The sequence below is a fragment of the Nocardia cyriacigeorgica genome (assembly GCF_029868385.1).
Classification (GTDB): Bacteria; Actinomycetota; Actinomycetes; order Mycobacteriales; family Mycobacteriaceae; genus Nocardia; species Nocardia cyriacigeorgica_F.
Genome location: NZ_JARWNX010000062.1, coordinates 1 through 230686, shown reverse-complemented (window position 1 = coordinate 230686; position 230686 = coordinate 1). Strand labels below are relative to the sequence as shown.

At 68.1% G+C, this 230686-nt stretch carries 196 protein-coding genes and 3 pseudogenes (1 of these 199 cut by a window edge); 109 read left to right on the top strand and 90 right to left on the bottom strand.

The window, feature by feature from the left end:
• The 6 genes from QH168_RS23870 to QH168_RS23845 form a co-directional block, all read left to right on the top strand.
• Positions 1-221: the final stretch of a helix-turn-helix transcriptional regulator gene (locus tag QH168_RS23870; RefSeq protein WP_280237017.1), read on the top strand. It extends 754 nt beyond the left edge of the window; only the last 221 of its 975 coding nucleotides appear in the window; its start codon lies beyond the left edge, outside the window; the stop codon is at positions 219-221.
• Positions 218-1246, top strand: a complete 1029-nt coding sequence (locus QH168_RS23865; protein WP_280237016.1) for a 2-dehydropantoate 2-reductase — start codon at positions 218-220, stop codon at positions 1244-1246. Before QH168_RS23870 ends, QH168_RS23865 begins: the two co-directional genes overlap by 4 nt.
• 107 nt (positions 1247-1353) lie before the next feature.
• Positions 1354-1620: a Sec-independent protein translocase subunit TatA gene (gene tatA, locus QH168_RS23860; RefSeq protein ID WP_280237015.1), complete on the top strand. Its 267-nt coding sequence runs from the start codon at positions 1354-1356 to the stop codon at positions 1618-1620.
• A gap of 123 nt (positions 1621-1743) precedes the next feature.
• Positions 1744-2715: a twin-arginine translocase subunit TatC gene (tatC, locus tag QH168_RS23855; RefSeq protein WP_280237014.1), complete on the top strand. Its 972-nt coding sequence runs from the start codon at positions 1744-1746 to the stop codon at positions 2713-2715.
• Positions 2716-2718: 3 nt separating this feature from the next.
• Positions 2719-5418, top strand: coding sequence for a DEAD/DEAH box helicase (locus tag QH168_RS23850; protein ID WP_280237013.1), 2700 nt, complete (start codon positions 2719-2721; stop codon positions 5416-5418).
• A 77-nt stretch (positions 5419-5495) separates the two neighbouring features.
• Positions 5496-6251: a DUF4333 domain-containing protein gene (locus tag QH168_RS23845; RefSeq protein WP_280237012.1), complete on the top strand. Its 756-nt coding sequence runs from the start codon at positions 5496-5498 to the stop codon at positions 6249-6251.
• A 377-nt stretch (positions 6252-6628) separates the two neighbouring features.
• On the opposite strand, the gene QH168_RS23840 is transcribed toward QH168_RS23845, so the two are convergent.
• Positions 6629-7600 (bottom strand): 5'-3' exonuclease, encoded by a 972-nt coding sequence (locus QH168_RS23840; protein WP_280237011.1) that lies wholly within the window; start codon positions 7598-7600, stop codon positions 6629-6631.
• Positions 7601-7732: 132 nt separating this feature from the next.
• On the opposite strand from QH168_RS23840, the gene QH168_RS23835 reads away from it, so the two are divergent.
• The gene (locus QH168_RS23835; RefSeq protein ID WP_280237010.1) at positions 7733-8860 is read left to right on the top strand and encodes a M24 family metallopeptidase; all 1128 of its coding nucleotides are present in this window, start codon (positions 7733-7735) and stop codon (positions 8858-8860) included.
• Between the two features lie 117 nt (positions 8861-8977).
• On the opposite strand, the gene QH168_RS23830 is transcribed toward QH168_RS23835, so the two are convergent.
• Positions 8978-9385 carry a PPOX class F420-dependent oxidoreductase gene (locus tag QH168_RS23830; protein ID WP_280237009.1) on the bottom strand — a complete coding sequence of 136 codons (408 nt, stop codon included), beginning with the start codon at positions 9383-9385 and terminating at the stop codon, positions 8978-8980.
• A gap of 238 nt (positions 9386-9623) precedes the next feature.
• Here QH168_RS23830 and QH168_RS23825 point away from each other — a divergent pair, with 238 nt between their 5' ends.
• The 4 genes from QH168_RS23825 (at position 9624) to QH168_RS23810 (ending at position 13076) form a co-directional block, all read left to right on the top strand.
• Positions 9624-10388 (top strand): SDR family NAD(P)-dependent oxidoreductase, encoded by a 765-nt coding sequence (locus QH168_RS23825; protein WP_280237008.1) that lies wholly within the window; start codon positions 9624-9626, stop codon positions 10386-10388.
• A complete protein-coding gene (cbiE, locus tag QH168_RS23820; RefSeq protein ID WP_280237007.1) occupies positions 10385-11605 on the top strand; it encodes a precorrin-6y C5,15-methyltransferase (decarboxylating) subunit CbiE in 1221 nt (406 codons plus the stop codon). Before QH168_RS23825 ends, cbiE begins: the two co-directional genes overlap by 4 nt.
• A gap of 107 nt (positions 11606-11712) precedes the next feature.
• Positions 11713-12330, top strand: coding sequence for a hypothetical protein (locus tag QH168_RS23815; protein ID WP_280237006.1), 618 nt, complete (start codon positions 11713-11715; stop codon positions 12328-12330).
• Between the two features lie 2 nt (positions 12331-12332).
• Positions 12333-13076, top strand: a complete 744-nt coding sequence (locus QH168_RS23810) for a cobalt-precorrin-6A reductase (protein ID WP_280468302.1) — start codon at positions 12333-12335, stop codon at positions 13074-13076.
• 13 nt (positions 13077-13089) lie between these two features.
• Here the strand turns inward: QH168_RS23810 and QH168_RS23805 are convergent, their stop codons facing one another.
• The 6 genes from QH168_RS23805 to QH168_RS23780 form a co-directional block, all read right to left on the bottom strand.
• Complete coding sequence (locus tag QH168_RS23805; RefSeq protein ID WP_280237005.1) at positions 13090-13734, bottom strand: dihydrofolate reductase family protein; 645 nt, start codon at positions 13732-13734, stop codon at positions 13090-13092.
• 116 nt (positions 13735-13850) lie between these two features.
• Positions 13851-14423: a PadR family transcriptional regulator gene (locus tag QH168_RS23800; protein ID WP_280237004.1), complete on the bottom strand. Its 573-nt coding sequence runs from the start codon at positions 14421-14423 to the stop codon at positions 13851-13853.
• A 121-nt stretch (positions 14424-14544) separates the two neighbouring features.
• Positions 14545-16149, bottom strand: coding sequence for a precorrin-3B C(17)-methyltransferase (gene cobJ / locus QH168_RS23795; protein ID WP_280237003.1), 1605 nt, complete (start codon positions 16147-16149; stop codon positions 14545-14547).
• On the bottom strand, positions 16146-16781 hold the full coding sequence (locus QH168_RS23790) for a precorrin-8X methylmutase (protein ID WP_280237002.1): 636 nt from the start codon (positions 16779-16781) through the stop codon (positions 16146-16148). Before QH168_RS23790 ends, cobJ begins: the two co-directional genes overlap by 4 nt.
• A gap of 105 nt (positions 16782-16886) precedes the next feature.
• Positions 16887-18065, bottom strand: a complete 1179-nt coding sequence (gene cobG, locus QH168_RS23785; protein ID WP_280237001.1) for a precorrin-3B synthase — start codon at positions 18063-18065, stop codon at positions 16887-16889.
• Between the two features lie 65 nt (positions 18066-18130).
• On the bottom strand, positions 18131-19036 hold the full coding sequence (locus tag QH168_RS23780; RefSeq protein WP_280237000.1) for a hypothetical protein: 906 nt from the start codon (positions 19034-19036) through the stop codon (positions 18131-18133).
• Between the two features lie 177 nt (positions 19037-19213).
• Here QH168_RS23780 and QH168_RS23775 point away from each other — a divergent pair, with 177 nt between their 5' ends.
• Together QH168_RS23775 and QH168_RS23770 are read left to right on the top strand one after the other, a co-directional pair.
• Entirely contained in the window at positions 19214-19645 is a 432-nt protein-coding gene (locus QH168_RS23775; protein ID WP_280236999.1) for an SRPBCC domain-containing protein, read from the top strand.
• Positions 19635-19967 (top strand): ArsR/SmtB family transcription factor, encoded by a 333-nt coding sequence (locus tag QH168_RS23770; protein WP_280236998.1) that lies wholly within the window; start codon positions 19635-19637, stop codon positions 19965-19967. Before QH168_RS23775 ends, QH168_RS23770 begins: the two co-directional genes overlap by 11 nt.
• 80 nt (positions 19968-20047) lie before the next feature.
• On the opposite strand, the gene QH168_RS23765 is transcribed toward QH168_RS23770, so the two are convergent.
• A complete protein-coding gene (locus tag QH168_RS23765) occupies positions 20048-20395 on the bottom strand; it encodes a hypothetical protein (protein WP_280236997.1) in 348 nt (115 codons plus the stop codon).
• 520 nt (positions 20396-20915) lie between these two features.
• Complete coding sequence (locus QH168_RS23760; RefSeq protein WP_280236996.1) at positions 20916-21239, bottom strand: hypothetical protein; 324 nt, start codon at positions 21237-21239, stop codon at positions 20916-20918.
• Positions 21240-21465: 226 nt separating this feature from the next.
• Here QH168_RS23760 and QH168_RS23755 point away from each other — a divergent pair, with 226 nt between their 5' ends.
• The 4 genes from QH168_RS23755 (at position 21466) to cobN (ending at position 28951) form a co-directional block, all read left to right on the top strand.
• Positions 21466-22926 (top strand): helix-turn-helix domain-containing protein, encoded by a 1461-nt coding sequence (locus tag QH168_RS23755; RefSeq protein ID WP_280236995.1) that lies wholly within the window; start codon positions 21466-21468, stop codon positions 22924-22926.
• Between the two features lie 6 nt (positions 22927-22932).
• Positions 22933-23823 (top strand): phosphotransferase family protein, encoded by an 891-nt coding sequence (locus tag QH168_RS23750; protein WP_280236994.1) that lies wholly within the window; start codon positions 22933-22935, stop codon positions 23821-23823.
• Positions 23824-23927: 104 nt separating this feature from the next.
• Positions 23928-24947: an NADP-dependent oxidoreductase gene (locus QH168_RS23745; protein WP_280468300.1), complete on the top strand. Its 1020-nt coding sequence runs from the start codon at positions 23928-23930 to the stop codon at positions 24945-24947.
• A 338-nt stretch (positions 24948-25285) separates the two neighbouring features.
• On the top strand, positions 25286-28951 hold the full coding sequence (cobN, locus tag QH168_RS23740) for a cobaltochelatase subunit CobN (protein ID WP_280236993.1): 3666 nt from the start codon (positions 25286-25288) through the stop codon (positions 28949-28951).
• A 24-nt stretch (positions 28952-28975) separates the two neighbouring features.
• Here cobN and QH168_RS23735 read toward each other — a convergent pair whose 3' ends face one another.
• Positions 28976-29239 carry a helix-turn-helix transcriptional regulator gene (locus tag QH168_RS23735; RefSeq protein WP_280236992.1) on the bottom strand — a complete coding sequence of 88 codons (264 nt, stop codon included), beginning with the start codon at positions 29237-29239 and terminating at the stop codon, positions 28976-28978.
• 76 nt (positions 29240-29315) lie between these two features.
• On the opposite strand from QH168_RS23735, the gene map reads away from it, so the two are divergent.
• Positions 29316-30083, top strand: coding sequence for a type I methionyl aminopeptidase (map, locus tag QH168_RS23730; protein WP_280236991.1), 768 nt, complete (start codon positions 29316-29318; stop codon positions 30081-30083).
• A gap of 7 nt (positions 30084-30090) precedes the next feature.
• On the opposite strand, the gene QH168_RS23725 is transcribed toward map, so the two are convergent.
• Positions 30091-30813 carry a VOC family protein gene (locus QH168_RS23725; RefSeq protein ID WP_280236990.1) on the bottom strand — a complete coding sequence of 241 codons (723 nt, stop codon included), beginning with the start codon at positions 30811-30813 and terminating at the stop codon, positions 30091-30093.
• A 204-nt stretch (positions 30814-31017) separates the two neighbouring features.
• Between QH168_RS23725 and QH168_RS23720 the strand changes: the two genes are divergently transcribed.
• Together QH168_RS23720 and QH168_RS23715 are read left to right on the top strand one after the other, a co-directional pair.
• Positions 31018-31572: a PadR family transcriptional regulator gene (locus QH168_RS23720; protein WP_280236989.1), complete on the top strand. Its 555-nt coding sequence runs from the start codon at positions 31018-31020 to the stop codon at positions 31570-31572.
• A gap of 18 nt (positions 31573-31590) precedes the next feature.
• The gene (locus QH168_RS23715; RefSeq protein WP_280236988.1) at positions 31591-31974 is read left to right on the top strand and encodes a PPOX class F420-dependent oxidoreductase; all 384 of its coding nucleotides are present in this window, start codon (positions 31591-31593) and stop codon (positions 31972-31974) included.
• A 50-nt stretch (positions 31975-32024) separates the two neighbouring features.
• Here QH168_RS23715 and QH168_RS23710 read toward each other — a convergent pair whose 3' ends face one another.
• A complete protein-coding gene (locus tag QH168_RS23710) occupies positions 32025-32864 on the bottom strand; it encodes an AraC family transcriptional regulator (protein WP_280236987.1) in 840 nt (279 codons plus the stop codon).
• A 78-nt stretch (positions 32865-32942) separates the two neighbouring features.
• Here QH168_RS23710 and QH168_RS23705 point away from each other — a divergent pair, with 78 nt between their 5' ends.
• On the top strand, positions 32943-33764 hold the full coding sequence (locus tag QH168_RS23705; protein WP_280236986.1) for an alpha/beta fold hydrolase: 822 nt from the start codon (positions 32943-32945) through the stop codon (positions 33762-33764).
• Positions 33765-33772: 8 nt separating this feature from the next.
• Here the strand turns inward: QH168_RS23705 and QH168_RS23700 are convergent, their stop codons facing one another.
• On the bottom strand, positions 33773-35095 hold the full coding sequence (locus QH168_RS23700) for a metallopeptidase TldD-related protein (protein ID WP_280468297.1): 1323 nt from the start codon (positions 35093-35095) through the stop codon (positions 33773-33775).
• A 77-nt stretch (positions 35096-35172) separates the two neighbouring features.
• A complete protein-coding gene (locus QH168_RS23695; RefSeq protein WP_280236985.1) occupies positions 35173-36732 on the bottom strand; it encodes a TldD/PmbA family protein in 1560 nt (519 codons plus the stop codon).
• A gap of 127 nt (positions 36733-36859) precedes the next feature.
• Here QH168_RS23695 and QH168_RS23690 point away from each other — a divergent pair, with 127 nt between their 5' ends.
• The gene (locus QH168_RS23690; protein ID WP_280236984.1) at positions 36860-37489 is read left to right on the top strand and encodes a TetR/AcrR family transcriptional regulator; all 630 of its coding nucleotides are present in this window, start codon (positions 36860-36862) and stop codon (positions 37487-37489) included.
• Between the two features lie 6 nt (positions 37490-37495).
• Here QH168_RS23690 and QH168_RS23685 read toward each other — a convergent pair whose 3' ends face one another.
• Positions 37496-38263 (bottom strand): TSUP family transporter, encoded by a 768-nt coding sequence (locus tag QH168_RS23685; protein WP_280236983.1) that lies wholly within the window; start codon positions 38261-38263, stop codon positions 37496-37498.
• 99 nt (positions 38264-38362) lie between these two features.
• On the opposite strand from QH168_RS23685, the gene QH168_RS23680 reads away from it, so the two are divergent.
• The 8 genes from QH168_RS23680 (at position 38363) to QH168_RS23645 (ending at position 60160) form a co-directional block, all read left to right on the top strand.
• On the top strand, positions 38363-39529 hold the full coding sequence (locus QH168_RS23680; protein WP_280236982.1) for a sensor histidine kinase: 1167 nt from the start codon (positions 38363-38365) through the stop codon (positions 39527-39529).
• Between the two features lie 61 nt (positions 39530-39590).
• Positions 39591-40250: a response regulator transcription factor gene (locus tag QH168_RS23675; RefSeq protein ID WP_280236981.1), complete on the top strand. Its 660-nt coding sequence runs from the start codon at positions 39591-39593 to the stop codon at positions 40248-40250.
• Positions 40251-40330: 80 nt separating this feature from the next.
• Positions 40331-40813 (top strand): FxsA family protein, encoded by a 483-nt coding sequence (locus QH168_RS23670; RefSeq protein WP_280236980.1) that lies wholly within the window; start codon positions 40331-40333, stop codon positions 40811-40813.
• An 88-nt stretch (positions 40814-40901) separates the two neighbouring features.
• Complete coding sequence (locus tag QH168_RS23665) at positions 40902-42506, top strand: amidohydrolase (RefSeq protein WP_280236979.1); 1605 nt, start codon at positions 40902-40904, stop codon at positions 42504-42506.
• Complete coding sequence (lnt, locus tag QH168_RS23660) at positions 42496-44259, top strand: apolipoprotein N-acyltransferase (RefSeq protein WP_280236978.1); 1764 nt, start codon at positions 42496-42498, stop codon at positions 44257-44259. The genes QH168_RS23665 and lnt overlap by 11 nt, the downstream gene beginning before the upstream one ends.
• Positions 44260-44625: 366 nt before the next feature.
• Positions 44626-58269 (top strand): non-ribosomal peptide synthetase, encoded by a 13644-nt coding sequence (locus tag QH168_RS23655; RefSeq protein WP_280236977.1) that lies wholly within the window; start codon positions 44626-44628, stop codon positions 58267-58269.
• On the top strand, positions 58266-59255 hold the full coding sequence (locus QH168_RS23650; protein ID WP_280236976.1) for an ATP-binding cassette domain-containing protein: 990 nt from the start codon (positions 58266-58268) through the stop codon (positions 59253-59255). Before QH168_RS23655 ends, QH168_RS23650 begins: the two co-directional genes overlap by 4 nt.
• Positions 59256-59359: 104 nt before the next feature.
• Complete coding sequence (locus tag QH168_RS23645) at positions 59360-60160, top strand: ABC transporter permease (protein ID WP_280468295.1); 801 nt, start codon at positions 59360-59362, stop codon at positions 60158-60160.
• A gap of 112 nt (positions 60161-60272) precedes the next feature.
• Here the strand turns inward: QH168_RS23645 and QH168_RS23640 are convergent, their stop codons facing one another.
• Positions 60273-60608: an RNA polymerase-binding protein RbpA gene (locus QH168_RS23640; RefSeq protein WP_280236975.1), complete on the bottom strand. Its 336-nt coding sequence runs from the start codon at positions 60606-60608 to the stop codon at positions 60273-60275.
• Between the two features lie 471 nt (positions 60609-61079).
• On the opposite strand from QH168_RS23640, the gene QH168_RS23635 reads away from it, so the two are divergent.
• Entirely contained in the window at positions 61080-61403 is a 324-nt protein-coding gene (locus QH168_RS23635; RefSeq protein ID WP_280236974.1) for a hypothetical protein, read from the top strand.
• On the opposite strand, the gene QH168_RS23630 is transcribed toward QH168_RS23635, so the two are convergent.
• Entirely contained in the window at positions 61369-62463 is a 1095-nt protein-coding gene (locus QH168_RS23630; RefSeq protein WP_280236973.1) for a hypothetical protein, read from the bottom strand. The two genes, QH168_RS23635 and QH168_RS23630, sit on opposite strands and share 35 nt — an antisense overlap.
• Before the next feature lie 196 nt (positions 62464-62659).
• The gene (locus QH168_RS23625; protein ID WP_280236972.1) at positions 62660-63352 is read right to left on the bottom strand and encodes a M23 family metallopeptidase; all 693 of its coding nucleotides are present in this window, start codon (positions 63350-63352) and stop codon (positions 62660-62662) included.
• A 177-nt stretch (positions 63353-63529) separates the two neighbouring features.
• Between QH168_RS23625 and QH168_RS23620 the strand changes: the two genes are divergently transcribed.
• Entirely contained in the window at positions 63530-63853 is a 324-nt protein-coding gene (locus QH168_RS23620; protein ID WP_280236971.1) for an ArsR/SmtB family transcription factor, read from the top strand.
• 7 nt (positions 63854-63860) lie between these two features.
• On the opposite strand, the gene QH168_RS23615 is transcribed toward QH168_RS23620, so the two are convergent.
• Entirely contained in the window at positions 63861-64844 is a 984-nt protein-coding gene (locus tag QH168_RS23615; protein WP_280236970.1) for a glycosyltransferase family 9 protein, read from the bottom strand.
• 236 nt (positions 64845-65080) lie between these two features.
• On the opposite strand from QH168_RS23615, the gene QH168_RS23610 reads away from it, so the two are divergent.
• The 4 genes from QH168_RS23610 to QH168_RS23595 all read left to right on the top strand — a co-directional run bounded on the left by QH168_RS23610 (position 65081) and on the right by QH168_RS23595 (position 69103).
• Positions 65081-65662, top strand: a complete 582-nt coding sequence (locus QH168_RS23610) for an HdeD family acid-resistance protein (RefSeq protein ID WP_280236969.1) — start codon at positions 65081-65083, stop codon at positions 65660-65662.
• Between the two features lie 73 nt (positions 65663-65735).
• Complete coding sequence (locus QH168_RS23605; protein WP_280236968.1) at positions 65736-66041, top strand: hypothetical protein; 306 nt, start codon at positions 65736-65738, stop codon at positions 66039-66041.
• A gap of 135 nt (positions 66042-66176) precedes the next feature.
• On the top strand, positions 66177-66788 hold the full coding sequence (locus QH168_RS23600) for a class I SAM-dependent methyltransferase (protein ID WP_280236967.1): 612 nt from the start codon (positions 66177-66179) through the stop codon (positions 66786-66788).
• Positions 66789-67879: 1091 nt separating this feature from the next.
• Complete coding sequence (locus tag QH168_RS23595; protein WP_280236966.1) at positions 67880-69103, top strand: oxygenase MpaB family protein; 1224 nt, start codon at positions 67880-67882, stop codon at positions 69101-69103.
• Between the two features lie 30 nt (positions 69104-69133).
• Here the strand turns inward: QH168_RS23595 and QH168_RS23590 are convergent, their stop codons facing one another.
• Positions 69134-69892: a DeoR/GlpR family DNA-binding transcription regulator gene (locus QH168_RS23590; RefSeq protein WP_280236965.1), complete on the bottom strand. Its 759-nt coding sequence runs from the start codon at positions 69890-69892 to the stop codon at positions 69134-69136.
• A 203-nt stretch (positions 69893-70095) separates the two neighbouring features.
• On the opposite strand from QH168_RS23590, the gene pgi reads away from it, so the two are divergent.
• The 3 genes from pgi to QH168_RS23575 all read left to right on the top strand — a co-directional run bounded on the left by pgi (position 70096) and on the right by QH168_RS23575 (position 73905).
• Positions 70096-71727, top strand: a complete 1632-nt coding sequence (pgi, locus tag QH168_RS23585; protein WP_280468293.1) for a glucose-6-phosphate isomerase — start codon at positions 70096-70098, stop codon at positions 71725-71727.
• 82 nt (positions 71728-71809) lie between these two features.
• A complete protein-coding gene (gene gndA / locus QH168_RS23580; RefSeq protein WP_280236964.1) occupies positions 71810-73252 on the top strand; it encodes an NADP-dependent phosphogluconate dehydrogenase in 1443 nt (480 codons plus the stop codon).
• A gap of 302 nt (positions 73253-73554) precedes the next feature.
• The gene (locus QH168_RS23575; protein ID WP_280236963.1) at positions 73555-73905 is read left to right on the top strand and encodes a hypothetical protein; all 351 of its coding nucleotides are present in this window, start codon (positions 73555-73557) and stop codon (positions 73903-73905) included.
• A gap of 55 nt (positions 73906-73960) precedes the next feature.
• Here the strand turns inward: QH168_RS23575 and QH168_RS23570 are convergent, their stop codons facing one another.
• The 3 genes from QH168_RS23570 to QH168_RS23560 form a co-directional block, all read right to left on the bottom strand.
• On the bottom strand, positions 73961-75166 hold the full coding sequence (locus QH168_RS23570; protein WP_280236962.1) for a Dyp-type peroxidase: 1206 nt from the start codon (positions 75164-75166) through the stop codon (positions 73961-73963).
• Positions 75159-75683 carry a copper chaperone PCu(A)C gene (locus tag QH168_RS23565; protein WP_280468291.1) on the bottom strand — a complete coding sequence of 175 codons (525 nt, stop codon included), beginning with the start codon at positions 75681-75683 and terminating at the stop codon, positions 75159-75161. The genes QH168_RS23570 and QH168_RS23565 overlap by 8 nt, the downstream gene beginning before the upstream one ends.
• A gap of 381 nt (positions 75684-76064) precedes the next feature.
• Positions 76065-76598: a hypothetical protein gene (locus QH168_RS23560; protein WP_280236961.1), complete on the bottom strand. Its 534-nt coding sequence runs from the start codon at positions 76596-76598 to the stop codon at positions 76065-76067.
• Between the two features lie 159 nt (positions 76599-76757).
• On the opposite strand from QH168_RS23560, the gene QH168_RS23555 reads away from it, so the two are divergent.
• From QH168_RS23555 to QH168_RS23540, 4 genes are all read left to right on the top strand, one after another.
• On the top strand, positions 76758-77033 hold the full coding sequence (locus tag QH168_RS23555) for a hypothetical protein (protein ID WP_280236960.1): 276 nt from the start codon (positions 76758-76760) through the stop codon (positions 77031-77033).
• Between the two features lie 85 nt (positions 77034-77118).
• Positions 77119-77811, top strand: coding sequence for a response regulator transcription factor (locus QH168_RS23550; RefSeq protein ID WP_280236959.1), 693 nt, complete (start codon positions 77119-77121; stop codon positions 77809-77811).
• 53 nt (positions 77812-77864) lie between these two features.
• A complete protein-coding gene (locus tag QH168_RS23545; RefSeq protein WP_280236958.1) occupies positions 77865-78875 on the top strand; it encodes a HAMP domain-containing sensor histidine kinase in 1011 nt (336 codons plus the stop codon).
• Positions 78876-79534: 659 nt separating this feature from the next.
• A complete protein-coding gene (locus QH168_RS23540) occupies positions 79535-81064 on the top strand; it encodes a DUF4153 domain-containing protein (RefSeq protein ID WP_280236957.1) in 1530 nt (509 codons plus the stop codon).
• A gap of 8 nt (positions 81065-81072) precedes the next feature.
• Here QH168_RS23540 and QH168_RS23535 read toward each other — a convergent pair whose 3' ends face one another.
• Together QH168_RS23535 and QH168_RS23530 are read right to left on the bottom strand one after the other, a co-directional pair.
• Positions 81073-81840, bottom strand: a complete 768-nt coding sequence (locus QH168_RS23535; RefSeq protein WP_280236956.1) for an SDR family NAD(P)-dependent oxidoreductase — start codon at positions 81838-81840, stop codon at positions 81073-81075.
• 61 nt (positions 81841-81901) lie between these two features.
• On the bottom strand, positions 81902-82762 hold the full coding sequence (locus QH168_RS23530; RefSeq protein ID WP_280236955.1) for a LysR family transcriptional regulator: 861 nt from the start codon (positions 82760-82762) through the stop codon (positions 81902-81904).
• 85 nt (positions 82763-82847) lie between these two features.
• Here QH168_RS23530 and QH168_RS23525 point away from each other — a divergent pair, with 85 nt between their 5' ends.
• Positions 82848-83873 (top strand): bile acid:sodium symporter family protein, encoded by a 1026-nt coding sequence (locus QH168_RS23525; RefSeq protein WP_280236954.1) that lies wholly within the window; start codon positions 82848-82850, stop codon positions 83871-83873.
• A gap of 201 nt (positions 83874-84074) precedes the next feature.
• The gene (locus QH168_RS23520) at positions 84075-85754 is read left to right on the top strand and encodes a TlrC/CarA/OleB/SrmB family ABC-F type ribosomal protection protein (protein ID WP_280236953.1); all 1680 of its coding nucleotides are present in this window, start codon (positions 84075-84077) and stop codon (positions 85752-85754) included.
• 4 nt (positions 85755-85758) lie between these two features.
• Here the strand turns inward: QH168_RS23520 and nuoN are convergent, their stop codons facing one another.
• The 16 genes and pseudogenes from nuoN to QH168_RS23440 all read right to left on the bottom strand — a co-directional run bounded on the left by nuoN (position 85759) and on the right by QH168_RS23440 (position 103178).
• Positions 85759-87375: an NADH-quinone oxidoreductase subunit NuoN gene (gene nuoN, locus QH168_RS23515; RefSeq protein WP_280236952.1), complete on the bottom strand. Its 1617-nt coding sequence runs from the start codon at positions 87373-87375 to the stop codon at positions 85759-85761.
• Positions 87372-88994, bottom strand: coding sequence for an NADH-quinone oxidoreductase subunit M (locus QH168_RS23510; RefSeq protein ID WP_280236951.1), 1623 nt, complete (start codon positions 88992-88994; stop codon positions 87372-87374). The genes nuoN and QH168_RS23510 overlap by 4 nt, the downstream gene beginning before the upstream one ends.
• Complete coding sequence (nuoL, locus tag QH168_RS23505; RefSeq protein WP_280236950.1) at positions 88991-90877, bottom strand: NADH-quinone oxidoreductase subunit L; 1887 nt, start codon at positions 90875-90877, stop codon at positions 88991-88993. The genes QH168_RS23510 and nuoL overlap by 4 nt, the downstream gene beginning before the upstream one ends.
• A gap of 1 nt (position 90878) precedes the next feature.
• Entirely contained in the window at positions 90879-91178 is a 300-nt protein-coding gene (gene nuoK, locus QH168_RS23500; RefSeq protein WP_280236949.1) for an NADH-quinone oxidoreductase subunit NuoK, read from the bottom strand.
• On the bottom strand, positions 91175-92041 hold the full coding sequence (locus QH168_RS23495; RefSeq protein WP_280236948.1) for an NADH-quinone oxidoreductase subunit J: 867 nt from the start codon (positions 92039-92041) through the stop codon (positions 91175-91177). The genes nuoK and QH168_RS23495 overlap by 4 nt, the downstream gene beginning before the upstream one ends.
• Complete coding sequence (gene nuoI, locus QH168_RS27760; RefSeq protein ID WP_280468289.1) at positions 92038-92607, bottom strand: NADH-quinone oxidoreductase subunit NuoI; 570 nt, start codon at positions 92605-92607, stop codon at positions 92038-92040. Before nuoI ends, QH168_RS23495 begins: the two co-directional genes overlap by 4 nt.
• A gap of 63 nt (positions 92608-92670) precedes the next feature.
• Positions 92671-93897: pseudogene (gene nuoH, locus QH168_RS23485) on the bottom strand (NADH-quinone oxidoreductase subunit NuoH); the annotation flags it as partial.
• Complete coding sequence (locus QH168_RS23480) at positions 93890-96388, bottom strand: NADH-quinone oxidoreductase subunit G (protein WP_280236947.1); 2499 nt, start codon at positions 96386-96388, stop codon at positions 93890-93892. The pseudogene nuoH and the gene QH168_RS23480, both read right to left, overlap by 8 nt.
• The gene (gene nuoF, locus QH168_RS23475) at positions 96385-97713 is read right to left on the bottom strand and encodes an NADH-quinone oxidoreductase subunit NuoF (RefSeq protein WP_280236946.1); all 1329 of its coding nucleotides are present in this window, start codon (positions 97711-97713) and stop codon (positions 96385-96387) included. Before nuoF ends, QH168_RS23480 begins: the two co-directional genes overlap by 4 nt.
• Positions 97710-98429 carry an NADH-quinone oxidoreductase subunit NuoE gene (nuoE, locus tag QH168_RS23470; RefSeq protein WP_280236945.1) on the bottom strand — a complete coding sequence of 240 codons (720 nt, stop codon included), beginning with the start codon at positions 98427-98429 and terminating at the stop codon, positions 97710-97712. Before nuoE ends, nuoF begins: the two co-directional genes overlap by 4 nt.
• Positions 98426-99787 (bottom strand): NADH-quinone oxidoreductase subunit D, encoded by a 1362-nt coding sequence (locus QH168_RS23465; RefSeq protein WP_280236944.1) that lies wholly within the window; start codon positions 99785-99787, stop codon positions 98426-98428. Before QH168_RS23465 ends, nuoE begins: the two co-directional genes overlap by 4 nt.
• Entirely contained in the window at positions 99787-100479 is a 693-nt protein-coding gene (locus QH168_RS23460; RefSeq protein ID WP_280236943.1) for an NADH-quinone oxidoreductase subunit C, read from the bottom strand. Before QH168_RS23460 ends, QH168_RS23465 begins: the two co-directional genes overlap by 1 nt.
• Entirely contained in the window at positions 100476-101030 is a 555-nt protein-coding gene (locus QH168_RS23455; RefSeq protein WP_280236942.1) for a NuoB/complex I 20 kDa subunit family protein, read from the bottom strand. The genes QH168_RS23460 and QH168_RS23455 overlap by 4 nt, the downstream gene beginning before the upstream one ends.
• Before the next feature lie 70 nt (positions 101031-101100).
• A complete protein-coding gene (locus QH168_RS23450; RefSeq protein WP_280236941.1) occupies positions 101101-101481 on the bottom strand; it encodes an NADH-quinone oxidoreductase subunit A in 381 nt (126 codons plus the stop codon).
• A 304-nt stretch (positions 101482-101785) separates the two neighbouring features.
• Positions 101786-102196: an Rv3143 family two-component system response regulator gene (locus QH168_RS23445; protein WP_432421160.1), complete on the bottom strand. Its 411-nt coding sequence runs from the start codon at positions 102194-102196 to the stop codon at positions 101786-101788.
• 70 nt (positions 102197-102266) lie between these two features.
• The gene (locus tag QH168_RS23440) at positions 102267-103178 is read right to left on the bottom strand and encodes a LysR family transcriptional regulator (RefSeq protein ID WP_280236940.1); all 912 of its coding nucleotides are present in this window, start codon (positions 103176-103178) and stop codon (positions 102267-102269) included.
• 124 nt (positions 103179-103302) lie between these two features.
• Between QH168_RS23440 and QH168_RS23435 the strand changes: the two genes are divergently transcribed.
• The 5 genes from QH168_RS23435 to QH168_RS23415 are packed head-to-tail and all read left to right on the top strand — an operon-like array spanning position 103303 to position 108159.
• The gene (locus QH168_RS23435) at positions 103303-104745 is read left to right on the top strand and encodes a form I ribulose bisphosphate carboxylase large subunit (RefSeq protein WP_280236939.1); all 1443 of its coding nucleotides are present in this window, start codon (positions 103303-103305) and stop codon (positions 104743-104745) included.
• A gap of 27 nt (positions 104746-104772) precedes the next feature.
• Positions 104773-105195: a ribulose bisphosphate carboxylase small subunit gene (locus tag QH168_RS23430; protein ID WP_280236938.1), complete on the top strand. Its 423-nt coding sequence runs from the start codon at positions 104773-104775 to the stop codon at positions 105193-105195.
• Positions 105185-106198, top strand: coding sequence for an AAA family ATPase (locus QH168_RS23425; protein WP_280236937.1), 1014 nt, complete (start codon positions 105185-105187; stop codon positions 106196-106198). The genes QH168_RS23430 and QH168_RS23425 overlap by 11 nt, the downstream gene beginning before the upstream one ends.
• Before the next feature lie 16 nt (positions 106199-106214).
• Positions 106215-107261 carry a class 1 fructose-bisphosphatase gene (locus tag QH168_RS23420; protein ID WP_280236936.1) on the top strand — a complete coding sequence of 349 codons (1047 nt, stop codon included), beginning with the start codon at positions 106215-106217 and terminating at the stop codon, positions 107259-107261.
• Positions 107262-107280: 19 nt separating this feature from the next.
• A complete protein-coding gene (locus QH168_RS23415; protein ID WP_280236935.1) occupies positions 107281-108159 on the top strand; it encodes a phosphoribulokinase in 879 nt (292 codons plus the stop codon).
• Here the strand turns inward: QH168_RS23415 and QH168_RS23410 are convergent, their stop codons facing one another.
• Positions 108160-108537 (bottom strand): PLD nuclease N-terminal domain-containing protein, encoded by a 378-nt coding sequence (locus QH168_RS23410; protein ID WP_280236934.1) that lies wholly within the window; start codon positions 108535-108537, stop codon positions 108160-108162.
• A 120-nt stretch (positions 108538-108657) separates the two neighbouring features.
• Complete coding sequence (gene dinB, locus QH168_RS23405) at positions 108658-109920, bottom strand: DNA polymerase IV (protein WP_348537611.1); 1263 nt, start codon at positions 109918-109920, stop codon at positions 108658-108660.
• A gap of 114 nt (positions 109921-110034) precedes the next feature.
• Between dinB and QH168_RS23400 the strand changes: the two genes are divergently transcribed.
• From QH168_RS23400 to QH168_RS23390, 3 genes are all read left to right on the top strand, one after another.
• Positions 110035-110445, top strand: a complete 411-nt coding sequence (locus QH168_RS23400; RefSeq protein WP_280236933.1) for a BlaI/MecI/CopY family transcriptional regulator — start codon at positions 110035-110037, stop codon at positions 110443-110445.
• The gene (locus tag QH168_RS23395) at positions 110442-111389 is read left to right on the top strand and encodes a M56 family metallopeptidase (RefSeq protein ID WP_280236932.1); all 948 of its coding nucleotides are present in this window, start codon (positions 110442-110444) and stop codon (positions 111387-111389) included. The genes QH168_RS23400 and QH168_RS23395 overlap by 4 nt, the downstream gene beginning before the upstream one ends.
• A 116-nt stretch (positions 111390-111505) precedes the next feature.
• Positions 111506-112615, top strand: a complete 1110-nt coding sequence (locus tag QH168_RS23390) for a DNA glycosylase AlkZ-like family protein (RefSeq protein WP_280236931.1) — start codon at positions 111506-111508, stop codon at positions 112613-112615.
• Between the two features lie 27 nt (positions 112616-112642).
• Here QH168_RS23390 and QH168_RS23385 read toward each other — a convergent pair whose 3' ends face one another.
• A complete protein-coding gene (locus QH168_RS23385) occupies positions 112643-113410 on the bottom strand; it encodes a TetR/AcrR family transcriptional regulator (RefSeq protein ID WP_280236930.1) in 768 nt (255 codons plus the stop codon).
• Positions 113411-113524: 114 nt separating this feature from the next.
• On the opposite strand from QH168_RS23385, the gene QH168_RS23380 reads away from it, so the two are divergent.
• From QH168_RS23380 to QH168_RS23370, 3 genes are read left to right on the top strand one after another with little or no spacing between them, the layout of a single operon-like run.
• Positions 113525-114487 (top strand): ATP-binding cassette domain-containing protein, encoded by a 963-nt coding sequence (locus tag QH168_RS23380; protein WP_280236929.1) that lies wholly within the window; start codon positions 113525-113527, stop codon positions 114485-114487.
• Complete coding sequence (locus QH168_RS23375) at positions 114484-115320, top strand: ABC transporter permease (protein ID WP_280236928.1); 837 nt, start codon at positions 114484-114486, stop codon at positions 115318-115320. Before QH168_RS23380 ends, QH168_RS23375 begins: the two co-directional genes overlap by 4 nt.
• Positions 115321-115371: 51 nt before the next feature.
• Positions 115372-115776, top strand: a complete 405-nt coding sequence (locus tag QH168_RS23370) for an NUDIX hydrolase (protein ID WP_280236927.1) — start codon at positions 115372-115374, stop codon at positions 115774-115776.
• A 13-nt stretch (positions 115777-115789) separates the two neighbouring features.
• On the opposite strand, the gene QH168_RS23365 is transcribed toward QH168_RS23370, so the two are convergent.
• From QH168_RS23365 to QH168_RS23340, 6 genes are all read right to left on the bottom strand, one after another.
• On the bottom strand, positions 115790-115990 hold the full coding sequence (locus tag QH168_RS23365) for a hypothetical protein (RefSeq protein WP_280236926.1): 201 nt from the start codon (positions 115988-115990) through the stop codon (positions 115790-115792).
• A 180-nt stretch (positions 115991-116170) separates the two neighbouring features.
• Positions 116171-116488, bottom strand: a complete 318-nt coding sequence (locus tag QH168_RS23360) for a hypothetical protein (RefSeq protein WP_280236925.1) — start codon at positions 116486-116488, stop codon at positions 116171-116173.
• Positions 116489-116700: 212 nt separating this feature from the next.
• Complete coding sequence (locus QH168_RS23355; RefSeq protein WP_280236924.1) at positions 116701-117315, bottom strand: GTP-binding protein; 615 nt, start codon at positions 117313-117315, stop codon at positions 116701-116703.
• Complete coding sequence (locus tag QH168_RS23350; RefSeq protein WP_280236923.1) at positions 117296-117670, bottom strand: DUF742 domain-containing protein; 375 nt, start codon at positions 117668-117670, stop codon at positions 117296-117298. Before QH168_RS23350 ends, QH168_RS23355 begins: the two co-directional genes overlap by 20 nt.
• A 7-nt stretch (positions 117671-117677) precedes the next feature.
• The gene (locus tag QH168_RS23345) at positions 117678-118097 is read right to left on the bottom strand and encodes a roadblock/LC7 domain-containing protein (protein WP_280236922.1); all 420 of its coding nucleotides are present in this window, start codon (positions 118095-118097) and stop codon (positions 117678-117680) included.
• The gene (locus QH168_RS23340) at positions 118098-120488 is read right to left on the bottom strand and encodes a sensor histidine kinase (RefSeq protein WP_280236921.1); all 2391 of its coding nucleotides are present in this window, start codon (positions 120486-120488) and stop codon (positions 118098-118100) included.
• A 198-nt stretch (positions 120489-120686) separates the two neighbouring features.
• Here QH168_RS23340 and QH168_RS23335 point away from each other — a divergent pair, with 198 nt between their 5' ends.
• Positions 120687-122240 carry a succinic semialdehyde dehydrogenase gene (locus QH168_RS23335; RefSeq protein ID WP_280236920.1) on the top strand — a complete coding sequence of 518 codons (1554 nt, stop codon included), beginning with the start codon at positions 120687-120689 and terminating at the stop codon, positions 122238-122240.
• Between the two features lie 159 nt (positions 122241-122399).
• Here QH168_RS23335 and QH168_RS23330 read toward each other — a convergent pair whose 3' ends face one another.
• A complete protein-coding gene (locus QH168_RS23330; RefSeq protein WP_280236919.1) occupies positions 122400-123362 on the bottom strand; it encodes a LysR family transcriptional regulator in 963 nt (320 codons plus the stop codon).
• Positions 123363-123427: 65 nt separating this feature from the next.
• Between QH168_RS23330 and QH168_RS23325 the strand changes: the two genes are divergently transcribed.
• The 4 genes from QH168_RS23325 (at position 123428) to QH168_RS23310 (ending at position 128169) form a co-directional block, all read left to right on the top strand.
• Positions 123428-123841, top strand: a complete 414-nt coding sequence (locus QH168_RS23325) for a DUF5997 family protein (RefSeq protein ID WP_280236918.1) — start codon at positions 123428-123430, stop codon at positions 123839-123841.
• Between the two features lie 6 nt (positions 123842-123847).
• The gene (locus QH168_RS23320; protein WP_280236917.1) at positions 123848-124543 is read left to right on the top strand and encodes a TetR/AcrR family transcriptional regulator; all 696 of its coding nucleotides are present in this window, start codon (positions 123848-123850) and stop codon (positions 124541-124543) included.
• Between the two features lie 135 nt (positions 124544-124678).
• Positions 124679-126448: an ABC transporter ATP-binding protein gene (locus QH168_RS23315; protein ID WP_280236916.1), complete on the top strand. Its 1770-nt coding sequence runs from the start codon at positions 124679-124681 to the stop codon at positions 126446-126448.
• Positions 126445-128169: an ABC transporter ATP-binding protein gene (locus tag QH168_RS23310; protein WP_280236915.1), complete on the top strand. Its 1725-nt coding sequence runs from the start codon at positions 126445-126447 to the stop codon at positions 128167-128169. The genes QH168_RS23315 and QH168_RS23310 overlap by 4 nt, the downstream gene beginning before the upstream one ends.
• Before the next feature lie 25 nt (positions 128170-128194).
• Here QH168_RS23310 and QH168_RS23305 read toward each other — a convergent pair whose 3' ends face one another.
• The gene (locus QH168_RS23305; RefSeq protein WP_280236914.1) at positions 128195-128515 is read right to left on the bottom strand and encodes a hypothetical protein; all 321 of its coding nucleotides are present in this window, start codon (positions 128513-128515) and stop codon (positions 128195-128197) included.
• A 71-nt stretch (positions 128516-128586) separates the two neighbouring features.
• Entirely contained in the window at positions 128587-129726 is a 1140-nt protein-coding gene (locus QH168_RS23300; protein ID WP_280236913.1) for an alkaline phosphatase family protein, read from the bottom strand.
• A 150-nt stretch (positions 129727-129876) separates the two neighbouring features.
• Here QH168_RS23300 and QH168_RS23295 point away from each other — a divergent pair, with 150 nt between their 5' ends.
• Positions 129877-130749, top strand: a complete 873-nt coding sequence (locus tag QH168_RS23295; protein ID WP_280236912.1) for a TIGR03621 family F420-dependent LLM class oxidoreductase — start codon at positions 129877-129879, stop codon at positions 130747-130749.
• A 13-nt stretch (positions 130750-130762) separates the two neighbouring features.
• On the opposite strand, the gene QH168_RS23290 is transcribed toward QH168_RS23295, so the two are convergent.
• Both QH168_RS23290 and QH168_RS23285 read right to left on the bottom strand, forming a co-directional pair.
• Entirely contained in the window at positions 130763-131341 is a 579-nt protein-coding gene (locus tag QH168_RS23290) for a class I SAM-dependent methyltransferase (protein ID WP_280236911.1), read from the bottom strand.
• A 213-nt stretch (positions 131342-131554) separates the two neighbouring features.
• A complete protein-coding gene (locus QH168_RS23285) occupies positions 131555-132202 on the bottom strand; it encodes an HAD family hydrolase (RefSeq protein WP_280236910.1) in 648 nt (215 codons plus the stop codon).
• Between the two features lie 316 nt (positions 132203-132518).
• Here QH168_RS23285 and QH168_RS23280 point away from each other — a divergent pair, with 316 nt between their 5' ends.
• Positions 132519-133235 (top strand): histidine phosphatase family protein, encoded by a 717-nt coding sequence (locus tag QH168_RS23280; RefSeq protein ID WP_280236909.1) that lies wholly within the window; start codon positions 132519-132521, stop codon positions 133233-133235.
• Positions 133236-133819: 584 nt separating this feature from the next.
• On the opposite strand, the gene QH168_RS23275 is transcribed toward QH168_RS23280, so the two are convergent.
• Together QH168_RS23275 and QH168_RS23270 are read right to left on the bottom strand one after the other, a co-directional pair.
• Positions 133820-134965, bottom strand: a complete 1146-nt coding sequence (locus QH168_RS23275) for an LLM class flavin-dependent oxidoreductase (protein ID WP_280236908.1) — start codon at positions 134963-134965, stop codon at positions 133820-133822.
• A gap of 56 nt (positions 134966-135021) precedes the next feature.
• On the bottom strand, positions 135022-135657 hold the full coding sequence (locus QH168_RS23270; protein ID WP_280236907.1) for a TetR/AcrR family transcriptional regulator: 636 nt from the start codon (positions 135655-135657) through the stop codon (positions 135022-135024).
• Between the two features lie 96 nt (positions 135658-135753).
• Between QH168_RS23270 and QH168_RS23265 the strand changes: the two genes are divergently transcribed.
• The 3 genes from QH168_RS23265 to QH168_RS23255 all read left to right on the top strand — a co-directional run bounded on the left by QH168_RS23265 (position 135754) and on the right by QH168_RS23255 (position 140067).
• Positions 135754-137310, top strand: a complete 1557-nt coding sequence (locus QH168_RS23265; RefSeq protein WP_280236906.1) for a flavin-containing monooxygenase — start codon at positions 135754-135756, stop codon at positions 137308-137310.
• A gap of 166 nt (positions 137311-137476) precedes the next feature.
• The gene (locus QH168_RS23260) at positions 137477-138850 is read left to right on the top strand and encodes an FAD-dependent oxidoreductase (protein WP_280236905.1); all 1374 of its coding nucleotides are present in this window, start codon (positions 137477-137479) and stop codon (positions 138848-138850) included.
• Positions 138851-139059: 209 nt separating this feature from the next.
• On the top strand, positions 139060-140067 hold the full coding sequence (locus tag QH168_RS23255; RefSeq protein ID WP_280236904.1) for a PP2C family protein-serine/threonine phosphatase: 1008 nt from the start codon (positions 139060-139062) through the stop codon (positions 140065-140067).
• 27 nt (positions 140068-140094) lie between these two features.
• On the opposite strand, the gene QH168_RS23250 is transcribed toward QH168_RS23255, so the two are convergent.
• Positions 140095-140433 (bottom strand): hypothetical protein, encoded by a 339-nt coding sequence (locus tag QH168_RS23250; RefSeq protein ID WP_280236903.1) that lies wholly within the window; start codon positions 140431-140433, stop codon positions 140095-140097.
• 237 nt (positions 140434-140670) lie between these two features.
• On the opposite strand from QH168_RS23250, the gene QH168_RS23245 reads away from it, so the two are divergent.
• The 7 genes from QH168_RS23245 to thpD all read left to right on the top strand — a co-directional run bounded on the left by QH168_RS23245 (position 140671) and on the right by thpD (position 146244).
• Positions 140671-140985, top strand: a complete 315-nt coding sequence (locus tag QH168_RS23245; RefSeq protein ID WP_280236902.1) for a hypothetical protein — start codon at positions 140671-140673, stop codon at positions 140983-140985.
• Between the two features lie 155 nt (positions 140986-141140).
• Positions 141141-141851, top strand: a complete 711-nt coding sequence (locus tag QH168_RS23240; RefSeq protein ID WP_280236901.1) for a response regulator transcription factor — start codon at positions 141141-141143, stop codon at positions 141849-141851.
• Between the two features lie 22 nt (positions 141852-141873).
• On the top strand, positions 141874-142932 hold the full coding sequence (locus QH168_RS23235; RefSeq protein ID WP_280236900.1) for a sensor histidine kinase: 1059 nt from the start codon (positions 141874-141876) through the stop codon (positions 142930-142932).
• 203 nt (positions 142933-143135) lie between these two features.
• Entirely contained in the window at positions 143136-143684 is a 549-nt protein-coding gene (gene ectA, locus QH168_RS23230) for a diaminobutyrate acetyltransferase (protein ID WP_280236899.1), read from the top strand.
• Positions 143684-144946 (top strand): diaminobutyrate--2-oxoglutarate transaminase, encoded by a 1263-nt coding sequence (gene ectB, locus QH168_RS23225; protein WP_280236898.1) that lies wholly within the window; start codon positions 143684-143686, stop codon positions 144944-144946. Before ectA ends, ectB begins: the two co-directional genes overlap by 1 nt.
• Before the next feature lie 15 nt (positions 144947-144961).
• Positions 144962-145357, top strand: coding sequence for an ectoine synthase (locus QH168_RS23220; protein WP_280236897.1), 396 nt, complete (start codon positions 144962-144964; stop codon positions 145355-145357).
• A gap of 14 nt (positions 145358-145371) precedes the next feature.
• A complete protein-coding gene (gene thpD / locus QH168_RS23215; RefSeq protein WP_280236896.1) occupies positions 145372-146244 on the top strand; it encodes an ectoine hydroxylase in 873 nt (290 codons plus the stop codon).
• A 70-nt stretch (positions 146245-146314) separates the two neighbouring features.
• Here thpD and erm read toward each other — a convergent pair whose 3' ends face one another.
• From erm to QH168_RS23195, 4 genes are all read right to left on the bottom strand, one after another.
• Entirely contained in the window at positions 146315-147130 is an 816-nt protein-coding gene (erm, locus tag QH168_RS23210; RefSeq protein ID WP_280236895.1) for a 23S ribosomal RNA methyltransferase Erm, read from the bottom strand.
• Between the two features lie 477 nt (positions 147131-147607).
• Positions 147608-148600 carry a tetratricopeptide repeat protein gene (locus QH168_RS23205; RefSeq protein ID WP_280236894.1) on the bottom strand — a complete coding sequence of 331 codons (993 nt, stop codon included), beginning with the start codon at positions 148598-148600 and terminating at the stop codon, positions 147608-147610.
• Positions 148601-148706: 106 nt separating this feature from the next.
• Entirely contained in the window at positions 148707-150956 is a 2250-nt protein-coding gene (locus QH168_RS23200) for a serine/threonine-protein kinase (protein WP_280236893.1), read from the bottom strand.
• Positions 150957-151045: 89 nt separating this feature from the next.
• The gene (locus tag QH168_RS23195; RefSeq protein ID WP_280236892.1) at positions 151046-151465 is read right to left on the bottom strand and encodes an ankyrin repeat domain-containing protein; all 420 of its coding nucleotides are present in this window, start codon (positions 151463-151465) and stop codon (positions 151046-151048) included.
• Between the two features lie 392 nt (positions 151466-151857).
• Here QH168_RS23195 and QH168_RS23190 point away from each other — a divergent pair, with 392 nt between their 5' ends.
• A complete protein-coding gene (locus QH168_RS23190; RefSeq protein WP_280236891.1) occupies positions 151858-152082 on the top strand; it encodes a hypothetical protein in 225 nt (74 codons plus the stop codon).
• 123 nt (positions 152083-152205) lie between these two features.
• Here QH168_RS23190 and QH168_RS23185 read toward each other — a convergent pair whose 3' ends face one another.
• The gene (locus QH168_RS23185; protein WP_280236890.1) at positions 152206-153483 is read right to left on the bottom strand and encodes a cytochrome P450; all 1278 of its coding nucleotides are present in this window, start codon (positions 153481-153483) and stop codon (positions 152206-152208) included.
• A complete protein-coding gene (locus tag QH168_RS23180; protein WP_280236889.1) occupies positions 153483-155120 on the bottom strand; it encodes a class I adenylate-forming enzyme family protein in 1638 nt (545 codons plus the stop codon). Before QH168_RS23180 ends, QH168_RS23185 begins: the two co-directional genes overlap by 1 nt.
• Positions 155121-155459: 339 nt before the next feature.
• Between QH168_RS23180 and QH168_RS23175 the strand changes: the two genes are divergently transcribed.
• Genes QH168_RS23175 through QH168_RS23165 form a run of 3 tightly spaced genes read left to right on the top strand, consistent with a single transcriptional unit; the run spans position 155460 to position 164667 of the window.
• A complete protein-coding gene (locus QH168_RS23175; RefSeq protein WP_280236888.1) occupies positions 155460-156446 on the top strand; it encodes a prenyltransferase/squalene oxidase repeat-containing protein in 987 nt (328 codons plus the stop codon).
• The gene (locus QH168_RS23170) at positions 156443-163822 is read left to right on the top strand and encodes a type I polyketide synthase (RefSeq protein ID WP_280236887.1); all 7380 of its coding nucleotides are present in this window, start codon (positions 156443-156445) and stop codon (positions 163820-163822) included. The genes QH168_RS23175 and QH168_RS23170 overlap by 4 nt, the downstream gene beginning before the upstream one ends.
• Entirely contained in the window at positions 163822-164667 is an 846-nt protein-coding gene (locus QH168_RS23165; protein ID WP_280236886.1) for an alpha/beta fold hydrolase, read from the top strand. Before QH168_RS23170 ends, QH168_RS23165 begins: the two co-directional genes overlap by 1 nt.
• Positions 164668-164677: 10 nt before the next feature.
• Here the strand turns inward: QH168_RS23165 and QH168_RS23160 are convergent, their stop codons facing one another.
• A complete protein-coding gene (locus QH168_RS23160; protein ID WP_280236885.1) occupies positions 164678-165532 on the bottom strand; it encodes a MaoC/PaaZ C-terminal domain-containing protein in 855 nt (284 codons plus the stop codon).
• A gap of 115 nt (positions 165533-165647) precedes the next feature.
• Positions 165648-166532 (bottom strand): annotated as a pseudogene (locus QH168_RS23155) (alpha/beta fold hydrolase); the annotation flags it as partial.
• Between the two features lie 85 nt (positions 166533-166617).
• On the opposite strand from QH168_RS23155, the gene QH168_RS23150 reads away from it, so the two are divergent.
• The gene (locus QH168_RS23150) at positions 166618-168390 is read left to right on the top strand and encodes an alpha/beta hydrolase (RefSeq protein WP_432421159.1); all 1773 of its coding nucleotides are present in this window, start codon (positions 166618-166620) and stop codon (positions 168388-168390) included.
• A 54-nt stretch (positions 168391-168444) separates the two neighbouring features.
• Here QH168_RS23150 and QH168_RS23145 read toward each other — a convergent pair whose 3' ends face one another.
• Entirely contained in the window at positions 168445-169554 is a 1110-nt protein-coding gene (locus QH168_RS23145; RefSeq protein WP_280236884.1) for a hypothetical protein, read from the bottom strand.
• Positions 169555-169780: 226 nt separating this feature from the next.
• On the opposite strand from QH168_RS23145, the gene QH168_RS23140 reads away from it, so the two are divergent.
• A complete protein-coding gene (locus QH168_RS23140; protein ID WP_280236883.1) occupies positions 169781-171448 on the top strand; it encodes an alkaline phosphatase D family protein in 1668 nt (555 codons plus the stop codon).
• Here the strand turns inward: QH168_RS23140 and QH168_RS23135 are convergent.
• Complete coding sequence (locus QH168_RS23135) at positions 171406-171921, bottom strand: fructosamine kinase family protein (protein ID WP_280236882.1); 516 nt, start codon at positions 171919-171921, stop codon at positions 171406-171408. The genes QH168_RS23140 and QH168_RS23135 overlap by 43 nt on opposite strands.
• A gap of 75 nt (positions 171922-171996) precedes the next feature.
• Between QH168_RS23135 and QH168_RS23130 the strand changes: the two genes are divergently transcribed.
• The 3 genes from QH168_RS23130 to QH168_RS23120 all read left to right on the top strand — a co-directional run bounded on the left by QH168_RS23130 (position 171997) and on the right by QH168_RS23120 (position 175542).
• On the top strand, positions 171997-173076 hold the full coding sequence (locus QH168_RS23130; RefSeq protein ID WP_280236881.1) for an NAD(P)H-dependent amine dehydrogenase family protein: 1080 nt from the start codon (positions 171997-171999) through the stop codon (positions 173074-173076).
• Positions 173073-173570 carry a carboxymuconolactone decarboxylase family protein gene (locus tag QH168_RS23125; protein ID WP_280236880.1) on the top strand — a complete coding sequence of 166 codons (498 nt, stop codon included), beginning with the start codon at positions 173073-173075 and terminating at the stop codon, positions 173568-173570. Before QH168_RS23130 ends, QH168_RS23125 begins: the two co-directional genes overlap by 4 nt.
• A 238-nt stretch (positions 173571-173808) precedes the next feature.
• Entirely contained in the window at positions 173809-175542 is a 1734-nt protein-coding gene (locus tag QH168_RS23120; RefSeq protein WP_280236879.1) for a BCCT family transporter, read from the top strand.
• Positions 175543-175575: 33 nt separating this feature from the next.
• Here QH168_RS23120 and QH168_RS23115 read toward each other — a convergent pair whose 3' ends face one another.
• Positions 175576-177543, bottom strand: a complete 1968-nt coding sequence (locus QH168_RS23115; RefSeq protein WP_280236878.1) for a heavy metal translocating P-type ATPase — start codon at positions 177541-177543, stop codon at positions 175576-175578.
• 93 nt (positions 177544-177636) lie between these two features.
• Here QH168_RS23115 and QH168_RS23110 point away from each other — a divergent pair, with 93 nt between their 5' ends.
• A complete protein-coding gene (locus QH168_RS23110) occupies positions 177637-177993 on the top strand; it encodes an ArsR/SmtB family transcription factor (RefSeq protein WP_130916775.1) in 357 nt (118 codons plus the stop codon).
• Positions 177994-178092: 99 nt separating this feature from the next.
• Here the strand turns inward: QH168_RS23110 and QH168_RS23105 are convergent, their stop codons facing one another.
• The 4 genes from QH168_RS23105 to QH168_RS23090 form a co-directional block, all read right to left on the bottom strand.
• Positions 178093-178674, bottom strand: a complete 582-nt coding sequence (locus tag QH168_RS23105; protein ID WP_280236877.1) for a TerD family protein — start codon at positions 178672-178674, stop codon at positions 178093-178095.
• Between the two features lie 87 nt (positions 178675-178761).
• Positions 178762-179601, bottom strand: coding sequence for an SAM-dependent methyltransferase (locus QH168_RS23100; protein WP_280236876.1), 840 nt, complete (start codon positions 179599-179601; stop codon positions 178762-178764).
• A 155-nt stretch (positions 179602-179756) separates the two neighbouring features.
• Positions 179757-180239 carry a hypothetical protein gene (locus QH168_RS23095; RefSeq protein WP_280236875.1) on the bottom strand — a complete coding sequence of 161 codons (483 nt, stop codon included), beginning with the start codon at positions 180237-180239 and terminating at the stop codon, positions 179757-179759.
• Positions 180240-180309: 70 nt separating this feature from the next.
• On the bottom strand, positions 180310-181143 hold the full coding sequence (locus QH168_RS23090) for an SAM-dependent methyltransferase (RefSeq protein WP_280236874.1): 834 nt from the start codon (positions 181141-181143) through the stop codon (positions 180310-180312).
• Between the two features lie 354 nt (positions 181144-181497).
• Between QH168_RS23090 and QH168_RS23085 the strand changes: the two genes are divergently transcribed.
• Complete coding sequence (locus QH168_RS23085) at positions 181498-182394, top strand: helix-turn-helix domain-containing protein (RefSeq protein ID WP_280236873.1); 897 nt, start codon at positions 181498-181500, stop codon at positions 182392-182394.
• A gap of 57 nt (positions 182395-182451) precedes the next feature.
• On the opposite strand, the gene QH168_RS23080 is transcribed toward QH168_RS23085, so the two are convergent.
• On the bottom strand, positions 182452-183183 hold the full coding sequence (locus QH168_RS23080; protein WP_280236872.1) for a TetR/AcrR family transcriptional regulator: 732 nt from the start codon (positions 183181-183183) through the stop codon (positions 182452-182454).
• 54 nt (positions 183184-183237) lie between these two features.
• Between QH168_RS23080 and QH168_RS23075 the strand changes: the two genes are divergently transcribed.
• On the top strand, positions 183238-184695 hold the full coding sequence (locus QH168_RS23075) for an MFS transporter (RefSeq protein WP_280236871.1): 1458 nt from the start codon (positions 183238-183240) through the stop codon (positions 184693-184695).
• A gap of 189 nt (positions 184696-184884) precedes the next feature.
• On the opposite strand, the gene QH168_RS23070 is transcribed toward QH168_RS23075, so the two are convergent.
• Complete coding sequence (locus QH168_RS23070) at positions 184885-185349, bottom strand: PTS sugar transporter subunit IIA (protein ID WP_280236870.1); 465 nt, start codon at positions 185347-185349, stop codon at positions 184885-184887.
• Positions 185346-185636, bottom strand: a complete 291-nt coding sequence (locus tag QH168_RS23065) for a glucose PTS transporter subunit EIIB (protein ID WP_280236869.1) — start codon at positions 185634-185636, stop codon at positions 185346-185348. The genes QH168_RS23070 and QH168_RS23065 overlap by 4 nt, the downstream gene beginning before the upstream one ends.
• 55 nt (positions 185637-185691) lie before the next feature.
• Between QH168_RS23065 and QH168_RS23060 the strand changes: the two genes are divergently transcribed.
• The 8 genes from QH168_RS23060 (at position 185692) to QH168_RS23025 (ending at position 194027) form a co-directional block, all read left to right on the top strand.
• Positions 185692-187023 carry a PTS transporter subunit EIIC gene (locus QH168_RS23060; RefSeq protein WP_280236868.1) on the top strand — a complete coding sequence of 444 codons (1332 nt, stop codon included), beginning with the start codon at positions 185692-185694 and terminating at the stop codon, positions 187021-187023.
• A 100-nt stretch (positions 187024-187123) separates the two neighbouring features.
• Positions 187124-188392 (top strand): N-acetylglucosamine-6-phosphate deacetylase, encoded by a 1269-nt coding sequence (locus QH168_RS23055; protein WP_280236867.1) that lies wholly within the window; start codon positions 187124-187126, stop codon positions 188390-188392.
• The gene (nagB, locus tag QH168_RS23050) at positions 188380-189159 is read left to right on the top strand and encodes a glucosamine-6-phosphate deaminase (RefSeq protein ID WP_280236866.1); all 780 of its coding nucleotides are present in this window, start codon (positions 188380-188382) and stop codon (positions 189157-189159) included. Before QH168_RS23055 ends, nagB begins: the two co-directional genes overlap by 13 nt.
• 166 nt (positions 189160-189325) lie before the next feature.
• Complete coding sequence (locus tag QH168_RS23045; protein WP_280468282.1) at positions 189326-190891, top strand: AIM24 family protein; 1566 nt, start codon at positions 189326-189328, stop codon at positions 190889-190891.
• Positions 190892-190987: 96 nt separating this feature from the next.
• Positions 190988-191797: an alpha/beta fold hydrolase gene (locus QH168_RS23040; protein WP_280236865.1), complete on the top strand. Its 810-nt coding sequence runs from the start codon at positions 190988-190990 to the stop codon at positions 191795-191797.
• 281 nt (positions 191798-192078) lie between these two features.
• Positions 192079-192432, top strand: a complete 354-nt coding sequence (locus QH168_RS23035; protein ID WP_280236864.1) for a hypothetical protein — start codon at positions 192079-192081, stop codon at positions 192430-192432.
• A gap of 270 nt (positions 192433-192702) precedes the next feature.
• Positions 192703-193509, top strand: coding sequence for a carbonic anhydrase (locus tag QH168_RS23030; RefSeq protein WP_280236863.1), 807 nt, complete (start codon positions 192703-192705; stop codon positions 193507-193509).
• A 29-nt stretch (positions 193510-193538) separates the two neighbouring features.
• Complete coding sequence (locus QH168_RS23025) at positions 193539-194027, top strand: DUF1992 domain-containing protein (protein WP_280236862.1); 489 nt, start codon at positions 193539-193541, stop codon at positions 194025-194027.
• 6 nt (positions 194028-194033) lie between these two features.
• Here QH168_RS23025 and QH168_RS23020 read toward each other — a convergent pair whose 3' ends face one another.
• Complete coding sequence (locus tag QH168_RS23020) at positions 194034-194786, bottom strand: aminoglycoside adenylyltransferase domain-containing protein (RefSeq protein WP_280236861.1); 753 nt, start codon at positions 194784-194786, stop codon at positions 194034-194036.
• A gap of 246 nt (positions 194787-195032) precedes the next feature.
• Here QH168_RS23020 and QH168_RS23015 point away from each other — a divergent pair, with 246 nt between their 5' ends.
• Entirely contained in the window at positions 195033-195617 is a 585-nt protein-coding gene (locus QH168_RS23015) for a TetR/AcrR family transcriptional regulator (protein ID WP_280236860.1), read from the top strand.
• Positions 195618-195644: 27 nt separating this feature from the next.
• Positions 195645-196694, top strand: a complete 1050-nt coding sequence (locus tag QH168_RS23010; protein WP_280236859.1) for a hypothetical protein — start codon at positions 195645-195647, stop codon at positions 196692-196694.
• 236 nt (positions 196695-196930) lie between these two features.
• Here the strand turns inward: QH168_RS23010 and QH168_RS23005 are convergent, their stop codons facing one another.
• A complete protein-coding gene (locus QH168_RS23005) occupies positions 196931-197443 on the bottom strand; it encodes a DUF4254 domain-containing protein (RefSeq protein ID WP_280236858.1) in 513 nt (170 codons plus the stop codon).
• A 594-nt stretch (positions 197444-198037) separates the two neighbouring features.
• Here QH168_RS23005 and QH168_RS23000 point away from each other — a divergent pair.
• The 7 genes from QH168_RS23000 (at position 198038) to QH168_RS22970 (ending at position 211883) form a co-directional block, all read left to right on the top strand.
• A complete protein-coding gene (locus QH168_RS23000) occupies positions 198038-199771 on the top strand; it encodes a hypothetical protein (protein WP_280468280.1) in 1734 nt (577 codons plus the stop codon).
• A gap of 408 nt (positions 199772-200179) precedes the next feature.
• Positions 200180-200809, top strand: coding sequence for a GNAT family N-acetyltransferase (locus QH168_RS22995; protein ID WP_280236857.1), 630 nt, complete (start codon positions 200180-200182; stop codon positions 200807-200809).
• A 106-nt stretch (positions 200810-200915) separates the two neighbouring features.
• Positions 200916-207293, top strand: a complete 6378-nt coding sequence (locus QH168_RS22990; RefSeq protein ID WP_280236856.1) for a type I polyketide synthase — start codon at positions 200916-200918, stop codon at positions 207291-207293.
• On the top strand, positions 207290-208693 hold the full coding sequence (locus QH168_RS22985) for an aminotransferase class I/II-fold pyridoxal phosphate-dependent enzyme (protein WP_280236855.1): 1404 nt from the start codon (positions 207290-207292) through the stop codon (positions 208691-208693). Before QH168_RS22990 ends, QH168_RS22985 begins: the two co-directional genes overlap by 4 nt.
• Before the next feature lie 50 nt (positions 208694-208743).
• Positions 208744-209817, top strand: a complete 1074-nt coding sequence (locus QH168_RS22980) for a carboxymuconolactone decarboxylase family protein (RefSeq protein WP_280236854.1) — start codon at positions 208744-208746, stop codon at positions 209815-209817.
• Positions 209818-209917: 100 nt separating this feature from the next.
• Positions 209918-210553, top strand: a complete 636-nt coding sequence (locus tag QH168_RS22975) for a TetR/AcrR family transcriptional regulator (protein WP_432421164.1) — start codon at positions 209918-209920, stop codon at positions 210551-210553.
• Positions 210554-210659: 106 nt separating this feature from the next.
• Positions 210660-211883, top strand: coding sequence for an acyl-CoA dehydrogenase family protein (locus tag QH168_RS22970; protein WP_280236852.1), 1224 nt, complete (start codon positions 210660-210662; stop codon positions 211881-211883).
• Positions 211884-212026: 143 nt separating this feature from the next.
• Here QH168_RS22970 and QH168_RS22965 read toward each other — a convergent pair whose 3' ends face one another.
• The 4 genes from QH168_RS22965 to QH168_RS22950 form a co-directional block, all read right to left on the bottom strand.
• A complete protein-coding gene (locus QH168_RS22965; RefSeq protein ID WP_280468278.1) occupies positions 212027-212890 on the bottom strand; it encodes an LLM class F420-dependent oxidoreductase in 864 nt (287 codons plus the stop codon).
• 498 nt (positions 212891-213388) lie between these two features.
• Positions 213389-214345: an SMP-30/gluconolactonase/LRE family protein gene (locus QH168_RS22960; protein WP_280236851.1), complete on the bottom strand. Its 957-nt coding sequence runs from the start codon at positions 214343-214345 to the stop codon at positions 213389-213391.
• Between the two features lie 39 nt (positions 214346-214384).
• Positions 214385-215017 (bottom strand): NAD(P)-dependent oxidoreductase, encoded by a 633-nt coding sequence (locus QH168_RS22955; RefSeq protein WP_280236850.1) that lies wholly within the window; start codon positions 215015-215017, stop codon positions 214385-214387.
• A complete protein-coding gene (locus QH168_RS22950; protein WP_280236849.1) occupies positions 215014-215967 on the bottom strand; it encodes an EamA family transporter in 954 nt (317 codons plus the stop codon). The genes QH168_RS22955 and QH168_RS22950 overlap by 4 nt, the downstream gene beginning before the upstream one ends.
• A gap of 79 nt (positions 215968-216046) precedes the next feature.
• Between QH168_RS22950 and QH168_RS22945 the strand changes: the two genes are divergently transcribed.
• From QH168_RS22945 to QH168_RS22930, 4 genes and pseudogenes are all read left to right on the top strand, one after another.
• The gene (locus QH168_RS22945) at positions 216047-216955 is read left to right on the top strand and encodes a LysR family transcriptional regulator (RefSeq protein ID WP_280236848.1); all 909 of its coding nucleotides are present in this window, start codon (positions 216047-216049) and stop codon (positions 216953-216955) included.
• Between the two features lie 136 nt (positions 216956-217091).
• Entirely contained in the window at positions 217092-218234 is a 1143-nt protein-coding gene (locus QH168_RS22940) for a hypothetical protein (RefSeq protein WP_280236847.1), read from the top strand.
• A 427-nt stretch (positions 218235-218661) separates the two neighbouring features.
• Positions 218662-220128, top strand: a complete 1467-nt coding sequence (locus QH168_RS22935) for an MDR family MFS transporter (RefSeq protein ID WP_280236846.1) — start codon at positions 218662-218664, stop codon at positions 220126-220128.
• A gap of 177 nt (positions 220129-220305) precedes the next feature.
• Positions 220306-221181: pseudogene (locus tag QH168_RS22930) on the top strand (DUF3556 domain-containing protein); the annotation flags it as partial.
• A 30-nt stretch (positions 221182-221211) separates the two neighbouring features.
• Here the strand turns inward: QH168_RS22930 and QH168_RS22925 are convergent.
• From QH168_RS22925 to QH168_RS22915, 3 genes are all read right to left on the bottom strand, one after another.
• Positions 221212-221637 carry a nuclear transport factor 2 family protein gene (locus QH168_RS22925; protein WP_280236845.1) on the bottom strand — a complete coding sequence of 142 codons (426 nt, stop codon included), beginning with the start codon at positions 221635-221637 and terminating at the stop codon, positions 221212-221214.
• Positions 221638-221699: 62 nt separating this feature from the next.
• Positions 221700-222152, bottom strand: coding sequence for a VOC family protein (locus QH168_RS22920; protein WP_280236844.1), 453 nt, complete (start codon positions 222150-222152; stop codon positions 221700-221702).
• Positions 222153-222213: 61 nt separating this feature from the next.
• Entirely contained in the window at positions 222214-222684 is a 471-nt protein-coding gene (locus QH168_RS22915; protein ID WP_280236843.1) for an RDD family protein, read from the bottom strand.
• A 574-nt stretch (positions 222685-223258) separates the two neighbouring features.
• Here QH168_RS22915 and QH168_RS22910 point away from each other — a divergent pair.
• The 3 genes from QH168_RS22910 to QH168_RS22900 all read left to right on the top strand — a co-directional run bounded on the left by QH168_RS22910 (position 223259) and on the right by QH168_RS22900 (position 224662).
• Complete coding sequence (locus QH168_RS22910) at positions 223259-223576, top strand: hypothetical protein (protein ID WP_280236842.1); 318 nt, start codon at positions 223259-223261, stop codon at positions 223574-223576.
• 100 nt (positions 223577-223676) lie between these two features.
• On the top strand, positions 223677-224171 hold the full coding sequence (locus QH168_RS22905) for a hypothetical protein (RefSeq protein WP_280236841.1): 495 nt from the start codon (positions 223677-223679) through the stop codon (positions 224169-224171).
• Positions 224172-224293: 122 nt separating this feature from the next.
• Entirely contained in the window at positions 224294-224662 is a 369-nt protein-coding gene (locus tag QH168_RS22900) for a DUF488 domain-containing protein (RefSeq protein WP_280236840.1), read from the top strand.
• A gap of 56 nt (positions 224663-224718) precedes the next feature.
• Here QH168_RS22900 and QH168_RS22895 read toward each other — a convergent pair whose 3' ends face one another.
• From QH168_RS22895 to QH168_RS22880, 4 genes are all read right to left on the bottom strand, one after another.
• Entirely contained in the window at positions 224719-226269 is a 1551-nt protein-coding gene (locus QH168_RS22895; protein ID WP_280236839.1) for a GMC family oxidoreductase, read from the bottom strand.
• A complete protein-coding gene (locus tag QH168_RS22890) occupies positions 226266-227780 on the bottom strand; it encodes an aldehyde dehydrogenase family protein (protein ID WP_280236838.1) in 1515 nt (504 codons plus the stop codon). Before QH168_RS22890 ends, QH168_RS22895 begins: the two co-directional genes overlap by 4 nt.
• Entirely contained in the window at positions 227777-229960 is a 2184-nt protein-coding gene (gene betT / locus QH168_RS22885) for a choline BCCT transporter BetT (RefSeq protein ID WP_280236837.1), read from the bottom strand. Before betT ends, QH168_RS22890 begins: the two co-directional genes overlap by 4 nt.
• 183 nt (positions 229961-230143) lie before the next feature.
• On the bottom strand, positions 230144-230686 hold a 543-nt coding region (locus QH168_RS22880), incomplete at its 5' end, for an alpha/beta hydrolase (protein ID WP_280236836.1).

Here is a 230686-nt window from a genome sequence, read left to right as displayed (position 1 = left end):
ACCAGTACCCGATCCAGCGGCTGGCCGTGCACGCCGACGGCAGCATGGAGGCCACCATGCGGTTCGCGACACTGGACTGGATGGCGCGGCTACTGCTCGGCTTCGGCTCCGGGGTCACCGTGCTCGGACCGCCGGAACTGGTGGCCGCGGTGCGGGAGCGGTCGAACGCGGCGCTGGCCGCCTACGACGAAGCGGGTTACGAGGAGGCAGGACCGGCTTGACGAATCGGGTCATGGTGCTCGGCGCGGGCAGTATCGGAACCTTCGTCGGCGGGAAACTGGCGGCGGCGGGCGCCGAGGTGACCTTCGTCGGCAGGCCGCGACTGCTCGACGAGATCAGTGCGTCCGGTCTACAGCTGACCGACCTCGACGGCGGATCGGCGACCGTGCCGGCCGACCGGTTCTCCGTCGCGACCGAACCGGAGGCCGCCGAGACCGCCGATCTGGTGCTGATCACCGTGAAATCCGGCGCGACGGCCGATGCCGCCCACAGCCTCACCGGCAGGCTACAGCCCGGGACCGTGGTGCTGAGCTTGCAGAACGGTATCGGCAACGACGGCGTGATCCGCACCGTGCTGCCCGGTCACGTGGTGCTCGCGGGCATGGTGATGTTCAACGTCGTCCAACACGGTGGCGGCCATTTCCACCGCGGCACCGACGGCGTCATCGCCGTCCACGACGATCCCGCGCTCGACCGTTTCGCCGCCGACTTCGACCGGGCGGGCCTGCCGCTCGACCGACACGCCGACCTGCTGCCGGTGCAATGGGCCAAGCTGCTGCTGAACCTGAACAACCCGGTCAACGCCCTGTCCGGGCAGCCGCTGCGCGCCGAACTCGCCCAGCGCGACTACCGGCGCTGCCTCGCCCTTGCCCAGCGTGAAGCACTCGATGTGATGAACAGCGCGCGAATTCGACCCGCCCGGCTGACGCCGCTGCCGCCGTCGCTGATGGCCCGGCTGCTCACCGTCCCCGACGCGGTGTTCGAACGGGTCGCCGGACGGGTGCTGGCAGTCGACCCGATGGCGCGCTCGTCCATGGCCGATGACCTCGCCGCCGGTCGCCGCACCGAAATCTCTTGGCTGTGCGGCGAAATCGTCGGCCTCGGCGCGATGGTCGGGCGGCCGACACCGGTGAACCAGCGACTCATCGAGTTGATCCTGGCCGCCGAACAGGGTGACGAGCGTCGCTGGAGCGGATCGGAGCTGCTGGGACAGTTGCGGGAAGCGGCCGCCCAGCGCGGCGAATGAAACTCCGCCGCGCCGGCTGAACACCCGGCCAACAGGGGCCTACGCGCGGGTTCGCCCACTTCACGGTCCGGTAGCATCGGTGTCACCACAGTCTTTGGAGGTAGAACATGGGCAGTCTGAGCATCTGGCACTGGCTGATCATCGCGGTCGTCTTCGTGATGTTCTTCGGCGCGAAGCGGATGCCCGACGCGGCCCGCAGCCTCGGCCGATCGCTGCGGATCTTCAAGAGCGAGGTCAGCCAGATGCAGAACGAGGGCGGCAACTCGGCCGGTTCCTCGGCTGCGCCCGCCGCCCCCGCGCAGCAGCTCCCGTCCGGTCAGGCCGCGAACCCGGCGCCCGCCGACCAGCCGCGCACCGAGTCGAAAACGCTCTGATCGATGCGCCGACCGGAGTGAGTTCGGACTCACTCCGGGTATTTTGCTGTTGGCGTCCGGCCATCGCTCGGCGTCGACGGTGAGCGGTCCGGGCACGCGAGCACAAGGGCAACCACACACACCATGCGAATTCCGTTCGACCCCCGGCGCAGCAAGCGCAGGACCAACCCCGACGGCACCATGTCGTTGGTCGAGCATCTCCAGGAGCTGCGTACCCGGCTGCTGATCTCGATCGCCGCGGTCCTGGTCACCACGGTGCTCGGGTTCTTCTGGTACGCGCATTCGTTCCTCGGCATCGAAAGCCTCGGCGAAATCCTGCGCGGACCCTACTGTGGGCTGCCATCGGAGGCGCGCGCCTCGCTGACCCCGGACGGCGAGTGCCGCCTGCTGGCCACCGCACCGTTCGAGCAGTTCATGCTCCGGTTGAAGGTCGGTATGACCGCGGGCATCGTGCTGGCCTGCCCGATCTGGCTGTACCAGCTGTGGGCGTTCATCACCCCCGGCCTCTACGCCAAGGAACGCAAGTACGCGATCGGCTTCGTCGCCTCCGGTTCGGTGCTGTTCGTCACCGGTGCGGTGCTGGCCTATGTGGTGATCGCGCACGCGTTGAGCTTCCTGCTCTCCATCGGCGACAATGTGCAGATCACCGCGTTGAGCGGTTCGGAATACTTCAGCTTCATCATTCAGCTGCTGGTGATCTTCGGGGTCAGTTTCGAGACGCCGCTGCTGATCATCGGACTCAACCTGATCGGTGTCCTCACCTACGCCCGGCTCAAGGCCTGGCGGCGCGGCATCATCTTCGGTCTGTTCGTCTTCGCCGCCATCGTCACCCCGCAGGACCCGTTCTCCATGCTGGCGCTCGCCCTGGCGCTGACGCTGCTGTTCGAGCTGGCCGTGCAGTTCGCGCGGATCAACGATGCGCGCAAGGCTCGCCGCGAAAGCACCGAGGGCTGGGGTGACCTCGACGACGAGCAGGCCTCGACCCTGTCGGGCCCCGAACCCGTCGGATCGGCCGACCCCATCGCCGGAGCCGAGCCGGTGGCGCCCCCGGAGAAAAGCACCCGGCCGGTGTCGGACTACTCCGATACTCTCTGACGGGTGACACAGAACCGGTCGCTGACAGGCGAGCTGGACAGCTTTTCCGCCGATCTGACCTTCAGGTTGGACCCGTTCCAGCAGCAGGCATGCCGCGCCCTCGAAGAGGGACACAGCGTGCTGGTGTGCGCACCCACCGGCGCGGGTAAGACCGTCGTCGGCGAGTTCGCGGTACACCTGGCGCTGGCCACCGGCGGCAAATGCTTCTACACCACGCCCATCAAGGCACTGTCCAACCAGAAATTCGCCGATCTCACCGCGCGTTACGGCCGCGACAAGGTCGGGCTGCTGACCGGTGATCAGTCGATCAATTCGGGCGCCCCGATCGTGGTCATGACCACCGAGGTCCTGCGCAATATGCTCTACGCGTCCTCCGACGCGCTGCACGCGCTGTCCTATGTGGTGATGGACGAGGTGCACTACCTGGCCGACCGTTTCCGCGGCGCGGTATGGGAAGAGGTCATCCTGCATCTGTTGCCGGAGGTACGGCTGGTCAGCCTGTCGGCCACGGTGTCCAATGCCGAGGAATTCGGCGCGTGGATGGAGACCGTGCGCGGCGATACCGCCGTCGTGGTGGACGAGACCCGGCCCGTCCCGCTGTGGCAGCACGTGATGGTCGGGCGGCGCATGTTCGATCTGTTCGACAGCAATTCCTCCGAACAGAAGGTGCTCGTCGACGAAGACCTCGTCCGCTACATCCGCCATCGCGAGAGCGCCGACCGGATGAACAACTGGGGCGGCCCACGCGGCCGTGGCGGCGGGCGCCGCGACTTCCGTCCACTACCGCGCCCCGAAGTGCTGGCCAAGCTGGACGAAGAGGGGCTGCTGCCCGCCATCACCTTCATCTTCAGCCGGGCGGGCTGCGACGGTGCGCTGGCGCAATGCCTGCGTTCGCGACTGGACCTGAGCCGCGACGAGGATCAGGACCGGGTCGACGCGATCATCGAGAAACACACCGGCGAGCTGCCGAAGGCCGATCTCGAGGTGCTCGGCTACTGGGAGTGGAGTGAGGCGCTGCACCGCGGACTGGCCGCCCATCACGCCGGTATGCTGCCCGCGTTCCGGCACACGGTCGAAGAGCTGTTCGTCAACGGTCTGGTCCGCGCGGTGTTCGCCACCGAGACCTTGGCGCTCGGCATCAACATGCCCGCCCGCACCGTCGTGCTGGAACGGTTGGTCAAATTCAACGGCGAATCCCACGCCGAACTCACCCCCGGCGAATACACCCAGCTCACCGGTCGCGCCGGACGTCGCGGTATCGACGTCGAAGGTCATGCGGTCGTGCTGTGGCAGCCCGAGGTCGACACCAGCGCGGTGGCCGGTCTGGCCTCCACCCGCACCTACCCGCTGCGCAGTTCGTTCCGGCCCGGCTACAACATGTCGATCAACCTGATCGACCGGATGGGCGCCGACGAGGCGCGGACGCTGCTGGAACGGTCGTTCGCACAGTTCCAGGCCGACCGCTCGGTCGTCGGACTGGTGCGCGGCATCGAGCGCAACGAGAACCAGTTGCGCAAACTCGCCGGACAGGTCGGCGGGGTCGACGGCGATTTCTTCGAGTACTTCTCGTTGCGTGAGCGGATCAAACAGCGGGAACGTCAGATCGAACAGCAGGGCCGGGCCGATCGGCGCGGCGCCGCGGTGGCGGCGCTGACGTCGCTGCGGCGCGGTGACGTCGTCGCGATCCCGTCCGGCCGTCGTGCGGGGCTCGCGGTGATCCTGGAAGCCGACGCCACCCCCGGCGATCCGCGCCCACTCGTACTCACCGAGGACAAATGGGCGGGCCGGATCTCGGTCGCCGATTTCCCGGTTCCCGCCCAGGCCCTCGGGCATATGCGGTTGCCGCGCCGGGTCGATCACCGCACCGCCCGCACCCGCCGCGATCTGGCCTCCGCCCTGCGCAGCACCGGTATCGCCGCACCGGGGCGGCAGCGTCGCGGCCAACGCTCGCGCGCCGCCGACGATCGAGAACTGGACACCCTGCGGCGCAGCCTGCGCGCCCATCCGGTGCACAGCAGGCCCGACCGGGAACAGCTCAGCCGGATCGGCGAACGCTACGCCCGGCTGACCAGGGAAACCGACACCATGCGCCAGAAAGTTGCCGCGACCACGAACTCGCTGGCCCGCACCTTCGACCGCATCCTCGGACTGCTGGAGGAACGCGGTTTCGTCCATGCGGGCGAGGTGACGAAGGACGGCCGCCGACTTGCCCGGATCTACGCCGAAAGCGATCTGCTGGTCGCCGAATGTCTGCGGCAGGGGCTGTGGCGCGGCCTCGGCCCCGCCGAACTGGCTGCGGTGGTGTCGATCCTGGTCTACGAATCGCGTCAGGAGGGCGGGTACCTCGGCGCCTCCGGTCCGACCGAACCGGTGCGGCGAGCCGTCGGCGCCACCGTCGCGGTGTGGTCGCAGCTGCGTACCGACGAAGCGCGACACAAGCTCGCACCCACTCGTGAACCGGACCTCGGATTCGTCACCGGCATCCACACCTGGGCGCGCGGGGACGGGTTGGCCGAGTCGTTGCTCGCCAGCGGCGACCACGGTTCGCCACTGTCGGCGGGCGATTTCGTACGCTGGTGCCGTCAGGTCATCGACCTGCTCGACCAGATCCACGGCACCGCCGACGATGTCGAGGTCGCGGCGACCGCGGCCAAGGCGGTACGAGCGATCCGGCGGGGTGTCGTCGCGGTGGACGCCGCGTGAGGAAAGCGTTTGTGATTTGATTTCATTCGCACGCGGGGGGCTACCGTGTGCATAACGATGCGAGTGGAGGCAACCAGATGAGCGGCCCGTACGGACCGAACGACGCCCCTGGTCCCGGGGAGGGACGCAACGATCCCACCCAGCACTGGGGCGGACAGCAGGCGCCCGGCGGGGCCGGGCCCACCCAGCAGTGGGGTGGTCAGCAGCCGTCCCCGGCGCAGCCCACCCAGCAGTGGGGCGGTGGTGAGCAGGCGGCGCAGCAGCAGTGGGGACAGCAGCCGAACCAGCCCCAGCAGCCGAACCAGCAGTGGGGGCAGCAACCGCAGCAGCCCAACCAGCCCAACCAGCCGCAGAGCCAGCCGTGGGCGCAGCCCCAGCAGCAACCGCAACAGCAGCAGTGGGGGCAGCCTCAGCAGCCGCAGCAGCAGTGGGGGCAGCAGCAGCCGCAGCAGGACTGGGGTCAGCAGGGCCAGCAGCAGTGGAACCCGAACCAGCCGCAGCCGAGCGGTAGCGGTGGCGGGGGCAGCAAGAAGGGCCTGATCATCGGCCTCGCGGTGCTCGGTGTGGCGATCGTCGGCGGCATCGTCGCGCTGATCCTGCTGCTGACCGCCAAGGACGAACTCGACCAGGCGGCAGTGCAGTCCGGTGTGGAGAAGGTGCTCTCGGAGTCCTATGACATCAAAGACGTCTCCGACGTCTCCTGCCCGGCCGGTCAGGAAGTCAAGGTCGACGCCACCTTCACCTGCGACCTGAAGGTCAGCGGTGAGGCCAAGAAGGTCAGCGTCAAGATCACCAAGGACGACGGCACCTACGAGGTCGGCCGCCCGAACTGACCCTCACCCGAGCGGGCCGCGGGATTCGCGGGGTCCGCTGGACACGTCCGGTCGAGTGCTGTTCGTGGCGAACCTCAGAGCCCGGGGTCCGCGATGAACACCGCACTGTCCGAACCGAATTCCATTCGGTGGAGCGCCGATATCGGCACGGCCCGCGCAGCGGACCGGTCGATGTCGGCGCTTCCGTATGTCGGGAACACCCCAGCGATGAGGTCATCAATGTCGACGGCCGCGGCTGAGCCGTCCGCACGGCACACGGATGCTGAGCTGTCCGCGCGGCACACAGAAACGGGCTGGACAAGAATCCGACGGCCGGTACGACCTCACGGCGGTGGTCGGTGATGAGGGGATCGGCTGTGGCGCACGGGAAGTGGAGGTCAGGTGCGTGGCGCTCCCATGGCCGCGATGAGGCGGGTGATGGGGCTCTCGGCGTTGTAGGTGAGGGCCAGTTCGCGTAGCCGGTCGGGGTCGGCGGGGGTGGCGGGGAGGATGTCGGGGCGGGAGAGCGTGACGTCGGCGTCGCGGACCACGCGGACCACGGGTGCGGCGGCGGTGAGGTAGGTGTCGGCGGCGCGGAGTTTGGTGCGGATGCCCTGGGCGAGATCGGCGGTGGGATCGTCGAGGGCGGCGCGCAGCGCGTCGAGGGAGCCGAAGCGGGTGATGAGGGTGGACGCCGATTTCTCGCCGATGCCCGCGACACCGGGCAACCCATCGGAGGCATCGCCGCGCAGCGTGGCCATATCGGCGTAGGCGGGGCCCGCATTCTCCAGCGGCACACCGTATTTCGCGGACACTTCGGCGGGGCCGAACAGCTCCGCCTTGGCCAGGCCGCGGCCCACGTACAGCACCCGGATCAGTGGTGTGGGCGTATCGCGCACGAGTTGGAGCAGGTCGCGGTCGCCGCTCACCACGATCACATCATCGGTCTGTTCCCGCGTCGCGAGCGTGCCCAGGACGTCGTCGGCCTCGAGGCCCTCGGCGCCGCCGGTGGCGATCCCGGCCGCCGCCAGCACCTCGAGGATCATCTCCACCTGCGGGGTCAGCCGGTCGGGCACCTGCTCCGCACCGGGCGCGGCCTCGGCCGAGGTATCGAGACGGTGGGACTTGTACGTCGGCACCAGATCGACCCGGAACCGCGGCCGCCAATCCAGATCGAGGCACACCACGAGCCTGCTGGGGGAGTGCCGGGTGATGAGCGCGGCGACCATATCGGTGAAACCGCGCAGCGCGTTCACCGACCGGCCGTCGGGCGCGGTGATCTTCTCCGGGATCGCGTGGAAGGCGCGGAACCAGAGACTGGCGCCATCGAGCAGCAGCAATGGTCCGGTGGCGGGAGCGGCAGACGTCACGGGCCGAGGTTACCCGCCGGGACCGACACCGCCGGGGCGAAACCGCCCGAGCGTGGCATGCGGTCATCGACGACACAACAGAACGCGCGGAGTGGATCCGGGCCTGGCGTCGTGCGGGTAACCTCTGCGCGTATGAGCTCGCCTACAGATGCACGATTCGCGGGGGATATCTACGCCGACCGGCTCGAGCGCACGGTGCAATTGATGCACGCCGCTCATCTGGACGCGCTGCTCATCACCCCCGGACCCGACCTGCGCTATCTGATCGGCTCCACGGCCGATTCGTTCGAACGGCTGACCTGCCTGGTCATCCCCGCCGACAAGAGCACACCGTCGGTGGTGATCCCGAAGCTGGAACTGGCCGCCCTGGACGGGTCGGCGGTGTCGGAGCTGGGGTTGCAGGTCAACGACTGGGTGGACGGTGTCAACCCGTACCAGATCGTGAAATCCGCGCTGCACGTCGGTTCACGTGTCGCGGTCACCGATTCGATGCAGGCCCTGCACCTGCTGCCGCTGGCCGAATCGTTCAGCGGCCTGCCGGTCTCGGCGACGCCCGTGCTGCGGGAACTGCGCATGATCAAGGACACCGCCGAGATCGAGGCGCTGCGTGCGGCGGGCGCCGCGATCGACCGGGTGCACGCCAGGATGGGTGAGTGGCTGCTGCCGGGGCGCACCGAAGCCGAGGTCGCCGACGATATCGAGAAGGCGATCATCGCCGAGGGACACACCGAGGCGGAGTTCATCATCGTCGGTAGCGGCCCGAACGGCGCCATACCGCACCATCGGAAATCGGAGCGGCGACTTCAGCAAGGTGATGTCGTCGTCATCGACATCGGCGGCCCCGTGCCCACCGGCTACAACTCCGACTGCACCCGGACCTACGTCCTCGGTGAGCCGCGCGCCGAGGTCGCCAACCGCTACGCCGAACTGGAAGAGGCGCAGGCCGCGGCCGTGGCGGCCGTACGCCCCGGCGTGAGCGCGGAATCGATTGATGCCGCCGCCCGTGAACCATTGACGGCGGCGGGGCTCGGCGAGGCGTTCGTGCACCGCACCGGGCACGGTATCGGCCTGTCGGTGCACGAGGAGCCCTACATCGTCGAGGGCAACGATCTGGAACTGCGGCCGGGGATGGCGTTCAGTGTGGAGCCGGGCATCTACTTCCGGGATGAGTGGGGTGCCCGCATCGAGGACATCGTCATCGTCACCGAGGACGGTGCCGAATCGGTGAACCAGCGCCCGCATGGGCTGACCGTGCTCTGAGGCGGCGAATCAGCGTCCACACGGGCTGACCGTGCCCTGAGGGGGCTGACCACTGTCGCGGACCGCTCCGATATCGACGCCTCGGTGTGCGCGCGGCAACGAGCGTGGCTGCCGGGGTCAGGAGGCGCTGAGAGTGCTGCTCGACAGCTTCCGTCGCACCTGGATCGCGATGACCACACGCGTGGGGTTCTCGCGCGGCACCCGGTAGCGGCCCGCGTACCGGCGCACCGCGTCGGCGACACTGTCGGGGTCGTCGAGCACCGTCGCGGGACCCTCGAGCGTCAGCCAGCGGACACCGTCGACCTGGCTGACCGCCGCATACCCGGACCGACGCACATTGCGCACCTTCACCGAGCCGTCATTGGTGATGATCCGCGCGACACCGGCGTCCGCATCCCAGGTGAATCCCACGGCCACCACATGGGGTGTGCCGTCGGACCGCAATGTCGTCAGGGTCGCGAGGTGTCGCTCGGACACGAACTCGACAGCGGCGGGGGACAGCTCGACAGCAGCATCGATGGCCATGCGTCGACGGTAGCGAGCCCGCTGGCCCGGCTTGCCACCGCGTCCGGCGACGCCCCCGGAATTCGTCCCGGCGCGGGTACCTCCGCGGTCCCGCGCGGACCTCGCGGCACGATCGAGTGCCCGGCGCACCGGACCACAGCGAGAAGTGTTCCGGTGGATGGCGCCGATCGTCGGCGGTCCCTCGCCGATTGCGGGATCGCCGAGTACTGCCCCGTCCATCGGATGACAGGATGGGCGAATGGGATTGCGTAGTGGGCGGGAACTCGATGCGGGAACGGTGCTGGTGCTCGGTGGGCGCAGCGAGATCGGCCTCGAGATCGCGCGCCGGGTCGCGGCGGGGCGCACCGTCGTACTCGCGGCGCGACGCAGCGGCGAACTGAGTGCCGAGACGGCCGCGGTGCGGGCGGCAGGGGCTGCCGCAGTGCATTGTGTCGAGTTCGACGCCGACGACACCGACAGCCATCCAGCGCTGCTGGAGAAAGTGGTGGCCGAACACGGCCCGCTCGGGCTGGTGGTGGTGGCCTTCGGCATTCTCGGCGATCAGGTTCGCGCCGAACACGATCCGGCCCACGCGCTCGCCGTGGTACACACCGATTTCAGTGCGCAGGTCAGCGTGCTGACCGTGTTGGCGAATCTGCTGCGAGCCCAGGACAGTGGACAGCTCGTGGTGTTCAGCTCCATCGCCGGGGTACGGGTGCGCCGGGCGAACTATGTCTACGGTGCGGCCAAGGCCGGGCTCGACGGATTCGCCAGCGGTCTCGGTGACGCGCTGCACGGCACCGGTGTGCATCTGCTGCTGGTGCGTTCCGGGTTCGTGATCGGGCGGATGACCGAAGGTATGGAACCGGCCCCGTTCTCCCGCACCCCCGCGCAGGTGGCGGATGCTGTCGTGGCGGGTCTGCATCGGCGAGCCGAGCGGGTGGTGGTTCCCGGCATCCTGCGGTTGGTCTTCATCGCGTTCCGGCTGATGCCACGGCCGATCTGGCGTCGGATGCCGCGATGAGGCCCGACCCGATCGCGGTCGTCGGTATCGGCGCCGAGGGATGGAGTGGGCTCGGGCAGACGGCGCGCGCTGCCGTCGCCGGGTGCGGGGTGCTGATGGGCTCGGCGCGGCAACTGGCGCTCGTCCCCGACGACATCACCGCCCGGCGTGTCCGCTGGCCCGCACCCCTGCTGCCCGCGCTCCCCGACCTGCTGCGCGCCCACGCCGCCGAACGCGTCTGCGTACTGGCCAGCGGCGACCCGATGTTCTACGGCATCGGTGTCACGCTGGCGAAGCTGGTCGGCCCGCAGGCATTGCGGGTGTTTCCGCAGCCGTCGTCGGCCTCCCTTGCGTGTGCCCGGCTGGGGTGGCCGCTCGCCGAGATCCCGATCGTCTCCGTGGTCGGCCGCGCACCGGAGAACCTGCTGCCGGAACTCATCGATCGCCGTCGCGTCCTCGTACTCAGCGCCGACGGCGAGACCCCGGTGGTGCTCGCGGACCTGCTGAACCGCAACGGTTTCGGCGACTCGGCACTGACCGTGCTCGAACAGCTCGGTGGCCCGGCCGAACAGATCCGCACCGCGACGGCCGCCACCTGGAGCGGCAGCGCCGACCCGCTCAACATCGTCGCCATCGAGGTCGTCGCGGACGCCGACCGTCCCCGGATCACCCGCCTGCCCGGCCTACCCGACGCCCTCTACGGCGACGACGGCCAACTCACCAAATCCGAGGTACGCGCCCTGACGGTGAGCGCCCTCGCGCCCGCGCCGGGCGAACTGCTGTGGGACGTCGGCGGCGGCTCGGGCAGCATCGCCATCGAATGGTGCCGCACCGATCCGGCCTGCCGGGCGATCAGCTTCGAACGGGTCGAACAGCGGCGCCAGCGGATCACCGAGAACGCGGCGGCCCTCGGCGCCACCGGGATCGAGGTGAGGGGCGAGGTGCGCGGCGAACTGTACGGCACCGCCGTCGCGGCTCCCGATGCGATCTTCCTCGGCGGCGGCCTCACCCAGGACGGCGTTTTCGAGACATGCTGGTCGCATCTGCGCCAGGGCGGGCGGTTGGTGGCCAATGCCGTCACCGCCGAGTCCGAGGCGATGCTGCTCGATCTGGTTGCCGCGCACGGCGGTGAACTGCGCAGATTCCAGATCTACCGGGCCGAGCCGCTGGGCGGATTCACCGCGTGGCGGCCGCAGTTGCCCGTCGTGCAGTGGACGGTGCGCAAGGGGATCAGCTGAGCGATGGTCCGGTCGTGCCCATGAGTGAAACAGGAGCGTTGCGGCGGGTAGGGTCTGGTCCGAGTTCCGATCGTGATCGGAAACCCAGTTCCTGACCGGGGAGTTATATGAAGTACAAGAAGTTCGCCGCCACCGCACTGCTCGCGATCGCCGCCACCGGCGTCACCGCCGGCACCTCCTACGCCGCACCGGCGCCGCCCGCCGCGCAGGACCAGAGCACCGCGGTGCCCGCGGTCACCGGCGAAGACCAGGGCGTCGACTACACCCTCGAGCTCGCCGAAGCGGGCAAGTCGCTGGTGACCACCGTGTCCGGTGGTGAGTTCAGCCTCGACACCGACGACAAGACGGTGACGCTGAAGAACTCCGACGGCGCCGTCGTCACCACGATCCCGCTGACCGCCACCGCCAAGGGGCAGCCGGTGGAGATCGCCGCGACCCTCGACGCCGACAACACCAAGCTCACCCTGACCCCGCAGGTCACCCCGACCGCGGCAGCGCCGAGCCAGGCCGAGGCCATTTCGGCGCAGGGCTGGTTCATGGCCGAATTGCAGCGCGCCTCGCTGGGTGCGCTGGTCGGCGGCCTGATCGGCGCAGCGGTGGGCATCCTGTTCTTCGGTGTCGGCATCCTGCCGGGCGCCGTGCTCGGTGCCATCATCGGCCTCGCGGTCGCGGGTGGTCCGTCGCTGCTGAACGCGGGCATCGCCTACTTCAGCGGCCAGCCCTGAACATCCTGATATTGGGCGGAACCCGGCAAGCCCGGGAACTGGCCCGCATCGCTTCCGGCGAGCGAGGATTCGATATCGTCTCCTCGCTCGCCGGTCGCGTTCACGAACCCGTGCTGCCCGAGGGTGAGGTTCGTATCGGTGGATTCGGCGGGGCGGAGGGTCTGCGGGACTGGTTGATCGCGCACCGCATCACCGCCGTCGTCGACGCGACGCATCCGTTCGCCGACACCATCACCGGCAATGCGGCCCGCGCCTGCCGCGCCGCTGATGTCGCGCTGCTGCGGCTCAGCCGACCGGGATGGGCGGAGGGACCGGGGGACAACTGGATTCGCGTCCCCGATCTTGCCGCCGCGGTCGAGCGTGTCGGCGATCTGGGGGAGCGGGTCTTCCTGACGATCGGACGGCAGGGGGTGGGTGCGTTCGCCGGTCGGCGTGGGCAGTGGTTCCTCATCCGCGCCATCGACCCGCCGGAATCGGCGCTGCCGCCGCAGCATGAACTTCTGCTGGCCCGTGGGCCTTTCACCGTCGACGCCGAAGCCGAACTCCTCGCGCGGTACCGCATCGACGTGCTGGTCACCAAGGACAGCGGCGGCGCCGATACCGCCGCCAAACTCACCGCCGCTCGCCATGCGGGGCTTGCGGTGCTGATGATCGACCGTCCGGCCGTACCGGAGGGAACGGCGGTTGTTGCCACCGTCGCGCAGGCCGTGGACTGGCTGCGTGGTCGAATCACGCCGCGCGGTTGACGTCCTCTCGCACTCACCGCCGCCAGAAGAAGTGGTGCACCACGCCACTGGGGCTCGGGACCCGCTCCAGATGAAAACGATCGGTGAGTTCCTCGGGGCTCGACCACAACCGCTCACCACGGCCGAGCTCGACCGGCGCCACCACCACATGCATCTGGTCGATGAGATCGGCGTCGAGGAACTCCCGGACCGTCGCGACTCCGCCGCCGATCCGCACATCTTTGCCCTCGGCGGCGTCGAACGCCCGCGCCAGCGCCTCCTTCGGTGCCGCGTCGAGGAAATGGAAGGTGGTGTCGGACAGCGTGAACGACGGCCGCACATGATGGGTGAGCACGAACACCGGGGTGTGGAAGGGGGGTTCGTCGCCCCACCAGCCCTGCCAGTCGTAGTTCTCCCACGGCCCACGCTGCGGTCCGAACTTGTTGCGCCCCATGATCTCGGCGCCGATATTGGTGGCGTAATCGCGGGTGATGTAGTCGTCGAGGCCGTAGCTGCCGCCGGGCTCGGACCGGTTGACCCAGTGCGCGGTCGCGCCCGCCCACGATACGAGGTCCGCAGGATCGGCATGCCCGAACGGCCGCTCGCGGCTCTGCCCCTCCCCGGCGCCGTAGCCGTCGCTGGAAATGCTGAAGTTCTGGACCCGTACCGACTGTGCCATCGAATATTCCTTCCGGTTGCAATTCGCAATCAGTTGGGAATGTACCGAGGTTGATTGCGAACTGCAACCGGTCGCCCCGAATCCGATCGGCCCCGGCTCTGCCGTCGCGGCGGTGATCAGTCGGCGCTGGGTGCGGTCGGGGTGGCTGCTGCTTCGGCGGTGTCGCGGGCGAGCAGGGCGGGGAGGCGGTCGAACCAGTCGAGGACGGCGCGTTCGTAGGCGATGCCGAATTCGAGGGTGGCGTGCTGGTGTGGACGCAGGGTGGTGCAGTCTTCGCGGAGGTAGCCGTCGAGGCGGCGCTGGTGGACTTCGCGGCCGGTGGCGATGATGTGGTCGAGGTGGGTCGGATCGAGGTGATCGCCGAACGACATGGTCAGCAGCAGCGGCACCCGGATCGTTTCGGCGCCGGGATCGCGCGCGATCCACTCCCGGAACGCGGCGCGGCCGGCCGCGGTGATCTGGTAGGGCGTGCGTTCACGGGCGCCGGTCTGGCCCTTGTCGACCAGGCCTGCGGTGTCCATGGCGGCGAGTTCGCGATAGACCTGGCTCTGGGTGATGGTCCAGAAATCGCCGATCCGGTCCTGCGCCAGATTCACCAGATCCCAGCCCGACATCGGGCCTTCGTGCAGGAAACCCAGCAGGGAGGCGGCCGTGGAGTTCAACGGCCGCCCATTCGTGCGGTCTGCCACCTGCGCTCCTTCGCCTCGACACTCCAAAGTGGAATGTTGACGAGTCTACCCGTTGGCGCTGGTGCAACCATCTGGCCGGGACCCGTTCCATCACCGGGATGGGTCGGCCCCGCCGCTCGGGTCAGCTGCCGTATCGCCGGGATGTGTAGACCCGAGGCCCGTCGTCGGTGTCGACGACGGCGGTGGTCGAGGCTCCGATGATGAGCAGAGTGCGCATATCGACCTCGCTCGGATCGAGATCGCCCAGCGAGACCACCCGTACGGATTCGGTGGGTCCGCCGACATCACGGCCGATCACGACCGGCGTCGACGGTTCGCGGTGCTCGAGCAGCAGCTCGCGCATCGCCGCCACCTGCCAGGTGCGCTGGCTGGAGGCCGGGTTGTAGACGGCGATGGCCATATCGGCGGCGGCCGCGGCCGACAGGCGTCGCGCGACCATCTCCCACGGCTTGAGCCGGTCCGACAGCGAGATCATCGCGTAGTCGTGACCCAGCGGCGCCCCGACCCGACTGGCGACCGCATTGGCGGCCGTGACACCCGGAAGCACCCGGACCGGTACGCCCTTCCATTGCGGATCGGCGGACTCCTCCAGCACCGCCGCGGCCATTGCGAAGACACCGGGGTCGCCGGAGGAGACCACCGCGACGCGCGCGCCGTGCTTGGCCAGATCCAAGGCCATGGCGGCGCGTTCGGATTCGACGCGGTTGTCGCTGGGGTGTCTGCGCTGGCCTGGGCGGACCGGGACGCGGTTCACGTATGTGGTGTAACCGACCAGATCGGTGGCCTCGGCGAGCGCCTGGTCGACCTCGGGAGTCGTCCATACCGTCGCGCCCGGACCGAGGCCGACGACCACGACTTCGCCTGTGGGCGTGGGCTTCTGCGCTTCGGAGCCGGGCGCGGGAAGGTCTGTCGCGAGCGGGCCGTTCACCGGGCCGTTTGCAATATCGGCAACGGCATTGTTCGAGCCGGTGGGTGTAGAGACCGACAGGGGCAGTGGGGTGGTCGGTTCCGGTCCGGGGACGATGGTGATGGCGAAGTAGGGGACCTCGTCATCGGCGACATCGGCGGCGGCCAGTACGCGCTGGCGTCCGGTGCTCGCCCGCTCGACGTAGTACGCACCCGAGAGCCTGCCGGAATCCGACAGCGCCTGCCGCACCGCCGGATACGTGCGCCCGAGCTTCATCACGGCGGCCGCGTCGGTGTCGCGCAGCCGATCGGTGAGTTCGTCGACGGGCATCGTGCCCGGCAGTACCGTCAACACCTGCTCGCCCTCGACCAACGGAGTGCCGAGCGCCGCCGACGCCGCGCTCACCGAGGTGATGCCGGGAATGATCTCGGCCTCGAACCGGTCGGCCAGGCGCCGGTGCATATGCATATAGGAGCTGTAGAACAGCGGGTCGCCCGCCGCGAGCAGGGCGACCGTCCGTCCGGCGGCGAGATGCCGCGCCAGAGATTCGGCGGCCTGCTCGTAGAACTCGTCGATGGCGCCCTGATAGCCACCGGGATGGTCGGTGGTCTCGGTGGTCACCGGGTACACCAGATGTTCTTCGAGCTGGTCGGCCCGCATGTACGGTGCCGCGATGGCACGGGAGATACTGCGGCCGTGCCGTGCGCTGTGGAAGGCGATCACATCGGCCGCGCCGATGATCCGCGCCGCCTTCACCGTCACCAGCTCGGGGTCTCCTGGGCCGAGTCCGACGCCCCACAGTTTGCCCGGTGCGGTCATTCCTGTTCGCTCGCAATCGCATTCAGGGCCGAGGCGGTGATGGCGCTGCCGCCCCGCCTGCCGCGCACGGTCAGATAATCGACTCCGCCCGCCGCGATCAGCGCGTCCTTGGATTCGACGGCGCCGACGAAACCGACCGGGATACCCAGCACCGCGGCCGGGCGCGGTGCACCGGCGTCGAGCATGTCGAGCAGATGGAACAGCGCCGTTGGCGCGTTGCCGATGGCGACCACCGCGCCGTCGAGCCGGTCGGCCCACAGTTCGAGTGCCGCCGCCGACCGCGTGGTGTCCAGCCGCCGCGCCAGCTCCGGCACCCGCGGGTCGGCCAGCAGGCACAGCACCTCGTTATCGGCGGGCAGCCGCTTCCGGGTCACACCGGAGGCGACCATGTTCGCATCGCACAGGATCGGCGCACCCGCCCGCAACGCGGTCCGCGCCGCGGCAACCACTCCCGGGGTGAACGCGATATCGCCCGCCAGATCCACCTGACCACATCCATGGATCATCCGCACCACCACCTGCGCGACATCCGGCGGAAATCCACTCAGATCCGCCTCGGCGCGGATCGTGGCGAACGACCGCCGATAGATCTCGGCCGCGTCGGTGAGATAACTGGTACGTGCATCGGACATGCCGCTCAGCCTATGACCCGGGTGCCGTCCGCCCTCGCCGCGGGTCGGCGAGCCCGGCGCGCGGTGTCCGACCTGACCTGCTTGTCCTCGCCGATGCCAGGTCGGCTATGTGACGCGATATCCGTCCGGCCCGGCGATCACGTCGGTGGCCGGGCCGGTGGGGTGGCCGCAGCGGCGATCGCAGCCGGACCAGTGTTGGCGGCCCGCGGTGACGATCTGGTCGGCGGGGATGGTGATGTCGGTGGCGGGGACGTCGGTGCCGGGCGGCAGGACGCGGCCGGATTCCACGGCAGCGGTGGCGTCGGCGCGGACGTCGGTGTGTGATTTCGCGCAGCCGGGGCGGCCCGCGCACGCGGTGACCTGCAACCACGGGGAGGCGGCGTCGAAGATCAGGCCCATCGGTGCGAGGACCCGAACGACCTGTTCGGCGGGCCATTCCTCGAGGTCGGTGACGATCAGCGAACGCCACGGAGTGATGAACACGGGACGTTCGACGGCGGCGAGGAATTCGGCGGTGCGAGCGGGTAGCGATCCGAGGCGCACACCGGCGCCCAGGGCGATCAGGCCGTCGTGCTGGGGGAGCCAGCCGATCGGAAGTTCCGGTGCCGCCGCGATGTCAAGTCGCTGCGATCCCGGCGTCAGGCCGAGGAGTTCGGTGAGCCGGTCGGCGCCGTCGTCGATCTCGTGCAGCCGCCAGTGACCGGAGCCGAGGTCGAGGAATCCGTGCGCGGCCGCCAACAACACGTCCGCGGTATCACCCGCCGAGATGCGGATACCGCTGTCGCGTCCGGCCAGCAGGAGGGCGAACTCGTCATCGTCGACGGCATGTGCGCCGATATCGGGACCGAGCGCGCTGACATCGCCGCGTCCGTCGTCGAGCGCGAACAACACCCGCCCTGGCAATTCCGCGAGCCGCGTCGCCGCACGCAATCCGTGGTCCAGTGCGCGCACCAGCGGATGGACGTCGACGAGCCCGCCGACCCGACCCGACAGCGGCGAGGCGACGATATTGCGCACCCGCTCATGGCTGTGACTCGGCAGCAGCCCCACCGCCTCCAGCCGCGCCGTCAGCGCACCCGCATCCCGCACCTGCCGCAACTGCGCATTCCCGCGCGAGGTTAGTTCGATAGTGCCGTCACCGAGTTCCTCCGCGGCGGTGGCGAGCGCCTGCAACTGCTTCGCATCGAGCCGCCCGCCGGGTATGCGAACACGCGCCAGCGGCCCGTCGGCAGCCTCGTGCAGCCGCAGCACCCCTGGACAGGAATCCGATTCGATACGCGCCATGATCCATCCAGCTTACGGGCGTGGACAGCCGCCTTCCGGCCGCATGGTGCGGGCGATCCAGCGCGTCAGTTATCGAAGACGTCGTCGGCGGAGTCGGCGACCGCAGCCCGCTCGAGCCAGTCACTCAACCGGTCGACGTCATGGCAGCCGACAACCTCGGACTCCTGTGCTGGAGTGAGCGCAACGCCCCGCCGGTGCAGAACCCGCAGCACGCTCGCCGCAAGCCCTTGCTCCAGCCCCTGCTCGAGCCCTTGCTCCAGTCCTTGTTCGCGCCCTTGTTCGCGAAGTTGCTGTGCGGTGTCGCCTCGGAAGTAGGACAGTTCGATCGCCATCAGTTTCCTCCAGTGTCCGGCGGCGGGGGTGTTGGTCAGACCGCGGTCGATCAATTCGATGAACAGTTGAACGTCGTCCCGGTCGCCGTGTACCCGCACCGCGGCGGCGGCTGCGTCCAGTATCGCACCGATGTCGGGTTCGGTGGCGTGGGTGATCGCGGACAACGCGGTCAACGGTAGGTCGGTGACCGCTGTGTCGGGGTCCGACACAGCCGGGACGCTGACCGGGCCGAGGACGAGTGGTTTCAGTGTCAGGTTCGGTGCGATGTGGTGTCCGATCGTGAATCCCGCGTCGGCCCACGCGGCGGTGCTGCGATCGTTGCACACGACGACCAGTATCGCCGGGATCAGGTGTTTCTCCTGTACGAACGCCAGGTAGTAGGTCCATGCTCCTGGCCGGGTGGGATCTATCCGGCTCTGGGCCTCGATGATCACCAGGAATTCGTCGGCCTCCGTGGTGATTCGTAGGACGGTGTCGGCGCGCCGCTCCACCGGCGTGGTCTCGGTGAGGTCGACGCATACCTGCTCCACCGCGACGGGGTCGGGAAACGGTAAGTCGAGGGCGCGGAACGCACGCGCGAAGGCGCCGGGATCGTGTCGGAAGAGCCGATGCATCGCCTCGTGTTTGGAGGACACCATGCCCGCAAGGTACCGCCGGGAATCGAATGCGTGTTCGACGCGCCGTGCGTGGATCGGACACACGATGGACGCGCCGACGACACGCCGAGGTGGGGCATAGCGCTGCGGACGCTATTGACGCAACTGATTGGTTGCCATAATATGGCAACCGTTGAGTTGCTACTTAAGGAGGAAGTCATGGGTTTTCCTGATCGGATCGAGCGGACGGTCGAGTTGGGGCATTCGCCGGAGAAGGTGTGGGCGGCGATCACTACGGCCGAAGGGCTCGGGACGTGGTTCGGTAATGATGCGGGGATTGATCTGCGGCCGGGCGGTGCGGCGTGGATGCGGTGGGAGGAAGGGGATATGCAGAGGCTGCGGGTGGAGCGGGTGGAGGAGCCGCGGGTATTCGGATTCACGTGGCAGATCTACGGATTGGCCGCCGAAGATCCTCGCCGCACCTATGTGGAGTTCACGTTGGAGCCGGTGGCGAGTGGGACGCGGCTGACCGTGGTGGAAACGGGATTCGCCCAACTGGACGGCGAGGAGCACGCGACCGCGCATTCCGGCAACACCAAGGGCTGGGCGCAGGAACTCGGTGAATTGGTGACCTACCTCGATGCTGCCTGAGCAGGAGGCGGTCGCCGAACAGGTCTTCGTCGCGCTGGCCGATCCGAGTCGGCGCGCGATCCTGGCGGAACTGGCCGCGACCGGACCTGCCACGGCCACCGATCTGGCGGCTCGCCTGCCGATCACGCGCCAAGCGATCGCGAAACACCTTGCGCTGCTGTCGGAAGCGGGCCTGGTCACCCCGGAGCCGGGCGAACGCCGCCGCGTGCGCTATCGGCTGCATTCCGCGCCGATGCGGGTGGCGCAACAATTTCTGGCCGCTCTCGCGCGCGACTGGGACGGCAGGCTCGATGTGCTGAAGAATCACCTCGACCGGACGTGATATGTGCAGGCAGGCGGCTCACGGTCGCGGTGTAGCCCGGGGCTCCGGCCGCCCGCTGGAGGGGCGGCCGGAGCGGCGATTCACCCCCAGGTGGCCTGATCGGGCACGGTGGAGTTGAACACGACGTAGAAGAAGTGGCCTGGCATCAGTTCGTTCATATCGTGCCAACGGCCCCACGGATCACGCTGATAGTAGTTCTCCATACCGGTGCCGTCGTCGTAGCAGACGATGCCGCCGGTGCCGAACGGGCTCCAGTAGACGTCGGTGCCCGGCCGCGGCACTTCGAGCGGCGTGCGGAACAGATGGCTGCACGGCGTGATCACCGGGTCGTAGATGGACGGTTGGGCGGCGGCTGCCGGGGCGAGCGCGGTGAGTCCCGCGGCGGTGATCGCCGCGGCGGCGAGCCCTCGGCGGACGGTGGAACGCATCTATTCTGCTCCTCACTGGGCGGAAAGGGTTCGTTCTCCTGTGTCGGCAAACATGTAGCTACCGTTACGTGCTCGGTGCCGAGGTGGCCGACGCACCCGTTGGCATCCTTGCGTATCGGCGACGGTGCCGTACATGGAGTCGCCGGTATCGGCTGTGCCCGGCGATGTCGCGACCCCGCCGATTCGACCGGATACCCCGGACCCAAGCCTTGGCCACCCGACGTGTCCGGTCGGCGTCCGCAACCACCCGCCGCGGGCTGCGCAGGCTCGGATGGAGTCGATCACGACGCGGCCCGATGGCCGGAAGTCGCAGCGCGGGAGTTGAATCCAGCGGCGGAAGAGTTCTCCACGGTCGGTGGGGGATGGGAGAGCGATGGTGGCACCGGTGCGTACGAGGGAGACGTCGGTCGATTCCCGGTCGAACGGACGGCTCACGGTTTACCCCGGCGTTCGGGCAGGGGCACCGCCAGGATCAATACACCGAGCGGGATACCGACCGCGACAGCGAATCCCAGCGTGATCACAGCTCGTTCCTCATCAGCGCCGGGAAACTCGATCCCATCGGATACTCCCGTGCATCGGTGATCAGACCGGCCGCTTCCGTGATCACCCACCACGGCGCGCGAGGTTTCAGTGCGCCGAGATGCGGAATCACCACCGCGTCGGCAAGGTGCTCCAGTGCATGCTGGACAGCGATGAGCGCGCCCAATACGGCCGCGGCATCTGTGTACACGGTGTAGACGATGGTCAGCCGGTGCCGATCCATCAGCGCGTCGTAGGTTGCCGGGTCGTGCGCGCTGTGCAGTAGGGCGACCGTTCGCCTCGGTTCGTCCTGAGTGGTCACTTGCGGCCCTCCCTGTCACTGATCGTTCCCGGTTGAGGCCATGAGCCTGGTCACCGGATGCCGCGATTGAGCGTCGCGATGATCGTTGTTCCCTTCAATCCCCGAGCGGGATATCTCCAATGGGGATCGGCTGTTTTCGGCAAGTCGATCGAGCCGGGGTTTCCGGTCCGCTCCGGCAGCTAATGTGGGGTGAAACTTCCTCTGGCCCAGGTGAAGGCGTCGATCCATGAGAGAACGACAGCAGTGCCGCTCGTGTGGGAAGAGCGTCGCGATCGAGTCCGCCGCAGGCTTGTGCGCGGGATGCGCACGAGCATCGGGCTTTCGCCGCCCTGTGCCGCCCGGCTTCTTCACCAGCCGGGTGATGCGTACCGCATTGTCCGAGCATGACTTCGGCGTCGTGTTCGCTGCGATTCGGGAATGCACGGGCATGTCGCAGAGCCAACTTGCGGCGCTGGTGGGGTTGAGCCAGGCTCGGGTGTCGGAGGTGGAATCGGGCACTCGACGGTTGACCGGTGCCAAACTGGTCGCGCGAATCTCGACGGTCTTCGCTGTTCCCGCCCAATTGCTCGGCTTCCATGTCGATACCGACGATTCACCGGCCGGTAGCCTGGCATGCGAGGAGGTGGACTGGGTGAAGCGCAGAGACTTCGTCACCCTGACAACCGCCGCCGCGCTCGGCTCGAGCCTGCATCCGGAACTCGAACGACTCGCCCACGTCCTGCCCGACCGCCTCGACCCCGTCACCCGACCTCGTATCGGCGACGCTGATATCGACGCCATCGAAGCCATCAGCGACGGGTTTCGTCGCTGGGATCTTGCCCACGGTGGCGGACTGTGCCGTAGTGCGGCACTCAGTCAGCTGCACCAGGTCGCCGCACTCGACGACGCGATATGCGCCCCAAAAGTCCGGGCTCGGTTGCAGCTCGCCACTGCCGAGCTGGCGAGCATGGCCGGCTGGCTCGCCTACGACATCGAGGACCACAACTCCGCGCGTCGACTCTGGACATTCGCCCTCTACACCGCCCAGCGCGCCGAGGACAACCCCCGCTGCACCGACCTCATGGTCATCATCCTGCTCGACATGGCCCATCAGGCCCTGCATCTGCGCAGGCCGAAAGATGGCCTCGCCTTCTGCCGCTTGGCCGCGGCAACCTCCACGACTCGCCGTCATCCGGTCTCACGCATCACCGCCGGGTATGTCCACACCGTCACCGCGTGGTGCTGGGCCGCGCTCGGCGAGCCCGATCCGACCCGGCGCGCGCTGGCCGATTCCCGATCCCGCTACGCGGCGGTGAGTTCCGGTACCACACCACCCTGGGCGTGGGTTGTCGCCGACGCGGAAATCGCGGCGCAACACGGTCATGCACTGCACTTGTTGTCGGTGGAACACCCAGAATTCGCCGAGTCAGCAGTTGCTCAGCTGACGGCGGCGGCGAACGGACATCCTGCCGAGCATGAGCGCAGCCGTGCCGCCGTACTGCCGACCTTGGCCGTCGCACATTTTCAGGCCGGCGATATCGCCTCGGCGGTGCAGGTCGGACGTGACGCTGTTGCCGCGATCGCCGCGCTGTCCTCACAGCGTTGCTACGCCCGTCTCCGGGACCTGGACAGCGTTGCCGCGCGTCGTCGATCCGACCCGGAAGTATCAGACCTGCGATTGCGTATCGACGCGGCTCTGACAGAGTGAGCAATGATGACCGACGGTGCGCTGCCGGCTCGGCCGGAACTCGAAAAGGCCTGTTATGTCTACGGTTTGAATCCGGCCTATGCGCAAGTACTACATCGGAGGTCGAACGCTGTCTGGCGGGTCGATGATGTCGTGGTCCGCCTCGCGCCGGACACGCCATTGCGCCGTACCCGCGCCGCCACGAGCATCGCCGTCACCCGTTGGCTCGCATCCACAGCGACAGAACCGGTCGCCCTGCCTCCTCTGCCCGGCGAGCAGCCAGTTCTCGTCGATGGCGCGGTGGCAACGTTCTGGCCGTATCGGCCCACCGCCGCCGAACCCGCAGCCGGGGATGTTGCGAAGCTCGTTCGCCTCCTCCACGAACAACCGGCACCGCCGGTCCAACTCCCGGAGTACCGCCCGTTGCGGCGCCTGCGAGATGCGCTCGAGATCGATGCTGCGCGAATCCGACCGGTGTTGAGTCGGGCAGACCGCATCTGGCTCCACGACCGAGTCGACGATCTGATCGCCGCATTCGAGGCAACGCAGTTTCCCCTGGGGCGCGGCCTGGTCCATGCCGACGCCCACGCGGAGAACACTGTGCTCGACAACGGCGGCTGGGTCCTCATCGACTGGGATAACGCGTGCTACGGCCCACGCGAACTCGACTTGGCCGGCACACTGCCGGACCATTTTCACACGCCGCCGACCGACCGCGCCGAGTTCGTCCGCGCGTACGGCTACGACCTGCTCGAATGGCCTGGTTGGATGCTGCTTCGAGACATCATCGAATACCACTCGCTCGGCTCATATCTGCGCATCGCGGCCAACACACCGCGAGCCGCTTCCGAACTCCACCGCCGTGTGGACTCACTGCGCACCGGTGACCGCGACGTCGTCTGGCAGGCGGTGGGTTGAGCCGGGGCGCTGCACCACCGCAGCCTTGGCCGAACCCAGGGGGCGCGCCGTCCCGGCCACAGCCACGTGGCGCATGATCGAATCGACCCCGACCCTCAGGAGGAATCGTGGAGACCACTCGCATCGTGCTCGCGTCCCGTCCGGTCGGTGCGCCGCGACCGGAGAACTTTCGCACCGAAACGGTGGAGCTGCCCGCGCCCGGCGAAGGGCAAGTGCTGCTCGAGACGCTGTATCTGTCCCTCGATCCGTATATGCGTGGCCGGATGAGTGATGCGCCGTCCTACGCGCCGCCGGTGGCGATCGGCGCGACGATGGTGGGTGCCACGGTGTCGCGGGTGCTGGAATCGCGCGATAGTGCGCTGCGGCCCGGCGATATCGTGCTCGGGTACGGCGGCTGGCAGACGCGTTCGCTGGAATCGGCGGCCTATCTGCGCAAGCTCGATCCGGACCGGGTGCCAGTCACCACCGCCCTCGGCGTGCTGGGGATGCCGGGGTTCACCGCCTACTCGGGGCTACGCAATATCGGTAAACCGCAGGCGGGGGAGACCCTGGTCGTCGCGGCCGCGACGGGAACGGTGGGCTCGGCGGTCGGGCAGATCGCGAAGCTCGGGGGTGCGCGGGCGGTCGGTATCGCGGGCGGCCCCGAGAAGGTCCGGTTGCTCACCGAGAAGTTCGGCTTCGACGCCGCGATCGACCACCGTGCCGACGATTTCGCCGAGCAGCTGACCGCCGCCACCCCGGACGGTATCGACGTCTACTTCGAGAACGTCGGCGGCGCGGTTCTGGACGCGATGCTGCCCAGGCTGAACAGCTTCGCGCGCATCCCGGTCTGCGGTCTGGTGGCCGCCTACAACGCCACCGAGCTGCCGCCGGGTCCCGACCGCCTCGGCATGCTCATGGGTCTCATCCTGCGCAAGAGCCTCACCGTCCGAGGTTTCATCCAAACCGAGTTCGCGCCCACCCAGATGGCGGAATTCCTGGACCAGGCCAGCGGCTGGATCGCCGATGGGCGACTGGCCTATCTGGAGGACATCGTGGACGGTCTGGACCAGGTGGTGCCCGCGTTCCAGGGTCTGCTCGTGGGCAAGAACGTGGGCAAGCTGCTGGTGCGCGTCAGCGAATAGCGGCCCGGTACCTTCCTCGGCATCCCCGCACAGCGTGTGCGGAGTCGCGCCACCGACCCGGGTGAGGTCGGGGTACCACTCGGATCGGTGACCTTGCCGGGTATCGGCCGGTGAACGGCTCTGCGCCGATGTCAGCAGGTCCCGCGGGTGGAGAGGAAGCGTGCACGCCTCCGCCCCGGTCGATGCGGGTGGCCGCTGCGGCGCGCGGTAGCATCCGGGGGCTCGGCGGGTGCTGAGGAAACCGGTGAAATTCCGGTGCGGTCGCGCCACTGTGAACAGCCAGACCCTCTCCGGCGAGCGCTAACCCGTTGGGCGCGTCACCCGAGGAAGGTCCACCCGTGATCCTGCTGCTGTCCACCTCCGATACCGATCTGCTGAGCGCACGCGCCAGTGGCGCCGACTACCGGTGGGGGAACCCGGCGCGGCTGCTGGTGGAGGACCTGCCCACCCTGCTCGACGGCGCCGATCTCGTCATCGTGCGCATCCTCGGCGGCAAGCGGGCCTGGGAAGAGGGACTGGAGGCGGTGCGGGCCAGCGGGGTGCCGATGGTGGCGCTCGGCGGTGAGCTGGCCCCCGACGCCGAGCTGATGGAATGTTCGACCGTGCCCGCCGGTGTCGCCGCCGACGCACACAACTATCTCGCCGCCGGTGGCGCGGACAATCTGCGCCAGCTACACAACTTCCTCTCCGATACGGTGCTGCTCACCGGCCACGGATTCGAACCGCCGGTGCAGCTGCCCAGCTGGGGTGCACTCGAACGCGAGGCCGCCGATGTGGACGGCCCCACCGTCGCGGTCATCTACTACCGCGCCCAGCATCTGGCGGGCAACACCGCCTATATCGACGCATTGTGCACCGCGATCGAACAGGCCGGTGCCCGCCCGTTGCCGCTGTACTGCGCTTCCCTGCGCACCGCCGAACCGGAGCTGCTGAATACGCTGCGCGGCGCGGATGCACTGGTGGTCACCGTGCTGGCGGCGGGCGGCACGAAGCCCGCCACTGCGTCCGCCGGTGGCGACGACGAAGCCTGGGACGTGGGTGCTCTCGCCGAACTCGATGTGCCGATCCTGCAAGGTCTGTGCCTGACCAGTGGCCGCGAACAGTGGGAAGCCAACGATGACGGTCTGTCGCCGCTGGATGTGGCCACCCAGGTCGCGGTGCCGGAATTCGACGGCCGTATCATCACCGTCCCGTTCTCGTTCAAGGAATTCGACGCCGACGGACTGTCGACCTATGTGCCCGATCCGGAGCGGGCGGCGCGGGTGGCGGGCATCGCGACGCGCCACGCCAGGCTGCGCCACATCCCGGCCGCCGAGAAACGGCTGGCCCTCATGCTCTCGGCCTATCCGACCAAACACGCGCGCATCGGCAACGCCGTCGGTCTCGACACCCCCGCCAGCGCCATCCGACTGCTCACCGAATTGCGCGCCGCCGGTTACGATTTGGGCGATGCGGCCGAGATCCCCGGCCTCGACGCTCGCGACGGTGACGCGTTGATCCACGCCCTGATCGCCGCGGGCGGTCAGGACCCCGACTGGCTCACCGCCGAACAGTTGGAGGGCAACCCGATCCGTATCGGCGCGGCCACCTACACGGCATGGTTCGACGGCTTGCCGCAGGATCTGCGTGACGCCGTGGTCGAGGCGTGGGGGCCGCCGCCGGGTGAGCTGTACGTCGATCGTTCCGGTGACCCGAACGGTGAGATCGTCATCGCGGCACTGCGTTTCGGCAATATCGTGCTGATGGTGCAGCCGCCGCGCGGTTTCGGGGAGAACCCCGTCGCCATCTACCACGATCCCGATCTGCCGCCCAGCCACCACTATCTGGCCGCCTACCGCTGGCTGTCCGCCCCGCAGAGCGCGGGCGGTTTCGGCGCCGACGCCATGGTGCACCTGGGCAAACACGGCAACCTGGAATGGCTGCCCGGAAAGACGCTCGGCATGTCGGCCTCCTGCGGCACTGATGCGGCGCTCGGGGATCTGCCGCTGATCTACCCGTTCCTGGTCAACGATCCGGGCGAGGGCACCCAGGCCAAGCGCCGCGCCCACGCCACCCTGGTCGACCATCTGATTCCACCGATGGCGCGCGCCGAGAGCTACGGCGATATCTCGCGGCTGGAACAGCTGCTCGACGAGCACGCCAATATCTCCACCCTCGACCCGGCCAAACTGCCCGCGATCCGCCAGCAGATCTGGACGCTCATGCGTGCGGCGAAAATGGACCACGACCTGGGCTTGGCCGAACGTCCGGACGAGGACGTCTTCGACGATATGTTGCTGCATGTCGACGGCTGGCTGTGCGAGATCAAGGACGTCCAGATCCGCGACGGTCTGCACGTGCTCGGGCAGGCGCCCGAGGGCGAGACCGAGGTCGACCTGGTCTTGGCCATGCTGCGGGCACGGCAGCTGTGGGGTGGGGAACGGAATGTGCCCGGCCTGCGTGAAGCCCTGGGGTTGAGCGAATCCGGTAGCGAGGCGCGTGAGCGGGTCGATGTCATCGAGGGGCGGGCCCGTGGATTGGTCGCCGCATTGCAGGCGGCGCAGTGGTCGGCCGACGCCGTCGACAGGATCGTCGACGAGTCCGCCGCCGCGCTGCCCGTCGATGGCAACGCACCGGAGTCCGGCGCGCGCACAACCGATTCCGCTGTCGCGGCATCCCGATTCGACGATGTCCGCGCCGTACTGCGCTTCGCCGCGACCGAGGTGGTGCCCCGGCTGCGTGGGACCGGTGTCGAAATCGAGCGTGTGCTGCACGCCCTCGACGGTGGTTTCATCCCCGCTGGCCCGAGTGGCTCGCCGCTGCGCGGTCTGATCAATGTGTTGCCGACGGGCCGCAACTTCTATTCGGTCGATCCGAAGGCCGTGCCGTCGCGGCTCGCATGGGAGACCGGGCAGGCCATGGCGGACTCACTGCTCGAACGCTATCTGGCCGACCACGGCGAATACCCGGCGTCGGTGGGTCTTTCGGTGTGGGGAACCTCCGCCATGCGCACCTCAGGTGACGATATCGCCGAGGTCCTCGCCCTGCTCGGGGTCCGTCCGGTGTGGGACGAGGCCAGCCGTCGCGTCACCACCCTCGAGGTGATCCCGCTCGCCGAACTCGGCCGCCCGCGCGTCGATGTGACGGTGCGCATCAGCGGCTTCTTCCGCGATGCCTTCCCGCATGTCCTGGCCCTGCTCGACGATGCGGTCCGCCTCGTGGCCGACCTCGACGAACCCGCCGAATCGAACTACGTCCGCGCGCACGCGCAGGCCGACCTCGCCGAGCACGGGGATCAGCGCCGGGCGACCACCCGCATCTTCGGGTCCAAACCCGGCACCTACGGCGCGGGCCTGCTCCAGCTCATCGACTCCAAGAGTTGGCGCACCGATGACGATCTCGCGCAGGTGTACACCACTTGGGGCGGCTACGCCTACGGCCGCGACCTCGACGGCGCCCCCGCCGCCGACGATATGCGCACCGCGTATCGCCGGATCACCGTGGCCGCCAAGAACACCGACACCCGCGAGCACGATATCGCCGATTCCGACGACTACTTCCAGTTCCACGGCGGCATGGTGGCCACCGTGCGCGCGCTGACCGGCAAGAATCCCGAGGCCTACATCGGTGACAGCACCCGCCCCGACGCGGTCCGCACCCGCACCCTGTCCGAGGAGACCTCCCGGGTGTTCCGGGCCCGCGTGGTGAACCCGCGCTGGCTCGAGGCCATGCGCAGGCACGGCTACAAGGGGGCGTTCGAGATGGCGGCGACCGTCGATTATCTGTTCGGCTACGACGCCACCACCGATGTGGTCGCGGACTGGATGTACGAGAAGCTGGCCGAGAGCTACGTCTTCGACGAGGTGAACCGCCAGTTCATGGAGCAGTCCAATCCGTGGGCGCTGCACGGTATCGCCGAACGTCTGCTCGAGGCGGCCGAACGCAAACTGTGGGACGCGCCGGAGCAGGGCACGCTGGACCGGCTGCGCCAGATCTATCTGGAGACCGAAGGCGAACTGGAATAGGACGCAGGCGAGGCCTGGGCCGGATCAGGCGGATTCGGCCAGGCCGCCGGACAGCCAGAGGTCCGCGAGTTCATCCAACGGCAGTTCGAGCACCCGGCTCACCGCCACCACCGTCCCGAAGGCGGGGGAGGGCAGCCGTCCGGTTTCGATCTTGCGCAACGTCTCCGGGGAGATGCCCGCCGCGCGGGCGACGTCGGCGAGATCGCGGCCTGCGCGTGCGGCCCGCAATCGGGCGCCGAGGCGTCGACCGGCCTCCACCTGGGCCGGAGTCAAGGGAAGTCGAACCATGCGACCACCCTACGGCTGGTATTTAAATACCGCAATCTGGTATTAAAATACCGATGATGTCGATGTGGAGGTCGTGATGGTCGAGTTGAAGTCGCCCGAGGAAATCGAGCGGATGGCGGTGACGGGGCGGTTCGTCGCCGAGACGCTGGCGGATCTGCGGGCCCGCGCCGCCGTCGGGGTGAATCTGCTGGAGCTGGAAGCGGTGGTGCGCGAGCGGATCCGGGAGCGCGGTGCGCAATCGTGCTACTGGGACTATGCGCCGTCCTTCGGTCGTGGACCGTTCCGCAATACCGTCTGCCTCTCGGTGAACGATGCGGTGCTGCACGGACTTCCGTTCGACTACGCCCTGCGCGACGGCGATGTGCTGAGCATGGACCTGGCCGTCTCTCTCGACGGCTGGGTCGCGGATTCGGCGACCACGGTGGTGGTCGGCACTGCCGCCGAGGAGGATCTGCGCCTGGTGCGGGCCACCGAGGAGGCGCTGGCCGCGGCCATCGAGGTGGCGTTGCCGGGCCATCGGATCGGCGATATCTCCGCGGCCGTCTCGGGGGTCGCATCCGCGTATGGATACCCGGTCAACACCGAGTTCGGCGGACACGGCCTCGGTCGTACCATGCACGAGGATCCACACGTGTCGAACGTCGGTCGTGCGGGGCGCGGCTATCGGCTGCGGCCCGGCCTGACCATCGCCATCGAACCGTGGTTCGCGCGCACCACCGATCGCATCGTCACCGATCCCGACGGATGGACCATCCGTTCGGCCGACGGATCGCGGACCGCGCATTCCGAACACACGGTGGCGATCACCGAGGACGGTCCGCGAGTGTTGACGCTGGCGGCGTGAGAGTTCGTTATGTCTCGGATCGGTGCAACCATTCGGTGAGCGTGGCGCTCGCATTCGTTTCGGTGGCCAGTGCCGCACGTTCTTCCTCGGTCAGCTCCACCGCGCGCAACGCCTCGCGATGGGCGGCCGCACGTTCCGTATCGCCCATGGCGACAGCGATTTCGGTGAGTGCCGCCCAGGCTCGGGCGACCTCGGTGGCGGGCGCGGTGGCGGCGTATCGGCGCAGTCCTACGTCGAGTACGCGGGTGGCGGTCGCGTCGTCGTTCTTGAAGTCTCGCAGGATTCGCGCATTGTCCAGCACTCGGGCCAAACCGGTCAGCGACTTGGAACCGCCGTATTCGAGTTCCATGGGTTCATCGTTCTGGATGAAGGTGACCCAGTTGCCATCCGGATCGATGACGCTGAACCGCGACTGACCGGGACGGAATCGGGTGATCCTCGGCTCGCCCTTGGCCGGAACCTTGCCGTAGTGCGCGCGCAGGGCGGCGCTGAACTCACGGTGCCGCTCGGCGATATCGTCGACCATGACCAGACATCCCGTCCAGCCCTCGAGTCCCGTTTCCTTGTTCGGCGGCGCGGCGAAATGCAGTCCGCATCCGTGGGCTTCGATTGCCCCGTACACGTAGGGGCGGGTCTGTTCGTAGACGACCTCGTAGCCGAGTGCTCGATAGAACTCGAGCGTTCGGGGCAGATCGACGGTCGGGAGCACGGGGACGGCGATATCGCCCATGGTTTGAGCCTCCGTAATCAAGTTTGACTACCGAAGCCTAGAATTCGGCGCGGGCGGAAGTCAAACTTGACTAGCGCGGTGCCGGTGAGCGGCGAGCAACGGTTCGGGACCCGTGCGGTGGCCTCCGGATCGTGGAGATCAAGTTTGACTACCATGCTGGGCGGTGGCGTGCGGTAGGAGCCGCGCCCGGCGAGGAGGAGAACGGTGTCGGCGGTGCGGCTGTTGATTCTCGGGGTGATGCGCAGGCAGCAGCCCACCCACGGGTACGCCGTCCGGCGGGAACTGCTGTCCTGGCGGGCCGAGACCTGGACCAATGTGAAGCCGGGATCGATCTATCACGGGCTCAAACAGCTCACCCAGGAGGGCAAACTGCGGGCTCTCGGCACCGAGGGCAGCACGCAGGGGCCGGGCCGAACCCTGTTCGAACTCACCGACGCCGGGGTGGACGAATTCCATCGGCTGATGGACGCGGCGCTGGTGAGCATCGATATGGAGGAGCTGGGCGCGGCCATCGCGTTCATGGACGCGTTGCCGCGCGCCCACGTCATCGAGAAGTTGCGCGAACAGCGCCGCCGCAGCAGCGAGGTCCGGGACGGGCTGCTCGGCATGATTCCGGAATTCCCCGGCCGTTACCACGCACCGCATGCCACCGACCTGCTGGAACTGTGGAGCGGGGTGTTCGAGAACCTGTCCGGCTGGACCTCGGGCGTGCTGACGCGGTTGGAGGCGGGCGAGTACCACATGGCCGATGACCGCTGACCGGCCTACGGTAGTGCCATGACCGATGCGCGCACAGCTGTCGACAAGGCCGATTACGTTTTGCTGACCACCTTCCGCAAGGACGGCACACCCGTCGGCACCCCGGTCTGGGCGGCTTCCGACGACGGAAAGGTGTTCGTCTGGACCGAAACCGACAGCTGGAAGGTCAAGCGGGTGCGCCGCAATCCGGCGGTCACTCTGCAACCGTGCAACTACAAGGGCACCCCGCGCGGCGAGATCATCGAAGGTACGGCCCGAGTCCTCGACGCCGCCGAAACCGAGAACGTCCGCCGCCTGCTACGCAAGAAGTACTTCATCCTCGGCCCCCTGGTCATCCTCGGCAGCACCCTGCGCCGCGGCAAGTCCGGCACCATCGGGATCGAGATCACCCCGGCGCAGTAGTCCGACGAATCCGCCGATCTGTCGGATCGATCGGATCCGCCGGTCATTGCTCAGCCGCGCGGGAAACAGGTTGTCGGCCAGGCGATATCGTCGATCGCCAGCCACGGCGCCCTGGCGACGGCGGCGGGAGTCATCGCGGTCAGCGCGGTGGTGCGACGATGCAGATGGGACTGGTCGGCGAAACCGGCCTCGGCGGCGGTATCGGCCGGTGGGAGCCCCGTCGCCAGGAGATGGGCGGCATGGTCGAAGCGGACGAGTTCGGACGCGTACTTGGGTGAGACCCCGAGATGCGTCCGGAAGCGAGACCACAGTCGCTGGCGGGTCCAGCCGGTCTCCGTGGCGAGAGCATCGATGCGGAGCATGCCCCTGGTACGGACGGTCTGGTGCCAGGCGTAGGTGATCTCGGGGGCGACGCCGGATCCGCACGGTATCCGGTTCCGCAGGAACGCGGCGGTGAGGGTGAACCGCCCGTCCCACGACGGCGTCGCACGAAGTCGCTCGATCAAGCGGACGGCACTGCTGTTCCACACATCAGCCAGCGGTGTCACACCACCGCCGATGATGGTGGTGTCGCGGAGAATCACCGCGGCGACGACGGGGGACATGCGGATCTGGAGGAGGTCACCCGCCCCGGCGCTGGTGATGCGGAACGCGCCGGACCGGAGGCCGACGATCGCGCTCCCCCTGATCGAGCGCCCGAGAACGTCATGGACGACACCGTGCTCGCTGAGATCCAGCAGAAGCGTGACCTTGGGATGCGGGATCGTCGTGATATCGACGGGAGCGAGGTGGTGGTACCGGAAACCCGCCATCCGGACTCCCGGACCAGAGGGTCGGACCGGGACGGCGATGTCGACCAGGCTCCAGTCCACTCCATCCGTTGCGGTCATCCGTCCAGGCTAACCGGAGCGGAACACCGTGACATTTGTTCAATACGGCGGGGTCCGTCAGCGACGAGGCTTGGAAGTATGAGCGAAGCGAGTCCCACCACCCGGACACACGAGGACAGGACGGTCGGCGGAGTGCACGTCGTCATCGACGGGAACCCGACGGCGCCACCCGTGGTGCTCGTGCACGGCTCGGGCGCATCCGGTTCGACGTGGGCGTCGGTGGTGCCGTCGCTCGCTCCACGGTATCGGGTGATCACGATCGACCTCCCCGGATGCGGTGGTTCCGAGCCCGTGCCGACCTACGACGTCGCGCAGCAGGCAGACCGGACGGCGGCGGCGTTGGACGAACTGGGTGTCCGATATCCGACGGTGGTCGGTCACTCCAGCGGAGGGTATGTCGCTACCGCCCTGGTGGAGCGTCGTCCCGACCTTGTCGGCGAGCTGATCCTGGTCAGCACGGGGCCGAGTCTGGCGGCCCTTCGCCCCGAGCCCGCGATCCTGCGGGTGCTCACCGCGCCGCCGTTCGGTCCGCTGGTGTGGGCGATCCGTACCGACTCGATGCTTCGCCGCGGATTGGCAGCGACCGCGGCCGCGCCGATCACGGTGTCCGACGAGATGCTGGCCGATACGCGAAGGACGTCGTATCGGGCGTTCCGCGCGATTCTCGCCGCCAACCGCGACTACATCGCCGCGCGAACCGTGCCCCAGCGCCTCGTCGACGCCGGTAAACCACCCCTGGTGATCTTCGGGGACAGCGACCCGCGCTGGGATCCGGCCTCGGCACACGAGTACGAGGTGGTGCCGGGTGCCGAGCTGAAATACCTTCCCGGAGTCGGGCATATGCCGATGCTCGAGGACAGCGACGCCCTCGCCCGTGCGATCCTCGACCGCGCGCCGTAGGCCTTCGGCTACGTCGCCTGGCTGACCGAGGACATGTGGAAGTCGGGGATGCGGAGCGGGGGCATGGCGGTGCGGGTGAACCAGTCCTTCCATTCGCGGGGGAGGGTGAGGGTGGTCGCGCCCGCTTCGGTGGCGCGGCGCAGGAGGTCGAGAGGGCTTTCGTTGAAGCGGAAGTTGTTGACTGCGGCGGTCACCTCGCCGTCCTCGACCAGATAGACGCCGTCGCGGGTGAGGCCGGTGAGCAGCAGCGTGGCGGGGTCGACCTCGCGGATGTACCAGAGGGTGGTGAGCAGCAGACCGCGTTCGGTGCGGGCGATCATCTCGTCGAGTGTGGCGCTGGAACCGCCGGTGAGCAGCAGATTCTCACCAGGAACGGTGGTGGGGGCATCGAATTCGGCGGCCGTGGCGCGCGGGTAGACCAGCGATTCGATCACGCCCTCGCGCAACCAGTCCACGCGTTGGGCGGGCAGGCCGTTGTCGAACACCGACAGCGCCTCCGAGGACGCGGGCGTCGCGACGAAGGGGCGGTACTCGAGCCCGCTCGCGCTCGGATCCGAATACAGCGTCAACGGAATGTCGGTGAGTCGCTCACCGATCCGGGTGCCACCGGGTCGCGACAACGCGGTATGGCCCTCGTGCGCGCCGCGGCCCTCCATCGTCCAGGCCAGATAGATCATCAGATCCGCCACCGCCGAGGGCGGCAACAGGGTCTCGTAGCGCCCGGCGGGCAATGCGACCCGCCGCGCCGACCAATCCAGCCGTCGCGACAGTTCCGCCAGCAGACCGGGCGTATCCACATCGGTGAAATCGCCGGTGCCGACACCCACCCAGGCGCTCGCCAGATCGGCGCCCGCGCCACGCTTTCCGTTGATCTCCACCGACCCGGTGGGCTGCACATAGCGCCGCCGCAGACCGGTGGACGTCCCGAGCCAGGTGGTGTGCATCTGATGATGCGCGAAGCCGTAGAGCGTATCGGCGCCGTCGAAACCCTCGGCCAGATCGGCGGCCACACCGGTGAACACCTCGATCCCGGTGCTGCCGGGCTCGCCCGCCCAGTCCTCGGGATCAGCGAAACCATCGGCCTCGAGCAGCGGCATCGCATCGCGCGCCGGTTCTGCGGTGCGGGCCGCCTCCTCGCTGGCGCGCACCACGGCCTCGATATCGGCGCCGTCGACGCTGGTGGCGGTGACACTGCCGACGCGCGCCGCGTTCGGGCCCTCCCGGAACACCGACACCATCGCCCACTGCCGCGAGACCGACGACCCGTTGGTGGTCATCGAATTGCCCGCCCAACGCAGCGACGCCTCGTGCGCATCGGTGACGATGACCATCGCCTCATCCGCCCTCGACAGGGCCAATGCCTGTTCGACGGCCGCCCCACCCGGCAGAATCGCCGCGCCGGTCACCTTCACTGCCCCGCCTCCGTCCGCGTGTTGAGAACATTGATGCCGCGCACCAGGATCGACGGGCAGCCATGACTGACCGCCGCCACCTGCCCCGGCTGCGCCTTACCGCAGTTGAACGCGCCACCGAGCTGCCAGGTGGACGGGCCGCCCACCGCTTCCATCGCGCCCCAGAAATCGGTGGTGGTGGCCTGATAGGCGACATCGCGCAGCTGCCCGTCGAGCTTGCCGTCGCGGATGCGGAAGAACCGCTGCCCGGTGAACTGGAAGTTGTAGCGCTGCATATCGATCGACCAGGACTTGTCGCCGACGATGTAGATGCCGTCCTCGACCCGGGAGATCAACTCCTCGGTGCTGGTGTCGCGCCGCGGGTCCGGCTGCAATGACACATTGGCCATCCGCTGGATCGGCACATGATGCGGCGAATCCGCATACGAGCAGCCGTTGGAACGCTCGAGCCCCAGCCGCGGCGCGAACACCCGATCGAGCTGGTAGCCGACGAGCACGCCCTCGCGCACCAGATCCCAGCGCTGTCCGGCGACTCCTTCGTCGTCGTAGCCGACGGTGGCCAGACCGTGCGCTTCGGTGCGGTCGCCGGTGACGTGCATGATCGGACTGCCGTAGCGCAGCGAGCCGAGGAGATCGGGGGTGGCGAAGGAGGTGCCCGCATAGGCGGATTCGTAGCCGATGGCGCGGTCGTATTCGGTGGCATGGCCGATGGACTCGTGGATGGTGAGCCACAGATTGGTCGGATCGATGACCAGATCGGTGGGCCCGGCCACGACGCTCGGCGCCTTCACCTTCTCGGCCAGCCATTCCGGCATCCGCGCGAGTTCACCGCCCCAGTCCCAGATTCCGTCGGCGCCGGTGACGTACTCCCAGCCGCGACCGGCCGGTGCGGCCAGCGTCCGCATCGTCTCGAACACCCCCGCCGCCGAGTCGACGGTGATCGCCTCGAGCTGCGGATGCAACCGGACCCGCTGCTGGATGATCGAGGAACCGGCGGTGTCGGCGTAGTAGGTCTGCTCCTTGACCTGGAGCACCGATGCCGTCACATGATCGACGCCGTCGGCGCTCGACAACCGCTGTGAATATTCGTGGAGCAGCGCCACTTTGTCGGCCGTGGGCACCGTGAACGGATCGATCTCGTAGGCCGACACCCAGCGCGCGCCGTCGTAGCGGGGTTCGGCGGCCAGTTCGACGCGTTCCCGGTTGAGCGCGCGCAAGGTGGTCGCCACGGTGACCGCGCGCCGCGCGACCTCGGCGGCGGACTGTGCGGTGAGTGCGGCGTGGGAGGCGAAACCCCAGGTGCCGTCGACGATCACCCGCACCGCGAGTCCGAGTTCGGCGGAATCGGTGACCGATTCCACCCGCCCGTCACGTAATCGGATGGACTGGGTGACCAGCCGGTGCACACGCAGATCGGCGTGCGAGGCGCCCGCCGCGGTCGCGGCCGAGAGCGCGGCGTCGGCCAGGCTCGCCAAGGGCAGCGACGCGAATTCGGCGTCGACGCCGTGGCCGGCCCGGCCCGATCCTGTGCCATCTTCGGAAGTCGCGATGCTCACCCAGCACACCGTAGTCGCTGCCACCGACTCCCCGCCGCCGAATACTTCCCGCGCGCAGTCGTATCGAACCGTGACGCGGCGCTCGCGCCTACCACGCCCGCGCGAGCGGATGTCGTACTGTGCCCGCGTGCCGCCTTCCGCTCTCCGCGATCGCAAACGAGAACGTACCCGTCGCGCGCTGCTCGCCGCCGCTGTCGAATTGTTCGAGACCAGAGGCTATGAGGAAACGACCGTGGCCGATATCGCCGCGGCCGCCGAGGTGGGCACCCGCACCTTCTTCAACTATTTCGCCAGTAAAGAGGAGCTGCTGTTTCCTGAACCCGATGATCGGGTCAGGGCCGCGGTGGTCGCGATCGCCGGACGGCGGCCGGGGGAGCGGCCCGTCGAGGTGTTACTCCGCGCGTTACGCGCGGCCGGGGACAACCCCGGTGAGCATCTGATCGACGATCTCGCCGCGCGCATCGCGGCGCTGCGGGCGCAGGTCTCGCGCACCGTGCCCGCGGTGAGTGGCCGCGCCGCGCATGCGCAACTGCTCGCGCAGCGCGAGATCGCCAGGCAGTTACATGCCGCGTTCCCGGCCGAATTCGACGAGGTCGGCGCCGCCGCGCTGGTGGGGGCCGTGGTCGGCGCGGTGTCCGGTGCGTTGACGGTGCTGTTCCAGGGCCCACAGATCGGCATCGATGACGGTGAACGTCTACAGCGCAAGATCCACGAAACGACCTCCGAGGTACTGCGCCCCTGGCTCGCCCGGGTCTGAGCCCACTCAGCCGAACTGCTGCCAGCCCAGCCGCACCACCATCGCGATCACCACCACCAGCAGAACGACGCGGACGAATTCCGCGCCCCGGCTCAACGCCATCCGCGAGCCCACCACCGCGCCCGCGATATTGCCCACCGCCATCGCCGCGCCCAGGGCCCACAGAATGTGCCCGGTCGCGCCGAAGAAGAGCAGCGCCCCCACATTCGACCCGCAGTTGATCACCTTGGCCATGGCCGCGGCGCGAACGAATTCGGTGCCGAGCAAGGTGGCGAAGGTGATGATCAGGAACGTGCCGGTGCCCGGCCCGAGCAGCCCGTCGTAGAACCCGATCAGCCCGGCGGCCAACGCCACCACCAGGATGAACTTACGTCGGGTCGGCGCATGGCTGGCCAGCGTGACCCCCACCGACGGGCGCGCGGTGACGAAGATCGCCACCCCCACCAGCACCACGAGCACGATCGGAATGAACAGATCCCGATCGATCAGCGAGACCGCCGCCGCACCGGCCGCCGCCGTCACGGCCGCGACGAGTGCGGCCGGTAGCAGCACCCGCCAGCGGATCGGCACTTTGCGGGAGAAGGTCACCACCGCCGCGGTCGTCCCCGCCACCGCCGACAGTTTGTTGGTTCCCAGAGCTGTTTGCGGCGCGATTCCCGGCGCCACCAGCAGCAGGGTCGGCAATACGATCAGGCCGCCGCCGCCGACCACGGCGTCCACCCATCCGGCCGCCGTCGCCGCGGTCAGCAGGACCGCCCAGTCGGTGATATCCACGGAGGCAAGACAACCAGGGACAGCGCGCGACCGCCCGTGCGGGGCGGCGCGAACGCGCCGTGCCGGGTCGGTGCCGAGCGCACCCTTACGCTGAACGGCGTGCGCAGGTTCAGTCTGTGGCTTCGCGGTAAGCCGATCGTCGCCGATTCGATGCTGGCGGGGATGCTGCTGGTCTTCGACGTCCTCGGCGTATCCGCCGCACACAACAAGGCCTCCTATCTCGCCCTGTCGGTGCTGCTGCCGTTGCCGATGATCCTGCGCCGGGTCTACCCGCGGTGGATGGCGGCGGCCATGCTCGTGCTGTCGATCACCGCCACCGCGGTCGCCTATCTGACCGACGAGGAATCCGAGCACGTCGCGCTGCTCGGGCTCGGCATCATGCTCTACACCCTGGTTGCCTATGTCGGGCGGCGCGAGGGTCTGCTGCTGCTGGCCGGTCTGGTGGTGGATACGGCGCTGTCCATGCTGGCGACCGGTTTCCCGGCCGGCACGGATCTGGCCTTCGTCGTCGTGCTGTACGCCCTGTGCTGGACCCTCGCCGAGTTCGTCGGCGCACGCCACGCCTACGACACCGAGGTCGCCGCCCGCCTCGCGGTCGCCGACTACGACCGGGAACGCCGAGCCCATGACGCGGTCTCGGCCGAACGCACCCGGATCGCCAGGGAACTCCACGATGTGGTGGCCCACGCGGTGAGCGTCATCATCGTGCAGGCCGACGGCGCGCGATACGCGCTGCGCCACGATCCCGATGTGGCCGCGCAGGCCGTCACCACCATCGCCGCGACCGGACGCGAGGCGCTGCGCGAACTGCGCCGCACCGTCGCGCTGCTGCGCACCGAGCATGCCCCCGACCAACTGCCCCAGCACGGCACCGCGGGGCTGGCCAAGGTGGTGGAGATGATGCGCGGCACCGGTCTCGCGGTCGAACTGGAGCTGACCGGCGAACTCGACGACATCGCCCCGGAGATCAGCCTCGGCGTGCACCGCATCGTGCAGGAATCGCTGACCAACACCCTGCGCCATGCGGGCGCCCACCCCAAGGCCTGGGTGCGCGTGCACCGACGTGACGACGACGTCCTGATCGAGGTGACCGATACCGGCGGCGTGCCCGTACAGGAACCGGCCAACCGCATCACCGGCAGCGGCCTCGGCCTGGCCGGGATGCGCGAGCGGGTCGCCGTCCTCGGCGGAACCATGGACGCCGGGCGCGTGGCCGACGGCTCCTGGCGGGTGCGGGCCACCATTCCGCTACAGCAACCCGACTGACGCGATCCGCCCGCGCGAGGGCCGCCGCGACCACGCCGGTACGGGCACTACGCTGTGGTGCGTGCCGATCACCGTTCTCGTCGTCGACGACCAGGAACTCATGCGCATGGGGCTGAAAATGGTGCTCGGCGCCCACCCCGACATCGAGGTGATCGGTGAAGCGGCCAACGGCGCACTCGCGGTCACCCAGGCGAGCGAACTGAAACCCGACGTGGTGCTGATGGATGTGCGGATGCCCGTCGTCGACGGTGTCACCGCCACCACCCAGATCGTCGAAGCGGGCCACGGCAGCCGCGTCCTGGTGATGACCACCTTCGATCTGGACGAGCACGCGCTGGGGGCGCTGCGCGCCGGAGCCAGCGGGTTCCTGCTCAAGGACACCCCACCCGAGGACCTGATCTCGGCCATCCGCAGTGTCGCCGCCGGTGACGCGGTGGTCTCACCCAAGGTCACCAAACGCCTGCTCGACCGCATGATCAGCGAGGATCCGGGCCGTATCCGGGATCCCGGTGTGCTCGAGGTGCTCACCGCACGCGAACGCGAGGTGCTCGAACAGATCGCCGCCGGGCGCTCCAACGCCGAGATCGCCGCCCAGTTGTATCTGTCGGAGGCGACGGTGAAAACGCACGTCGGACGGGTACTGACCAAACTGGGCCTGCGCGATCGCGTGCAGGCGGTGGTGCTGGCCTACGAAACCGGGCTGGTGCGTCCCGGCGGGTGAGTTCGGCAACGGTTCGGTCGCGGCGGGAGAAAATCCGGGCACGCGCACGTTGACGGGGTAGATCGTCCGGAAGGAACGTCATGCCCGCTGTTGTATTCCTCGCCTACCTCGTCGTCGAGATCGCCGCGTTCGTCGGTGTCGCGCAGCTGATCGGCGTGATGCCCGCCATCCTCGTGCTGATCGCATGCTCGGCGGCGGGCATGCTGCTCATCGGTTCGCAGGGACGCCGGGTCTTCGAGCAGTTCCGCCGGGCCGGGCGCGGTGAGATCACCCCTGGCACCGCCGTCGCCGACGGCGCGCTGGTCGCCACGGGCAGCGTCCTGATGTTCGTACCGGGCCTGGTCACCTCGGCGTTCGGTCTGCTGCTGCTCCTGCCGCCAACCCGGGCGCTGGTACGTCCACTGGTGGCGGCGGTCACCGCGCGCCGGATGGCAAGGGTGGCCGCCCGCATGCCCTATCGGGGTGTGGTCATCGACGGCGACGATGTGGTCGACGGAGTCGTGGTCACCGAGTGGTACGACGATCCGCGGCCGAGCACCCGGCCCGCCATCGACGGCGCCTGAACACGATCCGCGGTCGGTTCCCTGGCGTGATCGGCGCCGCACCCGCCGGTGCCCTGGTACGGATACGGCACTGGCAGACTGGTCGATCGTGAGTACCCAGTTGCTGGTCGGCGGTCGTATCTACAGTTCCAGTTCCCCGGACGCGACCGCGATGGCGGTCACCGACGGCACCGTGGTGTGGCTCGGCGCCGACCGGGTGGGTCGCGCACTGCATCCCGATGCCGAGATCATCGATCTGGACGGCGCTTTCGTCGCACCGGCCTTCGTGGAACCACATCTGCACACCACCGCACTCGGCCTGCAACTGACCGGACTCGACCTGTCCGCCGCGCGGTCGCTCGACCACTGCCTGGAGCTGCTCACCACCTTCGCGGCCGCCCGACCCGGCGCGGTGATCATCGGTGACGGCTGGGACGAGACACGCTGGCCGGAGCAGCGGCCGCCGTCGTCGGCCGATATCGATACCGCGCTCGGCGCCGACCTCGGCCGGCACGTCTACCTGTCCCGCATCGACGCCCATTCCGCCGTCGTGTCCACCGCCGTCCTCGACGCCGTACCGGATCTGACCGCGGCGACCGGATTCAGTCGAAGCGAACCGCTGCGCGCACAGGCCCACCACCTGGTGCGGGCTGCCACACTCGCCGCGCTCGACCGGCAGCAGCGCGACGCCGCCCGCCGCGCCGCGCTCGATCATGCCGCCGCCCACGGCATCGCCGCGGTGCACGAATGCGCGGGCCCGGAGATCTCCGGGGTGACCGACCTGCGGGAACTGCTCGCCTTCGACCACGGCGTCGAGGTCCGCGCGAACTGGGGTCAGGCGGTGCGCAGCGCCGAAGAGGCGCGCTCGCTGGTCGCCGAACTGGGTGTGCACGCCCTGGCCGGAGATCTGTTCGTGGACGGTTCGCTCGGTTCACGCACCGCGTGGTTGCGCGAACCCTACGCCGACGCGGAAGGTACCGGTTTCGGCTATCTGGACGCCGAGGCCGTCGCCGCGCATGTGCGCGCCTGCACCGAGGCCGGGATCCAGGCCGGATTCCATGTCATCGGCGATGCCGCGATGGACGCCGTCGTCGCCGGATTCGGTGCGGTCGTCGACGAGGTGGGCGGCCCGGCCGTCGCCGCGCGCGGCCATCGGATCGAGCATGCGGAGATGATCGACGCCGACCAGATCGGCAAACTCGCCACCTGGGGTGTCATCGCGAGCGTGCAACCCGCGTTCGACGCCGCCTGGGGCGGCACCGACGGCATGTACGCGGCCCGCCTCGGCGCGGAGCGGGCCGCGCGACTCAACCCGTTCGCCGCCATGGCCTCGGCCGGTATCTCGCTGGCCATCGGCTCGGACGCGCCGGTCACCGCGCTCGACCCGTGGGCCGCGGTCCGTGCCGCCGCCGAACACCGCACCCCCGGCCACGGCCTGTCCCCGCGCGCGGCGTTCGCCGCGGCCACCAGGGGTGCATGGCGAGCCGGTGGTGTCCGCGACGGTGTCGCGGGCACGCTGGTGCCGGGTGCGCCCGCCTCGTATGCGGTCTGGGAAGCCGGTGATCTCGTGGTCGCCGCGGCCGCCGATTCCGTGCAGCGCTGGTCGACCGATCCGCGGTCGCGGGTTCCCGGCCTGCCGTCACTGGCCCCCGAGGACACGCTGCCGCGCTGCCTGCGCACCGTGCACCGGGGAGTGACCATTCATGGCGGCTGAGTCCGCTGGTCCGCGGTCCCGCCTGGCGGCCTTCGCGGGCGGCCATCCGGTGCTGATCCGCGCGGTGACGGCCGTCGTCGCCGGTGTGCTGCTGTTCGGCAGCTTCCCACCGCGACCGTGGTGGTTCCTCGCGCCCGTCGGTATCGCCCTGCTCACGCTGAGCGTGCGCGGCGCCGGAAAACTGCGCGGCGGTTTCGGCTACGGGCTGCTCGCCGGTCTCGGGTTCTTCCTGCCGCTGCTGCCGTGGACCGGCATCTATGTCGGTCCGGTGCCGTGGCTGGCCCTGTCGACGGCGTGTGCGGTGTACATCGGTCTGTTCGGGCTGATGGCGCGGCTGCTCGGCACGCTGCCCGGATGGCCGCTGTGGATCGCGCTGGCCTGGACCACGGCCGAATGGGGTCGGTCCAGTTTCCCCTTCGGCGGATTCCCGTGGGGCAAACTGGCTTTCGGTCAGGCCGACGGCTGGTTGCTGCCGCTCGCGGCCTACGGTGGCGCACCACTGGTCGGCTTCGCGGTCGCGTTGACCGGGACCGGAATCGCGGCGCTGGTCGTCGCGGTCCGGCGGCCCGGCGGCACGGTCGCGGTGACCGACGCTGCCAACGGTCCGGCCGACAGGGGCATCGAGACCTGCACCGGCACCGGCACCGATTCTGTGGATGTGCCCAGCGGATCGGAGAACCGCCCCGACGACAACGCCCGGTCCAGTACCCCTCCCGGCACCCGCCGCGCGGTACTCGCCGCGGTGCTCGTCCTCGCGGTCATGCCCGTGGCGGGTCTGGCGCTGCGCCCCACCCTGCCCGGCCCGGACGACGGCGACGCCACTCTCACCGTGGCCGCCATCCAGGGCAGCGTCCCCCGGCTCGGCCTGGAGTTCAACGCACAGCGCCGTGCCGTACTCGACAACCACGCCCGCCGCACCGAACAACTCGCCGATGAGGTGGCCGCCGGTCGCGCGCCGCAGCCGGATCTGGTGATCTGGCCGGAGAACTCCTCCGATATCGACCCGCTGCGCAATGCCGACGCGGCCTCGATCATCACCCGCGCCGCCCGCCGCGTCGGCGCCCCGATCCTGATCGGCGCGGTGCTGGTCAACGACGACCGCACCACCACCAACTCGATGATGGTGTGGTCGGAGGAGGCCGGTCCCGGCCCACGGCACGACAAGCGCATCATCCAGCCGTTCGGCGAGTATCTGCCGATGCGCGGGTTCTTCCGGCTGTTCTCCGATTACGCCGACCGGGCCGGATACTTCGTGCCCGGCCACGGCGACGGTACCGTGGCCGTCGCGGGTATCGATCTCGGCGTGGCCACCTGCTACGAGGTCGCCTTCGACCGCGCGTTCCGCGATTCCATGAGCGCGGGCGCGCAGTTGCTGACGGTGCCGACCAACAACGCGACGTTCGGCGACAGCGAGATGACCTATCAACAGCTGGCCATGTCCCGGGTGCGGGCGGTGGAACACGGACGCGCGCTCGTCGTCGCGGCGACCTCCGGGGTCAGCGCCATCATCACCGCCGACGGCGCGGTGCGGCAGCAGACCGAATTGTTCGTGCCCGCCGCCTTGGTCGCCGACCTCCCGCTGCGGGATTCGACGACACCGGCCACCCGGCTCGGCGCCGCACCCGAATGGCTCGCGATCATCCTCACCGCGGGCGCGTTGACCATCGCGGCAATCCGCCGGCGAACCCGGCGCCGGAACGAGCCGACCGAGCAGGCTTCCGTGCCCGGCGTAACAGCGCAGCCGTCCGCCTGAAACGTCATCCGCTAACCGGACGTCCGTTATCTGTCCGGTTCGAGCGGGCGCGCGGTCTCGGCGCGTGAACGGCTGCGTTGTTCGCCCGTCGATAGCCGTCGCGGTCGACGACCCGCACGTCGGAGCGCGATTTTCGGCATTCCCGTCGGAAGTTTTCCTGCGCTGACCGCGATAGCGAAAATGTAGCTGTCCAAAGTGGCGTTCTGCCAAGGCCGTTGGATGTGAAACAAATCCGAACCCCCGGCCATCCGGCCGCCATGACGCTCCGAATCATCATTCGTGGACTACGTCCTACGGCTGGCGCGCGTGCGCCTGCCGCGGCAGTGCTCGGGGAGTTGCGTGAACAGCGGCAGAACGGAGTGATTGATGAGTTCATTGGCCACGGATCGTGTCGACCAATGTTCATCGGGCGAATTCTCAGCACAACCGTTCGCCTTGTCGCCTGCGCAGACGGCGCTGTGGTACGCCCAGCGCATCCGACCGGACGTGCCGCTGACCATCGCGCAGTACGTCGAGATCCACGGTGATCTCGACGCGGGTCGTTTGCTGTACTCGATCGAGCGTTTCGGCGCCGAGACCCAGGTCGGCCTGCTCCGGTTGGTCGAGATCGATGGTGTGCCGCATCAGGTGGTGGACCCGTTCCATCGGCCGGGTTGGGCGCGAGTGGATCTGCGCGGTGAATCCGATCCGCACGCCGCGGCCATGCACTGGATGAACGAGCACGCCAGCTCGCCCATCGATCTGGACAAGGACCCGCTCATCACCAACGCCGTGCTGCGCACCGGCGACGCCGATTACATCTGGTATGCCCGCGCGCACCACATCATCATCGACGGCTACGGCGCCATGAACGCGCTCACCCGCACCGCCGAGATCTACACCGCGATCGAGAACCACACCGAACCGACGGTCTCGCGGGCGACACCGCTCGCCGAAATCTACGCCGACGAATCCCGCTACCGGGATTCCGCGCGCTTCCGCAACGATCGCGACTACTGGCTCGAACAGCTCGCCGGGGTGGGCGGCACCCTCAGCCTGTCCACCGCCAACAGCGCCGTGCCCATGCCCGATCCGGGCCGCCGCCGCGCCACCGCAGTGCTCGACGAGCGCACCGAGGCCGCCGTCACCGCGGCGACCACCGCATTCGGCGCGGCGAACTCCACGCTGTTCGCCGCCGCGCTGGCCTGCTACGTCCGTTCGGTCACCGGTAACAACGATGTGGTGCTGAGCCTCCCGGTCTCGGCGCGCACCACCGTCGCGCTGCGACGTTCGGCCGGTGTGGTGTCGAATGTCGTGCCGCTGCGGGTGCGTTTCGACGAGCAGACCACGGTGCGCGATGTGGTGCGCGCGGTCGAACTCCAGATCACCGGCGCCCTGCGGCATCAGCGCTACCGCCACGACGACATCCGCCGCGATTGCGGCTACTCCCGTGACGCCCGCGGCTTCTTCGGCCCGATGGTCAACATCATGCTGTTCCACAACGAACTGACCTTCGGCAGCCTGCCCGGCTCACTGCATGTCCTGGCCACCGGTCCGGTCGAGGATCTGTCGATCAACCTCTACAACGGCGTCGGCGACCGCATCCACATCGATTTCGAGGCCAACCCGCAGCTCTACGGCGAGACCGAACTCGCCATGCACCACGAGCGGTTCCTGGATTTCCTCGCCCGCTTCCTCACCGCGGGCACCGAGACCGCGGCCCTGTCGCTGACCGCGATCACCGACGCCGAACGGCATCGGGTGCTGCACGCCTGGAACGCCACCGAGGCGCCGGTGGCCCTCGATACGCTGGCCGGGATCTTCGGCAGCCGCGCCGCCGCCTGCCCCGACGCGACGGCCGTCGAGTTCGAGGACGAGACGCTCACCTATCGCGAACTGGACGAACGTTCGAGCCGGTTGGCTCGGATGCTCATCGCGGGTGGCGCGGGACCCGATCGAGTCGTCGGTGTGTATCTGCGCCGGAGTATCGACCTGGTGGTCGGCCTGTACGGCATCATCAAATCGGGTGCGGCCTATCTGCCGCTCGATCTCGACTACCCGCGTGAGCGGATGGAACGGATCGTGCAGCAGGGCGCACCGGTCGCGGTGCTGACCGCCGCCGCGGACGCGCACGGCGTGCCCGAGCAGACACACGCGCTCGCCATCGATACCGCTGACCTGTCCGCCTATTCGGCCGATCCGATCACCGACGCCGACCGTTCGGCACCACTGCGCGCGGATCACCTCGCCTACGTCATCTTCACCTCCGGCTCCACCGGGAATCCCAAGGGCGTCGGCGTCACCCACGCCGCCATCGTCAACCGGCTGCGGTGGATGCAGCACGAGTATCCCCTCGACGCGGGGGACGCGGTGTTGCAGAAGACCCCGTCCACCTTCGACGTCTCGGTCTGGGAGTTCTTCTGGCCGTTGCAGATCGGTGCGAGACTGGTCCTCGCCCGGCCCGACGGGCACCGTGACCCCAGCTATCTGGCCGAGATCATCGCGGCCAAGGGCGTGACCACAGCGCATTTCGTTCCGTCGATGCTCTCGGTCTTCGTCACCGACACCGATGTCCGCGCGTGCACCGGGCTGCGCCGGGTGTTCTGTAGCGGTGAGGCGCTGCCGCCCGCGACGGTCCGCGACTTCCATGCGGCACTGCCCGGCCCGCGGCTGCACAACCTGTACGGACCCACCGAGGCCGCCGTCGACGTCACCTACTGGCCGTGCCCGGCCGATCCGGATACGGTGCCCATCGGCTCCCCGGTGTGGAACACGCAGACCTATGTGCTCGACTCCCGTTTGCAGCCGGTGCCGCCGGGTGGCGTGGGGGAGCTGTACCTGGCGGGCGTCCAACTGGCCCGCGGCTACCTCGGACAGCCGACGCTCACCGCCGACCGCTTCGTGGCCAACCCGTTCACCCCCGGCACGCGCATGTACCGCACCGGCGACCTCGCGCGCTGGCATCTGCGGGGCCGCGGTTCGGCGGGCGGTCCCGAGCGCGGCGTCCTGGAATACCTGGGCCGCACCGACTTCCAGGTCAAGATCCGTGGTCTGCGCATCGAACTCGGCGAGATCGAGGCGGCCCTGCTGGCCGACGATCGGGTCGCTCGCGCGGTCTGTGTGGCGCACAGCGGTCGCACCGGTGACGAACTGGTCGCCTACGTGGTCGCCGTCCCCGGCGCCCGTGACACCGACGGCGCCGACCGGCTCGATACCGCGGCGCTGCTCACCGGTCTGCGCGAGACGCTGCCCGCCTATATGGTGCCGACCGCCCTGATGGAACTCGATGAGCTGCCACTGAGTGCCAACGGCAAGATCGACCGTGCCGCCCTACCCGCGCCCGCCGCGGTGGCCCGCCCCGCCGGACGGACGGGCATCGCACCGCGCACCGAGATCGAACGGGTGCTCGCGAACATCTTCGCCGAGGTACTCGAACTCGACGAGATCGGCGTGGAGGACGGCTTCTTCGACCTCGGCGGCAACTCACTGATCGCCGCGCGGGCCGTCGCGCGGATCAATGGCACGCTCGGCGCCGGAGTGACCATCAGGGACCTGTTCGAGGCCGGCACCATCGCCGCGCTCGCCGAACGATTCGCCACCCAGCACCTCGACACCTCCTCACCGGCGCTGCGGCCCACCGGCCGTCCGGCGCGGATCCCGCTCTCACCCGCCCAGCAGCGGCTGTGGATCCTCAACCGCTTCGCCGAGCACGCGGCGGCCTACAACATGCCGCTGGCCGTGCGGTTGGACGGCAACCTCGATGTCGACGCGCTGCGGGCGGGCCTACTCGACGTCCTCGATCGGCACGAGAGCCTGCGGACCACCTTCCCGGAAACGGCGGAGGGTCCCTGCCAGGTCATCCACGCGGCCACCGATATCCCGCTGCATCTGGACGCGGTCGACGCCTCCGACGCCGACCTCGACGCCCTGATCGCCGAATTCGCGGGCTACGGCTTCGATCTGCGCAGTCAGGCGCCCATCCGGGTGGCGCTCTACGCGGCCGGGCCCGACCGTCATGTGCTGCTACTCGTCCTGCATCACATCTGCGGTGACGGCTGGTCGGTGGCGCCGCTGGCACGCGATCTGATGACAGCCGTGGCTGCACGCGCCGCGGGCACCGCACCGCGGTGGACGCCGCTGCCGGTGCAATACGCCGATTTCGCGCTCTGGCAGCGTGAACTGCTCGGTGAGGAATCGGATCCGTCGAGCGCGCTGAGCCGTCAGCTGAGCTACTGGCGTTCGGCGCTGGCCGAGCTGCCCGATCAACTCGACCTGCCGCTGGACCGTCCGCGCCCGCTGCGCCGCTCCACCGCGGGCGCCCGGCACGGTTTCACCATCGATCCCGACATACGCCGTGCGGCAGGGGAACTCGCCGTCGCACGGGGTGTGAGCATGTTCATGGTGTTGCACGCCGCGTTCGCCACCCTGCTGGCGCGGGTCTGCGCCAGCACCGACATCGTCATCGGCACGCCCATCGCCGGCCGCTCCGATCCGGCGCTCGACGAGCTGGTCGGCATGTTCGTGAACACGCTGGTCCTGCGGACCGAGGTCGATCCGGGCGCCGGATTCGATCGCATGCTCGACGTCGCGCGGGAAACGGATCTGAACGCGTTCGCCAACGCCGATGTGCCGTTCGAGCGGCTGGTCGAGGTCGTCAACCCGGAGCGCTCGGGCGGCAGACATCCCCTGTTCCAGGTGATGCTGTCCTACGATCGCGCACCCGAACTGCGCATCGAACTGCCCGGTGTGCACACCGAGGTACTGCCGCTGGCCGCCGATATCGCGAAGTTCGATCTCCAGCTCGAGATCCACGACGACACCTCCGACGGACCGCTGCACGCCGAATTCGGTTACGCCACCGATGTGTTCGACGATGTGACTGTCGAGGCGCTCGCCCGTCGCTTCACGGCGATCCTCGCCGGTGCCGTGGCGCGCCCGGACGCCCCGGTCGGCGATATCGACATCCTGGACCGGCGGGAGCGGGCCGATCTGGTGCCGATCGCCGGTGCGCCCGCCGAACCGACGGTCACGCTGGCGCGGCTGTTCGCGCAGACCGCCGAACGCCTGCCCGAGTCGGTGGCGGTGCGGTTCCGCGGCAACGACATCACCTACCGTGAGCTGGACGAGCGATCCAACCAGCTCGCCCGGGTGCTGATCGCGCACGGCGCGGGCCCCGAAGTGGTCGTCGCCGTCGCCTTACCGCGCAGCCTGCATTCGATCCTCGCGATCTGGGCCGTCGCCAAGACGGGCGCGGCCTACGTCCCGATCGATCCCGGGTATCCGCGTGAGCGGATCGCCCATATGATCGGCGACTCCGGTGCGCTGCTCGGTCTCACCGACCCCGGTTCGCTGTCGGCGCTACCCAGCTGGCCCGCCGATCCGGGCAAACACAGTCTCGCCACGGGGACCTGGCTGCTGCCCGGTTCCGGTGAGCTGGATATGGCGTGCGCGGCGCAGTCGGCGGCCCCGGTCGTCGACGCCGAGCGGCTCGGTGCGCTGCGGGCCGGACAGCCTGCCTATCTGATCTACACCTCCGGTTCCACCGGTACACCCAAGGCCGTCATCGTCACCCATGCCGGGCTCGCTTCGTTCGCCAATGAACAGCGGTACCTGTTCGGCGTCACCGATTCCGCGCGCACACTGCACTTCTCGTCGCCGAGCTTCGACGCCTCGGTACTGGAACTGCTGCTCGGGTTCGCCGCCGGAGCCACGGTCGTCGTCGCACCGGCAGATCTGTACGGTGGTCGCGAACTGGCCGATTTCCTGCGCGCGGAACGGATCACCCACGCGTTCATCACGCCCGCGGCGCTGGCGACGGTCCCCTGTGAGCGCCTCGAGGATCTGCGTTCGGTGATGGTCGGTGGTGAAGCCTGCACCCAGGCGCTGGTGGCGACCTGGTCGCAGCGCTACCGGATGCACAACATGTACGGACCGTCCGAAGCCACCGTCGCCGCCACCGCGTCGGCGCCGATGCGGGCGGGTGAACCGATCCCGCTCGGCCACCCGGTGCGCGGTATGCGGCTGTTCGTCCTGGACAACCGGTTGCGTCCGGTGCCGCCCGGTACACCGGGTGAGCTGTATGTGTCCGGTCCCGGTGTGGCGCGCGGCTATCACGGGCGGCATGCGCTGTCGGCGTCCCGGTTCCCGGCGAATCCGCACGGCCGCCGCGGTGAGCGGATGTACCGCACCGGCGATCTGGTGGTCGCCGATCCGTCCGGCAACCTGCGGTTCCTCGGCCGCGCCGACGATCAGATCAAGATCCGCGGTTTCCGCATCGAACTCAGCGAGATCGACCATGTGCTGCGCACCCATCCTGGTATCGATTTCGCGCTGACCGTGGTGCACACCGATGCGCACGGACATGAGCGGCTGGCCGCCTACGTGACCGCCACCGCGCCGGTGGACGCGGCCGCCGTGCTCGACACCGCACGCGGGCGGCTGCCCGGCTACATGGTGCCCGCCGCGGTAACCGTGCTGGACCGGATCCCGGTCACGCCCTCCGGCAAACTCGATCGCAAAGCCCTGCCCGAACCGGTCTTCGCGACCGCCACCGGCTCACGCGCTCCGGCGACGGAACTCGAGCTGCGGGTCGCCGCACTGTTCGGGGAGGTCCTCGGCCGCCCCATCACCGGTGCCGACGACAGCTTCTTCGATGTGGGCGGCAACTCGCTGCTGGCCACCCGGCTGGTGGCGGCCGTCCACCAGCAGTTCGGCGTGGAGCTGCCGGTGCGCACCATTTTCGAGGCGCCCACCGTGGCAGGGCTGGCGGCCGAACTGGTGCTGGCACCCAGCGCACGACGCGCACCGCTGACGGCGTACACCCCGCGTCCGGAACGGGTTCCGCTGTCGCTGCCCCAGCAGCGCCTGTGGTTCCTCAACCGTTTCGCCCCCGAATCCAGCGCCTACAACATCGCTTTCGCACTGCGGATCGACGGCGAGCTGGACGTCGCGGCATTGGGTGAGGCGCTGGCCGATATCGTCGACCGACACGAGGTGCTGCGTACCCGCTTCCCTGAGGACGACCAGGGTCCACATCAGGTCGTCGCTCCGGTCGCGGACGCGGTTCCCGCCGTCGAACCGCTGGTCACCGCCGAATCCGAGATCGCCGGACAGCTGGCCGAACTGGCCCGTCGCGGATTCGACCTGACCACCGAGACGCCGCTGCGGATCACGCTGCTGCGGGTGGCCGACAACCACCACGTGCTCGGCGTCGCCGTGCATCACATCGCCGCCGACGGCTGGTCGCTGGCCCCGCTGACGCGGGATCTGGCCACCGCCTACCTGGCCCGGCGCGGTGGCGCCGCGCCGAATTGGCAGCCACTCGCCGTGCAGTACGCCGACTTCGGGCTCTGGCAGCGCGAATACCTCGGCGAGGCCGCCGATGCCGACAGCCTCGCCGCCGAGCAACTGGAGTTCTGGCGCACCCAGCTGGCCGAGCTGCCCGATCAGTTGCCGCTGCCCTACGACCGTGCACGCCCGGCCGAGCCGACCCAGATCGCGGGCACGGTGCAGCGGACGCTGCCGGAACCGGTGCGCCGCGCGCTCGCCGAACTGGCGCGTGCACAGGGCGTGAGCATGTTCATGGTGCTGCGGACAGCGCTCGCGGTGCTGTTGCGCGCGGTGACCGGCGGCCGCGATATCGCGATCGGCACGCCGGTGGCCGGGCGCACCCAGACCGAACTCGACGATCTGGTCGGGATGTTCGTCAATACGCTCGTGCTGCGTTCGGATGTCGACCCGGATCTCGCGTTCACCGAGCTGCTGCGCGCCGATCGCGACACCGAACTGGCGGCGATCGCCCACGCCGACATCCCCTTCGAACGCGTCGTGGAGGAGCTGGGGCGTGATCCGCGCGCCACCGGCCGCCATCCGCTGTTCCAGGTTGCGTTGACGGTCCAGGACGCGCCGCATCCACGGCTGGAACTGCCCGGATTGGTGCTGCACGCACAGGCGCTCGATATCGCGCTGGCGAAATTCGATCTGGAACTGCGTGTCACCGATCTCGCCACCGGCGATGACGACGGCGCATTCGAATTCGTTTACGCCGCAGAGCTGTTCGATGCGGCGACGGTTCAGATCCTGGCCGACCGGTACCTCACCGTCCTGGCCGCGATCACCGGCGACCCCGGCATCCGCGTCGGCCACATCGATGCGCGCACCGATACCGAACGTCGCCGGTTCGCCCCGGCCTGCGGTGCACCGGCCGGACCGCAGCGGACGCTGGCCGAGATCTTCGCGCAGACCGTCGCCGCGCATCCCGAGCGGACCGCCGTCCGCTCGGGTGGGGTGGAACTCACCTACACCGACCTGGACCGACGGTCGAATCGAGTGGCCCGCCGCCTGATCCGGCACGGCATCGGCACCGGCGACCGGGTCGCACTCGGCCTGACCCGCTCGGTCGAATCCGTGGTCACCGTGCTCGCGGTGGCCAAGACCGGTGCGGCGTTCGTGCCGGTGGACCCGAACTATCCGGCCGATCGGGTCCGGCACATGTTGTCGGACTCCGGTTGCGCGGTCGGCGTGACGGTATCGGCGCACAGTGCGCGGCTGCGGGCCGCCGACGATCGTGAGATCGCGTGGATCGTGCTCGACGACACCGCGAACGCCGAATTCGAACCCGCGGCCGAGGCCGCGATCGCCGCGAGCGAGCGGATGCGGCCGACCCGCGTCGAGGACCTCGCGTACCTGATCTACACCTCGGGCTCCACCGGAACGCCGAAGGGCGTGGCGGTGACCCACGGTGGCCTGTCGAATCTGGCGGCGGAATTCCGCGACCGGATGGGTGTCCACCCGGACGCGCGCACACTGCATTTCTCCTCACCGAGTTTCGATGCCGCCGTGCTCGATCTGCTGCTGATGGTCGGCTCCGGCGCAGCGATGATCATCGTCGACCCCGATATCTACGGCGGCGATGAACTGGCCGCCCTGCTCACCACCGAACGGGTGACCCACACCTTCATCATCCCGGCGGTACTGGCCACGATCGACCGTGATCGCTGGCCGCTGCCGGACCTGCGGACCATCATGGTCGGCGGCGAGGCCGTCGGACCGGATCTGGTCGGACGCTGGGCACCCGACCGCCGCATGATCAACGGCTACGGTCCGACCGAATCCACGGTGGTCGTCACGATTTCCGCACCGTTCGAGGTCGGAGCGCCGATCGGGATCGGCACCCTGGTGCGTGGTGCGCGGGCCGTCGTGTTCGACGAACGGCTGCGACCGGTGCCGGTGGGCGTACCGGGTGAGCTGTACGTCGGCGGTCCGAACCTCGCGCGCGGCTACTTCGACCGATTCGGGCTCACCGCGGCCCGTTTCGTCGCCGACCCCTGCGGTCCGGCAGGCGCACGCCTCTACCGCACCGGCGATGTGGTGCGCTGGAGCACCGACGGCCAACTGATCTACCTCGGGCGCAGCGACCATCAGGTCAAGGTGCGCGGATTCCGTATCGAGCTGGGCGAGATCACCGCGGCACTGGCCGACCACCCCGATGTGCGCTTCGCCCACACCGAGGTGCGCGTGCTGGCCGGGGCCGATCGGATCGTGTCGTACGTCCAGCCCGTGCCATCGGTGCGCGAACTCGATATCGACGCGGTGCGCGCACATGTGGCAGCGCGGCTTCCAGCCCATATGGTTCCGGCGGCGCTCACCGTGCTCGACCGGATCCCGCTGACCCCCGTCGGCAAGCTCGACACCGCGGCGCTGCCGGAACCGGCCCTGCCCGCGGCACGGGTCACCCGGGCACCCGCGACCGACACCGAGCGGCTGGTCGCCGACCTCATGAGTGAACTGGTCGACGCGGAGGTCGTCGGCGCCGACGACAGCTTCTTCGATATCGGCGGAACGTCGCTGCTGGCTACGCAGCTGGTCGCGCGGCTGGCCGCGGCGACCGGGACCCGGCTCGAAGTGCGCGCGGTATTCGCCGGACCCACCGTCGCGGAACTGGCGGCCCGGCTGGAGTCGGGGGCGCCCGATGACGACCGTCCGCCGCTGGTGGCCGGTCCGCGGCCACAGCGGATTCCGCTGTCGGCGGCGCAGCGCCGGTTGTGGTTCCTCGACCGGCTCGACGGGTCTGCGGGTGCGCACAGTGCCGGCACCTACAACGTCCCGGTGGTGTTGCGGCTGCGTGGGCACCTCGATCGGGCGGCGCTCATCGCGGCCCTGCACGCGGTGCAGCGCAGGCACGAGACGCTGCGCACGATCTTCCCCGTTGTCGACGGTGAACCGGCACAGGTGATCCTGGACCCGGCCGACGCCACGATCGAGACCCGTACCGATACGGTGCCCGCTGCCGCGGTGGCACAGGTGATCCGGGAATTCGCCGCCACCGGCTTCGATCTCGGGGCCGCTGCGCCGATCCGGGCCGCCATCCTCACCGTGACGCATCCGGCGGTCGTATCGAACGAACTCGACGAACACGTGCTGGTCCTGGTGGTGCACCACATCGCCATGGACGGCTGGTCGCTCGAGCCGCTCGCCGCCGACGTGGCCGCCGCCTACTCCGCGGCCAGGGAGGGCAGGCTGGACAGCATTCCCGCATTGGAGATCCAGTACGCCGACTACACGCTCTGGCAGGAGCGGGTGCTCGGCGACGAGGACGACGCCGAATCGCTGATCGGTCGTCAGCTCGACTACTGGCGCACCGCCCTGGCCGATCTGCCGGAACTGTTGGCCGTGCCCGCCGATCGGCCGCGTCCGGCGACACCGTCCTATCGCGGCGGCACGGTGACCTGCGCGGTCGACGCCGCCACACATCGCGAGCTGCATGCGGTCGCCGCCGGGCACAACGTCAGCATGTTCATGCTGCTGCACGCCGCGCTCGCGGTGCTGCTGCACCGGATGACGGCGGTGGACGATATCGCGGTCGGCACGCCGATCGCCGGTCGCGGTGATCCGGCGTTGGACCGCATGGTCGGCATGTTCGTCAATACCCTGGTCCTGCGCACCGAGGTCGATCCCGACGTCGCGTTCACCGAACTGCTCGCAGCGGTCCGCGAGACCGACCTCGACGCCTTCGCCAACGCCGACCTGCCGTTCGAGCGGTTGGTCGAGGTCCTCAACCCGGCGCGGTCCCGGTCGCACCACCCGCTGTTCCAGGTGATGTTGTCGGTGCGCAACGAACCGATCCGAGTGCTGGAACTGCCGGGCCTGCGCATCGACGCCGAGGACACCGACACCGGGATCGCCAAATTCGATCTCCAGTTCACCCTCACAGAGAACCGGACGGAGGGACGCGAACCCGCCGGGATCTCCGTGTCGATCGATTTCGCGCACGACCTGTTCGACGAGGAGACCGCCGCCCGGTTCGGCAAGCGGTTCGCTCGGCTGCTGTCCGCGATCGCCGCGAATCCGGCCACCGCCACCGGCGATCTGGACATGCTCGACCCGGCCGAATGGTCGGAACTGGCGCCGGTGCGCGGTGCCCAGCCGGACCGCCCGCTCACCCTGCCCGCGGTGTTCACCGCGGCCGCGGCCGCCGATCCGCACGCCATCGCCGTGCGCGCCGACGGCACCGAGGTCACCTATTCCGCCCTCGACCGGTGGAGCAACCGGCTGGCGCGGGTCCTGATCGACCGCGGCGTCGGACCGGAAACATTGGTGGCGCTCGGCATTCCACGCTCGGTGGAATCGGTGGCGACGGTGCTCGCGGTGGCCAAGACCGGTGCGGCGTTCGTACCGGTCGACCCGAACTACCCGGCCGGGCGGATCGCGCACATGCTGTCGGATTCCGGTGCGCGCCTGGGTATCACCCTCGCCGAGTATCGCGACGGGCTGCCCTCGGACGCGCAGTGGCTCGTCCTGGACGCACCCGATATCCGATCGCTGGTCCTCGCCTCGTCCGGCGACGCCGTCACCGACGCCGACCGGATCGCACCCCTGCGGCTGGACAACCCGGCGTATGTCATCTACACCTCCGGCTCGACCGGAACCCCCAAGGGCGTCACCGTCACCCACGGCGGCCTGTCCAACTTCGCCGCCGAGACCGCGCAGCGCTTCGACGTCCGGCCCGGTTGCCGGGTGCTGCACTTCGCCACGCCGAGCTTCGACGCCGCCATGCTCGATCTGCTGCTCGCGCTGGGCGGCGCGGCCACCCTGGTGATCACCCCACCGGGGGTGGTCGGTGGCGCCGACCTCGGCCGGGTCTTCATCGAGGAGGGCATCACCCACGCGTTCATCACCACCTCGGCGCTGGGCACCGTCGATCCGGACGGTGTGACCGAACTGGCGCATGTGCTCGTCGGTGGTGAGGCGCTACCGCCGGATCTGGTGTCCAGGTGGGCGCCGGGCCGCAACCTCTACAACGTGTACGGCCCGACCGAAACCACCATCGTCACGATCATTTCCCAGCCGATGGCGCCGGGCACGCCCATCACCATCGGTGGCCCGATCCGCGGTGTGGACGCCACCATCCTTGATCCGCGCCTGCATCCGGTGGCGATCGGCGTCACCGGTGAGCTGCATCTGGCGGGCGCGGCGCTGGCCCGCGGCTACCTGAACCGGCCCGGCCTGACCGCGACACGGTTCGTCGCCAACCCGTACGGCAAACCGGGTGAGCGGATGTACCGCACCGGCGATCTCGTGCGCTGGTGGCCGGGTGCGACAGCGGGCGCGGGCGATATCGAGTACGTCGGCCGCACCGACCATCAGGTGAAGATCCGCGGGTTCCGTATCGAACTCGGCGAAATCGACACCGCGCTGGCCAAGCACGGCGGCGTCGAATTCGCCACCACCATCGGCCACCGGACACCGGCGGGTGTCACCGCACTGGTGTCCTATGTGAAGCCGCGCGCTGGCTCGGCGGTGACCGCGGCCGATCTCACCGCGCATCTGGCCGATCTGGTGCCCAATTACATGGTGCCGCAGTCGATCATGCTGATCGACCGGGTGCCGTTGAGCCCGGTCGGCAAGCTCGATCGCCGTGCCCTGCCGGAACCGGTGTTCACCGGCGGTCAGGGGTATCGGGCACCGGCCACGGCCACCGAGGCGGCACTGTGCGCGGCTTTCGGCGATGCGCTCGGTATCGACCGGGTCGGCGCCGACGACAGCTTCTTCGAACTCGGCGGTAACTCGCTGCTGGCGACGAAGGTGGTGGCCCGGCTGCGGGACGAGGGCATCGAGATGCCGGTGCAGCTGATGTTCGGCGACGCCACCCCGGCGGCGATCGCCGCGCGGCTCGACGACAGCGGTGTCGCCGAGGCGATGGCCGAGGCGCTCTCGCCGATCCTGCCGCTGCGGCCCGATACCGGCGACAGCCTGCCGCCGCTGTTCTGCGTGCATCCCGCGATCGGTCTGGCGTGGTGCTACTCGGGACTGTTGGCCCATCTGCCGTCGGATCGTCCGGTGTACGGCTTGCAGGCGCCGCATGTGGCCGGCGGTGAAAGCTACGGCTCCCTCGCCGAGGCGGCCGATCGGTACGTCGAGCACATCAGGTCCATCCAGCCGCACGGCCCGTACCACCTGCTCGGGTGGTCGCTGGGCGGGCTCATCGCCCATGAGGTGGCGGTGCGGTTGCAGGACGCGGGGGAGCAGGTGGCGCTGCTGGCGATGATGGACAGCTACCAGCTCTCCGACAGCCTGTTCGATCAGGCCATGCCGAGCATCGCCGATATCGTCGGCGAATTCGGCAGCGACCTGCTCGACGATGCCACCGCGATCGACGACCGGATGACTCTGCACGAGGCCGCGGCACTGCTGCGGTCGCGTCCGGGACCCTTCGCGGCGCTGACCGTCGATCACCTGGAACGGCTCTACGCCGGGTACGCCAACGGCACGGTGCTGGCCAACAGTTTCCGCCCGCGGGTGTTCACCGGCGATCTGCTGTTCTTCACCGCCGCCGATGACGCGATCAACCGCGCCGACCGGGATCGGTGCGCGGCGGCCTGGCGTCCGTTCGTCACCGGCGCCGTGCACGACCATCAGCTGCGCTGCGATCACGCGGCGATGACCACACCCGAAGCACTCGCGGTGATCGGCCCGGTGCTGCGGTTCCACCTCGACGGCGCGGACCGGCAAGCGAAGGAGATACGCAGGTGAGCCTGGCGGTGGAAGTTCTCGGCCTGGTCAAGAACTACGGCCGTGTCCGTGTGCTCGACGGGATCGACATCCAGATCCCGGCGGGCACCGTGATGGGATTGCTCGGCCCCAACGGCGCGGGTAAGACGACCACGGTGCGCATCGTCACCACGCTGCTGCGGCCCTGTGCGGGCTCGGTGCACGTGGCGGGGGTGGATGTGCTGCGTGATCCGGCGGCGGCCCGTCGCCGGATCGGGTTGTCCGGCCAGTACGCCGCCGTCGACGCCAACCTGTCCGGATACGAGAACCTGCGTATGGTGGCCCGGCTCTACGGCATGTCGCATCGGCAGGCGGCCGCCCGCGCGGGTGAACTGCTCACCGCGTTCGGGCTCGACCATGCCGCCGACCGCCGGGCGGGCACCTATTCCGGCGGTATGGCGCGCAGGCTCGATCTGGCCGGTGCGCTGGTCGCCCGGCCGCCGGTGGTGGTGCTGGACGAACCGACCACGGGTCTGGATCCACGTGGACGACTCGATATGTGGCGGGTCATCGGCGATCTCGTCGACGACGGCACCACGGTCTTGTTGACCACCCAGTACCTCGAGGAAGCCGATCAGCTGGCCGACCGGATCATCGTCATCGACCGCGGCAAGGTGATCGCGCGCGGTTCGGCCGATGAACTGAAGACCTCCATCGGCGGTGACCGACTGACCGTCACCCTGGCCTCTGGGCAGCAACCCCAGCCCGCGCTGTCGGTGCTGGCGCAGGTCGGCATCGGGGAACCGGCCCACGAGATCGGCACCGATGAGGTGTCGATCGTGGTCGGCGACGGTTCCCGCACCATGGTCGAGGCCCTGCGGCGGCTCGACGACGCCGGTGTCTGCGTCGTCGACGCGAATGTGCACCGCCCCAGCCTCGACGACGTATTCCTGTCCCTCACCGGCACCGCGGCCGCAGCGCCCGCGGCGGCGGAATCCGATGACGTACAAGAGGAGATCATGTCGTGAGCACCGCCCCGGCAGCGGTACGTGAGGAAACCACGGTGTCCGAGGATTCCGCGGTCGGCGCCGCCGACCGTGGCACGGCGAAACCGCGTGCGGCGTATGCGGATATGTCGCCACGGGGCCGGGTCTTCCGCGACAGCGCCATCGTCGCCTACCGGAACCTGCTGACCATCCTTCGCGTGCCGACGCTGCTGGTGACCGCGACGATCCAGCCGCTGATGTTCGTGTTCCTGTTCGCCTATATCTTCGGCGCCTCGCTCGGCGGCAGCCAGTACCGGGAGTTCCTGCTGGCCGGGATCTTCGCGCAGACGGTCGCGTTCAATGCGGCGTTCACCACCGTCGGTTTGGCAGGTGATCTGCACAAGGGCATCATCGACCGGATGCGGACCCTGCCCATGTCGCGGCTGGCGGTGCTGATGGGCCGCACCCTGTCGGATCTGGTGGTCAACATCCTCAGCCTGGTGGTCATGGTGGGCTGCGGTTATATCGTCGGCTGGCGGATCAACGGTGGAATCGCCGACGCCGCGCTGGCCTTCGGGGTGATCCTGCTGTTCGCGTTCGCGATGTCGTGGATCGGTGCGTTGACGGGGCTGCTGTCCCCGACGGTCGAGGTGGCCCAGAGTGCGGGGTTGATCTGGCTGTTCCCGCTGTCGTTCATCTCTTCGGCATTCATTTCCGCGGAAACACTGCCCGGTCCGTTGCGCACGATCGCCGAATGGAATCCGATCACCGCGGTATCGGCGGCCGGGCGCAAACTGTTCGACAACAGTTCGCCGCCATCGTTCGCCACCCCGACCGGCTGGGCGGCCGAGCACTGTGTCGAGTACGCGGTCATCTGCTCGGTGGCCATCCTCGCGGTAGCCGTGCCGCTGGCGCTGCTGCGTTACCGCAAGGTCGCCAGCCACTGAACCCGGTGCGCCGCGGACTGCTCGGTCCGCGCGTAGCCGCGATCGACGAAAGGCCGCTCACTCCGGACGAATCCGGTGGGAGCGGCCTTTTCGGCGGTAGGGGCTGGTGTGCTCAGCCGCGCCTGCGGGTCTTGAGTAGTTCGAGGCGTTCCTTGAGCAGCTCCTCGAGCTCCTCCTTGCTGCGCCGTTCCAGCAGCATGTCCCAGTGGGTGCGCGGCGGCTTGACCTTCTTGGCCTCCTGCGTCGTGCCCTCGAGCAGGACACCTTCCTGGCCGTTGCGGCACAACCACGTCGGCGGGATCTCGGCATCGTCGGCGAACGGGACGTCGAACTCTTCACCGTTGTCGGTCCGGTACTTGGCCATCCGGCGCGGAGCCAAATCGTGGTCGCGGTCGGTCTCGTAGCTCACCGCTCCGAGTCGACTGCCCCGGAGTACGCGATCTGCCATCTGTTCGGTCCTCTCTGTGTTGGATGTGCGCCGCCTGCGGCGTCGCGTGTTCGCGGCCCGGTGGTGGCTCGGATATCCGCGACCACTGCTCACCTTCGGCGTGTGCAGCGGCCGCGCGCATACGAGCCGGTCCGCGAACGGGGCTCGTAGGACTCGCCCCACTGTGGTTTTCGCCGAGTGGTGCGGCGTGTTCGCGGGCCGCGAACCTTATGGGTCACCGTTCGGACATCTAGGTCCGGACCATGAATCCCTGTGCTTTCCGGTGGCCGTGCACGGATGCGCGGAACCGGTTGGGGTGTGCTCGTTCCCGGCGTGGCATCCGGGTGCGAACACCATGTGCTCTGTGAACGTGTGGTGGGCTACTTTCGTTCCCTGTGGGGGAGAACCTGGTTATTCTACGCTGTTCGCTGCTGTCGCCGGTGCGGCGTGCCCTGTGCGGACCTCGGGCGCGGCCGGTTAGGGTGTCGGGTCATGTCGCGCCGCTCACTGTCCTGCCTGTGGTGCGGGCGGGAAATCACAGAATCCGAGGTCGGGCGTCGGCGCCGGTACTGCCGCCAGTCCTGCCGTCAGCGTGCCTACGAACACCGCAACAGCTTGAAGGGGACCGGGATTCCCGAGGACTCGGTGGTGTTGAGCGCACAGGAGGCCGAGGATCTGGCCGATCGCTGGTTCGCCGCGCGGTGTGCGGCCGAGGATGTCGCGACCGCGATCGGTGAAGGCGCCGACGCCGTCGAACTCGCCGCGTTGAGTGAAACGCTGGTCAAGCTCGCCCGTGAGGCCGAACGGCTGCGCTGATCCGAGCGGATTCGGGCGCGGGCGACCCTGGCTGGTTCCGCTCGGCGCGTGCCCTGCGATACACCAGCGCTGTCAGGCACACCACGACGGTGATCAGTGCGGCGAGTGCGCCGAGGGTGGTGGCGTCCGGGCGCAGCAGTGGTTGTGCGCGCATGGCCTGCCAGTAGGTGAGGCCGAACAGCCCGGCGTAACCCAGTGCCAGCACGCCGATCAACTCCGCGCGGGTGCGCTCATCGCGTAACCAGGGATGACGCCGTGCGAGCCGGGCCACGACGATCACCGCCAGCAGTAGCACCTGGATGCCGTGCAGTCCGAGGAAATGCGGAATGCGCAGATCGCCGCCGAGGGTGCTCCAGCCGATCAGCGGCAGGCCGGATCCGTCGCGCGCCGCCTCGCTGCGCGCGGCGGGGTCGAGCACGGTGTGCCCGGCGATCAGTTCGACCGCGCGCCCCTCGGCATCGACGACGCGCTGTGTTCCGGTGAAGCCCATCAGATACGCCTGCACCATGCCGGCGATAGCGAGGGCCAGTCCGGCGCGGATCGCCCATGTGGTGGGCCGGTCCGCGAGCCGCTGCCAGCACAGGATCAGCACGATCAGCAGATTCGCCAGAAACAGTCCGGGCACACTCGAGGCGAAGATCTGCTGTCCGATGACGTTGACCGGATCGGGGTCGTAGTTGTTGAAATGGCTGAACGTCCCACGCGCGGCTTGTACCGCGATGAAACCCACGTCGAGAAAGCCGGTCACCGCGAAGGCGGTGCCGAGCCACCAGGTGGCGCGCCTGCCCCGATGCGGCAGGGTGAGCAGCCAGGCGAGGGTGAGTCCGTAGAGCGTGAAGGCGATCCCGAACTTCAACGGCTTCGACCACACCGATTCATCGAGCAGTGTGCGGTCGTCGACGATCAGACCACCGGCCGCGACGATGCTCAGCGCGATCATTGCGGCGACCATGGCCAGCAGTGGTCGATGCAGCCGTCCCCGCGGCACCGGTCCGGTGCCGCAATCGTGGGGCGGTTCCGTCGAAGCCTGTGCGCGGGAATCTATTTCGGTGGTGGCCATGCTGCGAAGCTACGAATCGGCGGCGCTCGCTCGCATCACGCCACGGAGCCATTCCCGCTCGTACTCGGGTAGGGGACCGGTGTGGCGGGTTAGTCCCCGGTGCTGACACGGCGGACGGCCCGCAGGCACTCGCCTGCGGGCCGATCCCGTGTGTTCTGCCGCTGCCCACCGTCAGCGCGTGCGGGCGGCGTGGGTGTCAGGAGTGGTCGCCGTGGACGTTGATCCCGCGCGCGGCCAGCCACGGCTGCGGGTCGATCGGGCCGACACCGGGCGCGTGCACCTCGTAGTGCAGATGCGGTCCGGTGGATTGGCCGCGGCTGCCGACGGTGGCGATCACATCGCCAGCCCGCACCGGCTGGCCGACCGAGACCAAGATGTCCTGCATATGGCCGTACACGCCCACGGTGCCGTCATCCTGCTGGACCCGAACCCACAGGCCGAAACCGCTGGCCGGGCCCGCTTCGATCACCACGCCGTCGGTGACGGCGGCGATCGGCGCACCCATCGGGTCGGCGAAGTCGATTCCGGCGTGCATAGCGCCCCAGCGCATACCGAAGGTGGAGCTCATCGGCCCGGCCACCGGGCGCAGCGTCTTCGGGCGGGCGAACTCGATGGCGAGCCGGTTCTGCTCCCACGCCACCGCCTCGGGCACGGTCTGGGCGCGCTGGGCCTCGGGCGGGGTGAACGCGGTGAAGGTGGTGTCGGCGGTATCGGCGACGAGCTGCGGCGAATGGATCGCCTCGGTGGAGTTCTCCTGGGTGCAGCCTGCGAGCACACCGAGCGAGGCGCCGATGGCGGTGGAGGCGGCGACGACGCGGGTGGCGACGCTGTGGCGCCGTGAGCGGAGGGCGCCGGGCCGACGAGAAAGTAACGGAACGGTCACGGGCATGGCTCGAAGCTACGGGATGGTCACGGCCGCTCCGCAATCCTGTGGTTACCGTCACCGGCCGGAGAAAGCCCAGTTCGTTGATTACGAATAGATAACGACACGGTTGTCATTTGTTGTCGACCTGCGGAAATGTTGTTCCGGGCCGAGTTGACCGCGCGGATGCCAGTTGATCACACTATGTTAGTGCCGACTAATGGAGTTCAAGCGATCGAAGCGCTCGCCGATCCCACCAGACGGGCGATCTTCGAGGCGTTGCCGCACGCCCAGCTATCGGTGGGTGAGCTGGCGGCAGCGGTGGGAATCAGCAGCTCGGCGGTCTCCCAGCACCTGCGGGTGCTGCGGGAGGCGCGGCTGGTGATGATGCGACCTGACGGCAACCGCAGGCTGTATTTCCTCGACCCGCGCGGGCTCGCCGATGCCCGCGACTATGTCGAGCGGTTCTGGCCCAGCGCCATCGCGGCCTACTCCGCGGCAGTGCACACCGCGCGGGTGGAGGGATGAGCCGCGCTCAGCCGACGCGGCGGTAGGCGCGCGGACGTTCCCCGCTCTGACTCGCCCAGGAGTGTTTGCCGAGCTGTGCGTCGACAGCGCCGATCACCTCGCTCACCCCGATCCGCAACAGTCCGGGGTCGACGGTGTCGGCGTTCGGATCGCCGACCTGACCCGCCCACAGCACGTCATGTCTGGCGAGCAGATGCGGTGGCGGCCCGCCCCAGCGCGGGGGGGTCGGCCCGAACAGTTGCACCGTGCGGGTGCCGAAGGCGGTGGCCATATGCGCGACACCGGTATCACCGCACAAGACGAGCGCGGCCTCGGCGACCGTCGCCGCCAGTTCGATCAGATTCTGCTCACCGGCGAGCACCCGATGCGGCGGCAGTCCGGCGCGGGCGGCGATGCCGAGGGCGATCTCGCGCTCGAACTCGTCACCGGTGAGCACCACTTCCCGGCCGAGCACCGACTGATGCCGGATCACGGCGGCGAACCGGTCCGGCGGCCACCGCCGCGCCGCCGCACCCGCGCCGATGTGCACGACCACGGCGTCGCGATGGCTGGTGGTGGCGACCGGCGGGACCAGTCCGAGGTTGCGGCGGTCGGCATCGATGCCGTCGAACTCGAGCAGATGGCACCAGCGGTCGACCAGATGCATATCGGTGTCCCACTGCGGCCCCGGCAGCTCGGGGAAGGCCGGATTGCGGTAGGTGAGGATGCGGCGGGCATCGGTCTTGATCAGCTCGACGATCGACTCGGTATCCGGGCCGTGCAGGTTGACCGCGAGATCGGGGGCGGGTCCGTCCCAGCGGAGGCTGCCGCCCTCCGCGGTGGGGACCATCGCATCGACCGAGGTGATCAGGTCGACGATGGGGCGTAACCGGTGCGGCGCCGCGAGGACGATGCGGTCATCCGGCCTGGCCCGGCGCAGCGCGCGCAGCGCCGGGACCGCGGTGAGCAGATCACCGAGACCGCGTGCCTGAAGCACGAGAACAACCGACACCCTCTTCTCCTAGCCACCCGAGACTCGTCATACCCGACCCACTCGACTCACCTGACGGCGTCGACGACGAGAGCCACTGACCCACAATTACCCGGCGCATACAGCGGCAAACGTGTTCCTCGCGGCGTTCTCGGTCACAGTCGGCGGCGGACATGCGCGGTCGGCAATGACGGCGCGAGGCGGGCAGACCCGGCAAATGTCCAGAGAACCAGTGATTTCGGGCATAACATCACTTCATGACGACCAATATCATCCCGCAGGGTCCGGTGCAGGCCCTCGCGCGTGCCGCCTGGCAATCGATCTTGGTCACCGGATTGCTTTCGGTGATCCTCGGCATTCTGATCCTGGTATGGCCCGGCAAGACGCTGCTGGTCGCGGGCATCATCTTCGGTATCTACCTGGTGGTCAGCGGCCTGCTCCAGCTGCTCGCGGCGTTCGCGGCGCCCGCGAGTACCGGTATGCGGGTGCTGTATTTCATCAGTGGTGTGCTGTCGATCGTGATCGGCGTCTTCTGCTTTCGCGACGAGCTGACCTCGATCCTGCTGCTCGGTCTGTGGATCGGTATCGGCTGGCTGTTCCGCGGTATCGCGGTGGCGATGGCCGCGGTCTCCGAGCCGGATCTGCCCGGCCGCGGCTGGCAGGGCTTCTTCGGTGTGATCACCGCGATCGCCGGTGTCGTGCTGATCGTCTGGCCGGTCGAATCGATCGCCACATTGGCCCTGGTGGCCGGTATCTGGCTGATCGTGCTCGGTGTCATGGAGATCATCACCGCGTTCGGTGTGCGCAAGGACGCCAAGGATCTGGGTGTTCCGGCATAGGGTGCGTCATGACACAATCGCGGGGTCAATGGTCGACGTCGGGGGTCGACATCGAAAGGAACTGGAGGCACGAATGTTTCGTACTGCTGGGATCGTCGGTGCGCTGGCCACCGCTGGAGCCATCGCCCTGCTCGCACCGGGCGCCGCGCACGCCGCGGGTGGCACCCTGACCCTGAACGGTGCGCCGCACGCGAACCCGGTGGGCTGCTTCAACACCGGCGACAGCTTCTACAGCACGCTTCAGACGACCGTAGGCAATGGCACCGACCGTGCCATCACGCTGTACGCGGGCGCCGACTGCACTGGTCAGGCCCTCGGCGTGATCGAGCCCAACACCATCGGCTACCTGCCGACCGGTGGCAGCGTCTCGGTGCAGTAGCACCCAAGGACTCGTCGAGTCGAACGTGGACCCCGCGAACCCTCGCGGGGTCCACGTGCGTTCGGTGGCTGTGCGGGCCCGCCGGATCCGGCGCGCTACGGTGGCCTGGCCAGCCGTAGCGAGAAGGAGCCGACCGTGGGTGAGCGTATCCCGAGCCAGTGGGAAGAGATCGCGGCCGCCGATCCGGCCCATTCCACCTGGTATGTGGAGCGGTTCCGCGGGCTGGCGGCGCAGGGGCAGGACATCGTGGGGGAGGCGCGGCTGATCGATGCGATGGTCGGCCGGGGTGCCCGAGTGCTCGACGCCGGATGCGGGCCCGGACGGATCGGCGGCCATCTGCACGAGGCCGGGCATATGGTGGTCGGGGTCGATGTGGATCCGGTGCTGATCGCCGCCGCCGAACAGGACCACCCCGGCCCCCGCTGGCTGGTCGGCGATCTGGCCGAACTCGATCTACCCGCCCGCGGTATCCCCGATGGCTTCGACGTGATCGTCTGCGCGGGCAATGTGATGACCTTCCTCGCACCCGCCACCCGCCGGGAAGTGCTGTCGCGCTTGGCCCGCCACCTCGCACCGGACGGCCGGGCCGTCATCGGGTTCGGCGCCGACCGCGGCTACGACTTCGAGGAGTTCTTCGCCGATGCCGCGGCCGCGGGTCTGGCCGTGGATCTGCGGCTTTCCACCTGGGATCTGCGCCCCTTCACCACCGACTCCGATTTCCTGGTGGCCGTGTTCTCCCGGGCCTGACACCTGGTCGATCGCGACGAGCGCTCCACCGATCGCCGGTGGGGCCGCCGCAACCGGAGTAGCCACGGGCGGACGTGGTTTCACCGCACGCCCGATTCGATAATCCGATCCGGGTAGCAGGCGCGTCGGGCGATGGCGCCGAAGTGGTCGCGCATCGGATCCTCGAAATATGCGCTGCCGGTGGTCGTCACAGAACTTGAAGGGTATCCAGGCGCTGCGCTGGGAACAGGTATTGCGCCAATTGTTTCCGCTTCGTCGGATATTCCCTGTGAAACATGCCGACTCGTCTCGGTCTGCTGCGGCCGGTGAATCCAATCGTTGATGGGCGGAAATGTTTACCTCGGCGAATCCGAATTCCTGTGCCGTACCGTGGAATCGGATCGCGGTGTGGAAATCATCGAATTTTGTAGTTCTCGACTCCGCGGGGCCGATCTGATCGTGGTGCTGCGACGATGCCGACGCGTCCAGTGGCGCCGGGAAAGCGCATGGTCGCGCAGGCGGCGCCGAAGATCGGCCGCGCCGTTGAGGTGTCGACTCGACGGGCAGATATCGGCGTCGCACGTATACGGCAAGTGCGTGCCTTCCTGACAGGCCGACATTCGTGTAATTCTCGATTCCTCTCGCGAGGTCCTCCCGAGTCGAAGTGGTAGTTCAACTCGAGTTCACTCGAATTTGCGTCGAGTTAAGATCGATAAGAGATCACGTTTAGATAACGGCACTACCAATATCGGTGGCGGCGCACAGGGCGTCGCATATTTGCGCACACGGATGGGAGTAGCAAATGGGTTCAGTGGATCTGGGTAGCCTCGGTGACCTTCTGGGTGCATTCGGTGACATCTTCAGTGGGCTCGGCGGGCTTTCGAGCTTTTCGGCCGAGTAGCGGATAGACCACTGCGTCGACAGCCCGCCGGATGCCCTCCGGCGGGCTGTCGGCTGTCGGGGGGTGGTGTTCACGCGATCCCCGACATCTGGCAACGAGTCTTGCCAAAACAATGACTCTGGTAGAGACTCTTGCCAGAATGTTGGCAAGCGAGGATCGAGGACGATCGCGGTTGCCGACGCCGCCACGTCTACTCAAAGGGGAGTGACCAATGGATTCGGCTATCCCGAGTCGGCACCCGCAGGGGCCGCAGGCTGTACCGGGGCCAGGGTTGGGGATGCTCGCGCGGGCGCTCGGTCTCGGCGCACCGACCGCGGGGGAGTTCCATGAACTCGGCGAGGCCCTGAATGTGGGGGACCGGCCGATGGACGAGCTGGTGGACTGGATGTACCGCGAAGGGATGGCGACCACGCGGCCGCTGTTCGAGCGGGCGCTGCGCGAGGGGATAGCGGCCGTGCCGGAGGCGCCGGAGCCGCTGCGTACGTTCTTCGAATCCGTCGAAGACGTTCCGGACTGGGTGGATTGGCGCAAGATCCGCCATGCCGAACGCGTCTTCGGTCTCGGTGGTCGTGACGGCCTCTACGTCGCACGCGATATGTCGTTCCTGGGCGGGTACCTGGCATCGGGGTTCAACAAGACCCTGCTGCGCACCGGTGCGTTGGAGAAGGGACCGGCCAAGCGGTTCGCCGAAACGACCCAGTGGGCGATGGATGTGACCTCCACCGACGGTATGCGGCCGCTGGGGCTCGGCTACCGGTCGACCGTGCATGTGCGGATGATCCACTCGATGGTCCGCCGTCATGTGGGTGCGCTGCCGGACTGGCGTGGCGAGGAATGGGGGCTGCCGATCAACCAGACCGATATGGCAGCCACCCTGGTCGGTGCGCTGATCGCGCCGATGGTGGGCGCGCTGGGTATGGGGCAGCTGGTGACACCGCGTGACGCCGATGCCGTCGCGCATTTCACGCGCTATGTCGGCTGGGTGATGGGGGTGGAGCAACGCTTCCTCCCCGAGGATTTCCGTGACAGCGTCCGCATCCTGTACCACACGCTCACGGCCATCACGAACCCGGACGAGACCTCCCCGCAGCTGGCGCTACCGATGCGCGACGAGCCGTTGGGCTGGCATTACCGGCACCTCACCGGACTGCGTCGGCGCATCGCACGCGCCCAGCATCTGTCGATCGCGACCATGTTCCTCGGGCCCGCCGCCATGCGCGAGTTGGGCCTGCCACCCAAGGTCGTGCCGTGGTATCCGATGCTGCGGATACCGGTGAACGTCGGTCGGTCGATCGGGGCGCGCATCGTACCGGGGCAGTTCGACCGCGCCGCACGACGCGGGCGCGCCGCGCAGGTGGCGTTCATCCGCACGCTGACCGGTGCGGACACCGCCGTCATCGGTGATTCGGCCCAGCACATCGGACAGGCCGCCTGAGGCCGCGTCGCCTCGGACGTGAGTCGACGCTCACCGCGGCGCCCGGATCACCTTGTCGCCGAACGGTTCCGCGAGATCGTCGCCGAGCCCGGCATCGGTGATGATCTGGTCCACCTCGGTGAGCGCGGCCACCTTGGCCAGCGCTCGGTGCCCGAACTTGGCATGGTCGGCCACGACGACCGTGGTCCGTGCGATGGCGAGCATGGTGCGTTTCACGGCCGGTTCCAGGGTGTTGGTGTTGGTGATACCGGCCTCGGCGTCGACGGCGTCCGCGCCGAGGAATGCCCAATCGGCCGTGTAGTCGCGGAGGAACGCGACGGCGCGCTCACCGACGAGGGTGAAGACGGAACCGAGTAGTTCCCCACCCGTGACGAGCAGGCGGAAGCTGCCGAGCCCGGCGAGATACTTCGCGATGCGCAGATCATTGGTGATGATGGTCAGGCCCTGGTGCTCACGTAGCGCGAGGGCCACCTCATAGGTCGTCGATCCGCTGTCGAGCACCACGGTGTCGCCGTCGCGCACCCGCCCGGCGGCGAGGGCGGCGATCGCGGACTTCTCGGCGATGTTCTCGCCCTGCTTGGTGGCGTAGGGGAGTTCGGCGGTCGCGCCGGGGAGTGGCCGTGCGCCGCCGTGTGTGCGCTGGATCTGGCCGACCCGCTCCAATGCGTCGAGATCGCGTCGGATCGTCGAGATATCGACGCCCAGGTCGATGGCGAGGTGTTTGGCCGCCACATAGCCCTCGGCGAAGAGCCTGCTCAGGATCTCTCGTCGTCGCGTGCTGGCGAGCAAGGGGAGACCTCCGTGGATGAGCGCCGGTGCTGCGAGTCCGGCACATGATACCGATGTGCGCGAACTATTGACACATCTGAGCGCCGTACGCATGCTATCGAGCATGACGATGCGCGATAACGCGCACGATGAAGGGAATCATGCGTAATCCCGTACACGTATCGGCTGAGGTCTGTGCACCGCACGGGCCGGGCGCCGATGCCATGCGTCACGGGCGTGGAGTCGAGCAGCTGCCGGTGTGGCGGCAGCTGGCAGCGCACCGAGATGAGCTGCGGCGCAGGCATATGCGCGAGATGTTCGCCGATCACCCGGAACGCGCCGAGGAGTTCACCGTCGAGTACGACGGAATCGTCCTCGACTACTCGAAGAACCGTATCGAGGCCCGGACCATCGATCTGCTCGTCGAGCTGGCTCACCGGCGGACACTCGAATCCGGGATCGAGGCCATGTTCACCGGCGAGCGGATCAATGTCACGGAAAACCTTCCCGCCCTGCATACGGCACTGCGCGCACCGACCGGCAGCCTCGTGGAAACCGGTGGCCGCGATATCGTCCCGGAGGTGCACGCGGTGCTCGCCCGGATGCGCGATTTCGCGCAACGGGTGCGGTCCGGTGCGTGGCGCGGGTCGACGGGGGAACGTATCGATACTGTGGTCAATATCGGGATCGGGGGCTCGCACCTCGGGCCCGCGATGGCCTACGAGGCGCTGCGCGAATTCGGCGGCACCCACATCGATGTGCGGTTCGTGTCCAATATCGACGGCCACGACCTGGCCCGCGCCCTGGCCGGCCTCGATCCGGCCACGACCCTGTTCGTCGTCTCGTCCAAGACGTTCACCACGACCGAGACGCTGACCAACGCCACCTCCGCGCGGACCTGGCTGGCCGCATCGCTGGATGCCGACGACGCCGTCGCCCGACACGTCGTCGCGGTCTCCGCCGCCGCCGATGCCGCGGCCGCCTTCGGCATCGACCCCGCGAACATCTTCGAATTCTGGGACTGGGTGGGTGGCCGCTACTCGCTGTGCTCGGCGATCGGGCTATCGGTGATGATCGGAACGGGTCCCGAGCGATTCGACGAACTGCTGGCCGGTGCGCATGCGATGGACCGCCATTTCCGCACCGCACCACTGCGGCACAACATTCCGGTGCTGCTCGGCTTGCTCGGCCTGTGGTACCGCAATTTCTGGGCGGCGCAGACCCTCGCGGTGCTGCCCTACGATCATCGGCTCGCGCGTCTGCCCGCCTACCTCCAGCAGCTGGAGATGGAGAGCAACGGCAAATCGGTCACCCGCGACGGCCACGCGCTGACCGTGGACACCGCGCCGGTCGTCTGGGGAGAGCCGGGCACCAACGGTCAGCACGCCTTCTTCCAGCTGCTCCATCAGGGCACGACACTGGTTCCCTGCGATTTCATCGGCGTGCTGGCGCCGGGGCACGATCTGTGGCACCACCACGATCAGGTGATGGCGAACATGTTCGCGCAGACCGAGGCACTGGCCTTCGGCCGCGGCGCACCCACCGGCGATGGGTCGCCGCATCGACGGTTTCCCGGCAATCGCCCGTGCAACACGATCCTGCTGCCGCGACTGACGCCCTACACACTGGGTCAGCTCATCGCCCTGTACGAGCACAAGGTGTTCACCCAGGGCTGGATCTGGGGCGTCAACCCCTTCGACCAGTGGGGTGTCGAACTGGGCAAGGTGCTCGCGACCGGCATTCTCGCCGAACTCCACGGGGACGCGTCGCTGACGCACGACGGCTCCACCAACGCCCTGATCCGTCGATACCGGCAGACGCGACGGGCGATGCACGGTCGCGGGCACGACCAGTAACGTTTCCCACTACAGTTCGCCACTGACGCCCGCCCAGGTTGCGGGAGTCCACGCCGAGTTCGATCGAGAAGGAGAACAGCCGATGACGTCCGCCGCGCGCGCACAGATCGGGGTCACCGGCCTCGCGGTCATGGGCAGCAATATCGCCCGCAACTTCGCGAGGCACGGCTACACCGTCGCCCTGCACAACCGCAGTATCGCGAAGGTCGACGCGCTGCTGGCCGAACACGGCGACGACGGCGATTTCGTCCGCACCGAGACGATCGCGGAGCTGATCGACGCGCTGGAGAAGCCGCGCCGGGTCCTGATCATGGTGAAAGCCGGTGACGCCACCGACGCCGTGATCGAGGAACTCGCCGCCGCGATGGAGCCGGGCGACATCATCATCGACGGCGGTAACGCCCTCTACACCGACACCATCCGGCGCGAGGCCGCGCTGCGCGAGCGCGGCCTCAATTTCGTGGGCGCCGGTATCTCCGGTGGTGAAGAAGGCGCGTTGAACGGGCCCTCGATCATGCCGGGTGGCCCCGCCGAATCCTATGAATCCCTCGGCCCCCTGCTGGAATCGGTCGCCGCGAAGGTCGACGGCACACCCTGCTGCACCCACATCGGACCCGACGGTTCAGGGCATTTCGTCAAAATGGTGCACAACGGCATCGAATACGCCGATATGCAGCTCATCGGCGAGGCCTACCACCTGTTCCGCGATGCGCTCGGCTTCGATGCCGAGCAGATCGCCGAGGTGTTCACCCAGTGGAACAGCGGTGACCTGGAAAGCTACCTCGTGGAGATCACCGCCCAGGTCCTCGAACAGGTCGACGCCACCACGGGTAAGCCGCTCGTCGATGTGATCGTCGATGCCGCAGAGCAGAAGGGCACCGGCCGCTGGACCGTGAAATCCGCCCTCGATCTCGGTGTTCCGGTCACCGGAATCGCCGAGGCCGTATTCGCTCGCGCACTGTCGGGTTCGCGGGCGCAGCGTGCCGCCGCGAAGGGTTTGGCGGCAGGCACGCTGGCCGACAAGCCCACCGATGTGGAGACTTTCACCGAGGACATCCGGCGCGCGCTGTACGCCTCCAAGGTCGTCGCCTATGCACAAGGGTTCGACCAGATCGCCGCGGGCAGCGCCGAATACGGCTGGGATCTCACCCCCGGTGATCTGGCCACCATCTGGCGCGGTGGCTGCATCATCCGGGCCCGCTTCCTGAACCGGATCAAAGAGGCCTACGACCAGGACCCGGACCTGCCGAGCCTGATCCTGGCGCCCTACTTCCGCGACGCCATCGAAACCGGGATCGACAGCTGGCGCCGGGTCGTGGCCACCGCCACCCTGCTCGGTATTCCGGTCCCCGCCTTCGCCTCCTCGCTGTCCTACTACGACGCCCTGCGCGCCGAACGCCTGCCCGCCGCCCTCACCCAGGGCCAGCGCGACTTCTTCGGCGCGCACACCTATGAGCGCATCGACAGCGAAGGCAAGTTCCACACGCTGTGGAGCGGCGATCGCAGCGAGATCCGGACGAGCTGAAACCAGGCTCCGGTCCGCTATCGCCCACTGCGGCGCCGACTCGCTTCTCGGTGGGCGATAGCAAACGGAGGGCGGGTCGACGCGCCTTCACTCGGATCGGCCTGCGCTGACGTGAGCGCCTCGAACGGCCGACGTGAGGGCGCAGCCAGCGGTCACCTGTCCTCGACGCATGTGACCGCTGGCCCTGTGGGACTGCGGTTCCCGGCGAGATCTCGACCCGAGGCGGCAGTGTCGAAGGTAGGTGGCGGCCAATATACGACTTGGCGTAGTAGTCGGTGCCGGAATCGGCTAGCGTTGCTCGTATGGACCTGATCTACAACGTCGTAGTCGTCACGCATCTGCTCGGTATGGCAGCGGTCGTCGGTGGTTATGCGGCGGGCCAGCCCGTCGTCTCCGAGGTGATGGTGTGGGGTGCGCGGCTCCAGTTGATCACCGGGGTGGCCCTGGTCGGGCTCGCGGAGTCGATCGACTCGCTCGACAAGGATCTGAACATGGTGAAGATCGGCATCAAACTGACCATCTCGGTGCTGGTCGCGGCGTTCGCGGAGATGGGGCGCGCAGATGCCAAGCGGGGCAAGGACGTTCCGTGGATGACCCATGCGGCCGGTGGGCTGGCGATCGTCAATGTGCTGATCGCGGTGCTCTGGACCTGAGTTCCGGCGTCGCCGGTGCTCGGTGCCGGGATCGTCCGGCACCGAGCACCGCCGCTCACGACTCGAACAACGTCTGCCCGAGATAGCCGCCGGGAGCCCGGACGCCCGGCGGGATGACGAACACCGCCGAACCCACCGGGATCGTCCACACATTGAGCGCGTCGAACTCCGCCAGCCGCTGCTGCACGGGCAGGAACTGGGTCGTCACATCACGCTGGTACGCGGTGAACAACAACCCCGAATTCGATGTCTCGCCCGGAGGCGGCGGATCGTCGTAGTTGTAGCCGCGGCGCAGGAAACGCTCACCGTCATGAGTGTGATGGGCGCGGGCGATATGCGAGGACGGCGGGATCACCGGGATGCCGGTCGCGTCGACGGCCCGGAAATCCGGCTCGTCGAACTCCGAGTTCCCGGTCAACGGCGCGCCATCGGACAGACGGCGGCCGACCGTGAGTTCCCGGCCGTCGGGGTCGATTTCGTCCCAGGTGTCCAATGTCATCGCGATCCGGCGCAGGACCAGCGACGTTCCACCCGCGAGCCACGGCTGCGCCGCGCCGTCGTCCCACACCAGCCGGTCGAAATCCGGTGTGCCCGCAGTGAGGTTCACCGTGCCGTCCACCTGGCCCATCAGATTGCGTGGCGTGGTCCCCGGCGCGGCGTCGCGGAACCCGCGCTGCACCCAGCGCACCGAGACCAGTGAAGTCACGCTCTTGCACAGCACCCGCACCGCATGCGATACCGCCGTCGACTCCTCGGCGCAGATCTGGAGCAGCAGATCGCCGTCACCGTAGGCGGGATCGAGCCGGTCGATGGCGAACGGCGGCAAGGGTTTCAACCAGAGCGGGCGACGCTGCGCCATACCGGCGATATCGAATACCCGCGGGCCGAAACCTACCGTGACGGTGAGGCGCGACGGTCGTTGCGCCAGTTCCGGTTCGGTGTCACCGAGCGCGGGGCGACCGGCGGTGAGCCGAGCGGCGTCCTCGGTCCAGATCTTCAGCAGGCCGACGATATCGGCGCGGTCGGTGTCCGGGCGTAGATCCAGCGCCACGAACGCGGCATGGGCCGGTGGCGCGGTGGCGATCCCGGCCTGGTGCTCGCCGTAGAACGGTTCCACCGCGGTCGCCGCGGAGTCGGTGTGGTCGCGGGTACTGGAGAACGCGGCCGCGCCGAGACCGGCGACACCCGCGGCGGCGGCACCGCCGCCGAGCAGACGCCGCCGGTTCAACCGGACGGACCGGGCGCGCACCGGCTCAGCCACCGTGCACCGGTGCCGGAGTGCCGCCATGATCGCCGCCGGGCTCGTAGTTCTCCTGATTGCCGGGGAAGTCGCGAACCTGCGCGGTGAAGGTGGTGGTCGAACCGTCACCGAAGGTGAGGGTGACCGGGGCCTCCGAACCGGTGCGCAGCGGACCGTTCAACCCCATGAACATGATGTGGTTGCCGCCGGGTTCCAGGTCCAGTTCACCGTGGGCGGGAATCACGAAACCGCCCTCCTTCGGGCGCATGACCTTGACACCGTCCTCGCCGGTGACCACCTCGTGCAGTTCGACAGTGGCCGAGGCCGGGCTGGTCGCCGACACCACGGTGACCGCCTCGTCGCTGTCATTGCGCAACTGCCCGAACGCGGCCGACATACCGCTGTCGGCGGCCTTGGCCCACTGTTCGGCAATGGTGACCGCGCCCGCGGCATCGGCCGGTGCGTCGGTGGCATCGGAGCAGCCGAGCGCGAGGAAAGGTGCGGCGGCGAGCAGGACCGTGGCGGCGGTACGACGCAGGTGTGCGCGCGGCGCCGGGATTCGATGGAACACGGATCTCCCTTGGGGTTCGAATGTCTGGATGGATGCAGGTCCGGTGTAGTGCCCGAGTCGCTCGGTACTCGTCGTGCAGTAGCAGATCGTCCCGGTGGATGCCGCTGTCGGCGCATGCCGCGAAGGCGGGTGGCGCAGCTGGGCGAGGCCATGGGAAGCGGCACCCGGATGATCGTCACGCGGCGAACGACGCATCGAAGCGGCACAACGACAACTGCTCGCGAAGCGCGCTTGGCAACTCGCGCGAGTCGGATGGGGTGAGACGACCGGGCATGAGTGGGTGGTGGGCGAGGCCGCCCATGCGCGAGTCGATTCGCGGTGCACCACCCGCGCTGGTGGCGAGCGGAACTACCAGGCCGTAGCGGGTGGTCCGCGAGTCCCGGAACCCGAGGCGAGCAGCGGCCGCGGTGGGATCAGCGGATCCGCGCTGATGACAAGAGAACTCGGGGTCCATGGCGGGGCGGTGAGTGTGGCGCGCAGGATCGCGACCGCGCGGCGCACACTCGATACGGCTCGACGCGCCGCCAGCTCGGCGCCGCGGATCAGGAAAGCGCCGACCGGGATGGCGACGAGATGAGCGGCGAACATGGCCGCCACAGACACGGAGCCATGGTGGTGACCATGCCCCGCGGTCAACGCGATATGACCGATGGCCTGCCCGGCGGTCAGCAACAGCATCACCTGCGCGACACCGGGCCGGACGGGCAGCGCACGGGCCACCACGCCGATCAACGCGCACGCGCCGAGCAACAGGGTGACCGACGACGATCCGAGCGTCACCACACCACCGCCGAGCGCATGGGCGGCGATGCTCACCGCGCCGGAGGCGGAGCCGACGAACGCGCCCCGCAAGGAGGCAGCAGCCGACCCGGAAGAACGCACCCACCCATACTACGGCCGGTCGTAGCCCGCGCACCGCCCGGTGGCGGTCCGATCAGGTCTTGACGCCGGGACTCGACACCCGCAATACTTCGTTCGCCATAGCTGTCGGGCATCAATTGCTTCACTATCAGACGAGAATTCGTTATCGGAGTGAGCATCATGGTCCTTCACGCAGTCCACGAGTTCGTCGCGCAAGTGAGCGATCCCACGCCGCAAGCGCCACCGATCGCCGCGCAGATCGATGAACTCGTCCGCTACTTCACCTGGTTCGTCCTGCTGTCGGGCGTTGTCGGCATCACCGTCGCCGGTGGGCGGTTCGCCTGGGAGAAGTGGAACAACGGGTCGCTGGCCTCGCCGAAAATGGTCGTCGGCGGCATGCTCGGCGGCGCCGTCGCCACCAGTGCGGGCACGCTGATGAACTCGCTGATCGGCTGAACCGGTCGGGATCTCGTCGTAGCGCTCACCGAATCTCCACAATTGGCCCCGGATCTCTCCACAGCCGCTGGCTAATGTACCCCGCATGGAGCACAGTGCGGCGCGCAGGATTCTGGTGGTCGATGACGAGATCACCATCGCCGAATCGGTCGGCGCCCGGTTACGCGCGGAGGGGTTCGTCGTCGAACTCGCCCACGACGGTCCGGCCGCGGTCGCCGCCGCGGAAGCCCGCCGACCGGATCTGGTCGTGCTCGATGTGATGCTGCCCGGCTTCGACGGGCTCGAGGTGTGTCGCCGCATCCAGGCCGGGCGCGCGGTGCCGGTCATCATGCTCACCGCGCGGACCGAGGAGACCGATCAGCTGGTCGGGCTCGGTGTCGGCGCGGACGACTACCTCACCAAGCCGTTCTCGCTGCGGATTCTCACCGCCCGCGTACATGCACTGTTGCGGCGGGCGGAACGGTCCGCCGGTCAGGACGGCACCGCCCTCCTGGTCGGTGATCTGCGCATCGATCTGGACGAGCGGCGGGTATGGCGCGCAGGTGTCGAAAGCCAGCTCACACCGCTCGAGTTCGACCTGCTGGCGCGGCTGGCGCGGCGGCCACGGGCGGTGCTGGCCAGGGAACGTCTGTTGGAAGAGGTGTGGGATTGGGCCGATGCGGCCGGTAGTCGCGCGGTCGACAGCCATATCAAAGCCCTGCGGCGCAAACTGGGCGCCGACCTCATTCGCACCGTGCACGGCGTCGGCTACGCCCTGGAAGCCGGGCAGACCCGATGAGCGCGCCATCGCAGGCACCGGCGACGGTGGGTCTCGCGCGACGATTGCGGCGGATGACCACCTGGGTGTCCGATACGCTGCCACGCCCGCTGGACCCGGTGCGCTCGATCAAACTCAAGCTCGCCGTGCTGATGCTCTGCGCGGCAGGCGTGGCGTTCGGGTACTTTCGGTTGCAGATCGGCTGGCTACCGCCGCGCACTACGCTCGCCGCCACCGCGATCGCGCTGGTCACCTCGCAGTTCCTGGCGCACGGCATCACCAGGCCGCTGCGGGAGATGACCGCGGCCGCCAAAGGCATGGCCCACGGTGACTACAGCAAACGCGTACGTGCGAGTTCGCGCGACGAGGTCGGTGAACTGGCCGAGGCGTTCAACCAGATGGCCGCCGATCTCGCCGCCGCCGACCGGCAGCGGCGCGAACTCATCGCCAATGTCTCCCATGAACTGCGCACACCCGTCACGGCATTGAACGCGCTGCTGGAGAACCTCGTCGACGGTGTGTCCGAACCCGATCCGCGCACCTTGCGCACCGCATTGGCCCAGACCGAACGGCTCGGCCTGCTGGTCACCGAACTGCTCGATCTGTCGAGTATCGAAGCGGGCGCGATTCCGCTGGACCGCGAGAGTTTCCCGATCGAGCCGCTGTTGACCGAGGTGGTGGCCGAAGCCGAGGTCACCACCGCTGCGCTGGGCCGTGGGGTGCGGTTCAGCACCGCGGTGCGCCCCGGCGCGCTGTGCGTGTTCGCCGACCGTGCACGGCTGCATCAAGTGCTGCTCAACCTGCTCGACAATGCCGCACGACACGGCCCCGCCGGTGGTGAGGTGCGCATCGAGGTCAGCGGTGCACCCGATCGCGTCGTCATCGATGTCGGCGACGACGGCCCCGGCATCCCGCCCGCCGACCGCGCCCACATCTTCGACCGCTTCACCCGCGGCGGCCGCACCGACGGCGGCGGCACCGGCCTCGGCCTCGCCATCGCCCGCTGGGTTGTCGACCTGCACGGCGGCACCATCGCCGTCACCGACCCCGGCTCCCGTATCCGAGTGGTCCTGCCCGGCCACTGACCCACACCGAACGACACCCCGGGCCGACCAGGTCCCGGGGCGATCCCGCACACCCACAGGAGGGGACACCCATGCCGACCACACCGGATTCGCCCGAACCGACACCGCCGCGATCGGCGGCCGAAAGCCCTGCTCCGCGCGATATCGCCGATGCCGATCAGCGCGCGATACCGACTTCGCGGCGAGGAGACCACGACGCTTCGGGGTCCAGCGACCAGGACCCTTCGCGTCCCGGCGACTCGGACGCTTCGATGCCTGGCGACTCGGCCCCTTCGCGTCCCGGCGACCCGGATGCTTCGCGTCCCGGCGACTCGGGCGCTTCGCTGTCTGGCGCGCAGGATGCCGAACGGGCAGCAACGGAGAGTGCGCCACCGTCGGACGGGGAGGCGGCGGCGAAGGACGGCCAGGTGGTGTCGGGCGACCCACCGACGGCCGAGTCGGAGGTCCTGGCTGCCGGTGACGAAAGCGCCGGAGAGGCGAGGGCGGAATCGGGGGACGGACAGGCGGCGGCGGGATCGGGGGATGTGCAGTCCGCTACCGGCGCAAGCTCGGCGTCCGTGTGGGCGAAACCCGGCACCCAGGCCCATCGCCCGCCACCAGCGGGGGCGCTTCGAACACAACCACCGGACGTCCGATCCCCGGCATCGCCCATGCCGCCGATGGCCGCACCGAAACCGCCGCCCAAGTGGCAGCGAGTGGCCCATCCGGTGGGGCTACTGCCCGCGGCGGTCATCTCGGGGTCGGCCGCCGCCGTGCTGATTCCCACGGACCGCCCCGGCATCGGCTGGCTCCTGGCCGCCGGTGTCGTGGTGGCGGCGATCGTGGTCGTCATCCGCCGGTCGCAGCGGGCGTCGGGTACACCAGGCGAGAGTGCCCGTGCGACGGTCGACTCCGTGGCGCCGGGCAATGGGCACCGCGCCGCCGGAGCGGACGACGAGACAGCTTCGGGCGGACAACCGGACGGAGCGTTCGCAGGTTGGGGGAGTGGTCGGCTCTGGTGGACGGTGCTGGCGGCGGCGCTGGTGGCGGTGGGGACGTTCCGGGCCGCCGGATGGTTGTTCGTGCTGTGTGTGCTGGCGGCGGTCGCGGCGGGGTCGTTGGCGGCGGTGGGGCCGCGGTCGGTGTTCGGATTGCGGTACGACCTCATCGCGGTGCCGATCGAGGCGATGCGGAGCCTGCCGTGGGTCTACGCGGGTATGCGGCGGGTGCAGGTGCCGGGGCGAGCGCGTGGGGTGCGGCTGGCCGGGTCGGTGGTGGTCACGGCGCTGTTGCTCGCGGTGTTCGTACCGCTGCTCGGCAGTGCCGACGCGACCTTCGCGCGTCTGGTCGAAAACCTGGTTCCGACCATCGATTCCGCGGCCGTCTCGCAGTGGATCCTGATGTTCGTCCTCGCGGGACTCGGCACCGTCGGTGCGCTGTATGTGATCGCCGGACCGCCCCGGCGCGCCACGTCCGACGCGCCCACCACCGGCAGACGGCTGAATCGCACCGAATGGGCGCTTCCCGTCGCGGCGCTGACGGTACTGTTCGCGGTCTTCGTGACCGTACAGTTCCTCGCCCTGTTCGGCGGTGACGAGCACGTCCAGCGCACCGCGGGACTCACCTACGCCGAATACGCGCGCAGCGGCTTCTGGCAGCTGTCCACCGTCACCATCCTCACGCTCGCGGTGATCGCGGTCGTACTGCGCTGGGCCGCACGGGATTCGGCGCCGGACCAGCTGTGGTTGCGGATCTTGCTGGCGGCGGTCGCGGTGCTGTCGCTGATCATCGTCGCCTCGGCACTGTCACGGATGTGGACCTATCAGCAGGCCTACGGGTTCACCGTGCTCCGGCTGCTGGTGCTGACCTGTGAGTTGTGGATCGGATCGGTGTATCTGCTGGTGCTGGTCGCGGTGCTGCGATTGCGGCACCGGCGGCTGGGCCGGGCGGCGGTCGGCACGGCGGTGGTGACCTTGCTCGCGCTGGCGGTCCTCGATCCGGAACGCCTTGTCGCGGACAAGAACATCGACCGCTGGGAGGCCGGGTACGACCTCGACGTGGAGTATCTGCGGGGTCTGTCCACCGATATCCTGCCCGCGACCGACCGGCTGCCGCAGAGTCTGCGCGTCGGCATCGCCGATCCCATCCGCGACCGCGTGCCCGCCGACACCTGGCGCAGCTGGAATCTATCGCGTTCCTCGGCCCGATGAGGGCGAGGTCAGCCGCGGCGCTGCGGCGCCAGGACACCGCCGAGGAGATTCGGGAACCACCGGAACGCCGCGATCATCGCCCGGCTGTGCCGCGGAACGACGATGTACTGCTGATTGCGGCGCATACCACGCATGATGGCGCACGCCGCCCGATCGGGGCTGATCACGTCGATGGGCTTGCGCACCTTCGCCGCGGCCCCGGTCACCGCCGTCGAGCGCGACGACAGCGCACCCGGTACCGCGACGCTGATCCGCACCCCGGTACCCACCGCCTCGGCCCGCAACGACGTCGTCAGCCCGACCACCGCGTGCTGGGTCATCGCATACGCCACCGACCGGGCCGTCGGCACCAGCCCCGCCACCGAGGCGGTATTGACGATATGACCGAACCCCTGCGCCCGCATCAGCGCGTAGCCGTGCCGGGTGCCGTGCACGACGCCCCACATGTTGACGTCGACGAGATCGTGCCACTGCTGCCGGGTGAAGGATTCGAATTCGCCGTCGACGCGGATATCGGCATTGTTGAACAGATAGTCGATCCGACCCAGATCGGCGACGGTTCCGGTGAGCAGGCGCCGGACCCGCTCGTCATCGGTGACGTCGACGAGCCGGGTATACCGGTTGGCGCCGTCGAGCCCGCGTGACAGCTCACGCAGTCCGGCGGCGTCGTCGGCCGCGGCGACCACGCAGACACCGGCCGTCACCAGCCGTCGACACAGCGCCGCGCCGATCCCCGACGTCGCGCCGGTGACCACCGCCACTTTCTCGACACCCACCGACACAACTAAACACCCACGTTTTACATCGTCAACTCTTGTCGCGGAATGGCGTGCCCGCCTATCTACGCCGAAACCGTAGGCGATCGATGTTCTCGACGATCGCGCGGGTGAGTGCTCGCTCGGGTGCGGACGCGGCACGGCGGGCGGTGCTGATGAGTACGAACTCGGTGGTGCCAGGACTCGGGAGGCCGGGCACCGGGTAGAGGTCGGCGGGCAGCAGGCTCTCGCTGTGCACCGCGAACCCGAGTCCGGCCAGCACCGCCGCACGTAGGCCGAGCTGCCCTTTGGTGGTGCATGCGATGCGATGGTCCAGCCCGGCGCGGTCGAGGGTGCCGAGCGCGGCGTCGCGGGTCAGGCTCGGTGGCAGATAGGTGACCACCGGTATCGGGTCACCGGGCGCGGGTGCGGCGGCACCGGGTGGTCCGACCCACACCAGGCGGTCGGTGAAGACCAGCTTGCCGTGCTGTTCACCCGGCCTGCGTTTGACGAAGGCGAGGTCGAGATGGTTGCGCCGCAGCCGTGCGTGTATCTCTTCGCTGAGCCCGACCGACATGTCCAGGTCGACGCGTGGATAGTCGCGGCGGAAGTCGCGCAGGATCTCCGGCAGGGTTTCGGCCACCAGGTCTTCGGAGACGCCGAAGCGGATGCGCCCGGTGACGGTCTCACCGCCGAAGTACTGGGCGGCCCGGCTCTGCGCGTCCAGGATCTCGCGGGCGAAGCCGAGCATGGCCGCGCCGTCGGAGGTGAGCGTGACCGAATGCGTATCGCGCAGGAACAGTTCGCGACCGAGTTCCCGCTCGAGTTTGGCGACGTGCCCGCTGACGGTGGGCTGGCGCAACCCGAGTTGACGGGCGGCGGCGGTGAATCCGCCGTACTGCTCGACCGCCACGAAACTACGCAGCAGGACCGGATCGAACACGACCACCTCGCTATCGCAGTTCGTTATAGCTGATATAGCACCTATCGTATTCCTCGATGGGATGCCGCGACCTAATGTTGCTGCAATGCGGTTGCTGAGCAGGTTCTCGATCGATGGTTTCGTCCTCGCGATCTTCGCGATGGTCGGCGTCGCGACGATCGTTCCGGCTTCGGGAACCGGAGCGGTGGTGCTGGACTGGGCCACCAAGGCCGCCATCGCGGCCCTGTTCTTCATCTACGGTGCACGTCTGTCGCCCGCGCAGGCGTGGCAGGGCGTGCAGCACTGGCGGTTGCATACGGTGGTTCTGGCCATCACCTTCGTGGTGTTTCCCCTGCTCGGGCTGGCGCTGCGGGTGCTGGTGCCCGGTGTGCTGTCCGAGCAGCTCTACACCGGTGTGCTGTTCCTGTGTCTGGTGCCCTCGACGGTGCAGTCCTCGATCGCGTTCACCTCCATCGCGCGTGGCAATGTCGGCGGCGCGATCGTGAGTGCCTCGTTCTCGAATCTGCTCGGCGTCTTCCTCACTCCGCTGCTCGTGGTGGCGCTGATGCATACGACGGGTGAGGCGCATATCGACGCCGGTGCCGCGGTGGCGATCGTGGCGCAACTGCTGGTGCCGTTCCTGCTCGGCCAGCTCGCCCGCCCCTGGATCGGTGAATGGCTCACCCGGCACGCGGGGCCGGTCAAACTGGTCGACCGCGGATCCATCCTGCTCGTGGTCTACGCCGCGTTCAGCGCCGGTATGCGCGAAGACATCTGGAACAAGGTCGGTGTCGGCGACGTTCTCGTGTTGCTCGCGGTATCGGCGGCGCTGTTCGCGGTGGTGGCGGGCGTGGCGATGTGGACGGGCAGACTGTTCCGGTTCCCGCGCGAGGACCGGATCGTGATCCTGTTCGCCGGATCGAAGAAGAGCCTCGCCTCGGGCCTGCCCATGGCGGCGGTGCTGTTCGGCGGCACCGACATCGGGCTGATGGTGTTGCCGCTCATGCTGTTCCATCAACTCCAGCTGATCGCCTGCGCCGTGATCGCCCAACGGTGGGGGCGGCACGCCGAAGAGCAGGACAAACAGCAGACAGAAGCGGTCCTGGCCGCGGCCGTGCAGAATACCCCTTGACACTCCGCGGATTCGGCCGCTAGCTTGGGCAACCTCATGGGTACTTTGTTGATCTTCCTGTAATCCGCTCCGCACGCGTCGAGCGCCGCTCGGATATCGAGCCCGGCTCCGCCTGCGATCCCCGCGCATCCTCGGTTACTCCGATGTCGTGCTGCGCGGGTTCCGGTAACACGGCCTTCCGGCCGGGACAGGAGGACAACCTTGCGTACTGCTGCTGGTCAAATCACCCTCACCGACATCACGAAACGCTACAGCGACCGGATCGTGCTCGATCGGGCGTCACTCACCATCCGGCCGGGCGAAACCGTCGGCATCGTCGGCGACAACGGGTCCGGCAAATCGACCCTGCTGCGGTTGATCGCCGAACGCGAAGCCCCCGACAACGGCGAGGTCACCGTGCACATTCCAGGAGGTATCGGCTACCTGCCACAAACACTCGAACTGCCCGATTCAGCGACCGTCGCCGACGCCATCGACCACGCGCTGGCCGATATCCGCGCCCTCGAGGCGGAGCTGCGTGCGGCCGAAATCGCCCTCGCCGCACCGGGATCGCCCCAGGGCCTGCTCGACCACTACGGCGAACTCGTCCAGCGATTCGAACTGCGCGGCGGCTATGCCGCCGACCGCCGTGTCGATATCGCCCTCGCCGGGCTCGGCCTGCCGGACCTGGACCGCACCCGGACCCTCGCCACACTATCCGGTGGGCAACGATCCCGGTTGGCGCTGGCGGCGACGCTGGCCGCCGCACCGGAACTGCTGCTGCTCGACGAGCCGACCAACGATCTGGACGACCGGGCAGTGGCATGGTTGGAACAGCGCCTGCTCGCCCACCGCGGCACGGTGATCGCGGTGACCCACGATCGAGTGTTCCTGGAACGCATCACCACGACGATCGTCGAGGTCGACTCGGGCGCCATCGCGCGCTTCGGCGACGGATACGCGGGCTACCTGGCGGCGAAAGCGGCCCAGCGCCGACGGTGGGAGGCCGACTTCCTGCACTGGCGCACGGAACTGGCGCGCAGCAGGGCACTGGCCGAATCGAATGTCGTCCGGCTGGACGCCATTCCGCGCAAACTGCCGCTGGCGGTGTTCGCGGCGGGCCCGTTCCGCGCGCGCGGCCGCGACCACGGCGCCCGATCCCGTATCCGCAATGCCAAGGAACGGGTGGCGCGGCTGACCGAGCATCCGGTGGCCGAACCACCGGAGCCGTTGCGCTTCACCGCCCGGCTCGACCGCGTCACCGACGCCGACGGTCCGGTCGCCACGATCAGCGATGTCGTTGTCCCACAACGTCTCCGCGTGGATCAGCTGTCGATCGCCGCCGGGGAGCGGGTGCTGATCACCGGACCCAACGGCGCGGGTAAGACCACACTGTTGCGGCTGCTCTCGGGCGAGTTGACCGCACCGGACGGTGCGGTGCGGGTCCGTGGGCCGGTGGGATTGCTGCGCCAGCAGCACACTCCGTGGCCGCTGCGCTCGACGGTCCTGCACGCCTACGCGGCCGGGCGATCGATCCACCTCGAGGACGCGGCGGCCGAACTGCTCGGCACCGGCCTGTTCCCTCCCGAGGAGCTGACCAGGCGAATCGGCGAGCTGTCCTACGGTCAACGCCGCCGCATCGATCTGGCCAGGCTGATCGCCGACCCGGTGGACCTGCTGCTACTCGACGAACCCACCAACCACCTGGCGCCCGCCCTGGTGGAAGAACTCGAGGAAGCGCTCGACGGTTATCCGGGCGCCCTGGTGGTGGTCACCCACGACCGTGGCATGCGGTCGCGGTTCCGCGGCACCCATCTGGAACTCGCCGCGGGACAGGTGGTGTCCCGCGGCGAGGTCGGTTCCGCGGCACCGGGCCGCGCACTCGCGCGCGCGGCGGGGTGACCCGCTACCGGGCGAAGTTCGCCGCGCGCTCGGCGAGATCGAGCACCGGCTGGGGCATGAGACCGAGGACGAGCGTGACGGCGGCGGTGACGACGATCAGTGCATTCGTCGGCACCGGCGCCGTCACCACCGGCGGATCGGCGGGTGGGTCGGTGAAGAACATCAGCACGATCACCCGGACGTAGAAGAAGGCGGCCACGGCGCTGGCGAGCACACCGACGATCACCAGATAGGCGGCGTCGCCCTCGGCTGCCGCCTGGAAGACGGCGAACTTGGCGACGAATCCGCTCGTTAACGGCAGACCCGCGAAGGAGAGCAGCAGCAGCGCGAACACCGAAGCGAGCCAAGGTGATCGGCGCCCCAGGCCCGCCCAGCGATCCAAGGAGGTGGCTTCGTCGCCGGAGGGTTCGCGCACCAGACTCACCAGGGCGAACGCGCCGAGCGTGCTCAGACCGTAGGTGAGCAGATAGAACAGCACCGCCGACACCCCGGCCTCGTTGGCCGCCACCAGAGCGGTCAGCAGGAAACCCGCGTGAGCGACCGAGGAATAGGCCAGCATCCGTTTGACATCGGTCTGGGTGATGGCCATGACCGCGCCGACCACCATGGTCGCCACGGCCACCGCACCGAGCACCGGCCGCCAATCCTGGGCCAGTCCCGGCACTCCGACGTGCAGCACCCGCAGCAGCGCGCCGACCGCGGCGATCTTGGTGGCCGCGGCCATGAACGCCGTCACCGGCGTCGGCGCGCCCTGGTACACATCGGGAACCCAGGACTGGAACGGCACCGCGCCGATCTTGAACAACAACCCGACCGCCAGCATCGCCACACCGAGCAATGCGAGGGTGTCGTCACCGGTGTCGGCGGCCAGCGAATCCGCGAGGGCGCCGAGTCGGACGGTGCCGGTCGCGCCGTACAGGAGGGCGACGCCGTACAGGAAGAACGCCGAGGAGAACGCACCGAGCAGGAAGTACTTCAGCGCGGCTTCCTGGGAGAGCAGCCGTTTGCGCCGGGCCAGCCCACACAGCAGGTACAGCGGCAGCGACAACACCTCGAGCGCGATGAACATCGTCAGCAGATCGTTCGACGCCGGGAACAGCAGCAGCCCACCCACCGCGAGCATGGTCAGCGGGAAGACCTCGGTCGCCACCACACCTGATGCGGCCGCGGCCCTTTCGGCAGCGCTGCCCGGCACCGCGGAGGCCTGCGGGGTGAACGCGTCGAGTTCGATCTTCGGTCGGGCCGCGGCACGGGCCCAGGTGCCGGGGCCGGAGCGCGGCGCGGCGGTGCGCTGGCCGATGAACAGCAGGCCGAGCATCGACACCACCAGCAGCGTGCCCTGGAGGAACAGCGTCACTCCGTCCACGGCGACGGCGCCGACCGCCACTGTCGTCTGCGTGCCCGCCAGCGCGATCACCGCCACCAGCGCGGCCAGCAAGGCGGCCAGGCCGAGCGTCAGTTGCGTGAGATAGCGGTACCGGTGCGGCACGAAGGCCTCCACCAGTACACCGATCACGGCCGCGCCGAACACGATCAGCATCGGCGAGAGCTTGCCGTATTCGATACTCGGTGCGGGCACCGTCGCCGCGAGGACGGTCCCGACGTCGAGGTCACCGCTCATGGGTGCGCACCTCCGGTGGTCGCGGTGCCTGCCTCGGTATGCGCCGGGGCCGACGGTTCGGGGTCGGTGATGCCGACCGTGGTGAGGGTCTGATGGACGGCGGGGTCGATGAGGTCGGTGATCGGCTTCGGATAGACCCCGAGGACGATCAGCGCGGCGATCAATGGCACCACCACCGCGAGTTCTCGCGGCACCAGATCACGGATCCGCTCATTGCCCTCGGTCACCGGGCCCGTCATCATCCGCTGGTACATCCACAGCACGTAGATCGCCGCGAGGACCAGGGCTCCGGTCGCGATGATCGCCGCGACCTGATAGCGGCTGAAAGTGCCGACCAGGACCAGGAATTCACTCACGAACGGCGCCAGACCCGGTAGCGACAGGGTCGCAAGGCCCGCGATGAGGAAGGTGCCGGCCAGCACCGGCGCGACCTTCTGCACCCCACCGTAATCGGCGATCATCCTGGTGCCGCGGCGCGAGACCAGGAATCCGGCGATCAGGAACAGCGTGGCGGTGGAGATGCCGTGATTGACCATGTACAGCGTGGCGCCGGTCTGCGCCTGACTGGTCAGCGCGAAGATGCCGAGGATGATGAACCCGAAATGCGAGATCGAGGTATAGGCGATCAGTCGCATCACATCGGTCTGCCCGATGGCGACCAGGGCGCCGTAGATGATCGCGATCACCGCGAGCGTGACGAGCAACGGCGCGTAGGTCTGCGTGGCGTCCGGGAACAGCAGCAGACCGTAGCGCAACATGCCGAAGGTGCCGACCTTGTCGACCACCGCCATCATCAACACCGCACTCGACGGTGTCGCCGCCACCGCCGCATCGGGCAGCCAGGTGTGCAGCGGCCACAGCGGCGCCTTCACCGCGAACGCGAACATGAACCCGAGGAACAGAGCGTTGAGCAGGGCCGGATCGGCGCCGAGTCCACCCGTATTCGCCGCCGCGACCACGGTGCGGAAATCGAAGGTTCCGGCCGTCCCGTCGCCGAGGCCCTGCTGGACGGTGAGCACGTACAGCCCGATCACCGCCGCCAGCATGACCAGCCCGCCGAGCAGGTTGTACAGCAGGAACTTCACCGCGGCCCGCGCGCGGCGCACCCGCACCGCGGCATCGTCGGTGCGCGGCCCGAAACCACCGATGAGGAAATACATCGGGATGAGCATGGCCTCGAAGAACACGTAGAACAGCAGGATGTCGAGCGCCAGGAACGACATCAGCACCATGGCTTCGACGAGCAGGGTGAGCGCCACATAGGTGTGGGCGACGCGCCGCCCGCTGCCGACCTCGCGCTCATCGTGCCAGCCCGCCACGATGAGCAGCGGCACCAATGCGGTGGTGAGCAGGACGAGCACCAGCGCGATACCGTCGACGCCGAGGGTGTAGCCGGCGCCGAAAGTCGGTATCCAGCTGTGTGATTCGACGAACTGGAACTGTTCACCGCCGGGTTCGAAGCGGGTTGCCAGCAGGACCGCCACCGCGAGCACCGCCACCGAGAAGCCGAGCGCGACCCAGCGGGCCAGCACCCGCCGTGTGGCGGGTAGCAGCAGCACGAGCACCGCGCCCGCGACGGGCAACAGCCACAGCGTGGTCAACCAGGGAAAGTCACTCACCAGATCCTCACCGCCAGCAGGGCAGCGGCCACCAGGGCCGCGCCGGTGAACATGGACAGGGCGTAGGAACGCACGAAACCGGTTTGTACCCGCCGGATCCGGGCGGACAGGCCGCCGATGATCGCGGCGGTGCTGTTGACCAGTCCGTCGATGCCGCGGTTGTCGACGAAGACCAGCGAGCGGGTCAGATGCTGACCGGGGCGCATGAGCCCGGCCTCGTTGACGGCGTCACCGTAGAGGTCCTTGCGCGCGGCGACGGTGAGTGCGGACACCTGCTGCGGCGCGGTCTCCGGGATCGGTCGCCGCGCGTACTGCCGATACGCGAGGCCCACACCGGCGGCGACCACGAGCAAGGCCGACGTCGTGATCACCGGGACCGGCAGCGCGGGCTCGCCGTGATGGGAGCCGACCACCGGTTCGAGCCAGTTCTGGAGCGCCGAACCCCACACCAGCAGCGCACCGGAAGCCACCGAGCCGACCGCCAGCAGGATCATCGGTCCGGTCATCACCGCGGGCGCTTCGTGCGGGTGGGTATCGGGCTTCCAGCGGCGTTCACCGAAGAACGTCATCAACATGACCCGCGTCATGTAGAAGGCGGTGAGCCCCGCACCGAGCAGTGTGACCGCGCCGAGAGCCAGTCCCGCGGTGCCACCTTCGGCGAAGGCGGCTTCGATGATGCGGTCCTTGGAGAAGAATCCGGCGAACGGCGGCACCCCGATGATGGCGAGATAGCCGAGCCCGAAGGTCACATAGGTGATCGGCAGCAGGGTGCGCAGGCCACCGTAGCGGCGCATATCGGTCTCGTCGTCCATGGCGTGCATGACCGAACCCGCGCCGAGGAACAGTCCGGCCTTGAAGAAGCCGTGCGTGAGCAGATGCATGATGGCCACCGCATAGCCCGCCGGGCCCAGTCCGACGGCGAGCACCATATAGCCGATCTGGCTCATGGTCGACGCGGCGAGCGCCTTTTTGATGTCGTCCTTGGCGCAGCCGATGATCGCGCCGAACAGCAGCGTCACCGCACCGACGAGCACCACCGCCAGCTGCGCGTTCGGTGCGAGATCGAAGACCGGGTTGGCGCGAGCGATCAGGTACACCCCGGCGGTGACCATGGTGGCCGCGTGGATGAGCGCCGACACCGGCGTGGGGCCCTCCATCGCGTCACCGAGCCAGGATTGCAGCGGCACCTGCGCGGACTTACCGCAGGCGGCCAGCAGCAACAGCAGTCCGATCGCGGTGAGTGTGCCCTCGCTCGCGACCGGTGCGGCCCCGAAGACCTCGGTGAACCCGATCGAACCGAAGGTGGCGAACATGACGAACATCGCCAGCGCCAAACCCATATCGCCGACGCGGTTGACCACGAACGCCTTCTTGGCCGCCGTCGCCGCCGACGGCTTCCCATACCAGAACCCGATCAGCAGATAGGACGCCAGACCGACACCCTCCCAGCCGAGGTAGAGCACGAGGAAGTTGTTCGCCAGCACCAGCACGAGCATGGCGGCCAGGAACAGATTGAGGTAGGCGAAGAAGCGCCTGCGCGCGGGGTCGTGGCTCATATAGCCGACCGAATAGATGTGGATCAGCGAGCCGACACCGGTGATCAGCAGCGCGAAGCACATCGACAACTGGTCGAGCTGGAGCCCGAACTCCACGTTCAACCCGGTGACCGGAACCCACTGGAACAGCTCGAGTTCGATGGCGCGGGCGGCGCCCTCGCGTCCGAGCATCTGGGTGAACGCGACGATCGCGACCGCGAACGAGGCCAGCGCGGTCAGACAGCCGAGCAGATGACCCCAGCCGTCGGCGCGGCGTCCCGTGAGCAGCAGGGTGACGGCGCCGACCAGGGGCAGGGCGGGCAGCAGCCACAGCATCGCGGTGTCCATATCAGAACCGCAGCAGGTTGGCGTCGTCGACCGAGGTCGAACGGCGGGCGCGGAAGATGGTCATGATGATCGCCAGGCCGACCACCACTTCGGCGGCGGCGACCACCATGGTGAAGAAGGCGAAGACCTGGCCGTCGAGGTTCGCATGCATTCGGGCGAAGGTGACGAACGCCAGATTGACCGCGTTGAGCATCAGTTCGATGCACATGAACACCACGATGGCATTGCGGCGCAGCAGCACACCGGCGGCGCCGATGGTGAACAGCAGCGCGGACAGGAACAGGTAGTTCTCGGGGTTCACCGGCTCCCTTTCTCGTCGGAGGTGCGGGATTCGCCGCCATCGCGTTCGGTGGACTCGGCCGGTGTGGTGCCGACAGAGATCACCGCGGCTTCGGTCAGTGCCCGGGTGCGGCGGTGGCGCAGGATGGTCGAGACCGACAACTCCTCGAACGATCCGTCCGGCAGCCTGGCCGGGACGTCGACCGCGTTGTGCCTGGCATACACACCGGGCGTGGGTAGCGGTGTCGGCCTGGCATGGTCGGGATCGCGGAACCGGCGTCGCGACATCTCCCGCTGCCCGAGTTGCGGTCCGAACTTCTCCCGATGCGCCAGCACCATGGCGCCGATGGTGGCGGCGATGAGCAGCGCCCCGGTCAGCTCGAAGGCCCACACGTAGCGGATGAAGATCAGTTCGGCCAGCTCACCGATGACGTCGCGGCCGGGGAATCCGGTGGCCGGGAAGGTGAGGTCGGAGGTGCGGATACCGTGCGAGATACCGGTGATGAACAGCAGACCGAAGCCGATGCCGACCGCGGCCGCGGCGATGCGCTGCCCACGCAGCGTCTCCCGCAACGATTCGGGCGAGTCCACGCCGACGAGCATCAGCACGAACAGGAACAGCATCATCACCGCGCCGGTGTAGACCACGATCTGGACGACACCGAGGAACAGCGCGTCCTGGGCGATGTAGAACACCGCGAGCGCGATCATGGTGGCGGCCAGGCAGATCGCCGAATGTACGGCCTTGGCGGCGAAGACCATACCGAGCGCCCCGATCACCGCCAGGGGCGCGAGGATCCAGAACTGCACCGCTTCGCCGGTACCGGTCGTCGTCGCGGGTTCGGCGGCCAGCGCCGCCGCGGCCAGGTGTGTCGTGACGGTCATCGCGCGCCGCCTTCCGTGCCGGTGCTCACGGCCGCGGGGGTGCGACCGGATTCGGTGCCGGTGATGGCGCCGAGGTAGTAGTCGGCGTCGGTGCTGCCGGGCTGCATCGCGTGTGGCGGTGCGGTCATCCCCGACTCGAGCGGGGCGAGCAGCCGGTCCTTCTCGTAGATCAGATCGGCCCGGTTGTCGTCGGTGAGTTCGTAGTCGTTGGTCATGGTCAGCGCCCGCGTGGGGCAGGCTTCGATGCAGAGTCCGCAGCCGATGCAGCGCAGATAGTTGATCTGGTAGACCCGGCCGTACCGTTCACCGGGGGAGAAGCGTTCGGTGTCGGTGTTGTCGGCGCCTTCGACGTAGATGGCGTCGGCCGGGCACGACCAGGCGCACAACTCGCAGCCGATGCATTTCTCCAACCCGTCCGCATAGCGGTTGAGCTGATGACGACCGTGATAGCGGGCCGCGGTGGGCACCTTCTGCTCCGGATAGAACTCGGTGTTCGGCTTTTTGAACATGGTGGCCGCGGTGACCGCGAAACCGGCCAGTGGTTCGAACAGACCGCCCTCCGGCACGGTGTGCGCCGGTCGCTCTGGCAGCGGCGGGACCGGGAATCCGAGGAAAACCTCGGTGCCGCTCGAGGATCTGCCAGTTTGTTCTGTCGGTGCGGGCTCCTCGGCGGGGGGCGGCGCACCCGGTGCGCGACCTGCGCGCAGGAACATCCCGATCATCAACGCGCACACCAACAGTCCGCCGACGACGAGGATCGGGGTCTGGACGTGATAGCCCTCGAGTTCCAGCACCCGCGCGGTGGCGACCACCATCACCCACAGCAGCGAGGCCGGGATCAGCAGCTTCCAGCCGAGGTTCATGAACTGGTCGTAGCGCAACCGGGGCAGCGTGCCGCGCAGCCAGATGAACACGAACAGGAACGTCCACACCTTGAGCGTGAACCACAGCAGCGGCCACCACCCCGAATTAGCGCCCGCCCACATGTTCAACGGCCACGGTGCCGCCCAGCCACCGAGGAACAACGTGGTCGCCAGGGCCGACACCGTCGCCATGTTGATGTACTCGGCGAGCATGAACATCGCGAACTTCAGCGAGGAGTACTCGGTGTGGAAACCGCCGACCAGCTCACCCTCTGCCTCCGGCAGATCGAACGGCGCCCGGTTGGTCTCACCGACCATCGACACGCAGTAGATCAGGAACGACGGCAGCAGCAGGAAGACATACCAGGTGCCCTGCTGGGCGGAGACGATGCCGGAGGTGGCCATCGTGCCGCCGAGCAGGAACACCGCGGCGAAACACAGGGCCATCGCGATCTCGTAGGAGATCACCTGTGCGGTCGACCGCAGCCCGCCCAGCAGCGGATACGTCGATCCCGACGCCCAACCCGCGAGCACGATGCCGTAGACGCCGATGGAGGTGATGGCCAGGATGTAGAGCACCCCGACGGGCAGATCGGTCAACTGCAACGGGGTGAGGTGGCCCAGGATCGACACCTCGGGTCCGAACGGCATCACCGCGAAGGCCATGAACGCGGGAATCGCGGCGAGCACCGGCGCCAGGATGTAGATCGGTTTGTCGACGATGGCGGGGACGATGTCTTCCTTCAGCGCCATCTTCACGCCGTCGGCGATGGATTGCAGACTGCCGAACGGGCCGGTGCGGTTGGGGCCGATGCGCATCTGCATGCGTGCCACGATCTTGCGTTCGGCCAGCACTGCGATCATCGGGGTGAGCAGCAGGAACACGAAGATGGCCACCGATTTCGCCACAACCAGCCACAGCGGGTCGGTGCCGAAGCCTGCGGGACCTTCGGCGGCCTGGGCGTATACCGTCAGCTGGGACAACTCATACATGGCGTTCGCCCTCCGTCTTCTGGCCGGCGCGTCGTAGCCCGACGACGCCGCCTGCATGGGTCGCCAATTCGGTGTGCACCGAACAGCCCGGTGCGTGCAGCGGCACCCACACCACCCGGTCGGGCATCGCGGTGATCACCAGAGGCAGGGTCAGCGCGCCGTGCTCGGTCGACACGGTGACCGGATCACCGTCGGCGGCGCCGATTTCGGTCGCGGTGGCCGCCGAGAGCCGCACCACCGGCGGGCGGGCGATACCGGCGAGGTTCGGTTCGCCGTCCTGCATGCGCCCGGCGTCGAGCAGCATCCGCCATCCGGCCAGCACCGCGGTTCCGGCGCCGGGCCGGGTGACCGGATGCGGTCGGTGCGCCGGTGCTGGTGTGGCCGCGCCGTCCCAGGCGCCGAGTTCGGTGAGTTCGGCGCGCGCGGCGGCGGTATCGGGCAGGCCGAGTGGTATCCGCATCTCCGCGGCGAGCGCGTGCAGGACCCGCTGATCCGACAGCGGGGCCGCGGTACGGCGCACCGTCGATTCGCCGAGCGCGGCGTCGAACGCCCGTGCCCTGCCCTCCCAGGTGAGGAAGGTGCCGGACTTCTCCATGGACGAGGCCACCGGGAACACCACATCGGCGCATTCGGTGACGTCGCTGTGGCGCAGCTCCATACTGACCACGAACGGAGCGGCCCGGACCGCGGTCAGCGCCGCCTTCGGGTCCGGCAGATCGGCGAGATCGACCCCGCCGACGACGAGCGCGCCGAGTTCGGCTGCCGCGTCGAGCATTCCGGCGGTATCGCGTCCCACCGCGACCGGAAGTTCCGGCCCGCCCCAGACCTGCCGCACCTGACGCCTGGCCTCCGGATCGCATACCGGCCGCCCACCGGGCAGCAACCCGGGCAGCGCGCCCGCCTCGATGGCGCCGCGTTCGCCCGCCCGGCGCGGTACCCACGCCAGCGCGGCGCCGGTGTCGTCGGCCAGCCGCACCGCGGCCGAGAGCGCACCGGGAATCGCGGCCAGCCGCTCGCCCACCATGATGACCGCGCCCGGTTGCCGCAGCAGTCGCCCGAGTTCGACGAGCCGGATGGAATCGACACTGGCACCGGTGGTGTCACCCGATTCGGTGCCGCCGGTGCGGATCGCATCGAAGAAATGCGGTTCGGCGCCGGGAACGGTGGGCAGCAGGGTGGCCGACATGCGCTCGACGCCACGCGAGGCGTACGCGGCCAGCGCATAGATCGGCAGCCCCCGCTTACGAGCGGCTTTGCGCAGCCGCAGATAGACGATCGGCGACTCCTCCTCCGGCTCGAAACCCGCCAGCAGCACGACCGGCGCGGATTCGAGATCGTCGTACCCGACGGTCATGCCCTGTCCGGCGATCCGCGCCGCCAGGAAATCGGCTTCCTCCACCGAATGCACGCGCGCACGGAAGTCGATGTCATTGGTACCGAGCACCATTCGTGCGAACTTCGTGTAGGCGTAGGCGTCCTCGAGGGTGACGCGGCCACCCACCAGCACGCCGGTGTTCGCGCCCGCCGCGGTCAGACCCCGCGCGGCGACGGCCAGCGCCTGCGACCACGACGCCGGTGCCAGTGCACCGTCGGCGCCACGAACCAGCGGTGTGGTGATCCGGTCGGGTTCGGTGGCGTAGGCGAAGGCCCACCGGCCCTTGTCGCAGTTCCATTCCTCGTTGACCTGCGGATCGTCACCGGCCAGGCGGCGCAGCACCTTACCGCGGCGGTGGTCGGTGCGCTGGGCGCAGCCGGAGGCGCAGTGCTCGCACACAGTGGGGCTCGACACCAGGTCGAACGGTCGTGCCCGGAACCGGTAGCTGGTTCCGGTGAGCGCGCCGACCGGACAGATCTGCACCGTATTGCCGGAGAAATAGGAGTCGAGTGGTTCGGCCTGTGCGGTGCCCACCTGCTGGAGGGCGCCGCGATCGAGCAGTTCGATGAACGGATCACCGGCGACCTGCTGGGAGAATCGGGTGCACCGCGCGCACAGCACACACCGCTCCCGGTCCAGCAGGACCGCCGTCGACAGCGGAATCGGTTTGGGATACGTGCGTTTCACGCCGTCGAAGCGGGATTCGGCCGAGCCGGTGGACATGGCCTGGTTCTGGAGCGGGCATTCACCGCCCTTATCGCAGACCGGGCAGTCCAGCGGATGGTTGATCAGCAGCAGTTCCATCACCCCGCGCTGCGCCTTCTCGGCGGCGGGGGAACTGAGCTGGGTGTGGGCGACCATGCCATCGGCCACGGCCATGGTGCACGAGGCGACGGGTTTACGCTGTCCGTCCACTTCGACCAGGCATTGGCGGCATGCGCCGACCGGCTCTAGCAGCGGATGATCACAGAAGCGGGGGATCTGGATGCCGATCAGTTCGGCGGCGCGGATGAGCAGGGTCCCGGCGGGGACGCTGACGGTGGTACCGTCGATGGTGACGCTGACCAGGTCGGCGGGCACCACGCCGCTGGTGTCGGTGCGCACGGTGGCGGTCATCGGATCACCTCTCGGATCTCGCTGTCGGCCCAGGCGGTACAGCGCGCCGGATCGAACGGGCAGCCGCCCAGCCGCAGATGCTCGGCGTATTCGTCGCGGAAGTACTTCAGGGAGGACACGATCGGGCTGGCCGCGCCGTCGCCGAGCGCGCAGAACGATTTGCCGTTGATGCCGTCGCAGATGTCGAGCAGCTTGTCCAGATCGGCCTCGGTGCCCCGACCCGCCTCGAGCCGGGTGAGCAACTGGACCAGCCAATAGGTGCCCTCGCGGCACGGCGTGCATTTACCGCAGGATTCGTGGGCATAGAACTCGGTCCAGCGCAGCACGGCGCGCACCACACAGGTGGTGTCGTCGAAGATCTGCAAGGCCTTGGTGCCGAGCATCGATCCGGCGGCGGCGACGTTCTCGTAATCCAGTGGCACGTCGAGATGTTCGGCGGTGAACAGTGGGGTCGAGGAGCCGCCGGGCGTCCAGAACTTGAGTTCGTGCCCGGCGCGCACTCCACCGGCGTAGCCGAGTAGCTCACGCAGTGTCACTCCGAGCGGTGCCTCGTACTGGCCGGGCCTGGCCACATGACCCGAGAGCGAATACAGCGTGAAACCCGGTGATTTCTCGCTGCCCATGGACCGGAACCAGGCGGTGCCGTTGCGGATGATCGGTGCGACGCTGGCGATGGATTCGACATTGTTGACGACCGTCGGGCAGGCATACAGACCCGCGACAGCCGGGAACGGGGGCCGCAGCCGCGGCTGGCCACGCCTGCCTTCGAGCGAATCGAGCAGTGCCGTCTCCTCACCGCAGATATAGGCTCCCGCGCCCGCGTGCACGATCAACTCCAGGTCGTAGCCGGTGCCGAGGATGTCGCGGCCGAGCAGTCCCGCGGCGTACGCTTCGGCCACGGCGGCCTGCAAACGCCGCAGGACCGGCACCACCTCACCGCGCACATAGATGAAGGCGTGCCCGGCGCGGATGGCGTAGGCGGCGATGATGACGCCCTCGATCAGCGCATGCGGGGTGGTGAGCATGAGCGGAATGTCTTTGCAGGTGCCCGGTTCGGATTCATCGGCATTGACGACCAGATAGTGCGGTGTGACGGTGCCATCGGGTTCGGGGCCCTGCGGAATGAAACTCCATTTCATCCCGGTGGGAAAGCCCGCACCGCCGCGTCCGCGCAGACCCGCGTCCTTGACGGTCTGGATCACCTGATCCGGCGACATGCCGAGCGCGATGCGCAGGGCTCGGTAACCGTCCTGGCGGCGGTAGGTGTCGAGGGTCCAGGAATGCGGGTCTTCCCAGTGCCGGGTGAGTACGGGGGTGAGTGTCATCGCGGTTCCCCCTCCGAGTGCGACGGTGCTGCGGGTGCTTGCATGCCGCGTTCGCGTGCGGTGTGCAATCCGGCGAGCGAGGCCGGGCCGGGGATGCCGTCGAGGGCGCCGGGCCGCTCGTCCGGGAACCCGGCCAGGATGCGTGCGGTCTCCCGGAAGGTGCACAGCGGTGCGCCACGGGTCGGGGTGACCTGCGCGCCGGATCGCAGTGAATCCATCAGTGCCCGAGCAGATTCCGGGGTCTGGTTGTCGAAGAACTCCCAGTTCACCATGATGACCGGTGCGAAATCGCAGGCGGCATTGCATTCGATGTGTTCGAGGGTGATGGTGCCGTCGTCGGTGGTCTCGCCGTGGGCGATACCGAGGTGTTCGCGTAGGGCGGCGAGGATGGCGTCACCGCCCATGACCGCGCACAGCGTATTGGTGCAGACTCCGACGTGATAGTCGCCGGTGGGGGTGCGTCGGTACATGGAGTAGAAGGTCGCCACCGCGGTGACCTCCGCGGCCGTCAAACCCAGCTGTTCGGCACAGAATTCGATACCCGTGCCCGATACGTGGCCCTCCTCGGCCTGCACCAGATGCAGCAGCGGCAGCAGCGCCGAGCGCGGATGCGGATAGCGGGCGATGATCTGCACCGCGTCGGCGGCGAGGCGTTCGCGCACCGGCGCCGGATACGGTTCGGGTTTGGTGGTCAGCCGCAACAAGATCTCGGTCATCGGTCCACACCACCCATCACCGGGTCGATACTGGCGACGGAGGCGATGACGTCGGCGACCATGCCGCCCTCGCACATCGCTGCCACCGCTTGCAGATTCGTGAACGACGGATCCCGGAAATGCACCCGGTACGGCCGGGTGCCGCCATCGCTGACCATGTGCACGCCTAGTTCGCCACGCGGCGATTCGACCGCGCTGTACACCTGCCCGGCCGGGACCCGGATGCCCTCGGTGACGAGCTTGAAATGGTGGATGAGCCCCTCCATGGAGGTGCCCATGATCTTGCCGATGTGCCGGGGCGAATTGCCGAGACCGTCGGGGCCCAATGCCAGGTCGGCGGGCCAGGCGATCTTCTTGTCGTCCACCATGACCGGTCCGGGGCGCAGCCGGTCCAGGCATTGTTCGACGATCTTGAGCGATTCCTTCATCTCCTCGACCCGAATCACATAGCGCCCGTAACAGTCGCATCCGGTGGTGGTCGGAATATCGAACTCGTAGCTGTCGTAGCCGCAATAGGGTGCGGCCTTGCGTAGATCGTGTGGTAGGCCGGTGGCGCGCAGCACCGGCCCGGTGATGCCGAGCGCCATACAGCCGGTGAGGTCCAGATAGCCGATGTCCTGGGTGCGTGCCTTCCAGATCGGGTTCTGGGTGAGCAGATGCTCCATATCGCGTAGGCGTCCGGGTAGCACCGCGAGCAGTTCCCGCACCTTCGCGACGCCGTCGTCGGGGAGGTCCTGGGCCAGTCCGCCCGGCCGGATGTAGGCGTGGTTCATCCGCAGACCGGTGATGGTCTCGAACACGTCGAGAATCAGTTCGCGTTCCCGGAACCCGAACAGCATGGGCGTGAGCGCGCCCAGTTCCATACCGCCGGTGGCCAGCGCGACCATATGCGAGGAGATGCGGTTGAGTTCCATGAGCAGTACGCGGATCACGGTGGCGCGTTCGGGGATCTGCTCGGTGATGTCGAGCAGCTTCTCCACGCCGAGGCAGTACGCGGTCTCGTTGTAGAACGGTGACAGATAGTCCATCCGGGTGACGAAGGTGACGCCCTGGGTCCAGTTGCGGAATTCGAGGTTCTTCTCGATCCCGGTGTGCAGGTAGCCGATACCGCAACGGGCCTCGGTGACGGTTTCGCCCTCGATCTCCAGGATCAACCGCAGCACGCCGTGGGTGGACGGATGCTGCGGTCCCATATTGACGACGATGCGTTCCTCGCCCGCACCGCGTAGGGATTCGGCGACCTCGTCCCAGTCCTGACCACCGACGGTGACGATCGTCGGATCGGATGCGGGAGCGTCCGTGCTCGGCGGACGCTCGTCGGTATCGGGGTGGGCGGTGTGTGTGTCGGTGTCGTTCATCAGCTGTAGGCCCTCCGCTCATCGGGCGGCGGGATACGCGCGCCCTTGTATTCGACCGGGATCCCGCCGAGCGGGTAATCCTTGCGCTGGGGGTGTCCGCGCCAGTCGTCGGGCATCGTGATGCGGGTGAGCGAGGGATGCCCGTCGAACTGGAGGCCGAAGAAGTCGTAGGTTTCGCGCTCGTGCCAGTCGGTGGTGGGATACACCGGGTAGAGCGAGGGGATGTGCGGATCGGCGTCGGGTGCGGCGACCTCGACCCGCAGCCGCCTGCCGTGGGTGATCGACATCAGGTGATACACCGCGTGCAGTTCGCGCCCCGCATCATCGGGATAGTGCACGCCGTCGACGCCGAGGCACAGTTCGAAACGCAGTGCTGGATCATCGCGCAGCGCGCGGGCGACGGTGACGAGGTCGGCGCGGTGTATGTGCAGGGTGAGTTCGTCGCGGAACACCACGATCTTCTCCACCACGGCCTCGATATCGTGGCCACCGGCGGCGAGCGCCTCGCGCAGCGCCTCGACGATGGCATCGAAATATCCGCCGTAGGGCGGGGGCGTACCGCCGGGCAGGCTGACCTGACGGACCAACCTGCCGTAACCGGAGGTATCGCCGGTGCCCGCCGCGCCGAACATGCCGTGGCGGACGCCGATCACCTCGTCGCCGGTGCCGTTGCGTGGTTCGTCGGCGGTCACCGCAGCAGCCCTTCCATCCGGATGGTCGGGGTGGCGGCGAGGGCGGCCTGTTCGGCGGCGCGGATCGCCTCGACGCGGTTGACGCCCAACGGCATCTGCTGGATCTTCTCGTGCAGGGCGATGATGGCGTTGAGCAGCATCTCCGGCCGCGGCGGGCAGCCGGGCAGGTAGATGTCGACCGGCACCACGTGGTCGACGCCCTGGACGATGGCGTAGTTGTTGAACATACCGCCGGAGGAGGCGCAGACCCCCATGGCGAGCACCCATTTCGGTTCGGTCATCTGGTCGTAGACCTGACGTAGCACCGGCGCCATCTTCTGGCTCACCCGGCCCGCGACGATCATCAGATCCGCCTGGCGCGGTGAGGCGCGGAAGGCCTCCATACCGAACCGGGCGAGGTCGTATCGTCCGGCGCCGGTGGCCATCATCTCGATGGCGCAGCAGGCCAGCCCGAACGTGGCGGGCCACAGCGACCCCTTACGTAGGTACCCCGCCATCGATTCAACGGTGCTGAGCACGAAACCACTGGGCAGTTTTTCTTCGAGACCCATATCGACTGCTTCTCCTGGATCGTCCCCGCCGGTGCGGGGAGCGCGGTGCGGATGTGCGGCGCGGCTGTGCTCAGTCCCAGCTCAGGCCGCCTCTGCGCCATTCATAGGCATAGGCGACCGAGACATTGACGACGAACAGCGCCATCGCGGCGAGGCCGAACAGGCCGAGCGAATCGAAGTGGACCGCCCACGGATACAGGAACACGATCTCGATATCGAAGATGATGAACAGCATCGCCGTGAGGTAGTACTTCACCGGAAAACGTTGCCCGGTAACATTTCCCGGCCCGCCCGCGACGGCGTGCGGGGTGGCCTCGATCCCGCATTCGTAGGGTTCGAGTTTGGCACGGTTGTAGCGTTTCGGCCCGATGAGAGCCGCGATCGCCACGGAGCCCAGCGCGAACGCGGTAGCGATCGCGCCGAGTACGAGAATCGGCACCTCGGTATTCACGACAGCACTTCCCCTCCTTGCGAACGGGAGCGGGCGGATGTGACCGTCCGTCCTCGAACGGGGTGCGGGCGGTCGATGCGGTGGTCCGCGTCGCCGGGGTCGCCTTATCGCCACGGTGGGCGAGGGTGGGCTGAGAGGAACCTGGCGCTGCGGGTCATATCATCTCCCGCGCTCATGTGAGCTAGCGCACAGCCTACCGCCGATCAGGCAGCGGACCCGGCGATTCGTGATGGTCTTTGATCGAATTAGGGACTGACATTTATGACCGAAACAGGGTAATCCGCAGGCGAGTCGAATCCGCTGTTCAGGCGGCCGGGCGGCCGCGCAGCAGGGTGACGACGGTATCGGTCAGCTGGATCGGATCGATCGGGTGGGTGGCCGTCGCCTCCGCGCGCGACCAGCGGGCCAGCCATTCGTCGTCGGGACGTCCGGTCAGCACCAGCAGTGGCGGGCACTGCGCGATCTCGTCCTTGAGCTGTTTGGCGATTCCGAGCCCGCCGGCGGGGGTCGCCTCACCGTCGAGGATGGCCAGGTCGATACCGCCGGAGTCCATCTGTTGGATCACCACATCGGCGGTGGCGACCTCGAGGTAGTCCAGCTCGGGTAGGTCCGGATGCACCTGCCTGCCCAGGGCCAGCATCACCTGGCTCCGGGTGTCGGCATCGTCGCTGTAGACCAGGACCCGCAGCGCGGCGGGATCTTTCGCATCGGCCACGACGGCATGGTACGTCCGCGGATGCGCGCTTGGTGGCAGGTTCGCCGAGATCGGCCGCGTCGCCCTCGGATCATCCGGGTGGCGGCAACTTCCCGGCTACCGAAGCTCGGACGGGATGGAACGCGTCGGCGCCGACGCGGTCGCGGTCGAGTAGATGGGTGAGGAACAGCCGGGTGGTCGGGGAGGGGTTGCCGGTGGTGATGGCATGCCAGGGGCGGTCGAGCGGGGTGCCGTCGACCGGCAGGATGCGCAGGGCGCCGGAGTCGAGGTGCTCGCCGACGGCGTCGCCGTGGATGAGGGTGATGCCGAGTCCCTCTCGGACCGCGGCGAGTACCGCGCCGTGCGAGCCGAGGGTGAGGGTGGGTGGATCGATCTGTAGCCGGGCGAGCAGGCTCAGGGTGGCCTCCCTGGTGCCGGAGCCGCGTCCGCGTAGCAACCAGGTGGTGCGCATCGGATCGCAGGCCTGGCCCGCGGGGCCGACGACGACGAGCCTGCTGGCCCGGCGCGCCCGGGTGACCAGGCCCGCGTCGCGCGGTGGTCGTCCGGCGATGACGAGATCGGTTTCGTGGTGCTGCAATTCGAGGAACAACGCATCGCGCGGATGGATCGACAGGCTCAGTTCGATCTCGGGGTAGCGGTTGCGGAACGCGGCCAGCGGCCGCAGCAGCACATACTCACCGGCGGTGGCGACCACGCCGATGCGCAGGCGTCCGGATTCGGCGCGGCGTACGGCGGCGTGTGCTTCCTGCATGAGTCCGAGGATGCCGCGGCAGTAGTCGGCGTAGACCCGCCCGGCCTCGGTGAGGGTGATTCCGCGGCCGGATTTCGCGATGAGCTTGGCGCCCAACTGTTTCTCGATATGGGCGACGGCCGCGGAGACGGCGGCTTCGGTGACGTGCAGGCGGCTCGCGGCGCGACGGATGCTGCCGGTGCGGGAGACGACCAGGAAGGTTTCCATCCTTGCCGCACTCACTCTCCCCATCGTCAGACGGTAGCAAACCTGACGATTCGGTTGAGTATTTCCAGAAACATTCAAATTGTTTGTCGTCCGCGGCGCCGTCATCCTGGAAATCGCAAGGCGTTCACCCCCGTGAGCAGGAGGAATGATGGCCGAAGAAACCGAGCGCGATCGTTGGGATCCGGGCGTCCAGTCCTATGCGTCGATGGGGTATTACGCACCGGATTATCAACCGTCGGACACCGATGTGCTGGCCGTGTTCCGGGTGACTCCGCAACCGGGCGTGGATCCGATCGAGGCGGCGGCGGCCGTGGCGGGCGAATCCTCCACGGCCACATGGACGGTGGTGTGGACCGACCGGCTCACCGCACACAGCAGGTATCAGGCCAAGTGCTACCGCATCGACGCGGTGCCGGGCCGGGCGGGTGAGTATTTCGCCTATATCGCCTACGACCTGGATCTGTTCGAAGAAGGTTCGATCACCAATCTGACGTCCTCGATCATCGGCAATGTCTTCGGTTTCAAACCGCTGCTGGCATTGCGGCTCGAGGATATGCGGATTCCGGTCGCCTATGTGAAGACCTTCCAGGGGCCTCCGCACGGCACGGTGATGGAGCGGGAGTATCTGAACAAGTACGGCCGGGCCTTGCTGGGTGCGACGGTGAAACCGAAACTCGGGCTGTCGGCGCGCAATTACGGCCGGGTGGTGTACGAGGCGTGCAAGGGTGGACTCGACTTCACCAAGGACGATGAGAACATCAACTCGCAGCCGTTCATGCGCTGGCGCGATCGCTACCTGTTCGCGATGGAGGGCGTGCACCGCGCGATGGCCGAGACCGGCGAGATCAAGGGCCACTACCTCAATGTCACCGCGGCCAGCATGGAGCAGATGTACGAACGGGCCGAGTTCGCCAAGGAGCTGGGCAGCGTCGTCATCATGATGGATCTGACGGTGGGCTATACCGCCATGCAGTCGATGTCGCACTGGGCGCGGCGCAATGGCGTGCTGCTACATCTGCACCGGGCCGGGCACTCCACCTTCACCAGGCAGAAGACGCACGGCGTGAGCTTCCGGGTGCTGGCCAAATGGTGCAGGCTGATCGGTGTCGACCATCTGCACGCCGGAACGGTGGTCGGCAAACTGGAAGGTGATCCGGCCACCACCAAGGGCTTCTACGACACATTGCGCGAGAACGTCGTTGTCACCGAGCCCGCCAACGGGATCTTCTTCGATCAGCACTGGGCGAGCCTGCCCGGCGTGATGCCGGTGGCATCCGGTGGCATACACGCCGGGCAGATGCATCAACTGGTCGACCTGTTCGGCGATGATGTCATCTTGCAGTTCGGCGGCGGCACGATCGGTCATCCGCTGGGAATAGCGGCGGGTGCCGAGGCCAATAGGGTGGCTCTCGAAGCGATCGTGCAGGCCCGCAACGAGGGACGCGATCTGCTCCGCGAGGGACCGGAGGTGTTGCGCAAGGCGGCAGCAGCCAATCGTCCCCTCGACGTCGCGCTCGCGACCTGGGGTGAAGTCAGCTTCGACTACACCTCCACCGACGCACCCGATGCGGTGCCGACGGCGACCCATTGAGCGGCGAATACTTTTGGAGGACATGCCATGTATCTGCGTCACGGAGCCTTCTCGTATCTGCCCGACCTGACCGACGCCGAGATCGGCGCCCAGGTCCGCTATGCACTGCTGAACAACTGGCCGGTGTCGATCGAGTACACCGACGATCCGCATCCGCGCAACACCTACTGGGAGATGTGGGGCCTGCCCTTGTTCGACCTCGACGAACCCGACGGTGTGCTGGCCGAGATCAACGCCTGCCGGGCCACCTTCCCGAACCATTACGTGCGGGTACTCGCCTATGACGCGCGGTACGGCAGGCAGACCACCGCGCTGAGTTTTCTGGTGCAGCGTCCGCCCGATGAGCCCGGTTTCGGTCTGACCCGGGTGGAGGGTTCGGACCGGCGTCAGCGCTACGGCCTGCACTCCTACGCCACCGACACCCCGCCCGGTGCCAGGTATGCCGACTGATCGCGCGGCAACCGGTTTCCGACTACACCGGCCGGGAGCAGGGGACTCCCGGCCGGTGCGGGCGGTACCGGCCGAAACCACTACGGCCACCGAGGACGAGGTGCTGGCCGCCGACGCGGTCCTCGACCTGAGCTCCGATGTGGCCGCAGGGGACGTGGAGCAGGTGCTGACCGCACTGGACGGTGAACTGGTCGGCCTGACGAATGTGAAGCGGCGGGTGCGTGAGATCGCGGCGCTGCTGCTGATCGAGCGGGCGCGCGCCCGCTTCGGGTTGGAGTCGTCCCGGCCGACCCTGCATATGAGTTTCACCGGCGGTCCGGGTACCGGGAAGACGACGGTGGCGCTGCGGATGGCGCAGATGCTGCACGCGCTCGGCTACGTGCGGAAACCGAAGGTGCACACCGTCACCCGCGATGATCTGGTCGGCCAGTTCATCGGCCACACCGCACCCAAGACGAAGGAGGCGCTGGCCAAGGCCGCGGGCGGGGTGCTGTTCATCGATGAGGCCTACTACCTGTTCCGGCCGGAGAACGAACGCGACTACGGCCAGGAGGTCATCGAGATCCTGCTCCAGGAGATGGAGAACGAGCGCGCCAGCCTGGTGGTGATCTTCGCCGGGTATCCCGACCGGATGGATCGGTTCTTCTCCGCCAATCCCGGACTGTCCTCGCGGATCGCGCACCATCTCGAGTTCGGCGACTACAGCCATGCCGAGCTGCTGCGGATCGCCGAGCTGATGGTGGTGGGGCAGAACTTCCGGTTCGATGCGGCGGCGCACACCGCGTTCGCGGAGTATCTGACCGCGCGGATGAGCAGGCCGCGTTTCTCCAATGCCCGCAGTGTGCGCAATGCGATCGATCGCGCTCGGTTGCGTCAGGCGCGGCGGCTGGTGGATCTGGGGCGCCCGCTGACCAAGACCGACCTGATCACACTGACCGACCGGGATGTGTACGGCAGCAGTGTGTTCGATGCGCCCGCCGCGGCGGATACGCCGACGGTATGAGGAGGGGCCGATCGCGATGCCTCGTGGATGGAAGACCCTCACCCGCTACACGATCGAGGAGGAACACCGCCATCCCGGATCCTCCGGTGAGTTCTCGGCGTTGGTCAATGTGGTCGCGACCGCGACCAAACTGATCGCCAATCAGGTGACCGGGGGCGCCATCCTCGCCTCGCGCAGTGGTGCGGAAGCGGGTGCGCCGCCGATGCCCGATCTCGATGCCGTCGGCAACGACATCATGGTCACCGAAACCCAGTGGACGGGGCATCTGGCGGCCCTGCTGTCGGAGCAGATGCGCGATGCCCATCAGGTGCCCAGCGATGGGCGCCGCGGCAAATATCTGCTCGCGTTCGATCCGCTGGACGGTTCGAGCAATATCGACGTGAATCTCCCGGTGGGCACCATCTTCAGTGTGTTGCGCGCCGAGGAGGACGGCTTTTGTCAGCAGGGCACCCGGCAGGTGTGCGCCGGGTTCACCCTGTACGGTCCGGCCACGATGCTGGTGCTGACCACCGGTAGCGGGGTCGACGGGTTCACCCTCGACCGCGAGATCGGTGCGTTCGTGCTCACCCATCCGCGCATGCGTATCCCCGACGACACCTCGGGTTTCGCGATCAATGCCGCCAATGAGCGGTTCTGGGAACGTCCGGTGCGGCGCTATGTCCAGGAATGCCTGGACGGGGTGGACGGTCCACGCGGCCGCGACTTCAATATGCGCTGGGTGGCCTCCCTGGTCGCCGACACCTTCCACATCCTGACCCGCGGCGGGGTGTATCTGTATCCGCGCGATACGCGTCCGTCGGCCGGGCCCGGGCGGGTATCGCTGCTGTACGGAGCCAATCCGATCGCGTTCATCGTCGAACAGGCCGGTGGTGCAGCGACCACCGGACAGGAGCGGGTGCTGGAGGTGACGCCGGACGATCCGCATCAGCGGGTGCCGCTGATCTTCGGTTCCCGCAACGAGGTCGAGCGGATCGAGCGCTACCACCGCGAACCCGAGGCCGGTCCGAACTTCGATACCTCGCTGTTCGGCACCCGGTCGTTGTTCCGTCCGGCCCGGCGCTAGCCGTTCTCGAGGAGGGCCCATGTCTGTCAAACATCCGGTCGTCGCCATCACCGGGTCCTCCGGTGCCGGGACCACCAGCGTCACGCGGACATTTCAGGAGATATTCCGCCGCGAGGGGATCAATGCCGCGTTCGTGGAGGGGGATTCGTTTCACCGCTACGACCGCAACGAGATGAAGCTGGCCATGGCCGAGGCCGAACAGAACCGCAACACCACCTTCTCCCATTTCGGTGAGGAGGCCAATCTGCTGGCCGAACTGGAGAGTCTGTTCCGCGACTACGGGCAGACCGGCGTCGGTGCGGTGCGTCGGTATCTGCACGACGAGCGGGAGGCCAAGCCCTTCGGGCTGCCCGCGGGGACGTTCACGCCGTGGGAGGATCTTGCGCCGGGTAGTGATCTGCTGTTCTACGAAGGATTGCACGGTGCTGCCGTCACCGAGACCGTCGATGTCGCCCGGTACACCGATCTGCTGGTCGGTGTGGTGCCGATCGTGAATCTGGAGTGGACCCAGAAGGTGATCCGGGACAAGACCGAACGCGGCTATTCCAGTGAGGCCGTGATCGATACGATCCTGCGCCGGATGCCCGACTATGTGAAGTACATCTGTCCGCAGTTCTCCCGGACCTATGTCAACTTTCAGCGGGTGCCGACGGTGGACACCTCGAATCCGTTCATCGCGCGGTCGATTCCGACCGCGGACGAGAGTTTCGTGGTGATCCGCTTCGCCGATCCGAAGGTGATCGACTTCCCGTATCTGCTGTCGATGCTGCACGATTCGTTCATGTCGCGGCCCAACTGCATCGTGGTGCCGGGCGGCAAGATGGAGCTGGCCATGCAGTTGATCTTCACCCCGCTGATCCTGCGGCTGATGGACAAGCGGCCCCTCGCCGCACGGTGATCAGAGTTCGCCGGTGTCGCGCTCGCGCTGAGCTTCGCGCTGGCGCTGTTCTTCTTGACGCCGGGCTTCGCGGCGCTGGGATTCGGCGCGTTCACGCAGGGCGCGCAGGAATTCGTCGTCATCGTCGGCATTGCGGGCGATATGGCGACCGGGACGGTCGTATTCGGCGTAGCGCGTGGTGGACCGTAGTCGCGGTTCGTGCAGCGGACGTCCGGCGAACAGCCACAACAGGGCGCCGACGGTGGGGATGAGGACAACGACGAGCAGCCAGCCCATCTTCGGCAGATGACGGATCCCGGTATCCGGGCAGGTGATGATATCGACCAGGCAGTACACCCAGAGCGCGAGCGTGATGAGGCCGAGAATCGCGTACGGCAACGGTGGTTCTCCTCAGTGCGGCGGCGGACGGTGCGGCGGTTCGTCGGCCGCGGCATCCCCCGAACCTGCCTCGGACAGAATACGACGAACAACCGTGTCGGGCAATCGATGAGCAAACTTTCAGTCGGGGAGCAGCGGCACCGACAGGCCCTCGCCGCGACCGAGCAGGGCCGCGCGGGTGACGGCGCCGGACCCGAACCGGCGGCGCAGATCGTCGAGTGCGGCGTCCAGGGTCGCGGTGGGGCGCGAGTCGAACGGCAAGGTCAGCTGTACGGCGTCGGCGTCGGCGAGATTGGTCAGCGCCAGCCCGATGAGGGTGATGCCACGTTCCTGGATCAGCGGTAGCGCGCCGCCGAGCAGGATGCGGGCGGCGTCGCGGATGGTTTCGGTGTCGTCGGTGGCCGCGGCGAGGGTGTGTGAGCGGGTGGCGCGGCCGAAATCGTCGAAGCGCAGACGCAGCACCACGGTTCGGCAGACCCGGTCGGCGCCGCGCAGACGGCGGCCGAGCCGGTCGACGAGCCCGTACAGGTAGGCGGCCAGTTCCTCGGGCGTGCGGTGTCGGCGGCCGAGTGCGCGCTGGGCGCCGATCGACCGGCGCCGCCGCCCGGTGTCGACCCGGCGCGGATCACGGGCCCACGACAGCGCGTACAGGTGTCGAGCCGCGGCGGGTCCGAGGATCGCGCGCAGCCCGGACTCGCCGAGTTCGGCGAGCTGTCCGACGTGGGTGATGCCGTGATCGTGCAGGGCCGCGGCGGTGACCACGCCGACGCCCCACAACCGCTCGACCGGAAGCGGATGCAGGAACTCCAGTTCACGATCCGGCTCGACCAGGCGTAACCCATCGGGTTTGGCGACCGCGCTGGCGACCTTGGCCAGGAATTTGGTGCGTGCGATGCCCACCGAGATCGGCAACCCCAGCTCCGCCCGGACCCTGGTGCGTAGCCGTTCGGCGATGCCGTGCGGCGGCCCCGCGATCCGGTGCAGGCCCGCCACGTCGAGGAAGGCCTCATCGATGGAGATGCCCTCCACCACCGGTGTGGTGTCGCGGAAGATCTCGAACACCGCCGCGCTCGCCTCGGCGTAGGCCGACATGCGCGGGGGCACCACGACCGCGTGCGGACACAGCCGCAGCGCCTGCCCGCAGTTCATCGGCGTGCGCACACCCAGCCGCTTGGCCTCGTAACTGGCCGCAAGCACCACCCCGCCACCGACGAGCACCGGCCTGCCGCGCAGCGCGCGATCGTCGCGTTGTTCGACCGAGGCGTAGAACGAGTCCAGATCGGCATGCAGGATCGAGGCGTCGGCCCGCGCGGTGATCCGCGGGCGACGATCGCGGGCAGGCTCGGGCGGCCGGGTGGGGGCGACGGGCACGGAATCGGACACGAACGTATGTTCGCATGGAGGTCCGACAGGTCGCGGTGCTCAGGGTTTGCCGACCTACGGCTCGGGTACGTAGAAAATGCGTTCGGCGAGTACGCTGAGCACACGATGAGACGGATGCGGGCCAGTGATGAGGGAGTCGGCGCGGTGCGTGGGTTCGGTGATCTCGAGGCGGTGATCATGGATCGGATCTGGGATCGGGACACCGAGACCACCAGCGTCCGTGACATGTACGAGGAGCTGTGCGTGTCACGCGATATCGCGTACACCACGGTCATGTCGACGATGGACAATCTGCATCGCAAAGGTTGGCTCGCGCGCGAGCGCGCCGGTAAGGCCTACCGGTACTGGCCGACGCTGACCAGGGAGGAGCACAGCGCGCGGCTCATGCTCGAGGCGTTGGGCGCCGGTGGCCGCTCCGATCTGGTGCTCAGCCATTTCGTCGACCGGATCACCGATGAGGAATCGGCGGGTCTGCGGGCCGCGCTGCGCCGGCTGACGGCACGGAAATCGCCGGGTCCCGCGTGAGCCTCGCATCATCGCTGCTGGTGTACGGGTCCGTGGTGGCCGTACTCGGTCCGCCGGTGTTGCGCCGGTTGACCGGGGCGGGGATCGCGCCGCGGCTCGGTGTGCTCGCGTGGGTGGTCACGATGGCCAGCGCGCTGGTCGCGTGGACGGTGTCGGCGGTCCTGTTCGTGATCGAGTTCGGCACCGTGTGGCGGCATTCGGACGAGGCCCTGCGCGCCTGCTACGCGGTCATCGGCACACCGGTCCACCCCTACGACCACACCGCGGGACGGGTGGTGACCTTCGGACTCGCGATATTGATCGCCGTCGGCGCGGGGTTGCTCGGCTGGCGCGCCGCCCGCGCGCTGATGACGATGCGACGACGCACCCATGCCCACGCGCGAGCGGTGCGCATGGTCGGGCGCCGGGTACCCGACCTCGACGCCGTGGTGCTCGACACGCCACAGCCGCAGGCCTACGCCGTTCCCGGACGGCCCGACACGATCGTGGTCACCAGCGGCGCGCTCGCCGCCCTGACCGGCGATCAGCTCGCGGCCGTCCTCGCCCATGAACGCGCTCATCTGTCCGGCCGCCACGGCATGCTGACCGCCGCGGTGAGCGGCATCGCCGCGACGGCGCCACGGCTCGGTGTCTTCCGCCACGGTTCGGCCGAGGTCGGGAAACTGCTGGAGATGTGCGCCGACGACACCGCCGCCCGCGAGCACGGCCGGGAGCCGTTGCTCGGCGGTCTGCTCGCCATCGTCGATGCGGAGGCCAGGACACCCGCCGGTGCGCTCGGCGCGGCGGGCACGGCCGTGCTGGCCCGCGCCGAACGGCTGGTCGCGCCGGTGGGCGCACTGCGTTTGGCGACGACCCGCACGGCCCTGATCGGAGTGATCGTGACCACTGTCGGCGGGCTGCTCTCGGCCACCGCCGGTGTGCTGTTGTGCGTCAGCATCTTCTGAGGCGCCATCGGTGGTGACCACGGCATTCGCCACCGGGTGGGAGTGTCGGTGGAGCGCGTTATGGTGCGATCGCTCGAGACGGGCGTGAAGCCCATCGCTGCGGAAAGGGTGTGCGGATGCGGGTGAGTTGGGAGCAGGTTTTCGCCTGGCGGTTGCGGCGGCAGTTCGTCGCACCACGCGCCTCGGTCGATGTCGTCGATATCGCGCACCGGCTGTGTGGTCTGCAAGCGCAGGTGGCGTCCTCGGCGGAGCTGGCCGCGGCACTGCGCACCACCTCGCCCGCCGACGGTGCGGTCGCTCGCGCCCTGGCCGACGGCGCACTGATCAAGACCTGGGCGATGCGCGGCACCCTGCATGCGATGACTCCCGAGACGGCCGCCGCCTGTCTCACCCTGCTCGCGGCGACGCGGGTCTGGGAGAAACCGTCCTGGCAGCGCACCTTCGGAGCCACCCCCGACCAGGTGGCGGCGCTGGCGGACAAGGTCGGGCAGCTGCTGGAATCGGAGGTCCTCACCCGCGCGGAGCTGGTCGACCGGATCGTCGCCGATCCCGCGTTTGCGAGCCACGACGCCGAATTGCGCTCGGGCTGGGGTGCCCTGCTCAAACCGCTGGCCTGGCAGGGCGTGCTGTGCCACGGCCCGGCGCAGGGCACGAAGGTCAGTTTCACCAGCCCGGCCGCGCTGCCCGGATGGCGTCCGGTAACCGATGTCGACGAGGCGGCGCGCACGGCGATCACCGCCTACCTCGGCGCCCACGGTCCGGCGACACCGGAGGCGTTCGATGCCTGGCTCACCCGCGGCGCGCATCGCAAGACCAGGGTGCGCGGCTGGTTCGCCGAGCTGGGGGAGGAGCTGACCGACGTCGATGTCGAGGGCAGGCGCGCGTACCTGCGCACCGAACACGTCGAGGAACTCGCCGCCGCCGAACCCACCGATGCGGTGCAGTTGCTCGGGGCCTTCGATCAGTACGTGCTCGGACCGGGCACCGGTGATCAGGAACTGCTGCCCGCACCGCACCGCGCGGCCGTCAGTCGGACGGCGGGCTGGATCGCGCCCCTGGTGCTGGTGGGGGGCCGGATCGCCGGTACCTGGGAACTCACCGATGACGATGCGGTGGCCGTCGCCATGTTCGACGGTGCCGCCGTACCCGCGGCCGGGCTCGCAGAGGCGGTGGCCCACCTGGCCGAGGCTGCCGGACGGGCCGGGCTCACCGTGCGGGCGGGCTGAAGCGGGTCGACGCACCCCAACCGAGCGTTACCGCGCGCCCGGTCGGCCGCGCGCGCGTTCGGCGACCAGACCCTCCAACCCGTCGAGGATGCGTCGCAGGCCGAAACCGAAGTGATCGAATTCCTGGTCGAAGGCGTTCTCGTCGAGTTCGGCCATGGTCGGGAAGCGTCCGGTGGCGAGCGCGCGTTCGATCGTGGGGATCTGTGCCTGCCAGAAATCGGCGTCGGTCATTCCCGTCGTGCGCAGGGCCTCCTGGTGGAACACCTCGCTGCGGGCGGCGCCGACGACGTAGTTGTCGACCAGGACGATCACCGAGATCAGCTCGACATCGGACAGGCCCATCGGCGTGATCGCCGACAGTACCGTTTCCATGCTCTCGATGGCAGCAGGTCCGAGGATCGGACGCGCCTGGTTGACATGCAGCAGCCACGGATGGCGGCGATAGAGGGCAAGGGTCCCCCTGGCGACGCGCTCGAGCGCACCGCGCCATCCGCCCTCGGCTGCCCCCAGATCGGGATCGGGACGCTGGACCCGATCCAGCATGAGGTCCAGTAGCTCGGACTTGCCCGGGAGATAGCGATACAGCGTCATGGTTCCGGTGCCCAATTCGGTGGCGACCCGGCGCATGGTCACCGCCTCCAGACCTTCGGCGTCGGCGACCTGCACCGCGGCCTCGACGATCCGGTCGAGGGTGAGACCCGGTTTGGGGCCACGGCTCGGTCGCGGACCGGTCTCCCACAGCAGTTCGAGTGTGCGGCCCAGATCGCCGCTACCACTGGTTTCCGTGCTTGCCATGTTCGTCACCCTATCGTCCGGCGCGGTGCCGCGAAATATTAATTGGGTACATCGTACCCATAATGGGGTACAATGTACTCAGTTCAGGTTCATGGCAAGGGTACGGAGGGTCTTGTGAGCGAATACGCCGTGGTGGCCGAGGGCTTGCGGAAGAGATACGGAGACAAGAACGCGCTCGACGGGTTCGATCTGGCCGTGCGCCGCGGTACGGTGCACGGCCTGCTCGGGCCGAATGGCGCCGGTAAGACCACCGCCGTGCGCATCCTGTCGACACTGATCCGTCTCGATGGTGGCTGGGCTACGGTCGCGGGTCTGCACGTGGCGCATCAGGCGCTGGAGGTGCGTTCTCGGATCGGGTTGACCGGGCAGTACGCGGCCGTCGACGAGGTGCTGACCGGGCGGCAGAACCTGGAGATGTTCGGTCGGTTGTTCCATCTGGGCGGGCGGCGAGCCCGACAGCGGGCCGATGAACTGCTCGAACGGTTCGATCTGGTGGACGCCGCCAATCGCGGGGTCGGCAAGTACAGCGGTGGGATGCGGCGCCGGCTCGACCTGGCCGCGTCGATGATCCTGTCGCCGGATGTGCTGTTCCTCGACGAACCGACCACCGGGCTGGACCCGCGCAGTCGTGGCGAGGTGTGGGACGCCGTGCGCGCGCTGGTCGCTGATGGCACTACCGTGCTGCTGACCACCCAATATCTGGAAGAGGCCGATCAGCTCGCGTCCAGGATCACCGTGATCGATGCCGGTCGGGCGATCGCCGACGACACACCCGACGGGTTGAAGAACACCGTCGGGGCCGATCTGATCGAAGTGATCGCCGCCGATATCGCGGATCTGCCCGCGGTGGCGAAGGTGGTGGCTCGGGTCTGTGTCGGAGAGCCCGACCTCGACGATGCGCTCCGCCGGGTGCACGCGCCCGTCACCGATCGGGTCGCCGCGCTCACCGAGGTGGCGCGCACCCTGCAAGACCAGGGAATCACCGTGGAGGACATCGGATTACGCAGGCCGAGCCTCGATGATGTGTTCCTGCAACTGACCGGCCACCGGGCCGCGACCGAGGAGGTGGCCGCATGACCGCGACAGTAGATTCCACCGATCTCGCGCCGATCCGCTCCCGCTCGCGCGGCTACTGGGTGGTCGCCGACTGCTGGAACATGGTGCGGCGCGGGCTGACCCACTATCAGCGTCAGCCGGTGAACCTGGCCTGGCAGCTCGGCTTCCCGATCCTGTCGGTGCTGATGTACGGGTATGTGTTCGGTTCGGCGATGTCGGTGCCCGGCGGCGGCGATTACCGCAGCTTCCTGATGCCGGGCATGTTCGCGATGACGATGGCGTTCGGCTTCATCAACACCGCGACGGTCGTGGTCTACGACGCCACCAACGGTGTGATCGACCGCTTCCGGTCCATGCCCATGTCGCCCTCGGCGGTGGTGGCCGGTCGCGGTGTCACCGATCTGCTGGTCGCCTGTGCGGAGCTGACCATCCTGATGCTCACCGCGCTGGTGATCGGCTGGCGGCCCTCCGGCGGAATCCTCGGCGTGATGGCGGCATTCGTCCTGTTGCTGTGGCTGCGGTTCGCATTGATCTGGCTCGGGGTGTGGCTCGGGCTGCTCGTGCCCAACCCGGAGGCGGCGGGCGGGCTGTTCGCGGTGGCCTTCCCGCTGACGATGATCTCCTCGATCTTCGTCGCACCGCAGTTGATGCCGGACTGGCTCGGGACGATCGCGGGCTGGAATCCGATCTCCTCGACGGTCGCGGCGAGCAGGGAACTGTTCGGCACACCGGTGGGCGCCGGTGATTCCTGGATCGAACAGCATGCGGTGCTGATGGCCGTCGTGTGGCCGATCATCATCACCGCGGTGTTCCTGCCGCTGGCGGTGCGCCGGTTCCAGCAGCTCAGTCGCTGACCGACCCCTATCGGCCCGGTGTACTCGGCACCGGGCCGATAGGCTACGACGGTGACCGACGGGCTGATGGCCGAACTCATCGATACGGTGGCGTGGGTGCGCATCGAACAGGGCAGGATCTTGTGCGCGCGGCCGCGCGGCAAAGATGTGTTCTACATTCCCGGCGGCAAACGTGAGCTCGGTGAATCCGATCTCCAGACGCTCCTCCGCGAAGTCGAGGAAGAGTTGACCGTGGCGTTGCTGCTGGAGACGGCCGCGCATGTCGGGGTGTACGAGGCGGCCGACGGCGCGGTGTCTGTTCGGATGAGCTGTTACACGGCCGAGTATCGCGGCACGCTCACCGCCAGCAGCGAGATCGATGCGCTCGCCTGGTTCTCCTACGCCGCTCGCTCGCTGGTCCCGCCGGTCGACCGGCTGCTGTTCGACGAACTGGCGACAGCGGGTCTACTGCGCTGATCGCCGCGGCGGCTCAGCAGAGCGGAGCCTTCGAGCCCACCAGTTCGCCGCGGAACAAGCAGACGATGAGCTGCACGAAGTCGCGCGCATAAGTGGCCGAACCGGATTCGGCGGAACCTGTAGGTGCGGCGGAAGCGGCGGGTGCTGCGAATCCGGCGCCGGTGGCGAGCGCGGTGGATACCAGGACAGCGGCACAAGCTCGTTTGACAATCATAGTGGCTCAATTCGGATCGAGGGGTGCCGCCCAGTATCGCTGTCCGTGCGGGGACGCGGCAGCCCCGATCTCTGGGGCGTGGGTGAGAGTCGGCCGACCATGTGGGTGGCCGACTCTCACCATGTGGTCGAACGGGCTCGAACACCTTGTGGCGTACGTTCCCCGCCGCCGTGGGCAGCGCTACTTATCTTGGCCGACAACCCTGTTGACTTCGCCGCAACGGACGACCTCGTTGCCCTTGCTCTTGCCGGGAACACGGATCTCAATAGTGGAGTCACACCAACCGTCGTTGCCGACGCGCTGGATGTAGAGCGTTCGCGTCTTGCTGCAACGGTTGCTGTAGTAGACGGTCGTTGTCATCGTGCCGGGCTCGTAGGAATAGCCGAAACAACCACTTTCGCCGCGCTCAGCGGAGGCGGCGGGCGCCGTGGCCACCATCAACCCGGCCGATGCGGCAGCAATGGCGATACTCGTAACGACCCGACTTGTCTTGCGCATTCGCATTCCATTCTTCGTGACAGTTTTGGCGCGTCAGTGTACGAATCCGCAGGTTGCGTCATCAAACCGTAAAATTCTATACGGTGGGAATATCTGAAGTAGCACCGGTCGGCAACCATGCGCGCATCCGGCCAGTGCCTCGGCCGCGGAGTGCAGCGCCCGACCGTGCACCGCCCGATCATTGCGGGATCGGAGGCGGTGCACGAGGCTGTTCACGTCGTGACGTGCGCCCTTGTGGCCCGGTCGATCAGATGCTCGATGAGGCTGAGTAGCACGTTCTTCGACGACACCCGGTCGCGGGCGTCGCAGAGCATCACCGGGGTCTGTGGGTCCAGATCGAGGGCGTCGCGGACCTCGTCGGTGGTGTAGCGCGGTGCGCCGTCGAAACAGTTCACCCCCACCAGGAACGGCAGTTTGCGGCGTTCGAAATAGTCGATGGCGGCGAAGGAGTTGCCGAGCCGTCGGGTATCGGCCAGCACCACCGCGCCGAGAGCGCCGCGGGCGAGTTCGTCCCACAGGAACCAGAATCGGTCCTGTCCCGGCGTCCCGAACAGGTAGAGCACCAGATCGCTGTCGATGGTGATCCGGCCGAAGTCCAGCGCCACCGTGGTGGTGGTCTTGGACTCGACACCGGACAGATCGTCGACGCCGGCGCTGACCTCGGTGATCATCTCCTCGGTGCGTAGCGGCGCGATCTCGCTCAGTGCGGAGACCAATGTCGTTTTGCCGACACCGAATCCGCCCGCGATGAGCACCTTCACCGAGGCCGCTAGATGTGGCACCCCGTTCGGGTCGAGCCGGGCAGGGTCAAATTTTTCGGATTCCATCCAGTACCGCTCGCAATACGTTGAGGTCGCCGGGCCCGGCCTCCGGTTGCACCGGAGCCCGGAAGATCAGGTGCCCGTCACCGATCAGATCTCCGACGAGAATCTTGGTCACTGCCAGTGGCAGTTTCAAGCTGGCCGCCACCTCCGCCACCGACCGTGGATGCGCACATTCCGCCACGATCTGCGCGTATTCGGGTTCGACACGCCGCATGGTCGGTGCGGGACGCGCCGCGACGACCGCGGTCAACATGTCCAGATCGTGTGCGGCGCCCATGGTGCGCCCACGCGTCACCGCGTACGGCCGCACCAGCGGACCGGCCGCTTCGTCGAACCATGGCTCACCCATACGCGTCATCACGAACTCACCGCTGCGGTTCGACCTCGGCGGCGCCGTTGCGCGCGGTGGTCGACAGGTAGTTGCCCACCCGCTGCACGGTCAGGTTCATCTCATAGGCCACCATGCCCAGATTCGCTGTCTCCGAAGCCTGGAGGGCCAGGCAGGCGTTATCGCCCGCCGAAGTCACGAACAGCACGGCCCGGTCCAGTTCGATCACGGCCTGGCGGACACCGCCGCCGTCGAACCGGCTGCCCGCACTGCGGGCCAGACCGTAGAGGGTGGAGGACATGGCGGCGAAATGTTCACCGTCCTCGCGGACGATTCCACGGGAATGACCGAGTAGCAGACCGTCGGTGGACAGCACGACCGCGTACCGGACACCGGCGAGCCGTTCGACCAGATCGTCGAGTAACCAGTTGAGATCACTTGCGGGGGAAGTGGACACTTAGCCTTCCTGTTCCTTCGGGGTCGTGCTCGCCGACGGCGGCATGGCGGAATCGTCGGCAGGCAGTGGTTTACGGCCCTGCCGGGTGCCGTTCTCGATGGCCGACATCAGGTCTCGGGCCTGTTCGGCGGTCCGAGGTCGCTGCGGTGCCGGCTGCGGGGTGGCCGGCTGCGCCAGCTCCGGTGCGAGACTGGTCTGCCGGTTGCGTCGCGGGAGGACCGGTCGGCCGTCAGCGGTGCGCTCGACCGGTTCGGCGGGCCGCGGCGCCGGTGGCGGATCGGCCACCAGGGTCGCCGTCGGCGCGGCCGCGGATTCCACGGCGCGCGCGGCCGGTTCACTCGACGCGGGCAGCGCCGGGCGGCGTCGCGCCTGGTCGGGCAGCACCGAGTCGGTCGCCGACGGTCCCGCGTCGCCGGGCAGCAGCAGCTTCGACGGCACCAGCACGATCGCGCGCACACCGCCGTAATCGGATTCGCTCAACCGCACCGAGATCTCGTGGCGGGCGGCCAGCTGACCGACCACGAACAGCCCGAGGCGCGAATCGGCCGACAGCGAGGCCACACCGAAATCGGGTGGATCGGCGAGAAGTTCGTTGACCCGCGCCAGTTCCGCGGCGTCCATTCCCATGCCCTGGTCGTTGATCTCCACGACCAGGCCCTTGCCGACGATATTGCCGGTGACCTCCACCCGCGACTGCGGCGGGGAGAAAGAGGTGGCGTTGTCGACGAGTTCGGCCAGCAGATGCACCAGGTCGGCGACGCCGTTGCCGATGATCCGCGACTGCGGCAGGGTGCCCAGGCGTACTCGGGTGTAGTCGAGGGTTTCACCGATCGCGCTGCGCACCAGGTCGATCAGCGGCACCGGATTGCGCCAGCGGCGGCCGGGTTCGCCACCGCCGAGGATGATCAGGTTCTCGGCGTTACGGCGTTCTCGGGTGGCCAGATGATCGAGCCGGAACAGGATCTCGAGCATGGCCGGATCCTCTTCGCGCTGTTCGGCGGCGTCGAGGATCTCGAGCTGGCGGTGCACCACGATCTGGCTGCGATGGGCGATATTGAGAAAGACCGCGCGCACACCCTCCCTGGTGCGGGCTTCGGTGACGGCGGCGGCGACCGCCGCGGCGTGCGCGTGCTCGAAGGCCGTCGCCACCGCGCCGACCTCGTCGCGGCCGAAGTCCAGTCGCGGCGCTTCCTGTTCCAGGTCGACGTGCTCGCCCTCGCGCAGACGGCGCAGCATATCGGGCAGCCGTTCGTCGGCCAGCGCGAGCGTCTGATCACGCATCCGCTTCAGCCTGCGGATGAACCGGTTCGCCAGCACCAGCGACACCGCGAACGCGCCCGCACTCATCAGCAGGACCGCGATACCGAGGCCGAGTGAGGCCGCGGCGGATTCGGTGGCCGAATCCCGCGCGAGCTGTTGGGCGTGGCGGTTGTGCAGGTCCCAGATATCGAGCAGCGCGTGGTCGACCTCGGCTGCGGCGGCCTGCCACTGCTCGATGGTCACGGGCAGGGGAGCGGGTTCGTCGTCGGTGGTGGAGTCGGTGCTGGTCGTGCGGCCGGAGTCGCTGCTAGTGGTGTCCTCGGAGCTTCCGGTCGGCTCGGGCGGATCGAAGGTGCGCTGCATCAGCGCATGCTCCATCGCCGAGAGCCGCTGCCAGGCCGGACTTTCCAGCAGGGCTTGTAGTTTGTCGCGGTAGACGGGCTCGAGTTCGGCCGCCAGCTGGGGCAGCATCGTGTGATGGGAACCGACCTGCGCGGTGAACTCCTCCGGCAGCGCGACGACGCCGCTGCCGTTCACCAGTGCCGCCTCGGCGAGCGCATTGCTGCGCGAAACCGCCTCGATACCGTGGATCAGCCGGGTCGACAGCGCCAGCTGCACGACCACCGCCGGATCCGGCGCCGACCGCTGGGCCAGCTGCGTGCCGATGGTGATGACATCGAGCACCCGGGTGTAGAAGGTGTAGGCGTCCGGGGTGGGCAGGGCGCGGGCGTCGGCGCCGTTGCGCACCATCTGGAGCTGCTGGCCGAGGGTCACGAAATCGCCGACATTGTCGCCGATGGTCTCGGAATCCAGTTCGCGCAGCGGATTCGAGGCGTCGACGAGAGCCTGGAAAGCGGCGTCCACGCGCGGCCGGGCGGCGGCCAGTTCCGCGGCGGCGGCCGGATCACCGGCCAGATGGACGAGGGTGAGCCGTCGTTCCTGCTGGATCGCGTCCAGTAGCTGCCTGGTCGGGTCGATGGCGGCCTGCATGGCCTCGGCCCACTGTTTACCGTGATTGCCCCGGTCGACCAGGTACCCCGCTGCGCCCACGCCGACCACCAGCAGAGTCAGGCTCGGAATGAGCGCGATCGCCAGTATCCGGGTTCGGATACCGAGCCTCGCTCTGAACATCGAGACAACGTAAACGACATGGTGACCGAATCGGGATTCCGGTCCCGTTGAACGGGACCGGGTTTGACATGGGCGTGTCCGGGGAAATAGAGGGCGTCCGCTATCGGATGCTGCGCGAATGTGACACCCGGCACCGTCGCGCCGGTCGAGTGGGTAGATTGTGTGTACCGACGAGTAACCCACATCGAGGAGGCAATGATGCCCGCGCCGGAAGCCGACGTCTTCGCCCGACTGAGCGCCCTCGCGGCGATCGACGGCGCCGAGGCACGCCCCACCAGAACCATCACCGAAGTCTTCACCGGACGGCCCCTCGGCACGGTGCCGGTGGGCACGGCCGAGGACGTCGCCGACGCGTTCACCAGAGCCAGGGCCGCACAAGCGCATTGGGCGGCCCGACCCGCCGCCGAACGCGCCGCGGTGTTCGAGCGTTACCGTGCGCTCATCGTCGCCGAGCGCGAATACCTCATGGACGTCATCCAGGCCGAGACCGGCAAAGCGCGCTGGGCCGCCCAGGAAGAGGTCATGGGCCTGATGCTGGCCGCCCGCTACTTCTCGCGGGTTGCGCCGGGACTGCTCGAACCGCACAAGGTCGCCGGTGCGTTCCCGGTGCTGAACCGGGCACAGGTGCGGACCCAGCCCAAGGGCGTCGTCGGGGTGGTCGCGCCGTGGAACTACCCGCTGGTGCTGTCGATCGGCGATTCGATTCCCGCGCTGTTGGCGGGCAATGCCGTGGTGGTCAAACCCGACAGCCAGACCCCGTTCTCCTCGCTGGCCGGCGCCGAACTGCTCTACCGTGCGGGTCTGCCCCGAGATCTGCTCGCCGTGGTCACCGGGCCGGGCACCGTCGTGGGCACCGCGATCGTCGATTCCTGCGACTACCTGATGTTCACCGGCTCCTCGGCCACCGGCCAGACGCTGGCCCAGCAGTGCGGTAAGCGGCTGATCGGGTTCTCCGCGGAGCTGGGCGGTAAGAACCCGATGATCGTCACCCGCGGGGCCGACCTGGACAAGGTCGCCAAGGCCGCGGTGCGCGCCTGTTTCTCCAATGCCGGTCAGCTGTGTATCTCGATCGAACGCATCTACGTCGAACGCTCCATCGCCGAGGAGTTCACCGCCAAGTTCGTGGCGGCGACCGAAGCGGCGAAACTCGGTGTCGCCTACGACTTCTCCACCGATATGGGTTCGCTGATCTCCGAATCACAGCTGGAGACGGTGTCCAAGCATGTGGCCGATGCGATCTCCAAGGGCGCCGAAGTGCGCACCGGCGGTAAGGCCCGCCCCGACCTCGGCCCGCTGTTCTTCGAGCCGACCATCCTGTCGAAGGTCACCGACGAGATGGAATGCGGGCGCAACGAGACCTTCGGTCCGCTGGTCTCGATCTACCCCGTCGATTCCGTCGACGAGGCGGTGCGCCTGGCCAACGACACCGAATACGGCCTCAATGCCAGTGTGTGGGCGCAAAGCCCCGCCGAAGGCGAGAAGATCGCCCAGCGGCTGCGGGCGGGCACGGTCTGCGTCGACGAAGGCTACGCACCGGCCTGGGGTTCCACGGGCGCCCCGATGGGCGGTATGGGAATCTCCGGCGTCGGCCGCAGGCACGGCGCCGACGGCCTGCTGAAGTTCACCGAACCGCAGACCATCGTCGTCACCCGATTCCTGAACCTGGACCCGCCGCCGATGCTCTCGCAGGACAAATGGCAGCGATTCCTGATGACCATCGCCCGCAACCTGCGGTTCCTGCCCGGTCGTTGAACCGTCGCTTCGGTATGCCGTAGCGGGGGCGCGGCATACCGAAGCCCATGACCTCGGGAGCGCAGCTTCTCAGCCCACGCGTCGTTCCGGGCGCGCCGCGACCTCGCCGACGCCCGGACCGTCGAGTTACTCGAGGGCGACCGGTCGGCGCCGCCGCGGCTATCGTCCGCGTCGTCGCGCCGGTTTCTTGGCGCCCGCTTTTGCGCCGGTCGCTCGCGCTTTCCCGCCCGCCGGTTTCTTGGCCGCGCTCGAGGTCTTGGTGCCGCCACGCGCGGCCTTCTTCGGCTCGGCCCGCTCGGTGGACGGTGATCGGGAACTGCGTTCGGAACGGCCGCGCACCACCCCGATGAACTCCTCGACCAGTTCGGTGGTCCGGTCCGACGGCCAGGCCAGCGCGATCTCGGTCTCCGGGGCATCGGTCACGGTCCGATACACCACATCGCGGCGGGCGTGCAGCCGGGCGATCGAATGCGGCACGATGGCCACACCCACACCGGCCGCCACCAATTCGATACTGCCAGCGGCCCGATCGAGGTCGCTGGTGTCCTGCCGGATTTCCTCGGCCAGATCGGCGGTGGTGACCTCGGTGAACACCGAGATCGGATGCTCCTTCGGCACGACGACCACCGGCAGTTCCCGGTAGAGCGGGATCGCGTTCAGGCCGGCGTCGTCGATCGGACGCCGAACGAAACACATATCGACGTGACCTTCCCGCAGGGCCGTCAGCTGATCGGCCTGCGCGAGGGCGGTGAGTGTCAACGGCACATCGGGAAACCGCTCCGCCCAGATCCGCTGCCATTTCGACACCGTGACTCCCGGGACGAAACCCACCCGCAGCCCGGCGGTGTCCGGCGAGTCCGGCGCGGCCTGCTCCGCATCGGCGCGGGCGATGAGATCGGTGGCTTCACGCAGGAGCGCAGCCCCGTCCTCGGTCAGCTGCGTCGGCTGCGCGCCGGGAACGAACAGCTTGGTCCCGAGTTCGTTCTCCAACTCGATGACGGTGTGGCTGAGCTTCTGGCGGGAGATGTGCAGCGCTTTCGCCGCCCGCGCGAAATGCAATTCCTGCGCGACCGCGACGAACCAGCGCAGACGCACGATATCGATCGAAGCGAAGCGGCTCATTCGTATCAGCGTATGCGCCCGGCCCGCCGCCACCCGCGTGCGGCCGCGCCCAGTAGGATGTGTCGGTGAGCCCGGACAAGAAACCGCAGACCATGAAGCCGTTGACCGCGGCGAACAAACTCGGCATCTACCTTCCGGCGGCACCCGAGGATTTCCGCACCACGCCGATCTCGCGCGCCGAACTCGAACAGTTGCGCACCGACCCGCCCGAGTGGTTGACCGAACTGCGCCGCACCGGCCCCTTCCCGCGCGATATCACCGCGCGCAAACTCGGCGTCTCCCACAGCGGCCTGGCCCGCGCCGAGGTCTCCGACGCCCTCACCGCCGACGAGATCGCCGCCCTGCTCGCCGATCCGCCGGAATGGTTGATCCGCGAACGCGACAACTACGCCGCCGTCCAGGCCGACAACGCCCGCATCAAGGCGAAAGAAGCCGAACGCCGCGAAGCCACCAACCGTCCGGCCAAGAACCGCGGCTAGCGCGCCGTGTCGCGGCGCGCCTACCGCACCGGGCTGACGCCCGCGGCGATCACCGACGCCGCCGTGGCGTTGACCGCCGAACGCGGACTCGACGGCTGGAGCATGCGGGACCTCGCCGCCCGCCTCGACACCTCGTTATCGGTGATCTACCACCACATCGGTGATCGTGAGCGCGTCTGCGCCGCCGTCGTCGACAAGATCTACGCCGAGATGGCGTTGCCGCTCGACGACACCGATTGGCGGGCACTGCTGCACCGGGTGCTGACCGCGATGATCGACCACCTCGCGCGGTATCCGGGGGTCGCCGCGTGGCTGTTGCGCAACGGTCCGCGCACCGAACAGTTGCTTCCGGTGCTCGACGCGGGCGTGGCCCGCATGCTCGACGCGGGCTGGGGCGAGGAATCGGCCACCGCCTATTCGATCGCGTTCAACACCTGCCTCGGCCTGATCGCCCTCGACGATCAGCGTGAACTCGACGGCGAGGGCGGCGGCCTCGCCGGGCTGCGGCATCTGCTCGACACCCATCCCGATGTCGGCGTCGGCGCCGACCAGATGCGGCGCATGGTCTCCGATTTCGCGACCGCCGACGCGGACCGACGCGACAGAGTCCGGCGCGAGTACGGCCGATATGCGCTCGACCGCCTCCTCGACGGGCTGGAACTGCGTCTGGCCGAACTGCGGAAGTCGGCCGAGACCCGATAGCGGAGCCGCCGCATCCTGACCCGCCCGGCGGCAGTCCGCGGCACAGCCGGATCCCGGCCGCGACCCATCCCCTTGCACGGTCGGTCATCGCCGCTACACTCGAAATTAGAACAGTGATCTAATTTCGGAGGATGCATGAGTACCGCGGTCTCGGAGCTGCCCACGGCAGCCGAACATCCACCGGCGGCCACCGGCGCGGGGCTCGGCACCGCACTCGCGCCCGTGCGCGGCCGATTGGCGCTGGCGGCGGCGCTGCAAGTGGTGGGCGCGCTGGCCGGGTTGGCGCCGTACTTCGCCGTGGTCGGGATCGCCCGTGAACTGCTCGACGCCCCCGTCGACGCGGCCGCGGTCTGGCGTTGGGTCGCCGTCGCGGCCGTCGGATTCGTCGTGCGGACCGGCTGCGCGGCCGCCGCCTACACCATCAGCCATATCGCCGATGCCGAGGTCGCCGCGAGTCTGCGACGCGCCATGGCCGACCATCTGGGGCGCGTTCGGCTCGGTTGGTTCACCGAACGCAGTTCCGGGCGGGTCAAGCGCGCACTGACCGATGACGTCGCCGCCGTGCACCATCTGGTCGCGCACGCGATCAACGATCTGGTCGCCGCGGTGCTCACACCCGTGGTGGCGCTGGTGTATCTGTTCGTCCTGGACTGGCGGCTGGCGCTGCTGTGCCTCGCCCCATTGATCCTGTGGTTCGCGCTGACGGCCTTGATGTCGCGTGGCGAGGCGGCCAGAATGGCGCGCTGGAACGCCGAACTCGAGAAGGTCGACGCCGCGGTCATCGAATATGTCGACGGAATCGCGGTGGTGAAGGCGTTCGGGCAGGCGGGCAGCGCCAAGGATCGCTATCGCCGCGCCGGTGACGAACTGGCCCGCTTCCTCGGTGAGTGGATGGGACCGCTACACCGACTCGAGGCGATCTCCTCGGTCCTCATCTCACCGCCGGTGCTGCTGGTCGTCGCGCTGTGCGGTGGTGTGTGGCTCGGGACCGATCCGGTGGAGCTGATCGCATTCACCATGCTCGTGGTCGGGCTCGGTGCGCCGGTGCTGGCCCTCGGATTCGGTGCGCTGACCATCCAGGTCGCGCGAGCCGCGGCCGGACGGGTCGCCGAGGTGCTGGCCACGCCCGTCCTGCCGAGCGCGCCCGACTCGGTGACACCCCGCGGTACGCAGGTCGAATTCGACCGGGTCCGGTTCTCCTATGACGGCCGCGGTTACGCCGTCGACGGCGTCGATCTCAGCTTGGCGCCCGGTAGCGTCACCGCGTTGGTCGGCGCCTCCGGGTCGGGCAAATCGACGTTGGCGCGGCTGCTTCCGCGGTTCTGGGACGTCGAGGAGGGCGCCGTGCGCATCGGGGGCGTCGACGTCAGGGATATCGCCGAACAGGATCTCTACCGCATGATCGGTTTCGTCTTCCAGGAGACGTCGCTGCTGCGCACCACGATCGCCGACAACATCGCGCTCGGGCGGCCCGATGCCGCGCAGGCCACGATCGAAGCGGCGGCGCGCGCGGCCGCCGTCCACGATCGGATCACCGCCCTGCCACGCGGCTACGCCAGTGTGCTCGGCGCCGACGCGCAACTGTCCGGCGGTGAGGCGCAGCGGATCGCGATCGCGCGCGCCATCGTCGCCGACGCGCCGATTCTGGTGTTGGACGAGGCGACCGCGTTCGCCGATCCGGAATCGGAAGCGGCGGTGCAGGATGCGCTGTCGCGGTTGATCGCGGGCCGCACCCTGCTGGTGATCGCGCATCGCCTGCACACCATCCGCGGCGCCGATCGCATCGTGGTCCTCTCGCATGGGCGCGTGGTCGAAACCGGAAACCATGACGAACTACTCGCGGCCGACGGCGAATACGCACGGATGTGGGCCGCACAATCGCTGTCGAAGGAGCACGCCCGATGATCGGCAAACTGTTTCACCTGATCGACCCCGGTGACCGGCCGCGTTTCCTGCGCTGGGTCGCCGCGATGGTGGCGTTCGCGGTGGTGCAGGGACTGTGCGTGCTGCTGCTCGTCCCGGTGCTGCGCCCACTGTTGCACGGCGATTCCGACGCGGCGCTGCCCTGGCTCACCGTGTTGCTGATCGCCACCGTGGTGGCGAGCGCGGTGTACTACTGGCAGGCCAGGCTCGGCCAGCGCATCGCCGATGATCTGCTGCTCGGACTGCATCACCGGGTGGCCGACCAGTTGGCCCGGTTGCCGCTGGGCTGGTTCGACACCGACCGCACCGGACGGCTCACCCACGCCATGTCCCAGGGCACGACGAACATCATCGCGGTGCCCGCCCATCTCATGCAGCCGGTCATCGCCGCCGTGGCCACCCCCGTGGTGGTCGCCCTCGGTATGTTCGCCTTCGATCCCCGGCTCGCGGCGGCGCTGCTGGCCGCGGGTCTGGTCTTGTTCGCCGCGCACACCTGGGCACAGCGCGCGATCACCCGCAGCTTCGGCGCCATCGATGACGCCGAGGTCGAAGCGGCGGGCCGGGTCGTGGAATTCGCGCAGCGGCAGCCGGTCCTGCGGGCCTTCGGCCGCACCGGCGCCGATCACCGGCTCCTCGACGACGCGCTCACCGGGCAGCGACGCGCATACGGTGCGATGAACCGCAACGCCGTCGCCTCGCTGGTGGCCTTCTCGACCGCGGTGCAGGCGGTGTTCGTGGTGCTCATCGCCCTCGGTGTGCTGCTCGCGCTCGACGGTTCGCTCGATGCCGCCGAACTGATCGCGCTGCTGGTTCTGATGACTCGTTTCGCCGGACCGTTGATCGAACTCGTCGACCATTCGGCCGCACTGCGGACGGCATCGGAAGCCATCGACCGGATCGATGAGGTCCGCAGGGTCCGGCCGCTGCCCGAAGGTTCGGTGCGGTATCCGGTCCGGCCGGGGCAGGTGAGCTTCCGTGGCGTCGGATTCGGGTACGGGGAACGTCAGGTGCTGCGGGAGGTGGACTTCACCGCCGAGCCGGGCACGGTGACCGCGATCGTCGGCCCCTCGGGCGGCGGGAAGACCACCATATTGCGGCTGGTGGCGCGGTTCTGGGACACCGGCGCCGGTGCCGTCGATGTGGGCGGGGTCGATGTGCGTGAGCTGACGACCGAGGCGCTGATGGCGCAGCTGGCCATGGTGTTCCAGGATGTGTACCTGTTCGACGACACGATCGAGGCGAATATCCGGATCGGCCGACCCGAGGCCACCACCGCGGAGATCCGGGCGGCCGCGCGGCTGGCCCGCGTCGACGAGATCGTCGACCGCCTGCCCGACGGCTGGAACTCGCGCGTCGGCGAGGGCGGGGTGAGCCTGTCGGGCGGCGAACGTCAGCGTGTCTCGATCGCCAGAGCGTTGGTCACACAGGCGCCCATCGTGCTGTTCGACGAGGCGACCGCCGCGCTCGACCCGGAGAACGAGGCCGCGATCACCGATGCGATGCGCGCCTTCGCCGCCGACCGCACCCTGCTGGTGGTGGCCCACCGCCTGCACACCATCGCATCCGCCGATCAGATCCTCGTGCTCGACGAGGGGCGGATCGTGCAGCGCGGCACGCACGACGAGCTGATCGCGCGGCCCGGCAAGTACGCCGAGTTCTGGCGCGAACGCGAGCGCGCGCAGGGGTGGCGATTGATCGGGTAGTGGGGTGACCAGCTGTCGCGTGCGGCTATTTGGTGACGAAAATGCCTGCCACGTCGGCGTTCTTGATCGGGGTCTCCGCATTGCGTTGCGCGCCGCACAGCAGGTCGACCTGGATGATGGTGGCGTCGACGGCGGTGCCCGCTGGCTCGGAATCGATACCGGAGTTCTGCTTGATGAACTTGGTGATCGTCATCCGCTTGGTGTCGGGGTCCTGCTGCACGTACTCCCGGCACGGGGTGTCGCCACCGCTGTTGAGCGCGCGTTCGATGTCGTTGCAGCCGACCAGCAACAGCGCGGCGGCCGCGCCCACACAGGCGAGGCCGGTCCGTGCGATGGTGGCGTTCATTGTGGTCCTCCTGGTCGGCTCGCCGGGCCTCATCGCCCGGCCGTCGGCTACAGCTTAGGTGGCGCCGGTGCTCAACCGGCGAACACACGGAGTGGGACGTTCATCTCAGCCGGGGTCAGCGAACCGTGATGGCCGGGCAGCGCCGATTGCAGCGGTTCGGCATCGGTACGCACCACGCCACCGGTATCGCGGGCCACCACCACGAGATCGCCGATGCGGTCGTAGACCCGCGGCGATACCGTGGGGCCGAACCAGCCGCGGTCGATCACCTCATCGCGGGCCAACACCTGGAAGCCGGTGCCGAGCGTCTCGCTCCAGGCGGACCGCACCTGCTCGGTCGCGCCGTCGGCGGTGTACACATGGCGTGCGCGCGGTTCACCGCCGAGCCGCTGCACGCCCGCACGCAGATCGGCCGCACTGTCGAAATCGACGCGTGTGCCGAGTTCCACCATGCCGTGATCGGCGGTGACGATCAGCGCCGAACCGGCGGGCATACGTTCGGCGATATCGGCGGCGATCCGATCGACGTGCGCGAGTTCGAGCAACCACGCCTCCGAGGACGGGCCGCGTACGTGCCCGGTGGTGTCGAGGTCCCCGTGGTAGGCGTACACCAGGGAGCGCGCGGCGGTCAGCGCCTGCACCGTACCGGCCACCAGATCGCCGATGGAGACATTGGGCCGGAACTCGCATCCGCGCAGCACCGCCCGCGTCAACCCGGAACCCGCCTGATATCGGGGCGCCACCTGCGTCACGGTGATGCCGTGCGCGGCAGCGCGTTCGAAGACCGTCGCACCGGGCTGGAACTCCTCGGGCACCAGCTCCTCGAGCAGATCGCCCTTGTGCCGCGCGCCGAACAGGCGCCAGCCCAGCGGATCGAACAACCGCTCCTGCCCCGGCACCCGCAGCAGATAGCCGACGATGCCGTGCTCGCCGGGCGGCACTCCGGCGCCGAGAGAACTCACGCTGGTCGCGGTCGTCGTCGGGAAACCGGCCGTCAGCACCCCGGGCGCCAGGCTCGACAGGAACGGTGCCACCTCGGCGTGCGCCGCCAGCGCCTCCGCGCCCAGCCCATCGATCAGCAGTACGCACACCCGGTCGACGCCGAGCCCGAGGCCGAGCCGATCGTGCTCGGCCGGTACGCCGAATCCGGCGAGCACGGAGGGGAAGAGATCGGACAGGGAACCCGTTCCGTAACGGGGCGCGACGAACACGTGCCCAAGAATGCGTGCCGGAACCAGCGGACGCAAGCTCCGCAGCGCTGATGGCGGAATTACCTCGGCGGCAAACCTCGGTGGACCGGACGAACACCCCGGGGCTCTCGTGCCCCTGCGCCGGGGCTACCGCCCTGGTAGACAAGAACAGTGACTGCGCAGCGTGAGTTCCGGTTCGGTGTGAACATGGTTGTCCCGGAGTCGAGGCAGGCGTGGATCGCCAAATGCCGTCGGGCCGAGGCGCAGGGTTATGACGTGGTCGGGGTGGCCGACCATCTCGGCCTGCCGGCGCCGTTTCCGTCGATGGTGCTCGCCGCCGAGGCCACCGAACGCGTCCGGCTCAACACTTTCGTGCTGAACACGCCGTTCTACAACCCGGTGCTGTTGGCCCGCGATGTGGCGGGTGTCGACCAGTTCACCGATGGGCGGGTGGAGTTGGGACTCGGCGCCGGTTATGTGCGGGCCGAGTTCGAGGCGGCGGGTATCCCGTTCGGCAGCGGCGGTCAGCGGGTAGCGCAGCTGGAGAACACGGTCGCCACGCTGCGCACACTGTTCGCCGACCCCGAGTATCAGCCGCGTCCGGTGCAGCCGGGCGGCCCGCCGCTGCTCATCGCGGGCTGGGGCGATCGGCTGCTGAAGCTCGCCGCCACCCATGCCGACGTGGTGGCGTTCACCGGTGCGGCGGCGCGGCGCGACGGGCCCTTGCAGTTGGCGGGTGTGGCGGACACCGTCGAGCGGGTCGAATATGTGCGAAAGCTGCTGGGGGAGCGCGTCACCGACGTCGAACTCAATATCCTCGTCCAAGTGGTGGCCGGGCCGAGTGAACGCGCCGCCGCCCTCGAGAAGGTCGCTTCGCTGCTGCCCGACGAAGCAGCGGATGAACTGCCGACGCTGCTGTTCGGCACCCCTGCCGAGATGGCCGCGCGTCTGCGTGAGCGGCGCGAGCGTTTCGGCCTGACCTACATCACCGTGCTCGAACCGGATATGGACGCGTTCGCACCGGTGATCGAGCAGCTGCGCTGAACGATCGGAGCGGTCAGGCGGGGTTACGCCACAGCAGCGTGTAGCGCCACAGCAGCCTGCGTCTGATCCGCGCACCCGGCAGCAGGTCGGCGGCGGCCGCCCGGATCTCGGCCAACGTGTCCTCGGGATCGCGCAGGGCGCAGCCCGGGTCGGTGGTGCCGCCGCGCCGCTTGTCGATGGCCCAGATCGCGGGCAGCAACGGCAGATACCCGGCGTCGGTGCGCGGGCTCATCTTCCACAATCCCACCACGGCCAATGTGCCGCCGGGCGCCACGAGATCACGTAGCGCCGCCATTCCTTCGGCCAGCGGCACATGATGCAGGGTCGCCACCGCCGTCACCACATCGAAGGTCTGGTTCAGCTCCCGAAAATCGGCCTGAGCGAGACGAACATTCGCCGCAACGGTGGCCCCGGCGATGATCTGCGCATCCACGTCGACGCCGAGCACGGACTCACAGCGGGTGGCGAGTTTGCTCGCCAACAGACCGTCCCCACAGCCGACATCGAGCGCCGTCCGCGCCGCCTCGGGCACCTGCGCGATCAGCCAGGGATGGTAGTGGGTGTTGTGATTCCAGTACGGATCTGTGCTCACCCGATCCACGGTACGGGGTTGCCCGTCAACAGATCTCGCCGTGACTACGCCGCGCTGCCACCATTGACCTGACTCGCCCTGGCCTGACTCGGCCCGACCCGCCCGGTCCGGCTGACTCGACTCGACCCGGCCTGACCAAGCCCAACCTGACTCGGCCTGGCCCTACCTCATCGTCGCCGACACCTGCGCCCGCACTCGACAGCGACTCGATGGTCAGGGGCGAGTCCGCGCGCACGGACGAGCGGGCGCGTCCGATACGCCGTCGAACCCGGCAAACCACTCCGGGAACGTGGTGAGATCGGCGAGTACGACATCGGCCCCCGCCGCCCACAGCTCCTCGGCCGTGCAGGGCCCGGTCACGACCCCGACCCCGTACGCGCCCGCGGCGCGGGCTCCGCGCATATCCCCGGCGTGATCGCCCACGAAGATCCGCGCACCGTGCTCTCGCAGCGCCGCGGCCTTGCCCTCCGACCACAGCTCACCGGCGACGATGTCGACGGGCCAGCCGAGATGACCGACGTGCAGTTCGGCATGCGGCTGGTACTTACCGGTGACCACCAGCAGCCGACCACCCGCGTCGGCGACCGCATCGATCGCGGCGTCGGCGCCCGCCATCGCCGGGACCTCCGCGATGACCTCGGGATACAGCTCCCGATACCGGGCCACCAGCTCCGGGATCAGCGCTTCGGGCGCACCGGCATCGGCGAGGATCATCGCCAGCGGCGGCCCGAGTCGCTCGGCTAGTTCGCTACCACGCAGTTCCAGGCCGTAGTCGGCGGCAACGACGTCGATCGCACGTGCGACACCGCGTCGCGAGTCGATGAGGGTCATATCGAGGTCGAAGCCGACGGTCCAGGTCACCGTTCGACCATATCGAGTGCGAGTGGACCGGCCGCCACCGCAGGACCGGGGTTCACGCGTTCAGGGTCGTCGACCGCTCGGTACCGGTGGCCCGCAGCAGATCGAGCGCCGTCGCCTCGGGGGTGCCAGGAGCAGCGGTACACGGCTACTGCCTGGTCGGTGCTGATCGTTTCGGCGAAGCCCGCGGTGTCGGCGGGTGACAACGGGTCCGAAGGTTCCCGCCCACCGGGACGGGTTCTGGGGGCCCTGCCGAGCCGATCTTAGTGTGACTCCGGCCACTCGGTGTGGCCTGACCCATATGCACGAGGGAGTCCCTATGAATCTGATGAAGTCTCGCCTGTTCGCGATGATCGCAGCGATCATCGCGGCGGTGGCGCTCATGGCAGCCGGAGCAGGTAGCGCGGCCGCAGCGCCGAAGACCGGTGAAATGTTTCTCACCTTTGTCCGCCACGGCGAATCGGCCGGCAACAATTCCGGTCTGATCGACACTTCTGTTCCGGGACCCCAGCTGACCGAGAAGGGGCGGGCGCAAGCCGCTGCGGTATCCCAGCTGCTGGCCGATTGCAAGTTCGACGGCGTGTACGCATCGACGATGGTTCGGACCCAACAGACGGCGGAGCCGACCTCGCAGCTGTGTGGTCTTTCAACAGTCGTCGAAGAGGGACTGCACGAGATCGAGGCCGGCATCTACGAGGGCACACCGGAGAAAGACGCGCGAGACGGTTACTTGGCCGCACCGATCCAGTGGTTGCAGGGCAACCTGGACGCCCGGATCCCCGGCTCGATCAACGGCCACGAGTTCAAGAAGCGCATGGACGATTCCATCCAGGACATCCAGGACCGCGGCAGCAAGCGTGCGGTGATCTTTTCCCATGGCGGCGCCATCATGTTCTGGGCACTCATGTCGGTCTCCAATCCCGATATGAGCAAGCTGCAATCCGACCCGCTGCACAACACCGGCCAGGTGGTCGTGAAGGGCAGCCCGGCGAAAGGCTGGAAGCTCGTCTCGTGGGACGGCCATCCCGCCGCCTGAACGCGCCATCTCGTCGGCCCCACGGTCCGTGTCGGCAGTGAGCTGATGAGCAACTGATCGACGGATGCGACGCGTCAGGGCATGGGCCGCTGCCAGCAGTGCCGGGCGGCCCATGCCCTGACGATGACGGTGTGCCTCCGCGGCACTCGAAAACGTCATGCGTACTACCGACTTTCCGCAACCGCGGGGTCGTGCGCCCGACCACGCCGGCAGCCCGCCCATTGAGCGCCGGAGACCACGTTGCCATGGATCGACGCGTCATGTCGGCGTCGTGAGAGGCGAATCCGCCTGGGGGAGTGGTGATTCACGTGGAACCCGCCGTGCACCGGCTGCCAGCGGTGCCCAGCGGCGCGATCGGGCATATGGTGCAGGATGGCAGCGACTGCCGATATCGGTGGGCGATCGGGGCTCGAGATCACGGTTTGCGCAGGTGATCTGCGATTTCGCCCCCAGTTGTGGCTTCGGCCGAGGGTGACGGTGCGACAGGCGTGAGATCTCAGGGACGAACCGCCCGGTCTGCAAGACAGCGGCTTTCGCGACCAGGCAGCCGATGCCAGCGTGCACCGGCTGCCATTCGGGGCCTGTCAGCTACTGGCGGACGCGGCGAACGGCGTCCCCACCGGTGCGTGCTGGCGCCGATGCGGATGACGCCACAGCCCTTTGCGCTCCAGGATCGGCAGCACCCCTTCGCCGAACCAGTACGCCTCTTCCAGATGCGGGTAGCCGGACAGGATGAAGTGGTCGATGCCGAGCTTGGCGTACTCGGCGATCCGCTCGGCCACCTCGGCGTGCGAGCCGACCAGTGCGGTTCCCGCACCACCGCGCACCAGGCCGACACCGGCCCACAGATTGGGTGCGATCTCGAGCCGGTCGGTGCGCCCACCGTGCAGTTCGAGCATCCGCCGCTGCCCTTCGGACTCGCTGCGCGCCAGTCCGGCCTGTACCCGCTCGACGTCGGCGGGATCGATACCGGCCAGCAGCCGATCCGCCTCGGCCCAGGCCTCCTCGGAGGTATCGCGGCTGATCACGTGAATGCGCAACCCGAAATCGAGCGTGCGCCCGCGTTCGGCGGCCAGACCGCGAATCCAGTCGAGCTTGCGGTTCACCGCGAGCAGCGGCTCACCCCAAGTGAGATAGGTGTCGGCGTAACGCGCGGCGACCGGGCCCGCGGGTTCGGAGGATCCGCCGAAGAAGATCGGCGGCACCGGATCGGGGCGATTGTTCAGCAGCGCCTCGCGCACCTGGATGTGCTCGCCGTCGAAGCTGACCGGTTCGGTCGAGGTCCACAGCTGCCGCACCACATCGAGGAATTCCCCGGTCCTGGCGTAGCGCTGGGTCTTGTCGAGGAAATCGCCGTAGGCCTGCTGTTCGTGCGGTTCACCGCCGGTCACCACGTTCAACAGCAACCGGCCACGCGAATGGCGCTGGAACGTGCCCGCCATCTGCGCGGCGAGGGTGGGACTGATCAGCCCGGGGCGGAACGCGACCAGGAACTTCAACGTCTCGGTGGTGTCGACGAGCATGGCGGTGGTCAGCCAGGCGTCCTCGCACCAGGCGCCCGTCGGGGTCAGCACGGCCTCGAAACCGTTGTCCTCGGCGGCGGCGCCGATCTGATTCAGATAGCGCAGACTTGCGGGCCGGTCACCGGACATGGCGGTACCGTGACCGCCCGCGATGAGGCCGCGGGAGTCGCCGTAGGTGGGCAGGAACCAATGAAACGACAGGCTCATCCGCTCATCCTCGGACGCGCGGCCCGGCCCGGTCACGGGTTGAAACCAGCGCGGTTTTAATCCGGCTGCACGATGCTGACATAGGCGGCCAGACCGCCGAACAGTCCAGCCGTGTGCTCGATGATCTGCTCGGCGTCGAAATCCAGTTCACCCTCGAGCCAGCGCCGCAGCACCTCGAACATCCCGCCGACCGCCAGCGTCGCCCCCAGACCCGCCACTGCGAGAGTGCGCTGCTCCAGGTGCAGATACCGCTGGGCGTGGGCGACCACCAGATCGGTGAACCGGGTCATGATCTCCGCGCGCAACTGGCGCATGACCGGTTCGGCGGTGGATTCGATGAACAGGATCCGGGCCATGCGCGGGTCCTTGTCGATCATCCGGACGAACGCGCCGACGGTCGCGCGGGCGACCTCGTCGGGGGCGGCGTCGTCCTCGGGTGCGGCGAGTTCGACCTCGCGTCGCAGCATCGATTCCAGTTCCACCGCGACCGCGCTCAGTAGCGCGTCGCGGTCGGCGAAGTGCTGATAGAAGTACCGCGAGGTCAGCTTCGCCTCGGCGCAGACCGCGGTGACGGTGGTCTCGGCCGCGCCGCGGGTGCCGAGTAGCTCGGTGGCGGCCTCGATCAGCCGGGTACGACGCTGATCGTGTCGCTGTTCGGCGGTCAGGCCTCCGTAGACGCGCGGTGGACTCACGGCCAACAGTCTGTCATGATTCGAGTCATCTGACTACGCTTAAAGTCAGATGGAACTCGGTCGAAGGGGTCCGAGTGTGACCAGACGAGGAACTCAATGACGCGGCATGTCGACGTATTGATCATCGGCGCTGGCCTGTCCGGAATCGGCGCGGCCTGCCATCTGGCCAAGGAGCAGACCGGACGCAGCTTCGCCATCCTGGAACGCCGCACCGCCATCGGCGGCACCTGGGATCTGTTCCGGTACCCGGGTATCCGATCCGATTCCGACATGTTCACCTTCGGCTACGGGTTCCGTCCGTGGACCGGCACCAAGGTGCTGGCCGACGGCCCGAGCATCCGCCGCTACGTCGAGGAGACCGCCGCCGAATACGGCGTCACCGAACACATCCGGTTCGGCCGCAAGATGGTGCAGGCGAGCTGGTCCACCGAGGCCGGTGTCTGGACCGTCGAGGCGCTCGATGAGCAGTCCGGCGAGACCGAGATCTACACCAGCAACTTCCTCGTCGGCTGCACCGGCTACTACGACTACGACAAGGGCTACCGGCCCACCTTCCCCGGTGAGGAGCGCTTCGCCGGGCGCCTGGTGCACCCGCAGCACTGGCCGGAGGATCTGGACTACAAGGGCAAGCGCGTGGTCGTCATCGGCTCCGGCGCCACCGCCATCACGCTGATCCCGGCCATGAGCGCCGACGCCGAGCATGTGTCCATGCTGCAACGCTCACCCACCTATATCGCGGCCATCCCCAGCGACGATCCGGTCTCGATCGGATTCAACGTCGCCCGCATTCCCGCCGCGCTCACCTACAAACTGGGCCGCGCCCGCAATATCGCATTGCAGCGCGCCACCTACGAACTGTCGCGCAAGCAGCCCGATGTGGCCCGCAAGCTGTTGCTGTCGGCGGTGCGGCTGGCGGTCGGGCCCGACGTGGACATGCGCCATTTCACGCCGAAGTACAACCCGTGGGATCAGCGGCTGTGTGTGGTGCCCAACGGTGACCTGTTCAAGGTGCTGCGCTCGGGGGAGGCCTCGATCGTCACCGACACCATCGATACCTTCACCGAGACCGGCATCAAGCTGTCCTCCGGCGAGGAACTGCCCGCCGATATCGTCATCAGCGCGACCGGGCTGAACGTGCAGATGCTCGGCGGCGCGACCCTCGAGGTCGACGGTGAGCCGGTGGTCACCCGGGACCGGGTGCTCTACAAGGGCGCACTGCTCGACGGCATCCCGAACGCGATGGTGGTGCTCGGCTACACCAACGCCTCCTGGACACTGAAGGCCGATCTGGCCGCCGAGTACTTCTGCAAACTGCTGAACTACATGCGCGACAACGGTTTCACCCAGGTGGTGCCGCGCGCCGAGGAGGCCGACCGCTCCGCCGATTCGCTCATGGGCGGTGCGCTCACCTCGGGCTACATCCAGCGCGGCGACGGCGTGATGCCGCGTCAGGGTTCGCGCGGTCCGTGGAAGGTCATCAACAACTACTACCGCGATCGTGCCTACCTGCGGAACAGCCCGGTGGAGGACGGGGCGCTGGTGTTCACCGACGCCGAGGGCGCTACGGCGATCGGAACCCGGGCGTCGGCCCCGCGCAGTGTGTTCGGCAAGGCCGCCGACCGTCTGCCGCTCATCGGGACGCGTACCGCCTGAGGTGCACATCCCCGGCGGCCGGAACGAGATTCCCGGCCGCCGCGGGTGTTTCGCCTACCTGTTCTCGGCCGCAAATCTGGATACGGCCAGGGGGGAGGGGATCGGGTCGTGCCGGATGCGGACTCGGCTCGCCGTGGTGGCGCGCGGTCCTGGGTAGCGTGGCCGTATGAGCGAGCGATTGGTGATCATCGGGGGCGATGCGGCCGGTATGGCGGCGGCCTCGCAGGCCCGTCGGATGCGTGGCCCGGAGGAACTCGAGATCGTGGTCTTCGAGCGGGGCCATTTCACCTCGTTCTCCGCCTGCGGCATCCCGTACTGGGTCGGCGGCGACGTCACCGACCGTGATGAATTGATCGCGCGCACACCAGCGGAGCACCGCTCCCGCGATATCGACCTGCGGATGCGCACCGAAGTCGTCGAGATCGACGTCGAGGGCCGCCGGGTACGGGCGCGTGAGCTGGATTCGGGCGCCGAATCATGGACCGGCTACGACAAACTCGTCGTGGCCACCGGCGCCCGACCGATCCGTCCCGCACTGCCCGGCATCGACGCCGCGGGCGTGCACGGCGTACAGACCCTCGACGACGGACAAGCGTTGATCGACACCCTCGAACGCATCGAGGGCAGGCGCGCGGTCGTCGTCGGAGCGGGCTATATCGGCGTGGAAATGGCCGAGGCGCTCATCAATCGCGGGTTCGAGGTCACCGTGGTCAACCGCGGCGCCGAACCGATGTCGACGCTCGACCCGGATATGGGCGCGCTGATCCGCACCGCCATGGGCGGGATGGGGGTGAAGGTCGTCGGCAATGCCGAGGTGACCGCCGTTCGCACCGACGACCGCAACCGGGTGACCGCGGTCGCGACCGCGCAGGCCGAGTATCCGGCCGATGTCGTGATCCTGGGGATCGGCGTGCGACCCGAAACCGCGCTGGCTCGCGCCGCCGGTCTGCCTCTCGGCGTGCACGGCGGCCTGCTGACCGATGTCTCGATGCGGGTGCGTGGCCGCGAGGACATCTGGGCGGGTGGCGACTGCGTCGAAGTCCTGGATCTGGTCTCCGGCATCGAACGCCATATCGCCCTCGGCACCCATGCCAACAAACACGGCCAGATCATCGGCGCGAATATCGGCGGCGGCTATGCGACCTTCCCCGGCGTGGTCGGCACCGCGGTGAGCAAGGTCTGTGATCTGGAGGTGGCGCGCACCGGATTACGGGAGAAGGACGCACGCGCCATCGGCCTGCAATACGTCGCCGTCACCATCGAATCCACCAGCCGTTCCGGCTATTACCCCGGCGCCGAGTCGATGACGGTGAAGATGCTCGCCGAACGTCGCACCGGCCGCCTGCTCGGCGTTCAGATCGTCGGCCGCGAGGGTGCGGGCAAACGCGTCGACATCGCCGCCGTCGCGCTCACCACCGGGCTGACCGTGGAGCAGATGACGGCGCTGGATCTCGGCTACGCACCGCCGTTCTCGCCGGTCTGGGATCCGGTGCTGGTGGCCGCGCGCAAGGCGGTCGCCGCCGTGCGGGCCCGCGGCTGAGACCCGCGACGCACGGCACTCGCCAATCGTGGCGATCTGTCGGCACACCCGTTCGAGGCTCCCGTACTATCGTCGATCGACAACAGTGATCGGAAGGGGGGCGCGGTGCTGCCTGGGGTATCGGGAAACATCCGCTGGGACGAAAGGGCTTTGCGAAGCCGTGGACATGGAGCGGATGCCGGTTGTGCGGCACGGACGGCGGTGACCCGATGAGCTCGGAAGCAGGTCTCGGCAGTTCGGAATATGTGAGCGCCCCGGCTCCGGCCGAATCGTTCGGCGCGGGCGGAGCCGCCGAGCCGCCACGTCGAGTCGCCTTACCGCACGCGGACGTGGCCGTGGAGCCGTCTTCCGGTGCGATCGAGCCCGGTCGCGACCATGTGCCCGCGCCACCGGACCGGTTCGAGGCCGACCTCGGACCCGTCGCCCTGGTCACCGATCGTGGCCTGGTGCATGCCCGCAACGAGGACTCGGTCGCCGCGGGCGTCGGCACACCCGCACCGGGCCGTCCACCGGTGGCCGTCGTCGCCGTCTGTGACGGTGTGTCCTCATCCCCGAACCCGCAGGCCGCGTCCGGCACCGCCGCCCGCACCGGGGTCGATGCCTGCCTGAGCGCGCTGGCCGACGGCGGACCCACCGAGGATGCCGCTACCGCCGGCCTGGCCGCCGCCGCCCGCGCGGTCCGCGATATCGCCTCGATCGACGGCGACTCGCCCTCGTGCACCTACGTGTCGGCGATCGTGCACGACGACGGCGCTGGCACCGCGACGGTGACCGTCGCCAACGTCGGCGACAGCCGCGCCTACTGGCTGGTCCCCGAGAACGCCGCGCGCGGCGAGGACGAGACCGGATCGCGCAGACTCACCCTCGACGACTCCTGGGCCCAGGCCCTCGTCGACGCCGGTGCGATGGACGAGACGGCCGCCATGAACGATCCACGCGCGCACACTCTGCTGCGCTGGCTCGGCGCCGACTACGACCAGCAGCCGTGGTCCACCCGTAGCGTGCAGACCTTCCGGTTCACCGGTCCCGGCGTCCTGCTGCTGTGCAGCGACGGTCTCTGGAACTATCTGCCCGATCCGGTCGCGCTGGCCGCGATAGCCACGGCGAAGCCCGCGGCCGCCGCGGCGCGCGATCTGGCCGACTACGCGGTGCAATGCGGTGGTGGTGACAACATCACCGTGGCACTGGTGCCGGTGGGCGTCGCGGCGCGGGCCTGAACCGCCGACAGGGGAGCGGGCAAACGGTCAGTGACCCTGCTGATCGGAGAGTTTGTGTCCCCGCATCGCCTTCACTCGTCGATGTTCGAGCGCGATGACAGCCACACCGCCGATCAGTAGCACCGCCGCGGCGATACCGCTGATGATCGCCCAGCCCTCGTAGCCGTAACCGGCCGCCGTCAGGGTGAGGGCGACCGCCACCAGGCCGAGGGCGCACGCCACGATGCCCGGCCAGTTGCGCACATCCTCCATCGCCTCACCCGCGTGGGCGCGCGTGGTTCTGGTGTCGTCCGGGAAGCGGTGTTCGGGGACGTGCGGGGAATCGCGGTGAAAACCCCTGGTCGAATCGTCGGGTCCGGCAACCATCGTGGTCTCCTTCCGGTCCGTGGTCGGGTCGAGTACACGGAGGGTGATAGCGGTCGGGTACCCCGTGATCGTCGGCGCAATCGAGACGACCACCACCGGGGCATCGCCGGACACCACGCTGTCCGGTGGTTTGTCCCGCGACGGTCGCGGGTACCAATTCGGCGAGCCGGTGCGATCGACTCGACGGTTCGATCATCGGTGACCGCTACGCACGCACCTACCGCGAGGAGGTTCGTCATGAACGGTGGACCATCGGGTCCGGGACAGACCATGGTCACCACCAACCACGCCGTGATCCGCCGCTGGGCCGAGCGGCGTGGGGCCAATCCGGCCACCATGCCCGGCAGCGAGTACAACGGCCACGGCCGCGTCGACGTCCTGCGGTTCGACTTCCCCCGCTACGGCGGGGCGGGGTTGCAGCCGGTGGAATGGGAGGACTGGTTCGCCACCTTCGACGCCCGGCGGCTGTACTTCCGCTACCAGGAGCGCGGCCCGGACGGCAGCCCGAGCAACTTCTTCCGACTGGAGCGACCCGACCGACCAGTTTGGTGAGCAAACTCACGCAAGGTTTAGCAATCGGGCATACAGGGCATTACTGTTACTCCATAGTTGCTCGAGAAAAGCTGAAAAGCGGAACATCGCGTCGGTCAGGGGATGCGAACCTCCGCCCCGCGATGCGTTCCGCGTATCTGCAAAGGATTTGAATATTGAGCGCGAGCCTGATGATCGTGGAAGACGACGACAGGGTCCGGGGTGCGTTACGCCTGGCCATGGAGGACGAGGGCTACGACGTCGCAGAAGCCGAGGAGGCCGAGGACGCGCTCGACCATCTGCGCAGCAACGGCGTCCCCGATGTGATGATCGTCGATCTCATGCTCGGCGGCATGGACGGTTTCACCTGCATCCGCGAGATCCGCCGCGATCACGATGTGCCGATCATCGTGGTCAGCGCGCGCGACGACACCCATGACGTGGTGGCGGCACTGGAAGCCGGCGCCGACGACTTCGTCACCAAACCTTTCGAGATCAAGGAGATCACCGCCCGGATGCGGGCGCTGCGCCGCCGCGCGCAGCTCTCGGCCGAACGGGAGGCCCCGGTCGAGGTCGTGCTCGATGCCGATCCGGAAGCGCCACTCATCCTGGCACCCGACGGCGGCGCGGTCCGCCGCGGCGAGGAGGAGATCGGCCTGACCCTCACCGAGTTCCGACTGCTGTGCGAGCTGGCCGAAGTACCCGGCCGGGTGCTGAGCCGCTCGGTGCTGCTCGAGCGGGTCTGGGACCGCGGCTTCTTCGGCGACGAACGCATCGTCGACGTACATATGCGCAGACTGCGCACCAAGATCGAGCGCGATCCCTCCGATCCGCGCATCGTGGTCACTGTACGGGGGCTGGGCTACCGGCTCGATATGCAACGCTGAGCGGGCCGCCCATCACAGATCGATGACGAACGCCGAAAGCGTCCGCACCCGGCTCGACCCGGGTCTGTGGAGTCTGCGGGGCCGGGTGACCATCGCCTTCGCGGCGACCTCGGGCCTGATGTCGCTGGCCCTGGTCCTCCTCGTCTTCGCCCGCTTGGACGAAGACGGTGTGACTCTCGGCCAGCGTGTGGTCAACCGGCCCGTACTGCTGGTGTGTTGTGCACTGGCGGCCACCCTGTTCGGCGGTGCGGTCGGTGTCTGGGTCGGTCGGCGGGTGTTGCGTCCACTGCGCGATGTCGCCGAGGCGGCCGCCAGGATCGCCTCCGGTGATCTCGGTATCCGCCTGCCCGATACCCACGACCAGGATCTGGCCAGCACCGTGGACTCGTTCAACCGGATGGTCGATTCGCTACAACGGCGCATCGACCGCGAGCACCGGCTGTTCGGCGATGTCAGCCATGAGCTGCGCACCCCGCTGACCACGCTCACCGCGAGCGTCGAGGTGATGAACAAGCATCGCGACGATCTCCCGGAGCGTTCCCGTCGGGCGCTGGAGTTGGTCACCGCCGAGGTCGACCATCTACGGCGGTTGCTCGACGATCTGCTCGCCCTGGCCAGGGTCGAGGCGGGTATGCACCACGGCGACGCCGACCCGATGTCGGTGCGCGATCTGCTGACCCACACCCTGCGCGACAGCAGGCATCCGGCCGAACTGCTGATCGTGACCGAGGACGTGATCGTCTTCGGTCGCAAACTCGAACTCGAACGCGCGGTGGTGAATCTGCTGGAGAACGCGGACCGCCACGGTGGCGGCGTCGTCGCGGTCACCGTGCACCGCGAGGGCGATGAAGCGGTGATCGCGGTCGACGATGCCGGGCCCGGTGTGCCACCGGCCGACCGGGATCGGATCTTCGAACGCTTCGCCACCGCGCGTACCAGTCGCCGCACCACCGACGGTGGCACCGGTATCGGGCTGGCACTGGTGGCCGAAACCGTCGCCACCCATCAGGGCCGGGTGGAATGCGGCGCCCGACCGGGCGGCGGGGCGCGATTCACCATTCGTCTTCCCGCCATCGAGTGACCAGAACACCGCCGATCGAAACGTGAGGTATATCCCGAAAATGGAGGGTTCATGAACCGCGTCACACGGCTGTAACACAATCGTAAAGTTCTCGACCAGGTCACCTCAAAGTTCATTCGTAAGCCTGGGAAAGTACTGGAAACGAACCTCGGAGTTGTATGTCAACGCAAGCTTTGCCCACACAGGACGGAGACGCACCGAGCATGGATTCCTCGTCATCCGGATCGCCTCGACAGCATGTCGGGGTGCTGGATCTGCGGACGCCGAGAATTTCCGACGGGGCCCGGATGTGGGGTATCGCCAAGGATTCGCAGGTACTGGACACCAATTCCAGTTACGCGTATCTGCTGTGGTGCCGTGACTTCGCCTCGACCTCGGTGGTCGCCGAGGTCGACGGCAGGGTCGTCGGCTTCGTGATCGGCTATCTGCGCCCGGAGTCGCCGCGCACCGTGTTCGTCTGGCAGGTCGCCGTCGATCACGATCAGCGTGGTCGCGGACTCGGCGTCGCGATGCTGGATCGCCTGGTGGACAACCTGATCGACATCGAAGGCCACGGCGTGGACGCCCTGGAGACGACCGTCTCACCCGATAACCCCGCCTCCATCGCGATGTTCGCCGCACTGGCGCGGCGCCGCGAGGCGGAGATGACCAAGAGCGAATTGTTCGCACCCGGCGATTTTCCCGACAGCCATATCGCCGAGGACCTGTACCGAATCGCACCGATCGCCCGTAAAACTGAAAGGGATCTCTGATGATCACCGCTGACACGACGATCTTCGACGCACTGGAATCGAATGTGCGTGGTTACTGCCGCTCCTGGCCGACGGTTTTCGAAACCGCCAAAGGCGCCTGGCTGCGTGACGAAGAGGGCAAGGATTTCCTCGATTTCTTCGCGGGTGCAGGCGCACTCAACTACGGGCACAACAATCCGGTGCTCAAGGAAGCGTTGATCGATTACATCGCCTCCGACGGCATTACGCACGGACTGGATATGTCGACCGTCGCCAAGCGCAAACTGCTCGAGACCGTGCGCGATACGCTGCTGGCGCCGCGCGGGCTCGACTACAAAGTCCAGTTCCCCGGCCCGACGGGCGCCAACGCCGTCGAGGCAGCGCTGAAGCTGGCCCGTAAGGTCACCGGTCGTCAGACGGTGCTGAGCTTCACCAACGCCTTCCACGGTATGACGCTCGGCGCCCTGTCGGTCACCGGCAATGCCGCCAAGCGCGCGGGTGCGGGTGTGCCGCTCAACCACGCCACCCCGATGCCCTACGACGGCTACTTCGACGGCACCACCGCCGACTTCCAGTGGATGGAGCGGGTCCTCGACGATTCGTCCTCCGGCTTCGACCGTCCGGCCGCCGTCATCGTGGAGACCGTGCAGGGTGAGGGCGGGGTGAACCTGGCCCGCGCCGAATGGTTGCGGCATCTGGCCACGCTGTGCGCGGCGCGCGGCATCCTGCTCATCGTCGACGATGTGCAGATGGGTTGCGGGCGCACCGGTCCGTTCTTCTCCTTCGAATCGGCCGGGATCACCCCCGATATCGTCACCCTGTCCAAGTCGATCGGCGGTTACGGTCTGCCGATGGCGCTGGTGCTGTTCAAGCCGGAGCACGACGTGTGGTCGCCCGGTGAGCACAACGGCACCTTCCGCGGTAACAACCCGTCGTTCATCACCGCCCAGGTGGCGCTCGAGCACTACTGGTCCGATGGTGCGCTGCAAGCGGCCACCGAGGCCAAGGGTGAGCAGATCGCCGAATCCTTCACCGCGATCTCCGAGGGACTGCCCGGTATCTCGACCCGTGGCCGGGGGCTGGTGCACGGTCTGGTCTTCGAGGACGCCTCGCAGGCGGGCAAGGTGTGCCAGGTCGCGTTCGAACGCGGTCTGCTCGCCGAGACCTCCGGTGCCTCCGATGAGGTCGTCAAATTGCTTCCGCCCTTGACGATCACCTCTGATGAGCTCGACCATGGATTGCAGATCCTGACCGGAGCCGTCCATACCGTCTGTGGCGCCTGAGGAGGACCATCACCCATGATCGTGCGTACCACCGAAGAGATCACCGGCACCGACCGCGATGTGGCGGGTACCGGTTGGCGCAGTAAACGCATCGTGCTCGGCGGCGACGGTGTCGGGTTCTCGTTCCACGAGACCACCATCGAGGCGGGCACCACCCACGTCTTCCACTACCAGAACCACATCGAGGCGGTGTGGCTGGTGGAGGGTGAGGGCACCTTGACCGATCTGGACAACAATCAGACCTACGAACTGGCTCCCGGTTCGATGTATCTGCTCGACGGCCATGAGAAGCACCAGTTGGAGGTGCGTTCCCGGATGCGCATGATGTGCGTGTTCAATCCGCCGGTCACCGGGCAGGAGGTTCACGACGAGAACGGCGTCTATCCGTTGGTCGCCGTTCCGGCCACCTGAGAAAGGACGCGACGTTGGCACACAATCGGATCGATCACTACCCGACCCGGACCTCTGGTCCGGCGCCGCATCTCGAGCGGCACGATGCGACGGTGTGGGGTCGAATCGAGGCGCCGGAGCTCGCCGGATTCGATACCGACGGGTACACGATCGTGGACCAGTTGATCTCCCCGGACGAAGTGAACCGCTTCGCCCGGGAGATCGACCGGCTCGCCGGTGATCCCGATCTGCGTGGCGACGAGCGGGTGATCGTGGAGAAGTCCTCGGACCGGGTGCGCTCGGTGTTCGAGGTGCATCGGCTCAGCTCCGCGATTGCGGAGCTGGCCGCCGAGCCGCGGGTCGCGGGCCTGGCCAGGCAGATCCTCGGGTCGGAGGTCTATCTGCATCAGAGTCGGGTGAACTATCTGCCCGGCTTCGGTGGTACCGGTTTCTACTGGCATTCCGATTTCGAGACCTGGCACGCCGAGGACGGTATGCCCACTCCGCGGGCGGTCAGCATCTCCATCGCGCTGACCGACAACTATCCGTTCAACGGCAGTCTGATGTTGATGCCGGGCTCGCACCGCACATTCGTGCCGTGTCAGGGCGAGACCCCGGCGGAGAACTATCGGGAGTCGTTGCGGGAGCAGCAGATCGGTGTGCCGACGCAGTCCGATATCGATGTACTGGCGCACAAGTACGGTATCGCGCAGTTCACCGGTAAGGCGGGTTCGGCGCTGCTGTTCGATTCGAACATCATGCACGGTTCGGCCAACAACATCACGCCGTTCCCGCGCTCGAACATCTTCCTGGTGTTCAACAGTGTGGACAACACGCTGGTGGAGCCGTTCGCCGCACCGGCGCGACGGCCGACCTATATCGCGAGCCGCGATTTCACGCCGATCTGAGTGAGCGGCTGTCACGTCTCGGCGGCGGGAAGGGCATGAGCGTCCTTCCCGCCGCCGCGGCGTGTGTGGGTCAGTCGAGCGCGGCGGGTATCCGGCGCAGGTGTCGGTACAGGGTGATCCACCGGTCGGGGTCGACCAGCCCGACCGGTTCGTCGGCGGCGATGCCGGCCGCGGCGCAGGCCGCGCGCACGGCCGGGGCCGGGTGTGCGCGGCGTAGTGAGGCGGCCAGCGAGCCGCCGACGCCGGAGAAGCCGAGTTCTACCAGGTCGTTGTAGTCGGCCAGTGCCGCGTCGGGTAGCAGAGGTTGTGGCCGGCGAGTCAAGCGCAGCACTGCGGCGTCGACCCGCGGGACCGGGTCGAAACTGCCGCGCCCGATGCTCGGGCCGAGTGTCATCGTGACCGTCGGCCACCGGGTGACGGTGAGTTTGCTCCAGCGCTGGTAGTCGCCGGAGTACTTGCGTGCGAACTCCCGCTGGGTGAGCAGTGTCGCCGAGGTGAGCTGCCGGGCCTGGAGGCACCAGCGCAGGATGTCGGTGCTGATCCCGAACGGGATATTGGCGACAACCACGAACGGTAGGCCCGGCGGATTCGCGCGGAGGACGTCGTCACCGATCACTCGGATGCGGGGGTTGTCGTCGTAGCGAGCGCGCAGCCGCCGGGCATAGTGGCGATCTTTCTCGTAGGCGATCACCCGGTGCACCCGGTCGAGCAGTTGCGCGGTGAGCATGCCGTCACCGGCGCCGATCTCCAGCACCAGGTCGGTGGCGGTGACCTCGGCCGCGCGGATGATCGTGCGGGCGGCGCGGACATCGGTGAGGAAGTTCTGCGACAGCCGCTTACGCGTGCTGGTGGTCCGGGCATGCGGGGGAAAGTGTTTGCGGGACATGGGGTCCTCCGAACGGAGCGGACGAATCGGGAAATGCGTGATTCGCCCGGACCCATGCCAGGGCACGTGGAGACGACGGTTACCAGAACCGTGAGAGGGTGTTCGACGCGTCGAGCGGCGTGCTCAGCGCGTGAGCGGTCTGGTCAGCGCGCGAGAGGGTGCACCGGCAGAGTCCGAGCCACCGTGCGCAGGCGGAGAAAATACACACCGGCGCACGTCGCGTGCCGACCTGTGATGCCACTCATGGCGGTCACCCTAACGCGCATCCCCGAGGCCGTCCATTCAATTTCGGCGGCCCGTGAACGTCTGTCCGGTGTGATGCGGCGGCTCGTGAACGCCTGTCCGTGCGACGCATCGGCCGGGGGACGCATCGGCCGGGGACGCCTATCCGGTGCGATGTATCGGCCGAGGAGGTCTATCCGGTTGTGATGCATCGGCCGGGACGCCTGTCCCGTGCGTTGCATCGGCCGAGGGGATCTATCCGGTGCGGTGTGCTGGCAGTGATTGCGCGACGGTCTGCGCGGTGACCGCACGGGTATGCCAGACCCGGGCCTGTGCGTGCTCCCCGCGCCGCGCCATCAGTTCGGCCAGACCCGCCATCGCGCGGATGACCCGGCGCTGCGCCGCCGTCCGCCACCAGCGTTCGGCCTCGTCGAGATCGCCGTGCCGAAACCGCACGACACCGAGGTCGTAGGCCGCCTCGGCATGTCCGGCCGCCGCGGCCTGTGACCAGATCTCGCACGCCCGCCCTTCCTCACCACGGCCGAACATCGCCACCCCCAGGTCGTAGAGGGCGGCGCGATAGTCCGGGTCGGCGAGTGTCGTCGCGGAATCGATCCCGCTGTCCGGCATGGCGGAGCGGTCGGCGTCGAGGACCGGACCATGTTGTCGTGCAACGGGAACCAGTGAACCCGGCCGGGCGATGGTGTCGCTCACCGCGGGAAGGGGCGTCGTATCCGCCGGTGCGGCCGCCACGTCGACGACCAGATCCGCGAAATGCGGTGGTCCCGTCCCGAGGCTGCACCACAGCACCACATGTCCGTTCGCGGCGGGTTCGACGACGACACCGTAATTGCCCGACCAGGAGCGGGCGCAACCGTCGGCGTCGAGCCAGACCGGTGTCAACGAGTACAGCGCGCCACGGCCCGCGGCCGACAATTCGACGGTGATGCCGCGCGCGAGCGCATCGCTCCAGACATCCACACCGGGCAGTCGCCGCCGGTCGACGCCGACATAGCCGTCGACCATCGACAACCCCATCCCGAGTCCGCGCACACCCGGTGGCGGAGTCGCCGACAGCAAGGTCAGGGTGAGGGTGGCGGCCGCACCGCCGAGCTGTTCGGTGTACATCGGATACACCGTGCTGCCGTGCCAGCTGATCGGGTCGGCGCTGCGGTATCTGTGCGCCAACGGTAGTTCGGGGCCGGCCACGGTCGGTGTGCCGGTCGCCGGTGCGACCGCGGATGTCACCGGTTCGATCATGTCCTGCCCCGCCTTTCCCCGATACCCGATCACCGCGATCGACCCCTCGCGGCGGCTATACCGTACTCGCCGTGGCCCGCGGTTTCGTGGCGATTCAGTGCGTGACTATGCGTTCGAGCGCGGCGAGATCGCGTTCGAGCATCCGGAACAACCAATACACGCCGACGAAGGCCAGCGCACCGCCGAAACACAGCACCCGCAGCGGCACGATCACCGACGGAATGTCGGCGGGCGGGATGAAGGTCACCCCGGCGGCGCCGAGCAGCGGCACCGCCGCGGCGATGGTCAGGAAGTAGGTGCTGCGCCGGTCCAGCGCACGCAGTTGCGCACTGTCCTCGGCGGTGAGCCCGCCCAGCGGAAGGAACGCCGGATACAGGCAGCGCACCGCGTAGAAACTGACCAGGAAGTACGGATAGGCCATGGCGATCGCGCCGCACACGATCTGGGTCAGGAAGAAATGCGCCGAGGATTCGGCGCTGATGTGGCTGCCGGACAGCTGCACCGACATCGGCACCGCGACGCCGGTGATCGCCCAGAGCACGAAGCAGGTCAACACATTGCGACTGGCGAGTTGCAGGGTGTCCGATCGTGCCCTGGCCAGGGTCTTGGCATCGTAGTCGCGGCCACGGCGCAGCCCGTGCATGATCAGCCACAGGTGCATCACCAGCGCGATGGTCACCACCGCGCCGATCAGGAAGCCGACACCGTAGCTGGTCCAGGCGATGCGGTCGAAGGTGCGCTGGGCATCGGCGTCGAGTTTGCTGATGATCAGGGTGCGATTGTGGTTGTAGCTGTAGAGGATCGCCAGCGCGTTCGGTACGGCGATGGCCAACGCCATGATCGGATGGATCCAGCTGCGCGCACGCAGCCGCGCGCTGCCCGGCGGTGGATCGACCAGATCGCGGGCGTGGGCGTCGAGGCAGACCTGGAGCTGCTGGGCCATATCGGCGCCGCGCTCCCAGCGTTTGGCCGGATCCGGTTCGAGAGCGCGCACCAGCGCACGGCGCAGGGCGGCGGGGGTGTCGGGCGGCAGATCGTCGTAGGGCAGATCCTGCGGGCTGTGGGCGCGCCGGTCCAGCATCGAATCCAATGCCGTGCGGTCGCCGCCGTCGATGGTGTCGTCATCGAAGGGTTTGCGGCCGGTGAGCAGCTCCCACAGCACGACGGCCAGCGAGAACAGGTCGCTGCGGGTATCGAGGTCGGCGGCGGCGGCCGGACGCTCGGGATGCACCACCGACAATTGCTCGGGGGACATATAGGCCAGCGATCCGCCGAAGTAGGCCACCGGACTGGCGCCGGAGACGTTGCCGCTGAAACTGATGTTGAAATCGGCCAGCTTGGGTATGCCCTCCGCGGTGAGCAGCACATTCGCCGGTTTGACGTCGCGGTGCAGGACACCGACGCCGCCCGCGTAATCCAGGGCCTGTGCCAGTCGACGGCCCAGCCACGCCACCGTCTCCGGCCAGGACAGCCCCGCGAGTTCGGCGCGGACCGGTGATTCGGCGGGCTGGATCTCGCCCTTGTCCGCGAGCACGGCGTCGATGACGTCGATCAGCAACTGTCCGCTGCGCTGCTGCGGCGGTGTGTTGCGCACCCGTTCCAGCACCGTGAGCAGCGTCCCGCCGGGCACGTACTGCATATACAGCAGCCGCAGCGGCGGCGCGTCGAGCACCCGCTGGTCGAATACGCGCACGATGTAGTCGTGGTCGAGCTGGGCCAGGGTCTGCGGTTCGGTGCCCTTGTCGCGGGAGATCTTCACCGCGACCAGCCGCTGCATGGAACGCTGGCGGGCGAGGAAGACCCGGGCGAACGCGCCGCGGCCGAGCCCGGCCATCAGATCGAAGTCGTCGATGCGCTGCCCGGCCTCCAGCTCATCGAGATTCGCCGGTTCGGTGGGTACGCCGAGCAGGGTGCTGTGATAGTCCTCGGTGGTGAGCAGTTGCGAAAGTTGTTCGGCCTGTTCGGGATAGGCGGCGGTGTATTCGTCGACGTCGACCGAACCGCCCGCCCGGCGGCGTAGATGGAACTCCTCGTAGATCAGATCCGGCGGTAACGGCCAGGTGCGCAGCTCCGGCAGTTCGTCGACGTATTCGGCCAATCGTTTCGGTGCGGTGCCGCGCTGCCACCGATGCGCCAGATCGATCTTGATCAGCTCGATCAGCGATACCCGCCGGATGGCGGGCGCATCGGGCAGATAGCTGCGGAGTTCCGGGGGAGTGTCGGCGTTCTGCCAGGCCGCGGTGAAGCGTTCGATGGCCTCGGCCACCTGGTTGCCACGCGATGTCTCCGGCGACCGGTCGGGCTGGACGGTCACCCCGGAGGCAGGCGGGGCGGAGTGCGCCATGTGCGCATCGTAACGCTGTCGGCGGCGGCGGACCGGGTACTTGCGGCGCCGGGTCGCGATGGATTGCGCGGGAGTAGCCGAGCGAAGGGTCAGCCGAAGAGCTTCAGCAGGTCGGTTTTGCCGAACATGGTGGCGGCCGCACGCGCGGACGGGGCTCCCGCGTCCGGGTCGGCGCCCGCGGCCAGCAGATCGCCGACGATCTCGGTTTCGCCCTTGAACACCACACCGGCCAGCGGTGTCTGACCGTGGTCGTTGGCCCGGTTCGGATCGGCGCCGCGAGCGAGCAGGACCGCGACCGTCTCGCGATGGCCGTGGTAGGCGGCGAGCATGAGCAGGGTGTCACCGCGATCGTTGGTGAGGTTCACCGGGACTCCCGCGTCGAGGTAGGCGGCGAGCTGTTCGGCCGCACCGCCGCGGGCGAACTCGAAGACGGCGGTGGCCAGTTCGAGGAGTTCGGGGTCGATGGCAGCGTTGCCGGGGTCGGGGGCCGAGCCGTTGTCCGCAGTCACCGTTCCATTACTACCAGTCGGGGCCGTGCACACTCGGACCTGCCGAGGCCTCCGGCGCGGGGCCGGAGGCGTGCACGGCGTGTCTACTGGATGATCGCGCAGCCCTGGCCGGACGAGATCGAGCACACCAGCCAGGACAGGGTCATCAGGAGGGCTTCGATCGGGTTGGACGGAACGACGGTCGGATGAACCATGGGCGAACCCCTTATATGTCGACGCGAATGGTGCGACCCCCACTGACTACAGCGTTCCGGTGACTCTCGTCGTTACGCCGGGCACCCTTGGGCAGGTGCTTCGCCGCCGCACGTATCGGTGACGCGTCGTTCACCGGTTCCACGGGTGCCGACCGGTCATACTGGATGTATATCCCTGTCGGAGAGATGGGAGAGGCCATGAACACCACGGAGAAGCGTTCGGTGTTGGGGCGAGTGTCACCGACCCAATGGGTGGCGCTGGTGCTGACGATTTTGGCCGTCGTCTTCATTTTGCAGAATCGCACCAAGGTGTCGATCGACATCCTGGCCGTCACCATCACCTCACCGATGTGGGTAATCCTGCTGTTCCTGTTCCTCGTCGGTTGGGTGGCCGGTGTGCTGACCATGCGCCGTCGACGCTGACGCGCGGTCGATGTGGTCGAGCGCGGCCGCCAGTGCCGCGTCCGGCGCCCGATATGCGGCCGAACCGGGAGGACGCAGTGGGCTTCTTCCCGTCGAGGTCCGCTCGAGCAGTGTCGGGAGTCGTCAGGCGGCGTGGGTGCGGACGAGTAGGCGTTGCGGGCCACGAATGACCCTGGACGGGCAGTACGACGGCGCGCCCACCGCCTGCACGTGCGGATATCGGCGATAGAGAGCGCGCAGGGCGATCTCGCCTTCCATCCGGGCCAGGCCCGCGCCCAGGCAGTAGTGCACACCCGCTGCGAAGGACAGGTGGTCGCGTGCGTTCGCGCGGGTGATATCGAACCGGCCGGGTTCGGTGAACACGTCGGGATCGCGGTTTGCCGCGGCGAGTAGCAGAACCACCGGGGTGCCCTTGGACAGCTGCTGCCCGGCGAGTTCGACGCTCTCGCCCGCCACCCGAACACTGTATTGGGCAGGTGCCTCCCAGCGCAGTGTCTCCTCCACCACCCGGCCCGCCAGATCGAGGTCGGCGGCGAACATCGCGCGCTGGTCCGGGTTCGCCGAGAGCGCGACCACGGCGTTGCCGATGATGTTGGCCGTGGTGACGAAACCGCCGATGAGCAGCGCCTGGCAGGTCGATACGACCCCGGCCTCGGTCATATCGCCCGTATCGATGGCACCGGTGAGGGCGCTGATCATATCGGGACCGGGTTCGCCTCGGCGGGCAGCCACGGCGTCGGCGAAATAGTCGGTGAGTTCGGCGAGCAGGACTCGGGTGCGCTGGCGCTCGCGCAGGCCACGGGCGCCGTCCACGGTGGCGCCGAATTCGATACCCCAGCGCGCGAAGTCGTCGTGATGTTCGGCGGGCAGTCCGAGCAGGTCGGCGATCACCAGACTCGGAATGCGCAGCGCGAAACCATCGATCAGGTCGACCGGGTCCCCGCCCGCCAGCCGGTCGAGCTGGCGCTCGACGAGATCTTCGACGAACTCGCGACGTGCCCGCATCTGCGCAGCGCCGAACAGCGGCGCGACGAGTTTGCGCAGCCGGGTGTGCTCCGGTGGATTCGCCGAGGCGAGCGAATCGTCGAGTGGATGTACCAGGAAATCGGTGCGCTGATCCGGTAGCGGGCGTAGTCGCAGGCGCACCGCCGAGGTCGGCGCCACCCGGAATCTGTTGTCGCGCAGCACCTCATTGCACACCGAGTACGAGGCGGACATGCACAGACCGCTGCGGCCGCGCACCAGATCGCCACGGGCGCGAATCCGTTCGTAGCTCGGATGCCCGTCGGCTCCGCGTGGCAGGTCGAGCACCGAGGCGACAGGGTCACCGAGCGCTGTGGAGGTGCGCAGGCGCAGGGAGTTGCGGTAGAGGCGGGTCAGGGTGCGCAGCTCACCGCGCATCACGCCCCCTGCGGTGCACGTAGTTTCGGCGCGACGGTGATCCCGCGCTCCTCGAGTTCGGTGCGGATACGTTCGCGCAGCACGTATTTCTTGATCTTGGTGCCCGACATCGGCCATTCGTCGACGAACCGGACGTAGCGCGGTGCGCGATAGGTGGCGATACTGCCGAGGCAGTAGTCGATGATCTCCTGTTCGGTCGCCGTGGTGCCCGGCGCGAGTTCGATGAATGCGGCCGGTACTTCGACGTAGTAGGAATCGGGGGCCGCGACCACCTGCACGATGTGCACCGCCGGATGCCGGAGCAGGAAATCCTCCACCTCGACCGCGGAGACGTTCTCGCCGCCCACCTTGAGCATGTCCTTGCGGCGGCTGATGAAGGTGACCCGGCCGTCCGCGTCCATGACCGCTATGTCACCGGTCCGGAACCAGCCCTGGTCGTCGAAGCACCGTGCGGTGAGTTCGGGATCGTGCAGATAGCCGTCGAAGCAGTTCGTCCCGCGGAACAGCAATTCGCCCTCGGTTCCCGGCGGCAGATCCTGACCGGTCTCCGGATCGACGACGCGGCATTCCATTCCGGGCAGTGGCAGGCCACCGGTGGTGGTGCGCTGCTCGAGGGTGTCGGTCTGTTCGCTCAACGACAGGAAGGAGCTGGCTTCGGTCATGCCGAAACAGGACACCTGGACCGCGTGCGGAATACGGCTCGCCATATCGCGGACGCGTTCTGGTACACCGACGGTCATCACCAGGCGCAGCGCGGACAGGTCGCGTGTCGCGAAGTCGGGATGGTCGAGCACGGGCAGCCAGATCGTTTCGAAGCCGGGCAGTGCGACCGTGCAGCGCTGCGCTTCGAGCTGGCGCAGCGCGGTGTCGGGCCGGAACAGGCCCACATGGGCGTAGGTGCAGCCGGCGTGGATACTCGCGATCGCGAAGGCCACCGCGCCGATATGGAACAGCGGCAGCGGCGTCCAGACCCGGTCGTCTCCGGTGAGTTCGAGACGGCCGTGACCGGCCCCTGCCGCGAACCGGATCAGCGCCTCATGGCTGATCATGGCGCCCTTCGGGCTGGCCGACGTGCCGGAGGTGTACATGACTACGGCGGTATCGCGCACCCGGACGTATCGGGCACGCTCGCGCACGTGGCCGGAGCCGAGCCGGGAGCCGTCGTCGAGGAATTCGCGCTCGGACACGGTGCGCGGCGCGACCGGCTCATCTCCGAGCTGTACCACGTGTTCCAGCAGCGGTGCCTGTTGCCGCACGATCTCCGGTAGTGGCGTGGAGTCGTGCACGAAGAGTAACCGCATACGCGAGTGGGTGATGACCTGCGTCAGTTCATGTTCTTTGAACCGGTTGTTGACCGGCACCGGCAGTGCGCCGATCCGGGTGATCGCGAACAATGCGGCGATGGAGTCCGGGCAGTTGGGCAGCAGGATGCCGACGGCATCCCCGGCGGAGGTGCCCGCTGCCAGCAATCCGCTGGCGAGGACTTCGGCCCGCGCGGCGAGCTGGGCGTAGGACATCTCTTGGTCGGGGAAGGCCAGCGCGATCCGATCCGGGTGTTCGTGCGCCCGCCGCTCCAGAAGATCGCCGAGCGTCGTCACCTCGACCCAGGGCTGCCGTAGGAGATCGGCACGCTGCATGATGTCTTCCCATCCACCGAAAACGGCACTGTCCGGCCGCGGGGAGGTACCGCGGGAACCGGATGTGTCGCATGAGTTGGTTCGAATTGTTCGGCTGCGCTCAGCGGATGCTGACCGGAAGTATGTGTCGGCGAACTGAATATCGCATTCAGGGCAATGCTGCAAGGTGACCATATTCCCATTTATGGGAGCGTCCCGTCGGGTTGCGCTGTGTTAACTTGCCGGTGTCGGCGCGATTCGGTGTCGACCGGCTCGGAGAGCGTATGCGGAGTGGAATATGAACGATAACAGTGCTTTCTATTTCCTCACTCCCTCGGGTGGCGATCCGCGATAGTCGACATGCTCGCCGAACTGTTCGACAGAAAGTCGCAGGCGCTCACCGACGTCGTCGCCGACGCGTTCGGGTACTTCCTGGCCTGTCAGCAATCCGATGGGGCCATCGCGGAGGACCCGTCGAGCGTGGTATTCCTGGAATGGGATTCGGTCAACGCCCTCAAGGCGATTGCGCTGTGGCAGCGGGAATTACCCGACCATGCGGGGCAGCTGACGCGCGGAATCCTCGACTTCCTCGCCGGACGGGAGAAGCCGACCGGGATGCTCAGCTGGGGCGCCCTCGAGATCGGGCCCGCCGAGTACTGCACCGAAACCAGTAGCGAGTACATCTCGGCGCTGGCCCTGCTCGGTCAGGGCGACACCGTCGGCGACAAGGTGGAATTTCTACGGAGCCGACAATCTCCGGACGGACCATGGGCCGAGGTGCACAGCCATATTCCCAAGGCTTTTCAATGGGAATCATCGGTGACCGGATTTGCCCTGTGCGCACTGGACGAAGCAGACGTGGAACCGCTGTATCTGGACGAGGCCCTGGATTTTCTCGCCGGGAAGCAGGGCAGCGAGGGGCATTTCGGCATCAATTGGTACTACTACTGCACCCATTATTATCTGATGCGTCCGGCCGTCGCCGCCCTGGTGCAATTCGGCGATTACGCCACCGTGGCGAAGGCACGCGATTTCGTACTGAAACAGCAACGCCCGGACGGGTGCTGGTTCTCCCAGGTCGAGGGTTTCCGTGGTGAGCCCTCGGCGCCCGAACTCCAGACGGCGCTCGCGCTGGCGACGCTCGCGCAGGCCGGTATGAGTGTCGACGATCTACCGGTGCGCCGCGCGGTCGATTGGTTGCTGGACCGGCGCCGCGTGGACGGCTCATGGTTCGGCGGGCGATACCCCTATCCGGAAACCGATGGCTACCGCAAGTTCCGAGCCACCCAGCACGTCTTCACAACCGCACAGGTGCTTACCGCCTTCAAATATCTGGAGCAGCAATGAACAACGCCGATGACCAGACCATCGCCATCATCGGTATCGGCTGCCGGCTACCAGGTGGTGTCACCGGCCCCGGGGAACTGTGGGAACTGCTCGAACAGGGTGTCGACGCGATCACGCCCACCCCGGAGGACCGCTGGGACGTCGACCGGTTCTATTCGCCGAAACCACAGCAGCCGGGCCGGATCAGCGCGCGCAGGGGCGGCTATCTCGACGAGGTGGACACCTTCGACGCGGCCTTCTTCGGTATCTCCGGCCGCATCGCCGAACAGATGGATCCGCAGCAGCGCCAACTCCTGGAAGTGGCCTGGGAGACCTTCGAGGACGCGGGCGTGGTGCCCGGTGCCTGTGCGGGAACCCGGACCGGTGTGTTCATCGGGGCGTGCAGTCAGGACTACGGCGCATTGCAATCGGCACCGAGCGAAGTCGAGGGGCTCGGTGCGCATTCGGCGACGGGCACCTTCATGAGCATCGTGTCCAACCGGCTGTCCTATACCTTCGACCTGCGCGGTCCGAGTATGACCATCGATACCGCCTGTTCGTCGTCGTTGGTCGCGGTGCACCTCGCGGTGGAGAGCCTGCGTCGCGGGGAGAGCGAACTGGCGATGGCGGGCGGGGTGAACCTCATGTTGACCCCGCAGTTCGGTATCGCGTTGAGCCAGGCCGCCATGCTCTCGCCGGATGGGCGGTCCCGTGCGTTCGATGCCGCGGCCAACGGCTACGTCCGTGGCGAGGGCGTGGGGCTGGTGCTGCTCAAACCGCTCGACCGGGCCCGCCGCGACGGTGACCGGGTCTATGCCGTGATCCGCGGCAGCGCGGTCAACCAGGACGGACGAACCCAAGGCATCACAGTGCCCAGCGGCGAGTCTCAGGAAGCGAACTTCCGGGCGGCGCTGGCCGTCGCCGGAGTGGATCCGGCCGATATCGGCTATGTCGAGGCACACGGCACCGGTACGCCGGTGGGCGATCCGATCGAAGCCAATGCCCTCGGCCGAGTACTGCGTACTGGGCGGGCGCAGGGGCGCACCGCGCTGCTCGGTTCGATCAAGACGAATATCGGCCATCTGGAGGCCGCCGCTGGTATCGCCGGGCTGATCAAGGCGGCGCTGTGTGTACAGCACCGGCGGGTGCCGCCGAGCCTGCACTACCGGGAGGGAAATCCCGATATCGATTTCGGGCAGTTGCCGATCGCGGTGGCCGCCACCGGGCAGCCGTGGCCCGACGGGCACGATATCGCCTACGCGAGCGTCAACTCTTTCGGCTTCGGTGGCACGAACGCCAATGTCGTACTGGCCGAAGCGATCCAGGAATCGACGGAGCCGAGCCGGGTGCCCGAGAGTACCGGTGTCCCCACGGTGCTGACGTTCAGCGCGCGCAGTGCGGCGGCACTGGACGAATTGAGCACGCGGCACGCGCGAGTACTGGAGACCTCCGGTGTGGCGCTGGCATCGTATGGCGCGGCCACGGCGCTGCGCCGTGGCCATCACGAGTTCCGGCGCACGGTGATCGCGGTGGACGCCGCCGACGCGGCAGCGAAACTGCGCGCCGGAACGGTCGTGTCCGGGCAGGTCCCGCGTGGCCGGTCCGGGAAGGTCGCCTTCGTCTTCAACGGACAGGGGCCGCAGTGGTACGCCATGGGGCGCACGCTGCTGGAGACCTCGCCGGTGTACCGCGACACGATTCTCGAATGTGACCGGACGGCGCGGCAATACATCGACTGGTCCATCTACGAAGCACTGACCGCGGACGAGGCGGACTCGCCCGTGGGCCAGACGCGCTGCCTGCAACCGACCATGTTCGCCGTGCAGATCGCACTGGCCGCATTGTGGCGTTCCCGAGGGATCGAACCGGATGCCGTGGTCGGGCACAGTATGGGCGAGATCGCCGCGGCACACGTTTCGGGTGCGCTGAGCCTGTCCGAGGCATTGAAGGTGATCTGTCACCGCGCCCGGATCCAGGACGGAGCCGATCCGACCGGCGCCATGATGTTCGTCGCGGTCCCGCAAGCGCAGGCCGATGAGCTGGCCGCGCGGTATCCGGGGCAGGTGTGGGTCTCCGCGCTGAACAGTCCTCGGGCGAGCACCCTGTCGGGGCGGCGCCCGGTGCTGGAGGCGCTGGCGGCCGATCTGGACGAACAGGGAATCTTCGCGCGCCTGCTGCGGGTGAACTGCGCCTGCCACAGCCAGGACATGGACCCACTGCGCGACGAATTGCTCGCGGCGCTCGGCGATATCGAGCATGCGGCGACGACCATACCCCTGTATTCGACGCTGACCGGTGCCCGTATCGAGGGCACCGAACTCGGCACCGAGTACTGGTGGCGCAATTTCCGGCAGCCGGTCCTGTTCGAATCGGCGATCCGGGCGATGCTCGCCGACGGCTACGACACTTTCGTGGAACTCAGCCCGCACCCGGTCCTGACCAATTCGGTGACCGAGATCTCCGCCGAGGCCACCATCGTGCCCTCGCTGATGCGGAAGAAGGACGACTGGGCGACCTTCCTCGACTCCTTCGCCCGCCTCTACACCGATGGCGCCGCGATCGATTGGTCGCGACATCATCAGGCGGGCGCCCCGGTACTCGATGTTGCGCGCAATCCCTGGCAGCGACAGTCGTTCTGGAACGAGAGCGAGATCTCACAACGCTATCGGGCCGGGGGACAGCGTCATCCGATGCTCAAACCGGTCGCCGGTGCCCGCCCCGCATGGGAGATCAGCTGGGACGATCATCGATTGTCGTGGGTCAGGGAGCACGATGTCTTCGGCTCGGTGATCGTGCCGGGGGCCGCCTATATCGAAGCCGCGCTGGCCGCGGCAAGCGAATGGACCGGGCAGCCGTGCGGGCTCGAGTTCGTCGAATTCGAACGTGCCTGCGTACTCGGCGACGAACCACAGCTGAGCCGCCTCGAACTCGATCCGGAGGACGGCACATTCGAGTTCCATCAGCGGTCGGTGCGCGGCGATACCTGGCTGCGCAACGCACGCGGCCGATTCCACGTGTCGAACACCGGCGCCGCGACCGAGGCGCTGGTGTTCGACCTGGCCGCGATCCGGGAGCGGTGCACCAACCCGGCGAAGGCGATCGACGTATACGGCCGTTTCGCCCACCGCGGCTACGCCTACGGTCCGGCGTTCTGCGGTATCGACCGGATCGATATCGGTCGGGGCGAAGCACTGGCCCGGATTCAGGTGCCGAGGGTGCTGCGTCGCCGCCTCGACGGCTACCTGCTGCATCCGGCCGTGCTCGACGCCTGCTTCCAGAGCGCCATCCTGCATCCGACCGAGCGCCATCCCGATCAGCTGCTGCCGATCAGCTATCTGCCGACCGGAATCGAGCGGGTGCGGATGCACCGGCCGGTGGATCTTCCGGTCTGGTGCTACACCCGTCCGCGCAAGAACGACGACACGCTGCTGGTCGACATCTATCTGCTCGATGAGCAGGGCACGGTACTCGCCGAGTACACCGCGCTGTCCGGCAAAGCCGTGCGGGCGGTGAGCGAGAGCGCGGCGGGCGGGCTGGACGGTGACTTCTACACGCTCGAATGGCAACCATGCGGACCGGTGGTTGCGCCGCAGCGCAGCGCCCTGTCCACCGATCTCACCGCACTGGCCGCGGAGCTGGCACCGACGGCGCGCCAGTGGTCGGACCGGCTGGATCGCACCACCTACGCCGCCGGATACCAGCGCGATATCGCGCGGTTGTGCGCGGCCTATGTCTCCCGGACCCTCGACGCGTTCGGCCTCGACGCGGAGTTCACAGTGGGTGAGATCCCGACCCTGCTGCCGAAATATCGCCGGGCGCTCCAGGGCCTGCTGCGATTGCTGGTCGAGGACGGCAGCCTGCGCGAAGAGGGCGAGCAGTACCGCAGGCTCGCCCACAGCGCCGACGACGTGGACGATCTGTGGGCGCGGATGTTCGACGCCCACCCGGCCTGCGCCTGGGAACTGCTGCTGCTGCGCCGCACCGGTGATCGGCTGCACGAGGTGCTGACCGGCGCGGCCGACCCGATCGAGCTGCTGTTCGCCGAAGGATCACTGGTCGATCTGGAGGCCATCTACCAGAACTCACCGATCGCCCGCTTCTACAATGCGCTCGGCCGGGAGCTGGTGCGCCGACTCGCCGATTCCGCCGCGCCGGGGCGCACCTTGCGCATCCTCGAGGTGGGCGGCGGAACCGGCGGACTCACCGCGAGCCTGCTGCCGGTACTGCCCGCCGACCGATGCGAATACGTCTTCACCGATGTGTCGCCCGCGTTTCTCGCCACGGCCAGGGAACGGTTCCGCGGCCACGATATCGTCGACTACCGGGTGCTGGACCTCGAACACGATCCGGCGGGTCAGGGGATCACCGCCGGGTCGTTCGATCTGGTCGTCGCCTCCGATGTCGTGCATGCGACCGCCGATGCCAAGAAGACGCTGCTCTACCTTCAGGAGTTGCTCGCACCCGAGGGTGTGCTGATGCTGCTGGAGGCGGCGCCGGACAATCCCTGGCTGGATCTGACCTTCGGGCTCACCGAAGGCTGGTGGTCGTTCCGTGATCATCGGCTGCGCCCACAGACTCCACTGCTGTCCGCGCACGGTTGGGAGGACCTGCTGCGGTCGCTGGACTTCGCGGAGGTCGTCGCGCTGGGCGACCCGGCGCATCAGGGGCCCGGCTCGCAAGCGCTGATCGTCGCCCGTACCGGCACCGAACAGGTGCTGCCGCCACCGCCCGCGCCCGAACCGGAGCCGGGGACCTGGTTGCTGCTGACCGGTGGCGGCGATGAGCCACTGGCGGACGCCTTGGCCGAGCGGTTGCGGGAACGCGGTGGACGGGCTGTCGTCGAGCGTGATCTGTCCGACCTCGGCGAGGTGGTGCCCACCGCGATACTCGATCTGCGTGGCAGCGCCGCCGGGCTGCTCGACGAGGCACTCACCGGAACGACGCTTCGCATCATCGATCTGCTGCGCCAAGTCTGCCGCGACGATGCCGAACAGTGGCCACGGGTGGTCGAAGTGACCCGCGGCGCGCACGTCTTCCGCTCTGACCGCGGCGATCTCACCGGTGCGGCGGCCTGGGGTCTGGCAGCCGTCATCGGAGTGGAGCTGCCTCAACTGCGTTTCACCGTGGTCGACCTGGATGCCGAGCCGACCCCCGGTGATCTCGACGCACTGTGGGCCGAGGTGCACGCCGACGGCCGGGAACGTGAGGTCGTGATCCGGTCCGGGGAACGTTTCGTGCGGCGACTCGCCTCGTGGACGCCGCGCCCCGAGACGGTCCAGGCCGCCGCGCTCCCGCCGGACAGCGGTGTCGCACTCACCATCGAGGCACCCGGTTCGCTGGACGCGCTGCGATACCACGAGCGGGCCCGGACCGCACCGGCCGCAGGGGAAGTGGAGATCGAGGTCGTCGCATCGGGTCTCAACTTCCTGGACGTGATGATCGCGCTGGGGCAGATACCACCGATGGAATCGGCCACCGAACCCCGCTTCGGCGCCGAATGCGCCGGTGTGATCACCCGAGTCGGCAGCGGGGTGCACGACTTCACCGTCGGCGACGCCGTGGTCGCGGTGAGCCCCGCACAGGGCACGCTCGGCAGCCATCTCACCGTCGCTGCCGCCCATGTCGTGCCGAAACCGGAGACGCTCGGTTTCGAAGTGGCCGGTTCGGTGCCGATCGTGTTCCTCACCGCCTGGTATGCCCTGCACGAACTGGCGCGGGTCCGCGCGGGCGAACGCGTCCTGGTGCACGCCGCGACCGGCGGCACCGGCCTGGCGGCCGTGCAGATCGCCCGCGCCGCGGGGGCCGAGGTGTTCGCTACAGCGGGCTCGGCGGCCAAACGGGAACTGCTGCGCACGCTCGGCGTGCGACATGTGTTCGATTCGCGGTCCCTGGATTTCGCCGATTCGATCCGAGCGGTCACCGACGGCGCCGGTGTGGATGTGGTGCTCAATTCGATCGCCGGAGATTCGGCGGAACGCAGCCTGGCCTGTCTCGCCCCGTACGGGCGGTTCGTCGAACTGGGCAAACGCGATCTGTTACAGGACCGCAGGCTCGGATTGCGCCCGTTCCTGCGCAACCTCACCTACGTCGCCTTCGATCTGCGGCAGCTGCTGGTGGACCGTCCCGAAGCGACGAACACGGTGTTGCGGGCAGTGATGGACCGGTTCGCGACCGGAGAACTGCGGCCGCTGCCCTACCGCGTGTTCCATCCCGACCAGACCGAAGCGGCGTTCCGGCATCTGGCCGCGGCTCGCCATATCGGCAAGGTCGTGCTCGCGATGAACGAGCGCGACGTCGCCGTGGCCCGTTCGCCCCGGGTGCCGTCGTTCGACGGCACCTGGCTGATCACCGGCGGACTGGGCGGTTTCGGCTCGGCGATGGCCGAGGCGCTCGCCGAATCCGGGGTCGGCAGCCTGGTTCTGCTGGGCCGCAAGGGAATCACCGACGACGACCAGGCGGCGCGGGTCGAATCGCTGCGTGCCCGCGGCGTTCGGGTCCGTGTCGAAACGGCGGACATCTCCGTACGGGCCGAGGTGGCCGCCGTCCTCGAAGGCATCGCCACCGACCTTCCGCCGTTGCGCGGCATCCTGCACTGCGCCATGGTGCTCGACGACGCTCTGCTGGCCGACATGGATGCCGACCGAGTGGGGAAGGTGCTGGCCGGTAAGGCGTTCGGTGCCTGGCACCTGGACGAACTGACCACCGACCTGCCGCTCGAGGCGTTCGTATTGTTCTCGTCGGCGACCTCCATGGTGGGTAATCGCGGGCAGGGCAACTATGCCGTCGCCAATGCGTTCCTCGACCAGTTGGCCCACGCCCGGCGAGCGCGCGGCCAGGTGGCGCTCGCGGTCAACTGGGGTGCCATCGCCGACGCCGGGTACGTCGCCCGGCACGACGACATCGGCCGGTTCGTCGCCGCGACCGGTATGCGCGGATTCGGTGCCGCCGCGGCGTATCGCGCGCTGACGACGCTGTGGTCCACCCCGGCCCCGCAGGTCGGTGTGCTGCCGATGGATTGGTCGCAGTTCCTCGGCCACCACGGTATGACGCTCGACAGCCATCCCCGCTATGAGCTGCTGGCCGCCCGCGCCGTGGGTACGGTGACCACGGCCAGGGGCAGTTCACTGCGCGAACAGCTGGAGACCGCGGCTGCCGGAGATCGTGGGGCGGTGCTGACGGGTGCGCTGAAGACCCGGCTGGCCGCGGTACTCGGCATCCCTCTCGAGACCCTGGACGAGAACATGCCACTGATGGACTACCTGGATTCATTGTTGGCGGTGGAGATCAGTGCCTGGCTGGAACGTGAGCTGGCGACCAAGGTCACCATCATGGAACTGATGAAGGGCCCGAGCGTCCTGGAATTGTCGGAACTGGTGCTGGCCCGGTTGGACGCGTGATGAGCGTGTGGGAAGAGGTGGAGTTCGCGCTGCCGAAGGCGGGTATCACCCTGCGCGGCAGGCGCGGCACCGGCGGTAGCGGGCTGCCGGTGCTCTGTCTGCACGGCATCCTCGACAACTGTGCCGGATTCGATCCGCTGGCCGAGTATCTGGTCGGCGCCGATCTGATCGCGGTCGATCTGCCCGGCCACGGTCGCTCCGATCCGGTGCCCTCGGTCACCTGCGGCTATCTCGAATTCGCGGCCTGTGTACTCGAATTGGCCCATACCCAGGGCTGGGATCGCTTCCGGCTGATCGGTCATTCGCTCGGCGGGGCGGTCGCATCGCTGATCGCCGGTCTCCATCCGGACAAGGTCGATCGGCTGGTACTCATCGATGCCATCGGACCGCTGTCCGCGGATCCGGAGCGGACCGTCTCGGGAACGGCCCGCTACCTCGACACCTATCTGCGTGGCGACCGACACCCGGTGTACCGCAGCCGGATGCAGGCGGTGAAAGCGCGGGTCCAGCTGGCCGATATTCTGCTCGACACCGCGCAACTGCTGGTCGACCGAGACCTGGTGGAGGTCGCCGCGGGGTACTCCTGGCGTCATGACGTACGGCTCAATCGTGGCATCACGCCGACCCTGACCGAAGAACAGGTGCTGGCATTCCTCGGCGCGATCACCGCGCCCACCCTGTTGGTGACCGCGGAACGCTCCTCCCTGGTGGAGCCCTACTATCCGGCGCGGATCGGTACGGTGCCGAAACTACGGCAGGTCACGCTCCCCGGTGGACATCATCTGCACATCGAGAATGCCGAGGCGGTGGCGGCCGAGATCGCCCCGTTCCTGGTGTCCGGCTGACCGGACGCGCTCAGTCGGTCCGCAGCTCACCCAGCAGGACCGGTGCGTCGGCGCGTTCGGGGACCGAGGTGCGGAACCGGTACCCGAACGCATCCGGCCAGATTCGCGTGTGCAGCGATTCACCGGGGAACACCATTCCGGTGAATCGCGCCGTGTATTCGCGTACTCGGGACACCTCCGCGTCCAGAACCGCATCGACCAATGCCGCACACACCATGGCGTAGGTGCACACACCCTGCATGATCGGCCCGGCCAGCCCGGCGGCCGACGCGAAAGCGGCGTCGGTGTGCACATTGTTGCGCAACGAGGTGTTCTTCCCGCACGCCTGATACCACTGCGCCTGCTGCTCGTCGGTGCGCACGACGATCTCGATGGCGGGGGCCGATTCATCTGCTTCCGGCGCCGTACGGCGGACGGCCGGAGCGGCGGGCCTACCCGCACCGCGTGCGTGGATACGGGAGATCCCGGAAACGAGCGTGCGTCCGTCCTCGGCGACCAGCTCGGTGCGCTGCACGAGAACGGCTGCGGTGCCACGGTTCTCGATCCGGAGCACTTCGCCGCGACACCGTGCGGTCCCGGACTCCGGTATCGGGGCGTGCACCCGCAGTTGCTGGCTCTGCTGTAGCAGGGTGGCCAGGTTCAGCCGGATACCGGGGAACCGGACCTCGGGCGGCTCCGGATGATAGAAATCCGGAGACGCCACCCCGAACGCGCCGGGAGCGGTGAGGGCGAACGTCGGCAGCATTCCGGCCTGTCGGTCGCTCTGCCCGACCGCGTGCCGATAGCGCCGCGAATCGGTGTCGTCCCAGTGGAAGTGCTGCTCGGGGATCGTTACACCGGCCGCCGTCACCGGATCCATATGCATCGGCGACTGTTCTGCCGGGTCTCGGATTCCTGGGCCATCACCTCGCACGATGACCCTGTTGTTCCTCGTCGGCTGGGTGGCCGGTGTGCTGACCATGCGCCGTCGTCGCTGACGCACGCTCGATGTGGTCGAGCGCGGCCGCCAGTACCGCGTCCGGCGCCTCGATATGCGGCCAGTGCGCGATGGCGTCGGGCAGCATCACCACATCGGGGTTCGGGATCACCTCGCGGTAGCGTTCGGCCATATGCCTGCCCGAGTTCGGGTCGGCCGGGCCGTTGATCAGCCGCATCGGCACCGAGGTGGTGCGCATGGCGTGCACCCAGCGGTTGCGGTAGGTCAGCCGGTCGCGCACGAACCGACCCACCTTGTGGGTGACACGGCCGCCGTCGTTGTAGTTCATGATCTGGTCGAACTGGTCGAGCAGCCGCTGGCTCGGTTTGGTGGCGGGACCGAACATCTCATCGATCGACCGCGCCAGCATCGGCTTGGACAGCAACACCTTGTGGAACCGGCTCGCGACCTCGCCCACCGGGGTGGACAGCACCTGCTGGACCAGCCGCGGCCGGTAAGCCTCGATGAACAGCCCGCCGTTGAGCCAGGTCAGTGAGTCGATGCGGTACGGCCGCGCCGCCGGGCCCGCGGCTTCGTGCCTGGCCAGCATCTCCTGGGCGACCGAAACGCCGAGATCATGGGCCAGCACATGGCAGTGCGAGACACCGAGTTCGGCCAGCAGCGCCTCGTGCATATCGGCGTGGCCGAGCACCGAATAGTCGTATTCGGCGGGTTTGGCGGAGAAACCCATGCCGATCATGTCCGGCGCGATCACGGTGAATCGTTCGGTGAGCCGGTCCCACAGCGGCTCCCAGTCCCAGGAGTTGAACGGATACCCGTGGATCAACAGCAGATACGGCCCGCTGCCCGCGACCCGGTAGAAGACCTCGAACCCGAGGAAATCGACATACCGTCCGCCGTCTTTCCATTCGCGCAGCTGTGCGTCCATGCTCCACCTCATCGTCGGATGACGCGTCCGCGCTCACCGTGCCGGGTAGGCCCGACATGACGGCGGCAAGCGCCGAAGAGCGCATATGCCGCGCCGATGTGAACCATACTGTGGTCGAACTGTCGACGGGTGTCGACTCCCGGCTCGGGTGAGGTGCGCAGTGGCGGCAACGACAGCGACGACGGAAACCACCGCCACCACCGAGGACACCACGGGTCCACCGGCGCGTCGCGGCGCGATGTTCCGGCTCGAATTCGGCGGGCTGGTGGGGACCCTGATCCTGACCTGGCTGTCGTTGACGCCGTCGCTGCTTCCGCGCGGGCCGCTGTTCCAGGGTGTGGTCACCGGTGCCGCCGCGGCCGTGGGATACGGGCTCGGCGTGCTCGTCGCGGCCGTGATCCGCTGGATGCTGCATCGTGAACAGGCCCGTCCGGCCCGGGTGGTGACGCGCTGGGCGCTGGCGGTGATCGCGGTGCTCGGCACGGTGCTCACGCTGATCTGGTTCGCGGACTGGCAGTCCGAATTGCGCACGCTGATGGGTGTTTCCGGTCTGCCGGTGTGGTCCTATCCGATCATCGTGCTGGTGGGGGTCCTGGTGTTCGCGCTGCTGATCGCGCTGGCCCGCGCGGTGGTCGCGGCGACGCGGTGGGTGGCGCGACTGCTGACGCGAGTGCTGCCGGGCCGGATCGCGGTCGTGGCCGGCGCGGTGCTGGTGGCGGTCGTCGCGGTGGCGGTACTGGACGGTGTCGTGGCCAAGGGGGCGATGTCGGTGCTCAACAACACCTTCGCCGCGGTCAATCAGGAAGCCGATGCCGACAACCCACCGCCGACCGTGCCGGAACGGTCCGGCGGGCCGGGTTCGCTGGTCAGCTGGGATTCGCTCGGCAGACAGGGCCGGATCTTCGTCGGCAACGGTCCGAGCACCGAGCAGCTGTCGGCGTTCAACGACCGCCCGGCCATGATCCCGATCCGCACCTACACCGGTTTGGCCTCGGCCGAAACCGTGCGCGAGGAGGCGGAACTCGCCGTCGCCGAACTGGAACGGGCCGGTGGCTTCGACCGTGCCGTGATCGGAGTCGCCACCACCACCGGCACGGGCTGGATCAATCAGAGTACGGCCTCGGCGCTCGAGTATCTCTACAACGGCGACACCGCACTGGTGAGCATGCAGTACTCGTACCTGCCGAGCTGGCTGTCGTTCCTGGTCGATCAGGAACGGGCCGGTCAGGCGGGCAAGGCGCTGTTCGAAGCGGTGTACGCCCGATGGTCGGTCCTGCCCGAGGACGATCGCCCGAAGCTGGTGGTGTTCGGCGAGAGCCTCGGCTCCTTCGGCGGTGAGGCGGCGTTCTCCGGTATCCAGGACCTCACCTCGCGCACCGACGGCGCATTGTTCGTCGGACCGACCAGCAACAACGTCATCTGGCGGGATGTGACCGCGCGCCGCGATCCCGGCACACCGCAGGTCCTTCCGGTCTTCCACGAGGGGCGTACGGTTCGGTTCGTCGCCGAACCCACCGACCTCGCCCGGCCGACGCCGGACTGGCCGGGCCCACGCGTGGTGTACCTCCAGCATCCGTCGGACCCGATCACCTGGTGGACGCCGGGTCTTGCGCTGCGTGAACCGGATTGGCTGCGCGAACCGCGCGGCGCCGACGTCCTCGACAGCACTCGCTGGATACCGCTGGTCACCTTCCTCCAGGTGTCGGCCGATATGGCGGTCTCCACCGACGTCCCCGACGGCCACGGCCACACCTTCCACGCGGCCATCGCGGATTCGTGGGCGGCGATTCTCGAGCCGCCGGACTGGACGCCGGACGATACGCAGCGATTGCGCGCGGTGCTCAACGGGTCCGGGTGAGCACGCGACCAGCACCGACCGGTCGGATCACACCGACCGGTCGGACCCGTACAGCTACGGCGCGTACCGCAGGATGCCCGCGATCTGCGCGCCGCCCGGCATGTCCTCGGCGCGGACCGCGAGCACCCGGCCGCTCGACAGCAGCACCCGACGGCAGATCTCGTCCAGGACGCCAGGGGTTTCGGTATCGGCCGATGTGTCGAAGGTGACGGCACCGTCGTCGGCGGAGATGGCGCCCGGCACCGAGGCGTCGATATCGACCAGCAGGGTGTCGACATTGCCGAAGGTCGCCGCGCGCGCCAGATCGGCGATATCGGTGCTCGCCCGACCCTCGCCGCGGCGTTTGTCCACCAGGGCGGCCAGTTCGGCCAGCTGCGCCGCGTAGTGGCGGTCCAGGATCTCGCGGGAACGGTCGGCCAGCTCCTGGTCCGACAGATGCTCGGGATTGCCGGGGATGCTCTCATCGAGCAGACCGTCGTAGCTGTTGACCGAGCGGAACAGGGCATCGGTGGGTTCGGCGGCGGCCAGGATCAGCGGAACATCACGCCCGGACAGGATGTCGCGCAGTTCGGCGTCGATGGCGCGCGAGTACTGACGTACCCGCATCTTGCGCCCCTCATCACCCTGAACGCGGCCTTTGGGGGCGCGGTCGCCGAGGGAGGCCTTGCGCGCGTAGTCGGCCGCGCTGGTGGGCAGGCCGGGAACCCGGACATCCTGGGCGGCCCGATCGGCGCTGACCTGCACCAACTGCACCGAGCCCTCCGCGAGCGCCAGCACGAACGCTGACTGCGGGAAGGCGATCGTGCGCAGCAATTGCTTCAGCGAGAACCGGTCGCCGACGGCCTCGGCGGCACCCAGCAGATTCGGCACCCGATAGGTGCGCACACGGGTGGGTGTGGCCAGTACGACGAGGGTGCGTGCCTGGTAGCGCCAGAACTCCTCGTCATCGATCAGATCGTCGAATTCCTCTTCCAGCGCGGCGCGGGCGTCGGCATCGGTGACCAGATCGAGCACGCGCCTGGCCTGATTGGAGAAGGCGATGCGGTTCTGGTCGGGAGTGGCGGTATCGGATTCGGTGGGCGTGTAGATCGAGACGCACCAGTCGTCGGTGGCCGCGGCAAGCGCCTGGATTTCGCCACGGGTCGGGATATCGGTATGCAGCATGATCGCCTCCACAGGTGTTCGGTCGGATCGTGCACGCCCAGGACGTCGGCATTCGCTCGGCTAACGGCATTAGAACACAGCGGCGGCGACCGGACCGGCGGGTTACGTCACGATCCGACGACTGCGCGGCGAACGGTCGGCGCCGACGACGAATGTTCGCCGGATGTCATCGAGGCCGTCACCGCGCGGGTGGGTAGCCGTCGATCCGGCGCCCCCACCATGAGACATGGGCCTGTCGCGTCGGCAGCTGTTGCGGTTCGGTGGCGTGGCGTCGGCCGCCGCGCTGGCGGGAAGTTGTGCGGTCTCCGGCGCCCGGTTCCGTGCGCCGCGCTGGACCGGCGACCCGTTCACGCTCGGTGTGGCCTCGGGCGATCCGACACCCGACGGTGTGGTGCTGTGGACCCGGTTGGCGCCCGATCCGTTCGCCCCGGACGGGCTCGGCGGTATGCCGCGGCATCCGGTGACCGTCGACTACGAGATCGCCCACGACGAGCGGTTCCGGCAGGTGGTGCGGCGCGGTGCGGTGCTGGCCGATCGCGCGCTCGGCCACAGCGTGCATCCCGAGATCGCCGGACTCGACCCGCAGCGCTGGTACTTCTACCGGTTTCGCGCCGGTTCGGCGGTCTCGCCGGTGGGCCGCACCCGCACCGCGCCCGCGCCCGGCACGAGTTCGCGGTTGCGTTTCGCCTACGCCTCCTGCCAGGCCTGGAACGACGGTCACTTCACCGCCTACCGGCATATGGCCGACGAAGACCTCGATCTGGTGGTGCACCTCGGTGACTACATCTACGAATACCCGTTGACCGGCCGTCGCCGCGGCATCCGGGTGCCCTCGCCGCTGCGTCATGAAGCCCGCGATCTGACCGGATATCGGCTGCACTACGCCTGGTTCAAATCCGAAGAGCCGCTGCGAGACGCGCACGCGGCGTTCCCGTGGCTGGTCACCATGGACGATCACGAGGTCGACGACGACTGGGCCGCCGACGCCGCCGCGACCACCGTCGATATCGATGCCCTGCGCGCGGTGTTCCTGCGCCGCCGCGCGGCCGCCTTCCACGCCATGTACGAACATCAGCCGCTGCGGTTGGCGCAGCTTCCATCCGGCCCGAACATGCGCCTGCACCGGCGCTACCGATTCGGTGATCTCGCCGAGATCACCATGCTCGATACCCGCCAATACCGGACCAGGCAGGCGTGCGGGGGCGAGATCGTCACCGGTTGCGCGGCCGCGCGCGGACTCGATCGCACCATTCTTGGTGGCGCCCAACGTGAGTGGCTGCTGGACGGATTCGCCCGCTCGACCGCCCGCTGGCAGATTCTCGGCAACCAGGTGGTGATGGGCCGCACCGACCACGATCCGGGGCCGGGCGTCGCGGTCTCCACCGACGCGTGGGACGGCTACGCGGGCGAACGCGCCGCGATCCTCGGTGCCGCCGCCGACCGCGAGGTCCGCAATCTGGTGGTGCTCACCGGCGACCGTCACGAGAACTACGCCGCCGACCTACGCCGCGAAGCCGCCGACCCCGAATCCGCCGTGGTGGCCACCGAATTCACCGGCACCTCGATCAGCAGCGGCGGTGACGGTGTGGATCTGCCCGGCCGCGGCCGACAGCTACTCGCCGCCAACCCCGACCTGCTGTTCTACAACGGACAGCGTGGCTACGTCCGGGTCGACGTGGACGAACGCCTGTGGCGCACCGACTTCCGCGTGGTTCCCTACGTCGAGCGGCCCGGCGCGCCCATCCATACCCGGGCGAGCTATGTGGTGCGCGACGGCGTACCGGGTGCGGTCGAAGCATGGCGCTCGACCCGTCCACCCACTCGCGAACAGGAATCGACGACCATTACCGATCACGCCGCCGGTCGCGATCCCGCTCTCGACGGCATCCGCTGACCCTTCCGGCCAGGCGGCTGCTCCCCGTCATCGAAGCGCCCATCGGCCACCACAGTGCAGGCCCGTTCGATCTCGGCGCACTGGTCCCGGTCGACGCTGCCCGCGTCATAGGCGACGGCCAGGAACGGCAGTACCCGTTCGTCGGCGTAGAACGTACCCCAGCGGTCGTGCTCGAAGCTGCTCATCGGACGCTTGCCGATGAAGATCTGCCCGGTGAAACCGGCGGGCGGACAACCGAACCCGGCCCCGTCGACGCCGGCGTCGTGCATCGTCGCCAACACCGCACCGAGTCGGTGGGCGCTGGCGGCCGAGGCCCGGCCGTGCGGCAGGCGCGCCAGCTCGATATGCCCGGCGTCGACCGACAGCACATCCACCACCGGCGCTCCGGCCGCGCCGAGCCAGCGCAGTCCGGCCGCTTCGGCCGGATAGAAGTCCGGGTGGGTGCCGGATTCCGCCTTTCGGAAGGTGGTCACCCACGCCACGGTACGACCGAAGCGGACTCACCGGAAACGCCCTCCTGTCAACCAAGCGCTTGCTAGACTCACGCGATGATCTCCACGACGGTGTGGGGCACCGGGAACGTCGGCCGCGCGGCCATCCGTGCCGTCGCGGCACATCCGGGGCTGGAACTCGCCGATGTCATCGTGCACAACCCCGACAAAGCGGGCCGGGATGCGGGCGAGTTGGCCGGTCTCGACCATGACCTCGGTGTCGCCGCCACCACCGATGTCGCGGCGGCGCTGGCCGCGAAGCCGCGGGCCGTGGTGTACGCCGCCTCCGGCGATATCCGCCCCGACGACGCGCTCGCCGATATCGTGGCCGCGATCGCGGCGGGCGCGGTGGTCGTCACCCCGGCGCTGTATGCCTTCTACGACGCGCGCAACGCCCCGGCCGAACAACGCGCGAAGGTCCTCGCCGCGATCGAGTCCGGCGGCGGCTCGCTGTTCGTCTCCGGTGTCGACCCCGGCTGGGGCAACGATGTACTGCCGCTGCTGATGAGCGGTCTCGGCACCGTGGTGGACGGTATCCGCTGCCAGGAGATCTTCGACTACTCCAGCTACGACCAACCCGACGCGGTCCGCTACCTCGTCGGTATGGGCCAAGCGATGGACTACGACCCGCCGATGGTCGCGCCCAGCGTGCCGACCATGGTGTGGGGCGGCCAGATTCGGCTCATGGCGCGTGCGCTGGGCGTCGAACTCGACGAGATCCGCGAAACGGTGGCGCGCCGTGAGCTCGACGCCACCATCAGCACCGCCGCGATGGGTGAGTTCGTGGCCGGAACCCAGGGCGCCATGCGATTCGAGGTGCAGGGGATCGTCGCGGGGGAGCCCGCGATCGTCATCGAACACGTCACCCGGATCCACCCGTCCTGCGCACCGGATTGGCCTGTACCGCCCAATGGCACCGGTGCCCACCGGGTGATCATCGAGGGCCGCCCGCGCATCGAGGTCACAGTCGAGGCGACCGATGAGGACGGCAACTACGCCGCGGGCGGCAATGCGACGGCCGTCGGTCGGTTGGTCGCCGCCATCGATTGGCTGACCGGCGCGGCGCCGGGAATCTATGACGCGCTCGATATCCCGCTGCGCCCCGCGGCGGGCCGGCTCGGAAGGAACCGCAGATGAGAATCGATATCCCGGAGGGCAAGGACCCCATCGGCTACGTCTGGGGCGAGATGGTCCCCGGTATCGGTGTCGCCGCCTCGAACTTCTCGCTCGCGGTGTACTCCCACTCCACCCTCGGACTGCGCGAATTCGAGGCCGCGCGCATGCGGATCGCGCAGATCAACGGCTGTCTGTTCTGCCTGGACTGGCGCACCGAACGCGAGGGCAGCAAGGTCGAGGAGGGCTTCCTCGAGGCCGTGGCCGACTGGCGCACCACCGATGCCTTCGACGACCGCACCCGCCTGGCGGCCGAATACGCCGAACGCTACGCGCTCGACCATCACAACCTCGACGAGGACTTCTGGGCCCGAATGTCGGCCTGCTACAGCCAGACCGAGATCGTCGAACTGAGTATGAGCATCGGGTCCTGGCTCGCCTTCGGCAGGCTCAACCATGTGCTCGGGCTCGACGCGGTCTGCGTGCTGCCGGGCCATTCCGGCAGTACCACCTCCTGACGCATCGAGGTCGATTCCTGTCGCTCGGGCATGGCGAACCCGCCGGAGGTCACCAGCGAGTGCTGCGGCGGCGCGCGGGTTTTGCGCCGGGTCGGCCTGGGTATACCCGTTCAGCTGCGTCGACGCGACTGCCGGTGGTGTCGGGCACCGTGGCGCGCCCGTGACGCTGTACGGTTGCTGCGGGAGGAGAACGAGCGCCCACCAGCGGTCGTTCACGATCTGAAAGGACTCCGATTCAATGTCGATCGGCGCCGACAGGAATTCCCGGGACACCGACGCGAAGGTGCATCGGGTTGCTGGCAGATCACCGGCGAAGCCGGGACTGGACCGACTCGTCTTCGGTGTGACGGCGATCGGATCCCTGGCGTTCGTGGCATGGGGCATCATCGACCGGACCAGCCTGGCCACCGCGGCCGGTAACGCGCAGTCATGGGTGATCAGCAATACCGGATGGTTGTTCGTGCTCATCGCGACCGTGTTCGTGGTGTATGTGATCTGGCTGGCGGCAAGCAGATACGGCAAGATCCCGCTCGGTGCCGACGGCGAGAAGCCGGAATTCCGCACCGTGTCCTGGATCGCGATGATGTTCAGTGCCGGTATGGGCATCGGATTGATGTTCTGGGGTGTGGCCGAACCGCTCTCGCATTTCGTGAATCCGCCGCCGGGAACCGCCGAGCCCGGCAGCCCCGCGGCGGCGGAGACCGCGATGGCGACCACCCTGTTCCACTGGACGCTGCACCCGTGGGCGATCTACGCGGTCGCGGGCCTCGCCATCGCCTACAGCACCTTCCGTAAAGGTCGCTCGCAGTTGATCTCCTCGGTTTTCCGGCCGATTCTCGGGCGCCGCGCCGACGGTATCGGTGGCCAGGCCATCAATATGATGGCGATCTTCGCGACGCTGTTCGGTTCGGCCGCCTCGCTCGGCCTCGGCGCGCTCCAGATCGGTGCGGGCATGGAGTTCAACGGCTGGATCGATACCATCGGCAAGGTCGGTCTGGTCGCCATCATCTGCGCGTTGACGGTCGCCTTCATCTTCTCCGCGATCTCCGGCATCGACCGTGGCATCCAGTGGCTGTCCAATATCAATATGGTGCTCGCGCTGGCGGTCGCTGCGTTCGTGTTCATCGCCGGTCCCACCCTGCTGATGCTGAACTTCCTGCCCGCCGCGCTCGGCGACTATCTGGCGACGCTGCCGACCATGGCCTCGCGGACCGGGGTCGCGGGCGGCGAAGCCATGGAGACCTGGCTGTCGACCTGGACCATCTTCTACTGGGCCTGGTGGATCTCCTGGACCCCGTTCGTGGGCATGTTCATCGCCCGGATCAGCCGCGGCCGCACCATCCGTCAGTTCGTCACCGGTGTACTGCTGGTGCCCAGTGTGGTGAGCCTGATCTGGTTCGTCATCTTCGGTGGCGCCGGTATCCGTCAGCAGAGCGAGACCGGCGATCTGACCGAAGCCGACGGTTCGGTGGACGAGAACTTCGCGCTGTTCCACCTGCTCGACCACTATCCGCTGGCCTCGTTCACCGCAGGTCTGGTCATGGTGCTGGTGGCGATCTTCTTCGTCTCCGGCGCCGACGCGGCATCGATCGTGATGGGCACGCTGTCGGAGAAGGGGAGTATCGAACCCTCGCGCGGCACGGTGATCTTCTGGGGTTCGGCCACCGGCGCCGTCGCGGCGATCATGCTCGTCATCGCCGATCCGGAGAATCTCGGCAGTGCCCTGACCGGCCTGCAAGCGCTGACCACCGTGGTCTCACTGCCGTTCATGGTGGTGATGGGATTCATGTGCGTATCGCTGTATCGCGATCTGCGCGCCGATCCGATCATTCAGCGCGAGGACCTGGGTGTGCAGTTGGTGGCCGGTGCGGTCCTCCAGGGCACCGAGCGCCACGACGGCGATTTCGAACTGGTCACCGAAGCCGTGGAGGAGACGCCGGAGGATTCCCCCGAGGACCGATCGGCGAGCTGACCGCGTACGCGACGGCCACGGCCCGGCGACCGCTCAGGCGGCGCCGGGCCGTGTCGCGTCGCGCCATGCGCGCTCGGTGAGCAACCGCATCCCGTTCAATCCGACGAGCACCGTCGAGCCCTCATGTCCCGCCACACCGAGCGGCAGCGGCAGCGTACCCACCAGATCCCAGGTGACCAGCACCGCGATGAAGGTCCCGGCGATGGTCAGGTTCGCCACCACGATGCGCCGCGCCCGCCGCGAGAGTGTGATCACGGCCGCGACGGCGCCGAGATCATCACCGACCACTACGGCGTCGGCGGTATCGACCGTCAGGTCGGATCCGGTGCGGCCCATCGCGATACCGGTGTGCGCCGCGGCGAGCGCGGGCGCGTCGTTGACGCCGTCGCCCACGACGGCCACCCGGCGGCCCGCATCGATGAGTCCCCGGACCGCCGCCACCTTGTCCTCGGGCAGCAGCCCGGCCCGGACGTCGGCGATGCCGAGCGAGCCCGCCAACTCGGCGGCGGCGCGCTCGTTGTCGCCGGTCAGCAGGAGGGGGGTCTGCCCGGTGAGCGCGCCGAGGTCGGCCACCGTCCGCGCCGCGGCCGGCCGCGTCCGGTCGGTCACCGCGAGCACCCCGGCGGGGGAGCCGTCGACGACGACCACGACCGCGGTCGCGCCGGTCGATTCCACCGCGTCGACGAGTTCGCGGGCGGGAGCCGCGGCCGCGGAATCGGCGAGCAGATATGCCGGGCTGCCCACTTCGACGCACCGGCCGTCGACGGTGGCGCGCACACCACGGCCAGGTCGTGAATCGAAGGCGGTGACCTCGCCGATCCGCAGTTCCCGCTGCCCCGCGGCCGCGACGATTGCCGCGCCGATGGGATGTTCGCTGTTGCGTTCGGCCGCCGCCGCCAGCGCCAGCGTCGGGCCGGATTCGAGTTCGGTGAGGGTATGGATCGCGGTGAGCTGTGGGGTGCCGTCGGTGAGTGTGCCGGTCTTGTCGAAGGCGACGATATCGACAGTGCCGAGTCGCTCCATCGCCACCGCCGATTTCACCAGCACCCCGTGCCTGCTCGCATTCGCCATCGCGGCCAGTAGCGGCGGCATGGTCGCGAGCACGATCGCGCACGGTGAGGCCACGATCATGAAGGTCATCGCACGCAGCAATGCCGGCTGTAGCTCCGAGCCCGCGGCCAGCGGTATGCACAGCACCGCGAGGGTGGCGACCACGACGCCGGTGGAGTACCACTGCTCGACGCGTTCGATGAACAGCTGGGTCGCGGCCTTGGATTCGGAGGCCTGTCGCACCATGGCCGCGATGCGGGCGATCACCGAATCGGCGGCGGCTCGTTGCACCCGGATCCGCAGGACGCCGGTGCCGTTGCTTGTGCCGGCGAAGACCTCGGTGCCCGGCTCGGCGGTAACCGGCAGCGGTTCACCGGTGATCGAGGCCTGATCGACTTCGCTGCGCCCCGATTCGACGATGCCGTCACCGCCGATCCGCTCACCCGGCCGCACCAGGATCAGCTGGCCGACCGCGAGTGTGCGAGCGTCGACGACCCGTTCGCGTCCGTCGTCGTCGACGACCGTGACGTGTTCGGGGGCGAGGTCGAGCAATCCGCGTACCGCTTCGGCGGTGCGATGGGTCAGCACCGCTTCCAAGGCGCCGGAGGTCGCGAAGATGACGATCAGCAGTCCGCCGTCGACCACCTGCCCGATCGCGGCGGCGCCGATCGCCGCGACGATCATCAGCAGATCCACGTCGAGACGCCGGTCCCGCAGCGCGCGCAGGCCTTCCAGCGCCGGTTCCCAGCCACCGGCCAGGTAGCACGCCAGGAACAGCGACCACCTCGTCCACTCCGGCGCCTGCGTCCACTGCGCCGCCGCACCGGCCACGAACAGTGCGGTGGCAGCGAGCGCCCACCGCACTTCGGGCAGCGCCCAAGCGGTGGTGCGGCCCGGTCGTGGCGGTGATTGTCCGGTCTCGCGGAGTTCGAGCGACGGGGAGGTGGTCATCCGGGAATGCTCCGTTCGAGATCGACGCAGGCGGCAGGAGTACAGGAATACATGTACATGTCTTCATGTAATCCCGCAAGGTACAGTGATCTCGTGGGACATGGAGTCGAGGGCAGAACCACACCGCCGGCGCAATTGGACGCCGATTCGGCGGCGACGGTGGCCGCGACTCTCCAGGCGCTGGCCACGCCGAGCCGGCTGCGCATCCTGACCAGGCTGCGTCATGGCCCGTGCTCGGTGGGGGATCTGGTCGAGGCCGTGGAGATGGAGCAGTCCGCGGTGTCACATCAGCTGCGTTTATTGCGCGCGATGGGGCTGGTCACCGGTGCGCGGCAGGGGAGAAGTGTGATCTATCGGCTCTACGACAGTCATGTGGCGATGTTGCTGGACGAAGCCGTCTATCACATCGAGCATCTCGGGCTCGGTATCGCCGACGACGAGACGGCGTAACGGCATTCGCCGGATCAGGCGATCGAACGCGGTGCGGCGAACTCCGCATCGATCCAGCGGTGGCGGCGGAGCCGCCGAGGCCCCGCCACCACCTCGCGGTCACTGCATGGCGAAACGCAGCAGGGCCTGCTTATCGCCCTGCTTGACCTTGCCCTTGCGGTTGAGCACTTCCAGCTGCCAGCTCGGACCCTGGCGGAATGCGCGGGCCACGGCATTGGCATTGTCGGCGCCGAGCAGCGAGGGCCAGATATCGGCCACCTGCTGGCTGTCGCCGCCGGTGGAGTCGTAGACCTTGAACGAGATGTTGTTCGCCTTCTCGAAGGAGGAGCCCTTCTTGAATGCGGCTGCGACGAACACGATCGAGTCGATACCGCCGGGCACATCACCGAAGGTGACGTGCACCGACTCGTCGTCGCCGGACGCGGCGCCGGTCTGCTCGTCGCCGGTGTGCAGCACCGAGCCGTTGCCCAGCGGGTCGAGGGAATCGAGTCCGGCGAACCGGACGGGCTCGGTGCCCTGCATGAGAATCGCGATCAGATCCAGGTCGACGCCGCGCTTGCGACGAGCCCAGCCGAGTGCGCCGCCGCTGGCGCCCGCGGACGGATCCCAGCTCACCCCGACACTCAGTTTGGTGATGCCGCTCAGATCCGCGGCACCGTCTTCTTTTTTGAGCGTGATCATGCTGTCAGCGTACCGACGAATTCGGCTCCGCATGCGGTGCAGCGGGTTCCGCGCGAACGGCCGCGGAACCCGCTGTGGCGGTGATCGTCAGCGCTTGCGGCCGACTCCGCCGATCATGACCCGCTCCTCGGGGTACGGCTCACGGGTCGGCGGGCCCATCGGCCACCACTGCTCGAGTTCGACCAGACCGGGCTCGATCATCTCGAGGTCGCCGAAGTAGGCGGCGATCTCTTCCTTGGTGCGGTACCACCCGGACCCTAGGCCCATCTCGGTGAACTGGCGTTGCAGGCGCACGGCCAGCTCGCCGAGTTCGGATCCGTCGTTCGGGTTCCAGAAGTGGGTGATCGCGACATAGGACCCGGACGGCAGCGCATCGATGTACTGCCGCATGATGCCGACCGGATCGAGATCGTCGTCCACGTGATGCAGGATGCCGCACAGGATCAAGCCCAGCGGGCGATCCATGTCCAGGTGTTTGGTCACCTCGTCGTCGGCGAGCAGGGTGTTCGGCTGGGTGAGGTCGGCGGGTACGAAATGGGTGTACTCGTTCTGCTCGAGCAGCACCCGTCCGTGCGCGTTGCACACCGGATCGTTGTCGACGTAGACGACGGTGGCCTGCGGATTCTGGCTCTGCGCGATCTCGTGGGTATTGCCGACAGTGGGCAAACCCGCTCCGATGTCGAGGAATTGGTCGATGCCGACCGTGCCCGCCAGGTACCGGGTGACGCGATGTAGCCAGCGTCGGTTCATCTTGGACACGTCGCGCTGCCGGGGCGCGGCTTGCAGGATCATGTCGAACGCCGCACGATCGACGTCGTAATTGTCTTTGCCGCCCAGGCTCACGTCGTAGACGCGCGCGATGCTCGCTCGGGTGGTGTCCACACCGACCGGGGCGCGGACGCCGGTCTTGGGCGCGGGTTGGGACATCGGGTACCTCTCTTTGCAGTGACTGTGATCCAGCTCACCAAGCGTAGGGCTCGGTGAGCGTTCCGGCAATGGGCTCGGGATTCATTCGGCCCACCAAGGATTCGCGTCCTGCGGTGGACCGTGGTGCGGCCGCGGCCGAGCGTGTGCCCAGCGGATCAGGCCGAGGCGACGCGATCGAGCCTGCGGCCGGGCAGCCAGCCGCCACCCACATGGGTGACCCGCCACCAGTCGACGTGCACGATCAGCGCCTCGACCGGGGTGGCGAAGAACGGCTCGATCATCGGCTCCTTCTGCACCAGTGCCTGGAAGGTCTCGTCCCGATCGTCGGCGCCGCGCACCTCGATGGTCCCGAGGCCCTGAGCGAACGGATCGATGAACCCGCCGCTGACCACCTTGATGCCCACATTCGGGTTGGCGCGCAATGCCTCCAGCGTGCGTCCACCGGATTCGAGGATGAGCGTGAGCCGGAACGGGTCGTCGTCCAGATGGGCGAAGAACGCGCTCGAGCACCAGTTGACGCCATCCTTGGATGTCGCGAGATCGATACTGGTGGATGTCAGGATGCCGGAGAGCTTCTCCCGGACGTCCTGGTCGGTGATCGATGCGTTGGCGGTGGTGGTGTCGGCGTCCGCTGACATTGCGGCCTCCTGTGTCATGGTGTTGCGGAACGAACGTTGAACGGAAACAAGGTCGAACAGAACTACAGACTTACCGTTTGCGGCCGACGCCGCCGATGATCAGATGTTCGTCGGGAACGCGTTCGCGTTCGTCGGGACCCCACGGCCACCAGTCGTCGAGCGGGACGAGTCCGGGCTCGAGCAGTTCCAATCCGTCGAAGAACGGCAGCAGTTCCTCGCGGGTGCGCCAGCGACCCGTGCCGAGACCTTCGTCGTGCAGGGCGCGTTCGGCGCGGCGCGCCAGCTGGTGCAGTTCGTCGTTCTCGGCGCCGGGATCGAAGAAGTGGCTGATCATGACATAGGAGCCGGGCGCGAGGCGGCGCACGTACTCGCCCATGATGGCCGCCGGATCGCGGTCGTCGTCGACGTGATGCAGCGTGCCGCACTGCATCATCAGGATCGGTTTGCTCAGATCGAGGTACTGGTTCACCGCGGGATGGCCGAGGACCTCGGCGGGTTCGGTGAGATCGAGATCGAGGAAGTGGGTGTATTCGTTGGCCTCGAGCAGTTCCTTGCCGCGGCGCACGCAGACCGGGTCGTTGTCGACGTAGACGACCATCACTTCGGCGCCGAGTTCCTGGGCGATCTGATGGGTGTTCTTCTGCGTCGGTAGACCGCTGCCGAGGTCGAGGATCTGTGTGATGCCCGCCTGACTGGTCAGATAGCGCACCACGCGTTCGAGCCAGCGGCGGTTCGCCGCGCCGACCGCGTTCTGGTTCGGCACTACGGTGAGTAGGTGTTCGTAGACTTTGCGATCGATCTCGAACCAGTCCGTACCGCCCAGTCCGTAGTCGTAGACGCGGGCGATGCTCGGCGTGTCCGGATCGACACGCGTACCGAGTTCATCGTCGTCCAATGGCATCATGGGGCTCCTCTCCCGTCGGCACCCACGTGTGTGTGACTGTACGCATCGGCGGTGTGTCGCGCGCGGTATCGAGAGGAAGTTATGCCGTTGTCCCGCTGCGAAATCCACGCGAATCGGTCATCATCGCGATGTTCGGTCCGGTTCGCCGACTTCGGTGCGTAATTCATCGACCGACCAGTCTGTGTCGGTGGGGCGCGTCCGCACCGCACCGGCGCGCGCGACGATGATCGCCGACGGGTAACGGGCTCCGGTGGTTTCGTCGTAGGAGCGAGTAGGATCTGCAACCGACGCGGTGGAGCCGGTGGGTGTGACCGGGCAGATCGCGGTCTATCCACTATCGGCCAGAGGCGGTCCATGACCAACGACCAGGACAACAGCGACAACGTGGAACTGCTTGTGGCAGAACGTGGTCCGACGGTGATTCGGATCGCGCTCGGCAGCAGATTGCGCCGCCTGCGGGAAAGTTGCGGTGTCAGCAGGGAAGCGGCCGGTGACGCGATTCGCGGTTCGCATGCCAAGATCAGCAGGCTCGAATTGGGGCGCACCGGTTTCAAGGAACGCGATATCCGGGATTTGCTCACCCTCTACGGTGTCGTCGACGACGATAAGCGTGAGCCCTATCTGGACATGGCCCGCAAGGCCAACGACCCCGGCTGGTGGCAGAGCTACAGCGATCTGCTGCCCGCCTGGTTCGAAACCTATGTCGGACTGGAACAGGCCGCCACCACCATCCGTACCTACGAGGCGCAGTTCGTTCCCGGGCTGTTGCAGACCGCCGACTACGCGCGTTCGGTCATCATGCTCGGCAACGACGACGAGACCGAGCGCCGGGTGGCGGTGCGCATGCGCAGACAGAAGATCCTCACCCGTCGGGCCGCGCCCACGCTCTGGGCCGTCATCGACGAGAACGCGCTGCGCAGGCCGGTCGGCGGAGTCAAGGTGCTGCGGGAGCAGATCAAATATCTGATCGACAGATCCGAACTGCCCAATGTGCGCATCCAGGTGCTGCCCTACTCGGCCGGTGGTCACTCCGCGGCGGGCGGTCCGTTCAGCATTCTGCGTTTCCCGGAACCCGAACTGCCCGATATCGTCTACACCGAGCAGCTGACCAGCTCGCTGTACATGGAGAAGCGTCACGATGTCGAGCTGTACATGTCGGTGATGAACCAGCTCAGTGTGCAGGCGCTGTCACCGGCCGAGAGCCTGCAATTCCTGTCGGCGATCCTCGCCGAATACGCCGCGGGCGAATAGCCGCGCTCGAATGTGTGCGCCCGGAGCGCGATTCGGGTGTCAGCGGTGGGCTCGGGGCTACTGCGGTGCGGTAGCCGATTCGGCGCCCGCCTCGCCGCGTAGGCGCACGTCGAGTCCGTCCAGGACCGAGATCAGGCCGAAGTCGAAGGCCAATGCGCGGGCCGTGGCAGGGTCGGCGGGCACGGTGGTGCGGTAGTCGGCGATCAGGTCGGGATAATCGGCGCCGAGGTTTTCGAGCACGGGCAGCACGCTCGAGGTGTCGATGTCATCGTCGCCGTAGGTGTTCTTCCAGGCGATGGCGGGCAATATCTGGCCGAGGACGAAGGAGAACAGGGTGCCGGTGGCGAGATAGACGTCGTTACCATGGAATCCGGCGCCGACGAACGTGCGGCGCAGCCGATCGCTCAACCCCAGCGAATTGGGCCCGATGCTCGGCAGATTCCCCATCAGACCGGCCGCCCACGGGTGGGTCAGCATCGTGTCCCGCAAGTTGTAGGCGAATGCGGTCGCCACCTCCCGCCAGGACATCTGCTCCGGTTCCGGCACCTGAACCATGCCCCAGAACTCGTCGAGCACCAGCTCGAGCAGCTCATCCTTGTTCGCCACATACCAGTAGAGACTGGTCGCGCCCGCGTCCAGCCGAGCGCCGAGCTTGCGCATGCTGAGCGCGGACATGCCCTCGGCATCGAGAATCTCGACCGCGGCCGCCACGATCTGTTCGCGGCGCAGCCCCGAGGTCCTCGGTTGGCGTGGTTCCCGACTCCATACGGTGCTGAACTGCTTGGTCACCCGGCCATTCTATATTCACTCGCACAGTGTTCGAGTTTGTCGTACGCTGTGCGAGTGGAATCGAACGTTGTACGAGACCCCCGACGCTGGTGGATTCTCGGAGTCCTGTGTCTGTCCCTGCTGGTGCTGATGATCGACGGCACGGTGCTCAATCTCGCGATCCCGTCGCTGATCCGGGAGTTGGGAGCCACCCCGTCGGATGTGCAGTGGATCCTGGACGCCTATGTCCTGGTGTTCGCCGGTCTGCTGCTGACCGCCGGTAGCCTGTCCGATCGTTTCGGGCGGCGCCGGATGCTGATCCTCGGACTCGCCGTCTTCGGCGTGGCCTCACTGGCGGCCGTGCTCGCCACCGAACCATGGCAGGTGATCCTCGCGCGCGCCGCGATGGGTATCGGCGGATCGCTGCTCATGCCCTCGACACTGTCGATCCTGATGACCACCTTCGCCGAGGACGAACGCCGGATGGCGATGGCGGCGTGGGCCACGGTGTCGATGGTCGGTATCGTCATCGGCCCGACGCTGGGTGGTTTCCTGCTCGAGCACTACTGGTGGGGTTCGGTGTTCCTGCTCAACATTCCGGTCGCCGTCCTGGCGATCGTGGCTGCGCTGGTGCTGATGCCGGAATCGACGGGGGAGCAGCGGCCGGTCGATGCGGTCGGCGTCGTGCTGTCGATCCTGGCGCTGGTGTCGGCGGTGTATGTGATCATCGAGCGCGAATGGAACATCCCGGTCATCGGCCTTGCGCTCGTGTCGGCGGTCGCGTTCGTGGTGTGGGAGAGTCGGTCCGAGCATCCGATGCTGCCGCTGGCGGTGTTCCGCAATCGCGATTTCACCGGCACCTGTCTGACGTTGCTGCTGATGGTGTTCGGTATGGGCGCGATCATGTTCATGCTCACCCAATACCTGCAATTCGTGCTCGGTTATGGGCCGATGAAGGCGGGATTGGCGCTGCTGCCGTACGCGGTGGCCGCCGCGGTCTGCAACGGACTCGGTGCGACCTTGGGCAAGAAGGTCAGCAACAAGACGCTGATCGTGAGCGGTCTGCTGGTGATGGGTGCGGCGTTCGTCGTGCTCGCGGTCGGCACCGGCTATCCGGCGGTGCTGCTGAGCATGTTGATCATGGGTGTGGGTGGCGGTCTGGCGGGACCGTCGGCGTATGCGGCCATCATGAGCGCGATTCCGCTCGAGCACGCGGGTGTGGGGTCGGCGATGAACGATACGTTGCAGCAGGTCGGGATGGCGGTGAGCATCGCCGTGCTCGGCAGTGTGCTGGCCGGGGTGTTCACCGGGAACATGCCCGCGGACGCACCCGACGCGGCGCGTGAATCCATCGGTGCGGCCTTCGAACTGGGCTACACCGAACCGGCGAAGGTCGCCTTCACCGAGGCCATGTCGACCGGTGCCTGGATCAGTGCGGGCTTCAGTATCGCGGCCGCGCTGCTCGGTCTGGTGCTGCTGCGGACCCGGCCGCCGCAAGCGGTGGCGCCGGAGCCGGTCGCGGTCGAGAGCTGAACGTCGCGGGCGCGGGAATCGGCGATCGGTTCCCGCGCCCGCCGGCCCGACGGATGCCGACAGGACCTCCGTCGAGGGTGCAATCCCGGTCGAACACCGAGTGCTGGTACCGCTACCGAGTGTGGAAGGTCGGGCAGGTACGACCATCACCCTGAACAGTGTCGGCCAGGCGACATCCCCCGGAAAACGCTAGGAATCGGCCCAATCGAACAGTGCCGCACCGGAATCGACCTCGGTCCCGATCGTGGGCGCGGACACCGAATCCCGTGCCGAATCCATCACCACGATCGGGCAGACGGCCGAGTATCCGGTGCCGTCGATCTCGGCCGGATCGAACCGCACGATCGGCGTACCGGCCTCGACCGCATCGCCCTCGGCGGCCAGCAGCGTGAATCCCTGTCCGGCCAGCTTCACCGTATCGATACCCAGGTGTACGAGTATCCCGGTCCCGGAGTCGCCGACGAGGACGAAGGCGTGCGGATGCAGTTTCACGATCCTGCCCGCGATCGGCGCGATCACCTCGATCGGGCCGCGGTCGCGGAACGGGTCGATCGCCACCCCGGAGCCGACGAGCTGACCGGCGAACACCGGATCGGGCACATCGGCGAGGGCGAGGACGCGTCCGGGCAGCGGTGCGAGTACCGCGAGCCTCACAGCAGGTCGGCGATATCGTCGGCGAGGGTATCGGCCTGTGGGCCGACCACGACCTGAACGACCGAACCGGACCTGACCACGCCATGCGCCCCCGCGGCTTTGAGCGCGGCCTCATCCACCAGCCCACCGTCCTTGACCTCGGTGCGTAGCCGGGTGATGCAGGCTTCGATCTCGACGATATTGCCTGCGCCGCCGAGGCCGCTGACGATCGCGTCCGCTGTGGACATGGGTTCTCCCTCGTCGTATGCCGTGCCCGATGATGGGCCGGTCGGTGTTACCTGGATCATATTCGGCGATGGACATTTGTTCCTTGCTGTTCGGCGGCATACGAAGAGGGTCGATATGACGGTGGTGGACAGCCCGAAGAAGGAATCGGCGACCTTCGCCGGTCTGCAACGCCTCGGCCGCAGCCTGATGCTGCCGATCGCGGTATTGCCCGCGGCGGGCATCCTGTTGCGGCTCGGCCAAGACGATCTGCTCGGCCGGTTCTCGGCATTGTCGAGCGCGGCGAGCGTCATCTCGGCCGCCGGTCAGGCCGTGTTCACCTGGCTGCCACTGATCTTCGCGGTGGGTATCGCCATCGGCTGGGCGAAGAAGTCCGACGGATCGACCGCGCTGGCCGCCGTCGTCGGCTACCTGGTGGTCGACGGCGTCTTCGAGGCGATGTCGCCGATCGTGCTCGACGGCGACACCGACCCGGAGGGCGCACAGGCGATGATCGACTACGGCGTCCTCGCCGGGATCGTGATGGGTCTGCTCTCGGCGCTGCTGTGGCAACGGTTCTACCGCACCAAGCTGCCCGACTATCTCGGCTTCTTCAACGGCAGGCGGCTGGTGCCGATTCTCACCGCCGTCACCGGACTCGTGATCGGCGTGCTGATGGCGTTCGTGTACCCGCTGTTCGACGCCGGGCTCACCTGGGTCGGCGAGACCGTCGCCGATCACTCGGTGCTCGGCGGCGGGATCTACGGCACCGCGAACCGGTTGCTCATCCCCACCGGGCTGCACCACATCCTCAACACCACATTGTGGTTCCTGATCGGCGACTACCAGAACGCGCAGGGCCAGATCGTGCGCGGCGACCTCAACCGCTTCTTCGCCGGTGATCCGACCGCCGGCACCTTCATGACCGGATTCTTCCCGATCATGATGTTCGCGCTGCCCGCGGCCGCACTGGCGATCTGGCGCCATGCGCGGCCGTCGCAGAAGAAGCTCGTGGGCGGCATCATGCTGTCCACCGGGCTGACGGCATTCGTCACCGGCATCACCGAACCGCTGGAGTTCTCCTTCATGTTCGTGGCGTGGCCGCTGTATGTGGTGCACGCGATTCTCACCGGAACCTCCCATGCGCTGGTGAACGCGCTCGGCATTCATGACGGATTCACCTTCTCGGCCGGATTCATCGACTACGCACTGAATTTCGGTAAGGCCACCGATGCCTGGTTGTTGATTCCGATCGGTCTCGGGTACGCGGTGATCTACTACCTGCTGTTCAGCGTCGTGATCAAGAAGTGGAATCTGCGCACTCCAGGTCGCGAGGTCGAGACCGACGCCGAAGCTCTCGACACCGACGCGGAATCGGCCACGCGCGCCGCAGCGGCCGACAGCCGCACCGACGCGCCGCTGCTGGCGCAGGTCGACACCGAGGCAGTGCGGAAGCGGGAAGATCGGTGACCATGACAGACGCACCTCCGTGGCCGAGTCGGACAGACGCGCCGCTGTGGCCGAGTCGCCCTGCCGGGCCTCGGCTCGTTCAGTCGCGGGAGACAGCGGTATGGGTGATTCACCGGTGCTGCTGAGAGGTCGGGTCGTCGGTGCGTCGAAGGATCCCGCTGAAGCACTGTCCACCCGGCGGGCGCAGGCGTTGTCGCAGCCCGTGGCCGGTGCGGTACGCGGCGAAATCCCCGACGGCGTGGTCGAACTCGACGGTGACCGCATCTGCTGGGTCGGCCCGGTCGCGGACTACCGCGGGACCGCACCGCTACCACCGCGCGACGATTCGCTCCTGCTACCCGGCCTGATCGACCTGCACTGCCACGGCGGCGGCGGAGACGGATTCCCCGACGCCGACACCGCCGGGGCCCGGCGTGCGGCGGCGCATCATCGCGCGCACGGCACCACCGGTCTGCTCGGCAGCCTGGTATCGGCTCCGCCCGCCGATCTGCTGCGCCAGGCGGGCGTGCTGGCCGAGCTGGTGGAGCGCGGTGAACTGCTCGGCATCCACCTCGAGGGCCCGTTCCTGAATCGGGCGCGCTGCGGCGCACAGGATCCCGCCGCGATCATCTCCGGCGACCCGGAGCTGTTCGAGGGGATCTGCCTGGCCGCCCGCGGCGCCGTCCGCTCGATGACGGTGGCGCCGGAAACCGCGAACTTCACCGAACTGCTGGCCGCGATGCGTGCGCACGGTGTGCTGCCGAGTCTCGGTCACACCGATGCCGACGCGGCGACCACCTCCGCCCGCATCGCCGAGGCCGTCGGTGCACCGCTGACCGCGACACATCTGTTCAACGGCATGCCGCCGCTGCATCATCGCGCACCGGGCCCGGTCGCGGCGTGCCTGGCCGCCGCGGGCCGCGGTGAGCTGGTGGTCGAATTGATCGCCGACGGTGTGCATCTCGCGCCGGAGACGGTCGCCATGGTCTTCGACACCGTCGGTCCCGCGCAGATCGCGCTGGTCAGCGATGCGATGGCCGCCGCGGGCATGAGCGACGGCGACTACCGGCTCGGCCCGCTGGCGGTGCGGGTGGCCGGGGGAGTGGCGCGAGTGGTGACCGCCGAGGGATCGGGTGCGATCGCCGGTGGCACCGCCCGCCTGATCGATGTAGTGCGCCACACCGTCCTCGACGCCGGTGTGCCACTGTCGGACGCGGTGGCCGCGGCCACCAGCACCCCCGCCGCGGTGCTCGGGCTCGGCGCCGAACGCGGCACGCTCGCGCCCGGCTACCGCGCCGATGTCGTCGTCACCGATCCTGCCCTGTACGTGCGCCGCGTGTTCTCCGGCGGCGTGCCCGTCGAGACGGAAGGAACCGCATGGAAATCGTGATCCGGTCCGATGAACGGGAGATCGCCAACACCGTCGCCGATATCGTCGAGGACTATGTGCGTCGGGGCTCCGCGACGCTCGGCCTCGCCACCGGATCATCCCCGCTGGGCAGCTATCGGGAGCTGGCCCGCCGCCACCGTGAGCACGACCTGGACTTCTCCGCCTGCCAGGCATTCCTGCTCGACGAATACGTCGGCTTGCCGACCAGCCATCCGCAGTCCTATTCCTCGGTGATCAGGTCCGAATTCGTCGACCATGTCGACCTGGATTCCGCGCGGGTGTTCGGCCCGGATGGCGAGGCGGCCGATATCGCGGCCGAAGCCGAGCGCTATGACGCCGCGATTGCCGCCGCCGGTGGTATCGATGTGCAGTTGCTCGGCATCGGCACCGACGGGCATATCGGCTTCAACGAACCCGCGTCCGCGCTCACCTCACGGACCAGGGTGAAGACGCTGACCGAACAGACCCGCACCGATAACGCGCGCTTCTTCGACAGTCCCGATTCGGTCCCGCGCCATGTACTGACCCAGGGCCTCGGCACCATCGGCGAGGCCAGGCACCTGGTGTTGATCGCCTTCGGTGCCCACAAAGCCGAGGCCATCGCGGCCGCGGTCGAGGGCCCGCTGTCCGCCTTCTGCCCGGCCTCGATCATCCAGCTGCACCGCCACACCACGGTGGTGATCGATGAGGCCGCGGCGAGCAGGCTGCGGCTGGCCGACTACTACCGGTACGCACTCGAACACAAGCCGAGGTGGCAGACCTTCTGACCTTGCGTAGCCATCGGAGGAGGGCCCGGAAGTGGCGCGGGCGGCGCGGGCGCGGCACACTCGACGCCGTGAAACGCATGTCATTCGGAGGGATCGGCGGCGATCGAGGTGGTCGGCGGTGAATGCGCTCGCGCGTGGTGAGAATCGCCCGGCGCCCGCGGATCGGATGACGGTGACCGTGACCTGTTCGACCCCGGTGGACGTTTCGGCGCTGCTGCTCGGCGTCGACGGCCGGGTCCGCGCCGACGGCGACTTCGTGTTCTTCAACCAGCCCGTCGGACCGGGAGTCGTCTACCGGCACGGCCTCGGAGCGGGCGATATGGTCGATGTGCAGACCAGCGCCCTACCCGCCGATGTCGACCGCGTCGTCGTCACCGCCAGCCTCGACGGTTCCGGCCCCACCACCTTCGCCGCCGCCGGTTCACTGGTCGCAACCATCGCCTCCGACGCGGGGGCCTTGACCTTCCCGGTGACCGGGTTGAGCACCGAATCGGCCGTGGTGTGCGTGGAGATCTACCGCCGCGGCGGCGGCTGGAAGGTCCGCGCCGTCGGCCAGGGGTACGACAACGGTCTGGCCGGTATCGCCACGGCATTCGGCGTCAATGTCGACGACGAGCCCGCGCCTTCGCCACCGCCCGCCGCCTCGCGTCACGACCCGACCATCGTCGCGCCCTCGCGCACCGACCCCACCGTGGTCGCCCAACCAGCAGCCGGGGGATATCCGGGACAGCACCCACCGGCGACCGGACAGCAGTCGTATCCACCGCCGCCCGCCTACCCACCCGCGGCTGGATATCCGAGTGGGCAGGCGCAGCCCTACCCGCCTGCCCCGACCTATCCGCCCGCGCAGCCCTATCCACCGGCACAGCAATACCCGCCGACACCCGCGTATCCGGCCGAGCCGCAGCCCTATCCGGCGGCGCCGCAGCACCAACCGCCGGGTGTCGCCCATCCGGCCCCGTCCACGTTCTCGTCTCAGCAAGGAGCGCTGCCGATGCACAGCGATCTGTTCGATCCGCGTCACGCCGAGGTTTCCGGTGTCGGTATCCAGAAGCAGGGCGGCAAGATGATCAAGGTCGCCGTCAACGGCGAGGTCATGGCGCGGGCCGGGTCGATGGTGGCCTATCAGGGCGATCTCCAGTTCCAGGCGCTCGGTTCCGGCGGTATCGGCCGCGCCATCCAGCAGCGCCTCACCGGTGAGGGCGTCCCGTTGATGAAGGTCACCGGCCGCGGTGATCTGTTCCTGGCCAACAGCGCCGCCGATGTGCACACCATCGACCTCGACGGTTCGGACGGTCTCACCATCAACGGCGCCAATGTGCTCGCCTTCGATTCGACGCTGACCTACAATATCGGCCGCGTGCAGGGCGCCGCGGGGATGGCGAGCAACGCGGGTCTGTTCAACTGCGTCTTCACCGGTCGCGGCCGGATCGCCATCACCAGCCATGGCGCACCGGTGGTGCTCACCGTCGACCAACCCACCTACGCCGATCCGCAGGCCGCGGTCGCATGGTCGTCGAGCTTGCAGACCGGTATCAAACGCAACGATTCGTTCGGCCTCGGCAGGCTGATGGGGCGCAGCACCGGTGAAGGCGTCACCCTCGCCTTCTCCGGCCGCGGCTTCGTCATCGTGCAGCCGTCGGAGCTGCCGCCGGGCGGGCTGCTCGGCGGTACCGGCGGCGGGCAGGAGGCCGGGCAGAGCGGCGGGGTGCTCGGCGGTCTGTTCGGATAGGGGGCGCCGCGAATTCATGACCTCCGAGGTCATCGCCGGATGGCGCCGCCGCGATTAGCGTCGGCTCCGACAGCGATACGACGATCGGAGCGATGGATGAACAAGGGCGGCGATGCGGTCGCGGTGACCGAGGGCGTGCTGCGGCACGGCATGCTGTATCTGGCGCTGGGCAGTGGCCGACCGCTGGTGTTCCTGCGCTGGTTCACCCCGGACCACGCCAACCCGACCGGCTGGATGCGGACCTCGGAGCTGAAGAAGCTGGCCGGGCTCGCCCGGCATTTCCGGGTCTACGCGGTGGGCCGCGCGCCGGGGACCGCCGCCGATGCCACCATGGCCGGACTCGCCACGGAGCATGCCGACGCGTTGCGCGCCGAATTCGGCGGACCGGTCGATGTTCTCGGCGTGTCCTCCGGTGGTTCGATCGCCCTACAGTTGGCCGCCGACCATCCCGACGTGGTGCGCAAGCTCGTCGTGGTGGCGGCGGCGTCGCGGCTCGACCCGGACCTGCGGACCGGTCAGCGCCGCTATGCGGAGGCGATGCTCGCGGGTAGGCGCGGACTGCACCATATGGCGTCCACCACGGTCGCTAACCCGGTCGGCGCGCGTCTGGCGGGCGCGGCGATGTGGTTGGTCGATCCGCTGGTCCGGCCGAAGGCGCCGGCCGACACCCACCATTTCCTGATGGCCGAGGACGGCTTCGATCTCACCGAACGGCTCGGCGAGATCACCGCGCCCACCCTGATCGTCGGCGGCGCCCGCGACGGCTCCTACAGCGTCGAGACCTTCCGGCACACCGCTGCCGGCATCCCGGACGCTCGGCTGATCCTGTATCCGCGCACCGGCCACCTCGGCACGGTCTCACATCCGAATTTCACCGACGACATCGTCCGGTTTCTGGACGATTGACCGGCGTGTCGTGCCCCACCGTCCGCCATGCCTGTCCGACGGTGGGCCGGCTCGATCCAGCGCGCACGCGGCACCGGCCAGCGCGGCCGCTCGCCGCCCGATGACGACACCGGGCCTCATCGTCGGGCGAGACCGGCGGACCGGTGTGATCGGGAACTCACACGCCGTGACCGGGGCAGGGCGTGATCCTGAGAGAACTCATAGGAACGACACAGGCTACGACCAGGCACGGCCGGCATCCTGAACTCGAGCGAACACACTCGGTGATAGTGAGGTGCAGGATGGTCGAGCTCGAGGTCACGGGGACAACGGTGACGGTGCATGTGCTCGGAGCGCATCGGCTGTTCGCCCTGCGCGACCAGGTCACCTTCGATCTGTCCGCCGTCACCGGCGTCGCCGCCGCCGAAATCGACCGCCGCCCGCCCTGGGTGCGTGCGCCCGGCACCTTCTTCCCCGGTGTGATCGCGGCGGGCACCTTCCGCGGCAAGGGACGCAAGGAGTTCTGGGATACCGCCTTCGACGGCCGTGGTGTCCGCATCGAACTCGCCGGAACCGATTTCACCCGGCTGGTCGTCGATGTCGAGAACCCGGACGAGGTGCTGCGGATGCTGCGGACCGCCGCCGCGGCCGCCTGAGATCCGGGCAACCGGCGATGTGATCCATGTCGCCGCCCACAGCTCTGGCGCGGCTCCGCGTCACCGGCTTAGCCTGACAGCCCGCGTGTACGCGAAATCGGCAGCGCCAAAAGGATATTCGGTGCGAACCGGACATTTCGACTGGTTTGTCGACCTGTCGGTTCCGGTGTGCGCGCATTGTGATCGCGCCGCCGTCCCGAAACGCGTCGACCACCACCGCCCGAACCGGTGGTGCCGGGCGGCGGCTTGTCGTGGCAAGGAGCTGCACCGGTGCCGGTTCGTTCGCACAATGACCTGTCTCCCGCTGTCCTGAGTCGCCGAGGTGCGCTGGCCGCACTGGCGGTACTCGCAGTCTCCGGCTGCGGTGGTTCCGCTAGCTCCGGATCTCGCGCCTCGGGCCCGCATTGGGATTACGACGCGGAAGGTCCCGACCATTGGGCCGATCTCGACAGCCACTACCTGACCTGCCGCAGCGGCCATGCCCAGTCGCCGATCGACCTGCCCAGCCACACCCAGTTGCATCCGGCCGATCACATCGAGATCGACTATCGGCCGATTCCCTCGGCGGAACTGGTGAACAATGGTCACACCATCCAGGCGAATGTGCCCGCGGGCAATCGCATTCTGGTCGACGGCAGACCGTTCACGCTGACCCAGTTCCATTTCCATCTGCCCAGCGAACACACCGTCGAGGGCGCCGACGCCACCATGGAACTGCATTTCGTGCACGCCGATCCCGGCGGCAGGCTCGCGGTGCTGGCGGTTCTGCTGCGCGCACAGCAGGACGGCTCGCCCTTCGACGTCGTGCTCGCCGCGCCGCCGGACCGTCCCGGCGCCACGCGCACCATCGGCCGCATCGATCCGCGCGGTTTCCTGCCCGACGATCCGGCCCAGTTCCGGTACGAGGGCTCGCTCACCACACCGCCGTGCACCGAAGGCGTCGAATGGATCGTCCTGCGCCACCCGGTACCGGTCGCGGTGACCGAGGCCGACCGATATCGCGCCCTGTTCCCGCACAGCAATCGGCCCACCCAGCCACGCTACGGCCGCCCGGTGATCCTCGCCGGACCACGCTGATCGGACCGACCCTTCCGTACGATGGGCATATGACCGAGCGCAAACCGCCCGATCTGAACTTCGAATCCTGGATCGACAAACAGGTGCGCGAAGCCACCGAACGCGGCGAATTCGCGAAGCTACCGGGCGCGGGCAAACCGATCCCCGGCGCGGGCACCGGTGTGGACGAGAACTGGTGGCTGCGCGACTATCTGCGCCGTGAAGGCGTACGCGCCGACGGGATGCTGCCGGAGTCGCTGGTGTTGCGCCGCGAGATCGAACAGATCCGGGAGACGGTGCGGGAGCTGGATTCCGAACGCGAGGTGCGCGCCGCGGTATCGGAGCTCAATCAGCGAATCGTGCGGTGGGTGCGTGTGCCGACGCCACCGCATGTGCCGATCGCCCCGGTCGACGGGGACGAGGTGGTCGCCGGATGGCGGGCGGATCGTATGCCCGCCCATCCGACGCAGCTTTCCCGCGCCGCCGAACCTCCGGTGCCTGCGCCTACGAAGCGTCGGTGGTGGCGGCGGCGACGCTGAACGAGGTCAATCGGTTTCGCGGAGCACGGTATCCAACACCTGGGCGATGCCGTGCGGGTCGACATGGGCCTCTGGGTCGTCGAGATACTGGTGCAGCGCCTGTCGCACCGCGGAAAGCGATGGGTCCTGCTCGAGGACCCAGCGGGCGGCCGCGGCCTTGCTGGTGTGGCGTTCGGTGTCGGCGAAGTACCAGCTGCGGCAGGCGGTGAGCACCATGAGGGCGGCGTCTTCGGCGTCGTCGGTGCGTGTGCGCCATGTCGTCAACCAGTAGCGGCCGCGGTCGCGGATCCACTCGGGTGGGATCGGGGCGATCGCTTCGGCTGGGGCCTCGCCGATGAGTGCCGAGCCGTCTTGGCGGGCCATCGACAGTTCGGCGGGCAGGTCGGGGTCGGCCGCGATCGGCGGCTGTACTTCCACGCCCAGCGACGATCCGTCGTAGCGGCCGATATGGAATTCCGCCGGTGGTGTGGGGGTCGGCGTGCGGGCGACGTCGGCGAGCACTAGGTGCAGATCGATGCCGCTCGCGTCGCCGAGGTCGGCCTGCCGCACCGACCTCTCGAGCGCTGCGCGCTGTTCGTCGGTGGGACCGATATCGGTGAGTAGCAGCAGATCGATATCGCTGCGTCCTGGACGGAAATCGCCGGTCGCCAGCGAACCGTGCAGGATCACCGACCGGGTCGCCGGGCCGATGATCCGCGCGCAGGACTGCGCCAATTGCTCGGCGGCCGAACGGGCCGCGGTGATATCGGGAATCGTCACCGATCACATCTACCAGAGCGGATGAGGTTCTCCCAATGGGTTTTTCGGCCCTGTGTACAGCGCGCGGCGGGCTGCGGACCGCGTTCGCCCGTTCCTGTCTACGGCGGACTGCCCGACGGGTTGCCGCATTCGGGCCAGGACGGGCGGCGGTGGCTGATATGCAGAACTTCTCAAAGATACGGTACCGTATCTAATGATCGTAGCGCTCCTGTCAGCGCTGTCAACAGCGTCGGCGATACTGAAGATATGGTCGCCGTCACCCGCACTCCGAAGACCAGTTGGATCGAGCAGGGCCTGCGCGCACTCGCGGCGGGCGGGCCCGACGCTGTCCGCGTCGAAGCCCTCGCCCAGTCCCTCGGCGTCACCAAGGGCGGCTTCTACGGGCATTTCGCCGATCGCAACGCCCTACTGCGGGAAATGCTCGACACCTGGGAGCACGAGGCCACCGTCGATGTCCGTGAGCGCGTCGAACGCGAGGGCGGCGACGCACGTGCCAAGGCCAAGCGGGCGGGAGTGCTCACCTTTTCCGACGACCGGCTGCGGCCCATCGATCTGGCCGTGCGCGATTGGGCCCGCCGCGATGACGAGGTGGCCGAACGGCTGCGGCGCGTGGACAACTACCGCATCGGTTATCTGCGAGAACTGCTCGGTACCTTCTGTGCCGATCCGGATGAGGTGGAGGCACGCAGTCTGATGGCGTTCTGCCTGGCGGTCGGCACATACGTGATCGCGGCCGAACACGAGGGCCGCACCCGCGACGAGGTGATGGCCAAGGCCTCGGCCATTCTGCTCCAGCCGTCGCGCGACACCGCCGCGACCGAGCCCGGATAGCCCACCCGCTCGCTACCCTCGACGGGTATGAGGCTCAGCGAGATCGCGGCCGAACTGTACGGGCTCGACCCGGGCGAGTTCGTCGCGGCACGCAAGGACCGGGCGGCGCAGGCCAAGGCGGCGGGTGATCGTGAGCTGGCCGCCGCAGTCGCTGATCTGCGCAAACCCACCGTTGCCGCGTGGACGGTCAATCTGCTCGCCCGCGGCGCCGCCGAGGACGTGGCCGCGCTGCTTCGGCTCGGCGCTGCCCTACGCGACGCGCAGCGTGAACTGTCCGGCGACGATCTGCGCCGCTTGACCCGGCAACGGCAGCAGGTGGTCGGCGCCCTGGCCAAGCGTGCGGGCGAACTGGCTGCCGAGCACGACCGGCCCGTCGGCGAATCGGTGCTGCGCGAGGTGTCCACCACCCTGACCGCCGCGCTGGCCGATCCCGAGGTGGCCGATCGGGTCAGGGAAGGCACGCTGGCCAAGGCCGCCGACTACGAAGGATTCGGCGAGGCCGGACCCGCGCTCGCTGCTGTGCCCGACGCAGAGACCACTGTGCTCGACTCTGAGACCTCCGTGCTCGACGCCGACGCCGACGCCGACGCCGACGCCGACGCGGATGCCGACGCCGACGCGGATGCCGACGATGTCGATGCCGAGGAGTCCGATGCCGGGAATCCGGGGCACGACGGCGAGGCCGAGACGGGTCGCTCGGCCCGGAGACGTGGCAGCGAACCCCGACGCCGCCGCAGCGATGGCCGACCCCGCATGGACCCCGACGTGGAACGCCGACGAGCCGCCGAGGCCGAACTGGAGGAAGCCCGCCGGGCAGTGGAGTCGGCCCGCACCGACCTCGACGCCGCCGAACACGACGCCACCACGGCCGCGCACCACCTCGCCGAGGCCGAGCAGCGACGCACCCGACTGACCGAGGAACTGGCCGCCGCCGAGGAACAACACCGCTTCGCCCGCGCCGCCGTACGCGCCGCCCGCACCACTGCCCGCGCGGCAGCGACCGAACTCGAACGGGCACAACGGCGGCTGGTACGCGCCCAGCGCGCGCTGGCAACCGGTGACGATGCGCAGCAGTGAGGTCACCGAGCGATGAGATGGGACGTCGAGCACCGGTGACCTGCAATCGGATAGCCAGCGATGCAGGACTTCTCGGGCGACCGAGAGTCCGATCCGCCGCTGCCGATGGATGGCCGGGCACCCAGGTGTCGAGGCCGAACTGCGATGGGCCGCGGCGCGCCCGCAGGATCGACCGCGGCGCGCCGCAGGATCGACCGAGGCCAGCCGCTATCGCTCGTGGTCGGTGTTCGCGGCGATCAGGGGCCGTCGACGCGCCCGGCATGGGTGGGTAGACGTCGGACTCCGGCCGACACTTCCTGCACCAGCCCGGTATAGCTCTCCACCAGCTGCGCGAGCCGATGTTCGGCATCGGTCACGCCGGGACGGTGCGGTGCGCCGGACGCCTTGAGATGCTGGACGCGCATATAGGCGGCCACGATCCGATCGACCACGGTGCCGAGCGTTTCGGTGTGCAGCACCGTGCCACGGCGGTGTTGCGGCACATGGTTCTGGGTCCACACGTCGATCGCGTGGATCAGCGAATCACGTTGCGCCGCAGTGTCAGTGACGTCCTCCGCCGCCGTGTAGGGGTGCAGGGTGGCCAGATATCGCGCGCACCGGGTGACCGGATGGCGGTCGGTCGACGCGCCGCCGCCGGTATCGCCGCGATGCAGGGCGTCGATGAGGTCTTGTGCGGTGGGTAGCCGTGCCGGATCGGTGGCGTCTGCCCAGCCGGTGGTGTTGTCGGTCGCGCCGGAGATCGGTTCCATCGCTCGCCCCTGCGCCTAGCGTCCTCCCGCGCTCGGGCCGGTTCGGCCGCGTGGCAGTGCGACCGGTGCGCAAGGGAGTGCTGTCGACCATGAATTCACGGTGTGCCTTTCACTTCGCGGTGGCCGTCGGCGGCGTGGATCGTCTGGTGGGGCGTACGCCGGTCCTGGCGGCCGATCAATGTCGGTTGATCTCAGGGGAGTGGGACCTCGGCCCGCGGCGAGATGCCGCGGCGTAGCCGATCGAAGGCCGGGTGCAGCGACTCTCCGAGCGAACCGGTGCGGGCGCGCGACGAGGGGGACGGCCGCCCGAACATGGCCGGGCGCCGCGCGTCACCGTGCAGGGGTGTGGATCGAAGTCTCGGAGAGTCTGTCCCACAGCCAGATTATCGTTGCCGGTGCGCGGCCCCGCTGGGCAATCGGTGAATTGCGATCGCACTATTGCATACGGCGGCTCGTCATGTGGCGCGGCTAGCCTGGGGTGCCATGGACAACGCCCCGGCCGCACTACTCGAGCCCGCCGAGCGGGCGGCGCAGGCGCGCGTATTCCGATCGCGGTGGACCTTGCCTCGGCTGCTCCGACCGCGGCAGGTACTGATGGCAGCCGCGCTGCTCATCACGGCGCAACTGGTGTTGCGCGGCTGGGTGGCGGGTTCGGGCTACTTCTATTGGGACGATCTGATCCTGATCGGGCGCGCCGGTAGCGAACCGCTGTGGTCGCCGAAGCTGCTGCTGTACGACCACGACGGCCATTTCATGCCCGCCGCGTTCGCCACCGCATGGCTGGTCACGGCGATCGCACCGCTGGCATGGGCCGGACCGGTGCTCACCATGCTCGTCTGGCAGGCGGCGGCATCCATCGCGGTGGTGCGCATGCTGGTGGTGTTGCTCGGTCCGCGCCGGATACTGCTGGCGCCCTTGCTCTTCTACCTGCTGTGCCCGTTGACATTGCCCGCGTTCTCCTGGTGGTCGGCCGCGCTCAACGCGCTCCCGTTACAGTTCGCCCTCGCCTGGGTGATCGCCGACGCGGTGCTGCTCGTGCGCACCGGGCGGCGTCGGTACGCGGTCACCGGGGTGGCGGTGCTGGTGCTCGGCCTGTTGTTCTTCGAGAAATCCGTGGTTGTGCCGTTCGTCGCGTTCGCCGTCGCCGCAATGGCGCGCTATGTGGTGGGGGAGCGGGGCGCGGTACGGGAAGTGGCGCGCCGCGCCGCCGCGCTGTGGATCGGTTCCGCGTTGGCGCTCGGCTGCTGGTCGGTCGCCTATCTTGCGGTGGTCGATATCGCGCCCGCGCACAGTGAACGAGGCGATCTGCCCGGTTTGCTCCACGGTGCGACCTCGCTCGGGGTGGTGCCGACCCTGCTGGGCGGGCCGTGGGCCTGGGAGCGCTGGCTACCCGCGGCGCCGTGGGCGACACCGCCGTCGGCGGCGGCCGCGCTGTCATGGATCGTGCTCGCGGTGATCGTGGTGTGGACGATCCGGACCACGCCGCGCGCGGCCGCGGTGTGGGTGAGTGTGGCGCTGTACCTCGCGGTGGCCCTCGTGCCGGTGGCGCTCGCGCGTGGCGGTCCGAACACCGTCGACGAACTCATGCAATCGCTGCGCTACCTCGCCGATATGGGGGTCGTGCTCACCGCGGCGTTCGCACTGTTGCTGTGCGCGAAGCCGAGGGAGCGGGAGCGGCTACCGCGCCCGCGGGCGGCCGTGGTCGTGGCGGTGGCGGCCACCTTCACGGCCAGCAGCCTGTGGTCGACGGTCACCTATGTGCGTTCCTGGTCTACCGGCGCCACCGAGCGCTATCTCACCACCGCCGCTGCCGAACTCGGCACACTCGACGCGCCGTTGCTCGAACAGGAGGTGCCCTGGACCGTACTGAATCCCACCGCCTATCCGCAGAACCTGGCGAGCCGGGTGCTGTCACCGATCGCGGGCCAAGGCGCTTTTGCGGACTCCACGCCGCGGCTGCGGATGATCACCGACACCGGCGATATCGTCGACGCGCAGGTCTGGTGGAACCGCAGTATCCGTCCCGGACCGCAGCCGGGATGCGGCTATCGAGTGCAGGGCGAGCACCCGGTGCGGCTGCTGCTCGACGGCCCCATGCTCGCGCACGAATGGACGGTACAGCTGAACTATCTGGCCGGGCGCGACGGACGGATCACCCTCGCCTTCGAACACGGCGACGCGGTCACGGTCCCGGTGCGGAAAGGACTGCACACCGTGTTCGTGCGAGTCGTCGGGAGCGGATCCGCCCTCAGGATCGCCACCGAAACCCAGGGTCTCGATATGTGCGTCGGTTCTGGGCCGGTGGGTGTGGCGTCGTACGACAACTGAACGCACACCGGCGGGCCTTCGGCTCGTGACAGCACAACTTGTCGATCCACCGGCCCACCTATAAAGGTGTCGGTACGTTTATATGCGCATTTAACTATATAACTCCTAAAGGCTATGCAGCGAAGCCGATCGCGCAAAAAATTTGCCGAGGAGGGGGAAGGGGAAGGGCATCGCCGGAGTTGGGGAGTGTGACCGTCGGTATCGGACACCGCGAAAACGGACAAATCGAAAACTATTCGTACCGCGAAGTTTTCGGCACCCTAGGCTATGCGATCTACTGAATCAACTCTCTGTGGAACTGTTTTTCGCCACAGCATCCGGAGGAGTGACGGGCGGGCGAGTCGGGTAACGTACTGATGAGTAACGTCCGTCAGTGTGGTCGGGTACGGTGCGAATTATTAAGGGACAGTGTTGGTTCAGTCCGCCGGGATCGTCCTTCGACCGGCGAGCATGGGTGATATCGATGAGATCACCCGTGTCGTCGCCGAGGCATTCGAGCACGATGATCCGATCGAGGAGTTCGTCTTCCCCGCGGAAGCGGTGCGACGACGGAATGCGCCGCGCATGCTCAGGGTGATGTTGAAATATCGCTTCATACCCGCGGGCGGCGCGGAAATCGCGGTGCGTGACGGTGCCATCGTCGGCGCCATCCTCTGGTACCCGGCCGGGTACCGGAAGAATCTGTGGCGCGAGGCGGTATCGGGCCTACAGTTCTTGTGGGCCATGGGATCTGCCACGCCGCGCGGTATGGCGGTGGATGACGCGCTGGCCCGGGTAGCGCCGCCACAGCCACACAATTTCGTCGTCTACCTCGGGTGTGAACCCGCCGCGCAGCGCATGGGTGTCGGCAAGGCGCTGATGGTGTCGCTGCGCGATCGATCCGATCGGCAAGGCGTACCGCTGTACGGAATCTGTAAAGACGACAATATCGGTTTCTACGAGGCGCTCGGTGGTCGCCGAGTCGGTGCGACGACGGTCGGCCGCGGTGGCCCGGAAATGACAGTGATGATGCGAGAGGCCGCGAGCGCGACGGTATGACGTTGGCGCGCGAGCGTGTGCAAAACATAGCGGGGCGACGGGTTTCGCCGACCGTATGAGGGGGTGTTCGTTCGGGGGTTGATTTTGTTGTGGGTGAGGAGTCTTCGTGTCTGATATCGCTATTGTCGGAATCGGTTGCCGTTATGCCGGTGGCATCGATTCGCCGGAATCCTTTTGGGACTTCATCGTCGACAAACGCGACGGTGTGGTCGACATTCCCGCCGAACGCTGGGATTATCGCCGCTACTACGACGCGGATCGGCGCACTCCCGGCCGCATGTACACCAAGCGCGCCGCCTTCATGACCGGCGATCCCTGGCAGTTCGATCCCGATTTCTTCGGCATCTCACCGCGCGAGGCGGCCGCGATGGACCCGCAGCAGCGGCTCATCCTGGAGATCGCATGGGAGGCCCTCGACGACTCGGGGATCGCCGGCAAGATCGCGGGTGCGCCGATCGGCGTCTACATCGGTGCGTTCACCATGGATCGGCTCGCGGTGTCGATGGCGGGGGAGGCGCTGCCGTTCGTCGATATGCACACCGCGGTCGGCGCCTCCTACACGATGCTGTCCAACCGCATCGCCTACGCCCTCAATATGGTCGGCCCGGCGGTCACGGTCGACACCGCGTGCTCCTCATCGTTGATCGCCGTGCATCTGGCCTGCCAGGCCCTCGACAGTGGTGACTGCGAGGTCGCGATGGCCGGTGGCGTCACCATGCTGTTGCAGCCGGAACCGTTCGTCTCCATGTGCAAGGGCGGCTTCCTGGCCGCCGACGGCCGCAGCAAACCCTTCGACGCCGCCGCCGACGGTTACGGCCGCGGTGAGGGTTCGGGCATGGTGGTGTTGAAGAAGCTGGACGCCGCCGTTCGCGACGGCGACCGCATCTACGCCGTCATCAAGGCTACCGGCGCCAATCAGGACGGTCGCACGACCGCCATTACCGTCCCGAATGCCGATCTCCAGGAGGCGCTGGCCAAGAAGGTCACGCGCCGCGCGGGGCTGGCGCCGCACGAGATCACCTATGTCGAGGCGCACGGCACCGGCACACCGGTCGGCGATCCGCTGGAGTTGCAGGCCATCGGCCGGGCCTACGGCAAGGTCGAGGGCCGCAGCGAGCCGCTGGGGGTGGGATCGGTGAAAGCGCAGCTCGGGCATACCGAAGCGGCGTCGGGTGTTGCGAGCATCATCAAATCCGCACTGGCCATCGCGCACCGCACCATCGCACCACAGGGCTGGCTCGAACAGCCCAACCCGGATATACCGTTCGACGAGCTGGGGATAAAGATCCAGCTCGAGGCGCAGCCGGTGGGCCCAGAGGTCGAGCGGATGACGGTGGCGGTCAACGGTTTCGGCTACGGCGGCACCAACGCGCACGTCATCATGCAGGAGTACCGCCCGGCCGAAACCGCGGACCGGCCGACGCCGAAGCACTTCGGTGTGCTGCCGCTCTCGGCGCGCAGTGAACAGGCCGCCCGCGATCTGGCCAGGGGTTTCGCCGAGCGCATCGCCGACGGCGCCGATCCCGCCCATCTGGCCGAAGCGGCGTGGACACGACGCCAACACCACCCCTTCCGCACGGCGCTGACCTTCGGCGACGACACCGAACTCGTGCGTGCGCTGATCGACTTCGCCGGGGGCGAGGGCCGTGGCGCGACGAAGATGGTGGCGCGCAAAGCCGCCGAACCGGTCTTCGTGTTCACCGGGATGGGCCCGCAATGGTGGGCGATGGGCCGGGAACTGTTGCAGTCCGATGGCGTCTTCGCCGATGAGGCGGCGCGGATCGACGCGGTGTTCCAGGAGATCTCCGGCTGGTCCATCATCGAGGAACTGCTGCGCCCGGAGGAGGAATCGAAGGTCACCAGTACCGCGGTGGCACAGCCCGCCAACTTCCTGGTGCAGGTATCGCTGTTCGCGTTGCTGACCGAACTCGGTGTGCGTCCGGCCGCGGTGGTCGGGCACAGTGTCGGCGAAGTGTCGGCGGCCTATGTCACGGGCATGCTGTCGTTGCGGGACGCGCTGCTGGTGAGCTATCACCGCGCGCGTTTGCAGGCCACCACGGCGGGAACCGGTGGGATGCTGGCCGTCGGGTTGTCGCCCGCGGCGGCGGGCGCGCTGATCGACGGCGACGACCGCGTCGATATCGCAGCGGTCAACAGCCCGAATGCCGTCACTCTCGCCGGTGACGTGGCGCGGCTCGACGAGATCGCCGAACAGCTCACCGCCGACGGCACTTTCGCCAAGCGACTACACGTGGAAGTGCCCTACCACAGCTATCTGATGGAGCCGATCCTCGACGAGCTGCGGACGGTGCTCGCGGATCTGCGGCTGTCGGATCCGGTGCTTGCGCTGTACTCCACGGTGACCGGCGAACCGGTCACCGGCGGCGACTGGAACGCCGAGTACTGGTGCGCGAATGTCCGTCAGCCGGTGCGGTTCGCCGACGCGATCACCGCGCTGGTCGGCGCGGGCAGCCGGGTGTTCCTCGAGGTCGGCCCGCATCCGGTGCTCGGTGCCAATATCCGCGAGATCCTGATCGGTGCGGGCGAGACCGGCACCAGCGTCGCGACGCTGAACCGCAAACAGCCCGATTCCGCGAGCATCCGCCAGACCATCGGCGGCCTCTACACCGCGGGCGTGCTCGATATCGATGCCCTGTTCGCCGGACACCCGGTGACCCCGCATATCGACCTGCCGCGCTATCCGTGGCAGCGGACAGTGCTGCACAACGAGCTGCCGGGGCTCACCCAGCACAAGTACGGCACGCCCGGCGCCTATCCGATGCTCGGTGACCCCGATCTGCTCGACGCGTCCTCGTGGACCGTGCAATTGAGCCTCGCGGCGATGCCGTGGCTGGACGATCACATCGTCGGTGGCGCGCGCATCCTGCCCGGCGCGGCCTATCTGGATGCCGCCCTGAGCGCCGCCGCTGTGCGGTCCGAGGCGGCGAGCGTCGCGGTCGAGGACGTGCGATTCGTCGCGCCGCTGATCATCGCCGACGGTGCGGCGCCGGTGGTCGAATTCGCGGTCGAGGAGTCGACCCAGCGGTTCACCATCCGCTCGCGCGGCGCCGCCGAGACGACCTGGACCATCAACGCGCTCGGTCGGCTGGTCACCGGCACGTTCGAACCGTCGAAGGTGGAGCTGCCCGACGCCGCGGACATGCTCGACCTCGACCCGGCCGCCTTCTACGCCGGTCTCGCCGAACGCGGTCTCGCCTACGGTCCGGCATTCCAGCGCGCCACCTCGGTGCGGATCGCCGATTCCACCGTGCTGGCGACCCTCGACGGCAGTATCGCCCGCGATTCCGGCCATCTCGCGCACCCCTGCGTGGTCGACGCCGCCTTGCAGAGCGTCGCCGCGCTGCTGGCGGGGACGGCGAACTCCCAGGACGGTGCGATGGTTCCGGTCGGGGTCGACGGTGTGCGCGCGTTCGCGAAGATCCCGGACGAGGTGATCGTGATCGCCCGGCTGGACACCGATGGTGAGCCGACCGCCGATATCGATCTGCTCGACGCCGAACACAACCTGGTGATGCGGATCGCGGGGATGCGATTCGGTTCCATCGCGCCGGGACGCGGTGCGGTGCAACGGATGACGGACTTCTTCTACGAAGACCGCTGGGAGCTGCGCGATCCGGTCGACCGCAGCGGACTACCCGACCCCGAGACCGCGTTCACCCTCGTGGTGGAGCTGGGCTCACAGGTCGGCAGCCGGGCGAAGCAGGTCGCGGGCACCGCGCACCGGTCCGAGATCGTCACCGTCGGTGATCCGGCGCGCGCGGATCTGGAAACCGCGCTGCTCGAGCGGGTACGCGCCGCCGCGGCCGTCGACGGCGTCGACCGCGTGCACGTGGTGGTCGTCGCGGGCGCGCAATACCCGGATATGGACAACCTCTGGACGCTGCGCAGGCTCGCGGTGACGCTCGAGGGCTTCCTCGAAGACTGGCTGGAGCAGCGTGCGGCCGAGGTGTCGATCATCGGTGACGGCTCCATCCACGCCACCCTGATCACCGAACACGCCTTCGCGCATCCGGATGACGAGGTGGCGCCGAACCCGAGCCATGCGGCGCTGGCGGGCGCTCGCCGGGTGCTGTTGAACGAGCAGCCGAGGCTGCGGTGGCGGCTCATCGACGTCGACGCCGAGATCGCCGACGCCGATCTGGCGGCCGAACTGGCCATCGGCGGCGCCTTCACCTACGACCATTCCGACGAGGTGTTCCTGCGCAACGGCCTGCGCTGGGTGACGGTGGTGGAGGCATCGCTGCCGAACCGGCTCGAAGCGCTCGACGAGGCGGTCCCACTGACCGATCCCGAGGCGAATTTCACCCTCGAACTGCCGAAATCGCGGGTGCTGTCACGGTTGGGTTGGCGTCGCTGCGACCGGCGCGCGCCCGGCCCGACCGAGGTGGAGATCCGGGTCCGCGCGGTCGGACTCAACTACAAGGACCCGCTGAAGGTGATCGGCGTCCTCACCGAACGCGAACTCGCGGGCACCTTCTTCGGCACCACGCCCGGAATGGAGGGCATCGGCACGGTCGTGCGAGCCGGAACGCAGGTCGAGCACGTGGCGGTCGGCGATCAGGTCAGCCTCGGCTCGAAGGGCATGATCAGCCGCTTCCACACCACCGACGCCGATCTGGTGCGCAAACTCGCACCGGACGTGGACCCCGCGCACTGCACCAACGCGACCGCGTTCGCCACGGCCGAGCATTCGCTGCTGGAACTCGCGCGGGTGCGGCCGGGGGAGACGGTCCTGGTGCACGGCGCGGCGGGCGGTGTCGGTGCGGCGACCGTGCAGATCGCGAAAGCTCATGGTGCGCAGGTGATCGGCACCGCGAGCACCGATGAACGGCGCGCGTACGTGCTGGCGCAGGGCGCCGACCATGTGCTGAACTCGCGGTCACTGAATTTCGTCGACGATGTGCTCGGCCTGACCGACGGTCGCGGCGCCGATGTGGTGATCAGCTCCGCGCCCGGGGAGATTCTGCGCCACAACTTCAAGGCCGTCGCCGAATTCGGGCGGATCGTGGAGGTCGGCAAGGCCGATATCTACACCGGCGGCATGCTCGACCTGCGCCATTTCGACAAGAACGTCTCCTATCACTCGATGGACCTCGACCGGATGCTGGCATTGCGCCGGCACGCCACGGTCGAACTGGTGCAGCGCAGCTACACCACCATCGCCGCGGGCACCTACCGGCCGCTGCCCTACGAGTCCTATGGGACCGCGGAGGTGGCCAAGGCGTTCGAGGAGGTCGCGCGGTCGAGCAAGATCGGCCGGGTGGCGTTGAACCTGGAAGACGAAGCGCCGCTGGTCCGCCCGCAGATCCCCGAGGTCACCGTCGACCCCGACGGCCAGTACCTGATCACCGGCGGTTTCGGTGCGTTCGGGCTGGCCATGGGACGCTGGCTGGTCGGTAAGGGCGCCACACGCTTGACGCTGCTCGGCCGCGACGGTGCCACCAGCGAGGCCGCGAAGCAGCAGCTCGCGATCTGGCAGGACAAGGGCGTCGAGATCACCACCGAACGGGTAGATGTCACCGACCCGGAGGCCATCGCGGCGGTGGTGGCGCGAGCGCACACCACGGCACATCCGTTGCGCGGAGTGCTCCACACCGCCGGTGTGGTGGACGATAAGCGGATCTCGGTGATGGATCGCGACAGCCTGGCCTCGGTGTTCCGCCCGAAGGTCGAGGGTGTGCGGGCACTGTTGCACGGACTGACCAGCGCGGGCGCCGAACTCGACCTGTTCGTCCTGTTCTCCTCCGGCAGTGCGATCTTCGGCGGCGTCGGCCAGTACGCCTACACCGCCGCGAATCTCGCGCTCCAGGCCGTGGCCGATGTGGTCGTACGCAAGGGCGGTAAGACGCTCGCGGTCGGCTGGGGACATATGTCGGGTGGCGGTATGGCCGCGGCGGATGAGAACCTGGCGCGCTATCTGCGCAATACCGGCTTCGACTCCATCGATATGGACGAGAGCACCGAATACCTGGAAGAAGCGCTGAAACTGGGGCTGCACCATTATGGCGCGATCTTCCCGATCGACTGGGGCAAGGTCGATGCGACCGCACCGTTCTTCGGTATGACCGGTCGGTTGCAGGCGCAGATCGCGGCGGCCGCGAAGGACGATTCGGCTGCCGCGCAACTCGCGGCCGCCCTGCGCGACCTCGACGAGGGCAAACGCAATGAGGTGGTGGCGCATATGCTCGCCGAACAACTCGCCTCGGTGATGGGCGTATCGGCGGAATCGATCGATCTGACCGTCCCGGTGCCGGAACTCGGACTCGACTCGCTCATGGCCGTCGAATTCGGTGCGCTGATCACCAAATCGCTCGGCGTCGATATGGCTTCGCTCCAGATGGGCCGCACCTTCACCCTCGAACAGGCGGGCGCCAAGGTCGCCGCGTTCCTCGTCGAGGGCAGCGGCACCCGGTCGGCCGCCGTCACCGCGCTGGAGCCGGCCGCGGAAGAGGTGGCGGCATGACCGAGTCGGCACGCGAACTGGCCCGGAAACTGCTGTCCGGCACGGGAACCGGCACCTCCACCGGAGCCGGATCCACGCGGCCAACAGCACCCGCGGCCCCCGTTCGGCCCACCGCGGGGTCGCCGACCGCCTCGGCTCCGCGGAAGCGCCGCGGTCCCGGCCGCCAGTTCGCCGACCATCCCGAGGTGGCGTCGATGGTGGCGCGCAGGGCGGCGATCGCAGGGCTCTACGAGCAGACCGGTATGCCCAACCCGCTGTTCCTACCGCGCACCGGAGCCAACGACACCACCATGCGCGTCGGCGACAAGGAACTGCTGAACTTCAGCGCCTACAACTATCTGGGGCTGGCCAACCATCCACGGGTGGTGGCCGGTGCCACGGCCGCACTCGACCGCTACGGCGCCTCGGCCTCGGCCAGCCGCATCCTCGCCGGTGAGATCGCGCTCTACGGGGAGCTCGAACAGCGGCTGGCCGACCGGTACGGCGTCGGTGACACCATGATCACCACCAGCGGCTACCTCACCAATGCCGGTGTGCTCGGGTTCCTGATGGGTGCTGGTGACCTCGCCGTCTGCGATGCGTTGATCCACGGCAGTGTCGTCTCCGGCACGCAGTGGGCGGGCTGTCGGCGAATCACCTTCCGGCACAACGACCCCGACGCCTTGCGTTCGGTGCTGCGGATGTCGCGCGCCGGTTTCGACCGGGCCCTCGTCGTGGTCGAGGGCCACTACAGCATGGACGGCACTGTCGGCCGGGTGGACGAGTTGGCGGCCGTCGCCAGGGAGTACGACTGCGCGGTCATGGTCGACGAAGCGCATTCGCTCGGGGTGTTCGGCGCGCGTGGGCACGGCATCCGTGAGCATTACGCGATGGCGGGCGAGGACGTCGACATCTGGATGGCGACGCTGTCCAAGGCGCTCGGCAGTGTCGGGGGTTTCATCGCGGGCGACGCCGATCTCATCGGCGCGATGAAGGCCGCCGCACCCGGTGTCGCCATGCTCACCGGCGGCCCGGCGCCGTCGGCGGTCGGTGCCGCCCTCGCGGCCCTCGACGTGCTCGAGGACGAACCGGAGCGGCTGACCCGATTGTGGTCGAACGCGAAATACTTCACCGCGAAACTGACCGAACGGGGATTGAACCTCGGTGATTCCGAGGGCACGCCGATCTGTCCGGTCATCGTGCCCGGCGAGATCCGTTCCGGGTTCGTGGCGTCCTCACTGCTGCAAAAGGGTGTGTACGCGGGCAATATCTCCGCGCCCGCGGTCCCGGCGGGCCAGGAACGGTTACGTTTCTTCGTCACCTCCGAGCACACCGAACAACAGCTCGCCACGACCGCGGATCTGCTGGCCGAGGCCGTCGCCGCGGCCGCGCATGTGCCGGATCCGACAGTACCGAACTGAATTCGGCCGCAACGTTATTCGATGATGAACAGGAAGGGCGCGGTGCGTCGATGAGCGAGCAGGTGGAGTTGGGATGGTCGCGGCCGGACAGTCCGCGGCTGCGCAACCCGCTACCGTGGCGGTTCGCGCCGCCCAACGCCGAGATCGTGGTGCCGGTGCTGCATCACGTCACCATCATGGGCACCTGGACCATGCTGGTGAACAACATCCACCTGCTGGCCATCGCGCATCCCATCCTGCCCATCGCGGACTGGGAGCTGATCGCGTTGCGTGGCAGCTGGAACTGCGGTGGCCGGTTCGAATGGGAGAACCACGTCCTCACCGCCAAGGTGCTGCGCAAGGACGCCGACTATCTGGTCGCGATCAAGGAGGGGCCGTCGGCGGCGTCGTGGAACGATCGGCAGGCCGCGATCCTCACCGCCGTCGATGAACTGCACGAGGACCAGCTCGTCTCCGAGGCGACGAAGCAGTGGCTGCTGCGGTACCTGTCCCCGCGCCAGTACCGGGAGTTGTACTCGGTGGGCGCGATGTACGAGGTGCTGGCGATGGTCAACAATTTCTGCCCGCCGGGGGAGCTGTTCGACTTCGAGCCCCGCGCCTCGCGCCGATCGCCCGCCCGCCCGCGACGTCCACGTAGGGACCGGCCGCTGGCGCCGCGGCCCGCCGAGATCACCACTGCGCCACCGCCCTCCGGTCCGCACATCTGGGTGCCGCACGATCAGGAGATCATCGCGGAATTTGCGCTCAACCATCCGTGGACCGCCGCGATCGTGCGCCGGATCGACCGGCTGGCCGCACGACGGATGAAGCTCGGGCCCGCCGACCGCGAACTCGCCATCCAGCGGATGCTGTGGCGGGTCGGCCCGATCGGCGAATGGTCCATGCGTTCGGCCGCGGACCCCCGGACAGCGGCGGTGGTCGCCGCCGGACCCGACGGCCCGGACGCGACCCCGGCCCAGAGGGCGCTCATGCGCGCTGTCGACGAACTGGACACCGAGTACTTCATCAGCGACGGCACCTGGGCCGACCTGCGCCACCACTTCTCGGTGAAACAGCTGCTCGAACTCGTGCCGCTGGTCGGCAACTACCGGGTCTACGCCGCGATCATGAACAATCGCGGCTGACCGCGCACCGGATCACGAATACCGTTCCGGCGGCGGTGAGCGGTATAAATGCTGCATGGGAGAGCCGGTGACCGACACCGATGGCGCGGACGCGCCGTCGATGGCGCGCACCTCCCTGCTACGTGAGCTGCCCGCCACCCAGCGTGGTCTGCGGACGCGGGCCGCGCTGGTCGCCGCCGCGCGGGAGGTCTTCGAACGCAACGGCTACCTCGAGACCCGGCTGATCGACATCACCCAGGCCGCCAAATGTTCCTCGGGCACCTTCTACACCTACTTCGCGAGCAAAGAAGAGATCTTCGCCGCGGTGCTCGAGGTGGCGCAGGAGGACATGATGCATCCCGGCATGCCGCATGTGCCGGAAGACGACGATCCCGCGGCCATCGTCGAGGCCAGCAATCGCGCCTATTTCGAGGCCTACAGCCGCAATGCCGAACTCATGGCACTGCTGGAACAGGTCGCGAGCATCGACCCCGAATTCGCCGAGTTGCGTCAGCGGCGCGCCGATGCGTTCGTCCAGCGCAACGCCCGCAGCATCGCCGATCTACAAGCCCGCGGGCTCGCCGATCAGGAGCTGGATCCCGTGCTCGCGTCCCGTGCGTTGTCGAGCATGGTGAGCAGGCTCGCGTTCACCCATTTCGTCACCGCGCGCGACAGCGACCCGGTGACCATCGATGAGCTGACCTTCACCGCGACGCGGTTGTGGGTCAACGCGCTGCGTATCCCCACCAAGTCGTAGGCGTTCGACCTGCACGGATGCTGCGCCCCTGTCCACACAGGCGTCCTTAATTGAAGTTGACGCCGAGTTCAACTATGGTCGGTGGCACCCGTCGACAGGAGGTCAGATGTCGCTGTTCGAGATCTCGGATCGTGCCGAAAAGTACCGGCAGGACCTACTCGAGTTCATGGATTCGCACGTGTACCCGGCCGAGACCGTCTACGACGAGCAGATGCGCGCCTCCGGCGATCCGAATTTCCAGCCGCCGATCCTCGAGGAACTCAAAGCCGAGGCTCGCGCGCGTGGGCTGTGGAATCTGTTCCATCCGCATCCGGACTGGGGGCCGGGGCTGACCAATCTCGAATACGCGCCGCTGGCCGAGATCATGGGCCGCAGTCCGCTGGCGCCGGAAGCGTGTAACTGCAATGCGCCCGATACCGGCAATATCGAGGTCTTCACCCTGTTCGGCACCGACGAACACAAGGAGAAGTACCTGAAGCCGCTGCTGGACGGAACCATGGCATCGGCCTTCGCCATGACCGAGCCCGCGGTGGCCAGCTCGGACGCGACCAATGTCGAACTATCCATGGTCCGCGACGGTGACGGCTACCTGCTCAACGGCCGGAAGTGGTTCGCCTCCAACGCCTTGCACAAGAACTGCAAGGTGATGATCGTGATGGGCAAGACCGATCCGTCCGCGGCGCCGCACCGTCAGCAGTCGATGATGGTGGTGCCGATGGACGCACCCGGCGTCACGGTGCTGCGTGGACTGCCGGTGTTCGGCTATCAGGACCGCGAGGGCCACGCCGAGATCGACTTCGACAATGTCCGGGTACCGGCCGAGGACGTCCTGAAAGGGGAGGGTGAGGGCTTCGCCATCAGTCAGGCCCGGCTCGGACCGGGTCGCATCCACCACTGCATGCGGGCCATCGGTATGGCCGAGCGCGCATTGGAGCTGCTGTGCAAGCGCGCCCGTTCTCGGGTGACCTTCGGCAAGCCGATCAGCGATAACGCCAATATCCAGGACTGGATTGCCGAGGCGCGCATCGAGATCGAGATGATCCGGCTGCTCACGTTGAAGGCCGCGTACCTGATGGACACCGTCGGCAACAAGGAGGCGCGCACCGAGATCGCGGCGATCAAGGTGGCCGCACCGCAGATCGCATTGCGGATCGTCGACCGCGCCATCCAGGTGCACGGCGCCGCGGGCGTCACCGACGATTTCCCGCTGGCCATGGCCTGGGCGCATCTGCGCACCCTGCGTCTGGCCGATGGGCCGGACGAGGTGCACAAACGGGCCATCGCGAAACAAGAACTGCGCAAGTACCGCGACCAGGCCGGGCAGAGCTGACCATCACCGGAACCGACCTGAGCGGACCCGCCACTGTCGCGCGCGAGATCGGTGTCGAGGCGAATCCCACGCTGTGCCGTGCGAGTGTGCCGGGGTAGGTGAACCGCAAGGAGGCCGGGGCGCGATGTGCCCCGGCCTCGTCGTCAGTCCGCCGTAGGGGCGACGATATGGGCGAGCTTGTCCGACAAACGCTCCAGATAGGCGACGACCTCCGGCTCCGGTTTGTCCGGCAGCCCGTAGAGCACATCGGTGACACCGCATTCGGCCCATTCGGCGAGACGTTCGGCATTCGGTTTGATATCGAGTGCGACCACGCGCGGATGTCCGGGGCGGCCCGCGTCGGTCCAGATCTTGCGCAGCAAGGCCAGCCGCTCGGAGATGTCCGTCTCGCCCGGTGTGGTGATCCAGCCGTCGGCCGAGGTGGCGATCCAGCGGAAGGTCCGCTCGGTGCCCGCCGCGCCGATCAGGACGGGAACCGATCCGCGCACCGGCTTCGGCCACGCCCAGCTCGCGCCGAAATCCACGAATTCCCCGTGGTATTCGGCCTCTTCCTGCGACCACAGCGCGGCCATGGATTCCAGATACTCCCGTAGCACGGTGCGTCGCTTGTTCGCTGGCACCCCGTGGTCGCTGAGTTCATCGGTGTTCCAACCGAATCCGGCGCCGAGCACCACCCGCCCGCCCGAGAGGTGATCCAGCGAGGCGATGGTCTTGGCCAGCGTGATCGGATCGTGTTCCACCGGCAAGGCCACCGCGGTGGACAATTCGATCCGCTCGGTGACCGCGGCGGCCGTCGCCAGCGCCACCCACGGGTCGAGGGTGCGCATATAGCGATCATCGGGGAGGGATTCGTCGCCGGTCTGCGGATGAGCGGCCTCCCGTTTCACGGGGATATGGGTGTGCTCCGGCACGTAGAAGGAGTGAAACCCCATGTCCTCGGCCGCACGCGCCGCGGCGGCCGGGGTGATGCCACGATCGCTGGTGAACAGCACGATGCCGAAACGCAGCGCGTCGCCGAGAGGGCCAGAGCCGGTCATATATGCACTCCTTCGGGTTCGCCGAGGTGCAGCCGCCCCGGCGGTGTCACCGCCACCCGACGGCGGGTGCGGTGTCGACGTGCCCAGCTCGTCGGAAGTGTCTGGACAGGTGTTCGGAATATTATCCAAAGCGAGTGGCTCCAGCAAGAACGTGTTCCAGTTCAGCTCCCGGCCGCGTCGGCGCACCGCCGGAGGATCATGGCCGCCTGCTCGTCGTCCCAGTCGTGGATCACCCGGCACAGGAGACGTCACCGTTGGCGGGCAGCGGATCGAAGATACTCTGCCCGGCGAACTCGCAGCGGTCGTCGACGCTTCGATACATGCCCGTTGCCGACGGGTCGTCGACAGAGCATTCGACCGGGTGGAGTACGGCAGGCGGCTCGGGCGGTTCGGTGGGGCCGACCGGTGCGTTCGCGCGAACAGGGCGAGGGTGGGTCGTTGCGACCTGGATCCGCAGACCGGCGCGCATTACCGGCCCGACCCGTTCATCCGGGGCCGCTCGACGGTGACAGCGGTGTACGGCGTGGTCGGCGCGGGTGACGTCGTGAATCGGGCATTGGGTAGGTACAGGCGGTTTCCGAATGCCGCGACGGTCGTCGGAACATCCATGCGGGGATCGCTGAGATGTCGCTCGACTCGTCCGCTGGTCCCGGCCTGATCGAGGGTGATCACCGCGATGGTGTTCAGTCGGTTCTGCACGACGAACAGCGTCCTGTCGTCCCGCAACAGCCCGTCGCCGCCGGGCAGGGTCTCGGCGCTCAGATCGATCCGCCGCGTCACACCTGAGACCGGGTCCACACGGAACAGATGACCGGTGGTCGACTGCACGATGATCAGCCCGGTGCCGTCGGGTGTGCGCACGATCCCGTTGGCGTTGATCTGGTCGGCCACATACGTGAGGTCCCCGGTCAGTGGCCGCTGTACCACCGCATCCGGTGTGGGTAGGGCGCCGTCGCGGCCGATCGGCAGGTGATAGAGCACCGGCGTGCGGGAATCGGTGAACCACGCACCGGTCGGCGTGAGCGCCACATCGTTGACGAACGTATCCGGCGGCGTGCCGAGCCGGTAGCTCGCGAGCACTGCACCGGTCTCCGCGTCGACCACCCGCGCATCGCCGCCCGTGCCGCCCGCGACGAACAACCGGCCCCGCGGATCGACCGCGAGACCGAGCGCGGGCGTGCCCGGTCCGGGGCCGAGAGTGGTGCCGCGCCCGGTGCTCAGATCGACGCGATAGAGGGTGCCGTCGACCCGAGAACCGAAATAGGCCACGGGGAACGCCCCGATCGCGATGCCTTCGGGCTGGAACCCGGCCGGAAGATCGATCGTCGGCGGGAACAGTGGAGGATGCGCGTGCCCCGGCACAGGGGCGAGGAGCGCCGCCACCAAGGACGTGAAGCCGACCGCTGTGCCGAGGACTCGATTCATTTCGCTGATGCCTCCATGCCGCGACGTGCCGCCGTCGGATCAGTACCCGACGGTGAAATGACGTTCCACACCGGGATTTTCGAGTTCGTCGACCACGGCGACCGCCAGATCCTCGGCCGAGATCCGGGACGAGCCATCGGCATCGGTGAGTAGGGTCGTGGTTCCGCGCCGGTATCGGCCGGTGCGTCGACCCGGTTCGAGCATCGCGGGTGGACTGAGATACACCCACCGCGCCGGATGGGGCAGGCACGCGTCGAGTTGCGCGATGCTGGCGGCCGCGATGGGACGGATATGCGCCGGGACGTGATCGGGACTGTCGATGACGAGCCGATCATCGTCGTCGGAGACGCGCAGGGGTGCGGCGCCGCCGACGACGAGAATGCGCGTGCGGGTCTTCGCCGCCGCGTCGAGCAGGCCGGTCGTCGTGTCGGTGACATCGTGTTCATGCCCTGGTGCCGGACGGGTCGCGGCCACGATCGCGTCCGCGCCGTCGAAGAATTCGCTCATCCGGCCGGGATCGCTCGCCTCACCCGCGACGGCGACCACGCCCGGCGGCAACGCGACCTGTCGTTCCGTGCGGAACACTGCGATCAGTTCATGGCCGCGGCGCGCGGCCTCGGTGATAACGCGTGAGCCGACCATGCCCGCGGCGCCGACAACGGCGATCTTCATCGAATACTTCCTTTCGGTGTGGGTGATGCGACAGCGCCGGAGGGCGCCGGTAGTTGGCCCGCGACGATCGCGGCGAGCGCGAGCACGAAGCCGGTGAGCTGGATCGGGCCGAGGGTTTGGCCGAGGACAACCGCGCCCAGGATCGCCGCCACCAGTGGCGACAGCAGGACGAGCACCGCGACGGAGGTGACCGGTAGCGCGCCGATACCGCGGAACCACACGATGTAGGCGAACAGGCCACCCACCAAGCCCATCCAGAGATAGCCGAGGGCCGCGTCCGCGTCGATCGCCGGTGGCGCACCCTCCAGAAGGAAGGTGAGGGGCAGCAGGAACAGTCCACCGGCGGTGAGTTGCCAGCCCGCGAATGCGGTGGGCCCGATCCCGTCCGGGCGGCCCCAGCGTTTGGTGAGTGTCAGACCCAATGCCATGGAGGCCGCGCTGGCGACGCCCGCCACGAGGCCGACGGTGTCCAGGCCTGCGTTCGGCCCGATCACCACGAGCCCGACCCCGACCACGCCGATCACACCCCAGCCCAGCCGCCACGCCGACAGGCTCTCGCGCAGGACCGGCACGGCCAGCAGCGCCACGGCCAGCGGCTGCGCCGCCGCCAAGGTCGCGGCGACGCCACCGGGCAGATGTTCGGCGGAGAGGAACAGCAGCGGGAACGGCAGCCCGATGTAGAGCACGCCGAGTGTCGCGGCCTTCCACCACCAGGAACCGCGCGGCAGCATCCGGCTGAACGCCAGCGCGATCAACCCGGCGGGCAGCGCACGCAGCAGGCCAGCGAACACCGGATGTCCCGGTGGGAGGAGTTCGGTGGTCACGACATAGGTCGTGCCCCAGGTGATGGGTGTGAGCGCTGTCAGTGCGGTGAGCGGCAGGTTTCCGTATCCGGAGCCGGACCCGGCGGGCGGTCCGGCGGAAACCAGCCCCGCTGCTGAACTTTTCATGCTCACCATCTCACCCCGATTCGATCAATGAATCCAACACATGTTTGTCACCACAACGATCGTGATTCACGATGGATAGATGGAGCTTCAGCAGATGCGCTATGTCCTCGCCGTCGCCGAGACGAACAGCTTCACCCGCGCCGCCGAACGATGCCTGGTCGTCCAATCCGCTCTCAGCCACCAGATCGCGCGTCTGGAACGGGAACTCGGCGCGCGGCTGTTCGAACGCACCAGCCGTCGGGTGCGGCTGACGCCCGCGGGTGAAGCTTTTCTCCCCGCGGCCCGCCAATGCTTGGACGCCGCCGAACGGGCGGGCGCCGAGGTCGCGGCGGCGGTCGGCGAGATCCGCGGACGTCTTGCAGTGGGTTTGATCCCGTCGGTCGCCGCCGTCGACGTGCCCGCGGCGCTACGCGAGTTCCGCCAGCGGTATCCGCATGTGCGGATCAATCTGCGGGTGGAGGCGAGCGAGGGGCTGGCCGAACTGGTGGAGCAGGGAGCTCTCGACGTGGCATTCCTCGGGCTGCCGCCCACCGCGCGGCCGCGCGGGGTCGCGGCGCACGAACTCGTCCGGGACCGGCTCGTCGCCGTCGTCGCACCGGGCCATCGGCTCGCGGAAGCCTCCTCGGTCGATCTGCGCACACTGTCGTCGGAGGTGTTCGTGGACCTGCCGCCCGGAACGGCCGGACGCGCACAATCCGACCTGGCCTTCGCCTCCGCCGGTCTCGAGCGCGAGGTGGCCTTCGAGGTCAGCTCCGCCGATTACATCACCCGGCTCGTCGGTCAGGACCTCTGTATCGCCATGCTGCCCTCGCTGTGGGTGCCCCATCTGAGCGGTGTGGTGACCGTCGAGGTCACCGATGGGCCCACTCGCGTCGAATACGTCGTCTGGGGCCGGACCACGCGCAGTCCGGCGGCGACCGCCTTCCTGGAGATCCTCGGCGTCCCGGACACATCGGCGGGCAGCCAGGCGATCCGCGCCGTGTCGTGAGAGTTCGCGCGATCATCCTCCACGGGTGAGGCCGCAGTGAGCGCCGCGTCGCATGCTGTTGCTGGAGGTGCTGGGTGTATCGGGGTGGCACCGATACACCCGGCCTCGGACATGAGGACAACCGGCAGGATCGGTCATGGCGGATGCGGATATCGGCTCGTCCGGTGACGGTGCGGACAAGGCGCCCGGCGAAGCCACGCGTGATGAGCGGGGCGAGGATTCCGGCGGCTCGCGAACACCGGCACCCGCTCGGCGCGGTCGCCGGCTGCGGTGGACCGTGGTGATCGTGCTCCTGGTCGTCACCGGCGTCCTCGCCATGGCCTCGGTACTGGCTCGGGTCGTGCACACCACCGTCCTCGACACCGACGGCTATGTGGATACTGTCGCGCCGCTGGCGGCGGACCCGGCGGTCCGGGCGGCGCTCACCGATCGGGTCACCGAGGAGATCGTCACCCGCATCGATATCGAGGCGGTCGTATCGCAAGCCTTGGCCGATGTCGCGGGCGAGGGCGAACGGCGCGAGCGCGTCATCGCGAGCCTGACGCCCCTCCTCGCCGATCAAGCCGAGGATTTCGTGCACGAGACGGTCGCCTCGATGGTCGGCTCCGACCGGTTCGCCGACCTGTGGTCCGGGGCGAACCGGGCCGCGCACCGCAGTATCGTCGCCGTGCTCACCGGCCGGACCAGCATGGCGGCGGTGGATATCGATGACAGCGGGACGATCAGCGTCTCGCTCGCCGCGATCATCGAGGAGGCGAAGGCTCGGCTGCTCGAGCGCGGATTCGTCTTCGCCGAACGCATTCCACAGGTCGACACCCAGTTCGTGCTGGCGCAGTCACCCGAGCTGGCCGAGGCACGGCGCCTCGTCGACGCGCTCGACCGGACGGCGACGGTCCTACCCTGGGTGACACTGCTCGCTGCGGCGGCAGCGATCGCGTTCGCGCCCACCGGTTCTCGACGTCGCGCGACCGCTGCGCTCGGCGTGACGCTCACGGTCGCCATGGCGATACTCGCGCTCGCCATCCAGTTCGTGCGCTGGTACTACCTCGACGATCCGGGGCAGGCGATCCGCTCACCGGAGGCGGCCGCCGCGGTCTTCGACGCCGTGACGTTACCGCTGTGGAACCTCCTGCGCGCAGTCCTGCTGCTCGGCGTGATCGTCGCGGTGGTGGCCTACCTCATGGGCGGATCGGCGTCGGCCCGCGCGATCCGCCGTGGTGTGGGGCGGCTACCCGGGCTGTGGAAGCGTGGAAATCCCGCGACCGAGGCGCGGGTATGACGGCGGAATCGCTCGGCACCGGCCGCACCGACAGCGCTCGGACCAACCCGCGCTACGCGGGCATCTACCTGGTGCTTCCGGGATGTGGCCGATCTGCCGCGCATCGGCCTGGCGATCTCACACGCGTACCTGCCGATTGCCACTGCTCGCCAGCTGGCTGCTCTGCTGCGGGAGCCGCACGGCTGACCACACGAAAAATCGGATGACTTGACCTCGAGTGTGGTTTAGCTTGTTTGCTGTTCTATGAGCCCGAAGCGGCTCGGCGCCCCCGGTGACCAATCGGGAACGGTATCGCCGAGGCCCACCGGCGCTCGACCGATGAATCGATCGGACGACCCCCGTCTGATCTGATGTGGCACCGCGCCGGGTCGACGACCTGCCCTCGGCGCCACTCCACTCTGCTCACGATCACCGGAGGTACCCCGAGATGTCCATCGCGCTATCCGACCGCAGGCCGGGCGAACAGCGGACACCGACGGTGATCCGACTGCTCGTGCTCGCGACCTTCGTGGTGATTCTGAACGAGACCATCATGATCAACGCGATACCGCGGCTGATGACCGATCTGCACATCACCGAACGCTCGGCGCAATGGGTGTCCACCGCGTTCATGCTCACCATGGCGGCGGTCATCCCGGTCACCGGCTGGTTCCTGCAACGGGTCACCACCCGGCGGGCCTATGCGATCGCGATGGGCGTGTTCCTCGTGGGCACGGCGCTCTCGGCGGTGGCGCCCTCGTTCGCGGTGCTGCTGATCGGCCGCGTCATCCAGGCAGGCGGCACCGCGGTGATGATGCCGCTGCTGATGACCACGCTGATGACGGTGGTGCCCGAACGCGACCGCGGCCGCGTCATGGGCAATGTCACCCTGGCCATTTCGGTCGCCCCTGCCATGGGTCCGGTGCTGTCCGGCCTGGTCTTGCAGATCGGCTCGTGGCGTTGGCTGTTCGTGCTCGTCCTGCCGATCGCCGGACTGGTCACTTGGCTGGGTCTGCGGCGGTTGGAGAACGTGGGCGAGCCGGAAGCCGGTGCCATCGACTGGTCGAGTGTCGCGTTCGCGGCGCTCGGATTCGGCAGCCTGGTCTACGGTCTGAGCCGCTTCGAAACCGGTAGCGTCACCACCCCGGCGCTGATCGTCGCGGCCGGTGTCGTGTTGATCGCTGTGTTCGCGTGGCGGCAGCTGCGGCTCCAGCGCACCGGCACCCCGCTGCTGGATCTGCGCATCCTGCTGTCCGGTACCTACACCAAATCGCTGATCTTCATGTCCATCGCGTTCCTGGCGATGCTCGGATCGATGATCCTGCTGCCGCTCTACCTCCAGAATCTGCGCGAGCTGAGCCCGTTGAGCACCGGCCTGCTCGTCATGCCCGGTGGTATGGCGATGGGACTGCTCGGGCCGACGATCGGCCGCCTGTTCGACCGGTTCGGTGGGCGGATGCTGGTGATCCCGGCGGCAGTGGGCATCACGATCTCGTTGGCCGGATTCACCCGAATCTCGATGAGCACCCCGTACTGGCAGCTGCTCGGCCTGCACATTCTGCTCATGGTGTCGCTGGCCGCGGCCTTCACCCCGGTCTTCACCCTCGGCCTCGGCGCGCTCCCGCAGCAGCTGTACTCGCACGGCAGTTCCATGCTCGGCACCTTGCAGCAGGTCGCGGCGGCGCTGGGCACCGCGCTCGTGGTGACCGTGATGTCCACGCGCAGCACCTCGTTGATCGACGAAGGCGTCGATGCGACAACCGCTCATCTCGACGGTATGCGGCTGGCCTTCGGTGTCTCGGCGGTCCTGGCGGCGATCATCATCGTGGTGGCGGTGCTGCTGCCCAACCGCTCCAGTGGATCCGATGAATCGCACAACGCGGACGAGCCGGAACCCGAACTGGTCAAGTGCTGACCGATCGGCCCCGATCGCACGCCCTGTCACGCTGAAATCCGGCGCGACAGGGCGTGCCCGGTTTCGGGACCGGGTCCGCACGATCCGTGCACCCCGAACGCGGGTCGGGTGTTTCCCGGATTCGCGGACGGTGACCCGAGCGACCGCTAAAATAGAACACGTTCTTATTCTGGGATGTGGCCCGGCCGGGTGCCGCTCACCACCGGCACGTCCCGCACACCCTTCGATGTTCTGCTCTACGGTGCACTGCTGGTGCTGCTCACGCTGACATTCCTGTTCACCGGCATCGATATGATCGTCGCCGCGAAGATCGTCTTCGTCGTCATCTGGATGGGTGCGGCGATCTCCAAGTTGAACCAGCACTTCCCGTTCGTCGTCTCGACGATGATGTCCAATAATCCGATCCTGCGGCCCAAGGTCGTCAAGCGGATGTTCTTCGAACGCTTCCCCGATGACCTCCGACCGGGCCGCCCCTCCCGGATCCTGGCCCACGGCGGCACCGCCGTGGAGATGTGTGTTCCGCTGGTGCTGTTCTTCAGCCACGGCGGCTGGCCGACGGCCATCGCCGCCACCGTGATGATCTGCTTCCATCTGACGATCCTGGCGGCGATCCCGATGGGCGTACCACTGGAATGGAACGTCTTCATGATCTTCGGCGTGCTGACCCTGTTCGTCGGTCACGCCGATTTCGGCCTGGTCCAGTCGAATTCGCCGGTCGCGCTCGGTGTGCTGTTCGCCGTGCTCGCTGGCATCGTGATCCTCGGCAACCTGTTCCCGGCCAAGATCTCGTTCCTACCCGGTATGCGGTACTACGCCGGGAACTGGGACACCACCCTGTGGTGCCTCACGCCCTCGGCCGAGGCGAAGATCCGGGCGGGCATCATCGCGGTCGTCGCCATGCCCGCGGCCCAACCCATCCATACCCGAACCCAGCGCTACCGGCTGGTCGACGCCGCGACCGGCGAATTCGAAAGCGGCACGGTGCGCGTCGACGATATGGTCACCCGGCAACCATGGGACGATGACCTGCCGGTGTATCCCGCCCCACGGTGAGCGCGGCCGTCGCCCGCGGTATCCGGACGGTCAGCTGAAGGCCTGTTCCAGCCCGTCGAACCAGGCGGACTCCTCCACCAGCCGGGTGCTGCGCCAGCCGTCGTCGGTGCGGACCAGTTCGTGGTTGTACCAGCCGCCGCAGAAGAACTGTTTGCCCGTCGAGACGATCATGGGGTTGAAGAACATCGCGCGCACCGTGGCTCTGTCGCCGTCCAGGGCGACATCGATATTGGAGACGAAATGCTGAGTGCGGGAGAACAATTCGAGCGCCACCGACAGCTGCGTCACCACCGTGTCCACATCACCGACCGGGCCGCCCGCCGTGGTGTAGTCGATATGGGCGTCCGGGGTGAACACGCTGCGATACAGCGGCCAGTCCTTGGTGTCGACGGCATGGGCGTAGCGGGTGAGCAGATCGCCGATGGCGATCCGGTCCGCGATCGTTTCGAGGTCCATGCCTCGATATAAGCGCATGCGGCCGCCACGGTGGGGTCGAATCCGGTAGCCGCTCGCCGGACCTAAGCGGCGCAGAACTCGTTGCCCTCCGGGTCGAGCATGACCCACCAGTGCCCGGCGGGACCACGGTCGAATTCGCGCACACGGGTCGCGCCGAGGGCCTCCAGCCGCGCCACCAAGCTCTCGAGCCCGCCTGGTTCGCTGTGCACATCGATGTGCAGCCGGTTCTTGACGGATTTGTCCTCGGGGACGTCTTGGAAGAGCAGGCGCCGGCCGCTGCCGACCCCGCTGACCGGGTCGAACGGATCATCGGGGTGCCGGATCCCGGCATAACCGCGGAAGATCTTGCGTCCGCGATGCTCGAGCACCGCTTCGTCGGGGAGCTGACCTGCGGTGAGCAGATGGTCGATGAGCGCACTGGGATCTTCGACCTCGTACTCCAGGGCCGCGGCCCAGAAATCGGCGAGCGTCGCCGCATCGCGGCTGTCGATGACGAGCTTCCAGTTCAGAGCCATATACGGTTCCTACCACCTGCCGCCGACAGCCGTGGCGCGCTCGGTCCGGCCACATCGACGCTCAGACGTCGATGACCTGGGTACCGGCCAGCTTGTCGTGCCAGCCCTGTTTGGTCGGACTCGAACTGATCGTGGTGGCGATGGCGATCGCCGCGATGAACCACAGGACCGGGCCGATACAGGGAATCAGGTTGAGCAGCATGTAGGCATTGCGGACCGCGGAGTCCTTGACGCTCGGTTTCGGTGCGCCACCCGATCCGTTGACGTGCAGCCCGAGCAGCTTCTTGCCCGGCGTGGACCCGGTAGCCACCTCGAAGCCGAGGAAGTACAGGAAGCCGAAACCGGCGCCGGGCAGGATGGACACCCAATCGGGGGTGTCCCAGGCCTTGTTCAGCAGCCAGAAGAAGATCGCGCCGACGATCGCCGCGAGGATCCAGTCGACGAACCGCGCTGCGGCGCGTTTGCCGAGACCGCCGGGTGTGAATTCCGCGGCCGATCCGAATCGGGGGTCGTATCCACCTGCGCTCACCATGGTTGCTCCTCCTGAAAGTGGTCCCACATGTCCGGAGTGCCGCACCGCCCATCGGGTGGCCGAACCAACGATCTCATAATCGGGCGAGATCGGGGCCGTCATCGGCCGAACATGTCGGTAGTGTTGTCATCGAGGGCGAAAACGCCTGGCCGACTTCTGGACACCCGGACGCGTTCCGGTGCGTGCCGGGCCATGGTGCCGGTGGGGCGTTTCGTCGGGGCGAATTGCTGAGTGATCGCCAGGCCGCTCGAGTCGCGTAGGATCGAATCGTGTGATGCCGACGAAGCCGGTCGGCGCGATCGGTCGGTTCCCCTGTGATGTGACGATTATCCGGTCGTGGCGATCGAAGGGATTCGACACCCGCCCGACGTCACGGCGAATTTGCTGAAATGTGGCTACAGTGGCAGTCGTAGCCGCACCGCGGCCAGGGGTGGGGATCGGTCATCCCGTGGGGTAGTGGCACGTCATCGGCGGGAATGTGTAAAAGCTGTTGTCCTACTTGGCTATTCGTATGAAGTCTCGGTCCGTGGCTGCGGCGGGGCAGGTGTGTGGTGGAGTCGAATGGAGGGATGTGATGATGCAGATGCGCTCACGGTCGGCGGTACTGGATTTCGTCGACGAAGTGACGGTTCGATATGGCTCGTTGGAAGCGTTCTTCACCCAATTGCGAGCCGATCTCGACGATGAACCGACAGTGGTGCTGCCGGTACTCACCGATATCCCCACCGAACCGACCGGGTGGTCGGCGGTGAAACCGCCGGAGCCATCCAGCGATATCGCGACACCGGAACCGCAGCGCATCACCGACACAACCGAGGCGGCGGCGGACCCCGCAGACAAGGGCCGCAAGGGCGCCGCCACGCTCTGGGGACGACTACTGCGGCGAAAGTAGCGGCCAGGACCGATCCATCGAAGTATCGGCGACGAATGTCGTAGCGGGTTCGTGCCGTCGAGGCGCGGACGACATCGTTCGGTACTCGTGGAGGCAACACATGTTCGGCTCGCGCGGCGTCGCATCGACCGCTGCCATGATCGCGATACTGTCCGGCATCGGCGGCCAGACCGGGTCCGGCCCGGCTGCCGCCGACTACGGCGGGCTACTGGCCATCGACGACGTCGGCTTCCTACACGCCCCCGACAGCACCGACGACAGCGCCGGACACCTCGCCGTCACCGTCACCTACAGCTGCGCCGACGGTGAAGCCGACACCCTGCACGTCTACGCCTATGAAGGCGCACAGTCACCGAGTAGGCGCCCCAGCAGCCCGCCGCACGGCCCCGGCTACGCCTACGACATCATCTGCGACACGATCTCCCGCCGGAAAACCGTCGTGATCGACGCCAGCGAATACGAATCGGGCAGTGGCTCCGGCTATTTCACCAACGGGGCGCAAGGCAGGGTCACCGCCGAGTTGCGGCGCGGCACCACCACGACCAGACACGCGACCGGCCGCTTCGAATGGCGCGACGCGACAGCGGGCTATTGAGCCCCGAACGCGGAGGTCGTTAGGCTGAGGACGCACAGCGGGCAGGCCGGGCGTCACCGGCCTGCCGGACACCTTTCGGCGATACCAACAAACCCATCAGCCGCCCGAAGGGAGAACCGGCGATGCCGAGCGCACAACCGCATGTCCGGACCCGGCGCATCTACGACGATCCAGCACCCGACGACGGCACCAGGGTCCTCGTCGACCGGCTCTGGCCGCGCGGTATGAGCAAGGAACGCGCGCACCTCGACGAATGGTGCAAACAGATCGCACCCTCCACCGAACTGCGGAAATGGTACGACCACGATCCGGCCCGCTTCGACGAATTCCGTCGCCGCTACCGAACCGAACTGGCCGACGCCGAACGGGCGACCCAACTGGACCACCTGCGCGAACTCGCCGATCGCGGAACGCTCACCCTGCTCACCGCGACCAAAGACATCGAGATCAGCGAAGCCGCAGTCCTGGCCGACCTCATCGGTGGAACATGAGCGAAGGGCCGTCCATCGACGACCCTTCGCCTACTTGGTGAGCGGCGGCGACGTTCCTACCGGGATTCGGCGACGAGTTCGGCGCAGCGCTCACCGACGAGCATGACGGTGATATTCGGATTCACCGTCGTGTGCTCGGGAAACACCGACGCGTCGGCCACCCGCAACCCCTCGACACCCTTCACCCGCAACCGCGGATCCAACGGGCTCATCGGATCGTCGGCCGCGCCCATGCGCACCGTCCCGGCCGGATGATAGACGGTGTTGTGGGTGCGTCGGATGTAATCGGCCAGCTCCACATCCGACACCGTGTCCGGCCCCGGATACAGCTCACGAGCCACCCACCCCGCCAGCGGCGCGGCCGAAGCGATCTCGCGCGCCTTGCGCAGGCCCGCGATCATCACCCGCAGATCGTGCCCCTCGGGGTCGGTGAAATACCGCGGATCGACGCGCGGCTTATCGCGGAAATCGCGTGACCGCAACCGCACCGTGCCACGCGAACGGGCATGGGTGACATTCGGCGTGAGGCAGAAGGTGTTCTCGGCGGTCGGATACCCCTGCCGCAGCGTATGCATATCGAACGGCACGCTGCCGTAATGCATCATCAGATCCGGGCGGTCCAACCCTTCCACGGTGGGAGTGAAGATGCCCGCCTCCCACCACTGCGTCGAACTGCGCACCATCGGCCGCGTCGTCTCGAAACCGATCACGCCTTCCGGATGGTCCTGGAGATGCGCGCCGACGCCGGGGGAGTCCACCAGCACGTCGATACCGTTCTCGCGCAGGTGATCCGCGGGTCCGATCCCCGACAGCATGAGCAGCTTCGGTGAATCGATCGCACCGGCGGAGACGATGACCTCGCGCCGCGCCGAGATGCGGGTGGTGCGACCGAAGGCGTTATCGGTGATGTCCACACCGACGGCTCGTCCGCCGTCGATCACGATCTTCTTCACCCACGACCCGGTCCGGACGGTCAGATTCGGCCGATCCAGGTTCGGATGCAGATAACTCACCGACGACGACGCGCGGACGCCATCGGGACGACAGTTGATCTGAAAGAAATTGGCGCCGTTGACCACCGTATGCCCGGAATTGAACTCCGCGCGCGGAATACCGACCGCCTCGCAGGCATCGAGCACCGCCACCCCGCACGGATCGTTCGGCGGCACCGTCATGATGTGCACCGGGCCGCTGCGCCCGTGATGATCGCCCGGCGCGTCATTGGTCTCGATCCGCGGGTAGAGCCGATACACCGACTCCGATCCCCACCCGGCGCAACCGTGGTCGCGCTCCCACGAATCCAGATCCTCGCGCGGCGCCCAGAAGGCGATACAGCTGTTGTGCGAGGAGCATCCGCCCAGCACCTTCGCGCGAGCGTGCCGCATGAACGAATTGCCGTTCTCCTGCGGTTCGATGGGATAGTCCCAGTCGTAGCCGGATTCGAGCAGTTCCATCCAGCGGTCCAACCGCAGGATCGCCTCGTCGCCGACATCACTCGGCCCGGCTTCGAGCAGGCAGACCGTGACCGACGAATCCTCGGAGAGCCTGGCCGCGACCGCGGCCCCGGCGGACCCGCCACCGACGACCAGGTAATCGTATTCGCTCACTTGTGCTCCTTCCGGTCGGCGAACCAGCCGGTGACGCCCGGCCGGAGGTTCTCGTAGACATGCTTGGCCTCGCGATATTCGTGCAGACCGGACGGCCCCAGTTCGCGGCCGATCCCGGAGCGGCCGAACCCACCCCATTCCGCCTGCGGCAGATACGGACCGAAATCGTTGACCCATACGGTGCCGTGTCGCAGCCGGGCGGCGATGCGGCGGGCCCGCGCGGCATCCGAGGACCACACCGCACCGGCGAGACCGTAATCGGTGTCGTTGGCGATGGCGACGGCCTCCTCCTCGGTGCGGAACGTCTCCACGGTGACCGTCGGGCCGAAGGCTTCATCGTGCACGCAGGCCATGTCACGGGTGGCGCGGTCGATGACGGTCGGTAGATAGAAGTAGCCGTTGTCGAGGTTGCCCGACCCCTGATCACCGGTGGCGAACGCGCCACCGGTGCGGATGAGGGCGCCCTCGGCGTGCGCTTGTTCCACGTAGGCGTGCACTTTGTCGCGATGGGCGGCGGAAATGAGCGGCCCGGTCTCGGTGCCCGGCTCGAAGGGTAATCCGAGCCGGATCTGTTCGGCGCGGCGCACAAGCTCGTCGACGAAACGGTCGTGCGCGCTCTCCTCGATGACCAGCCGAGCACCGGCCGAACAGACCTGGCCCGAATGCAGGAACGCCGCGTTGAGGGCGTTGTCGACGGCGGCGGCCAGCCGTTTCTCGGTATCGCAGGCATCGGCGAAGATCACATTCGGGTTCTTGCCGCCGAGTTCGAGGGCCACCTTCTTCACCGTCGCCGCCGCCTCACGGGCGATCACCCGGCCTGTGACCAGACCGCCGGTGAAGGATACGAGATCGACATCCGGATGGGCGGACAGCGGCGCACCGGCCGTGGTGCCCGCGCCGAGCACCAGATTGGCCACGCCCGGCGGCACACCGAGTTCGTGCAGCACCGACAGCAGCAGGATCGAGGTGTGCGGTGTCAGCTCGGCGGGTTTGAGCACGAAGGTGTTGCCCGCGGCCAAGGCGGGTGCGACCTTCCATGCCACCTGGAGCAGCGGATAGTTCCACGGTGTGATCAGCCCGCACACCCCGACCGGCTCGTAGACGATCCGGGAATCGACGTCGGGGGAGCCCGCGTCGACCACACGCCCGGCGTCCTCGGCGGCCAGTTTGCCGAAATAGCGGAAGCAGTTCGCGATATCGGACATATCGATATCGGACTCGTAGGGACGTTTACCGGTGTCGAGGGTTTCGGCGCGCACGAATTCCTCGCGCCGGGCATCGATCACCTCGGCGACCTTCAGCAGCAGATCGCCACGTTCGGCGGCCGAGGTCTGCCGCCACGGGCCGTCGTCGAAGGCGCGGCGGGCGGCGGCGATGGCGGCCTCGGTATCGGCCGCACCCGCCTCGGCCACCACACCGACGAGGGAATTATCTGCTGGACAACGTATTTCGCGAGTCTCCCCGGAGGCGGCGGCGGTCCAGGCGCCGTCGATGTAGAGGGTGTCACTCATGCGGTGGTTCTCCCTTCCGGATCGCTGTCGGTGTCGGCGCCGCCGGGATTCGGCTCGTGATGATCGGTCGCCGAGCGCCGCAGATGCAGATAGCCGAGGTGGCGTTCGTACTGGTCGAGAATGTCGCCGATGATCTGTTCGCGGGTGTAGCCGTTGAGCGAATAGCCCTGTGAGCCCTCCGCGAGATACACCTCGCAGCGGAAGTACCGGTCGTCGGAACGTTGTGCGAGCACCGCGTAGGTGGGTGTCGGCGCCGAGACCGGCCAGACGCAGTACTCGAACCGTGGTTCGTTGGCTTGATCCACCACCAGCCGCGAGGTGGGCATGCCCTCGTTGCGGGCCGATTCGTCGACGGTGGCCGAGACCCCGGCGCGGGTGAATTCGGCACAGACCTCCGCCATCGCCGGACTCACCGAATTGGTCATGAACCTGCGTGTCGCCGCCGGTCCCGGATAGCTGATGGTGGCGAGCAGGCGTCGCCGCCAACTGCCGAGATCGGAGGGTCCGCGTCCCGCCGCGATGGCATTCGGCAGCGAGGTGCGGTAGCTGTCGAGCTTGTAGGACTCGTTGCGCACCGAACGCAACAGTGCGATCCCGATGAGCGCCAGCACGAACGAGAACGGCAGCCCCATGATGATGGTGGCGTTCTGGAGCGTCGTGATGGAACCACCGACACCCGCGAACAGCATCGACAACGTGAGCAGACCGATCGCGACCGACCAGAAGATGCGCGTGCTGCGCGCGCAATCGGCCATCGGATTGGGCAGGCGCGAGGTGAAATTGCCCATCACAAGGGCGCCCGAATCGGCGCTGGTCGTATAGAACAGCAGACCGGTGATGGTCGCGATACCGAGCAGCAGCGGCGCGGCCGGATACTGCTCGAGCAGCGAGTAGAAACCGACCTCGGCGCGCTCGGCCGTGGTCTGCGCGAATTCGGGATCCTCGCGGGCGAGGTCGAGTGCGCTGTTGCCGAAGATCGAGATCCACAACAGGATGAAGCTGAACGGCACCACCAGCACCCCGAAGACGAACTGGCGCAGGGTGCGGCCACGGGAGATGCGCGCGAGGAACAAGCCGACGAACGGCGCCCACGCCACCCACCAGGCCCAGAAGAACAACGTCCAGGCATCGAGCCAGGCGGTCGGTTCATTGCCGGTCTCGGGATTGCGTTCCCAGGCGAAGGTGTTCAGGGTTCGGTCCAGGAAGGTCGCTGCGTAATCACCGGCGTTCTGCGTGAGCGCGTTGAGCAGGAAGTCGGTGCGACCCGCGACGAGGATGTAGATCAGCAGGGCGATCGCCATGATGACGTTGAGTTCGGACAACCGCCGGATGCCGCGATCGACGCCGGTGGTCGCCGAGATCGTCGCGACGATCACCGACAGCGCGATCAGCCCGATCTGTGCCGCTTTGCCCTGCGCGATGCCGAACATCTCGTGCAATCCGTAGTTGAGCTGCACGATGCCGATGCCGAGGGAGGTGGCGATGCCGAAAATGGTGCCGAGCACCGCCGCCACGTCGATGGCGTCGCCCCACCGGCCGTGCACTCGATGGCCGAAGATGGGGTAGAGGGCGGCGCGGATGGTGAGCGGCAGGTTGTGCCGGAAAGCGAAGTAGGCCAGGGCCGCACCCATGAGCGCGTACATCGCCCAGCCGCTGACGCCGTAGTGGAAGATCGTCCACGTGGTGGCCGCTCGGGCCGCCTCGTTCGTCTGGGCAGGGCCGTCGGGCGGGTACAGGTAGTTGTAGACCGGTTCGGCGACGGAGAAGAACATCAGGTCGATGCCGATTCCGGCGGCGAAGAGCATCGCGGTCCAGGTGAACAGGCTGTACTCCGGCCGCGATTCCTCCGGTCCGAGCCGGTAGCGACCGTACTTGCTGATACCGAGGAAGGCGACGAGGCCGACGATGCCGGTCGCGAGGATGAAATACCACCAGCCGAACCAGGTGGAGATGAAGGTCTTGACCTCACCGACGACGGTCTCGGCGCTCTCGGGCGCCGCGAGTGCCCACACCGCGAACGCCAGCACGATGCCCGCGGCGACGAGGAAGACGGGTTTGTTGACCGAGCCGCGCCCGGCCTCGGGATGCGACGGGTGGGCAGAGTGGGCGCTCACGCCGACATCGGCCGCCGGGTCGTGCTCGGTGTTGTCGCTGTCCGGTGGATCGCTGACGCCACTCATAGCAAGGACGCTAGTCCGGTGGACGCGAGGTGGAAGGGCTTCCACTGCACGGGAATGATCTGCTGCGCCATCACCCCATCATCGGCCGCGATCCGCGACGATTGCCGCAGACTCGCTGAGAGGGATGCGCCGCATCCCGACACGCCACCTCGCCCGCGCCGAGCAACCACATGAGGCTGCTGATCAGCGGTTCAGGGCCGCCGAGATCATCGGCCAGGAGTTGTGGAGATCCTGTTGCCAGTAGCCCCAGGAGTGGGTGCCGACGGGCCGGAGGTCGAAGTGGGCGGGGATGTTCGAGGCGGTGAGTCGGTCGCGCAGGGCGATGGCGCAGGAATGGGTGATGGCTTCGAGGATTCCGCCGTTGACGAGTTGACCGATGAGAGTGCCGGGGTTGCCGTCGATATGGGGGCCGTGCAATGTGTCGTGTGGGCCGGGGATTCCGGTGCCGGTGCTGACGTAGACGGCGGTGCCGTCGAGACGGTCGGCATGCAGGGCGGGGTCTTTGGCGGTCCATTCTGGTCCGCCCGGCGGCCCCCACATATTGGCGGGATTGCCCGACCAGCGGGCGACCACGGCCGAGACGAAGGCTTGGCCGAGTGGGTCGCTGGTGCTGACGCATCCGCTGTAGGAGGCGATGGCGCGGTAGAAGCCGGGTGCGGATTCGGCGAGTTGAAAGACCGAGGTTCCGGCCATCGAGATGCCGGCGATAGCGTTGGCGCCGGTGCC

Bases quoted from the DNA above. Each gene is read 5' to 3' on its own strand.
- QH168_RS23255 (WP_280236904.1), top strand. From the start codon at position 139,060: ATGAGCTCGGAAGCAGGTCTCGGCAGTTCGGAATATGTGAGCGCCCCG.
- QH168_RS23455 (WP_280236942.1), bottom strand. From the start codon at position 101,030: ATGGGTCTCGAAGAAAAACTGCCCAGTGGTTTCGTGCTCAGCACCGTT.
- QH168_RS23035 (WP_280236864.1), top strand. From the start codon at position 192,079: ATGGTCGAGCTCGAGGTCACGGGGACAACGGTGACGGTGCATGTGCTC.
- QH168_RS23055 (WP_280236867.1), top strand. From the start codon at position 187,124: ATGGGTGATTCACCGGTGCTGCTGAGAGGTCGGGTCGTCGGTGCGTCG.
- QH168_RS23305 (WP_280236914.1), bottom strand. From the start codon at position 128,515: ATGAACGCCACCATCGCACGGACCGGCCTCGCCTGTGTGGGCGCGGCC.
- QH168_RS23710 (WP_280236987.1), bottom strand. From the start codon at position 32,864: ATGACCGCAACGGATGGAGTGGACTGGAGCCTGGTCGACATCGCCGTC.
- QH168_RS23620 (WP_280236971.1), top strand. From the start codon at position 63,530: ATGTTAGTGCCGACTAATGGAGTTCAAGCGATCGAAGCGCTCGCCGAT.
- nuoF (WP_280236946.1), bottom strand. From the start codon at position 97,713: ATGACACTCACCCCCGTACTCACCCGGCACTGGGAAGACCCGCATTCC.
- QH168_RS23330 (WP_280236919.1), bottom strand. From the start codon at position 123,362: ATGAGCCGCTTCGCTTCGATCGATATCGTGCGTCTGCGCTGGTTCGTC.
- cbiE (WP_280237007.1), top strand. From the start codon at position 10,385: ATGAGGCCCGACCCGATCGCGGTCGTCGGTATCGGCGCCGAGGGATGG.
- nuoL (WP_280236950.1), bottom strand. From the start codon at position 90,877: ATGGACACCGCGATGCTGTGGCTGCTGCCCGCCCTGCCCCTGGTCGGC.
- cobJ (WP_280237003.1), bottom strand. From the start codon at position 16,149: ATGACCGCACCGGGCAAACTGTGGGGCGTCGGACTCGGCCCAGGAGAC.
- QH168_RS22910 (WP_280236842.1), top strand. From the start codon at position 223,259: ATGATGCAGATGCGCTCACGGTCGGCGGTACTGGATTTCGTCGACGAA.
- QH168_RS22920 (WP_280236844.1), bottom strand. From the start codon at position 222,152: ATGGCTCTGAACTGGAAGCTCGTCATCGACAGCCGCGATGCGGCGACG.
- QH168_RS22970 (WP_280236852.1), top strand. From the start codon at position 210,660: ATGTCGCTGTTCGAGATCTCGGATCGTGCCGAAAAGTACCGGCAGGAC.
- QH168_RS23090 (WP_280236874.1), bottom strand. From the start codon at position 181,143: ATGATGCCATTGGACGACGATGAACTCGGTACGCGTGTCGATCCGGAC.
- QH168_RS23420 (WP_280236936.1), top strand. From the start codon at position 106,215: ATGCCTCGTGGATGGAAGACCCTCACCCGCTACACGATCGAGGAGGAA.
- QH168_RS23575 (WP_280236963.1), top strand. From the start codon at position 73,555: ATGGACCTGATCTACAACGTCGTAGTCGTCACGCATCTGCTCGGTATG.
- QH168_RS23440 (WP_280236940.1), bottom strand. From the start codon at position 103,178: ATGGGGAGAGTGAGTGCGGCAAGGATGGAAACCTTCCTGGTCGTCTCC.
- QH168_RS23275 (WP_280236908.1), bottom strand. From the start codon at position 134,965: ATGAGCCTGTCGTTTCATTGGTTCCTGCCCACCTACGGCGACTCCCGC.
- QH168_RS23015 (WP_280236860.1), top strand. From the start codon at position 195,033: ATGGTCGCCGTCACCCGCACTCCGAAGACCAGTTGGATCGAGCAGGGC.
- QH168_RS23555 (WP_280236960.1), top strand. From the start codon at position 76,758: ATGGTCCTTCACGCAGTCCACGAGTTCGTCGCGCAAGTGAGCGATCCC.
- QH168_RS23140 (WP_280236883.1), top strand. From the start codon at position 169,781: ATGGGCCTGTCGCGTCGGCAGCTGTTGCGGTTCGGTGGCGTGGCGTCG.
- QH168_RS23655 (WP_280236977.1), top strand. From the start codon at position 44,626: ATGAGTTCATTGGCCACGGATCGTGTCGACCAATGTTCATCGGGCGAA.
- QH168_RS23400 (WP_280236933.1), top strand. From the start codon at position 110,035: ATGCGGGCCAGTGATGAGGGAGTCGGCGCGGTGCGTGGGTTCGGTGAT.
- QH168_RS23640 (WP_280236975.1), bottom strand. From the start codon at position 60,608: ATGGCAGATCGCGTACTCCGGGGCAGTCGACTCGGAGCGGTGAGCTAC.
- QH168_RS23630 (WP_280236973.1), bottom strand. From the start codon at position 62,463: ATGGCCACCACCGAAATAGATTCCCGCGCACAGGCTTCGACGGAACCG.
- map (WP_280236991.1), top strand. From the start codon at position 29,316: ATGGTCGAGTTGAAGTCGCCCGAGGAAATCGAGCGGATGGCGGTGACG.
- cobG (WP_280237001.1), bottom strand. From the start codon at position 18,065: ATGGCGCGTATCGAATCGGATTCCTGTCCAGGGGTGCTGCGGCTGCAC.
- QH168_RS22940 (WP_280236847.1), top strand. From the start codon at position 217,092: ATGGCGGATGCGGATATCGGCTCGTCCGGTGACGGTGCGGACAAGGCG.
- QH168_RS23605 (WP_280236968.1), top strand. From the start codon at position 65,736: ATGTTTCGTACTGCTGGGATCGTCGGTGCGCTGGCCACCGCTGGAGCC.
- QH168_RS23385 (WP_280236930.1), bottom strand. From the start codon at position 113,410: ATGGCAAGCACGGAAACCAGTGGTAGCGGCGATCTGGGCCGCACACTC.
- QH168_RS23005 (WP_280236858.1), bottom strand. From the start codon at position 197,443: ATGGAACCGATCTCCGGCGCGACCGACAACACCACCGGCTGGGCAGAC.
- QH168_RS23010 (WP_280236859.1), top strand. From the start codon at position 195,645: ATGAGGCTCAGCGAGATCGCGGCCGAACTGTACGGGCTCGACCCGGGC.
- QH168_RS23725 (WP_280236990.1), bottom strand. From the start codon at position 30,813: ATGGGCGATATCGCCGTCCCCGTGCTCCCGACCGTCGATCTGCCCCGA.
- QH168_RS23845 (WP_280237012.1), top strand. From the start codon at position 5,496: ATGAGCGGCCCGTACGGACCGAACGACGCCCCTGGTCCCGGGGAGGGA.
- QH168_RS23545 (WP_280236958.1), top strand. From the start codon at position 77,865: ATGACCACCTGGGTGTCCGATACGCTGCCACGCCCGCTGGACCCGGTG.
- QH168_RS23025 (WP_280236862.1), top strand. From the start codon at position 193,539: ATGACCGAGCGCAAACCGCCCGATCTGAACTTCGAATCCTGGATCGAC.
- QH168_RS22985 (WP_280236855.1), top strand. From the start codon at position 207,290: ATGACCGAGTCGGCACGCGAACTGGCCCGGAAACTGCTGTCCGGCACG.
- QH168_RS23315 (WP_280236916.1), top strand. From the start codon at position 124,679: ATGAGTACCGCGGTCTCGGAGCTGCCCACGGCAGCCGAACATCCACCG.
- QH168_RS23220 (WP_280236897.1), top strand. From the start codon at position 144,962: ATGATCGTGCGTACCACCGAAGAGATCACCGGCACCGACCGCGATGTG.
- QH168_RS23755 (WP_280236995.1), top strand. From the start codon at position 21,466: ATGAGAGAACGACAGCAGTGCCGCTCGTGTGGGAAGAGCGTCGCGATC.
- QH168_RS22975 (WP_432421164.1), top strand. From the start codon at position 209,918: ATGGCGCGCACCTCCCTGCTACGTGAGCTGCCCGCCACCCAGCGTGGT.
- QH168_RS23095 (WP_280236875.1), bottom strand. From the start codon at position 180,239: ATGTCAGCGGACGCCGACACCACCACCGCCAACGCATCGATCACCGAC.
- QH168_RS23435 (WP_280236939.1), top strand. From the start codon at position 103,303: ATGGCCGAAGAAACCGAGCGCGATCGTTGGGATCCGGGCGTCCAGTCC.
- QH168_RS23540 (WP_280236957.1), top strand. From the start codon at position 79,535: ATGGCCGCACCGAAACCGCCGCCCAAGTGGCAGCGAGTGGCCCATCCG.
- QH168_RS23425 (WP_280236937.1), top strand. From the start codon at position 105,185: ATGCCGACTGATCGCGCGGCAACCGGTTTCCGACTACACCGGCCGGGA.
- QH168_RS23415 (WP_280236935.1), top strand. From the start codon at position 107,281: ATGTCTGTCAAACATCCGGTCGTCGCCATCACCGGGTCCTCCGGTGCC.
- QH168_RS23125 (WP_280236880.1), top strand. From the start codon at position 173,073: ATGAGAATCGATATCCCGGAGGGCAAGGACCCCATCGGCTACGTCTGG.
- QH168_RS23175 (WP_280236888.1), top strand. From the start codon at position 155,460: ATGCTCGCCGAACTGTTCGACAGAAAGTCGCAGGCGCTCACCGACGTC.
- QH168_RS23815 (WP_280237006.1), top strand. From the start codon at position 11,713: ATGAAGTACAAGAAGTTCGCCGCCACCGCACTGCTCGCGATCGCCGCC.
- QH168_RS22890 (WP_280236838.1), bottom strand. From the start codon at position 227,780: ATGAGTGACACCCTCTACATCGACGGCGCCTGGACCGCCGCCGCCTCC.
- QH168_RS23645 (WP_280468295.1), top strand. From the start codon at position 59,360: ATGTCGCCACGGGGCCGGGTCTTCCGCGACAGCGCCATCGTCGCCTAC.
- tatC (WP_280237014.1), top strand. From the start codon at position 1,744: ATGCGAATTCCGTTCGACCCCCGGCGCAGCAAGCGCAGGACCAACCCC.
- QH168_RS22915 (WP_280236843.1), bottom strand. From the start codon at position 222,684: ATGGTGAGCGCAGGTGGATACGACCCCCGATTCGGATCGGCCGCGGAA.
- QH168_RS23770 (WP_280236998.1), top strand. From the start codon at position 19,635: ATGCTGCCTGAGCAGGAGGCGGTCGCCGAACAGGTCTTCGTCGCGCTG.
- QH168_RS23245 (WP_280236902.1), top strand. From the start codon at position 140,671: ATGAACGGTGGACCATCGGGTCCGGGACAGACCATGGTCACCACCAAC.
- QH168_RS23105 (WP_280236877.1), bottom strand. From the start codon at position 178,674: ATGATCACGCTCAAAAAAGAAGACGGTGCCGCGGATCTGAGCGGCATC.
- QH168_RS23700 (WP_280468297.1), bottom strand. From the start codon at position 35,095: ATGGTCATCGTCACCGATGCGCACGAGGCGTCGCTGCGTTGGGCGGGC.
- erm (WP_280236895.1), bottom strand. From the start codon at position 147,130: ATGTCCCGCAAACACTTTCCCCCGCATGCCCGGACCACCAGCACGCGT.
- QH168_RS22955 (WP_280236850.1), bottom strand. From the start codon at position 215,017: ATGAAGATCGCCGTTGTCGGCGCCGCGGGCATGGTCGGCTCACGCGTT.
- QH168_RS23310 (WP_280236915.1), top strand. From the start codon at position 126,445: ATGATCGGCAAACTGTTTCACCTGATCGACCCCGGTGACCGGCCGCGT.
- QH168_RS23635 (WP_280236974.1), top strand. From the start codon at position 61,080: ATGTCGCGCCGCTCACTGTCCTGCCTGTGGTGCGGGCGGGAAATCACA.
- QH168_RS23365 (WP_280236926.1), bottom strand. From the start codon at position 115,990: ATGATTGTCAAACGAGCTTGTGCCGCTGTCCTGGTATCCACCGCGCTC.
- QH168_RS23085 (WP_280236873.1), top strand. From the start codon at position 181,498: ATGACCAACGACCAGGACAACAGCGACAACGTGGAACTGCTTGTGGCA.
- QH168_RS23115 (WP_280236878.1), bottom strand. From the start codon at position 177,543: ATGACCACCTCCCCGTCGCTCGAACTCCGCGAGACCGGACAATCACCG.
- QH168_RS23525 (WP_280236954.1), top strand. From the start codon at position 82,848: ATGCGGTTGCTGAGCAGGTTCTCGATCGATGGTTTCGTCCTCGCGATC.
- QH168_RS23190 (WP_280236891.1), top strand. From the start codon at position 151,858: ATGAACACCACGGAGAAGCGTTCGGTGTTGGGGCGAGTGTCACCGACC.
- QH168_RS23750 (WP_280236994.1), top strand. From the start codon at position 22,933: ATGACCGACGGTGCGCTGCCGGCTCGGCCGGAACTCGAAAAGGCCTGT.
- QH168_RS23805 (WP_280237005.1), bottom strand. From the start codon at position 13,734: ATGGCACAGTCGGTACGGGTCCAGAACTTCAGCATTTCCAGCGACGGC.
- QH168_RS23705 (WP_280236986.1), top strand. From the start codon at position 32,943: ATGAGCGAAGCGAGTCCCACCACCCGGACACACGAGGACAGGACGGTC.
- QH168_RS23355 (WP_280236924.1), bottom strand. From the start codon at position 117,315: ATGGAATCCGAAAAATTTGACCCTGCCCGGCTCGACCCGAACGGGGTG.
- ectA (WP_280236899.1), top strand. From the start codon at position 143,136: ATGGATTCCTCGTCATCCGGATCGCCTCGACAGCATGTCGGGGTGCTG.
- ectB (WP_280236898.1), top strand. From the start codon at position 143,684: ATGATCACCGCTGACACGACGATCTTCGACGCACTGGAATCGAATGTG.
- QH168_RS23000 (WP_280468280.1), top strand. From the start codon at position 198,038: ATGGCAGCCGCGCTGCTCATCACGGCGCAACTGGTGTTGCGCGGCTGG.
- QH168_RS23145 (WP_280236884.1), bottom strand. From the start codon at position 169,554: ATGCTGCATACCGATATCCCGACCCGTGGCGAAATCCAGGCGCTTGCC.
- QH168_RS23040 (WP_280236865.1), top strand. From the start codon at position 190,988: ATGAACAAGGGCGGCGATGCGGTCGCGGTGACCGAGGGCGTGCTGCGG.
- QH168_RS22935 (WP_280236846.1), top strand. From the start codon at position 218,662: ATGTCCATCGCGCTATCCGACCGCAGGCCGGGCGAACAGCGGACACCG.
- QH168_RS23595 (WP_280236966.1), top strand. From the start codon at position 67,880: ATGGATTCGGCTATCCCGAGTCGGCACCCGCAGGGGCCGCAGGCTGTA.
- QH168_RS23765 (WP_280236997.1), bottom strand. From the start codon at position 20,395: ATGCGTTCCACCGTCCGCCGAGGGCTCGCCGCCGCGGCGATCACCGCC.
- QH168_RS23100 (WP_280236876.1), bottom strand. From the start codon at position 179,601: ATGTCCCAACCCGCGCCCAAGACCGGCGTCCGCGCCCCGGTCGGTGTG.
- QH168_RS23670 (WP_280236980.1), top strand. From the start codon at position 40,331: ATGCCCGCTGTTGTATTCCTCGCCTACCTCGTCGTCGAGATCGCCGCG.
- QH168_RS23120 (WP_280236879.1), top strand. From the start codon at position 173,809: ATGTCGATCGGCGCCGACAGGAATTCCCGGGACACCGACGCGAAGGTG.
- QH168_RS23235 (WP_280236900.1), top strand. From the start codon at position 141,874: ATGACGAACGCCGAAAGCGTCCGCACCCGGCTCGACCCGGGTCTGTGG.
- QH168_RS23830 (WP_280237009.1), bottom strand. From the start codon at position 9,385: ATGGCCATCGATGCTGCTGTCGAGCTGTCCCCCGCCGCTGTCGAGTTC.
- QH168_RS23150 (WP_432421159.1), top strand. From the start codon at position 166,618: ATGCCGCGCCGATGTGAACCATACTGTGGTCGAACTGTCGACGGGTGT.
- QH168_RS22900 (WP_280236840.1), top strand. From the start codon at position 224,294: ATGCCGAGCGCACAACCGCATGTCCGGACCCGGCGCATCTACGACGAT.
- QH168_RS23250 (WP_280236903.1), bottom strand. From the start codon at position 140,433: ATGGTTGCCGGACCCGACGATTCGACCAGGGGTTTTCACCGCGATTCC.
- QH168_RS22945 (WP_280236848.1), top strand. From the start codon at position 216,047: ATGGAGCTTCAGCAGATGCGCTATGTCCTCGCCGTCGCCGAGACGAAC.
- QH168_RS22905 (WP_280236841.1), top strand. From the start codon at position 223,677: ATGTTCGGCTCGCGCGGCGTCGCATCGACCGCTGCCATGATCGCGATA.
- QH168_RS23180 (WP_280236889.1), bottom strand. From the start codon at position 155,120: ATGCAGCGTGCCGATCTCCTACGGCAGCCCTGGGTCGAGGTGACGACG.
- tatA (WP_280237015.1), top strand. From the start codon at position 1,354: ATGGGCAGTCTGAGCATCTGGCACTGGCTGATCATCGCGGTCGTCTTC.
- QH168_RS23260 (WP_280236905.1), top strand. From the start codon at position 137,477: ATGAGCGAGCGATTGGTGATCATCGGGGGCGATGCGGCCGGTATGGCG.
- QH168_RS23200 (WP_280236893.1), bottom strand. From the start codon at position 150,956: ATGGCGCACTCCGCCCCGCCTGCCTCCGGGGTGACCGTCCAGCCCGAC.
- QH168_RS22950 (WP_280236849.1), bottom strand. From the start codon at position 215,967: ATGAAAAGTTCAGCAGCGGGGCTGGTTTCCGCCGGACCGCCCGCCGGG.
- pgi (WP_280468293.1), top strand. From the start codon at position 70,096: ATGCGTCACGGGCGTGGAGTCGAGCAGCTGCCGGTGTGGCGGCAGCTG.
- QH168_RS23465 (WP_280236944.1), bottom strand. From the start codon at position 99,787: ATGAACGACACCGACACACACACCGCCCACCCCGATACCGACGAGCGT.
- QH168_RS23280 (WP_280236909.1), top strand. From the start codon at position 132,519: ATGAATCTGATGAAGTCTCGCCTGTTCGCGATGATCGCAGCGATCATC.
- QH168_RS23165 (WP_280236886.1), top strand. From the start codon at position 163,822: ATGAGCGTGTGGGAAGAGGTGGAGTTCGCGCTGCCGAAGGCGGGTATC.
- QH168_RS23360 (WP_280236925.1), bottom strand. From the start codon at position 116,488: ATGCGCAAGACAAGTCGGGTCGTTACGAGTATCGCCATTGCTGCCGCA.
- QH168_RS23790 (WP_280237002.1), bottom strand. From the start codon at position 16,781: ATGTCCGATGCACGTACCAGTTATCTCACCGACGCGGCCGAGATCTAT.
- QH168_RS23715 (WP_280236988.1), top strand. From the start codon at position 31,591: ATGACCGATGCGCGCACAGCTGTCGACAAGGCCGATTACGTTTTGCTG.
- QH168_RS23045 (WP_280468282.1), top strand. From the start codon at position 189,326: ATGACGGTGACCGTGACCTGTTCGACCCCGGTGGACGTTTCGGCGCTG.
- QH168_RS22925 (WP_280236845.1), bottom strand. From the start codon at position 221,637: ATGGACCTCGAAACGATCGCGGACCGGATCGCCATCGGCGATCTGCTC.
- QH168_RS23065 (WP_280236869.1), bottom strand. From the start codon at position 185,636: ATGATCCAGGTAACACCGACCGGCCCATCATCGGGCACGGCATACGAC.
- QH168_RS23170 (WP_280236887.1), top strand. From the start codon at position 156,443: ATGAACAACGCCGATGACCAGACCATCGCCATCATCGGTATCGGCTGC.
- QH168_RS23060 (WP_280236868.1), top strand. From the start codon at position 185,692: ATGACGGTGGTGGACAGCCCGAAGAAGGAATCGGCGACCTTCGCCGGT.
- gndA (WP_280236964.1), top strand. From the start codon at position 71,810: ATGACGTCCGCCGCGCGCGCACAGATCGGGGTCACCGGCCTCGCGGTC.
- QH168_RS22980 (WP_280236854.1), top strand. From the start codon at position 208,744: ATGAGCGAGCAGGTGGAGTTGGGATGGTCGCGGCCGGACAGTCCGCGG.
- lnt (WP_280236978.1), top strand. From the start codon at position 42,496: ATGGCGGCTGAGTCCGCTGGTCCGCGGTCCCGCCTGGCGGCCTTCGCG.
- QH168_RS23430 (WP_280236938.1), top strand. From the start codon at position 104,773: ATGTATCTGCGTCACGGAGCCTTCTCGTATCTGCCCGACCTGACCGAC.
- QH168_RS23775 (WP_280236999.1), top strand. From the start codon at position 19,214: ATGGGTTTTCCTGATCGGATCGAGCGGACGGTCGAGTTGGGGCATTCG.
- QH168_RS23350 (WP_280236923.1), bottom strand. From the start codon at position 117,670: ATGACGCGTATGGGTGAGCCATGGTTCGACGAAGCGGCCGGTCCGCTG.
- QH168_RS23375 (WP_280236928.1), top strand. From the start codon at position 114,484: ATGACCGCGACAGTAGATTCCACCGATCTCGCGCCGATCCGCTCCCGC.
- QH168_RS23185 (WP_280236890.1), bottom strand. From the start codon at position 153,483: ATGCGCGGTGAGCTGCGCACCCTGACCCGCCTCTACCGCAACTCCCTG.
- QH168_RS23480 (WP_280236947.1), bottom strand. From the start codon at position 96,388: ATGACCGCCACCGTGCGCACCGACACCAGCGGCGTGGTGCCCGCCGAC.
- QH168_RS23335 (WP_280236920.1), top strand. From the start codon at position 120,687: ATGCCCGCGCCGGAAGCCGACGTCTTCGCCCGACTGAGCGCCCTCGCG.
- QH168_RS23265 (WP_280236906.1), top strand. From the start codon at position 135,754: ATGACGCGGCATGTCGACGTATTGATCATCGGCGCTGGCCTGTCCGGA.
- QH168_RS23130 (WP_280236881.1), top strand. From the start codon at position 171,997: ATGATCTCCACGACGGTGTGGGGCACCGGGAACGTCGGCCGCGCGGCC.
- nuoN (WP_280236952.1), bottom strand. From the start codon at position 87,375: ATGAGCGGTGACCTCGACGTCGGGACCGTCCTCGCGGCGACGGTGCCC.
- QH168_RS23550 (WP_280236959.1), top strand. From the start codon at position 77,119: ATGGAGCACAGTGCGGCGCGCAGGATTCTGGTGGTCGATGACGAGATC.
- QH168_RS23390 (WP_280236931.1), top strand. From the start codon at position 111,506: ATGCGGGTGAGTTGGGAGCAGGTTTTCGCCTGGCGGTTGCGGCGGCAG.
- QH168_RS23340 (WP_280236921.1), bottom strand. From the start codon at position 120,488: ATGTTCAGAGCGAGGCTCGGTATCCGAACCCGGATACTGGCGATCGCG.
- QH168_RS22960 (WP_280236851.1), bottom strand. From the start codon at position 214,345: ATGAATCGAGTCCTCGGCACAGCGGTCGGCTTCACGTCCTTGGTGGCG.
- betT (WP_280236837.1), bottom strand. From the start codon at position 229,960: ATGAGTGGCGTCAGCGATCCACCGGACAGCGACAACACCGAGCACGAC.
- nagB (WP_280236866.1), top strand. From the start codon at position 188,380: ATGGAAATCGTGATCCGGTCCGATGAACGGGAGATCGCCAACACCGTC.
- QH168_RS23160 (WP_280236885.1), bottom strand. From the start codon at position 165,532: ATGCATATGGATCCGGTGACGGCGGCCGGTGTAACGATCCCCGAGCAG.
- QH168_RS23735 (WP_280236992.1), bottom strand. From the start codon at position 29,239: ATGGTTCGACTTCCCTTGACTCCGGCCCAGGTGGAGGCCGGTCGACGC.
- QH168_RS23610 (WP_280236969.1), top strand. From the start codon at position 65,081: ATGACGACCAATATCATCCCGCAGGGTCCGGTGCAGGCCCTCGCGCGT.
- QH168_RS23835 (WP_280237010.1), top strand. From the start codon at position 7,733: ATGAGCTCGCCTACAGATGCACGATTCGCGGGGGATATCTACGCCGAC.
- QH168_RS23495 (WP_280236948.1), bottom strand. From the start codon at position 92,041: ATGACCGTCACGACACACCTGGCCGCGGCGGCGCTGGCCGCCGAACCC.
- QH168_RS23625 (WP_280236972.1), bottom strand. From the start codon at position 63,352: ATGCCCGTGACCGTTCCGTTACTTTCTCGTCGGCCCGGCGCCCTCCGC.
- nuoE (WP_280236945.1), bottom strand. From the start codon at position 98,429: ATGACCGAGATCTTGTTGCGGCTGACCACCAAACCCGAACCGTATCCG.
- QH168_RS23780 (WP_280237000.1), bottom strand. From the start codon at position 19,036: ATGGTGTCCTCCAAACACGAGGCGATGCATCGGCTCTTCCGACACGAT.
- QH168_RS23825 (WP_280237008.1), top strand. From the start codon at position 9,624: ATGGGATTGCGTAGTGGGCGGGAACTCGATGCGGGAACGGTGCTGGTG.